This window comes from Candidatus Sphingomonas phytovorans, from assembly GCA_029202385.1.
GTDB lineage: Bacteria > Pseudomonadota > Alphaproteobacteria > Sphingomonadales > Sphingomonadaceae > Sphingomonas > Sphingomonas phytovorans.
The window spans coordinates 1,944,031-2,174,716 of the sequence record CP119314.1 but is presented as its reverse complement, the minus strand read 5'-3'; the positions used below and the strand labels follow the sequence as shown (position 1 = coordinate 2,174,716).

General features: G+C 65.0%; 195 protein-coding genes, 3 tRNA genes and 1 pseudogene (2 of these 199 running past the window's edge). 103 read left to right on the top strand and 96 right to left on the bottom strand.

All coding sequences use genetic code 11. The annotated features are described in order from the left end of the window. From rpoC to P0Y59_10025, 3 genes are all read right to left on the bottom strand, one after another. On the bottom strand, positions 1-3,561 hold the 5' portion of the coding sequence (rpoC, locus tag P0Y59_10035; GenBank protein ID WEK01991.1) for a DNA-directed RNA polymerase subunit beta'. The gene continues 708 nt to the left of window position 1, outside the view; 3,561 of the gene's 4,269 nt are visible here — the first part of the coding sequence; the start codon lies at positions 3,559-3,561; the stop codon falls past the left edge of the window. 75 nt (positions 3,562-3,636) lie between these two features. Next, on the bottom strand, positions 3,637-7,788 hold the full coding sequence (gene rpoB, locus P0Y59_10030) for a DNA-directed RNA polymerase subunit beta (GenBank protein ID WEK01990.1): 4,152 nt from the start codon (positions 7,786-7,788) through the stop codon (positions 3,637-3,639). A 415-nt stretch (positions 7,789-8,203) separates the two neighbouring features. Next, positions 8,204-8,377: a hypothetical protein gene (locus tag P0Y59_10025; GenBank protein WEK01989.1), complete on the bottom strand. Its 174-nt coding sequence runs from the start codon at positions 8,375-8,377 to the stop codon at positions 8,204-8,206. A 229-nt stretch (positions 8,378-8,606) separates the two neighbouring features. Here P0Y59_10025 and P0Y59_10020 point away from each other — a divergent pair, with 229 nt between their 5' ends. Next, positions 8,607-9,395 (top strand): hypothetical protein, encoded by a 789-nt coding sequence (locus P0Y59_10020; protein ID WEK01988.1) that lies wholly within the window; start codon positions 8,607-8,609, stop codon positions 9,393-9,395. Positions 9,396-9,516: 121 nt separating this feature from the next. On the opposite strand, the gene P0Y59_10015 is transcribed toward P0Y59_10020, so the two are convergent. Next, positions 9,517-10,071 (bottom strand): hypothetical protein, encoded by a 555-nt coding sequence (locus P0Y59_10015; GenBank protein WEK01987.1) that lies wholly within the window; start codon positions 10,069-10,071, stop codon positions 9,517-9,519. A 163-nt stretch (positions 10,072-10,234) separates the two neighbouring features. On the opposite strand from P0Y59_10015, the gene P0Y59_10010 reads away from it, so the two are divergent. Further along, positions 10,235-11,017, top strand: coding sequence for a hypothetical protein (locus tag P0Y59_10010; protein ID WEK01986.1), 783 nt, complete (start codon positions 10,235-10,237; stop codon positions 11,015-11,017). A 57-nt stretch (positions 11,018-11,074) separates the two neighbouring features. Here P0Y59_10010 and P0Y59_10005 read toward each other — a convergent pair whose 3' ends face one another. The 3 genes from P0Y59_10005 to rplJ all read right to left on the bottom strand — a co-directional run bounded on the left by P0Y59_10005 (position 11,075) and on the right by rplJ (position 13,323). After that, positions 11,075-12,040, bottom strand: a complete 966-nt coding sequence (locus P0Y59_10005; protein WEK01985.1) for a hypothetical protein — start codon at positions 12,038-12,040, stop codon at positions 11,075-11,077. A 299-nt stretch (positions 12,041-12,339) separates the two neighbouring features. Continuing rightward, the gene (locus P0Y59_10000) at positions 12,340-12,720 is read right to left on the bottom strand and encodes a bL12 family ribosomal protein (protein WEK01984.1); all 381 of its coding nucleotides are present in this window, start codon (positions 12,718-12,720) and stop codon (positions 12,340-12,342) included. An 81-nt stretch (positions 12,721-12,801) separates the two neighbouring features. Further along, the gene (gene rplJ / locus P0Y59_09995; protein WEK01983.1) at positions 12,802-13,323 is read right to left on the bottom strand and encodes a 50S ribosomal protein L10; all 522 of its coding nucleotides are present in this window, start codon (positions 13,321-13,323) and stop codon (positions 12,802-12,804) included. Between the two features lie 440 nt (positions 13,324-13,763). Here rplJ and P0Y59_09990 point away from each other — a divergent pair, with 440 nt between their 5' ends. Beyond that, positions 13,764-16,223, top strand: a complete 2,460-nt coding sequence (locus P0Y59_09990; GenBank protein WEK01982.1) for a DUF839 domain-containing protein — start codon at positions 13,764-13,766, stop codon at positions 16,221-16,223. A 228-nt stretch (positions 16,224-16,451) separates the two neighbouring features. Here P0Y59_09990 and rplA read toward each other — a convergent pair whose 3' ends face one another. From rplA to secE, 4 genes are all read right to left on the bottom strand, one after another. Continuing rightward, complete coding sequence (gene rplA, locus P0Y59_09985; protein WEK01981.1) at positions 16,452-17,150, bottom strand: 50S ribosomal protein L1; 699 nt, start codon at positions 17,148-17,150, stop codon at positions 16,452-16,454. Between the two features lie 4 nt (positions 17,151-17,154). Continuing rightward, entirely contained in the window at positions 17,155-17,586 is a 432-nt protein-coding gene (gene rplK, locus P0Y59_09980; protein ID WEK01980.1) for a 50S ribosomal protein L11, read from the bottom strand. A gap of 172 nt (positions 17,587-17,758) precedes the next feature. Then, the gene (gene nusG, locus P0Y59_09975) at positions 17,759-18,295 is read right to left on the bottom strand and encodes a transcription termination/antitermination protein NusG (GenBank protein WEK01979.1); all 537 of its coding nucleotides are present in this window, start codon (positions 18,293-18,295) and stop codon (positions 17,759-17,761) included. A 13-nt stretch (positions 18,296-18,308) separates the two neighbouring features. After that, positions 18,309-18,506, bottom strand: a complete 198-nt coding sequence (gene secE, locus P0Y59_09970; GenBank protein WEK02544.1) for a preprotein translocase subunit SecE — start codon at positions 18,504-18,506, stop codon at positions 18,309-18,311. Between the two features lie 311 nt (positions 18,507-18,817). On the opposite strand from secE, the gene P0Y59_09965 reads away from it, so the two are divergent. After that, the gene (locus P0Y59_09965; GenBank protein WEK01978.1) at positions 18,818-20,428 is read left to right on the top strand and encodes a response regulator; all 1,611 of its coding nucleotides are present in this window, start codon (positions 18,818-18,820) and stop codon (positions 20,426-20,428) included. Between the two features lie 79 nt (positions 20,429-20,507). Then, the gene (locus P0Y59_09960) at positions 20,508-22,091 is read left to right on the top strand and encodes a M28 family metallopeptidase (GenBank protein WEK01977.1); all 1,584 of its coding nucleotides are present in this window, start codon (positions 20,508-20,510) and stop codon (positions 22,089-22,091) included. Between the two features lie 498 nt (positions 22,092-22,589). Here the strand turns inward: P0Y59_09960 and P0Y59_09955 are convergent. Next, a tRNA-Trp gene (locus P0Y59_09955) sits at positions 22,590-22,666 on the bottom strand. A 45-nt stretch (positions 22,667-22,711) separates the two neighbouring features. Next, positions 22,712-25,069 (bottom strand): EAL domain-containing protein, encoded by a 2,358-nt coding sequence (locus tag P0Y59_09950; GenBank protein WEK01976.1) that lies wholly within the window; start codon positions 25,067-25,069, stop codon positions 22,712-22,714. Between the two features lie 208 nt (positions 25,070-25,277). Here P0Y59_09950 and P0Y59_09945 point away from each other — a divergent pair, with 208 nt between their 5' ends. From P0Y59_09945 to P0Y59_09935, 3 genes are all read left to right on the top strand, one after another. Beyond that, the gene (locus P0Y59_09945; GenBank protein ID WEK01975.1) at positions 25,278-25,790 is read left to right on the top strand and encodes a MarR family transcriptional regulator; all 513 of its coding nucleotides are present in this window, start codon (positions 25,278-25,280) and stop codon (positions 25,788-25,790) included. A 135-nt stretch (positions 25,791-25,925) separates the two neighbouring features. Beyond that, positions 25,926-27,008: a serine hydrolase gene (locus P0Y59_09940; GenBank protein ID WEK01974.1), complete on the top strand. Its 1,083-nt coding sequence runs from the start codon at positions 25,926-25,928 to the stop codon at positions 27,006-27,008. Next, positions 27,005-29,029 (top strand): M13 family metallopeptidase, encoded by a 2,025-nt coding sequence (locus P0Y59_09935; protein WEK01973.1) that lies wholly within the window; start codon positions 27,005-27,007, stop codon positions 29,027-29,029. The genes P0Y59_09940 and P0Y59_09935 overlap by 4 nt, the downstream gene beginning before the upstream one ends. Before the next feature lie 67 nt (positions 29,030-29,096). Here P0Y59_09935 and P0Y59_09930 read toward each other — a convergent pair whose 3' ends face one another. Both P0Y59_09930 and P0Y59_09925 read right to left on the bottom strand, forming a co-directional pair. Next, the gene (locus tag P0Y59_09930) at positions 29,097-31,508 is read right to left on the bottom strand and encodes a M20/M25/M40 family metallo-hydrolase (GenBank protein ID WEK01972.1); all 2,412 of its coding nucleotides are present in this window, start codon (positions 31,506-31,508) and stop codon (positions 29,097-29,099) included. A gap of 305 nt (positions 31,509-31,813) precedes the next feature. Then, the gene (locus P0Y59_09925; GenBank protein WEK01971.1) at positions 31,814-33,583 is read right to left on the bottom strand and encodes a fatty acyl-AMP ligase; all 1,770 of its coding nucleotides are present in this window, start codon (positions 33,581-33,583) and stop codon (positions 31,814-31,816) included. 116 nt (positions 33,584-33,699) lie between these two features. Between P0Y59_09925 and P0Y59_09920 the strand changes: the two genes are divergently transcribed. The 6 genes and pseudogenes from P0Y59_09920 (at position 33,700) to P0Y59_09895 (ending at position 37,259) form a co-directional block, all read left to right on the top strand. Further along, a complete protein-coding gene (locus P0Y59_09920; GenBank protein WEK01970.1) occupies positions 33,700-34,239 on the top strand; it encodes a RecX family transcriptional regulator in 540 nt (179 codons plus the stop codon). A gap of 90 nt (positions 34,240-34,329) precedes the next feature. Continuing rightward, entirely contained in the window at positions 34,330-34,920 is a 591-nt protein-coding gene (locus tag P0Y59_09915; GenBank protein ID WEK01969.1) for a cold shock domain-containing protein, read from the top strand. A gap of 52 nt (positions 34,921-34,972) precedes the next feature. Then, positions 34,973-35,428: a DUF192 domain-containing protein gene (locus P0Y59_09910; protein WEK02543.1), complete on the top strand. Its 456-nt coding sequence runs from the start codon at positions 34,973-34,975 to the stop codon at positions 35,426-35,428. Beyond that, positions 35,425-36,393: an alpha/beta fold hydrolase gene (locus tag P0Y59_09905; protein WEK01968.1), complete on the top strand. Its 969-nt coding sequence runs from the start codon at positions 35,425-35,427 to the stop codon at positions 36,391-36,393. The genes P0Y59_09910 and P0Y59_09905 overlap by 4 nt, the downstream gene beginning before the upstream one ends. 57 nt (positions 36,394-36,450) lie before the next feature. Next, on the top strand, positions 36,451-36,840 hold the full coding sequence (locus P0Y59_09900; protein ID WEK01967.1) for an NADH:ubiquinone oxidoreductase subunit NDUFA12: 390 nt from the start codon (positions 36,451-36,453) through the stop codon (positions 36,838-36,840). A 185-nt stretch (positions 36,841-37,025) separates the two neighbouring features. Further along, positions 37,026-37,259 (top strand): annotated as a pseudogene (locus tag P0Y59_09895) (DUF2155 domain-containing protein). Between the two features lie 35 nt (positions 37,260-37,294). On the opposite strand, the gene aat reads toward P0Y59_09895, so the two are convergent. The 7 genes from aat to P0Y59_09860 form a co-directional block, all read right to left on the bottom strand. Next, a complete protein-coding gene (gene aat, locus P0Y59_09890; protein ID WEK01966.1) occupies positions 37,295-38,056 on the bottom strand; it encodes a leucyl/phenylalanyl-tRNA--protein transferase in 762 nt (253 codons plus the stop codon). Between the two features lie 10 nt (positions 38,057-38,066). Next, positions 38,067-38,795: a ParA family protein gene (locus P0Y59_09885; protein WEK01965.1), complete on the bottom strand. Its 729-nt coding sequence runs from the start codon at positions 38,793-38,795 to the stop codon at positions 38,067-38,069. Positions 38,796-38,916: 121 nt separating this feature from the next. Further along, positions 38,917-39,297 carry a hypothetical protein gene (locus P0Y59_09880; GenBank protein WEK02542.1) on the bottom strand — a complete coding sequence of 127 codons (381 nt, stop codon included), beginning with the start codon at positions 39,295-39,297 and terminating at the stop codon, positions 38,917-38,919. Positions 39,298-39,424: 127 nt separating this feature from the next. Continuing rightward, a complete protein-coding gene (locus P0Y59_09875) occupies positions 39,425-40,726 on the bottom strand; it encodes a type VI secretion protein ImpB (protein ID WEK01964.1) in 1,302 nt (433 codons plus the stop codon). Between the two features lie 52 nt (positions 40,727-40,778). Continuing rightward, on the bottom strand, positions 40,779-42,407 hold the full coding sequence (locus P0Y59_09870; GenBank protein ID WEK01963.1) for an asparagine synthase C-terminal domain-containing protein: 1,629 nt from the start codon (positions 42,405-42,407) through the stop codon (positions 40,779-40,781). A gap of 37 nt (positions 42,408-42,444) precedes the next feature. After that, on the bottom strand, positions 42,445-42,741 hold the full coding sequence (locus tag P0Y59_09865; GenBank protein ID WEK01962.1) for a hypothetical protein: 297 nt from the start codon (positions 42,739-42,741) through the stop codon (positions 42,445-42,447). Positions 42,742-42,896: 155 nt separating this feature from the next. Next, a complete protein-coding gene (locus P0Y59_09860; GenBank protein WEK01961.1) occupies positions 42,897-43,391 on the bottom strand; it encodes a DNA-deoxyinosine glycosylase in 495 nt (164 codons plus the stop codon). Between P0Y59_09860 and P0Y59_09855 the strand changes: the two genes are divergently transcribed. Beyond that, the gene (locus P0Y59_09855; GenBank protein ID WEK01960.1) at positions 43,384-43,518 is read left to right on the top strand and encodes a hypothetical protein; all 135 of its coding nucleotides are present in this window, start codon (positions 43,384-43,386) and stop codon (positions 43,516-43,518) included. The two genes, P0Y59_09860 and P0Y59_09855, sit on opposite strands and share 8 nt — an antisense overlap. Before the next feature lie 645 nt (positions 43,519-44,163). Here P0Y59_09855 and P0Y59_09850 read toward each other — a convergent pair. From P0Y59_09850 to P0Y59_09840, 3 genes are all read right to left on the bottom strand, one after another. Next, positions 44,164-44,568: a hypothetical protein gene (locus P0Y59_09850; GenBank protein WEK01959.1), complete on the bottom strand. Its 405-nt coding sequence runs from the start codon at positions 44,566-44,568 to the stop codon at positions 44,164-44,166. Next, entirely contained in the window at positions 44,568-45,074 is a 507-nt protein-coding gene (locus tag P0Y59_09845) for a DUF1993 domain-containing protein (GenBank protein WEK01958.1), read from the bottom strand. The genes P0Y59_09850 and P0Y59_09845 overlap by 1 nt, the downstream gene beginning before the upstream one ends. A 120-nt stretch (positions 45,075-45,194) precedes the next feature. Then, the gene (locus tag P0Y59_09840) at positions 45,195-47,924 is read right to left on the bottom strand and encodes a TonB-dependent receptor (GenBank protein ID WEK01957.1); all 2,730 of its coding nucleotides are present in this window, start codon (positions 47,922-47,924) and stop codon (positions 45,195-45,197) included. A 537-nt stretch (positions 47,925-48,461) separates the two neighbouring features. Between P0Y59_09840 and P0Y59_09835 the strand changes: the two genes are divergently transcribed. The 4 genes from P0Y59_09835 (at position 48,462) to P0Y59_09820 (ending at position 53,577) form a co-directional block, all read left to right on the top strand. Beyond that, positions 48,462-50,108, top strand: a complete 1,647-nt coding sequence (locus tag P0Y59_09835; protein ID WEK01956.1) for a hypothetical protein — start codon at positions 48,462-48,464, stop codon at positions 50,106-50,108. Positions 50,109-50,276: 168 nt separating this feature from the next. Then, the gene (locus P0Y59_09830; GenBank protein WEK01955.1) at positions 50,277-50,867 is read left to right on the top strand and encodes an XRE family transcriptional regulator; all 591 of its coding nucleotides are present in this window, start codon (positions 50,277-50,279) and stop codon (positions 50,865-50,867) included. Between the two features lie 221 nt (positions 50,868-51,088). Beyond that, positions 51,089-52,519 (top strand): serine hydrolase, encoded by a 1,431-nt coding sequence (locus tag P0Y59_09825; GenBank protein WEK01954.1) that lies wholly within the window; start codon positions 51,089-51,091, stop codon positions 52,517-52,519. A 137-nt stretch (positions 52,520-52,656) separates the two neighbouring features. Continuing rightward, the gene (locus P0Y59_09820) at positions 52,657-53,577 is read left to right on the top strand and encodes a M14 family metallocarboxypeptidase (protein ID WEK01953.1); all 921 of its coding nucleotides are present in this window, start codon (positions 52,657-52,659) and stop codon (positions 53,575-53,577) included. Positions 53,578-53,655: 78 nt separating this feature from the next. Here P0Y59_09820 and P0Y59_09815 read toward each other — a convergent pair whose 3' ends face one another. The 5 genes from P0Y59_09815 to P0Y59_09795 all read right to left on the bottom strand — a co-directional run bounded on the left by P0Y59_09815 (position 53,656) and on the right by P0Y59_09795 (position 58,528). After that, complete coding sequence (locus P0Y59_09815) at positions 53,656-55,074, bottom strand: M20/M25/M40 family metallo-hydrolase (GenBank protein WEK01952.1); 1,419 nt, start codon at positions 55,072-55,074, stop codon at positions 53,656-53,658. A gap of 288 nt (positions 55,075-55,362) precedes the next feature. Beyond that, positions 55,363-56,292, bottom strand: coding sequence for a class I SAM-dependent methyltransferase (locus P0Y59_09810; GenBank protein ID WEK01951.1), 930 nt, complete (start codon positions 56,290-56,292; stop codon positions 55,363-55,365). A 67-nt stretch (positions 56,293-56,359) separates the two neighbouring features. After that, entirely contained in the window at positions 56,360-56,518 is a 159-nt protein-coding gene (locus P0Y59_09805; protein WEK01950.1) for a hypothetical protein, read from the bottom strand. 14 nt (positions 56,519-56,532) lie between these two features. Continuing rightward, a complete protein-coding gene (locus P0Y59_09800; protein ID WEK01949.1) occupies positions 56,533-56,754 on the bottom strand; it encodes a hypothetical protein in 222 nt (73 codons plus the stop codon). Between the two features lie 202 nt (positions 56,755-56,956). Further along, positions 56,957-58,528, bottom strand: coding sequence for a VWA domain-containing protein (locus P0Y59_09795; GenBank protein WEK01948.1), 1,572 nt, complete (start codon positions 58,526-58,528; stop codon positions 56,957-56,959). Between the two features lie 211 nt (positions 58,529-58,739). Between P0Y59_09795 and P0Y59_09790 the strand changes: the two genes are divergently transcribed. After that, on the top strand, positions 58,740-59,066 hold the full coding sequence (locus P0Y59_09790) for a DUF962 domain-containing protein (protein ID WEK01947.1): 327 nt from the start codon (positions 58,740-58,742) through the stop codon (positions 59,064-59,066). Here P0Y59_09790 and P0Y59_09785 read toward each other — a convergent pair whose 3' ends face one another. From P0Y59_09785 to P0Y59_09770, 4 genes are all read right to left on the bottom strand, one after another. Beyond that, positions 59,067-59,459, bottom strand: a complete 393-nt coding sequence (locus P0Y59_09785; protein WEK01946.1) for a type II toxin-antitoxin system VapC family toxin — start codon at positions 59,457-59,459, stop codon at positions 59,067-59,069. It abuts the gene before it with no gap. Further along, complete coding sequence (locus P0Y59_09780) at positions 59,456-59,728, bottom strand: type II toxin-antitoxin system VapB family antitoxin (GenBank protein WEK01945.1); 273 nt, start codon at positions 59,726-59,728, stop codon at positions 59,456-59,458. The genes P0Y59_09785 and P0Y59_09780 overlap by 4 nt, the downstream gene beginning before the upstream one ends. A gap of 190 nt (positions 59,729-59,918) precedes the next feature. Continuing rightward, positions 59,919-59,994: transfer RNA gene (locus tag P0Y59_09775), tRNA-Thr, on the bottom strand. 32 nt (positions 59,995-60,026) lie between these two features. Beyond that, positions 60,027-61,391 carry a hypothetical protein gene (locus tag P0Y59_09770; protein ID WEK01944.1) on the bottom strand — a complete coding sequence of 455 codons (1,365 nt, stop codon included), beginning with the start codon at positions 61,389-61,391 and terminating at the stop codon, positions 60,027-60,029. A 104-nt stretch (positions 61,392-61,495) separates the two neighbouring features. On the opposite strand from P0Y59_09770, the gene P0Y59_09765 reads away from it, so the two are divergent. From P0Y59_09765 to P0Y59_09670, 20 genes are all read left to right on the top strand, one after another. Further along, positions 61,496-62,488, top strand: coding sequence for a cysteine synthase A (locus P0Y59_09765; GenBank protein ID WEK01943.1), 993 nt, complete (start codon positions 61,496-61,498; stop codon positions 62,486-62,488). A 25-nt stretch (positions 62,489-62,513) separates the two neighbouring features. Continuing rightward, positions 62,514-62,858, top strand: coding sequence for a hypothetical protein (locus P0Y59_09760; protein WEK01942.1), 345 nt, complete (start codon positions 62,514-62,516; stop codon positions 62,856-62,858). Positions 62,859-63,200: 342 nt separating this feature from the next. Continuing rightward, a complete protein-coding gene (locus tag P0Y59_09755) occupies positions 63,201-63,701 on the top strand; it encodes a division/cell wall cluster transcriptional repressor MraZ (GenBank protein WEK01941.1) in 501 nt (166 codons plus the stop codon). Continuing rightward, entirely contained in the window at positions 63,698-64,648 is a 951-nt protein-coding gene (rsmH, locus tag P0Y59_09750) for a 16S rRNA (cytosine(1402)-N(4))-methyltransferase RsmH (GenBank protein WEK01940.1), read from the top strand. The genes P0Y59_09755 and rsmH overlap by 4 nt, the downstream gene beginning before the upstream one ends. Then, a complete protein-coding gene (locus P0Y59_09745) occupies positions 64,648-65,256 on the top strand; it encodes a hypothetical protein (protein ID WEK01939.1) in 609 nt (202 codons plus the stop codon). Before rsmH ends, P0Y59_09745 begins: the two co-directional genes overlap by 1 nt. Further along, the gene (locus P0Y59_09740; protein ID WEK01938.1) at positions 65,253-66,980 is read left to right on the top strand and encodes a penicillin-binding protein 2; all 1,728 of its coding nucleotides are present in this window, start codon (positions 65,253-65,255) and stop codon (positions 66,978-66,980) included. Before P0Y59_09745 ends, P0Y59_09740 begins: the two co-directional genes overlap by 4 nt. Then, entirely contained in the window at positions 66,977-68,392 is a 1,416-nt protein-coding gene (locus P0Y59_09735; protein WEK01937.1) for a UDP-N-acetylmuramoyl-L-alanyl-D-glutamate--2,6-diaminopimelate ligase, read from the top strand. The genes P0Y59_09740 and P0Y59_09735 overlap by 4 nt, the downstream gene beginning before the upstream one ends. 115 nt (positions 68,393-68,507) lie before the next feature. Continuing rightward, positions 68,508-69,881, top strand: a complete 1,374-nt coding sequence (locus tag P0Y59_09730; GenBank protein WEK01936.1) for a UDP-N-acetylmuramoyl-tripeptide--D-alanyl-D-alanine ligase — start codon at positions 68,508-68,510, stop codon at positions 69,879-69,881. Next, positions 69,881-70,960 carry a phospho-N-acetylmuramoyl-pentapeptide-transferase gene (gene mraY, locus P0Y59_09725; GenBank protein ID WEK01935.1) on the top strand — a complete coding sequence of 360 codons (1,080 nt, stop codon included), beginning with the start codon at positions 69,881-69,883 and terminating at the stop codon, positions 70,958-70,960. The genes P0Y59_09730 and mraY overlap by 1 nt, the downstream gene beginning before the upstream one ends. Continuing rightward, positions 70,957-72,357 (top strand): UDP-N-acetylmuramoyl-L-alanine--D-glutamate ligase, encoded by a 1,401-nt coding sequence (gene murD / locus P0Y59_09720; protein ID WEK01934.1) that lies wholly within the window; start codon positions 70,957-70,959, stop codon positions 72,355-72,357. Before mraY ends, murD begins: the two co-directional genes overlap by 4 nt. Further along, positions 72,354-73,589, top strand: a complete 1,236-nt coding sequence (locus P0Y59_09715; protein WEK01933.1) for a putative peptidoglycan glycosyltransferase FtsW — start codon at positions 72,354-72,356, stop codon at positions 73,587-73,589. The genes murD and P0Y59_09715 overlap by 4 nt, the downstream gene beginning before the upstream one ends. Continuing rightward, positions 73,586-74,746, top strand: coding sequence for an undecaprenyldiphospho-muramoylpentapeptide beta-N-acetylglucosaminyltransferase (gene murG, locus P0Y59_09710; GenBank protein ID WEK01932.1), 1,161 nt, complete (start codon positions 73,586-73,588; stop codon positions 74,744-74,746). Before P0Y59_09715 ends, murG begins: the two co-directional genes overlap by 4 nt. Beyond that, positions 74,743-76,146, top strand: coding sequence for a UDP-N-acetylmuramate--L-alanine ligase (murC, locus tag P0Y59_09705; protein WEK01931.1), 1,404 nt, complete (start codon positions 74,743-74,745; stop codon positions 76,144-76,146). Before murG ends, murC begins: the two co-directional genes overlap by 4 nt. Beyond that, the gene (gene murB, locus P0Y59_09700) at positions 76,143-77,081 is read left to right on the top strand and encodes a UDP-N-acetylmuramate dehydrogenase (protein ID WEK01930.1); all 939 of its coding nucleotides are present in this window, start codon (positions 76,143-76,145) and stop codon (positions 77,079-77,081) included. The genes murC and murB overlap by 4 nt, the downstream gene beginning before the upstream one ends. After that, positions 77,078-77,995 (top strand): D-alanine--D-alanine ligase, encoded by a 918-nt coding sequence (locus P0Y59_09695; protein WEK01929.1) that lies wholly within the window; start codon positions 77,078-77,080, stop codon positions 77,993-77,995. The genes murB and P0Y59_09695 overlap by 4 nt, the downstream gene beginning before the upstream one ends. Beyond that, on the top strand, positions 77,992-78,942 hold the full coding sequence (locus tag P0Y59_09690) for an FtsQ-type POTRA domain-containing protein (protein ID WEK01928.1): 951 nt from the start codon (positions 77,992-77,994) through the stop codon (positions 78,940-78,942). The genes P0Y59_09695 and P0Y59_09690 overlap by 4 nt, the downstream gene beginning before the upstream one ends. A gap of 5 nt (positions 78,943-78,947) precedes the next feature. Then, positions 78,948-80,210 carry a cell division protein FtsA gene (ftsA, locus tag P0Y59_09685; protein ID WEK01927.1) on the top strand — a complete coding sequence of 421 codons (1,263 nt, stop codon included), beginning with the start codon at positions 78,948-78,950 and terminating at the stop codon, positions 80,208-80,210. A gap of 112 nt (positions 80,211-80,322) precedes the next feature. Further along, on the top strand, positions 80,323-81,783 hold the full coding sequence (ftsZ, locus tag P0Y59_09680) for a cell division protein FtsZ (GenBank protein WEK01926.1): 1,461 nt from the start codon (positions 80,323-80,325) through the stop codon (positions 81,781-81,783). Positions 81,784-81,894: 111 nt separating this feature from the next. Further along, the gene (locus tag P0Y59_09675) at positions 81,895-84,081 is read left to right on the top strand and encodes an SPOR domain-containing protein (protein ID WEK01925.1); all 2,187 of its coding nucleotides are present in this window, start codon (positions 81,895-81,897) and stop codon (positions 84,079-84,081) included. Then, positions 84,078-85,253 carry a deoxyguanosinetriphosphate triphosphohydrolase gene (locus P0Y59_09670; GenBank protein ID WEK01924.1) on the top strand — a complete coding sequence of 392 codons (1,176 nt, stop codon included), beginning with the start codon at positions 84,078-84,080 and terminating at the stop codon, positions 85,251-85,253. Before P0Y59_09675 ends, P0Y59_09670 begins: the two co-directional genes overlap by 4 nt. Here the strand turns inward: P0Y59_09670 and P0Y59_09665 are convergent. Further along, positions 85,250-85,546, bottom strand: a complete 297-nt coding sequence (locus P0Y59_09665) for a hypothetical protein (protein ID WEK01923.1) — start codon at positions 85,544-85,546, stop codon at positions 85,250-85,252. The genes P0Y59_09670 and P0Y59_09665 overlap by 4 nt on opposite strands. A gap of 211 nt (positions 85,547-85,757) precedes the next feature. On the opposite strand from P0Y59_09665, the gene P0Y59_09660 reads away from it, so the two are divergent. The 10 genes from P0Y59_09660 (at position 85,758) to tatC (ending at position 95,177) form a co-directional block, all read left to right on the top strand. After that, complete coding sequence (locus P0Y59_09660) at positions 85,758-87,269, top strand: DUF1800 domain-containing protein (GenBank protein ID WEK01922.1); 1,512 nt, start codon at positions 85,758-85,760, stop codon at positions 87,267-87,269. Positions 87,270-87,272: 3 nt separating this feature from the next. After that, positions 87,273-88,427, top strand: a complete 1,155-nt coding sequence (locus P0Y59_09655) for a DUF1501 domain-containing protein (GenBank protein WEK01921.1) — start codon at positions 87,273-87,275, stop codon at positions 88,425-88,427. 198 nt (positions 88,428-88,625) lie between these two features. Beyond that, positions 88,626-90,353 (top strand): arginine--tRNA ligase, encoded by a 1,728-nt coding sequence (gene argS / locus P0Y59_09650; protein WEK01920.1) that lies wholly within the window; start codon positions 88,626-88,628, stop codon positions 90,351-90,353. Beyond that, positions 90,353-91,078, top strand: coding sequence for an SPOR domain-containing protein (locus P0Y59_09645; protein WEK01919.1), 726 nt, complete (start codon positions 90,353-90,355; stop codon positions 91,076-91,078). Before argS ends, P0Y59_09645 begins: the two co-directional genes overlap by 1 nt. A 70-nt stretch (positions 91,079-91,148) precedes the next feature. Beyond that, positions 91,149-92,156: a glycoside hydrolase family 3 N-terminal domain-containing protein gene (locus P0Y59_09640; GenBank protein WEK01918.1), complete on the top strand. Its 1,008-nt coding sequence runs from the start codon at positions 91,149-91,151 to the stop codon at positions 92,154-92,156. A 57-nt stretch (positions 92,157-92,213) separates the two neighbouring features. Continuing rightward, positions 92,214-92,957 carry a ScpA family protein gene (locus tag P0Y59_09635; protein WEK01917.1) on the top strand — a complete coding sequence of 248 codons (744 nt, stop codon included), beginning with the start codon at positions 92,214-92,216 and terminating at the stop codon, positions 92,955-92,957. Then, the gene (gene scpB / locus P0Y59_09630; GenBank protein ID WEK01916.1) at positions 92,954-93,556 is read left to right on the top strand and encodes an SMC-Scp complex subunit ScpB; all 603 of its coding nucleotides are present in this window, start codon (positions 92,954-92,956) and stop codon (positions 93,554-93,556) included. Before P0Y59_09635 ends, scpB begins: the two co-directional genes overlap by 4 nt. A 27-nt stretch (positions 93,557-93,583) precedes the next feature. Then, positions 93,584-93,817, top strand: coding sequence for a twin-arginine translocase TatA/TatE family subunit (locus P0Y59_09625; protein WEK01915.1), 234 nt, complete (start codon positions 93,584-93,586; stop codon positions 93,815-93,817). 122 nt (positions 93,818-93,939) lie between these two features. Beyond that, complete coding sequence (gene tatB / locus P0Y59_09620) at positions 93,940-94,398, top strand: Sec-independent protein translocase protein TatB (GenBank protein ID WEK01914.1); 459 nt, start codon at positions 93,940-93,942, stop codon at positions 94,396-94,398. Further along, positions 94,395-95,177, top strand: a complete 783-nt coding sequence (gene tatC, locus P0Y59_09615) for a twin-arginine translocase subunit TatC (GenBank protein ID WEK01913.1) — start codon at positions 94,395-94,397, stop codon at positions 95,175-95,177. Before tatB ends, tatC begins: the two co-directional genes overlap by 4 nt. A gap of 57 nt (positions 95,178-95,234) precedes the next feature. Here the strand turns inward: tatC and P0Y59_09610 are convergent, their stop codons facing one another. The 3 genes from P0Y59_09610 to P0Y59_09600 form a co-directional block, all read right to left on the bottom strand. Then, on the bottom strand, positions 95,235-95,369 hold the full coding sequence (locus P0Y59_09610) for an entericidin A/B family lipoprotein (GenBank protein ID WEK01912.1): 135 nt from the start codon (positions 95,367-95,369) through the stop codon (positions 95,235-95,237). A 267-nt stretch (positions 95,370-95,636) separates the two neighbouring features. After that, positions 95,637-97,220, bottom strand: coding sequence for a histidine kinase dimerization/phosphoacceptor domain -containing protein (locus P0Y59_09605; GenBank protein WEK01911.1), 1,584 nt, complete (start codon positions 97,218-97,220; stop codon positions 95,637-95,639). Positions 97,221-97,228: 8 nt separating this feature from the next. Further along, positions 97,229-97,318 (bottom strand): NepR family anti-sigma factor, encoded by a 90-nt coding sequence (locus P0Y59_09600; GenBank protein WEK01910.1) that lies wholly within the window; start codon positions 97,316-97,318, stop codon positions 97,229-97,231. 332 nt (positions 97,319-97,650) lie between these two features. Here P0Y59_09600 and P0Y59_09595 point away from each other — a divergent pair, with 332 nt between their 5' ends. From P0Y59_09595 to P0Y59_09545, 11 genes are all read left to right on the top strand, one after another. Then, complete coding sequence (locus P0Y59_09595) at positions 97,651-98,457, top strand: response regulator (protein WEK01909.1); 807 nt, start codon at positions 97,651-97,653, stop codon at positions 98,455-98,457. 79 nt (positions 98,458-98,536) lie between these two features. Continuing rightward, positions 98,537-98,674, top strand: a complete 138-nt coding sequence (locus tag P0Y59_09590) for a hypothetical protein (protein WEK01908.1) — start codon at positions 98,537-98,539, stop codon at positions 98,672-98,674. A gap of 88 nt (positions 98,675-98,762) precedes the next feature. Continuing rightward, the gene (locus tag P0Y59_09585; GenBank protein WEK01907.1) at positions 98,763-99,410 is read left to right on the top strand and encodes a sigma-70 family RNA polymerase sigma factor; all 648 of its coding nucleotides are present in this window, start codon (positions 98,763-98,765) and stop codon (positions 99,408-99,410) included. A gap of 287 nt (positions 99,411-99,697) precedes the next feature. Continuing rightward, the gene (locus P0Y59_09580; GenBank protein WEK01906.1) at positions 99,698-102,385 is read left to right on the top strand and encodes a bifunctional [glutamine synthetase] adenylyltransferase/[glutamine synthetase]-adenylyl-L-tyrosine phosphorylase; all 2,688 of its coding nucleotides are present in this window, start codon (positions 99,698-99,700) and stop codon (positions 102,383-102,385) included. Positions 102,386-102,398: 13 nt separating this feature from the next. Then, positions 102,399-102,872 carry a peroxiredoxin gene (locus P0Y59_09575; GenBank protein WEK01905.1) on the top strand — a complete coding sequence of 158 codons (474 nt, stop codon included), beginning with the start codon at positions 102,399-102,401 and terminating at the stop codon, positions 102,870-102,872. Continuing rightward, entirely contained in the window at positions 102,869-103,672 is an 804-nt protein-coding gene (locus P0Y59_09570; GenBank protein WEK01904.1) for a ferritin-like domain-containing protein, read from the top strand. The genes P0Y59_09575 and P0Y59_09570 overlap by 4 nt, the downstream gene beginning before the upstream one ends. A gap of 108 nt (positions 103,673-103,780) precedes the next feature. Next, complete coding sequence (locus tag P0Y59_09565; GenBank protein WEK01903.1) at positions 103,781-104,974, top strand: M23 family metallopeptidase; 1,194 nt, start codon at positions 103,781-103,783, stop codon at positions 104,972-104,974. A 57-nt stretch (positions 104,975-105,031) separates the two neighbouring features. Further along, the gene (erpA, locus tag P0Y59_09560; GenBank protein WEK01902.1) at positions 105,032-105,373 is read left to right on the top strand and encodes an iron-sulfur cluster insertion protein ErpA; all 342 of its coding nucleotides are present in this window, start codon (positions 105,032-105,034) and stop codon (positions 105,371-105,373) included. Between the two features lie 5 nt (positions 105,374-105,378). After that, complete coding sequence (gene xth, locus P0Y59_09555; GenBank protein WEK01901.1) at positions 105,379-106,149, top strand: exodeoxyribonuclease III; 771 nt, start codon at positions 105,379-105,381, stop codon at positions 106,147-106,149. A 47-nt stretch (positions 106,150-106,196) separates the two neighbouring features. Further along, positions 106,197-106,985 carry a transporter gene (locus tag P0Y59_09550; protein WEK01900.1) on the top strand — a complete coding sequence of 263 codons (789 nt, stop codon included), beginning with the start codon at positions 106,197-106,199 and terminating at the stop codon, positions 106,983-106,985. A gap of 186 nt (positions 106,986-107,171) precedes the next feature. Next, complete coding sequence (locus P0Y59_09545; GenBank protein ID WEK01899.1) at positions 107,172-107,405, top strand: hypothetical protein; 234 nt, start codon at positions 107,172-107,174, stop codon at positions 107,403-107,405. Positions 107,406-107,454: 49 nt separating this feature from the next. On the opposite strand, the gene P0Y59_09540 is transcribed toward P0Y59_09545, so the two are convergent. Beyond that, on the bottom strand, positions 107,455-108,615 hold the full coding sequence (locus tag P0Y59_09540; GenBank protein ID WEK01898.1) for an N-acetyltransferase: 1,161 nt from the start codon (positions 108,613-108,615) through the stop codon (positions 107,455-107,457). Between the two features lie 154 nt (positions 108,616-108,769). On the opposite strand from P0Y59_09540, the gene P0Y59_09535 reads away from it, so the two are divergent. Then, positions 108,770-109,876, top strand: coding sequence for a fatty acid desaturase (locus P0Y59_09535; GenBank protein ID WEK01897.1), 1,107 nt, complete (start codon positions 108,770-108,772; stop codon positions 109,874-109,876). A gap of 4 nt (positions 109,877-109,880) precedes the next feature. Here the strand turns inward: P0Y59_09535 and lptG are convergent, their stop codons facing one another. The 10 genes from lptG to P0Y59_09485 all read right to left on the bottom strand — a co-directional run bounded on the left by lptG (position 109,881) and on the right by P0Y59_09485 (position 120,678). Continuing rightward, positions 109,881-110,978, bottom strand: a complete 1,098-nt coding sequence (gene lptG, locus P0Y59_09530) for an LPS export ABC transporter permease LptG (GenBank protein ID WEK01896.1) — start codon at positions 110,976-110,978, stop codon at positions 109,881-109,883. Beyond that, positions 110,975-112,186 carry an LPS export ABC transporter permease LptF gene (gene lptF / locus P0Y59_09525; GenBank protein WEK01895.1) on the bottom strand — a complete coding sequence of 404 codons (1,212 nt, stop codon included), beginning with the start codon at positions 112,184-112,186 and terminating at the stop codon, positions 110,975-110,977. Before lptF ends, lptG begins: the two co-directional genes overlap by 4 nt. A gap of 93 nt (positions 112,187-112,279) precedes the next feature. Beyond that, positions 112,280-114,220 (bottom strand): ATP-binding protein, encoded by a 1,941-nt coding sequence (locus tag P0Y59_09520; protein WEK01894.1) that lies wholly within the window; start codon positions 114,218-114,220, stop codon positions 112,280-112,282. A gap of 54 nt (positions 114,221-114,274) precedes the next feature. Continuing rightward, positions 114,275-115,537 carry an aminotransferase class I/II-fold pyridoxal phosphate-dependent enzyme gene (locus P0Y59_09515; GenBank protein ID WEK01893.1) on the bottom strand — a complete coding sequence of 421 codons (1,263 nt, stop codon included), beginning with the start codon at positions 115,535-115,537 and terminating at the stop codon, positions 114,275-114,277. Between the two features lie 4 nt (positions 115,538-115,541). After that, complete coding sequence (locus P0Y59_09510) at positions 115,542-115,784, bottom strand: acyl carrier protein (protein WEK01892.1); 243 nt, start codon at positions 115,782-115,784, stop codon at positions 115,542-115,544. 137 nt (positions 115,785-115,921) lie between these two features. Next, entirely contained in the window at positions 115,922-116,827 is a 906-nt protein-coding gene (locus P0Y59_09505) for an NAD(P)H-binding protein (GenBank protein WEK01891.1), read from the bottom strand. After that, entirely contained in the window at positions 116,824-117,954 is a 1,131-nt protein-coding gene (gene proB, locus P0Y59_09500; GenBank protein WEK01890.1) for a glutamate 5-kinase, read from the bottom strand. Before proB ends, P0Y59_09505 begins: the two co-directional genes overlap by 4 nt. 45 nt (positions 117,955-117,999) lie before the next feature. Then, on the bottom strand, positions 118,000-118,929 hold the full coding sequence (locus P0Y59_09495) for a hypothetical protein (GenBank protein ID WEK01889.1): 930 nt from the start codon (positions 118,927-118,929) through the stop codon (positions 118,000-118,002). Between the two features lie 70 nt (positions 118,930-118,999). After that, entirely contained in the window at positions 119,000-120,046 is a 1,047-nt protein-coding gene (obgE, locus tag P0Y59_09490; protein WEK01888.1) for a GTPase ObgE, read from the bottom strand. Positions 120,047-120,093: 47 nt separating this feature from the next. Continuing rightward, complete coding sequence (locus tag P0Y59_09485; GenBank protein WEK01887.1) at positions 120,094-120,678, bottom strand: TetR family transcriptional regulator; 585 nt, start codon at positions 120,676-120,678, stop codon at positions 120,094-120,096. A gap of 66 nt (positions 120,679-120,744) precedes the next feature. On the opposite strand from P0Y59_09485, the gene P0Y59_09480 reads away from it, so the two are divergent. After that, a complete protein-coding gene (locus tag P0Y59_09480) occupies positions 120,745-121,605 on the top strand; it encodes a metal-dependent hydrolase (GenBank protein ID WEK01886.1) in 861 nt (286 codons plus the stop codon). A gap of 39 nt (positions 121,606-121,644) precedes the next feature. Here the strand turns inward: P0Y59_09480 and P0Y59_09475 are convergent, their stop codons facing one another. From P0Y59_09475 to hspQ, 5 genes are all read right to left on the bottom strand, one after another. Continuing rightward, positions 121,645-124,119, bottom strand: coding sequence for a TonB-dependent receptor (locus P0Y59_09475; protein WEK01885.1), 2,475 nt, complete (start codon positions 124,117-124,119; stop codon positions 121,645-121,647). Between the two features lie 176 nt (positions 124,120-124,295). Continuing rightward, positions 124,296-124,841 (bottom strand): GNAT family N-acetyltransferase, encoded by a 546-nt coding sequence (locus tag P0Y59_09470; GenBank protein ID WEK01884.1) that lies wholly within the window; start codon positions 124,839-124,841, stop codon positions 124,296-124,298. A gap of 170 nt (positions 124,842-125,011) precedes the next feature. Continuing rightward, complete coding sequence (rpmA, locus tag P0Y59_09465) at positions 125,012-125,281, bottom strand: 50S ribosomal protein L27 (GenBank protein WEK01883.1); 270 nt, start codon at positions 125,279-125,281, stop codon at positions 125,012-125,014. A 12-nt stretch (positions 125,282-125,293) separates the two neighbouring features. Continuing rightward, on the bottom strand, positions 125,294-125,671 hold the full coding sequence (gene rplU / locus P0Y59_09460) for a 50S ribosomal protein L21 (GenBank protein ID WEK01882.1): 378 nt from the start codon (positions 125,669-125,671) through the stop codon (positions 125,294-125,296). A 613-nt stretch (positions 125,672-126,284) separates the two neighbouring features. Further along, complete coding sequence (gene hspQ / locus P0Y59_09455) at positions 126,285-126,665, bottom strand: heat shock protein HspQ (GenBank protein WEK01881.1); 381 nt, start codon at positions 126,663-126,665, stop codon at positions 126,285-126,287. A gap of 149 nt (positions 126,666-126,814) precedes the next feature. Here hspQ and P0Y59_09450 point away from each other — a divergent pair. After that, a tRNA-Ser gene (locus tag P0Y59_09450) sits at positions 126,815-126,904 on the top strand. A 611-nt stretch (positions 126,905-127,515) separates the two neighbouring features. Here the strand turns inward: P0Y59_09450 and P0Y59_09445 are convergent. After that, positions 127,516-128,454, bottom strand: a complete 939-nt coding sequence (locus P0Y59_09445) for a LysR substrate-binding domain-containing protein (protein WEK01880.1) — start codon at positions 128,452-128,454, stop codon at positions 127,516-127,518. A gap of 137 nt (positions 128,455-128,591) precedes the next feature. Here P0Y59_09445 and P0Y59_09440 point away from each other — a divergent pair, with 137 nt between their 5' ends. The 3 genes from P0Y59_09440 (at position 128,592) to P0Y59_09430 (ending at position 133,093) form a co-directional block, all read left to right on the top strand. Then, positions 128,592-129,431, top strand: a complete 840-nt coding sequence (locus P0Y59_09440; protein WEK01879.1) for a metallophosphoesterase — start codon at positions 128,592-128,594, stop codon at positions 129,429-129,431. Beyond that, positions 129,428-130,726, top strand: a complete 1,299-nt coding sequence (locus P0Y59_09435) for an MFS transporter (GenBank protein ID WEK01878.1) — start codon at positions 129,428-129,430, stop codon at positions 130,724-130,726. Before P0Y59_09440 ends, P0Y59_09435 begins: the two co-directional genes overlap by 4 nt. An 87-nt stretch (positions 130,727-130,813) precedes the next feature. Further along, positions 130,814-133,093, top strand: a complete 2,280-nt coding sequence (locus P0Y59_09430) for a TonB-dependent receptor (GenBank protein WEK01877.1) — start codon at positions 130,814-130,816, stop codon at positions 133,091-133,093. Between the two features lie 72 nt (positions 133,094-133,165). Here P0Y59_09430 and P0Y59_09425 read toward each other — a convergent pair whose 3' ends face one another. The 11 genes from P0Y59_09425 to P0Y59_09375 all read right to left on the bottom strand — a co-directional run bounded on the left by P0Y59_09425 (position 133,166) and on the right by P0Y59_09375 (position 141,839). Continuing rightward, positions 133,166-133,924: a helix-turn-helix domain-containing protein gene (locus tag P0Y59_09425; GenBank protein ID WEK01876.1), complete on the bottom strand. Its 759-nt coding sequence runs from the start codon at positions 133,922-133,924 to the stop codon at positions 133,166-133,168. A 72-nt stretch (positions 133,925-133,996) separates the two neighbouring features. After that, on the bottom strand, positions 133,997-135,178 hold the full coding sequence (locus P0Y59_09420; protein ID WEK01875.1) for an aspartate/tyrosine/aromatic aminotransferase: 1,182 nt from the start codon (positions 135,176-135,178) through the stop codon (positions 133,997-133,999). 103 nt (positions 135,179-135,281) lie between these two features. Beyond that, positions 135,282-135,935, bottom strand: a complete 654-nt coding sequence (locus P0Y59_09415; GenBank protein WEK01874.1) for a glutathione S-transferase family protein — start codon at positions 135,933-135,935, stop codon at positions 135,282-135,284. A gap of 22 nt (positions 135,936-135,957) precedes the next feature. Next, complete coding sequence (locus P0Y59_09410; GenBank protein WEK01873.1) at positions 135,958-137,367, bottom strand: aldehyde dehydrogenase family protein; 1,410 nt, start codon at positions 137,365-137,367, stop codon at positions 135,958-135,960. A gap of 20 nt (positions 137,368-137,387) precedes the next feature. Continuing rightward, complete coding sequence (locus tag P0Y59_09405) at positions 137,388-138,146, bottom strand: HpcH/HpaI aldolase/citrate lyase family protein (GenBank protein ID WEK01872.1); 759 nt, start codon at positions 138,144-138,146, stop codon at positions 137,388-137,390. Then, positions 138,143-138,949, bottom strand: a complete 807-nt coding sequence (hpaH, locus tag P0Y59_09400) for a 2-oxo-hepta-3-ene-1,7-dioic acid hydratase (GenBank protein WEK01871.1) — start codon at positions 138,947-138,949, stop codon at positions 138,143-138,145. Before hpaH ends, P0Y59_09405 begins: the two co-directional genes overlap by 4 nt. Before the next feature lie 8 nt (positions 138,950-138,957). Then, complete coding sequence (locus P0Y59_09395) at positions 138,958-139,347, bottom strand: 5-carboxymethyl-2-hydroxymuconate isomerase (GenBank protein WEK01870.1); 390 nt, start codon at positions 139,345-139,347, stop codon at positions 138,958-138,960. Further along, a complete protein-coding gene (locus tag P0Y59_09390; GenBank protein ID WEK01869.1) occupies positions 139,347-140,165 on the bottom strand; it encodes an extradiol ring-cleavage dioxygenase in 819 nt (272 codons plus the stop codon). Before P0Y59_09390 ends, P0Y59_09395 begins: the two co-directional genes overlap by 1 nt. Further along, entirely contained in the window at positions 140,162-140,488 is a 327-nt protein-coding gene (locus P0Y59_09385; protein WEK01868.1) for an aromatic ring-opening dioxygenase subunit LigA, read from the bottom strand. The genes P0Y59_09390 and P0Y59_09385 overlap by 4 nt, the downstream gene beginning before the upstream one ends. Beyond that, entirely contained in the window at positions 140,485-141,237 is a 753-nt protein-coding gene (locus P0Y59_09380) for a fumarylacetoacetate hydrolase family protein (protein WEK01867.1), read from the bottom strand. The genes P0Y59_09385 and P0Y59_09380 overlap by 4 nt, the downstream gene beginning before the upstream one ends. Continuing rightward, the gene (locus tag P0Y59_09375) at positions 141,234-141,839 is read right to left on the bottom strand and encodes a fumarylacetoacetate hydrolase family protein (GenBank protein WEK01866.1); all 606 of its coding nucleotides are present in this window, start codon (positions 141,837-141,839) and stop codon (positions 141,234-141,236) included. Before P0Y59_09375 ends, P0Y59_09380 begins: the two co-directional genes overlap by 4 nt. Before the next feature lie 146 nt (positions 141,840-141,985). On the opposite strand from P0Y59_09375, the gene hpaE reads away from it, so the two are divergent. The 4 genes from hpaE (at position 141,986) to P0Y59_09355 (ending at position 148,542) form a co-directional block, all read left to right on the top strand. Further along, positions 141,986-143,494 carry a 5-carboxymethyl-2-hydroxymuconate semialdehyde dehydrogenase gene (hpaE, locus tag P0Y59_09370; GenBank protein WEK01865.1) on the top strand — a complete coding sequence of 503 codons (1,509 nt, stop codon included), beginning with the start codon at positions 141,986-141,988 and terminating at the stop codon, positions 143,492-143,494. A gap of 59 nt (positions 143,495-143,553) precedes the next feature. Beyond that, positions 143,554-144,729: an aromatic ring-hydroxylating dioxygenase subunit alpha gene (locus tag P0Y59_09365; protein ID WEK01864.1), complete on the top strand. Its 1,176-nt coding sequence runs from the start codon at positions 143,554-143,556 to the stop codon at positions 144,727-144,729. A gap of 6 nt (positions 144,730-144,735) precedes the next feature. Next, positions 144,736-146,091: an MFS transporter gene (locus P0Y59_09360; GenBank protein WEK01863.1), complete on the top strand. Its 1,356-nt coding sequence runs from the start codon at positions 144,736-144,738 to the stop codon at positions 146,089-146,091. Between the two features lie 177 nt (positions 146,092-146,268). Continuing rightward, positions 146,269-148,542 carry a TonB-dependent receptor gene (locus tag P0Y59_09355; protein WEK01862.1) on the top strand — a complete coding sequence of 758 codons (2,274 nt, stop codon included), beginning with the start codon at positions 146,269-146,271 and terminating at the stop codon, positions 148,540-148,542. A gap of 88 nt (positions 148,543-148,630) precedes the next feature. Here P0Y59_09355 and P0Y59_09350 read toward each other — a convergent pair whose 3' ends face one another. Continuing rightward, positions 148,631-149,485 carry an IclR family transcriptional regulator C-terminal domain-containing protein gene (locus P0Y59_09350; GenBank protein WEK01861.1) on the bottom strand — a complete coding sequence of 285 codons (855 nt, stop codon included), beginning with the start codon at positions 149,483-149,485 and terminating at the stop codon, positions 148,631-148,633. A gap of 71 nt (positions 149,486-149,556) precedes the next feature. Between P0Y59_09350 and P0Y59_09345 the strand changes: the two genes are divergently transcribed. The 7 genes from P0Y59_09345 (at position 149,557) to P0Y59_09315 (ending at position 157,712) form a co-directional block, all read left to right on the top strand. Further along, complete coding sequence (locus P0Y59_09345) at positions 149,557-150,840, top strand: aromatic ring-hydroxylating dioxygenase subunit alpha (protein WEK01860.1); 1,284 nt, start codon at positions 149,557-149,559, stop codon at positions 150,838-150,840. A 40-nt stretch (positions 150,841-150,880) separates the two neighbouring features. Next, positions 150,881-151,846 (top strand): fumarylacetoacetate hydrolase family protein, encoded by a 966-nt coding sequence (locus tag P0Y59_09340; protein ID WEK01859.1) that lies wholly within the window; start codon positions 150,881-150,883, stop codon positions 151,844-151,846. A 38-nt stretch (positions 151,847-151,884) separates the two neighbouring features. After that, entirely contained in the window at positions 151,885-152,907 is a 1,023-nt protein-coding gene (locus P0Y59_09335; GenBank protein WEK01858.1) for a protocatechuate 3,4-dioxygenase, read from the top strand. Next, entirely contained in the window at positions 152,904-154,559 is a 1,656-nt protein-coding gene (locus tag P0Y59_09330) for an FAD-dependent oxidoreductase (protein WEK01857.1), read from the top strand. Before P0Y59_09335 ends, P0Y59_09330 begins: the two co-directional genes overlap by 4 nt. Before the next feature lie 10 nt (positions 154,560-154,569). Then, positions 154,570-155,541 (top strand): fumarylacetoacetate hydrolase family protein, encoded by a 972-nt coding sequence (locus tag P0Y59_09325; protein WEK01856.1) that lies wholly within the window; start codon positions 154,570-154,572, stop codon positions 155,539-155,541. A 57-nt stretch (positions 155,542-155,598) separates the two neighbouring features. After that, entirely contained in the window at positions 155,599-156,102 is a 504-nt protein-coding gene (locus tag P0Y59_09320) for a MarR family transcriptional regulator (GenBank protein ID WEK01855.1), read from the top strand. A 260-nt stretch (positions 156,103-156,362) separates the two neighbouring features. Further along, entirely contained in the window at positions 156,363-157,712 is a 1,350-nt protein-coding gene (locus P0Y59_09315; GenBank protein WEK01854.1) for an MFS transporter, read from the top strand. A 259-nt stretch (positions 157,713-157,971) separates the two neighbouring features. Here the strand turns inward: P0Y59_09315 and P0Y59_09310 are convergent, their stop codons facing one another. Continuing rightward, positions 157,972-159,654, bottom strand: coding sequence for a thiamine pyrophosphate-binding protein (locus tag P0Y59_09310; GenBank protein ID WEK01853.1), 1,683 nt, complete (start codon positions 159,652-159,654; stop codon positions 157,972-157,974). 199 nt (positions 159,655-159,853) lie between these two features. Between P0Y59_09310 and P0Y59_09305 the strand changes: the two genes are divergently transcribed. After that, positions 159,854-161,335, top strand: a complete 1,482-nt coding sequence (locus P0Y59_09305; protein WEK01852.1) for an NAD-dependent succinate-semialdehyde dehydrogenase — start codon at positions 159,854-159,856, stop codon at positions 161,333-161,335. 162 nt (positions 161,336-161,497) lie between these two features. Here P0Y59_09305 and P0Y59_09300 read toward each other — a convergent pair whose 3' ends face one another. The 5 genes from P0Y59_09300 to P0Y59_09280 form a co-directional block, all read right to left on the bottom strand. Next, on the bottom strand, positions 161,498-162,433 hold the full coding sequence (locus tag P0Y59_09300) for a glycerophosphodiester phosphodiesterase family protein (GenBank protein ID WEK01851.1): 936 nt from the start codon (positions 162,431-162,433) through the stop codon (positions 161,498-161,500). Between the two features lie 36 nt (positions 162,434-162,469). Then, positions 162,470-165,454: a TonB-dependent receptor gene (locus tag P0Y59_09295; protein ID WEK01850.1), complete on the bottom strand. Its 2,985-nt coding sequence runs from the start codon at positions 165,452-165,454 to the stop codon at positions 162,470-162,472. Positions 165,455-165,561: 107 nt separating this feature from the next. After that, the gene (locus tag P0Y59_09290; GenBank protein WEK01849.1) at positions 165,562-166,518 is read right to left on the bottom strand and encodes a FecR domain-containing protein; all 957 of its coding nucleotides are present in this window, start codon (positions 166,516-166,518) and stop codon (positions 165,562-165,564) included. After that, positions 166,515-167,012 carry a sigma-70 family RNA polymerase sigma factor gene (locus P0Y59_09285; GenBank protein ID WEK01848.1) on the bottom strand — a complete coding sequence of 166 codons (498 nt, stop codon included), beginning with the start codon at positions 167,010-167,012 and terminating at the stop codon, positions 166,515-166,517. The genes P0Y59_09290 and P0Y59_09285 overlap by 4 nt, the downstream gene beginning before the upstream one ends. A gap of 198 nt (positions 167,013-167,210) precedes the next feature. Continuing rightward, complete coding sequence (locus tag P0Y59_09280) at positions 167,211-167,405, bottom strand: hypothetical protein (protein WEK01847.1); 195 nt, start codon at positions 167,403-167,405, stop codon at positions 167,211-167,213. 32 nt (positions 167,406-167,437) lie between these two features. Between P0Y59_09280 and P0Y59_09275 the strand changes: the two genes are divergently transcribed. The 3 genes from P0Y59_09275 to P0Y59_09265 all read left to right on the top strand — a co-directional run bounded on the left by P0Y59_09275 (position 167,438) and on the right by P0Y59_09265 (position 172,421). Beyond that, entirely contained in the window at positions 167,438-168,244 is an 807-nt protein-coding gene (locus P0Y59_09275) for a hypothetical protein (protein ID WEK01846.1), read from the top strand. A 146-nt stretch (positions 168,245-168,390) separates the two neighbouring features. Beyond that, complete coding sequence (locus tag P0Y59_09270) at positions 168,391-170,412, top strand: CHAT domain-containing protein (protein ID WEK01845.1); 2,022 nt, start codon at positions 168,391-168,393, stop codon at positions 170,410-170,412. A gap of 164 nt (positions 170,413-170,576) precedes the next feature. Beyond that, positions 170,577-172,421: a D-aminoacylase gene (locus tag P0Y59_09265; GenBank protein WEK01844.1), complete on the top strand. Its 1,845-nt coding sequence runs from the start codon at positions 170,577-170,579 to the stop codon at positions 172,419-172,421. Positions 172,422-172,523: 102 nt separating this feature from the next. Here the strand turns inward: P0Y59_09265 and P0Y59_09260 are convergent, their stop codons facing one another. The 3 genes from P0Y59_09260 to P0Y59_09250 are packed head-to-tail and all read right to left on the bottom strand — an operon-like array spanning position 172,524 to position 176,694. Further along, complete coding sequence (locus P0Y59_09260) at positions 172,524-173,954, bottom strand: efflux transporter outer membrane subunit (GenBank protein ID WEK01843.1); 1,431 nt, start codon at positions 173,952-173,954, stop codon at positions 172,524-172,526. 8 nt (positions 173,955-173,962) lie between these two features. Then, positions 173,963-175,537: an MDR family MFS transporter gene (locus tag P0Y59_09255; protein ID WEK01842.1), complete on the bottom strand. Its 1,575-nt coding sequence runs from the start codon at positions 175,535-175,537 to the stop codon at positions 173,963-173,965. Then, the gene (locus tag P0Y59_09250) at positions 175,534-176,694 is read right to left on the bottom strand and encodes an HlyD family secretion protein (GenBank protein WEK01841.1); all 1,161 of its coding nucleotides are present in this window, start codon (positions 176,692-176,694) and stop codon (positions 175,534-175,536) included. The genes P0Y59_09255 and P0Y59_09250 overlap by 4 nt, the downstream gene beginning before the upstream one ends. Positions 176,695-176,786: 92 nt before the next feature. On the opposite strand from P0Y59_09250, the gene P0Y59_09245 reads away from it, so the two are divergent. Continuing rightward, positions 176,787-177,251: a MarR family winged helix-turn-helix transcriptional regulator gene (locus tag P0Y59_09245; protein WEK01840.1), complete on the top strand. Its 465-nt coding sequence runs from the start codon at positions 176,787-176,789 to the stop codon at positions 177,249-177,251. A 344-nt stretch (positions 177,252-177,595) separates the two neighbouring features. Here the strand turns inward: P0Y59_09245 and P0Y59_09240 are convergent, their stop codons facing one another. Next, positions 177,596-177,955: a hypothetical protein gene (locus tag P0Y59_09240; protein ID WEK01839.1), complete on the bottom strand. Its 360-nt coding sequence runs from the start codon at positions 177,953-177,955 to the stop codon at positions 177,596-177,598. A 227-nt stretch (positions 177,956-178,182) separates the two neighbouring features. Between P0Y59_09240 and P0Y59_09235 the strand changes: the two genes are divergently transcribed. Further along, complete coding sequence (locus tag P0Y59_09235; protein WEK01838.1) at positions 178,183-178,806, top strand: hypothetical protein; 624 nt, start codon at positions 178,183-178,185, stop codon at positions 178,804-178,806. Between the two features lie 127 nt (positions 178,807-178,933). Here the strand turns inward: P0Y59_09235 and P0Y59_09230 are convergent, their stop codons facing one another. Continuing rightward, a complete protein-coding gene (locus P0Y59_09230) occupies positions 178,934-180,118 on the bottom strand; it encodes an AraC family transcriptional regulator (GenBank protein ID WEK01837.1) in 1,185 nt (394 codons plus the stop codon). Between the two features lie 311 nt (positions 180,119-180,429). Between P0Y59_09230 and P0Y59_09225 the strand changes: the two genes are divergently transcribed. The 6 genes from P0Y59_09225 (at position 180,430) to P0Y59_09200 (ending at position 188,203) form a co-directional block, all read left to right on the top strand. After that, on the top strand, positions 180,430-182,646 hold the full coding sequence (locus P0Y59_09225) for a TonB-dependent receptor (GenBank protein WEK01836.1): 2,217 nt from the start codon (positions 180,430-180,432) through the stop codon (positions 182,644-182,646). An 88-nt stretch (positions 182,647-182,734) separates the two neighbouring features. After that, the gene (locus tag P0Y59_09220; GenBank protein ID WEK01835.1) at positions 182,735-183,703 is read left to right on the top strand and encodes an alpha/beta hydrolase-fold protein; all 969 of its coding nucleotides are present in this window, start codon (positions 182,735-182,737) and stop codon (positions 183,701-183,703) included. A 119-nt stretch (positions 183,704-183,822) separates the two neighbouring features. Further along, positions 183,823-185,064 (top strand): amidohydrolase family protein, encoded by a 1,242-nt coding sequence (locus tag P0Y59_09215; protein WEK01834.1) that lies wholly within the window; start codon positions 183,823-183,825, stop codon positions 185,062-185,064. A 21-nt stretch (positions 185,065-185,085) separates the two neighbouring features. Next, the gene (locus P0Y59_09210) at positions 185,086-186,489 is read left to right on the top strand and encodes an FAD-linked oxidase C-terminal domain-containing protein (protein ID WEK01833.1); all 1,404 of its coding nucleotides are present in this window, start codon (positions 185,086-185,088) and stop codon (positions 186,487-186,489) included. A gap of 281 nt (positions 186,490-186,770) precedes the next feature. After that, a complete protein-coding gene (locus P0Y59_09205) occupies positions 186,771-187,709 on the top strand; it encodes an NmrA family NAD(P)-binding protein (GenBank protein WEK01832.1) in 939 nt (312 codons plus the stop codon). 161 nt (positions 187,710-187,870) lie between these two features. After that, entirely contained in the window at positions 187,871-188,203 is a 333-nt protein-coding gene (locus tag P0Y59_09200; protein WEK01831.1) for a DUF6481 family protein, read from the top strand. A 75-nt stretch (positions 188,204-188,278) separates the two neighbouring features. Here the strand turns inward: P0Y59_09200 and P0Y59_09195 are convergent, their stop codons facing one another. Then, a complete protein-coding gene (locus tag P0Y59_09195; protein WEK01830.1) occupies positions 188,279-190,327 on the bottom strand; it encodes an NAD(+) synthase in 2,049 nt (682 codons plus the stop codon). A 90-nt stretch (positions 190,328-190,417) separates the two neighbouring features. On the opposite strand from P0Y59_09195, the gene P0Y59_09190 reads away from it, so the two are divergent. Further along, positions 190,418-190,792 carry a LysR family transcriptional regulator gene (locus tag P0Y59_09190; protein WEK01829.1) on the top strand — a complete coding sequence of 125 codons (375 nt, stop codon included), beginning with the start codon at positions 190,418-190,420 and terminating at the stop codon, positions 190,790-190,792. Here P0Y59_09190 and P0Y59_09185 read toward each other — a convergent pair. Both P0Y59_09185 and P0Y59_09180 read right to left on the bottom strand, forming a co-directional pair. Beyond that, positions 190,787-191,737: a cytochrome c peroxidase gene (locus P0Y59_09185; GenBank protein WEK01828.1), complete on the bottom strand. Its 951-nt coding sequence runs from the start codon at positions 191,735-191,737 to the stop codon at positions 190,787-190,789. The genes P0Y59_09190 and P0Y59_09185 overlap by 6 nt on opposite strands. Before the next feature lie 41 nt (positions 191,738-191,778). Then, positions 191,779-192,336 (bottom strand): homogentisate 1,2-dioxygenase, encoded by a 558-nt coding sequence (locus P0Y59_09180; protein ID WEK01827.1) that lies wholly within the window; start codon positions 192,334-192,336, stop codon positions 191,779-191,781. Between the two features lie 84 nt (positions 192,337-192,420). On the opposite strand from P0Y59_09180, the gene P0Y59_09175 reads away from it, so the two are divergent. Together P0Y59_09175 and P0Y59_09170 are read left to right on the top strand one after the other, a co-directional pair. Beyond that, positions 192,421-194,562 carry a TonB-dependent receptor gene (locus tag P0Y59_09175; protein ID WEK01826.1) on the top strand — a complete coding sequence of 714 codons (2,142 nt, stop codon included), beginning with the start codon at positions 192,421-192,423 and terminating at the stop codon, positions 194,560-194,562. 83 nt (positions 194,563-194,645) lie between these two features. After that, positions 194,646-196,037 (top strand): M20/M25/M40 family metallo-hydrolase, encoded by a 1,392-nt coding sequence (locus tag P0Y59_09170; GenBank protein ID WEK01825.1) that lies wholly within the window; start codon positions 194,646-194,648, stop codon positions 196,035-196,037. A 134-nt stretch (positions 196,038-196,171) separates the two neighbouring features. Here P0Y59_09170 and P0Y59_09165 read toward each other — a convergent pair whose 3' ends face one another. The 3 genes from P0Y59_09165 to P0Y59_09155 form a co-directional block, all read right to left on the bottom strand. Continuing rightward, positions 196,172-196,693 (bottom strand): hypothetical protein, encoded by a 522-nt coding sequence (locus P0Y59_09165; GenBank protein ID WEK01824.1) that lies wholly within the window; start codon positions 196,691-196,693, stop codon positions 196,172-196,174. Between the two features lie 67 nt (positions 196,694-196,760). Further along, positions 196,761-197,555, bottom strand: coding sequence for an NPP1 family protein (locus tag P0Y59_09160; protein ID WEK01823.1), 795 nt, complete (start codon positions 197,553-197,555; stop codon positions 196,761-196,763). Positions 197,556-197,937: 382 nt separating this feature from the next. Continuing rightward, positions 197,938-199,449 (bottom strand): MFS transporter, encoded by a 1,512-nt coding sequence (locus tag P0Y59_09155; protein WEK01822.1) that lies wholly within the window; start codon positions 199,447-199,449, stop codon positions 197,938-197,940. Positions 199,450-199,588: 139 nt separating this feature from the next. On the opposite strand from P0Y59_09155, the gene P0Y59_09150 reads away from it, so the two are divergent. Continuing rightward, entirely contained in the window at positions 199,589-200,494 is a 906-nt protein-coding gene (locus tag P0Y59_09150; protein ID WEK01821.1) for a LysR family transcriptional regulator, read from the top strand. 39 nt (positions 200,495-200,533) lie between these two features. On the opposite strand, the gene P0Y59_09145 is transcribed toward P0Y59_09150, so the two are convergent. After that, positions 200,534-201,166, bottom strand: coding sequence for a TetR family transcriptional regulator (locus P0Y59_09145; GenBank protein ID WEK01820.1), 633 nt, complete (start codon positions 201,164-201,166; stop codon positions 200,534-200,536). A gap of 90 nt (positions 201,167-201,256) precedes the next feature. Here P0Y59_09145 and P0Y59_09140 point away from each other — a divergent pair, with 90 nt between their 5' ends. After that, a complete protein-coding gene (locus P0Y59_09140; GenBank protein WEK01819.1) occupies positions 201,257-201,922 on the top strand; it encodes an O-methyltransferase in 666 nt (221 codons plus the stop codon). 285 nt (positions 201,923-202,207) lie between these two features. Here the strand turns inward: P0Y59_09140 and P0Y59_09135 are convergent, their stop codons facing one another. Beyond that, positions 202,208-202,810, bottom strand: coding sequence for a TetR family transcriptional regulator C-terminal domain-containing protein (locus tag P0Y59_09135; protein WEK01818.1), 603 nt, complete (start codon positions 202,808-202,810; stop codon positions 202,208-202,210). A gap of 181 nt (positions 202,811-202,991) precedes the next feature. Here P0Y59_09135 and P0Y59_09130 point away from each other — a divergent pair, with 181 nt between their 5' ends. Both P0Y59_09130 and P0Y59_09125 read left to right on the top strand, forming a co-directional pair. After that, positions 202,992-204,158 carry an aromatic ring-hydroxylating dioxygenase subunit alpha gene (locus P0Y59_09130; protein ID WEK02541.1) on the top strand — a complete coding sequence of 389 codons (1,167 nt, stop codon included), beginning with the start codon at positions 202,992-202,994 and terminating at the stop codon, positions 204,156-204,158. 98 nt (positions 204,159-204,256) lie between these two features. After that, a complete protein-coding gene (locus P0Y59_09125; protein WEK01817.1) occupies positions 204,257-205,870 on the top strand; it encodes an NAD(P)/FAD-dependent oxidoreductase in 1,614 nt (537 codons plus the stop codon). Here the strand turns inward: P0Y59_09125 and P0Y59_09120 are convergent. Beyond that, positions 205,842-207,155, bottom strand: a complete 1,314-nt coding sequence (locus P0Y59_09120) for an amino acid permease (GenBank protein ID WEK01816.1) — start codon at positions 207,153-207,155, stop codon at positions 205,842-205,844. The two genes, P0Y59_09125 and P0Y59_09120, sit on opposite strands and share 29 nt — an antisense overlap. A gap of 72 nt (positions 207,156-207,227) precedes the next feature. Here P0Y59_09120 and P0Y59_09115 point away from each other — a divergent pair, with 72 nt between their 5' ends. The 3 genes from P0Y59_09115 (at position 207,228) to P0Y59_09105 (ending at position 215,470) form a co-directional block, all read left to right on the top strand. Beyond that, positions 207,228-208,844 (top strand): sulfotransferase, encoded by a 1,617-nt coding sequence (locus tag P0Y59_09115; protein ID WEK01815.1) that lies wholly within the window; start codon positions 207,228-207,230, stop codon positions 208,842-208,844. Positions 208,845-208,958: 114 nt separating this feature from the next. Next, a complete protein-coding gene (locus tag P0Y59_09110; GenBank protein ID WEK01814.1) occupies positions 208,959-211,541 on the top strand; it encodes a TonB-dependent receptor in 2,583 nt (860 codons plus the stop codon). Between the two features lie 158 nt (positions 211,542-211,699). Beyond that, on the top strand, positions 211,700-215,470 hold the full coding sequence (locus P0Y59_09105) for a LamG domain-containing protein (GenBank protein WEK01813.1): 3,771 nt from the start codon (positions 211,700-211,702) through the stop codon (positions 215,468-215,470). Between the two features lie 58 nt (positions 215,471-215,528). Here the strand turns inward: P0Y59_09105 and P0Y59_09100 are convergent, their stop codons facing one another. Beyond that, complete coding sequence (locus P0Y59_09100) at positions 215,529-216,464, bottom strand: LysR substrate-binding domain-containing protein (protein ID WEK01812.1); 936 nt, start codon at positions 216,462-216,464, stop codon at positions 215,529-215,531. 86 nt (positions 216,465-216,550) lie between these two features. On the opposite strand from P0Y59_09100, the gene P0Y59_09095 reads away from it, so the two are divergent. Then, a complete protein-coding gene (locus P0Y59_09095; GenBank protein WEK01811.1) occupies positions 216,551-218,167 on the top strand; it encodes a family 43 glycosylhydrolase in 1,617 nt (538 codons plus the stop codon). A gap of 6 nt (positions 218,168-218,173) precedes the next feature. On the opposite strand, the gene P0Y59_09090 is transcribed toward P0Y59_09095, so the two are convergent. The 7 genes from P0Y59_09090 to P0Y59_09060 all read right to left on the bottom strand — a co-directional run bounded on the left by P0Y59_09090 (position 218,174) and on the right by P0Y59_09060 (position 227,997). Further along, positions 218,174-219,169 carry an alpha/beta hydrolase gene (locus P0Y59_09090; protein ID WEK01810.1) on the bottom strand — a complete coding sequence of 332 codons (996 nt, stop codon included), beginning with the start codon at positions 219,167-219,169 and terminating at the stop codon, positions 218,174-218,176. A gap of 77 nt (positions 219,170-219,246) precedes the next feature. After that, the gene (locus P0Y59_09085; protein WEK01809.1) at positions 219,247-222,138 is read right to left on the bottom strand and encodes a TonB-dependent receptor; all 2,892 of its coding nucleotides are present in this window, start codon (positions 222,136-222,138) and stop codon (positions 219,247-219,249) included. A 367-nt stretch (positions 222,139-222,505) separates the two neighbouring features. Further along, positions 222,506-224,068, bottom strand: coding sequence for a carboxylesterase/lipase family protein (locus P0Y59_09080; GenBank protein WEK01808.1), 1,563 nt, complete (start codon positions 224,066-224,068; stop codon positions 222,506-222,508). Continuing rightward, on the bottom strand, positions 224,055-225,062 hold the full coding sequence (locus tag P0Y59_09075; protein ID WEK01807.1) for a sugar kinase: 1,008 nt from the start codon (positions 225,060-225,062) through the stop codon (positions 224,055-224,057). Before P0Y59_09075 ends, P0Y59_09080 begins: the two co-directional genes overlap by 14 nt. 106 nt (positions 225,063-225,168) lie before the next feature. Beyond that, positions 225,169-225,924, bottom strand: coding sequence for a 2-dehydro-3-deoxy-D-gluconate 5-dehydrogenase KduD (gene kduD, locus P0Y59_09070; protein ID WEK01806.1), 756 nt, complete (start codon positions 225,922-225,924; stop codon positions 225,169-225,171). A 125-nt stretch (positions 225,925-226,049) separates the two neighbouring features. Then, on the bottom strand, positions 226,050-226,889 hold the full coding sequence (gene kduI / locus P0Y59_09065) for a 5-dehydro-4-deoxy-D-glucuronate isomerase (GenBank protein ID WEK01805.1): 840 nt from the start codon (positions 226,887-226,889) through the stop codon (positions 226,050-226,052). An 88-nt stretch (positions 226,890-226,977) separates the two neighbouring features. Next, the gene (locus tag P0Y59_09060) at positions 226,978-227,997 is read right to left on the bottom strand and encodes a LacI family DNA-binding transcriptional regulator (GenBank protein ID WEK02540.1); all 1,020 of its coding nucleotides are present in this window, start codon (positions 227,995-227,997) and stop codon (positions 226,978-226,980) included. A 156-nt stretch (positions 227,998-228,153) separates the two neighbouring features. Here P0Y59_09060 and P0Y59_09055 point away from each other — a divergent pair, with 156 nt between their 5' ends. Together P0Y59_09055 and P0Y59_09050 are read left to right on the top strand one after the other, a co-directional pair. Continuing rightward, positions 228,154-228,948 carry a 2-keto-4-pentenoate hydratase gene (locus P0Y59_09055; GenBank protein WEK01804.1) on the top strand — a complete coding sequence of 265 codons (795 nt, stop codon included), beginning with the start codon at positions 228,154-228,156 and terminating at the stop codon, positions 228,946-228,948. A gap of 22 nt (positions 228,949-228,970) precedes the next feature. Beyond that, positions 228,971-230,260, top strand: a complete 1,290-nt coding sequence (locus tag P0Y59_09050; GenBank protein WEK01803.1) for an MFS transporter — start codon at positions 228,971-228,973, stop codon at positions 230,258-230,260. Positions 230,261-230,356: 96 nt separating this feature from the next. Here the strand turns inward: P0Y59_09050 and P0Y59_09045 are convergent, their stop codons facing one another. Continuing rightward, a protein-coding gene (locus tag P0Y59_09045) for a nucleotidyltransferase family protein (protein WEK01802.1) crosses the window boundary here: on the bottom strand, positions 230,357-230,686 show its final stretch. Its footprint extends 888 nt past the window's final position; only the last 330 of its 1,218 coding nucleotides appear in the window; its start codon lies beyond the right edge, outside the window — the gene reads right to left on this strand; its stop codon occupies positions 230,357-230,359.

Sequence of the window (230,686 nt, the reverse complement as noted above, 5' to 3'; positions counted from 1 at the left end):
GCCTTCCTGGACGTCGATCACCTTCGACTTCGGCACCAGATACTCCACGACCTCGCTGCCGTCCTCGGGCTGAATGCCGATCTTGCGCTTGGCCTTGTAGTCCTTGCCGAACACGACGCGGCCCGAAACCTTCGCGATGATCGCGTTTTCCTTGGGCTTGCGAGCCTCGAACAGTTCCGCGACGCGCGGCAGACCGCCGGTGATGTCACGCGTCTTCGCGGCTTCGCGAGAGACACGGGCCAGAACGTCGCCGCCCTGGACCTGAGCACCGTCCTCGACCGAGAGCGTTGCGCCCGGTGCGAGCATGTAGCGGCCGGCTTCACCCGAACCCGAGTCGAGCAGGGTCAGGCGCGGACGCAGATCCTCCTTTGACTTGGTCGCGGCGCGATATTCGGTGACGACGCGCTGCGAGATGCCGGTCGCTTCGTCCGCCTGCTCGGTCAGGGTCTTGCCCTCGACCAGGTCGACATATTTCACGACACCGGGGTTTTCCGTGATCACCGGCATGGTGAACGGATCCCATTCGGCCATCCGGTCGCCCTTCGACACGATGTGACCATCGTCGAACAGGACATAGGCGCCGTACGGAATACGGTGCACCGCACGCTCGCGCCCATCGGCATCGACGATCGCGACTTCGCCCGAACGGCTCAGCACGACGCGGCGGCCGCGCTGATCCATGATGATGCGAAGGTCGCGATATTCCATCGTGCCGTCGGCAACCGCCTCGAGGTTCGACTGCTCGTTGAGCTGTGCCGCGCCGCCGATGTGGAAGGTACGCATCGTCAGCTGGGTACCCGGCTCACCGATCGACTGCGCCGCGATGACGCCGACAGCTTCACCGATGTTGACCGGCGTACCGCGGGCCAGATCGCGCCCGTAGCACTTGCCGCAGACACCGATCTTGGTCTCGCAGACCAGCGGCGAACGGATCTTGCACGACTGGGTGCCGATCGCCTCGATCTTCGCAACCATCGGCTCGTCGAGCAGGGTGCCCGATGGGATCACGATCTCGCCGGTCTTGGTGTCGACGATGTCTTCCGCGGTCGTGCGACCGAGGATGCGCTCACCGAGCGATGCGATGGTCGAGCCGCCCTGGACGATCGCGCGCATTTCAAGCGCACGCTCCGTACCGCAATCATTCTCGATGATGACGCAATCCTGCGAAACATCGACCAGACGGCGGGTCAGGTAGCCCGAGTTCGCGGTCTTCAACGCCGTGTCCGCGAGACCCTTGCGGGCGCCGTGGGTGGAGTTGAAATATTCAAGGACGGTCAGGCCTTCCTTGAAGTTCGAGATGATGGGCGTTTCGATGATCTCGCCCGACGGCTTGGCCATCAGGCCGCGCATGCCGGCAAGCTGCTTGATCTGGGCCTGCGAACCGCGGGCACCGGAGTGGGCCATCATGTAGATCGAGTTGATCGGGGCTTCGCGGCCATTGGCCAGCTTCTTCACCGACTTGATCTCGTCCATCATGGCGTTCGCCACCTGGTCACCGCAACGGCTCCAGGCGTCGATCACCTTGTTGTACTTCTCCTGCTGCGTGATCAGGCCGTCCTGATACTGCTGCTCGAAATCCTTCACGAGGGCGCGGGTCTCGTCGACCAGCGGCACCTTCGCGTCCGGAATGATCATGTCGTCCTTGCCGAACGAGATGCCCGCCTTGAACGCGTGCTTGAAGCCGAGCGCCATGATCGCGTCGGCGAACAGCACGGTCTCCTTCTGGCCGGTGTGGCGATAGACCTCGTCGATCACGTCGCCAACGTCCTTCTTGGTGAGGAGGCGGTTGACGGTGTCGAACGGCACCTTCGAGCTCTTCGGCAGGCACTCGCCGAGCAGCATGCGGCCCGGGGTGGTCTCGTAGCGCTTGAGATACTGGTTGCCGGCCTCGTCGGTCTGCGGAACGCGGCTGATGATCTTGGTGTGGAGCGTCACCGCGCCAGCCTCGATCGCCTGATGGACCTCCTGCATGTCGGAGATCATCATGCCCTGGCCGGGCTCGTCCTCCTTCATCATCGACAGGTAATACAGACCCAGCACCATGTCCTGCGACGGCACGATGATCGGCTTGCCGTTCGCGGGCGACAGGATGTTGTTGGTCGACATCATCAGCACGCGCGCTTCAAGCTGGGCCTCGAGGCTCAGCGGGACGTGCACGGCCATCTGGTCACCGTCGAAGTCGGCGTTGAAGGCCGAGCAGACCAGCGGGTGAAGCTGGATCGCCTTGCCCTCGATCAGCACCGGCTCGAACGCCTGGATGCCCAGACGGTGAAGCGTCGGCGCGCGGTTCAGCATGACCGGGTGCTCGCGAATGACTTCGTCGAGAATGTCCCAGACTTCCTTGCGCTCCTTCTCGACCCACTTCTTGGCCTGCTTCAGGGTCATGGAGAGACCCTTGGCGTCGAGGCGGGCGTAGATGAACGGCTTGAACAGCTCGAGCGCCATCTTCTTCGGCAGGCCGCACTGGTGCAACTTGAGTTCCGGACCGGTCACGATGACCGAGCGGCCCGAATAGTCGACGCGCTTGCCGAGCAGGTTCTGGCGGAAGCGGCCCTGCTTGCCCTTGAGCATGTCGGACAGCGACTTCAGCGGACGCTTGTTGGCGCCGGTGATCGTGCGGCCGCGGCGGCCGTTGTCGAACAGCGCGTCGACCGCTTCCTGAAGCATGCGCTTTTCGTTGCGGACGATGATGTCCGGCGCACGCAGCTCCATCAGGCGCTTCAGGCGGTTGTTACGGTTGATCACGCGGCGATACAGATCGTTCAGATCCGACGTCGCGAAGCGGCCGCCGTCAAGCGGCACCAGCGGGCGCAGCTCGGGCGGGATGACCGGAACGACCTCGAGGATCATCCATTCAGGGCGATTGCCGGAATCGATGAAGCTCTCGACGACCTTCAGGCGCTTGATGATCTTCTTCGGCTTCAGCTCGGACTTGGTGACCGCCAGCTCTTCGAGCAGGTCCTTGCGCTCGCCTTCGAGGTCCAGGCTCTCGAGCATGATGCGGACCGCCTCGGCGCCGATGCCGGCCGAGAACGCGTCCTCGCCATATTCATCCTGCGCGTCGAGCAGCTCGTCCTCGGTGAGGAGCTGGTACTTCTCGAGCGGGGTGAGGCCCGGCTCGATCACGATATAGGCCTCGAAGTACAGCACGCGCTCGAGCTGCTTGAGCTGCATGTCGAGCAGCAGGCCGATGCGCGACGGCAGCGACTTCAGGAACCAGATGTGCGCGACCGGGGCAGCGAGCTCGATATGGCCCATGCGCTCGCGCCGGACCTTCGAGACGGTGACCTCGACGCCGCACTTCTCGCAGACGATGCCCTTGTACTTCATGCGCTTGTACTTGCCGCACAGGCACTCGTAGTCCTTGATCGGACCGAAGATGCGCGCGCAGAACAGGCCGTCACGCTCGGGCTTGAACGTGCGATAGTTGATGGTCTCGGGCTTCTTGATCTCGCCGAACGACCAGGACCGGATGCGCTCTGGCGAGGCGATCCCGATCTGGATCTGGTCGAAGGTCTCCGGCTTGGCCACCGGATTGGCGAAGTTGGTCAGTTCGTTCATGTTTCACTTCCCTCCAGGGAAAAATATGCGGGGCGGGGGAGGGAGCGCTGCCTTTGGAGGGCAGCGCTCTATCCTTTACTCCGCCGCGATCGCGACGCCGTCGCTGTCGAACTGCTCGACGCTCTTCAGCTCGACGTTCAGGCCCAGCGACCGCATTTCCTTGACCAGCACGTTGAAGCTCTCCGGAATGCCGGCCTCGAACGTGTCGTCACCCTTGACGATCGCCTCATAGACCTTGGTGCGGCCGACCACGTCGTCGGACTTCACCGTGAGCATTTCCTGCAGCGTATAGGCAGCGCCATACGCCTGGAGCGCCCAGACCTCCATCTCGCCGAAGCGCTGACCGCCGAACTGGGCCTTACCACCCAGCGGCTGCTGGGTGACGAGGCTGTACGGGCCGATCGACCGCGCGTGGATCTTGTCGTCCACGAGATGGTGCAGCTTCAGCATGTAGATGTAGCCCACCGTCACCTTGCGATCGAACTGATCGCCGGTGCGGCCGTCAAACAGGTCCGACTGACCCGAGGTGTCGAGCCCGGCGAGCGTGAGCATCGCCGAGACGTCAGCCTCGCGGGCACCGTCGAACACCGGCGTCGCCATCGGCACGCCGCCGCGCAGGTTCTGCGCCAGTTCGATGATCTCGGCACCCGAACGGGCGTCGATCTCGGCATGATACTGCTCGCCATAGACAGTCTTGAGGCGATCCTTGACCACTTCGGGCATGGCGCCCGCGGTGGGGTTCGGATTGGCTTCGCGCCAGTCTTCCAGGGCCTGCGAGATCTGTCCGCCCAGACCGCGTGCGGCCCAGCCGAGATGGGTCTCGAAGATCTGACCGACGTTCATGCGCGAGGGCACGCCCAGCGGGTTCAGCACCAGGTCGACCGGCGTCCCGTCGGCGAGGAACGGCATGTCCTCCGCCGGCAGGATGCGGCTGATGACGCCCTTGTTGCCGTGACGGCCGGCCATCTTGTCGCCCGGCTGCAGCTTGCGCTTCACCGCGACGAAGACCTTGACCATCTTGAGCACGCCCGGGGGCAGCTCGTCGCCGCGCTCCAGCTTCTCGCGACGATCGTGGAACTTGTCCGTGATCAGCTTCACTGCGTCGTCATACTGCGCCTTGACCGCCTCCAGATCGCTCTGGGTCTTGTCGTCGGCGACGGCGAACTTCCACCACTCGTGGCGGTCGACGCTGTCGAGCAGATCGGCGTCGATCTCGGAGCCCTTCTTCAGGCCCTTCGGCGTAGCGGTCGCGGTCTGGCCGAGCAGCATCTCGCGAAGGCGCGACCAGGTCGCGCGGTTCACGATGGAGCGTTCGTCGTCCGAGTCCTTCTTCAGGCGCTCGATTTCCTCGCGCTCGATGGCCATCGCGCGCTCGTCCTTGTCGATGCCGTGGCGGTTGAACACCCGGACCTCGACGACGGTGCCGGCAACGCCTGGGGGCAGGCGGAGCGAGGTGTCGCGCACGTCCGACGCTTTTTCGCCGAAGATGGCGCGGAGGAGCTTTTCCTCCGGCGTCATCGGCGATTCACCCTTGGGGGTGATCTTGCCCGCCAGGATGTCGCCCGGCTCGACCTCGGCGCCGATATAGACGATGCCCGCTTCGTCGAGGTTGCGGAGCGCTTCCTCGCCGACGTTCGGGATGTCGCGCGTGATGTCTTCCGGCCCGAGCTTGGTGTCGCGCGCCATAACTTCGAATTCCTCGATATGGATCGAGGTGAAGACGTCGTCCTTCACGATACGCTCGGAAATGAGGATCGAATCCTCATAATTATAGCCGTTCCAGGGCATGAACGCGACGAGCGCGTTGCGGCCAAGCGCCAGCTCGCCGAACTCGGTCGACGGGCCGTCAGCGATGATGTCGCCGGCGCGGACCGAGTCACCGACCTTCACCAGCGGACGCTGGTTGATGCAGGTGTTCTGGTTGGAGCGCTGGAACTTCATCAGCGTGTAGATGTCGACGCCCGACTGGCCGGCCTCGACCTCGCCGGTGGCGCGGACCACGATGCGGGCCGCATCGACCTGGTCGACGATGCCCGACCGCTTGGCCGAGATCGCAGCGCCGGAATCGCGCGCGACGGTCTCTTCCATGCCGGTGCCGACAAACGGTGCCTCGGCGCGAACCAGCGGCACTGCCTGGCGCTGCATGTTCGAGCCCATCAGCGCGCGGTTGGCGTCATCGTTTTCCAGGAACGGAATGAGCGATGCGGCGACCGACACGAGCTGCTTCGGCGAGACGTCCATCAGGGTGATGTTGTCCGGGATCGCCATCAGGAATTCGCCCGCCTGACGCGACGAGACGAGATCCTCGACAAAGCCCTTGGTGCCGTCGAGTTCGGCGTTGGCCTGCGCGATCGTGTGCTTGGCCTCTTCCATCGCCGACAGATAGACGACGTCGTCGGTGACCTTGTGGTCGACGACCTTGCGGTACGGCGTCTCGATGAAGCCGTACTTGTTGACGCGGCTGAAGCTGGCGAGCGAGTTGATCAGGCCGATGTTAGGGCCTTCCGGCGTTTCGATCGGGCAGATGCGGCCATAATGCGTCGGGTGAACGTCGCGGACTTCGAAGCCCGCGCGCTCACGGGTGAGACCGCCCGGGCCAAGCGCCGAAACGCGACGCTTGTGCGTCACTTCGGAGAGCGGGTTGGTCTGATCCATGAACTGCGAGAGCTGCGACGAACCGAAAAACTCGCGCACCGCGGCGACCGCGGGCTTCGCGTTGATCAGGTCGTTCGGCATGACGGTTGACACGTCGACCGAGGACATGCGCTCCTTCACGGCGCGCTCCATGCGGAGCAAGCCGACGCGGTACTGGTTCTCGAGCAATTCGCCGACCGAACGGACGCGGCGGTTGCCGAGATTGTCGATGTCGTCGATCTCGCCCTTGCCGTCCTTCAGGTCGACCAGCGTCTTCACGACCGCGAGGATATCCTCGGTGCGGAGCGTGGTGACGGTGTCCTCGGCGTCGAGGTCGAGGCGCATGTTGAGTTTGACGCGGCCGACGGCCGACAGGTCGTAGCGGTCGGGATCGAAGAACAGGCCGCTGAACAGCGACTCCGCGGTCTCAAGCGTTGGCGGCTCGCCGGGGCGCATGACGCGGTAGATGTCGGACAACGCCTGCTCGCGCTCCTCGGCCTTGTCGGCCTTGAGCGTGTTGCGGATCCACGGACCGGTGGTGACATGATCGATGTCGAGCAGCTCGATCCGGTCGATGCCGGCCTTGTCGAGCGCCTCGAGATTCTCGGCCGACACTTCGTCGCCCGCCTCGATATAGATCTCGCCGGTCGCTTCGTTGATCAGGTCATAGGCCGAGTAGCGGCCGAAGATCTCTTCGGTCGGGATCAGCAGGTCGGTCAGGCCGTCCTTGGCCGCCTTGTTGGCAGCGCGTGGGGAAATCTTCTGGCCCGAGGCGAACACGACTTCGCCGGTCTTCGCATCGATGATGTCGAACATCGGCTTCTGGCCGCGCCAGTTCTCGGCCTGGAACGGGATGATCCAACCGCCCTGGCCGCGGACGAAGGTCACGCGGTTGTAGAAATAGTTGAGGATTTCCTCGGAGTTCAGGCCGAGCGCGTACAGCAGCGCCGTGACCGGCAGCTTGCGCTTGCGGTCGATACGGACGTTGACGATGTCCTTCGCGTCGAACTCGAAATCGAGCCACGAGCCGCGATAGGGGATGACGCGTGCGGCGAAGAGATACTTGCCCGAAGCGTGGGTCTTGCCGCGGTCATGGTCGAACAGCACACCCGGCGAACGGTGCATCTGCGAGACGATCACGCGCTCGGTGCCGTTGATGATGAAGGTGCCGTTCTGCGTCATGAGCGGCATATCGCCCATGTACACGTCCTGCTCCTTGATATCGAGGACCGACCGGGCCTCGGTATCGGCATCCACCTCGAACACGATCAGGCGGAGGGTAACGCGCATCGGCGCCGCATAGGTGATGCCGCGCTGGCGGCACTCGTCGGTGTCGAACTTCGGCGGCTCGAGTTCGTAGTTCACGAAGTCGAGCTCGGCGGTGCCGGCGAAATCGCGGATCGGGAAGACCGAGCGCAGCGTCTTTTCGAGGCCGGACACATAGCCGATCGAGGGATCAGACCGAAGGAACTGTTCGTAGGATTCGCGCTGAACCTCGATCAGGTTCGGCATCTGCACCACTTCGTGGATGTTGCCGAACACCTTGCGGATGCGGCGCTTAAGCGTGCCGCCCTCGATTGCCTTGGTCGCCATGGAGTTTTTCGCCTTAACAGCTGATAATATCGTGCCCGGAATCCACCGGGCGGGCACGCATGAAGACGCAAAAAGCCGCTAGCTCTCCTTTTCGGAAAACAGCAGCTCCTGGCGTCTTATGAACCCACAGCCTCCAATTCGATCGACACGCTGCGCGACGGCACGTCATTTCCCGAAAGCTGTGGTGGAACGCGCCATATAGGGAGCGTGTCGGAGACTGTCAAATGCGCCCGCAAAAGTCGTCTCATCGGCGCGACGAAACGGTTCGGCGCGATTCCGGTGTCGGGGCGGGTCCGATTGCGGGTTCCCTTCATTGAGTCTGCGTCATGAAAAACAAACCCGCAACCCGCCGCGCGTTCGTCGCGCTTGTTCCCGCCACCTTGTTGCTGGCCGTTCCGGGCCATGCACAAGAGGTTCAACCAGCCACGCCACCGTCGCCGCCGGTGCAGCAGACGGTAGCGCCGCCGCCGGTCGTCCCGACGATCGCGCCGCCGGTTGCCACGGTCGAGCCGCCGCCCGTTGTTGCGCCCGTTGAGGCTGCAGCGCCGGAGGCAGAGGCGCCTGCGCCACGCACCGCGACCCGTAGCACCAGGACTCGTACGGAAGCCCGTTCGACGCGTGTCGTTCGAACGCCAGCTCCGGTTCGGGCCGCGCCTGCGCCTGTCGCTGCAGTCCCCGTTCAAGCCCCGGCCCCGGCAGACGTTACGCCCGCGCCCGTAACGCCGCCGCCTGTCGAGGCGACGACGCCGGCCCCGGTTGCTGAAACGGCAGTGGCCCAAAGCACGACAGAGCAACAATCCTTTGCAATATGGCCCTGGGTGCTTGGCGGACTGGTGGTGCTGATGGCGGCGATCGGCTTCGCGATGACGCGCCGCCGTCGCACCTATGAGGATGCCTATTCCGAAGAACATTATCTCGAGACCGGGGCAGGGGAGGCTGCGCCGATCCGCGCCGAGCCTGCGCCTTTCGCACCGGATCCGGAGCCGCAGTTCCTGCGCGCGGCACCGCTGGCTGCGGTAGACGAGCCGCTCGTGCCGGTCGCCGCCGAGGACGCGACGCTGGTGAGGCCCGAAGCTGAGGAGGTCGCATCGCTGACCGAGGCCGACGCACCGGTAGCCGATCGCCCGTGGCTCGAAATGTCGCTGCGCCCGGTGCGCGCCGGCACCAATGTGGACGAAGCGCTGGTCGAGATTGAACTGACCGTGGGCAATGCCGGTTCAGTTGCGGCAAAGGATGTCCGCATCTCGACCTTCATGTTCGCATCGGAGCCCGCCAATGGCAGCGAGATGGAGCGCATGCTGATCGAGCGTGGCGAGGAGGGCGTGTCGCCCGTGACGATCAAGCCGGGCGAGGGAACCCGGGTCGACGCGACGCTGGCTTTGTCCAAGGCGACGCTGATCGAGAACAGCAATGGTTCGATCCTGCCGATTATCGTCGCCGATGCCCGCTATACGCTCGCGGACGGAACCGAGGGCCGTACCTCGGCATCATTCACTATCGGGGTCAGCGAGGAGGGCGCACCGGCCATGTCGCCGATCAAGCTGACCGAGCGGGCGATGCACGATGAGGTCGAGGCGCGGCTGCACGGCGTGCCCGAGCACGCCTGATACCTGATCGCTGAGGTGTTCCGGGGCCTGTCTCCCGATCGCGGGAGGCAGGCCCGGTCGCATCAGTCAAACGATCTATCGCAGGGGGAAAAGCTGTCCTATCGCGTTCAGCCAAGCCGCGCTAAGGCGGCAGAGTGGGGTTGATGTCCAAATTTGCCGCTCGCCGGGTGCGGGCAATGACGCTTCCATTGCTGCCCTTGGCCGGGCTCGCCGCGCCGATATGGGCACAAAGCGCACCGACTCCCACGCCTACGCCGCCGCCTACACCGAACCTGATTCCGGGCCTGGAGACCTTCAGCCTGACGCCGCGCCAGGGATCGACGGTGACCCGCACCGCCACCCCGCCGCCCGTCGTCCGCACGGTACCGAGTCCGACTCCGACAGCATCCCGCTCCGCTGTGACGCCGCGGCCCACCCCGACCCCGACGCCGCGCGCGAGTGCAACACCGCGGGCAAGTGCAACGCCGGCGCCGCGTGTGTCTCCGACGTCTGCACCGACGCCAACTCCCCGGGTGCCAGTGGTGGCACCGACGCTGACGCCGGCCGCTTCGCCGCTTCCCGCCGAGCCGGTCGCGGCGGCGTCTCCGGCATCCGTGCCGTCGCCTGCCGCCAGCCCTCTCGCGGCACCGGTACCAGGTGCGGCGGCTGCACCGGGAGGCTCTCCTTGGCCGCTCATCGGCGGGGCTGGCGCGATTGTCTTGTTGCTGGCCGGATTGGGATATTGGTTCCTGCAGCGGCGCGAGAGCGAAGAAGGCGGGGAGGAGCCTGCCACTGAGCGTGGATCGCATGTCCGTTTCGATCTGGTCGCGGACGCGCCCGAAGCAGTTTCGGAGCCCATAATGCGACCGTCGTCGCAGGCAGCTCCGGACCCGGTCGCCCCGTCGTCCGCGACGCCTGCCCAGGCAACGCCCGATTTCGGTTTGCCGCCCAAGCGCGGGGCGCACGCGATATTCGACCTTGGGGCGGTGGCTTCGGAGATGCCCGCGCCGCCGGCGGGAGTGACGGAAGCACCACAGAGGTCCGCGGAAGAAGCTGCACCGGCTCCCGAGGAGCCGCCGACGGCACCTCCGCTGCCTGCTGTCGAGATCGTCCCACCGGTACCGCCAGCGCCCGCGGTATCTGCCCGGGCAACGCTGGATATCGAGGTGCGGGTGAAGCGCGCGGGCACCAATTTGCTGAGTGCCGCGGTCGAATATGATATCGTCGTGCGCAATGTCGGGCAGGCGGTCGCGCGCGCGATTCAGGTCGATGTCCGCTTGCTCAGCGCCGGTGTCGAGCAGGACGGCTGGATCGCGACGTTATTCTCGAGTCCGATCGAACGGCCGATCACGCCATCGTTCGAACTGCCGTCGCGTGGGGCGATCGAACTCAGCGGCATGGCGATGATGCCGAAGGACATGCTGAGCGTGATGACGGTGCAGGACAGGATACTGTTCGTGCCCGTCCTGGCGATCAATATGCTGTACGAATGGGAGGGCGGCACGGGGCAGACCGCGATCTCGCACGTGATCGGGATCGATCGGGGCGAGGGGGTCAAGATGGCGCCGTTCCGGCTCGATGCCGGGCCGCGCATGCATGAGGGCGTGAATAGTCTGCCCTACACGGTTTCCGTCCGGCGATAGACTAGCGCGGATCGGATCGACTGCCGGGGCGGGTGTCCGCCCCGGCAGGGTCTTTACTTACTTCTGCGTGACGGTTGCGGTCGGGAGGCCGATGCTGCCGGCATCCGGGCCAAGCCGGTTGTTGCCGAACGACTGGACGATGCCCGTGCCAGTGGTCTTGATGCCGAACGCGTTGTTGTAGAGCCCGACGTTCGAGAGGCGGATCGTGGTGCCATTGGTCGCGAAAACCGCGGCCTCAAGGCTGCCGGCGATCGTGACACCCTCGAGATTGGCTGTCGCGGCGCCCGACGCGGTCCACAGGGCACGGCCATTGTTCGAGAGGTTGCTGTCGATGAGGGTGGCGGTGCCGCCGGCCTCGACCTTGAAACCGATCGCTGCCTGCGTAATCGTGACCCGGTTCAGGAACGCGGAGACCGCTACGCCGCTGACCGGCGTTATATAAACGCCCTGGTTCTGGACGTTCACGATGTCCACGTCAGTCATGTGAAGGGTCGCACCGACGCTCGCGGCCGACGGTTCGAAGCTGACGGCGGGTACCGAGCCGGTGCCCTGGTTCATGATGCTGACATTCTGCAGCGTCAGTGACTTGCCGCTGAGGAAGCGGACGCCATAGGTGCCCTGGGTCACGCCCGCGCCGTCGATGGTAAGATTGCGCAGCGTTACCTTGATGGTCGGCGCCGTTCCGCCGTTCGGGTCGTTGATGGTGACGCCGGGAACGCCTGAATTCAGGATGCCGCCAGCCGCGCCGCCAATGCCTTCAGCGCAATCGAGCGTGATCGACTTGGTGATGGTGACCGAGCCGAAGCCACCCGGATCGAGGCAGTCGATCTCGCCGCCCGCCGCGGTCTTGGAGATTGCGCCTGCCCAGGTCTTGCACGGAGCAGTGCGGCTGCACGGATTGACGTCGTCGCCGACGCCCGAAATCCAGGTGCGAGTCGCCTGGGCACTGGCAGGAGCCGCGAAGCACAGGCCGAACAGCATCGCCGTGACGGCGAGGCTGAACATTCTGATCATACTGGTCATGGAATCATCCCCCTTGATATCTGTCGATCTCTACCAGGCCAGAACGATGCTCGATCGATGCCAAGGGCGGGGACGCGAGCGACGAGCAGCCTGTTGGGATATCGTTACCCGAATTTAACGATCTATTCCATTGAAAAGGATTCGAACGCCGCAGTCGTCACTCAGACGGGAGTGTCCCACATTGGTCATCTTTCCTATTGATTCGGATCAAGAAAAAGGGCGGCCTCCTTGCGGGAGCCGCCCTTTCTCTTGTCTTTGATCCCGGTTTTGTGCCGGAATGATTTACGCCGAAGCGGAAATCACTTGATCTCGACGGTCGCGCCAGCGGCTTCGAGCTGAGCCTTGATCTTGGCGGCTTCGTCCTTCGACACGCCTTCCTTGACGGCCTTGGGAGCCGACTCGACCAGCGTCTTGGCTTCGGTCAGGCCGAGCGAGGTGATCGCGCGGACTTCCTTGATGACGTTGATCTTCTTGCCACCGTCGCCGGTGAGGATCACGTCGAACTCGGTCTGCTCTTCAGCAGCCGGGGCGGCGCCGGCGCCACCAGCGGCCGGGCCGGCAACGGCAACGGCAGCGGCGGCGGAAACGCCCCACTTCTCTTCGAGCAGCTTCGAGAGCTCGGCGGCCTCGAGGACGGTCAGTTCGCTCAGCTGGTCAACCAGCGCGTTCAGGTCTGCCATGTTCATTCTCCGTATCGGGGCAAAAGCCCCATTTGGTTCAGTTCAAAAAAGTATCGGTGTCCGATTTCAGGGAGCCTGAAATCAGGCAGCTTCCATGTCCTTGTCGGCATAGGCAGCGAACACGCGTGCGAGCTGCGCCGCGGGAGCCTGGGTGACGGTCGCGAGCTTGGTTGCAGGTGCAACCAGGAGGCCCACGATCTTGGCACGCAGTTCATCCAGCGAGGGCAGCGTTGCGAGCGCCTTCACGCCTTCGACGTCGAGGACAGTCGCGCCCATCGATCCGCCCACGATTTCGAACTTGTCGTTCGTCTTCGCGAAGTCGACCGCAACCTTGGCTGCGGCGACGGGATCGATCGAGGTGGCAAGGCCTACCGGCCCGGTGAGCAGATCGCCCAGCGAGAGATAGTCGGTGCCGTCGAGCGCGATCTTGGCAAGCTTGTTCTTCGAGACCTTGTAGGTCGCGCCGGCGTCCCGCATCTTGTTGCGCAGCACCGTCGACTGGGCGACGGTGAGACCGAGGTTGCGGGTGACGACCACCACGCCGACCTCGTTGAAGGTGCGGTTCAGTTCGGCGACGAGCTCGGTCTTTTGAGCACGATCCATGCCATTCTCCACGTGTCTGACCCGCTGGCCGAAGCCACCGGGCCGGTTGAACCGGAGACGCGGAAAACCCGCGTATCCGGGGTGTCCGTCGATTGGGGCATGGGAACTGACCGCGTGAGCGACAGCAGACCGGCCGCGCTGATACGCGAGCGGAAAAATTCCATTCCCCGTCTAGGCGGGAGATTAAGGCCGGAGGATTCCGGCCACCCACTGTCTCGGACGGTAGCTTGCCCGACGCGAACGCCTAGCAAGCGAGCGCGGGTCCTTAGCGCCTGAGACGCGAAAGTCAACAAATGCGTCGAGTCCAGGGCGGTGTATTGAAACAGACGTCAATCTGTCACGCAGCAGTCAAGGAATATCCATCAGGCCGTCAGCTGGACCGCACAAGAGGGCGCGGCAGCGAATCCGAACCGGATCGCGATATACCCGGGGGCATCCACATGACAGACTCGACCAGCGTCACGTTCGGCTATGACGACGGCGACATTGATACCAATCGCGCTGGCGGCGATTCGCTGAACGATATGGTTGCCCGCCGTTACTCGCGGCGCGATGCCCTCCGCGGCGGCGTGTCGGCAGCGGCGTTCGCCGTGTTCGGCGGGGCGGTGCTCTCGGCCTGCCGCGACGACGATGCGGCCAATGATCCAGCCCCCGTGGTGACGGCGGGGTCGTCGGGCACGGCCAGCTCGGGGCGTCTCGTCACCCTTACCGGGATCGCCGCCGACAATGGCACGATCGCGTCGCAGACATTCACCCAGGTTTCCGGCCCGGCGGTGACGCTGACCAACGCGGCCAGCGGTTCGGCGACGTTCATCGCGCCCAGCGTCAGCGCGAGCACGCCGCTCGTCTTCCGCTACACGGCGGTCGATTCGAAGAATCAGAGTTCTTCCGTGGAAACCACGGTGACGGTGACGCCGGCCGTGCTTGGCTTCGCCGCGGTCGCCAAGAACAGGCTCGACAAGGTCAGCGTTCCTGAAGGGTACAGCGTATCGATCCTCTACCGTCTGGGTGATCCGATCGCGGCCGGGACGGGCACGTACAAGAATGATGGTACCGACACCGACTACGCCAATCGCGCGGGCGACCATGGCGATGCGCTCTACTGGTTCGGGCTCGCAGCATCGGGTTCGACCCGCGAGGACGGCAGCAGCACGCGCGGCCTGCTCGTGATGAATCACGAGAACATCAACCAGCCCTATCTGCACGTCGCCGGTGCCACGACCGTGGCGGGTGGGCGTCCGGAAGGCGAGGCGCTCAAGGAAATGGAGTGCCATGGTCTAAGCATCGTCGAGGTCTCGAAGAGCGGCGCCGCCTGGAGCTATGCGCAGAACGGCGCGCTCAATCGCCGCATCACCCCGCTGACGCCGACCGTGTTCAACGGCCCGGTTCGCGGCACCGCGCACCTGCAGACCGTCTTCTCGCCGACCGGTGTCGCCGGCCGCGGCACGATCAACAATTGCGCCAACGGCTATACGCCCTGGGGCACCAATCTCACCTGCGAGGAGAATTGGGCGGGCTATTTCCGCCGTCCGACCGCCGCCGACAATCCCCGCCGCACGCCGAAGCAGGTCACCGCGCTTACCCGCTATGGGGTCACCAGCGGATCGGGCAATTATGGCTGGGCCACCGTCGTTCCGGCTGACTCGGCGAGCACCATCTATCGCCGCTGGGACGCGCAGGCGACAGGGGCGAGCGCGCTCGCGGATTTCCGCAACGAGCACAACCAGTTCGGCTGGGTCGTCGAGATCGATCCGTACGACAAGACCGCCGCGCCGCGGAAGCGCACCGCGCTCGGCCGCATGAACCATGAAGGCTGCTGGCCCTCGAACTTCGTCGCGGGGCGCAAGCCCGCCTTCTACATGGGTGACGACGCCCAGAACGAGTATCTGTACAAGTTCGTGTCGGCGACCCCCTGGTCGGCGAACGATGCGAGCTCAGCCGACCGGCTGGCGATCGGCGACAAATATCTCGATAGCGGCACGCTCCATGTCGCCAAGTTCAACGCCGACGGCACCGGCCAGTGGATGCCGCTCGTCTATGGGACTGGTCCGCTGACCTCGGGCGCCGCGCCCTATCCCTTTGCCGACCAGGCCGACGTGCTGACTCATGCCCGGCTTGCCGGCGACGCGCTGGGTGCGACGAAGATGGACCGCCCGGAATGGACCGCGGTCAATCCGGTCACGGGCGAGGTCTATCTGACCCTCACCAACAACTCGTCGCGCACCCCGGGCAACACCGATGCCGCCAATCCGCGCGCCTATATCGATCCGCCGAGCAGCTCTGTCTCAAACCGCAATGGCCATATCATCCGCCTGCGCGAGACCGGCGACACGTCCGAGGCGACCGGCTTCGCCTGGGACATCTATCTGTTCGGCGCCGGCTCCGATCTCAACGCAGCCAATATTAATCTCTCGGGCCTGGACGCGACCAACGACTTCTCCAGCCCGGACGGCCTTTGGTTCGGCCGCCCGTCCAACGCGTCGGGCCTGGTCAAGCCGGTGCTGTGGATCCAGACCGACGACAGCGCCTATACGGACGTCACCAACTGCATGATGCTCGCGGCGATGCCCGGTTCGGTAAACGACGGTGGGGTCAAGACGATCACCAACACCCCGACCGGCGGTACCGGCATCACGCAGGCGACGCGCGTGGGCGCAGCGCCCAGCACCATGCTGCGCCGCTTCCTGGTCGGTCCGGTCGAGGCCGAGATCACCGGCGTGGATTCGACTCCGGACGGCAAGACGCTGTTCGTCAACATCCAGCACCCGGGCGAGAACGGCAACACCGGCAACATCACCAGCAACTGGCCGGCAAACCAGACCGCGCCGGCACCGGGCGTCCGCCCGCGATCGGCGACCGTGGTGATCACCAAGAACGACGGCGGCGTGGTCGCGCTGTAAGCCGAAAGGGTCGTCGCAAACAGGAGAGGGTCGGGGTCATTCCCGGCCCTCTTCGCATTTCAGGCCAGTGGCGGAAGCAATGCGGCGAGGAAGCTGGAGGCGGGCAGCATGTGAAGGACGCGGCAAATCGGCGGCCCGCTCGATTGCGCCCATAGCAAAAGGGCCGGGGTTTCCCCCGGCCCTTCGCAATATTTTCTCCTCCCCCGGAAGCGGGAGGGGGAGATTTGATCAGGCCGCGGTGACTTCAGCGGTGTCGACCTTGATGCCCGCGCCCATGGTCGAGCTGATGGCGACCTTGCGGACATACTTGCCCTTGGCGCCCGACGGCTTGGCCTTGACCACTGCATCGACCAGCGCATCGAAGTTCGCGCGCAGATCCTCGGCGGGGAAGCTCGCCTTGCCGATGCCGGAATGGATGATGCCTGCCTTTTCGACGCGATACTCGATCTGGCCGCCCTTGGCCGCCTTGACGGCTTCCGCGACGTTCATCGTGACCGTGCCCAGCTTGGGGTTCGGCATCATGCCCTTCGGGCCCAGGATCTTGCCGAGGCGGCCGACGACACCCATCATGTCCGGGGTCGCGATGCAGCGATCGAAATCGATCGTGCCGCCCTGGACGATCTCCATAAGATCCTCGGCGCCAACGACGTCGGCGCCAGCCTCACGAGCCTCGTCAGCCTTCGCGCCCTTGGCGAACACGCCGACGCGGACGGTCTTGCCGGTGCCCTTGGGCAGGGTGACGACGCCACGGACCATCTGGTCGGCATGGCGGGGGTCGACGCCCAGGTTCAGCGCGACTTCGATCGTCTCGTCGAACTTGGAGGTCGCGTTGGCACGGGCCAGCGCGATCGCTTCGTCAACGCCGTGCAGCTTGTTGGTGTCGATCGCGGCGGCGAGGGTCTTCGCCTTCTTGGTCAGCTTTGCCATGTTCTCAGCCCTCCACCACTTCGAGGCCCATCGCGCGGGCGGAGCCTTCGATGATGCGGGTCGCCGCGTCGATATCGTTGGCGTTCAGGTCCCTCATCTTCGTCTCGGCGATCTGGCTCAGCACGGAGCGCTTGATCTTGCCCGCGGAGAGCTTGCCCGGCTCCTTCGAGCCCGACTTCAGGTTCGCTGCCTTCTTGATGAGATAGGACGCCGGCGGCGTCTTGGTCTCGAACGAGAAGCTGCGATCCGCATAGACGGTGATGACGGTGGGAAGCGGCGTGCCGACTTCCTGGTCACCGGTCTGCGCGTTGAACGCCTTGCAGAATTCCATGATGTTCACGCCGCGCTGACCCAGGGCCGGGCCGATCGGCGGGCTGGGGTTGGCCTTGCCGGCCGGCACCTGCAGCTTGATATAGCCTGTAATCTTTTTTGCCATGTCTCACTCTCTTTCAAGTTTAGCGGTCCGAACGGCTTTTGAAGGCCTCCCGCACGGTACGCAGTCTACAAACGCCCAATCCGTCATGCCGGGGTTGTTCCGGCATCCACCGGGCCGCGGGCGCGGGCGGTGAAATGGACCCCGGAACAGGTCCGGGGCGACGAAACCAAAATTACTTCGCGCGCTCGACCTGCTCGAACTCGAGCTCGACCGGGGTGGCGCGACCGAAGATCGACACCGACACCTTGACTCGGCTGCGATCGAAATCGAGTTCCTCGACGATGCCGTTGAAGCTCGCGAACGGACCGTCCAGCACCTTCACCGAATCGCCGATCTCGTAATCGACCTTCATCTTCTGCTTCGGCGCGGCGGCTGCTTCCTCCTTCGAGTTGAGCATCCGCGCAGCTTCGGCTTCGCTGATCGGCTGGGGCTTGCCCATCGATCCGAGGAAGCCGGTCACCTTCGGCGTATTCTTCACCAGGTGATACACGTCGTCGTTCATGTTCAGCTTGGCGAGCACATAGCCCGGCATGAACTTGCGCTCGACGGCCACCTTCTTGCCGCGACGGGCCTCGGTGACGGTTTCGGTCGGGACCTCGATCTGCTCGACAAGGGCGTCGAGACCCATGCGGGTCGCCTCCGCCATGATCGAGTCGCGCACCTTGCCCTCGAACCCGGAATAAGCGTGAATGATGTACCAGCGCGCCATGTCTCTACCCAAATCAGTTCGCGAGGCTCAGCAGCATCTTCACGATCGCCTCGAAGATCGTATCGATCCCGAAGAAGAAGATCGCCAGCAGCGTCGTCATGATCATCACCATCACCCCGGTCATGATCGTCTCGCGCCGCGTCGGCCAGACGACCTTCTTGGTTTCCGCCTGGACCTGCCGGATGAACTCTAACGGTGTCGTCTTCGCCACGCTGCTCAGCTCGCTTTTCAAAACGCACGAGATCGAGGCATGGAGCCGCTGCCCGGGTCCCAGGGAACCGGCGCCGTCCAATCCTCGATTTCGGATTGACCGCGCAGATAACCCCGACGCGCCCGGAAAGCAAGAGAGGAGGCCCGGCCACCCCCAGGCCGGTCCATTGGCGGCAGCAAATCGGGCCGATCTGGACTTGCAGTTGCAAGATCGCAGCGAATCTGGAGCCAATCCAGCAATTTCCTGATGGTAACTCGCGCTGGATGGGAGGATAATAGGGCATTTGGCGCAAGAAACGACGGGTGATCATCATGGGTGGTTTGCTTCGACCGTTTTTCGATGGAAGCTATGCGCCGCACGGTTATTGCCTTTTATGGGAACCGGCGCTGATCCGGACCCATGTGATCGCCGATGCATTGATCGCCGCCGCCTATTTCTCGATTCCGCTGGCGCTCCTGACCCTGATGCGCAAGCGGGAGGATATTCGCTACGGCTGGATGATCGCGCTCTTCGCGACCTTCATCCTTGCCTGCGGGGCCACCCATGTGATGTCGATCTGGACATTGTGGCACGGCAATTACGGCGTCGAGGCGGTGGTGAAGGTGATCACCGCGGTCGCCTCCGTCGCGACGGCGATCATGTTGTGGCCGCTCATTCCCAAGGCAGTGGCACTGCCCTCGACCGCGTCGCTCGCCGCGGCGAACACCGAACTGGCCGACGCGATCGCGTCGCGGGACGCGGCGATGAGCGAGATGCGCGCCCAGATGCAGCAGCGCGAGCAGGCCGAACGCGCCTTGCTGCAGGCACAGAAGCTCGAGGCGCTGGGGCAGCTTACCGGCGGCATCGCGCATGATTTCAACAATCTGCTCCAGGCGATCACCGGTAATCTGGAACTGATCGACATCCAGCCCGAGAACAGCTCGGGGATCGTGCGGTGGAGCCGCAACGCCCGCCAGGCCGTCGAACGGGGCAAGAAGCTGACGGGACAGTTGCTGGCGTTCTCGCGAGTCCAGAAGCTGGAGACCGCCTCGTTCGGTGTGGCCCGGATGCTTGAGGAGGCGCGGGACCTGTTCGGGAAATCGGTCGGGCCGCAGATCAAGGTCGACATGGAGATGCCGGACGAGGATCTGGGCGTCATTGCCGATCGCGGGCAGCTCGAGCTCGCCCTGCTGAACCTGACGATCAACGCGCGCGACGCAATGCCCGATGGCGGCACCATCAGCATCAGGACGAGCGCGGTCTCGGGCATGGCGCATCCCGACCTCGCTCCGGGCGACTATGTGATGATCGCGGTCAGCGACGACGGAATCGGGATGAGCCGCGAGGTCGCGGCGCGTGCCTTCGAGCCCTTCTTCAGCGCGCGGCTCAACGGGGGTGGGACCGGGCTCGGCCTGAGCATGGTGTTCGGTGTCGTCTCGCAGGCGGGCGGCGTGGTCGAGATCGACTCGGTCGAAGGCGCGGGGACCACGGTACGCCTCTTCCTGCGCCGGGCCTTCGATATCGCCCCGGGACATGACGGGCCCTTGCCGGACGAGGCCGAGCCCGAGGCGATGCTGACCGGGCTGAACGTCTTGGTCATCGATGACGACCCGGACGTGCTGAACACCGTGGCGGCGACCCTGGAGGCACGTGGCGCGACGACCATCACCGCAGCTGATGGGCGGGCGGGCCTGGTCGCGGCTGAACAGGATGGCATCGACCTCATCGTGGTCGACTTCGCCATGCCCGGACAGGACGGGGCGGACGTCGCAGCGCGGCTGCGCAAGGCGCATCCCGGGCGGCCGGTGCTGATCATGACCGGCTTTTCGGAATCGGCGAAGCTGGATGCGGTGATCGAGCCGGGTGTCGGGCTGCTGCGCAAGCCTTTTTCGAGCGAGGAACTGGTGCGCGCGATCGGCGAGCTGCTGCCGGCGAAGGGCTAGGATTCGGGAGAGTGGCAGGCCGTGCTGGCACGCAAATTAGCGTTGGACGATATTCGATACATGAAGTTACATCTGCTCAATGATCCGCGCACTGGCTTCGCTCGCCCTGCTGCCGCTTGCCGCAGCATCCTCGCCCGCGGTGCCGCGGGCCGACCAATGGTGGGCGGACATTGCCGCCATCGCCGATGACGCGAACGAGGGGCGCGAGACCGGATCGGCCGGCTATCTCCGCGCCGCCGATTATGTCGAAGGCCGTCTGCGGGCGATCGGCCTGACGCCGGCGGGCGATACGGGCTTCCGGCAGGATGTCGCCTTCGAGGAGCAGCGGGTGGATTATCCTGCTTCGTCCGCCGAACTGATCGGCGTGAAGGGCGACGTGATTCCGCTCAAGCTCGGCGCGGACATGCTGATATCGTCGGGCGGCGGCCCGCGTCCGGCGCTGGTCGACGCGCCGCTGGTCTTCATCGGCTATGGGCTGAACCTGCCCGACAACGGGCATGACGACCTTGCCGGGCTCGACCTCAAGGGCAAGATCGCAGTCGCCATCGCTGGCGGGCCGGGGAATATTCCGGGACCGGTCAAGGCAAGCAACCGGTCGGACCGGGCCGCTTTCCTCGGCAAGGCCGGGGCGGTCGGGCTGATCACGCTGACGCCGCCGAAGCAGATCGAGATTCCCTGGGAACGACAGAAACTGCTCTCGCCGGCACCAGGCATGTATCTGGCAGACGGGCCGTTACGCGAGACGCCGAACGGTTTTTTCGCCGCGAGCTTCGATCCCGAGCAGAGCGAGCGCCTGTTCGCCGGTACCGGCCACAGCTTCGCCGAGCTGGCGGCGGCTTCCGATCAGTCGGCCAGGGTCCCCATTTTCGCGCTGCCGCTTCGGTTGAAAGCATCGATCGTGACGCACCGGCGGCTGCTGGCCTCGCCGAACATCGTCGCGAAGCTTGAAGGCTCGGACCCGGTGCTCGCCAGGGAATATGTCGTCATATCGGCGCACCTGGACCATGTCGGCGTCGGCGCGCCGATCAATGGCGATCGCATCTACAACGGCGCAATGGACGATGCATCGGGCGTAGCGACGGTACTCGATATCGCCGCGCGGCTGAAATCCGGTCAGCGCCCGAAACGATCCTTCCTCTTCGTCATCGTGACGGCGGAGGAAAAAGGGCTGCTCGGATCAGGCTATTTCGCGCGGCGGCCGACGGTGCCCGCAGGTTCGATCGTCGCCGATCTCAATTTCGACATGCCGTTGCCGCTATGGAAGCTGGAGACCGTGCTGGTGCAGGGCGACCAGGAGAGCAGCCTTGGCGATCCGGCGAGGGTGGTCGCGGCACGACACGACCTGTCGCTGATCCCGGATCCGCTGCCCAATCGCAACAGCTTCATCCGCACCGACCAATATGCGTTCGTGCGGGCCGGCATTCCGTCGCTTGCCTTCAAGTTCGGCTTTCCGCCCGGTAGCAAGGCGTTCGAGATCGAGCATGAATGGCGTGCCACGCGCTATCATTCGCCGAGCGACGATCTGAACCAGCCTGGCGTGCTGCGCGACGAGGCGATCAGGCTGGATGACTATGTGACGGCGCTGGCGGTTGAGATCGCCAATGATCCGGTGCGGCCGAGCTGGTTGCCGACCAGTGTCTTCGCGAAGTTTGCCAAGAATTAGGGGAGGGGGCGGAACGCCGGGATTTCCCTGTTCCGGGCCGATTAACAGGGAAATTATCAGGGAATTTGTTTTTTTTGCCTCGTTCCGGGCGGTTCGTTCGCATAATTATCAATGTATATCAATTATTTGATCGTGAATTCCCTGCTGTTCGATAACAGGGAATTTCTCGTCTGGAACAGGGAACGGCATCGTCGAGGTGATGTTCGTTCATGCGAAACAGCGGGACCTCAACCGGAGCCTTGGTCCGACGCCATGCTGCTACGGTCCGGATATAGGTTGAATCGATGTGCCAACCTCGTTCGTCTCGTTTGTCATCGAGCTTTTCGAGGCGGTGTATCGAGGAGACCAGTCATGCACGCGGACCGCGCGACATGCACGCGCGCTCGTCCATTTGGGGCTGAGAGCTTACCGCGACCTACCGGGACCGCTTGCTATCCTCGTCGAGAATATTCCCGGGAGAGGGGCGCCCAATGGGCCCAAATCGGCGAATGCGGAAAGTGGCAGGGGAGCTCGGACTCGAACCGAGGGCCTTCGGTTTTGGAGACCGACGCTCTAACCAACTGAGCTACACCCCTGTGCGGTTGCGGGCTTTAGCGCGAGGTTCGGCAGGGAGCAAGCGCTCAGGCGGCTGCAGCTTCGCCCCAATCGCGATTGGCGACCGCTCTGGCCTCCTCGACCGGCAGCGGACGGCCGAAATAATAGCCCTGGACCTTGGTGCAGCCGAGCTCCTGCACCATGTGATGCTCCTGCTCCGTCTCGACACCTTCGGCCGTGGTGGCCATGCCGAGGCTCTGCGCCAGCGCGACGACGGCACGGATGATCGCGATCGCCTCAGGCACGTTCCGGGAAGCGCCCTGCACGAAGCTGCGGTCGATCTTGATCGAGGAGAAGCGGGTCCGGCTGAGATAGCCGAGCGAAGAATAGCCCGTCCCGAAATCGTCGAGGCTGAGCCGCACGCCAAGATCCATGATTCGTTCAAGCACCTTGGTCGCGCCGGTGCCCTCACGCATGAACACGCTCTCGGTCACCTCCAGCTCAAGCCGCTCCGGCGGCAGGCCGCTATTGGCGAGGGCCGAGGCGACAGTCGAAACGAAGGCCGGATTGTGGAGCTGATCGGGCGAGACGTTGACGGCGACTCGCACTGGCGAATTCCAGCGCGCTGCCTCGGCGCAGGCCGTGCGCAGCACCCATTCGCCGATCGGGGCGATCAGCCGGGCTTCCTCGGCGAGCGGGATGAACTTCACCGGCGAGATGTTGCCGAGTTCGGGATGAGTCCAGCGCAGCAGCGCCTCGAAGCCGGTGAGCATACCGGTCGCTGCGTCGACCACCGGCTGGTAATTCAGGTGCATCTCGTCGTTCTGGACCGCCTTGCGCAGCGCCATTTCGAGGATGCGGCGTTCCTCCGCCTCGACATGGAGCTGCGGCTCATAGATGCGGACCACGCCGCCGCCTGCGTCCTTGGCGCGGTACAGTGCCAGGTCGGCGGAGCGGATCAGCATCTCGGCCGTGCGCCCGTCGCGGGGGCCGGTCGCCACGCCGACGCTGGCGCCGGTGTAGAGCGTATGCTGATCGAGCTCATAGGGGCGTGACAGCGTGTCGATGATGGCCTGGGCCAGTTGCTCCATCCGCGCCGAGTCGCTCGCATCGCGGACGACGACGGCGAATTCGTCGCCACCGAGTCGGCCGATCACCTCATTGTCGGTCATCAACTGGCTCAGCCGTTCGGAGACCCGGCCGAGCAGCCGGTCGCCGATCGGGTGGCCGAGCGTATCGTTGACCGCCTTGAAGCGATCGAGATCGATCATCATGAAGGCGCAGCGGCTGCCCCACTTCTCCGCCTGGCCCATCGCATGGACGAGCGCCTCGTTGATCAGCAAGCGGTTCGGCAGCCCGGTGAGCGTGTCGAAGCGCGCCATCCGGTTGATCTTGTCGGCGGAGGCGCGCTGTTCGGTCACATCGGAGCCGACGCCGCGAAAGCCGACAAAGGCGCCGCGCTCGTCGAGGCGCGGATTCGCCGCGATCTCCCACCAGCGTTCCTCGCCATTGACCACGACCGGGAGGAGCAGGTCGCGGAAGCTCTCACGGCCCTTCAGCTTCTCGGCCAGGGCGCGCAGGCCAGAAGAGAAATTGCCGGATTCCCAGGCCGATCCGGCGAGCACCTGAAGAAAGGGCTTGCCGTTGACGGAAAGGGGATCGAGCCCGACCGAATGGGCGAACCGGGGGGAGGCGCGGACGATGCGGCGGCTGATGTCGGTTTCCCACAACCAGTCGGCGCTGTGTTCGGCGAACTCGCGCAGCAACAGGCTGACGGTCTCGTCGCGTTCGGCGAGCGCGATCTCGCCTGCGCGTATCACGACCAGCGCCTTGCCGCGCCCGAAGCAGACCAGCATCAGCAGCGCGGTGAAGACGATCGCGGTCGAGGCGAGCAACGGCCCGCCGACGAAATAGAGCATCACCGTGATCGAGGCGCCCAGGATGCCGAGGAAGCTGAGCGTCGCGAGCGGCAGGGCAGCCATGGCGACGGCCGATGCGGTCATCAGCAGCGCGACGACGATCCACAGGCCGAACGCGATCGCCGGATCGGCCTTGATGCCATAGACCAGCGGCGGCACCGACCAGACCGCGGCAAGCGCGATGCCTTCCACGACGGTATCGCGGACGTCGCGCAACGTCGCGGTCTCCGCCGTGCGCTGGCGAGCGGCGAGGCGACGAAAGGTGATTGCCACGGCGACGGCCGCGACCACCGCGCCCCAGCTGGCCAGCGACCAGAGCGGCGCGACCGGTTCAAGGACGAGGGCGACCAGCGCCGCCGCGACGACATTGGCCGCGAGCAGGAATAGGGCGAGCTGGCTGCCGGCATTCACCTGGGCAGCACGAATCGGCGCCCAATCGGTCGTGTCGGCCGGATCGTACAATCCAAGAAGCGCGCGTCCGTCGATGCGCGGATGGGCGAATTGAGAGGCAGGGCGCGTGCTCACGCCCCCGCAATAAACCAGTGCTGGTTATCGGATGGTTAGGCGAAGGAGCGATTCTGGCGCTTTATTTTCAGGGCGCGGGATAAAGGCTGAAAGGGGCAAGTGAATCTTGCGGCACGGCGGGAGGAGCCATGATGCGCTTCCGTGCCACTCCTTTCGGGTGCGAGGCGCCGGCCATGATGATAAATCCGCTCCGTCATTGGGAGGAAGAATGGACCAGCTATCCGATTACAGCCGAGCGGCGGGTGGCGCTGCCCTCGCGGCAAGGCTGCGGCGTTTGTCCGAACGGATCGATCGCGACGGTACGCGCATTTACGCACGGCAGAACATCCGGTTCGAGCAGCGCTGGTACGGGCTGCTCAACCAGCTCGTGCTGAACGGCCCGATGTCGATCGGTGCCATTGCCGAGGCACTGCGCATCACCCATGTCTCGGTCAGTCAGGCAAGCCGCTCCCTCGAAGCTGAAGGCATTGTCCGCTCGGATGTTTCGCCCTCCGATGCGCGCCGCCGCGAGCTCAGCCTGACCGTGAAGGGACGTGATCTCGTCGTTCAGCTTGCCCCAGTGTGGCAGGCGCTGAACGTCGTGGGCGAGGAATTGAATGCCGAGGCGGGCGATGTGGTCGCTCTCCTCGACCGCCTGGACGACGCGCTCGGTCGCAGGTCGCTTTTCGAGCGGGTGGCCGAGAAGCTGGATAGTGCAGCCTGCACTGAGAAGGGCGATTGACATAAATGTAGGCGGCTACATAATTGAGTGATGCGACGTCGCGATCTTCTCGCCAGTGCGGCAGCTCTTCCGATTTCAGGGGGCGCCTTCGCGCGTGCCGCCAGACCACCGATCTCGGTTCCAGGCGAGGATTTCATGACATCGCTGCCCGGTTTGATGGAGATTTCCGGTGTGCCCGGGATCGCCATCGGCCTGGTCGCAAGGGGGCAGGCGATCTGGCAAGCGCATGTCGGGACGGTCGACAAGGATGGCGCGGCGGTCGGCGCGACAACGATCTGGAAAGCCGCCTCGCTTAGCAAGCAGGTCAGCTGTTACGCCGCGCTTCGTCTGGCCGACACCGGTGCGCTCGATCTGGACCGCCCGCTCGCATTCTATCTCGGGGAAGATGCGTTGCCCGATGCGACTGCCCGCCGCATCACCGCGCGGCACGCGCTGACTCATTCGAGCGGGTTGCCCAACTGGCGACAGACCCGTGAGATCGTTCCGGCATTCGCGCCGGGAAGCCAGTTCCGTTATTCCGGCGAGGGCTATTTCCTGCTGGCGCGTTGTATCGAAAAAATCACCGGAGTCGGTTTCGAGGCTTACATGCAGGATGTGGTGTTCGGACCGCTCGGCATGAATTCATCGACCTTTCTCTGGCGCCCCGACCTCCCTGAGCGGCTGGCGCCGGGACATCACTGGGAAGGAACGCCATGGGACGACGCATCATGGCGCGACAGGCTCCATACCCGGATCGGCGCCGGCGACCTCCCGGTTTCCCAATGGACGCTCGACCGCGTTGCGGCCGCGATGACGCCCGTTTCAGGCACGGATAAGGGCGTGTCGCCGCTGCCGGGCGCCATTTATTATCCTAATCCGGCGATGAGCCTGATGACGACCGTCGCCGATTATCTTCGGATCGTCGCCCGGTTCACGACGTCGTTCGGCGATGGCCTGGACCTGTCACCGCGACTGCGCGCGCTCGTGGCGCGGCCTTTGGTGCGGGTCAATCGCGCCATCTCCTGGGGGCTCGGCTGGGGTAACGAGATGGCGGACGGCATGACCTATCTGTTCCAGAACGGCTCGCTTGCCGGCGCCTGCACCAGCTTCTGCCTGCTCCACCCACCTTCCGAGACGGGAATGGTTGTGTTCACCAACCACATCAACGGCCCGCGGCTCATCGATCGAATCCTGCGCGCCGCTACCGGACGCGAGCATCCGGTGTTCCTGTGGGCATGACGCGCCATTTCGCGCTGCGGGCGAGCATCTCGGCCGTCTTGTATCTGACCCTGTCCGCCGCCGCGCCGGTGATCCCGCCATGGGGATTCGATCTTGCCGGCATGGATCGCGCGGTGAAACCGGGCGACGACTTCGTCGCCTACAGCAGCGGCGCGTGGGTTCAGGCGACGACAATCCCTCCGGATCGCAGCGCGTGGGGGCCGTTCATCGCCTTGCGCGCCAATGCCGAGGCCGAGGTCAAGACGATCATCGATGATATCGTTGCGCGGCCCGGGCAGGCCGGTTCGATCGAGCGGAAGATCGCAGACACCTATAATGCCTATCTCGATACCAGCGCGATCGAGGCGGCGGGGTTGGCACCAGCCGCCGTCGATCTGGCGTCGATTGCGGCGGCACGCACCCATGTCGATATTGCGCGGCTGATGGGGCATCCCGAACTTGGCGTAGGCGGCCCGATGTCGTTCACCCCGTGGCCCGATGCCGAAAATCCCGATCGCTACGCGCTCAACATCGTCCAGTCCGGGCTGACCCTTCCCGATCGCGATTATTACCTGAAGGGCGATGAGAAATTCGCGGTGATCCGCGCCAGGTACCGGACCTATGTCGCCGCGATCCTGAAGCTCGGCCGCTATCCCGATCCGGAGCGAGCCGCCGACGCGGTGCTGACACTCGAAACCCGGATGGCCGAACTGCAATGGACGCGCGAGAAGCGTGGCGACCGCGACCTGACCTATCACCCGAAATCGCGCGCGCGGCTGAAGGCGTTCGCACCCGATTATCCGTGGGACGCCACGCTCCGCGCGCTGGAGATACCGTCGCAGGATTTCTTCGTGGTGAAGGAAGACACGGCGATCCGCGATTTGGCCCGGCTGTTCCGCGCGACCCCGGTGGCGACATGGCGCGCCTATATGACGTTCCGGTACCTGAACAATATGGCCGACGTCCTGCCGGCGGCGTTCGACGACCTGTCGTTCGATTTCAACGACCATATCCTGTCCGGCCAGCCGCAAAAGCGCGCGCGTTGGAAACGTGCGACCAGCGCTCTCAACGCCGCGCTTGGTGAGGCGATCGGCCGGCGCTATGTCGAACGCCATTTCTCGCCTGAAGCGAAAACGCAGATTGCCGCGCTTGTCGAGAATCTGCGTGCCGCCTACCAAAAGCGGATCGAGCAACTCCACTGGATGTCCGACGAGACGAAACGGGCCGCGCTCGCCAAGCTTGCGGCGCTTCGCGTCAAGGTCGGCTACCCGGACTCGTGGCGCGATTATTCGACGCTCGAGGTTCGCCCCGGTGATCCGCTGGGAAATCGCAAGCGGGCCTTGCACTGGGACTGGCGGCGGCGGATCGCGCGGCTCGGGCAGCCGACCGATCGCAACGAATGGGGAATGACGCCCCAGACGGTGAACGCCTATTCGAACAGTTTCTTCAACGAGATCGTTTTCCCGGCCGCCATCCTGCAGCCACCCTATTTCGACCCGTCGGCCGATCCGGCAGTCAATTATGGAGGAATCGGCGGCGTCATCGGCCATGAAATGGGGCATGCGTTCGACGACCAGGGCGCCAAGACGGATGCGCGCGGCGCGCAACGGAACTGGTGGGCTGCTGCCGATGTCGTCCGGTTCAGGGAACTGACGAACCGCCTTGCCGGGCAATATTCGCGCTACGAACCGCTGCCCGGTGTCCATCTCAACGGACAGACCACCCTGAGCGAGAATGTCGCCGATGTCGGTGGATTAAATGTCGCCTTCGAAGCCTATCACCTGTCGCTCCATGGTGAATCCCCACCTGTCCTTGACGGGTTTACGGGCGACCAGCGCTTCTTCCTGTCATGGGCGCAGACATATCGCGAAAAAATCCGCGAAGCGGCGCTCCGGGCGAATATCGCCTCCGACCCGCACAGCCCGGCCGCCTTCCGCGTCAATGGTGTCGTCCGCAATATCGACGGATGGTACGACGCGTTCGGCATCGTACCGGGGGACAGGCTCTATCTCTCGCCCGGCGAACGGGTCTCCATCTGGTGAACCGCCGGCTGGGATGAGACGCGCTTGCAGTGGGGAAGGGGCATGAGAGGCCAGTGTCGTGCAAGCCTCACCATTTCACCGCGGCGCGGGCGACGATCACGCTGTTGCCGGCACGCCGATAGGGGATGACGTGTGGTGGCAAGGGTGCCGCCGTTCGGCCTTCCGGCCAGCTGTCCCGAACCTCGATCATTTCAACCTCAAGCTGGCCCGATGGTCCGGCCGCCGGCATGGTCAGGCGAACCGCCTCGGTGCCGCTGGCATGAAAGGTGAGTTGCGACCAGTCACCCGCCTTCAGCGTGTCGGGGAGCGGCCGGTCCATTAATGTGAGACCGGCCAGGTCGACCGATGGCTTGAGAAAGATGCGCATATAGCGGCCGCCATTGGCGTTGGTGGCGCTGAGGCTGATCCGGCGTTCCTTGCCGTCTCCGGCAACGGCCAGTGCCAGTCCTGGCCGGACGAGAGCGGCAGGCTTTGCCCTGGCCACCCAATGGTCGCCCTTGAAGAGCGGCGCGAGCGACTGAAGCCTGGCGGTGCCGCCATCCTGGGCGAGCGCTGCCTTGACCCAGCCAGTGGAATCGAGCTTGCCGCTGACCCAGCTGGCGCTGCCCTTGTCGGTATCGGCGAGATAGAAGGCCTCGACCATTTCAGGGCTGTCCGCCGTCGGTGTCCGCCCCCTGATCCCGGCTGCGATACAGATGGCGAGGCCGGCGGCGACGCACAGCAGACCAAGTGGCCACAGGTTCCGTGACGACCAGATCAACGGCACGAGCGCGAGCAGGGCCAGCAGGATCAAGGGGGCGATGACGGCGGGCAAGGTCGCCCCGATCATCAAGAAGAAATCATAGCCGGATCGCGCCATCAGTCCGGCAAGCAACGCGGCGGGGATGGCCATGGCCACCAGCCCGGCCGGCCGGGCCGACACTTTCGGCGCGAACAGCAGCAGCGCCAGGACCGGCGCCAGAAGCAGCAGCGGCCAGACCAGCGCATGCGCGCCATTGGGCAGCATGATCTGCAGCACCAGCGCGAACAGAGCGACAAGGGCGACCGCGCCCGTGAACCAGGCGGTCAGCGCCACGCGCCGGCCAAGGCTTGCCAGCGCGAGGAGCGCGGCCGCGACACCCAGCACCAGCGGGACGAGGCTGAAGCTGCCGAGCAGCGCCGCCAGTACGCCTGCGGCACCCAGCAAGACCGCTGCGCCCCCGCGCCGGCCATTGGCCGCCGCATGAATCAGCAACGCGCCGCTGCCGATGCCGAGCAGGATCGTGGCCGCCAGCAGCCAGTCGAACTGGCCGATCAGTGCGTAGGGGGAAGCGACGTCACTCAGCAGGAGTGCCACCAGCCGAGGCGCCAGCATGAGCATCATCGCGATGCCGAGCAGCAGCGTCAGCAGCCCGCCGGCACCCGCCACCGCATCGCGCCAGGCGACGGCGCCGCGCGCCATGCCGGCCCCCGCAGAGGCAAACACCACGCCGACCGCCACGATCGCCAGCACCCAGCCCAGCCAGGAGGGATAGGCGACCAGATACTGGCCGAACAGATCGGCAAACACCGCATCTTCGCTCGCCTGATCGAGCTTTCCCGCCTGTGCGAAGGCATGGGCCACGGGCAGCACCTGGTTACCCATATGCTGAAGGCTGCCCGGATCGAGGTTGTCCGGCGTCGACAGCTGCGTGTGATAGGCCATCTGATGCCCGACAAAGGCGAAATTCATGCCGGCATGGCCCTGCTCCAGCGCGGCCGTGAGATCGGTATCGTTGGGCATGCGCTTGTAGATCGTCACCATCAGCGAATCTGCTGCCGGCGAGCTGACGCTGCGGCGATAGACGTCGATCAGCGCGCGATTATTGGCGCTGGTCTGGAACATCATCGTCTTGCCGCGATCGCCCCGAGCCTCAAGATTGATGACGGGTCCGATACGGCTGCGCAGCGGATCGCTTTCGAAAAAGGCGGACGATCCGAGCAGGCCGGCCTCCTCGCCATCAGTGAAGAGGAAGATTACCGACCGCCGCAACGGCCCGGCTGCCTTGAGTGCGCGGGCTACCTCAAGCGCGACCGCGACGCCCGATGTATCGTCGCCGGCGCCTGGAGAAAGCGGCACGGTGTCATAATGCGCCATCAGCAGCACCGCCGGGAGCGCGGGATCGCTGCCTTTGAGCTCGCCGACGATATTGCGCATCAGCCCGCCGATCGCGACATCGTTGAAATAGCGCCGCCCCACGATCGCGGTCTGCGTGTGGATTTGCGGAGCAAGCCCGAGCCCCGTCATCCGCTCCATCAGATAGCGGCGCGTCTCCTCGATTTCGGCCGATCCGGCGGGATGCGCCCGCCGGGCGATCATCCGCACATCCTTCATCGCCCGCGCGGCCGAAAATTGAGTCGCCGGTGCTCCTTCCGGCACTGGTGTCGGCAGCCGGTTCGCCAGCACCGCCAGCGCGACACCCGACAAAAGGATTAGGAGCACCAGCAGCCAGCGCAGCATTTGATGGGCGAGGTCGGGGTAACCAGTAGGGGACGCATTGGCTTGCATGAAATTTTTGTCCCCAGGATCGAAAAATGGGCTGTTCAGGATCGCCATAACACGCGTCGATGCCGCTCGCCATGGCCACATTCTGACGAATTGCCTTGAGCTCCCGCGATGAATGGTCGATCCGGCGTACAGCCGCGCCGGGGCTTCCACAAAAGACGCGCGCCCACACAGGCGATACGCACGGCAGCGCGTTTTCGCGTCTCTGGAAGGTTCCCGGAAGCAGTCGCGAAGCGCTTCAGCGCCTCGCGAGCGGTGCGTTATGCCGCGATGTCGTAGGGCTTGATCTCGCCGTCGAGATAGAGCTTGCGCGCCTTGGCGCGGCTGAGCTTGCCCGAGCTGGTGCGGGGCAGGGTGCGCGGCGGGATCAACTCGATCACGCAATTCATGCCCGTCACCGAGCGGACTCGTTCGCGGATTTCCTCGCGCAGGCGGACACGCTCCGCATCGTCGGAGCTGCGGCACTGGACTAGCACGGCAGGGGTTTCCTCACCGCCCGGCGTGGTGATGGCGAAGGCGGCGATGTCGCCGGCCTTGAAGCCGGGGAGCTGCTCGACCGCCCATTCGATATCCTGCGGCCAGTGGTTGCGGCCGTTGATGATGATCATGTCCTTCGCCCGGCCGACGATATAGACATAGCCATCGGACATATAGCCCATGTCGCCGGTGTCGAGCCAGTCATCGACCATGCAGGCATCGGTCGATGCCTGATCGCGGAAATAGCCGACCATCACCGACGGGCCAGAACACCAGACCTTGCCGATCGCGCGCTCGGGGAGCGGCGTGCCGTCCTCTTCGCGGATCTCGACCTTCATGTCGCGCACCGGCTTGCCGCAATTGACGATCGCGCGGTAACGCTGCGGCCGATCCTGTCCTGCGGCCACACCGGAGAGCTGGGTCTCCTCGACCAGCTCGACGCGGATACCCTCGCCCGGCGGCATGATCGAGACGGCGAGCGTGGCTTCGGCCAGGCCGTAGCTCGGCAGAAAGGCAGTTGCCTTGAAACCGGCATCGGCGAACGCGTCGACGAAGCTCTGCATCACGTCAGGACGGATCATGTCGGCGCCGTTGCCGGCGACGCGCCAGCGCGACAGGTCGAAGCGATCGGAGGCCTTGGTCTGGCTCGACATGCGCCGCGCGCAGATATCGTAGCCGAAGGTCGGCGAATAAGAGAGGCTGGTGCCCTGGTTGCGGCTGATCATGTCGAGCCAGGCGAGCGGGCGGCGCGCGAAATCCTCGGTCTTCAGATAATCGGTCGAAACCTGGTTCGCGACGGGGGAGAGGAAACAGCCGACCAGACCCATGTCGTGATACCAGGGCAGCCAGGAGATGCAGCGGTCGCTTGGCTGCAATTCCATGCCGTGGCCGTGGGCGGCAAGATTGTTGAGCAGCGCATGATGGGTGATCGCCACGCCGTGCGGAAACCGGGTCGAGCCGCTGGAATATTGCAGATAGGCGATGTCGGTGCCCTTGGCGGCCGGCAATGCGGCGTCGGGCGCGGGACGCTCGACCAGTTCGGACCAGTCGACACCCTCGATCCCGACGAGGCGGGCGGCCTCACCGGCCATCTGGGCCAGCTCGGGCGGGTAGATCAGCATCGTGGGGTCGCAGCTCGAAAGCTGGACGCGAAGCTGCTCGATATAGGAATCGCGGCCGCCGAACGAGGTCGGCAGCGGCAGCGGCACCGGCCAGGCCCCGGCATAGACGACACCGAAGAACAGGGCGGCGAAATCCGGGCTGGTCTCGGCGACCAGCGCGATACGATCCTCGGGCGTGACGCCGGCAGCGATCAGGCGGCGCGCCATCGTCAGCGCATCCTCGCGCAGTTCAGCGAAGGAATAGGGGCGGAGGAGGCCGCCGCGCGCATCGTGGAAATTGAGCCCGCGAACGCCGCTGGCGGCATAATCGAGCGCTTCCCCAAGCGTCTCGAAATCCGCGAAACGCCGCGCGAGCGGATCGTTGGTGGGGGTCGACGTCAGCGCGGCACGCTCGGCCAACAGCTCTCCCGATCCCCGAACATCACTAACCATTTGTCCTTGCGCCCTTGATCGCGGCCTTTCCCCAAAAGCCGCTCCTTATGAAGCGTGCACTTCTGCCGCTTCCAAGCGTTCAAAATCCGTTCCGAGTGTGGCACAATCATGGCGTGATGCCTCATACCCGGAACAGCCGAGAGCGGCGCCCGCCGCCGCCGCTCGATGCGGCATCGCTCGAAAGGCTCGCGCTGCGCTATGTCGAGCGCTTTGCGACGACCCGTGGCAGACTCACTGACTATCTGGTCCGCAAGATCCGGGAACGGGGCTGGGAGGGCGACCGCACCGCCCCGGAGGGGCTTGCCGAGAAATTCGCCGAACTGGGTTATATCGACGATCGGGCGTTCGGTGAGGCGCGTGCCGCCGCGATGGCACGACGCGGGCTGGGCAAGAGGCGGGTGAGCGGCGTGCTTCGCCAGGCCGGTATCGATGAGGAGGATGCCGAGGCGCTCGCGCCAGGGATCGAGGCGCGCGGGCTTGAGGCGGCGCTGACCTTTGCCCGCAAGCGCCGGATCGGCCCGTTCGCGACCGTCGCGCCGGATCGCCCGCAGCGCGAGAAACAGATCGCGGCGATGATTCGCGGGGGGCATGATTTCACGCTGGCGCGCCGTATCGCGTCCATGGCGCCGGGCGAGAAAATCGACGAGCTTGAATGAATCGGTGAATTCGGATGAATTTCGGTGGAATCGTCGTTTTTGTCCTAGCAAAGATCCGTGCTAATGTGCCGTCCGGGGGACTAGTTGGTTATGCGTAACGATCCGCAACCGGCGTTCGGGGGCCGGACCTGGGATGACACGACGATCGAGGCGCCACTTGCCGCGACGGCTGGTGGGCTTGCGGTTTCGGGCATCCTCAAATGGTTCGATGTGACGCGCGGCTTCGGCTTCGTCGTCGCCGACGATCCTTCGGTGGGCGACGTCCTGATTCATTTCTCCATCCTTCAGCCGCACGGGCGGCGCAGCCTGCCCGAAGGCGCGCGTGTCGATTGCCTGGCCGTGCAGCGCGACCGTGGTTTCCAGGCGAGCGAGATCGTCGCGATCGACCTGAGCAACGCGGTGGAGCCGACGATCCGGGTGCGGCAGGGCGATGACCGGGTCGATCCTTCGGCGCTGGTCGAGAATGCCGGGCCGTTCGAACCGGTGACGGTGAAATGGTTCAATCGCCTGAAAGGCTATGGATTCCTCGTGCGCGGCGCGGATTCCGCCGATATATTCGTCCATATGGAAACGCTGCGGCGTGCCGGTATCGCCGAGGTCGAGCCCGATCGGCGCCTGCGGGCGCGAATCGTCGAGGGGCGCAAGGGCCCGCTTGCGGTGGTGGTCGAAGAGGAAGGCTGATTCTGTCATGATGCCGAAGAATTTCGCGGCCGCGTTCGCGCTGGCGGCGCTGATGCTCACCGCCTGCTCGGGTGACGGTGCGGTCGCTTCGTCCGCCGCGGGGACTGCCGCCAGGACGGTTTCGCTGACCATCGCCAGTTCGAACGGCGTACATGACTTTGTCGTCGAGACCGCGAAGACGGAGCAGGAACAGCAGAAAGGCCTGATGTTCCGTACCGGGATCGCCCCGAACGGCGGCATGCTGTTCGCGCCCTATCCGCCCGAGGGTGGTGCGCCGAAGGAGGCAAGCTTCTGGATGAAGAACACGCCGAGCCCGCTCGACATCATTTTCATCCGCGCGGACGGCACCATCGCGACGATCGCGGAAAACACCGTGCCCTTCTCCGAAACGCAGATTCCGTCGGGCGAGCCGGTGGCGGCGGTGCTGGAGATCAATGGCGGACGCTCGGCGGAACTGGGCATCGCCCAGGGCGACAAGGTGACCTGGACCGGTCACGGTAAGAAATGATCGGCGCGCTGCTGATGGCGATGATATCGCCCCAGGCGATCGCCCAGCCGATGCCGGATGGGGCAATCGAAGCGCCCGGGCCCTCGGGACCGTTGCGGGGAACCCTGGTCGAGGCAACCGGGACGAACGGTACCCCGGCGCCGATGGTGCTGATCATTCCCGGATCCGGGCCGACCAACCGCGACGGCGACAGCCCCCTGGGCGTGCGCGGCGCCGTGTTCCGGCAATTGGCCGAAGGGCTTGCGGCGCGGGGGATCGGCAGCGTCAGGATCGACAAGCGCGGCATGTTCGGCAGTGCCGGTGCGATTGCCGACGCGAACGACGTGACCATCGCCGACTATGCCAGCGACGTGCGCGGCTGGATCGGCGTGATCCGCAAGCGCACCGGCGTGCCCTGTGTCTGGGTCCTGGGGCATAGCGAGGGCGGGCTGGTCGCGCTGGCCGCCGCACAGGAGGCGACCGACATATGCGGGTTGCTGTTGGTCGCGACCGCCGGGCGCCCGATGGGCGAAGTGCTTCGCGCCCAGTTGCGCGCCAACCCTGCCAATGCGCCGATCCTGGCGTCGGCGCTCGCCGCGATCGATTCGCTCGAGGCGGGCAGGAAGGTCGATGTCGCGGCCCTGCATCCTGCGGTCGCCGGCCTGTTCGATCCTCGTGTGCAATCCTACCTGATCGACGCTTTTCGCTATGACCCGGCCCGACTTGTCGCCGCGGTGAAGGGGCCGGTGCTGATCCTTCAGGGCAAGAACGATATCCAGGTCGGGATCGAGGATGCCTCCCTGCTCAAGAATGCGCGGCCGGCGGCGAAGATGGTGACGCTTGCTGGGGTCAATCATGTACTGAAGCCAGTGGCGAGCGACGGGCGCGGCGCCAATGTCGCGACCTATGGCGATCCGGCGATCGCGATCGACCCGACGGTGACCGATACGATCGCGACCATGATCCTGGCCGGGACGGCGCGTTGAGGCCGATCGGTGCGAGGGCAGTTGCCCGCGTGGCGAGCAACGGGTAAGCGGCGGCGCATGGGCATCAACCTCAATCCATTCACTTGGTGGAACGGCGCCAGCTGGGGCACCATGATCGGCCTGCGCGGCAAGACGCAGGTCGGCGAAGACCATCTCGGCAACGTCTATTACGAAGGCGGCACCGACCCCAACGGGATCACGCGACGCTGGGTGATCTATGACGGCGCGAATGATTCGAGCCGAATCTCGCCCGAATGGTTCGGCTGGCTTCACCACCAGGTCGACGATCTGCCGGATCGGTCGCTCCCCGCGCCGCGCGTCTGGGAAAAGCCTGCGGTGCCCAACATGACCGGCACCGCGCTTGCCTATCGTCCGCCGGGTGCCCTGGAAAAGGGCGGCCAGCGGGCCGCCGCAACGGGCGATTACGAAGCCTGGATGCCTGAATGATGCGTCGGCTGCTGGGCGGCGCGGCGATCCTGACGCTGCTCGCCGTTGGCGGGTGCGACCGGAAGACCGATACGCCCGGCGCCAAGCCTGTGCCGAAAACCGCGCTGGACGAGGATCAGCCGCCATCCGATGTGGTGACGGTGGACGTACCGAGCGGAGCCGACCCGTCGTTCGGCGCGACGCCGATGGCGCAGCGCGTCGCGGTGATCGGGCTGCTCAACAAGCGGAACGGCGCGGCGCGCGAAGTCACGCTCAAGCCGGGCCAGGCAGTGCGCGTCGGCGACGTGATCGTCCGCCTGCGCGCCTGCGAGCAGACAGCGCCGTGGGAGCAGGACCATTATACCGGGGCATTCGTGCAACTCGACGTGCAGCAGCTCGATCGCACCTGGAAGCGGGTCTTCTCGGGCTGGCTGTACAAGGAGCGTCCGGCGCTGAACGTCGTTCAGCACCCGATCTACGACGTGTGGACCAAGAGCTGCGCGATGACCTTCCCGGTCGGCGGACCTGATTCGGTGCCGGCAGGAGGCGACGAGGATAAGCCCCGGTCCAGCGCGAAGAAGTCGCCGGCCGAGGCTGCGCCTGCCGTCGAGGCCCCCGCGCCGACCACGCCTTCGACCGCCGCGGATAGCAATCCGACATAGGTGCTGCGCGGGATCTCGACCGCGCCGAGCGAAGCGAGATGATCGGTCATGAACTGGCAGTCGAGCAGGGTGAAGCCGCCCGCCCGCAACCGCGCGACGAGCCATGCCATCGCGACCTTTGACGCGTCGCGCGCCCGGCTGACCATCGATTCACCGAAAAAGGCCCGGCCGAGCGCGATGCCATAGAGCCCGCCGGCCAGCCGCTCGCCGTCCCACACCTCGATCGAATGGGCGAAGCCAAGGCGGTGAAGCTCGATCGACGCGCGTTCGATCTGCGGGTTGATCCAGGTGTCCGGGCGATCCTCGGCTGCTTCGGCGCAGAGCGCGATCACCTGCTCGAACGCAGCGTTGGCGGTGACGCGGAAACGGTCAGCGGCGATCGTCTTGCGCAGCGAGTGGGACAAGTGGAAGCCATCGAGCGGCAGGATCGCACGATATTTGGGCTCGACCCAATAGACCCCGTCGGCGTCGCGGGCATCGGCCATCGGGAAGACCCCGATCGCATAGGCGCCGAGCACCAGTTGCGGATCGAGCGGCGCAAAGGCGGCCGACGCATCGGGCGGCCCCGATCTCATCGGGGGGCGTTCATCTGGCGAGGCGGCGCTCGACCGCCTGCCAGAGCTGGGCGAAGGCCTGGCCGCCGGGCGACTTCGCGGCATAGGCACCGACCGGCGAGCGCCTGACCGCCATGGATTCGACGATGCTCGCCATCGGCACCACCGGCCAGTCGGGGTGGCGTTCAAGCGCCTCGGCATGGAGCTTGCGGCGGCGGTCGACCATCGAATGGACCGGCATCACCTGCGCGCCCTTCGCACCGAGGGCGCCCCCGAGATGCTTGACCACCTCGGCATAGGCGCGTTCGGACAGGGGCGAGGGGATCACCGGCACCACGATCAGGTCGGCCGCGCGCATCACCTGGTCGCTTGTCTCGGTCAGCCCCGGCGGGCAATCGAGCAGGATACGGTCGTAGGATTTGCGCAGGCCGGTGAGCAGTTTCTGCAGGCGCTTCTTCTTGTCGAGCTCGTGGAACAGCAGGTCTAGCCCGCGCAGCGACGCGTCGGCGCCGATCAGGTCGAGGCGGTCGATCGCGGTGTGATGGATCAGCTTCTCCGGCTCGACATCCTTCGAGAAGACCGACTGGGCCTGTTCCCTCGCCTTGCTGCCCGACAGCAGGAAACTGCTCGCGGCCTGGGGATCGAGATCCCATAACAGGGTACGGCGGGCGGAGAGTGTCGCGGCGCACCAGGCGAGGTTGACCGCCAGCGTCGTCTTCCCGACGCCGCCCTTCAGGCTGTAGATCGCGATCGTCGCCATGCTCGCCCCTAATATGGTAGCGCCATCGTGCCCCACGGAGGCGGGCGAGGCAACCATGCGCCCATGAAAAAGGCCAGCGGATCGCTCCGCCGGCCTCGTTGAAATCGATCGGACGACCGCCTTACTGGTGGCAGGTGGTCGAGCCCTTGCCCGGTGCGGTCAGGCTGATGTTCTTCGGGTTGCCGGTCAGCGAGTAACCCTCGGCCTTCAGCGGATCGCCTTCCTTGGCGGCGGTCAGCTTCGTGGCGGGGCCGTCCTTGGCGAGCTTGACGACGGCCATCTTGTCGCCTTGGAAGAAGGTGACATAGACGAGGCTGTTGTCCTTGCAGCGCATGGTCACGTCCGCCTTCATCGCCGGCGGCAGCTCGACCGGCGCGCGATTGGCGATTTCAGCCGCCTGCGGATCCGGCGCGGTCAGCGTGACCGTCTCCGGCTTGTCGTTGTTACAGGCCGAAAGCGCGAGAAGCGCGACGGCGGCGGCGGGGAGGAGGCGGCTCGTCATGTCGCGGGCTGCTTTGCCCACGGAAATCGCTCCGTCAATAGCTTATTATCACATCCTATAGGATTGTCCGACCCATTCCGGGCGGTCACAAAAACGTCATACGGAAAAGCAGGGGCCAAGTATCGGACTATTCGTGAAACTCGCTCATTTCCGGGATTCTTCCAAAGGCGATCTTCGTGCCGACCCGGTCGAGCCTGCCCCCGTGCAGCGGCCCCACACTGACCGCGTTGCGACCGAATCGTTCGTTGATCCGGTCCATTGCGCGGCTGAGCGACAGGGTGCGAGTCTCGCGCGCCAGCGGGTCGTCCGGATCGAGCAGGGCGAACAGCGAATCCTGTTCCCCGGCCACCGGCTCGATCTCGGCCAGGGTGACGCCGACCATGCGGATCTGGAAGTCGCCGGGGCGCCGTCGCCCGACCGCGACGAGCCGGGGATACAGCGCATCGAGCCCGGCGAGCACCGCGAAGCTGTCCTGCGTGGCGGGCAGGCGGATGCTGGCGCGCCAGGTCGACTTGTCGTCCTCGAACCGGGCGTGGAGGACGAGCAGGCGGCTGCGATAGGATTTGCGCCGCAGCCGGCTCGCCGCCTTGAGCGCGAGGCGGCGCGCGGTGAGGCGGACCGGCTCGACCCCGCGCTTGCCGGGCGACAGGACGTGGCTGTGGCCGATCGAGCGGCTTTGAGTCGGCTTTTCCGGCAGGTCGACGCCGTGGAGCAGATACCAGAGCCGGTCGCCATTGGTACCGCCCCAGGCAGTGCCGGCATCGCGCGGACGGCGCTCGCACAGCTGGCGGATGTCGTTGATGCCGTCCCGCGCCAGGCGCCGTTCCATCTTCGCGCCGATGCCGGCGATGTCGCGGAGCGGCATGTCGAACAGGCGGTGGGGAAGCTGGTCCGCGGTCATTACGACCAGGCCGTCGGGTTTCATCATGTCCGAGGCGAGCTTGGCCAGCAGGCAATTGGGCGCGATGCCGACCGAACTGGTGAGGCACCCGCCGACATTGGCGCGGATGCCGGCCTTGATCCGCCGGGCGAGCGCGACCGCCGCCTCGACCGAGTTCTCGTTGTCGAGCAGGCGGCAGGCGACCTCGTCGATCGAGCAGACCCGGGTGACGGGAATGTGCTTCCAAATCTCCTCGATGATGGCGTCGTGGAACTCGACATATTTTTCGTGGCGGGCGGGCGTGACGATCAGGTCCCGGCACAGGCGCTTCGCCTCCCACACGGGCGTGCCGGTCGAGATGCCGTAGCGCTTGGCCTCGACCGAGGCGGCGATGGCGACGGTGGTGTCGCTGTGCACGGGCGCGACGAGGACCGGCTTGCCGCGCAATTCGGGCTGGAGCTGCTGCTCGACGCTCGCGAAATAGCTGTTCAGGTCGAGGAACAGCCAGCGCAGCGGGCGCGGGGGCAGGAGGGGCGAGTCGTCCGGCACGATTGGAACATAGCACGAACAAGTGGAGGCCGGGACTCTTTTACCGATCGCCTCAGCGCATCCTGGCGAGGCACAGTTCCAGGATCGCGACGGCGTAATAACGTTCGGCTCCATCAGTGTCGTCGCGCTCGCACCATTCGGCATAATCGCGGCGCAGCCGGGCAGCATCGACGATGCCCTGTCGGGCAAGGTTCGACTGAGCGAACAGGCGGTCGAGCAGTGGCCGGGCACTGAAACGCATGCCGCGCACGAGCGCCGGGGAGAGATCGTCCCGAAAGGCCGGCTTAGTCACCCGCGGCGTCGCGCCGAGCCGCGCGAGCAGGGCGCGTTCGATGGTGCGGTCGGCGCGCCAGGCGGCGGGGAGGCGCGCGCAGAAATGGACAAGTTCCGGCGTGCACAACGGATGAACCGGCCAGATGCCATGCCACAGATAGCGCGCCGCGCTGAACGCGGCGACCTCGACCGATGAATCGCAGCTCGCTGCGCGGGGCGGCTGGTCCGGCGACGTCGCCAGGGTAGCGCTTGCCATCGGAGTGAGAAAGGCGGGACCTTCCGGCGGCGAGAGGGACCAGGCCGGTTCCGCCGCGAGGCCAAGCGCGCGTTGTTCGGACGGGCGAAGGCCGCAAAGCTCGTCTCCGCCGAAGCCAGTCAGCATCACCCGCGTGCCCGCCGCATAGGCCCGCTCCAGCAGATGATCCATCGCCTCGTAATAACCCTCCTCCCATGGGAGGACCGGCGCGTTGCCGTCGAGCCGGCAACTGCCGGGCGCAAGCGGCAGGAAATCCTCCATCGGGATTTCCGTGTCGCGCAGGCCGAACGCCGCGATCAGATCCGCCCGGCGCGCGCGTTGATCCGCGACGGCGTCCGCCATCCCGGCGATGGCGAGTCCGTAGCTTGCCAAGGGGCTCGCCGATTCCCGGGACGCGATCGCCGCGACAAGGCCGGAATCGAGGCCGCCGCTCAACTCCGCGCCAAGCGTTTCCCCCGCGAGACGAGTCCATCGACGCATCGAGGAGCGCAGGATGTTCTCGAATGCGTCGAGCGGGTCGGCCTCCGGGCGGAGGGTGCCGGGGACCGGCCGCGGCCATGGAGCAGGGTAGGCGATGTCCAGTCCGTGATCCCCGCCCGGAGCCCGGCGCCACGTCGCGACGGCCCGTTCGGTGAGCAGCATCAGATCGCGGAACAGGGTCCGTCGGGCATAGGGCGCGTCATATTCGGCGATCCAGCGCGCGGCGCGGGCCGGATCGAGACTGGTGCGCTCCAGGCCGGGCAACAGCCGGTCAGCATCCCAATGCCCCCGCAGCTCGCCGCCGGGCCGGGCGACGAGAAAAACCGGCGCTGTGCCCCAATGGCCCGCCTCAAGCCGGGCCGTATCGCGATCGACGATCAGCAGGTGCCATTGCAGCGGCCAGGCGCGCAGGCTGCCGACCAGCCGGTCGAACCGTTCAGCGTCGATCGGGGCTGGCGACGCCGACCCGGCGAGGATGTCGATCTCAGGCCCGATCAGTCCGGCGCATCGTTCCCGCACGCAGACGAGCAGCCGCTCGCCGTTGACGGCGATGACCTCCTCCAGGGCATCGTGGCGATAGGGATCGACCTGGCTCGACCCGCGGGCGATGCCGGTCGCCGTGCGGTGCCAGTCGAGCCCGGCATCGCCCGCCAGCAGATGCAGGGAAAGCATCGATGTTCAGACCGGGGTGTTCAGGCCGGGGGGCAGGTCAATTGCGGCGGCGCTGGGCGTCCTGGCCGGCAGTGCCCTTGCCACCGCTGTGGCGGCGTTGCGCGTCAGTGCCGGAGATGCGCTTGCCGCTGCCCCCATCGCCATCGCCGTCGTCACCACCCCCACCGCCTCCACCACCATCTCCACCGTTGCGGCGGCGCTGGGCATCCTGGCCGGCGGTGCCTTTTCCGACGGCGGTGCCCGGCGCCGGGGGATTCGGGCCCGAAGCGAACTCGGCGGGATGCTCGAAGATGTCGTCACCGGTCGGAATCCGGGTTTCCTCGTCGTTTGGCATATCGGCTCCCCTGTCGGCTCGCTTATTGGCGAGCGCATGGAAGAGTCTATCATGTCCCCGGCGGGACAGGAGGCGGATATACCGCCGAAACGGAGCAATCATCTTCCCTTGCCGGAGCCGGACGGACCAGAGCCGGTCGGGGCACGGTAGAGGGATCAGCGCAGGGCCTCGCGAAGCCGATCCCATAGCGGTTGCTTCGCCGCGATCCCCACGGTGTGGAGCGGGCTGCTGGAGGGAAGAGCGACGAGCGCGATGTCAGTGACCCCGGCCAACCGCGCCGACCCGTGCCGGAAGGAGGTCGCGCCGTTGAAGCCGATCGCGCGAAGATCGGGCAGGGTGGCGACCAGTCCGGGCAGGTCGTTGCCGACGGGATCGCGGATCGCGGCGTCGCTGCTGCCGTCGCGGCGGGCGCTCGCGACGACATCCCACAGGCCGACATGGGCGGCGAGCAGGGCGGCGAGGCGGTCGTCATAGTCGAGCGCGACGAGATCGCGGCCGATGACGCCCGACATCAGGTGCCAGAACTGGTTCTGGGGATGGGCGTAATAGCGCCCCGCGGCGAGCGAGCGGTCTCCGGGGAGGCTGCCGAGCATCAGCAGCCGGACCTCGGGATTCACCACGGGCGGAAAGGAGCGTTTCGCGATGACCACGACACCTGCTTTATCGATCGCGGCGCGCTTGTCGAAGCCGGTGGTGACGATCTTCAGCCAGGATCAGATGAAGAGCTGCACGGTGGAAAGAGCAGCAGGAAGCGTGACCCTGCGCGATCTTGGATAGCCGCGCTGATGGCAGGATTGAATCGGGGTCGGCCGCGACCGCCGGGGCAGGGGGCGGATCGGCGAAATGTTGGAGCGGCGTAACAATAATCGCCATGAATTCGTGGCTCGGTGCGGGCCGGACTGCGGAAAATGTCACAATATTCGCCGATTTACGCGACGCGTCCGCGAGAGAGGTGGAATCCGGCATTTCTTGGATGTGTCACGACGAATAGTGAAGAACGACATCCGGGATCGTCTGGGGACTGCCCATTCGCGTCGAGCGGCGATCCGGCATATTGGCACGATACTGCAAGAATATTTGCCGAATTTCGCGAGGGGGATCGGATTTTCGTCACGCTTTTCTTGCCTTCGGAATCGAATAGTTCGGGCTCTTCCCGCGCCGGAAGGGGCGTGGGGGTCCGGGCGATTCCAGCATGAAGAGGCGTGGGTTTGAATCGGCGCCAGGTACCGTGCGCTACATCCGAACCATGTCCGTTCGTCCCGAGTAGCCATCGAGCGTGTCGAGATGGCGTATCAAGGGACAGGTGTTTCGCGCTTCAATTGTACCTCGATACGAGCTCTCGATACCGCTGCGCCTGCTCGATCTCTACTCGACAGGAACGGCAAAGCCGTTGGTGAGCAAGGCGTCGGGCTCAGCCCCAAATCACGCCTTTGACAGGCAGGGCGCCTTGGCGGTGGGGAAGCTGACGCAATCCCACATCATCTCGTCCTGTCCGGCCGCGCGGTGGACATAGCGAAGGGCGAGCGCCGCCGTTTGCTGGTCGCTGAGCGGCATGCCGTGCGCGGCGGCGCCCGCCTTCGTCCAGGCGAGGATGGTGCAATCCTGCCTGCCGGCGCATTGCTTGCGGAATGCTGCCTCGGTCTTCGGCACATTGGCGTTCGGATCGATCACGACAGCGAAGGTGCCGGGCGCGATCGGCGTGAACGCCATCGCCGCCGTGCCGCCGGACTTGCCCCCGGCGCCACCGCCGCCGCAGCCGGCGAGCAGCAGGGCGGCGGCGAGCGCGGCAGCGCGCAGCGGCGTTGCGGTCGAACCCGGCACTGGCATCAGACTCCGCCGAGGAAATCCATCTTGCCGACCGGCACGCCCTTGTGGCGGAGGATGCCGTACGCTGTCGTGACGTGGAAATAGAAGTTCGGCAGGACGAAGTTCAGCACATAATCACGGCCGGTGAAATCGAACGTGGCGCGCGGGGTGGTGAGCGTGACGGCAGCGTCTTCCTTGCCGTCGATCGCCTCGCGCGGGACTGCCTTGAGGAAGGCGACGGTCTTCGCGATCCGGTCCTGCAGGTCGGCGAAACTTGCTTCCTCGTCGGCCATGGCCAGGTTCTCGACTCCGCCGAGGCGGACCGCGGTGAACTTCGCCGCGTCGCTGGCGCGTTGCACCTGGCCGGTGAGCGGGGCCATATCCTCGAACAGCCGCGCGGTGAGCAGGTCGGCTGGATCGACGCCGTTTTCCGCCGCCCAGGCCTCGCCCTTGGCAAGGAAGCCGGACATGGCGTGGAAGCCCCGGAGGAAGACCGGGATGGTGAGATCGTAGAGGTGAGTCGTCATGGGGCGGCGGTGTAGCGGGGTGGGGGCGGGGCGTCGATGGGGCGATGCAGAATGCGGCCAGGGCCTGACCGGGAACGATGTCGGCGGCCCGCGCAGGCGGACCGCCGACAATGAGAGGGATCAGAACCGCAGCTTGACGCCCGCCGAGAAGTAGCGGCCGATCACGTCATAGTTCGGGCTGCTGTAATAGCTGAGCGGCGGCTGCCGATCGAACAGGTTGTTGACGTTGCCGTACAGCGTGAACGGCCCTGTCTTGAACCGCAATCCCAGGTCAACATAGAGGCGGCTGGCCACATCGTTGTTGAGCGGCAGTTTCCCGTTGGGGCCGACCTGGTTGGTGTAGAGGCCGCCATCGACATAGCGCAGGCGCAGATCGGTGCCGAAACTCCGGTCGTCGTAGCTGATGGACCCGGTTCCGCGCCATTTCGGGGTGGAGAAGCTGGTTTCGCTTCCGATGATGCCGGCGCGATCGGTCGTCTTGACCCCATCGTCGATCAACAGCTGAAAGACATGTGTCGCAAGGATGCGGGCGCTCAGCGTGCCCGATCCGAGCTGCCTGCGATACGAAGCTTCGATATCGAGGCCATTTGTCTGGTATTTTGCAAGGTTGATCATCTTGCGCATCAGGGATTTGATCTCGCCGTCGGAGCCGCGTTCGATCAGGCCGCCACAGAGATTGTCGCCGGGGAATTGCGCCACGCACAGGTTCAGGGCGTCCTGCGGCTGCAGGGTGACGATCACGCCGTCGATCTTGATCCGGTAATAGTCGACCGACACGCGCAGGCCGGGGATGCCGTGCGGCGAATAGGAGCCGCCGACGGTCAGGGTATGCGACACTTCCGGTTTCAGATCGGGATTGCCGCTTGAGTAATTGTAGACCGACTGGACCAGCTTGTTGTTCTTGTAGGGATCGAGCACCGCCCCGAGATTGGTGGAGCGACCGAGGAAATATTCAGTGATGCTCGGCGAGCGGATGTCCCGCGAATAGACCCCGCGCAGGAGAAGATCGTTGAACAGCCGCGCGGTGCCGCCAAATTTCCACGACCAGATGCCGCCGCTGGTGCTGTAGTCGGAATAGCGCGCCGCGCCGTTGATCTCGAGCCTGATCGTGCCCGGCTGGTTGAGCAACGGCGCGTTGAGCTCGCCGAAAAATTCCTTGACGCTGAAGCCGCCATTGGTCGGCGCGAAGTTGAGCGGGGCAAGCGCCATGGCCTGGGAGAGGGGGTCGGTATAGTTCGTGACGAACTTTTCCCAGCGGAAATCGGTACCCGCGGCGAGATCGACTGGCCCTGCCCAGGTTGAGAAGGGCTGGCCGCTCAGGCTGACACCGGCTGCGTCGAGCTTATTGGTGCTGATTCCGGTCCCCTTGGCGAAGGAATAGGCGCGCGCCGCGTCGGAGATGTTTCCGTTGCCGAAAAGATTGAGCGGAACGCAGGCCGGATCGTCGTTGGCCGGGTTGGCGTCGGCGTTGACGCGGCACACCGCCTTGCCGTTCACCAGTACCGAGTCGAGGGCGCGGTTGAAATTGGCGGGGATCCGCTGGTTGTCGAGCGACTGCCGGTTCCGCAACTCGCCATGGTCGTAATAGCCCTGGTATTTCCAGCCACCGCCAAAGCTCCCGTCAAAACCAACGGCGCCTTCGAGGTTGCGGCGGTTATAGGCATAGTTGAGCAGGTGGGTTGGGCCGACATCGTCGAGCAGGCGGCCCAGGATGAACGGGCCGCTCACGCCCGCGGCCGCGAGCTGCTGCCGGGCGGTCGGGGTCAGGAACGCATTGTCAGGCATGATGACCGCCAGCGCCGTGTCCGGAAAGAAGCCGAAGCTCGCGGTCATCTGGTTGAAGCTGAAGTCGGCCCAGACCTTCAGCGAGTCGGTGACATCATAGCTCGCCCGCGCCAGCAGGTTGATGCGTTCATAGGGCGTGCTGACGTTGAGATACTGGGTCAGGTTCTGGCCGTTGCCGCCGATCGTGAGCTGGCCCGCGGTCTCGCTGCCGAGAGTGAGCGGCCCGACCGAGCCGTCTCGATTGAACACCAGATTATAGGGTGCCCCGGTGAACGGGTTGACGATCGCGCCGCCGTTGTTGGCGATGGTGAAATTGACGTCCCTGGCGAGAACCAGCTGTCCGTCGGCGCGCTGGAACATGCCGCCATTCATATTGGGCCGCGACGCGCGATCGAGCGCGCCGTCGCTCTTCTGATATTCGGTGGCGATCAGGATATGTCCGCGCCCACCGGCGAACTTGCTGCCCCAGGCAAGATCGGCGCCGTACCGGCCGCCATCCCCGCGCGAGGAAATCCCCGAATCGACTCCCATTTTCAGGCCGGTCAGATCGTCGTCGAGAACGATATTGACGACGCCCGCGACGGCGCCGGAACCCCATGCCGCCGACGCGCCGCCAGTGACGACGTCGACACGCTTGACGGCATTCTGCGGGACCGAATTGAGATCGTTGCTGCCGCTGAAGCGGTGGCCGTTGAGCAGGGTCAGTGTGCGAACCGGGTTGAGGCCGCGTAGGTCTGCCGCGGTCGCGGCCGCGTTGGTGTTGGCGACAGTGGTTTCGGGCGTCAGCGACGGGCGGAACTGCGGCGCGTCATTGAGTGCCTGCGCGATACCGGGACGATCGCCGATGCTCAGCGCCTTCTCATCGAGGACGGTCGTCGGCGTGGGTGCATCGAAACCGGAACGCTGAATGCGCGAGCCGGTGACGACGATATCCTCGTCGGGCCTGATATCGGGTGAGGTGGCTTCGGCGACCCGGGCCTTCCCCTCCTGCGCGAAGGCGGGCGACGCGATCGCCATGGCGGACAGCGCGGTGCCGGCGAGCCAGTGCAGATGATTGAACTTCATAGTCCTCCCCATTTTTATGCATCCCTCCGATCGGCATCCCGGCCTGCTTCCTGATTCTGTGCCGGGCAGGCGGCCGCCATCTTCGGGCTGTTCGCTGGATATGCCGCCCACCGGGCAAAAAGCAATCCTGATTAGAAAATATTTCATATCGGGGAATTCGTCTCGAACTCCCCTTTGTTGGCTCATGCGTCCGATGCGCGCCGCTCGATCGTGGCGTCGAGGCCGGGGACGGGTTCCTTCATTTCGTCAGCAGCAGCGGAATTCGTGGCTTCTGCCGCATTTCGGACTCTGCTGCGATGTCGAGACAGGGTGAGGCGGACGCCTCCACGATCGCAAAATGTCCTGCGATCAGGTAAAATTCTTGAGAGAACTTTTCCGATAAGAAAAAAATGGCGACAGGCGTTTCTCGGGCGGCTAGAGGCGCTCCGAATGCGTCACGGGATTTCCTGCGGATGCGCCTTCCTGCCCGCATAACGGGCACAGGCCACCGGAAGGCGGTTACCAAGGCGCGAACATTGCGTTGGGAGGATGCGTCCGATGATGATCGTCGACTGGTTGCAGGTCATTCTGATGGCCGGGTTTATCGGCTGCTGGCTCTTCTGGCGCGACCAGCGGCGGCGGCAGGTGCTGTCGGCGCTGGCGATCGCGATCATCGCGACGGCGATCTGGGGGATTGCGATCGATCGCTGGCAGGTCGGCGGCTGCGCGCTGTTTGGCCTGCTGGGGCTGTCAGCCATCGGGGTCTCGCGCTGGCGGGCAACGCGCGCCGAAAAGGCCGGGCGTCCGGCAAGGCCCTGGCGGCTCCCCTGGGTGACGGGGCTGCTGTGGCTGTTCCTGGCGCTGCCCCTGTTGTTTCCGGTCTGGATGTTCCCGGTGCGGCCGCTGCCCAGGCCCGACGGCAAATATGCGGTCGGCGTGCGCACCTTCGAGCTCGACGATCCTTCGCGCAAGGGCGTCTCCGGGGTCCCGGCCGATCAGCCGAGGCGGTTGCTGGTTCGCATCTGGTACCCGGCGGGTGATGTTCGCGGGATGAACCCTCGCCCCTATTTGACCAGGGCCGAAGCCCATAGCTCGGCTCGTGCGATCGGCGAAGCCGTGGGTTTCCCGCTGCTCTTCGATCATTTGCGGCATGTCATGTCGAATGCCTATGACGATGCGCCGCTGGCGCCGGGCGCCCATCAGCTTCCGGTGCTGTTCTTCAGCCACGGCTATATGGCATTCCTGGCGCAGAACAGCGCCTTGCTCGAACAGCTGGCGAGCCACGGCTACATGATCGTCTCGATCCAGCATGCCGGCGATTCCGGCGCCACGATGTTTCCCAACGGCGATGTCATCCCTATGGAGCCGATGCCCCAGCGCAAGAAGTCAAACGGCAAGCCCGCCCCTGTTCTTGTGAAGGCCGTTACCGGTGCAAGCCCCGGCGATCGCCTGGACGCGATGCTCAAGCTGCGTGCCGATGCCGTCAGGACGAACGACCGGATCGGCATGCGCAGCGCCACGACCTGGCTGGCGGACCGGCTGTTCGTGCATGACCAGTTGCAGAAGGGTGCGGTGCCGGCACCGGTCGCCCGGCTGGTCGCCGCCGGCCGCTATGACCGGGTGGGTGAATTGGGCATGTCGTTCGGCGGGGCAACGACCGGCGCGGTATGCATGGTCGACCGGCGCTGCGCAGCCGGCGTGAACCTGGACGGCACCGATCTTGGCTATGACGCCTTCGATCGCAATATGCCGGTGCCGTTCCTGATGTTCCATTCGGATCCGCTCAATATATTCAAGCTGCTCGGCGCGCCGGTGCCGGCTGAGCCGCGTGGCAGCAATGAATTCTCCTATGAACGCTTCGCCGACGCCGGCCGCCTTCCTGATCTCCATCGCGTGATGCTGGTCGATTCGAAGCATGTCGGCATCACCGATTTCCCGTTGTTCATCCGCCAGCCACTCAAGGGAATGCTCCTCGGCGAGGCGCCGGCGCGCGACCTGATCGAGACGCAGAAGGACATGGTGCTCGGCTTTTTCGACCATTATCTGCGGGGTATCGATAACCACTTCCCGAAAGCCCAGATGGCGCGGTGGCCCGGCAGGCTGGTGCCGATGAGCAGCGGCTATGTCGCTGACTGGTGGCGGACCAAGTCGGCCGCCGAGCAGGAGCAACTGACCAGGCGGATCGACGCATTGCGGCGGCCCTGATCCCGCGCGGCGCCGCGGCGCCGGTTCGGGGGACGGGATAAAGCGCCCGGCCGTTCTCCATGGGAGAATGATGGCCGGGTGCTTTTGACCGTGGCGATATCGATAGCTATCCCGCAGAGAATTTTACGCTTCCTCATCCCAGGGAAGCGCAGGCGCCAAGGATTATCGATGGACGTTTCGCGTAAACATGGTGAGCTGATGGGGCAGCGAATCAAGACGCTGCGCAAGTCGCGCAAGTGGAGCCTGGCGCAGCTCAGCGAGAAATCAGGTATCCCGTTGTCGACACTGTCCAAGGTCGAGCATGGTCTGCTGACGCTGAACTATGATCGTATCCAGCAAATCTCCGAAGCATTCGACGTCAGCTTTTCCGAATTCCTCTCGCCCGAGACGCCACAGGAAAGCGTGCGGGCCGCGCCGACGGGGCGGATCAGCTGGGCGCTCCGTGGTTCCGGCCTGCTGGTCGAGACCCAGAAATATAATTATCACTATTTGTGCAACGACTTGCGCGTCAAGGCGATGATACCGATCCATTGCCAGTGCAAGGCCCATACGCTGGAAGAGTTTGGCGACTTGCTGCGCCATGACGCGGAAGAATTCGTCCTGGTCGTACAGGGGCGGGTCGAGATCCATACCGAATTCTACGAGCCCCGCGTGCTCGATGTCGGCGAGGGTGCCTATATCGATAGCCGCATGGGACATGCTTATCTCAATGCCGGGGAGGGCGAGGCCTGGATCGTCTCGGTCAATCTGAACGTATGATACGCCGCAGGCTTTGATAACCATATGAGAAAAATTCTCTTGTAAGAGAATTTTTCCTATTCTACTGATATCCAAGCTTCACCACCGGGAGCAGCCCTGAAACGGGCTGGCGGCCCATCGGGCGTTGCGGAATGACGATCGGGCAAAGCACCCCGGGGTCTTGAGGCTGGGAAACGCGGGCCGGCGATGCGCCGCCTCGCCATCGACTATGGGAGCGGCCGATGCATTCTATTCTCCGTGGCGCGACGGCCTGTTCCGTCCTGATCGCCTGTTCGCAACCAGTCTCGGCCGGGTCGCCGCGATCCGAGCAGCCGCTGGACCAGCTTTATCCCAAGGTGCAGATCGAGGGGCGCGACTATTCCCCGCGCCGCCTCGCCGACGAGATGGAGCGGCTTCGCGTCCCGGGGATCAGCATCGTCTTCATCGACAAGGGGCGGATCGCCTGGACCGCGACCCGGGGCTGGGCGGATCGCGAGGCGCGCCGCCGGGTAAATGTCCGCACCCTTTTCCAGGCCGCTTCGATGAGCAAGGCAGTGACGGCCAGTGCTGCGCTGACGATGGTCGACGAGGGCAAGCTCGCGCTCGACCGGCCGGTCAATCAGCAACTGCGCGGATGGACGATCCCGGAGAACGACCTGACCGCTGGTCATCCGGTCACGCTGCGCCATCTGGTCACCCACCGGGCCGGACTCACCGTCTCCGGCTTCACCGGTTATTCGCCGGGGAAGCCGCTGCCCGACCTCGTCGCCATTCTGTCCGGCGCGGCGCCCGCCAACAATGTGCCGGTGGTCGTCAACGTCCAGCCCGGCTCGATCAACCGCTATTCGGGCGGCGGTTTCACGGTCGTGCAGAAGTTGATCGGCGACGTATCCGGCAAGCCGTTCGACGCGGTGATGAAGCAGCGGGTGCTTGCCCCGCTGGGAATGGCGGACAGCGGTTTCATGCAGCCGCTGCCGCAGGCACTGGCCGGTCGCGCGGCAACCGCCTACCGCTACCAGGGCGATCCGCTTGACGGGCGCTACAATACCTATCCCGAACTGGCTGCCGCCGGGCTGTGGACGACACCCTCCGACCTTGCCCGCTGGGTGATCGGGATCGAGGATTCCTATGCCGGTCGGCCGGGCGCGATCCTGCGCCCCGACACCGCGCGCGCGATGCTGACGCCCGACAAGGATGGCTGGGGGCTGGGTGTGTCGGTCGCGGGCAGCGGGCGCGATCTTCGCTTCTTCCACGGCGGTGCGAATTTCGGTTTCCGCGGCATGATGATCGGGCTGCCGGAGCGGCGGCAGGGCGTGGTCGTGATGACCAATGGCGATCGCGGCCAGGAACTGGCGGCGGAGATCATCCAGGCGATCGCCAAGGCCAATGGCTGGTCGGGGTTCGATCCGGTCAAGGTCGCCGGCGCATCAGTCCCGCCGGGCGATCTGCTTCGCTACGAAGGCGTCTACCGATCCAGTTCGGATTCCTGCCGGCTCGAGCGATCGCCGGCCGGGGATGCGCTGCTGGTCCTGATCGGCCCCGTGCAGATTGCGGAGCTGCTTCCGCTGGGCAACGGCCGATTTGTCGATTCCCAATCGGGGGTGGTGGCGACCCTCGGCGAACGGGAGGGGCGGATGGTTTTCGAGATTCGCGGGATTCCCCGCATCCGTTGAGGCGACGGTCACGCGGCAGGGGCAGCGGCGAATGATTTGCCAATCGTCGATGGAGACGACTAGGCCGGGCATGTGCCCGGACCGACATTCCTGGTGCTGCAATCGAAGGGGCCGGAAGGCCGGTCAGTGAGAATGAGATGACGAACACCAGCTTCTACCCCGTGGGCACCCCCGGCCAGCCATGGAACGAGGATGACCTGAACCAGTGGCGGGCACGGCAATCGCGCCAGCGCCGCTATGACGAGGACGTCGTCCCGCGCATCGAGGCGCTGGCCGACCGGTACGAGAAAATCGCCTATGGCCGGCTCGACTATGCCGGCGAAACCTACACGCTGCTTGCCTTGCGCGACCGGCATTTCGACCCCGCGCTGCCCACCGCGCTGGTGACCGGGGGCGTGCACGGCTACGAAACCAGCGGCGTGATGGGGGCGCTCGACTTCCTCGAGCAGCGCGCCACCGCTTATGCGGGCAGGGTCAATCTGCTGGTCGTGCCGTGTGTCAGCCCATGGGGTTATGAACGAATCAACCGCTGGAACCACGACGCGGTCGACCCCAACCGGAATTTCCGGGCCGATGGTCCGGCGCGGGAAGCCACCGCGCTGATCGAGCTCGTTGCCTCCGTGCACGAAACGTTCCTGCTGCATATCGACCTGCACGAGACGACCGACAGCGACGAGGGCGAGTTCCGTCCGGCGCTGGCCGCGCGCGACGGCAAGGCCCATGAGCCGGAAACCATTCCCGATGGCTTCTATCTGGTGGACGACAGCGCAAATCCGCAGCCGGGCTTCCAGCAGGCCATCATCGCCGCGGTCGAACGGGTGACCCATATCGCCCCGCCGGACGACAAAGGCGAGATCATCGGTTCGCCCGTGGTCGCGCACGGTGTGATCGAATATCCGTTGGCCGACTATGCGCTTTGCACCTCGATCACGGGTGCGCGCTACACGACCACCACCGAGGTCTATCCCGACAGCGCGACCGCTACGCCGGAGGAGTGCAACCATGCGCAGGTGACCGCCGTGTGCGCGGCGCTGGACTATGCGCTGGCGCAGGCGTGAACGGATCGCTGCCGCCCCGGTCAGGGGGCGGCAGCGGCTGTTTTCTAAGCCCGAAGGCCGGTCCCGGATAGCCGGCGCCTAGCTGCCGCTGGCATAGGCCTTTACCAGGTCGAACAGGAAATCCCGTCCGACATAGACCGAGCGCACTTCGCGCCGTTCGTTCAGGCCATGGGCCCCATTGCCGTCCGGGTCGCCCCAGCTTCCGGGCACGCCATAGGTCGGGATGCCGATCGGGGCGAGATAGGTGGCGTCGGTGGCGCCGGGCGACATGGTGGGGATGAGCGAGACGCCCGGAAAATAGCGGGCGACGAGCTTTTCCGCCGGGCCCATGATCTTCGGGTCGAGCGGCGGCGGGACGGCGACCGGGCGGAGGCGGCCGACCATTGTGACCTTCGTCTTCGCATCGCCGATCGCCGCGATCAGCGCGGCGCGGGTCGTATCGCCATCCTCGCCGGGTACGATCCGGCAGTTCACCGTCGCCTTGGCGCGCTGCGGCAGCGCGTTCACGGCATGCCCCGCCTCAAGCATCGTCGCGACGCAGGTGGTGCGCAGCATCGAGTTGAAGGTGCGGTCGGCCGAGACGATCGCCTCTGCCGCCCGGTCGGCCGGGTTGGCGGCGAGCGCCGCCATGGCGCGGCCGGTCTCGTCGTTCCGCTCCGCGCCCGCCTTGGCGAAGAAGGCGCGGGTGGTGTCGTTGAAGCGGACGGGGAAGGTGTAGGCGCGCAGCTTCTCGATCGCGTCGGCGAGTTCGTAGATGGCGTTGTCGTCGATCGGGATCGAGCTGTGGCCGCCGGGGTTGGTCGTCTCCACTTCGAAGCTGCGGTTGGATTTCTCGCCGACCTGCATCGCCTGGGTGACGACCTTGCCGTGCCCGTCGGTACGGCCGCCGCCGCCTTCGTTGAGGGCGAATTCGGCGGCGATCAGCTCGGGCCGGTTCTCCGCGAGCCATTGTGCGCCGTTCATGCGGGCGCCGGATTCCTCGCCGCAGGTGAGGGCGAGCTTGATCGTGCGTTTCGGTTTGTAGCCCTGCTGCTTGAGCCGGATCAGCGTGTCGACCCAGGTCGCGACCATCGCCTTCATGTCGGAGGTGCCGCGGCCGTAGAAATAGCCGTCCTCCTCGATGAACTTGTACGGATCGCGCTGCCAGTCCTCGCGGCGGGCATTGACCACGTCGAGATGGCCGAGGAGCAGCATCGGCTTTGCCTTGGGCGACGTGCCGGGAAGCTGCGCGACCAGCCCGCCGTCGAGCGGGAAGCCGTCGGCCTTGAACAGGGTGAGCTGATCGTCGGTATAGCCGGCCGCTTTCAGCCGGGCGGCGAGTTTCTCCGCGGCGGCGGTGCAGCTTCCGGTGGAGACCGAGGTGTCGGTTTCCACCAGCTCCCGGTAGAGATCGCGGAAGGCGAGCTGGTCGGGGCGGGGGGCTTGAGTCTGGGCCGTGGCGCCGTGGGAGACGAACAGGGCGAGCGCGGTTGCGGCGGCTGTGGCGAGTGGTTTCATTGATGGTTCCCCCGGGGTTTTGAGGGGCAGGCTAAGGGGGCGGTTCGGGGGGTGTCAAACGCTTCCGGCGGACGGGGGCGTTTCAGGCGCTTCGATGATTTCCGCCGTGCCGGACTTATTCCGGGGTGACGACGGGGGGCTGGACGCCCTTTCCGTTCGCGCCGCGCGGGTTCGGGCATGCCGGTGAGGGCGTACCGGGTCTCGAGGGGCGCGCGACGCGAACGGTCGGGGGCGGCAATGGGACAAAGGCAGCAGCCTCAGCCTGGAGGAACGGCGGCTGCCTTCATTCTACTCGGCCGGCCCGGCGAGCAGCAGGATATGCGCGGCGCGATCGATGAAGGTCGGATCGGTGGCGCAGAAATGTTCGAGGCGGGCGAGGCTTGCCTCGAGCGCCGGGTCCTCGGTCGCCGGGTTCCAGTCGCGTTCGGGACGGAAGCGGCTGTGGAAGACGTCGATGCCGGCGAGTTCGCGGATCGCGCAGTGAGGGGCGAACAGGGCGCGGACTTCGCGGGCGCTGAACAGATGGAGGGCGAATTCGAGGTGGCGACCATCGAGCAGGTCGATCTCGAGCCGGTCATGCTCATGGTCCTGATGGTAATGCCGCGCCTTCTCCAGCCCCGAGATGAAGATCGACGGGAGGCTGCCGGTCGAGCGGACCGTGGCGATCAGCGCGCCGTCGGTCACCTCGGCCAGCGCGCGCGCCACGGCGGGGTAGCTGGACGGCACCACATGGTTGAGCACCCCGTAGAGGCAGAGCGCGATGTCGCAGGCATGGCGGCCCTCCTGTTCGAGCGTCTCCACTATGTCGCCGACGTCGAAGGTCAGGCCGATCCTCGGGTCGGTCATGCGGGCGGCGGCCTGGTTGGCGAGGGCGATCATCGCCGGGGAGATGTCGACGCCGCGCCCCTCGATCGCGGTGAAGCCGAGATCGCGGGCGCGGGCGGCGGTGCGCAGCAGCCAGGTGCCCGGGCCGCAGCCGAGATCGAGGATGCGGATGGCGTGGCGGCCCTGGGCACGCAGTTCGATCAGGGTCTTGTCGATCCGCAGCCACAGTTCGCGATCGGCAAAGTCGTAGCGGCCGGAGAAACCGGACGATGCGTCGCCATCGGCATAGTCACGATAGTCCGCGCCGGCGGCGTCATAGGCGAGGGCGATTTCGGCGCTGGCCGGGAGAGGGTCCGGGTCCGTGATGTCGTCGAACGCAAGGCGGGTTGCCATGGGTGGCTCCTGAAAGGGGGAGTTCAATGATTGCCGGGGTCGCGATCGACCGGGCGGCGGAAGGGCCTCAGCGCCAGGGATCCCTGAATCCGAGGGTGATGTCGGGGTGGGGCGCCGGGTGCCGGCTGGGCGTGCGTGTCGTGCGGAGACGGCAGAGCAGAGCGAGGCTCGTCAGGGCGAGGCCGATCAGGGCGATGACCAGCAGGCCGGTGAGATCCGGGGACATCGTCTTTCTCCATGTCAGGCCGCGAGAGTCGAGGTGAGCGGGTGGCTCGCGAGTTCCACCGTCGCGCCGGGAAAGGCATGGCGTTCGAGGCGGGCGAAATGGAGGGCCGCGTCGCGGGAGATGAACACGCCCTCGATCAGGCCGTGATTTTCCTGGACCATCCAGCGGCCGCGGCGATCCTGCCCGACCTGGAGGATATGGGGTGTCGCACCGGGATCGGCGGGACGGGTCTGCATCGGGATGCTCCTGCGCCGGCAAGGGGGCCGCCGGCGATGGCGCGGCGCGTTGTCGTGCCGCGGCCCTCAGATAGGCGCGGGGGGCGTTAAGCTTCGACGGCGACCTGGGGGCATCCGCATAAGGAATGCGTAAAGAGCGGCCGGGGTTGGACACATCCCCGGCCGCTCCCTGCTGCGACGATCGCGGCTGAACTGGATCTCCCTAGCCGATCCAGTCCCGGCGCGACGCCGCAGGCACCTGCCCCGCCTCGGCGAGTTCAGTGAGCTTGATGAATTCCTGTCGCCAATAGCCGTCCGCGTTGCCGGCGAGGCGACGGATATCGGCATAGGCGAGGTCGCCGAGCCGCGTGTCGCCGCGCAATTTTTGCCCGAAGGCGGCGACCGCGGTGGCAAAGGCCATGTCGCCCTGTGGCAGGGCATGGGTGGCGAGCTGGCGGGCGTCGACCGGGCGTTCGATCAGGCGCGAAGTGTCGCCGTCCGGCAATTTGTAGCGCAGGCGGACGAACGCCATCTCGCCGTCCTGCCTGGCCGGGGCCTGCGTGGCGCGGCGGTTGTCGGTGTAGCGGCGGTCGGACATCCAGCCCTTCGTTCCGGCGGGCACGACCTCGTAGATCGCGGTGACCTGGTGGCCGGCGCCGATGTCGCCCGCGTCGACCTTGTCGTTGTCGAAATCCTGCTCGGCCAGCGCGCGGTTCTCATAGCCGATCAGGCGGTACTGGCTGACATAGGCGGGGTTGAACTCGACCTGGACCTTCACGTCCTTGGCGATCGTGAAGAGGGTCGAGGCGAGTTCCTCGGACAGGACCTTCTTCGCCTCCATCGCGCTGTCGATATAGGCATAGTTGCCGTTGCCGAGATCGGCGATCGATTCCATCATCGAGTCGTTGAGATTGCCCTGGCCGAAGCCGAGCGTGGTGAGGGTGATGCCGTCGTCGCGTTCATGCTCGATCAGCGTCTCCAGCTCCTTCTGGTCGGTGATGCCGACATTGAAGTCACCGTCGGTGGCGAGGAGGATGCGATTGACGCCGCCCTTGATGAAATGCTCGCGGGCGATCGAATAAGCGAGCTGGAGTCCTTCGCCGCCGGCGGTCGAGCCGCCAGCGCTGAGAGTGTCGAGCGCCGCCTTGATCTCCGACGGGTCGCTGGTTGAATCGAGCACCACGCCGGCCGCACCGGCGTAGACGACGATCGCGACCCGATCCTCGCGGCCGATATTGTCGGCGAGGGTGGAGAGGGCGGATTTGACCAGGGGCAGCTTGTCCGGCTCGTCCATCGACCCCGAGACATCGACCAGGAAGACCAGGTTCGCGGCCGGGCGGCGCGCATAGGGAAGGTCATAACCGCGCAGGCCGATGCGCAGGATCTTCGTATCCTGGTTCCAGGGCGATTGAGCGACGTCGGTGGTCACGCTGAACGGCGCCTCGCGGTCGGAGGGCAGGGGATAGTCATAGCGGAAATAGTTGATCATCTCCTCGGTGCGGACCGCGTCGACCGGCGGCTTCCGGCCCTGGGTGAGGAAGCGGCGGACATTGGCATAGGCGGCGGTGTCGACATCGACCGCAAAGGTCGAGACTGGCGCGTCGGCGACCATGTGCACCGGCGAGATGGCATTGGGTTTGTATTTCTCGCCGCTTGCATCGGGGGTGGCCAGTCCAGCCTCGGCGGTGTCGCTCGCTTCATAGCTGGGCATCGAATAATTGTTGCCGCCCGGCTTCGAACAGCCGGCCGTCACCGCCGCCAACGCGACGCAGCACAGGATCGTCTTGGACTTCATGACATGCTCCCTAGATACTTGCCTTATTTGGGCCTCATTTTCGCCGTGTTTGTGTCACGGCTTTTCCGGGCAGGCAAGCGTTTTCCTATCTCATGAGGGGATATTAGATTTTCGGCGGAAAACCGTACTTTCCGTGAGCCATATTCCTGCTCCGAAGGCGTGCCGAAATTATCGGTCGACATGCTTGGCCGCGACGCTAGCATCCCGACTCATGGTACAGCAGATCACCACCTATGCCGCATTCTGGCCTTATTATCTTCGCGAGCATGCGAAGCCCGAGACGCGGCGGCTGCATTATGTCGGCACGGCGCTGACCTTCGTCTTCCTCGCGCTCGCGTTGACGAAGGGTGGCTGGTGGTGGGCATTGGTGCCGCTCGCCGGATACGGTTTTGCCTGGGGCGCGCATTTCGGGGTGGAGAAGAACCGGCCGGCGACCTTCACCTATCCGCTGTGGTCGCTGTTCAGCGATTACCGGATGTTCTTTTTGTGGCTGACCGGGCGGCTGGGGCCGCATCTGCGCGCGGCGGGTGTCGCCTGATCAGAGCGCGGGGACGATATCAGTCCTTAGGAAATCATTGCCTTTGAAGAGGAGCGGTTCGCCCGTCGCTTTCGCGAGCGCATAGGCAAAGCAATCGCCGAAATTGAGATCGGCGGCATGCCGGGTGCCTCGTCCATATCGCCGATAGCCGTCATTCGCGATTGTCGCGATTTCCTTAGTCACAGCCTCAATCTGGACGTCGAAGCGTGCCAGCAACGCGTCGGCAGCCTCGCCGATCAGCGCATCGCCCCCGCGCGTCGTGACCACCGTCAGTTCCAGCCAGGAGCCGGCGGATATCCGCAAGCTCGTTGCTGTAGCCATCGCCTCCAGAAAGGCTCTCGCCTCAGGCTCGTCTCGCAAGATCGCAATGATCGCCGACGTATCGACAATCACTTGAACGAACCATCCTCATTATAGAGCAGGTCGCCGTGCGTCAGCGACAATTCCTGATCACGAAACTCCGGTTTCCAATGGTCTCGCAAACCGCGAACGACTGCCATCATTTCCTCGACGGTTGCCCGGCGTCGCGGCGTAGCCGTGCGAGCGCGCCGTTCCTGTAGGGCGATGCGTACCGCCTGGGTAACGCTCTCGCCCATTTCGGCGGCGAGTTCGCGGGCCAGCCTGACGGTCTCTTCGTCCTTGATGTTGAGCTGAACGCCCATGTTTCTACCTCCGAGGTAGAAAATTCTACCATGGGCACGCGGATGCGACAACGGCGAACTTAGGGGGTGATGATCCAGCTTGCTTGCCCACAACACCGTGCGCGCCGCGCGCCGGCTCCTACAATTCGCATGATCGGCGGCGACGGCGAGGACCGGCGCCTCGTATCGATAGAGCGGCGGGAGAATAAGGTGCCTCCCGAGCTGGGCTCGAACCAGCGTCCGGTCGGAGACGAGCCGACTGCTCTGCCACTGAGCTACCGGGGGGCGCCTGACTTTTGATCTTTCGCGCAGTTGTCTGTCAATCGCCGAACAGCAGGTCGAAGAATCGCTTCCGTGGAGGTTTGCCGCTGAAAGCACCCATGTCACGAAGCAACGAGGCGAAATAGGGATTGTTGACCGTAACCCCATGGACAAGTTCGGGTGTCGGCTTTGCGGACGCCACGGCGCGACGCGACCGCGGCGTTGTCCAGCCGGCCTTGATCGGGTCGACGTCCTTTTCCGCGCAGGCGACCTCGACCTTTTCGCGAGTGCATTTCATCTCTCCGTGAAGCACCTCCCATGGTTTGGGGAGGGCCTGCCAGACCAAGGTATCGGGATGGATTCCGCCACCGGCGCTGCGGTGCCAATAAGCCACGTCCGCTGCCATCAGGCGCATGACCTTGCCGGGTAGCATCTGCTCGAACACCGGCTCCAGGCCGAGCGCGACGATCAAGGCCATCCAGTGATCGCGTGCTCGGTTCCACGCGGTGGCAAGCAGATTCCAGGTCGACGAATCATTGCCCCGCTTCACGATCATGCTGGCAAGATCGATGTCGGTGGTCCGGTACGCCGCCTCGAGCCGATCCGAAATCTCGTTCAGAATATCGAACCAGCGGCCGAGCAGCTGGCCTTTTTCGGCATCCGACAGATGCGAGAGTACGTCATCGCGCGGAAAGACATGGGCGATCGCATACCAGCGGGTCCGGGTATCCCGAGCGCACAGGCCGAGCAGGGCGGCCGCAAGATGATCGAATGGTTGTTGCTGACCACTGATCGTGAATTCACTGCGCAGTTTCATGCGCGCTGCATAATAAGCGACAAAGGCTGCTGTCTGCGCATGGCCGCCGAGATCGCCCAAGGTCAGGTCGGGGGCGAGCGCGGCCTTGCCCAGCAGGACCAGGCGGTGGCGTGATTCCTCGCGCCTCAATGCTGCGAGCCGCCGTTCCAGGCGGGCGGCGACGCGGAACAGCTTCACATACCGGCGACGCGAGATATCGAGGCCGAGCGCGCCCCGCGCCTGCCGATTATGTCGGTCATGCTTGAAGCTGGCCCGGCCGGGCTGCTTGCCGATCAACACGTTGAAGCGCGCGATGAAGGAATCGAGTGCGTCGGCATCGTCGGATTCCGGCAGTGCATTATCGAGAAAGAGCTGGGCCAGCTCGCGCGCTTTCGCGATCTGCCGGTCCATACGGTCCGGTGCGCGGAACACGCTGGCCATCGAGGACCAGCCGAAGCGTCGCGCCCCCGATCCCCGGATAATCCTTTGAAGCTCGGCCGTGAGCTTGCGATCCTGCGGCGACGGCAGCGCGGATGCGATCAGCGCTGCCACCGTCTCCGGCGTGTCGCGCCTGACGAGCGTTTCGTGAAGCGCTTGAACGGGATCGGGCGTGGTCATCGGGCGCATCTTATCGGTGATCGGGCGAACTTGGCTATCGCGGAAGTGGTCGATCCTCCGACACAAGTTTCGCTTGCTTGCCCAGCAGGGGGTGGCGCTTCTATCTAGCGCCCATGCACACCGCCCCCAACACGCTCGCCCTGATCGGCCATACACCGCTCGTCCGCCTGAACGGCCCAAGCGAGGCCGCCGGCTGCGATATCTTCGGCAAATGCGAGTTCGCCAACCCCGGCGCCTCGGTGAAGGATCGCGCCGCCCTGTTCATCGTCGAGGATGCCGAGGAGCGCGGGCTGATCCAGCCGGGCGGGACGATCGTCGAGGGTACCGCGGGCAATACCGGCATCGGCCTGGCGCTGGTCGCCAATGCCAAGGGGTACCGGACGATCATCGTCATGCCGGAGACCCAGAGCCGCGAGAAGATGGACACGCTGCGCGCGCTCGGCGCCGAACTTGTACTGGTGCCGGCCGCCCCTTATTCGAATCCGGGGCATTTCGTTCACACCTCCCGTCGGATCGCAGAGGAGACGCCCAACGCGATCTGGGCCAACCAGTTCGACAATATCGCCAATCGCCGAGCGCATATCGTTGGCACGGCGGAAGAGATCTGGACTCAGATGGAGGGCCGGATCGACGGCTTCACCTGCTCGGTCGGCACCGGCGGCACGCTGGCGGGCGTGGGGCTGGGGCTGAAGGCGAAGGACGAGGGCGTGTGCATCGCGCTCAGCGATCCGTACGGCGCCGCGCTCTACGATTATTACGCCTGTGGCGAGCTGAAGTCGGAGGGCAGTTCGGTCGCCGAAGGGATCGGGCAGGGACGAATCACCGCCAATCTGGAAGGCGCGCCGATCGACACCCAGTTCCGCATCTCCGACGAGGAGGGGCTTGAATGGGTGACCCGGCTGCTCGACGAGGAGGGGCTGTGCCTGGGGCTCTCGTCGGGCATCAACGTCGCCGGCGCGGTGCGGCTGGCCAGGGAGCTCGGGCCGGGCAAAAGGATCGCGACGATCCTGTGCGACACGGGGTTCCGCTACCTCTCGACGCTCTACAATCGGGCCTGGCTCGAGTCCAAGGGGCTGACCGTTCCGGAGCGGCTGAAGCGCGAATAGCCGGGCCATCGACAAGACTCTTTTCATGCGTTACATTTATGCCACACGTATGAAAATCATGATTCAAGATCCGGCGCAGACGTCGCAACGGGTGAAGGTCGGCATGATCGGCCTCGCCGCGGTTCTGCTTCTTATCGGTCTGGCCGCCGCGATCTTCTCCACCGCCAACAGGGAGCGGCCGCTGATCGTCGTCGGCGGCGCCCGTCCGGATGTGGTGGCCAATATGGCGGCCGGCAACCAGATGCTTCCGATCGAAGGCGCGACCAGCGAACCGCTCGCCGAACTCGGCGTCGCGCCGAGTTCCACGGCCGAACTCAACATCGCCCAGGCCACGCGCCGGGCCGAGCCCCACGCCGCGAAGACCAAATGAGCCCGATATCCCCTGTCAGGCCAACGGTGCCGACGGGGAGAATCAGGGAAAACATGGCCCGACCCCGGGGCGATCCGGGGAAAACGCCCCCCAAGCCCCGAGATCCCAAGAACACACCGAGAACAGGTTGAAATGACTGCAATTAATTCCCCGGAGAATCGAAGATATTAGGGCTTTTGCCCCGACTTTCCCCGGCTTTCCCCTTGAATCCCCGACTAACCCGAGTTAACCCTGTGCTGACAGGGGTAAACTCATCTCGCCTGCGCGACGTGGCGCTGGAGGGCGGCGAAGGCCGTCTTCCGAGGACGGGGGAGTCATGCCTGCTGGAGTTCGGGGTACGGCGTGGCGCAAAGGGCAGAATATCAGGGAGACGGACTTGGCCTTGTCGACGACAAGGGCCGGGTCGCGATCCCCGCTTCGCTCAGGGCCATCCTGGCTGCGAACAGCCCGCGTCCCGACGGCAAGGACGGCGGCACCGTCATCATCGGCGTCCATCAGAAGCACCCCTGCCTGATCGCCTATGACCCCGCTTATGTGCCCATCCTGAAGGCCAAGCTCGACGCGCGCGAAGAGGCCTACACCGCCGATGACGGTGAATATGATTACAATATCAAGCGCCGCGCGGCGCAGGGAGAGGCGACGCCGTTCGACGGCAGCGGCCGCTTCATCATGCCGGGCTTCCCGCGCTTCCACGCCAAGATCGGCGCGAACGCCTTTTTCTACGGCGTGTTCGACTATTTCGAGATCTGGGATCCCAAGACGCTGATCGAGGCCGAGGGCGTGGCCGAGATGGTGAAGTCCTGCGCCCGTTACCATTGCCAGCTCAAGGGGATCGCGCTGTGAGCGGCCCCGAACCCCATATCCCCGTGCTGCTCGCCCAGGTCGTCGACGCGCTCGCCATTACCCCTGGCGAACGTCATGTCGATGCGACCTTCGGTGCGGGCGGTTATACGCGGGCGCTGCTCTCCCTCGGCGCCCGCGTATTCGCCTTCGACCGCGATCCCGATGCGATCGAGGGTGGGCGGGCGCTGGAGGCTGCATCGGATGGCGCGCTGACGCTGATCCCGGCGACCTTCTCCGCGCTCGACGCCGAGCTGGAGGCGCGGGGCGCGACCCCGGTCGACGGCGTGACGATGGATATCGGCGTGTCGTCGATGCAGCTCGACCAGGCGGAGCGCGGCTTCTCCTTCCAGTCGGACGGGCCGCTCGACATGCGGATGAGCCAGGAAGGCGAGAGCGCGGCCGATTTCGTCAACCATGCCGACGAGGCGGTGATTGCCGATATCCTGTACCAATATGGCGACGAGCCCCGGTCCCGCAGGGTGGCGCGCGCGATCGTGGCGGCGCGGCCGATCAACCGCACCGGCGAGCTGGCGCAGGTCGTTCGCCGTGCGCTCGGCTACAAGCCGCACGACAAGAAGGACCCCGCGACCCGGACCTTCCAGGCGATTCGCATCCATATCAATCGCGAGCTGGGCGAACTGGCGGACGGGCTGGCCGCGGCCGAGCGCGTGCTGAAGCCGGGCGGCCGGCTGGCGATCGTGACGTTCCACTCGCTTGAGGACCGGATGGTGAAGCGGTTCCTGCGCGAGCGCAGCGGATCGTTACCGGGGCGATCCCGTCATCTTCCTGAATTGATGGTTAACGCAAAACCAAGTTTTGAGAAGGTCGGTCGCGCGGTGCGCGCCGACGATGCCGAGATTGCGCGAAACCCCCGCGCCAGATCGGCAACGTTGCGGACAGCGCTGCGGACCGATGCCGCGGCCTGGACTTCTGAAGGAGCGTTGTGATGCTTGCGTATGCTTGGAAAAGTCTTGGCTGGTTCCTGGCCGGCGTTGCCGTTGCTCTGGGTTTCCTGCTGGTGCCGTTGCAGGTCGCGGCCGAGCGCAAGAAGCTCGACAGGACGGTCGCGCTGATCGGCCAGGCGCAACGGGACATCCGCGCGCTGGAGACCGAGTTCGACACGCGCGCCAACCTCGCCCAACTCGAGAGGTGGAACGGCGACACGCTGCGCCTGACGGCGCCGGCGGCGGCCCAGTTCGTGTCCGACGAGGGGGCGCTTGCCTCGCTCGACCTCAACCAGGGCCATGACGCGACGATCCAGACCGCGTCGCTGGTCGTGCCGTCGCTGCCCGACGGTTCGACCATGCGCCCGGCGGCGACGCCCGCAGTGGTGACCCGTGTCGTGGAAGCGGCCGCTGCCGCACCTGTGGCTACCGCGCCCGCGACGGCCAAGTCTCGACCGGCCGTCATGGCGACCGCGGCACCTGTCCGCGAGCGTGCCGTTTCCGGTGGCAAGGCCCAGACGGTGGCGCTGCTCGACCGCAAGCTGCTGAGCGATTCGACGATCGGCGACCTGTTCAGCGGCGCTCGTGCTGAATCGGGGCGGATGCGTTGACGGCACTCGTCGCCCGACCACAGCCGCAACGGCGCCTGACCGGCCAGCGCCATGCGCTGGTCGCGACGGCGCATGTGCGGCTGATGATGCTGATGCTGCTGCTCGCCGCCGGCTTCACGCTGGTGATCGGGCGGATCGCGATGCTCGGTTTCGTTTCCGAGCCTGCCAGCGCTCAGGGGCCGGTTTCGGGCTTGATGCAGCGCGGGGATATTCTGGACCGCAACGGCGAGCCGCTGGCGCGGACGATCGAGGCGTGGACGATCGGCGTGCACCCGGGCAAGCTGCTCGGCGATCGTCGCGAGCTGGCGGCGAAGCTTGCCGCGATCGTGCCCGGCCATGACGAATCCTGGTATTATGCCAAGCTGACGCTGCCGGTGAATTTCACCTATCTCGAACGCCACGCCTCGCCGGCGCTGGTCAACGCGATCCATGCGCTGGGCGAGCCTGGCCTTGCCTTCGCGCGGGAGCCTGAGCGGCTGTATCCGCAGACCACCATGGCAGCACATGTCCTCGGCTATATCGGCCCGACGGGCGACGACAGGCGGATCATGGGCCGTGCCGGGATCGAGCGTGCCTTCGACGACCAACTGACCAGCCCCTCCACGCGCGCCACCCCGGTGACCCTGTCGATCGACAGCCGGGTGCAGGCGGCGATGGAGAGCGAACTGGGCAGGGCGATGATCGCGTTCAAGGCGAAGTCGGCGACCGGCGTCGTGCTCGACGTCCATACCGGCGAAGTGATGGCGATGGTCTCGCTGCCAGTCTACAATCCGAACAAGATCGCCGGCACGAGCAGCGACGCGCTGCGCAACAACGTGACTCAGAGCGTGTACGAGCTGGGATCGACCTTCAAGCCGATCACCATGGCGACCGCGATCGAGACCGGCGTCGTGACCTCGATGGCGCGTCGCTTCGATGCGACCCAGCCATTGCATGTCGGCGGCTTCACCATCCATGACGACCATGCGCAGAAGCGTTTCCTCGACATCCCCGAGGCACTGATCCATTCGTCGAACATCGTGACCGCGCGGATCGCCGACGAAATCGGCAAGGACCGCATGGCGGCGATGTTCAAGGCGATGGGTTTCGATACCCGCCCCGAGATCGAACTGCGCGAGAAGCAGAAGCCGATCTGGCCTGTGTTCTGGGCGCGCACCACGGTGATGACGACTGCCTATGGCCACGGCATCGCGGTGACGCCGCTTCACCTCGCCAACGCCTATGCGACGCTGGTGAATGGCGGGATCTGGCGGCCGACGACGTTGTTGAAGGTCGCCCCGGGCAAGGCGCCCGAGGGCCGCCGCGTACTGTCCGAGGCGACCAGTGCGCGGATGCGCCAGCTCCTGCGGCTGGTCGTGACCCAGGGCACCGGCCGCAAGGGCGAGGCGCCCGGATATCGCGTCGGCGGCAAGACCGGCACCGCCGAAGTCGCGGGGGCGGGCGGTTACTCGAAGAAAACGAACGTCTCGACCTTCGCGGCGGCTTTCCCGATGGACGCGCCGCGCTATGTGGTGATCGCAATGCTCGACTCGCCTATCGGCAACGCCGAATCCTTTGGCCTCACCACCGCCGCCTGGACGGCGGCCCCGGTCGTGAGCCGTGTCATCTCCCGCACCGGCGCGATGCTTGGCGTGACGCCGGACAATCGTCGCGACGTCGATGTCTCCGAATTGCTGCCGCTGTTGTGGCATGCCCCGGGCGAGAACCCGGCGGACGCCGAATGAAGCTAGGCGCGCTGACCGGTGGAGCGGAGGACGCAACGGTCACCGGCTTCGCGATCGACCATCGCAAGGTGGCGCCCGGCACCGTGTTCGGTGCGTTCGAGGGCGCCCAGGTGAATGGCGAGGACTTCATTCCGGCGGCGGTCGCCGGCGGCGCGATCGCGGTGGTGGCGCGGCCCGGGGCGCGGGTCGAGGGTGTCGCGCATATCGCCGACGCCAATCCGCGCAAGCGGTTCGCCGGGCTGGCCGCACGCTATTTCGCGCCCTTCCCGGAGACTGCCGTCGCGGTAACGGGAACCAACGGCAAGACCTCGACCGTCGAGATGACCCGGCAATTGTGGCGGATGGCGGGTTTCCATGCCGCGTCGATCGGCACGCTGGGCGTGACCACGGCTGACGACCAGGTCTCGACCGGGCTGACCACGCCTGACATCGTCACCTTCCTGTCGAACGTGGCTGGGCTGTCGCGCGAGGGCGTCAGCCATGTTGCCTTCGAAGCGTCGAGCCACGGTCTGTCGCAATATCGCACCGAGGGGCTGCAGGTCAGGGCTGCGGCCTTCACCAATCTCAGCCGCGACCATCTCGATTATCACGGTACGATGGAGGCCTATTTCGAGGCGAAGCTTCGGCTGTTCTCGGAAGTGGTGGTCGATGGCGGCGCGGTCGTGGTGTGGGCCGACGATCCTCATGCGGCGCGCGTGATCGAGATCGCGCGGGGACGAAGCTTTTCCGTGCTGACGGTCGGAACGCAGGGCGAGACGCTGAAACTGGTATCGCGCGATCCCACCCTGCTCGGGCAGGGTCTGGTCATCGAGGCCGGGGCCAGGACGTACAAGGTGATGCTGCCCCTGATCGGTGCCTATCAGGCGGCGAACGCGCTGACCGCGGCGGGGCTGGTGATCGCGACCGGCGGCGATGTCGGGCAGACGCTTGCGTCGCTCGGGCGGCTGCAGCCGGTACGGGGACGGCTGGAGCGCGCCGCGATCGCGCGGAGCGGTGCGCCGGTCTATGTCGATTATGCCCATACGCCCGATGCGCTCGAGGCGGCGATCGCGGCGCTGAAGCCGCATGTATCGGGGCGGCTGATCACGGTGTTCGGTGCTGGCGGGGATCGCGACCAGGGCAAGCGCGCGCCGATGGGGGCGGTGGCGACGGCAATGTCCGACAAGGTCTATGTCACTGATGACAATCCGCGGTCGGAGGATCCGGCGGCGATCCGGGCGATGGTGATGGTCGGCGCGCCCGGCGCGACCGAGATCGGATCGCGCCGCGATGCGATCGGCGCGGCGATCGCGGAGGCGGGGCCGCAGGATATCGTGCTGGTCGCGGGGAAGGGGCATGAGCAGGGGCAGATCGTCGGCGACCTGGTGCTGCCGTTCGACGATGTCAGCGTCGCGCGGGAGATGGCGGCGTGAGCGACGATCTCATTTTTTCTTCCCTCCTCTTCAGGGGTGGGGCCTTCCGGCTCAAACCAACCCCGGCATTTGCGGGACTGCCCCACCCCAACCCCTCCCCTGAAGGGGAGGGGCTATGAGCTTGTGGACCTCGGCCGAGATCGCGACCGCCACCGGGGGCACCGCCTCGACCGAGTTCACCGCCACCGGCGTGACCTTCGATTCCCGTGAAGTCGGCCCGGGCGACCTGTTCGTCGCGCTGAAGGGCGAGACGAGCGACGGGCACAGATTCCTCGACCAGAGCTCCGAGCGGGGAGCGTCGGGTGCGGTTGTCGCCGTTGCGACACCGCACCCGCATGTCCTGGTTTCCGATACGATGGCGGCGCTCGAGGCGATGGCCCGTGCCGCGCGCGCGCGGACCCCGGCGAAAATCATCGGGGTGACCGGATCGGTCGGCAAGACAAGCACCAAGGAAGCGCTGTTCGCGGCACTCGATCGTGGCGCGCCGGGTACCGCGCACCGGTCGGTGAAGAGCTACAACAATCACACCGGCGTGCCGCTGAGCCTGGCGCGCATGCCGGCGGCAAGCCGTTTCGGCGTGTTCGAGATGGGCATGAACCATGCAGGCGAACTGGCGCATCTGACGACCCTGGTGCGGCCGCATGTCGCGATGGTGACCGCGATCGCGCCAGCCCATACGGCCTTCTTCCCGGACGAATCGGCCATTGCCGACGCCAAGGGGGAGATCTTCGCCGGGCTCGAGCCGGGCGGGGTCGCGATCATCCCCTATGACAGCCCGCACCGCGACCGTCTGATCGGGCACGCCAGGCCGCATGCCGCCAAGATCGTGACCTTCGGAATTGATCCGGGCGCCGACGTCCGCGCGATCGAGACGATGCGCACCGCGACTGGCGGAACCTTCGTCACGGCATCGCTGGGCGAAAAGGAACTGAGCTTCACCGTCGGGCAGCCGGGCATGCACTGGGTGTCGAACGCGCTGGCGGTGCTGGCGGCGGTCGACGCGGTCGGCGGCGACCTGGCGCTGGCCGGGCTTGCGCTGGCCGAGCTGGGCGGGCTGGCCGGGCGCGGCGCGCGGCTGACCGTCAAGGTTGCCGGCGGCGAGGCGCTGGTGATCGACGAAAGCTATAACGCGAACCCGACATCGATGCGGGCGACGCTCGCGGTGCTGGGCGCGGAAGCTGCGCCACGGAAGCTCGCCGTGCTGGGCGAGATGCGCGAGCTGGGCGAGAAGAGCGACGCCTATCATGCGGGGCTTGCCGACCCGGTGATCGCCGCGGGCGTCGAACGGGTCATTCTGGTCGGTGAAGCGATGAGGCCCCTTGCGAACGCGCTTGAGGGCAGGGTCGATTTCGTCCATGTGCCCGATACCGCTGCCGCGCGGGCAAGCCTGCTGGAAATGCTGGCGCCCGGCGACGCGGTTCTCATCAAGGGTTCGAACGGAGTCGGGTTGGCGAGCGTGGTCGCCGCTTTGGCGAACGGGACAGCATAATGCTCTATTTCATCGCCAACTATCTGGGTTTTCCCGGTATCCTCAACCTCTTCCGCTATCTGAGCTTCCGCTCGGGCGGGGCGGTGGCGACCGCGCTGATCATCGGCCTGATCATCGGGCCCCGGTTCATCGGCTGGCTGCGCGTGCGCCAGGGCAAGGGGCAGCCGATCCGCGACGACGGGCCGCAGAGCCACCTGGCCAAGCGCGGCACGCCGACCATGGGCGGGCTGATGATCCTGACCTCGCTGGTGCTGTCGATCCTGTTGTGGATGGACCTGAGCAACCCGTTCGTCTGGGCCTGCACCTTCGTGACGCTCGGGTTCGGCGCGATCGGTTTCCTCGATGATTACGACAAGGTGCGCAAGGCGAGCACCAAGGGCGTGTCGGGGCGGATGCGGCTGGTCGGCGAGTTCACCATCGCGGCGATCGCGGCCGGGCTGATCATTCATCAGAACAATGCGACAGGCACGCATCTCTATCTGCCCTTCACCAATGGCTGGTGGGTCGATCTCGGCTATTTCTACATCCTGTTCGCTGCCTTCACGATCGTCGCGTTCGGCAATGCGGTGAACCTGACCGACGGGCTGGACGGCCTCGCGACCATGCCGGTGATCATCGCCGCGGTCGCGTTCATGATCATCGTCTATCTGGCGGGTAATGCGAAGTTCGCGACCTATCTCGGCATTCCCCATGTCCCCAGGGCGGGCGACCTTGCGATCTTCTGCGGGGCGATGATCGGGGCGGGGCTTGCGTTTCTGTGGTTCAACGCGCCGCCGGCAGCGGTCTTCATGGGCGACACCGGCAGCCTGGCGCTCGGCGGGGCGCTCGGCACCATCGCGGTCGTCGCGCACCACGAGATCGTGCTCGGCATCATCGGCGGCCTGTTCGTGATCGAGGCGCTGTCGGTCATCATCCAGGTGTTCTTCTACAAGCGCACCGGCCGGCGCATCTTCAAGATGGCGCCGATCCACCATCATTTCGAGCAGCTCGGCTGGAGCGAGCCGACCGTCGTGATCCGTTTCTGGATCATCGCGCTGGTGCTCGCGCTTGCTGGCCTGTCGACCTTGAAGCTTCGGTGATCACCAGCCCCACATGGCGCGGCAAACGCTTCGCGGTGCTGGGGCTTGCGCGCTCGGGCGCGGCGGTGGTGCGCGCGCTCGTGGCGAGCGGAGCCGAGGTGGTGGCGTGGGATTCGAACGAGGCGGCGCGGGCTGCGCTCCTCCCCGGCACGGGGAGGGGGACCAGCGAAGCTGGTGGAGGGGGGCTCGCCCCATGCGTTGCGATTGCGGAAGCTCCCCTCCGCCATCCTGCGGATGGTCCCCCTCCCCGTGCCGGGGAGGAACTTTCGTTCGCCGATCCGGAGACGATCGACCTCGCCGGTTTCGATGGGCTCGTCGTTTCTCCCGGCGTGCCGATCAATCGCCATCCGGTCGCCGCGAAGGCGCGGGCGGCGGGCGTGCCGGTCATCGGCGATATCGAGCTGTTCGCTCAGGCGCGGGCCAGCCTGCCGCCGCACAAGGTGGTCGGGATCACCGGCACCAACGGCAAGTCGACCACGACGGCGCTGATTCACCATATCCTGGAGACAGCCGGCGTGCCGGCGCGGCTGGGCGGGAATATCGGCAAGCCGATCCTGGGCGAGGAGCCGTTGCCTGACGGTGGCGTCTATGTGCTTGAGCTGTCGAGCTACCAGATCGACCTGACGACCAGTCTCGATTGCGATGTCGCGATCCTGCTCAACATCACGCCCGACCATCTCGACCGCTATGACGGGTTCGAGGGTTATGCCGCGTCGAAGGCGCGGCTGTTCGCGATTCAGTCGCTGGATCATGCCGCGATCATCGGGATCGGCGATGCTGCCTCGGCGCGGATCGCCCGGTCGCTGTCGGCGCGGGGCGAGCATTTGACGAAGATCGCGCCGGGCATGTGCATGGACCAGTCGCGCTGGCCGTCGCTGCAAGGGCCGCACAATGCGCAGAACGCGCTCGCCGCGATCGATGCGTGCAAGGCGCTTGGTGTCGATGACGCGGCGATCGATCGCGGGCTTGAGAGCTTCGCCGGCCTGCCGCACCGGATGGAGCTGGTCGCCAGCCGGGACGGCGTTGCCTTCGTCAACGACAGCAAGGCGACCAATCCCGAGTCCACCGCGCCGGCGCTGGCCGCCTTTTCGCGGATTCACTGGATAGTGGGCGGACAGGCCAAGACCGACGATCTCGACGCCTGCGCGCCCTGGTTCGGGCATATCGCGCGCGCCTATACGATCGGCGAGGCCGGGCCGCGCTTCGCCGCGATCCTGACGCCGCACATGTCGGTCGAGGAAAGCGGAACCCTGGTTCAGGCAGTGAAGAGCGCCGCGGCGAACGCCCGGTCGGGTGACACCATATTGCTCTCGCCCGCCTGCGCGTCATTCGACCAGTTTCGCGATTTCGAGGATCGCGGCGACCGGTTTCGCAGCCTGGTCGGAGGGCTCGCATGAGCAGGACGAACGCCGGGGCGAACACCGGGACGCTCACCTTGTGGAAGCGCATGAAGGGTGAGGGCGGCCGCGGCGACCGCTCGGCGCTCGGCATGTGGTTCTGGGATATCGACCGGCTGCTGCTGCTGCTGACCCTGTTGCTGATCGCAGTCGGGTTGATCGCGGTCGGCGCCGCGTCGCCGGCGGCCGCAACTCGTTATTCCGACGAGAAGCATCATTTCCCGGCGCTGTTCTATCTCTGGTGGCAGCTTGCCTGGGTCTGCGTGTCGTTGCCGATCCTGTTCATCGTCTCGATGCTGCCGGTCGCCTTTGCGCGGCGGATGGCGTTGATCGGCACGGTCGTCTGCCTGGTGCTGCTGATCGCGGTGCCGTTCTTCGGGGTGGAGAAGAACGGCGCGACGCGGTGGCTCAATTTCGGCGTGTCGCTGGTTCAGCCGTCCGAGTTCCTCAAGCCGTTCTTCATCGTGACCTGTGCCTGGCTGCTGTCGATGCGCGCCAAGGACGAGGCGCTGCCGGTCGTGGTGATCACCGGCGCGATGACCGCGCTCGTCGCGCTGCTGCTGATGCTCCAGCCGGATTTCGGCCAGACCATGGTGTTCGCCGCGGTGTGGCTCGCGCTGCTGATGATCGCGGGAACCTCGCCCAAGGTGATGGCGGGGCTGATCGGCTGCGTGCCGGCGGGCGTGATCGCAGCCTATTTCTTCTACGGCACCGCGCGGACGCGGATCGACGCCTATCTCTTCCCGAACCATGAGGGTGTGGGCGCCTCCGACCATTTCCAGACCAATGCGGCGCATGACACCATCACCGCGGGCGGCTGGCGCGGGACCGGGCCGGGCGGCGGATCGATGAAGTTCCGCCTGCCCGAGGGGCATACCGACTACATTTTCTCGGTGATCGGCGAGGAGTTCGGGCTGATCGCCTGCATGATCATCGCGCTGCTGTTCCTGGCGATCGTGGTGCGGGTGTTCGTCAAGCTGCTCGACGAGCAGGACGAGTTCCGGCTGTTCGCGGCGGCGGGGCTGGCGACCCAGTTCGGGGTGCAGGCGCTGATCAGCATGGCGGTCAATACGGGACTCGCGCCGTCAAAGGGCATGACCTTGCCCTTTATCAGCTATGGCGGATCGTCGATGATCGCGCTGTCGATCGGCATGGGTCTGCTGCTGGCTTTCACCCGGCGCAATCCGTTCGTATCGCGGTCACCCTATATCGCACGATGGAGCGGGGAATGAACCAGGCACGGCATTTCGTTCTCGCCGCAGGAGGAACGGGCGGACATATGGTCCCGGCGGCGGCGCTCGCCGCCGAGCTGATGAAGCGCGGGCATCATGTCGCGCTGATCAGCGACGAGCGCGGCGTGCGCTTCCCCGGGCTGTTCGAGGACATACAGACTCATGTGCTTCCCGCCGGTCGGCTGGCGGGCGGGCCGCTGGGCTGGGCGCGCGCCGCGGCGGCGATGGTCAAGGGCCGTTCGATGGCGATCGAGCTGTATCGCGCCTTCCGCCCCGCCGCGGTGATCGGTTTCGGCGGCTATCCGGCGCTGCCGGCGCTGCTCGCGGCGTTCCACGAAAATATCCCGACCGCGGTGCACGAGCAGAACGCCGTGCTTGGCCGGGTCAACCGGCTCGTCGCGCGCAAGGTCAGCGCGATCGCGACCTCCTATGCCAATGTCGAACGCCTTGCGTCCAAATATCACGGCAAGACTCATCTGGTCGGCAATCCGGTGCGCGATTCGGTGTTGGCGCTTCGCTCCAGGCCTTATCCGCTGCTCGAGGAGGATGGCATCTTCCGCGTGCTGGTGACCGGCGGCAGCCAGGGCGCCAGCGTGCTGAGCCAGGTCGTGCCCGACGGCCTGTCGCTGCTGCCGGTCAGCTTTCGCCGCCGGTTGCAGGTGACTCATCAGGCGCGGATCGAGGATATCGAGGCGGCGCGCGCCAAATATGCCGAGCTGTCGATCGCGGCCGACCTGGCGACCTATCTGCCCGACCTGCCCGAGCAGCTCGCCTGGGCGCATCTGGTGATCGCGCGCGCGGGCGCGTCGACGCTGGCGGAGCTGACCGTGGCCGGCCGGCCGGCGATCCTGGTGCCGCTGCCGAGCGCGACCGACGACCACCAGACCGTCAACGCGCGGGAAATGACGGCGGCGGGCGGAGCGCGGACGATCGACCAGCGCAGCTTCACGCCGGTCGAACTGGCGAAGCAGATGCAGAAGCTCGGGCTCGACCCCGCTGCGTTGCAGAACGCCGCGGGCCGCGCGCGGAGCTGCGGGCGGCCCGATGCCGCGCGCGACCTCGCCGACCTGGTCGAGAGCCTGAACGATACGCCCGGGGACATGCCGATCGGCGTGCCGCTGCCGATGGGCGCCAACGGAAAGCCGATCTACGCATGAGGGGTGTCGCAACCGATATCGGGACGATCCATTTTGTCGGCATCGGCGGGATCGGCATGTCCGGCATCGCCGAGGTGATGCACAATCTCGGCTACAAGGTGCAGGGATCCGACATGGCCGAGGGCTATGTCGTGCAGGGGCTGCGCGACAAGGGCATCGCCGTGCATATCGGCCAGAAGGCCGAGAATCTGGGCGACGCCGTGGTGATCGTCACCTCGACGGCGATCAAGCGCGGCAATCCCGAGCTTGAGGCGGCGCTTGAGCGGCGCATCCCGGTGGTGCGCCGGGCGGAGATGCTGGCCGAACTGATGCGGCTGAAATCGACCGTCGCGGTCGCCGGCACGCACGGCAAGACCACGACGACGTCGATGGTCGCCGCGCTGCTCGACGCAGGCGGGGTGGACCCGACCGTGATCAATGGCGGGATCATCAACAGCTACGGTTCCAACGCGCGGCTCGGCGCGAGCGACTGGATGGTGGTCGAGGCGGACGAGAGCGACGGCAGCTTCCTGCGGCTCGACGGGACCATTGCCGTCGTCACCAATATCGATCCCGAGCATCTCGACCATTATGGCTCGTTCGATGCGGTGAAGGACGCGTTCGTCGAGTTCGTCGAGAATGTGCCTTTCTACGGCGCGGCGCTGCTCTGCCTCGATCATCCCGAGGTGCAGGGCATCATCCCGCGCCTGCGCGACCGGCGCGTGGTGACCTATGGCTTCTCGGCGCAGGCGGACGTGCGTGGTGTCAATGTCACGCCGATCCCCGGTGGCAACCGCTTCGAGGCGCTGGTGCGGAGCCGCGACGGAACGACCCGCTCGATCGAGGGGATCGAGCTGCCGATGCCGGGCCGCCACAATGTCCAGAACGCTCTTGCCGCGATCGGCGTCGCGCTTGAGCTCGGCATCGACGATGCGACGATCCAGCAGGGGTTCGGCAAGTTCGGCGGAGTGAAACGGCGCTTCACCAAGGTGGGCGAGACGGGTGGCGTCACGATCATCGACGATTACGCACATCATCCGGTCGAGATTCGCGCCGTGCTCTCCGCGGCGCGCGAGGGTGTGGCGAACCGCGTGATCGCGGTGGCGCAGCCGCACCGCTATTCGCGGCTCGGCGATCTGATGGAGGACTTCCAGCAGGCATTCAACGACGCCGACATGGTGTTCGTGACCCCGGTCTATGCAGCGGGCGAGGCGCCGGTCGACGGCGTCGATGCCGAGGCGCTGGCCAATGGCCTCAGGACGCGCGGCCACCGGTCGGCGGCAGTCGTGTCCGACGCTGCGGCGCTGGCCACGACATTGGCCGGTGTCGTCCAGCCCGGCGACATGGTCGTCTGCCTGGGGGCAGGGGATATTACTAAGTGGGCCGCGGGCCTCGCCGATGCCATCGAGGCGGCGCGATGAGCAATGTCTGCCGTGCCTTGCCGCCCCTGCAGGGAACCGCCCAGCACGAGGGCAGCCTGGCCGATTTCATCTGGTTCCGGACCGGTGGACCCGCGGAGTGGCTGGTGCGGCCGAAGGACGTGCACGATCTTTCCGTCTTCCTCGCCGGGCTCGATCCCGAGACGCCGGTGCTGCCGGTGGGTGTCGGGTCGAACCTGATCGTGCGGGACGGCGGCGTGCCTGGGGTGGTGGTGCGCCTGCCCAAGGCGATGGCGAAGTCGGCGATCGAGCCGGGTAACAGGGTACGCGCGGGCGGCGCGGCGATGGGAATTTCGGTCGCCAGCGCAGCACGCGACGCCGGGATCGCGGGGCTTGAGTTCCTGCGCGGCATTCCGGGCACGGTCGGCGGCGCGGTGAAGATGAATGCTGGCGCCTATGGCCGCGATACGTCGGACATCCTGATCGAGGCGACTGTCGTGACCCGGTCGGGCGATGTCGAGGTCTGGCCGGCGGCGAAGTTCGGCTATGTCTACCGCCATTCCGACCTGCCCGCAGGCGCGGTGGTGGTCGAGGCGCTGTTCGAGGGCGTGCCGGGCGATCCAGCGGTGATCGGTGCGGAGATGGACCGCATCGCCGCCGAGCGCGAGGCGTCGCAGCCGCTACGCTCGCGCACCGGCGGGTCGACCTTCAAGAATCCGGAAGGGCACAAGGCCTGGGCACTGATCGACCAGGCGGGCTGCCGGGGGCTGACCCGTGGCGACGCTCAGGTCAGCGAGAAGCATTGCAACTTCCTGCTCAACCTCGGTAGCGCGACCAGCGCCGAGATCGAGGCGCTTGGCGAGGAAGTGCGCGAGAAGGTGAGGGCGACCTCCGGGGTCGAGCTCGAATGGGAGATACAGCGTGTCGGCGTGCTGGCCGACGGCGCCGGCAAGGGATTCGTAGGGGTGAGGAAGTGAGCAAGCTTCACGTGGCAGTCCTGATGGGCGGATGGTCGGCCGAGCGCGAAGTCTCGCTGATGTCCGGTGCTGGCGTGGCCGATGCGCTTGAAAGCCTTGGCCACAAGGTCACCCGGATCGATATGGGCCGCGACGTCGCGGCGCGGCTGGTCGAGGCGGCGCCCGACGTCGTGTTCAACGCGCTGCACGGGACGCCGGGCGAGGACGGGTCGGTGCAGGGCATGCTCGACCTGATGGGCCTGAAATACACGCATTCGGGCCTGGTCACCTCAGTGATCGCGATCGACAAGCTGCTGACGAAGCAGACCCTGGTGCCGCACGGCATCCCGATGCCCGGTGGGCGGATCGTAAAGAGCGAGACGCTGTTCGACGGCGATCCGTTGCCGCGGCCCTATGTGCTAAAGCCGGTCAACGAAGGGTCGTCGGTCGGCGTCGCCATCGTCACCGACGAAGGCAATTACGGCAACCCGATCGCGCGCGGCGTGACGGGGCCGTGGGGCGAGTTCGAGGAACTGCTCGCCGAGCCCTATATTCGGGGCCGCGAGCTGACGACGGCGGTGCTGGCAGGCGAGGCGCTGGCGGTGACTGAGCTCAAGCCCAAGAGCGGCTGGTATGATTACGACGCGAAATATACCGACGGGCTGACGGTGCATATATGCCCGGCCGAAGTCCCCGACGAGATTGCCGATGCCTGCAAGCGAATCGCGCTCGACGCGCATCGCCTGCTCGGCTGCTCGGGCGTGTCGCGGTCCGATTTCCGCTGGGACGACAGCCAGGGCATCGATGGACTGTTCCTGCTCGAGGTCAACACCCAGCCGGGCATGACTGCGCTCAGCCTGGTGCCCGAACAGGGGCGCTATATCGGCCTGAGCTATGCCGAGCTCGTCCAGAAGATCGTGGAGGAGGCCCTGTGAGCCGTACGATCAAGCGCGGATCGCCGCCGCGGCGGCAGATCCAGACCAAGCGCCGGCAGCAGCCCAAGGCGTCGATCGTCGACCGCGCCATCGAGGTGCTGCCGATCAGCCATGACACGGTGCGCCGGATCGCCACCTGGTCGATCGTCGGCGCGGTGGGCGCGGTGGCGATCGCCACGGCGACCTGGTTCGGCGTTCCCGGCGCGATCGGCGTCGCGATCGCCGAGGGCGTCGGGCGGGCGGGCCTGCGTGTCGAGCAGGTCGAGGTGACCGGCCTCAGCCGGATGGACCGGATGACGGTCTATGCCGTCGCGCTCGACCAGAAATCCCGCGCGATGCCGCTCGTCAACCTGGAGGACGTCCGCCAGAAGCTTCTGTCCTATGGCTGGATCGCCGATGCGCATGTCTCGCGCCGGCTGCCCGACACGCTGCTTGTCCATATCGTCGAGCGCAAGCCGACGGCGGTGTGGCAGGATCGCGGCAAGCTCTCGCTGATCGCCGAGAATGGCGTATGGCTCGAGCCGGTGAAAGCAGAGGCAATGCCCGACCTGCCGCTGGTCATCGGCCCGGGCGCGAACGAACAGGAGGCAGCGTACCAGAAGCTGCTCGATGCCGCGCCGGCGCTTCGCCCGGTGGTGAAGGCGGCGACCTGGGTCGGCAACCGGCGCTGGAACCTGCTGTTCGAATCCGGCGAGACGCTTGCGCTGCCCGAGGGCGATTCCGATGCGGCCAAGGCACTGGTGAAATTTGCCCAGCTCGACGGGGTCCGCCCGCTGCTGGGCAAGGGATGGATCCGTTTCGACATGCGCGATCCGAGCAAGCTGGTCGCACGCAAGCCGGGACAGGTGGTCAATCGTGCTATAGCTGATCCGGAAGATGAGAATGCGCCGCAACGGCCTGCCCTGATCGAGGCGAAGCACACGGCGTTCACGATGGTACAGGGGTAAGGCATATGGCGAAGGCAGCACCCGAGGGACTGATCACGGCGCTCGATATCGGGTCGTCAAAGGTTTCGGCGATGATCGCGCAGAAGGGCGATGGCGGCGAGCTGATCGTGCTCGGCACCGGCCAGCGCGAGAGCCGGGGTGTCAAGCGCGGCTATATCGCGGACGCGGCGGCGACCGAAGTCGCGGTGCGCGAGGCGGTCGAACAGGCGGAGCGGATCGCCGGGACCAATATCGAGAATGTGTGGGTCAGCTTCTCGGCCGGCGGGCTCGTGTCCGACGTCGCCTCGATCGAGTTCGAGCTTGGCGGGCATCGGGTCGAGCAATCCGACATCGACGCGCTGCTCCAGGCAGGACGTGAATCGATCGATCCCGCTGGCCGCATGGTGCTGCACGCGCAACCGGCGCTCTACACGCTCGACGGGCTGACCGGGGTGAAGCGCCCGCTGGGGCTTCATGCCGACCGGCTGGGCGTGCATATCCATGTCGTCGCCGCCGACGGATCGCCGGTGCGCAACCTGGGCCTGTGCGTCGCCAACGCGCATCTCGAAGTGAAGGCGATCATCGCCTCGCCGGTCGCGACCGGCATGGCCTGCCTGTCCGAGGAAGAGCGCGAGCTGGGTGTCGCGCTGGTCGAGATGGGCGCCGGGATCACCAATGTCTCGCTGTTCGCCGGGGGCATGCTGGTCGGCCTGACCTCGATCCCGATCGGGGCGGCCGACATCACCGACGATATCGCCTCCTCCTTCGGCACGCGCCGGGCGCAGGCGGAGCGGATGAAGTGCTTCTACGGGTCGGCCAATGCCAGCCCGCGGGACAATCACGACATGATCGACGTCGCGCCGATCTCGGCGGAGGATGGCGCGGGCGACGGCACGCGCATCACCCGCGCGCAGTTGATCGCGGTGATCCGCCAGCGGCTCGATCATCTGATGGGCGAGGTCCAGAAGGCGCTGGTCGAGCTGAAGTTCGAAGGACCGGTGGGTCGCCAGGTCGTGCTGACCGGCGGGGGCGCCGAGCTGAAGGGGATCGCCGATTATGCGCAGCAGGCGCTTGGCCGATCGGTCAGGATCGGCCGCCCGCGCGGTCTGACCGCACTACCCGAGGCCCATGGCGGCCCCGCTTTTGCGACGCTGGCGGGCCTGGCATTCTACGCGGCGGCCGATCCGGTCGATCTGCGGGCACTGTCGCCGTCGAATCAGTTGGTGCATCGGCCGAAGGGACTTGCGATCTTCAAGCGGTTGCTGGCGACTGCCCGGGCGAATTATTAAAGAAATACGACAAGACTTAGCTGTTCGTGCTGGAGTCACCGCAAGGGATGGTGCAGAACGGGCAGTATCATTATTGAGCGCCCCGGTGTTTGGGGTGGTGCGGAGACAGGCGATGAGCATCGAATTCCTTCCCCCCGAAGTCGACGAGCTGACGCCGCGCATCGCGGTGATCGGGGTTGGTGGTGCTGGAGGCAACGCCATCGCGAACATGATGCGCGCTGAAGTCCAGGGCGTCGATTTCCTTGTCGCCAACACGGATTCGCAGGCGCTCAAGCAGTCGACCGCCGCTCACAAGATCCAGCTTGGCGCGAAGATCACGCAGGGCCTGGGTGCCGGTTCGCGGCCGGAGATCGGTCGCGCCGCCGCCGAGGAGACGCTCGAGCAGGTCACCAAGATGCTCGAAGGCGCGCATATGTGCTTCATCGCGGCCGGCATGGGCGGCGGCACGGGCACGGGCGCTGCACCGGTCATCGCCAAGGCGGCGCGTGACATGGGCATCCTGACCGTGGGCGTCGTGACCAAGCCGTTCGCGTTCGAGGGCAATCGCCGCGCCAAGAGCGCTGAGGCGGGCATCGAGGAACTGCAGAAGTACGTCGATACGCTGATCGTCATTCCCAACCAGAACCTGTTCCTGGTCGCCAATGCGAACACCACCTTCAAGGAGGCGTTCCAGATGGCTGACGAGGTGCTGCAGCAGGGCGTGCGCGGCATTACCGACCTGATGGTCATGCCCGGCCTGATCAACCTCGACTTCGCCGACGTCCGCTCGGTGATGCAGGAAATGGGCAAGGCGATGATGGGCACGGGCGAAGCGTCCGGCGACAATCGCGCGATCGAGGCGGCGTCCAAGGCGATCGCCAATCCGCTGCTCGACGGCGTGTCGATGAAGGGTGCCAAGGGCGTCATCGTCTCGATCACCGGCGGCGACGACATGCGCCTGCTCGAAGTCGACGAGGCGGCGAACCATATCCGCGAACTGGTCGACGAAGACGCCAACATCATCTGGGGTTCGGCCTTCAATCCCGACCTGGAAGGCGTGATCCGCGTGTCGGTCGTCGCGACCGGCATCGAGGCGGAATCGCGTCCTGCCGCGGCACCTGCGCCGTCGTCGCGCGCCTTCACCTTCTCAGCGCCGAAGAAGGCGGAGGAAGCGCCTGCTCCTGCCGTCGAGGCGACCGCACCGCTGGCCGCCGAGCCGGTCGCATTCGACACCCAGGAGCCAGTTGCGGCGGAAGCGCCCGACGCTGCCGACGAGCTGGTACTGGGCAGCGAGACCCAGGTTCCGGCCGTGCCCGTGTTCGGCGACGAGGAAGTGAGCGCCGCCGAGCCGGCAGCGACGCCCGATCCGGATCTCGCAGTGCGTCGCCGCTGGCTGTCGCCCGGGGCCCCGGTGGCCGAGGATGCGCCGGCTCCCGCCAGCGAGCCGGTACCCCCCGCGCCGCGCGTAAAGCTGGGCGGTACCCTGTTCGAACGCATGTCGAGCGTGTCGCGCGGCGCGGCGCGCGAAGACGAGCCGTCCGACAAGGATTCAGTCGATATTCCGCGCTTCCTGCATCGCCAGAACAATCAATGAAATGACGCCGGAGTGGGCGGCCGGTTCATCGCCGGTGCGCGTCACTCTGGCGCGCCTCGACCGATCCGGACATTGCCGGTTCAGCCGGACTAGGCTCTAGGCTGGCTTCTCATGCGCGCTTTCCATCTTTTCGGATCCGTCGTTGCTCTTGTCGTGCCTTTCGCGGGCGCGGCGGCCGGCGCTCAGGTGCAATCCGTGCAGACGGTGCAGCCGCTCAACCCGCTAGGCGACGAGCTCGCCGCGGAAATGCGGCTGCTGGCCGCCAATCCTCTCGATATCAACGCGCTGGTCCGTGCCGGCGAACTGGCGCTGAAGCTTGGTGATCCGACCGCCGCAGGGGCTTTCTTCGCCCGCGCGGAACGGCTCGATCCACGCAACGCGCGGATCAAGGCGGGAATGGGCAGCATCCTCGTCCAGTCCGAGCGGCCGGGCGAAGCCCTGCGCCGGTTCGGCGAGGCCGAGACGCTGGGGCTCGACCCGCGCAACTATGCCGCCGATCGCGGCCTGGCCTATGACCTGATCGGCCAGCAGGAGCGCGCGCAGCGGGACTATCGCCTGGCCCTCAAGGACGGGTCGGCCGACGAGACGATACGGCGCTATGCCTTGTCGCTCGGCATATCAGGCAAGCGCGACATGGCGCTCAAGCAACTCGATCCATTGCTGCGGAAGAGCGACCGGGGCGCGTGGCGCGCGCGCGCCTTCATCCTGGCAATGAACGGCGACGATCAGGGTGCGTCGCGGATCGCGACCAACATGATGCCGCCGGGGCTGGCGCAGGGGTTGCAGCCCTTTTTCGAGCGGCTTCCCAGCCTTGGGCCGACCGATCGTGCCTTTGCCGTCCATTTCGGCGAGCTACGCGCCACGCCTGAGCGAACCGCCGACGCCCGGATGATCCCGGTGCTGGCGCCGCTGCCGCCCGAGCCGGGCGTTCCGGTCGTGCCCGCGGCGACGGCCGTTGCGGCGGTGCAGGCAGCGCCCCGGCCCGACAAGTCGGCGGATCGCCGCAGCCGGGGCAAGAAACGCAAGCAATATGAGATCCAGGTCGCGACGACGGCACCGCCAGCGGTGCAGCCGCAGCCTGAGCCGTTGCCGCAACCGCCGGTCTATGTCGCCAGCGTCGATCCGGTCGAGCAGCCGGCCCCTGCGCCACCGAGCCAGGTTCAGATGGCTTCAGTGGTACCGGCGCGGACCCCTGACAGCGGGCGGCGGAACATGACCCTCGCGCCCGCGACCGGATCGTCGTTCGCTGTGCCCGCGCCGTCCCGGACCCCGCCAACTGCTGTGGCATCGGCCCGGCCGCCCATAGCGGACCGAAGCATGTTGCCGCCGGAAGTGGATACGCGAATTCCGGGCGGTTCGAACCAGACGCCGGCCGGCCGGCCGGTCTCGCCGCCGCCATCGGCTTCCGGGCCGGTGGTTCTGGCGTCTTCAAACCTGCCGAGTCGTCCGGCGATCGCAGCGGCAGCGCCGCCCGCGAGTGTGCCGTCTTCTTTGCCGGTCGCCGAGGCGAGCACGCGGATTCCGGAAAGCGCGCCGCGACCATCTCCCGTTGTACCGCAGGCATCGCCCCCGCAAGCGTCACCCCCGCCGACGACGGTGGCCTCGTCCGCCCCCGTCTCTGCCGCAAGTGCCCCCGAGGCGTTCGCTGCTGTGACCCCCGTGCCGACGACCCCGTCCGAGCGCCCGGTCCACGTCGCATCGGCACCGACGCCCGTGCGGAGCGAGGATTCGATCCTGGCCAGCATCATCGCCAATATCTCGGTGCCGGGCTCCGAACTGGGGGTCGCGCCGATCGAGACGGCACGGGCCGAGCCGCCCCCCCCGGTTCCGGCTCAGGCCGCGCCTGAACCGGTCGACACCGGGGCCGCGGCACGCGAGGCGGCGGAGAAGAAGGCGGCTGCCGACAAGCAGGCGCTTGCCGAGAAGAAAGCGGCCGAGACGAAGAAACTGGCCGAGGCGAAGAAGGCGGCTGAGGCGAAGAAGGCAGCCGAGCTGAAGAAGAAGAACGATCCGAAGATCCTCGAGCCCTCGCGCATCTGGGTCCAGGTGGCGGGCGGCGCGAATGAAGACACCTTGCCCAAGGAATGGGAGAAGGTCCGCGCCAAGGCCCCGGTGGTGTTCAAGGGGAAATCGGGCTGGACCACGCCGTTGCGCGCGACCAATCGCGTGCTGGCAGGGCCGTTCAAGACCAGTGACGAGGCACGATCCTTCGTCAATGCGCTCGCCAAGGAGGGGTTGTCCGCCTTTTCCTTCACCAGCGAGGCGGGCCAGAAAGTCACGAAGCTGGCCCCCAAGTGAGCGACGGACAGCGTCACGCGCCATGGGCGGCCGATCCGGCAAGCAGCCGTGGCCGCCTGCATGAGGAGCAGCGCGAAGCGGTGCGCGGACCGCGCGACGCGTTTCAGCGAGACCGGGATCGGATCATCCACTCGATCAGCTTTCGCCGTCTGCGCCACAAGACCCAGGTGTTCATGGCGCCTGATGGCGACCATTTCCGAGTCCGCCTGACTCACAGCCTGGAGGTCGCGCAGATCGGTCGTGCCGTGGCGCGCACGCTCGGGCTGAACGAGGACCTGACCGAGGGGCTGTGCCTTGCGCACGATATCGGTCATCCGCCGTTCGGCCATGCCGGCGAGGATGCGCTGAAGGCCGCGCTGGCGGGGCAGGGCGGGTTCGACCATAATGGCAACACGCTGCGCGCGCTGATGGTGATCGACAGCCCCTATCCGAGGTGGAACGGGCTGAACCTGACCTGGGAGACGCTCGAGGGCCTGGCCAAGCATAATGGCCCGATCGCTGAACCTGCCTGGGCGCTGGCCGAGGCGGATGCGGCGTTCCCGCTCGATCTCACGCGCTGGCCGTCGCTCGAGGCGCAGGTCGCGGCGATCGCCGACGATATCGCCTATGACAATCACGACATCGACGATGGGCTCCGCGCGGGGCTGCTGACGCTTGAGCAGATGCTTGAGGTGCCGGTGGTTGCGGCCGGCTGGGAGGAGACCCGCCGTCGTTTTCCCGACATCGCGGCCGACAGGCTGGTCGGCGAGCTGGTACGTTCCCAGATCGGCACGATGGTCAACGACCTGATCGCCGAGACGCGCCGCCGCGTGGCTGCGGCGGGAGTCGAAACCGCTGAGGATGTGCGGGCCGCCGGCACATGCCTGGCCGGCTTCTCGGACGAGATGCGCGACGCCGAGCGATCGCTCAAGCGCTTCATGTACGCCAATCTGTACCATCACCCGCGCCAGCTCGAGGCGGCACGGATTGCCGGGGAACTGGTCGCGGGATTGTACGGTGCCTATCACGCCGATCCGCGCCTGATGCCGGCCGACTGGCATGCACGGCTGCCCGCGGAGGAACCCGCGCGCAGCCGCCACATTGCCGACTTCATCGCCGGCATGACCGATCGCTATGCCGTGACCCGCTATCGCGAGGTGGTCGGGCCGATCGATCTGCCGGAGGGGTTCTAGCGCGAGGCGAGCGCGACCGGGGTCAGCTTGGCCTGCGCGTTCTTCACGCTGAACGACACGGGCTGGCCGCCCGAGACGCCGCTGACCTGATCGCCGCGGACGGTGAGCTCGAACGCGCTGCCGGACGGATAGCGGCGGCCGCTGATGACGACGCGGTTCGTCTTGGCCACCATCGTGTAGACATAGGTCTGGCCGTCGCGGGTGAACCGGCGCTCCGGCGCGTTGTCTTTGGCGAAGGCGGGGGCGGAGAAGGCCGCGAGCATCGCGGCGGCGGCGAGGAACGTCTTGGTCATGATCTTTCCTTTCGGTGCTCGAAAGCCAGATCAGCATCCCCCGTTTCTGTTGTGCGGGCTCAGGATATTGCAGTGCAGCAAAATCCCAACCGCAAAGATTGCGCGCCCAGTTGCAAGAAACGAACGGTGAATCGCTTTTCCCGCGACGGCTGACACACTCTCGCGACATCGGGGGTGTACAGCGAATGGAAAGAATGACGGGAACGAGACCATGGCGGACGTCGGTATCGCGTTGAATCGTTTCGGACTGGGTGCGCGGCCCGATGAGGCAGTGCCGGGTGACCCGCGGAAATGGCTGCTTGGGCAGTTCGAGACCTTCGATCCGAAACCTCAGGCAATCGCTGCCCAGCCGAACCGCCAGACGATCGCGGGAGAGCTGGCCGACTATCTCGATCAGGTGCGCATGCTCCGGCAGCAGGGGGCGCCGCAGGATCGGCAGCGTCCCGCCGCGATGGCGGCACCGGCGATGGCTCAGGACAGGATGGCGCCCAATGCAATGGCGCCGGGGACGAAGGCGGAGGATCCCGCCGATGCAAACGATCCGGTGAAGCAGGCGCGCCGTTTCGCGCAGCGCCAGGCACGGGACTATTATGTCGGCGCGGTAGGGGCGCGTGCCAGCACCGCGCTCGTCACGCCCGCGCCGTTCGTCGAGCGGCTGGTGCATTTCTGGGCGAACCATTTCGCCATCTCGATCGATAAGGTGCAGGTGGTCGGGCTGGGCGGCCTGCTCGAATTCGAGGCGATCCGGCCGCATGTGCTGGGCAGGTTCGGCGACATGCTGAACGCAGTCGAGCGACATCCGGCGATGCTGCTCTATCTCGACCAGGCGCAGTCGGTCGGGCCGAACAGCGTGGTCGGCGCGCGGGCGGCGGGACGTGGCAACCGCAATCTCGGGCTGAACGAGAATCTCGCGCGGGAGATCATGGAACTGCACACGCTGGGGGTGCGCACCGGCTATGATCAGGCCGATGTGACCGAATTCGCCCGGGCAATGACCGGGTGGAGCGTCGCGGGCCTGACCCGGGGCCTCCGCGCCCGCTTCGCCGGGGTAGAGGGCACGGCGGGCGACTTCATCTTCGCCGCGCCGCTGCACGAGCCAGGCGCGCGCACGATCATGGGCAAGATCTATGGCCAGAATGGCGAGGGCCAGGCGCAGGCCGTCTTGAACGACCTGGCCGCGCACCCGGCGACCGCGACCCATATCGCGACCAAGCTTGCGCGGCATTTCACCGGCGACGCGCCGTCTCCGGCGCTGGTGCAGCGGATGCAGGCTGCTTTCGTGAAGACGGGCGGGGATTTGCCCAGCGTCTACCGGGTGCTGATCGATTCACCCGAGGCATGGGCCGCCGAGCCGGCCAAGTTCAAGACGCCTTGGGAATGGTCGATCTCGGCCTATCGTGCGCTCGGCATGAAAACGGTCCAGCCCCAGGCGGTGACCGGCCTGCTCAACCAGCTCGGCCAGCCGGCCTGGAAGCCGGGATCGCCGGCCGGCTATGACGATATCGCGGCGAGCTGGGCAGGGCCCGACGCGATCCTGCGCCGGGTCGAGGCGGCGGAACGTTTTTCGGCAAAGGCGGGCGAGCAGATCGATGCGCGCGCGCTCGCGCCCAGGCTGTTCCCCGCGACTCTCTCGACCGGGACGACGCAGTCGCTGGCCCGGGCGGAAAGCGCCGGGCAGGCGCTCGCGCTGCTGCTCGTCGCCCCCGAATTCATGCGGAGATAACCCATGATCGATCGTCGTTCCTTCGTTGGTGCGGGCGTGATGGGCGCTCTCGCCATGAGCCTCGCGCCGCGCCTCGCCTTCGCAAAGGCAGAAACCGACAAGCGTTTCGTCTTCATCATCCAGCGCGGGGCGGCGGATGGCCTCGGCACGGTGGCGCCGGTCGGCGATCCGGCCTTTGCGGGCGCACGGGGTGTGCTGGCCGAGGATTTTGCCGGCGCAAGCAAACTGAATTCGATGTTCGCGCTGCATCCGTCGCTCGGCCGCATCGGGACGCTTTACGGCCAGGGCCAGGCGCTGTTCGCGCATGCGGTGGCTTCGCCCTATCGTGATCGGTCGCATTTCGACGGCCAGAATGTGCTCGAGACGGGTGGGGCAGGGGCCTATCAGGTCAAGGATGGCTGGCTGAACCGGATGCTCGGCATCCTGCCGCCGACCAGTGCCAGGGCGATCGCGATCTCGGCGACGGTCCCGATGGCGCTGCGCGGTGGGCATGAGGTTTCTTCCTATGCGCCGTCAGCCTTGCCCGATGCGTCGGCCGGGCTACTCGATCGGGTCTCGATGCTCTATCAGGGTGACAGCCAGCTTCATGCATTGTGGAGCGAGGCGATGGCCACGCGCGCGCTGACCAACGGCATGACCAATGACGACGGCCGTAATGCCGCGGCGACCGGCGCGCTCGCGGCGAAACTGCTCGTGCCGGAGAATGGCGCGCGGATCGCGATGATCGAGACCAATGGCTGGGATACCCATGCGCAGCAACGGATACGGCTCGGCCTGCAGCTTCGCGGCCTCGACGCGATGGTCGGCGCGCTGCAGGCCGGGCTCGGCCCGCTCTGGGCGGACACGATGATATTGGTCGCGACCGAGTTCGGACGAACGGTGGCCGTGAACGGCACTGGCGGCACCGATCATGGCACGGCCAGCGCAGCGATGCTGCTTGGCGGCGGCGTGAAGGGCGGGCGGGTGCTGGCCGACTGGCCGGGGCTCGGCCAGGCCGCGCTGTTCGAGGGACGCGACCTGAGGCCGACGATCCAGCTCGATCCGTTCATCGCGGGGGCGGTGGCCGAGCATTTCTCGGTCGAGCCCGGGCGGGCGATGAAGGCGCTGTTCCCGGATGCGGGTGCGGCGCGGCCGGTCGAGGGGCTGGTCCGAACCTGAGACGACCAAAGTTCCACCGTCATGCCGGACTTGTTCCGGCATCCACCGCCCCGCACGACCGAAAGCGGTTGATTTGCGGAACCCTGGACCCCCGAACGAGTGCGGGGTGACGATGTCGGTGTGGAGAGGCTCCTCTCGATTTGAGTCATACCCCGCCATCCGCTAAGGGCCGCGCTCGCTCTTATCACCGGACCAGCAATGACCCTTTATACCCGTTTCGCCGCGCATCTCGATGCGGCGCTTGATGCCCTTGTCGCGGCGGGCGATCTGCCAGCCGGGCTGGATCGCGCGAATGTGACCGTCGAGCCGCCCCGCGACCCGAGCCATGGCGACCTCGCGACCAACGCGGCGATGGTGCTGGCCAAGCCTGCCGCGACCAATCCGCGCGCGCTGGCGGAGAAGATATCGGCCGAACTGGGCAAGCTGGACGAGGTGCGCGACGTGTCGGTCGCCGGCCCGGGCTTCATCAACCTGGCGCTGACCGACGACACCTGGCGCGCGGAGCTTTCGACGATTCATGAGGAGGGCGACGATTACGGCCGCTCGACCAAGGGGGCGGGCACGACCGTCAATGTCGAATATGTCTCCGCCAATCCGACCGGCCCGATGCACATGGGCCATTGCCGTGGCGCGGTGGTGGGCGATGCGCTGGCCAGCCTGCTTGAGTTCGCCGGCGCCAGGGTGATCCGCGAATATTATGTCAACGACGCCGGCGGGCAGGTGGATACGCTCGCCCGGTCGGTGCACCTGCGGTATCGCGAAGCGCTTGGCGCCGATATCGGCGAGATTCCGGAAGGGCTCTATCCCGGCGACTATCTCGTGCCGGTGGGCCAGGCGCTGGCCGCCGAGTTCGGCGACAAATATGCGGCACTGCCTGAAAGCGACTGGCTGGTGCTTTTCCGAGTCCGCGCGGTCGCTGCGATGATGGAGCTGATCAAGGCCGATCTCGCCTTGCTCGGCATCCACCATAGCCTGTTCTCGTCCGAGGCTGAGCTGCAGGCGGCGGGCAAGCCTGAGGCGGCCGAGGCTGAACTGCGCGCGCGGGACCTCATCTATGACGGCGTGCTCGAAGCGCCCAAGGGCGAGACGCCCGAGGATTGGGAGCCCGTGGTGCTGCCGCTGTTCCGGTCGACCCAGTTCGGCGACGACCAGGATCGGCCGATCAGGAAGTCCAACGGGCAATGGACCTATTTCGGCGCCGACCTCGCCTATCACTACCAGAAGGCGCAATCGGCCGATGCGCTGATCGACATCTGGGGCGCCGACCATGCCGGCACGGTGAAGCGGATCGTCGCGGCGGTGCAGGCGCTTACCGGCGGCAAGACGCGGTTCGACGTGAAGCTGGTGCAGATGGTGCGCCTGCTGCGCGCCGGCGAGCCGGTAAAGATGTCGAAGCGCTCGGGCAATTTCGTGACGCTCGCCGAAGTCGTCGAGGAAGTCGGCAAGGATGTCGTCCGCTTCACCATGCTGACGCGCAAGGCCGACACCCAGATGGATTTCGATTTCGCCAAGGTCGTCGAAATGTCGCGGGAGAATCCGGTCTTCTACGTTCAATATGCCCATGCACGCATCGCGCGGCTGAATCGGAAAGCGGCTGAGTTCGGAATGACATGCGGCACTGCCGATCTGTCCCAACTTGATACCACCGAACTGGAGCTGGTGAAACTCGCAGCCCAGTTCCCGCGGATCATCGAAACCGCTGCCGCGGCACGCGAGCCGCATCGTGTAGCTTTCTATCTCAATGACTTGGCTGCTGCGTTTCACGCGCTGTACAATCTCGGCAATGATAATCCCGGGCGTCGTTTCGTGATTGAGGGCGAACAGGAGATTACGTGCGCACGCCTTTTCTTGGCGGACGCAATCGGGCAAATTGTCCGCAACGGACTCGGCATCATGGGGGTGCAGGCGGTCCAGGAGATGAACTGATGGCGACGTCGAGCGACTTTGAGGTCCGCGACGAGGATCGGCTGCCGTGGCTCGAGACCGTCGACGAGGATTATGACGAAGGCCCGTCGATCTTTCGCGTGGTCCTCATGGTCGTGCTTGGTCTTGCGATCATCGCTGCGGCGATCTTCGGTTATTACTGGTACCGGAAGCATCAGGGCGTGGACGGCAATGGCGCACTGATCGCGGCGCAGGAGGGGGACTACAAGGTCAAGCCCGACGACCCCGGTGGCCTGAAGGTCGAGGGCGAAGGCGAGACAGCGGTCGCGACCAGCGATGGTGCGGGCGGCGGCAATGCCGCGATCGATCTCAACGCGACGCCGGAAACGCCCGTCGCGGGAACCAAGGTGGCACCCGCGGCAGCCAGCGCTGGCGGGGCGAGCAAGGCGGTCGTGGCGATACCGGCATCGGGCGGCAAGCTGACGGCGACGACTCAGACCGCGGCGCCGGCGGCAGGCCCGACATCGCGCGGGTCGCTGGTGCAGCTCGGCTCCTTCCCCGACGAAGGCTCGGCCAATGTGGCATGGGCGCAAGCGTCCAAACGCTTCACCTATCTCGCACCGCTCGGCAAGTCGGTGCAGAAGGCCGAGGTCAACGGCCGCACCGTCTATCGCCTGCGAGTCAATGCGGGCAGCGCGGGCGCGGCGACCGAGCTGTGCGGCAAGCTGAAGGTCGCCGGCGAAGCCTGTTTCGTCGCGAACGACTGAGGCATGTTTCGGCCCTTCCCCTTCGGGGGAGGGGCTTTTTGACGGGGGGGGTTCCTGATAGGCAGCCCCGATGAAGCCAGTCATCTATGGCCTGTCGGGCCTGACCCTCACAGCCGGCGAGCGTTCGTTCTTCGGGCAGGCCGACCCGGTCGGCTATATCTTGTTCAAGCGGAACATTGCCGATCGCGCGCAGCTCCGCGCGCTGACCGACGATCTGCGCGCGCTTTCCGGCCACGACGACCTGCCGATCCTGATCGACCAGGAGGGCGGGCGCGTCGCGCGGATGGGGCCGCCGGAATGGCCTGCCTTCCCGGCGGGACCGGCTTTCGACGCCCTGTACGAGACGGCGCCGATCTCCGCGATCGAGGCGGCGCGCGCCAATGCCCAGGCGATCGGGCTGATGCTGGCCGAGATGGGGATAACGGTCGATTGCCTGCCGCTGCTCGACGTGTCGCAACCCGACACAACCGAGGCAATCTCGACCCGGGCGCTGGGATCGGAGCCGATGCGCGTCGCCGCGATGGGACGGGCGATCATCGAGGGGCTGCGCGACGGGGGCGTGGTCGGCGTGGTCAAGCATATGCCGGGGCATGGCCGGGCCAGGGTCGACACCCATTACCACCTGCCGACCGTCACCGCGTCCGAGGCTGAGCTCGAGATCGATCTTGCGCCTTTCAGGGCACTTGCGGGGGCGCCGATGGGAATGACCTCGCACATCGTGTTCGAGGCGTGGGACCCGGATCGGCCCTCGACGCTGTCGCCGATCGTGATCGAGGAGGTCATCCGTCAGCGGATCGGCTTCGACGGGCTGCTGATGACCGACGATATCGACATGAAGGCATTGACCGGCAGTGCCGGCGACAAGGCGGAAGGCGCGATCGCCGCCGGGTGCGACGTGGTGCTCGACTGCTGGGGACGGATGGACGAGATGGAAGAGATCGCGTCGCGGCTGGGCGAGATGCCGGCAAAGTCGCTTGAGCGGCTGGAGCGGGCGATGGCGACGATCGCGGGGGCGAAGCCGCCGGGTGAGATGGCTGAACTCATCGCCAGGCGGGATACGCTGCTGGGTATGGCTTAGCTCCTCCCAGTGCCGGGGAGGATTGTGTAGCGCCTCGCGCTTCGCCAGAACGGTCCGATGGACGATGCCGAGACGCTGACCCTGGATATCGACGGCTGGGAAGGCCCGCTCGATCTGCTGCTCGCGCTGGCGCGCAGCCAGAAGGTCGATCTGCGCGAGATATCGATCCTTGCGCTGGTCGATCAGTATCTGCGCTTCGTCGAGGAGGCGAGGGCGATCAAGCTTGAACTGGCGGCTGACTATCTCGTGATGGCGGCGTGGCTCGCCTATCTCAAATCGGCGCTGCTGCTGCCGCGCGACCCCGAGGAGCAGCCAAGCCCGGAGGAACTGGCGCTGCGTCTCCAGCTTCGGCTCGAACGGCTCAACGCGATGCGCGAGGCGGGTGCCCGGCTGATGGCGCGGGACCGGCTTGACCGCGACGTCTTCCTGCGCGGCGCGCCGGAGGGCTTGCGCACCGTGCGCAAGGCCCTGTGGCAGGCCGAGATATACGACCTGATCTCCGCCTATGGCCGGATCAGCGCGCGCACGCGGCCGGTGATGCATATCGTCGCCAATCGGCCGGTGATGACGCTCGAGGCGGCGCTGGAACGGGTTTCCCGCCTGGTCGGGGAACGGATAGACTGGAGCATGATCGAAACCTTCCTGCCCGAAGCCGCCTCCGGCATCTTCCGCAAGTCGGCGCTTGCCTCAAGCTTCGTCGCGGCGCTCGAGCTGGCGCGCCAGGGGCGGGTGGAGCTTCGCCAGAAATCGCCCTTCGCCCCGCTCTACCTGAAGGCGCCCGTCCTGAAGGTGGGGGCATGAAGCGCGCCGACGATCTGACCCGCGCCGTGGAAGCGGTGCTGTTCGCGGCGACCGAGCCGATGACGGTCGACGCGATCCGCGCGCATCTGGGCAATGCGGACAATGTCCGGAGCGTGCTCGAGGAGATCCAGGCCGATTTCGCCGGGCGCGGGATCGAACTGGTCAGGCGCGGCGACCGCTGGCATTTCCAGACGGCGGGCGACATGGCGCACCTGCTCCGCCGCGATAAGGAGGAGGCGCGCAAGCTGAGCCGCGCGGGCATCGAGACGCTGGCGATCATCGCCTATCACGAACCGGCGACTCGCGCGGAGATCGAGGCGATTCGCGGGGTTCAAATCTCCAAGGGTACGCTCGACGTGCTGATGGAGGCCGGCTGGATCCGTCCCGTGGGAAGACGCGAGGTGCCGGGGCGGCCACTGCTCTATGCGACGACCCCCGAGTTCCTGGCGCATTTCGGCCTTGCCAGCAGGCGCGACCTGCCCGGAATCGACGATCTCAAGGCAGCCGGGCTGCTCGACCCGATCGATCTGGCGCTTGAACATGCCGGCGAACGCGATGACGACAACACCGAGGTAGAAAAGACCGACGATCAGGACTAGATAGGCCTACGTCCTAGGAGATTGGTGATGGGTAGTTTCAGCCTCGTGCATTGGCTGGTGTTCGGCGTGATCGCGATCCTCGTGCTCGGCGGTGGACGCTTCTCGAATATGATGGGTGACGTCGCCAAGGGCATCAAGCAGTTCAAGAAGGGCATGGCCGAAGACGACGAGCCCGTCCGCGAGCCGAGCCGGATCGATGCCAAGAAAGCGGCCGAGCCCGCGATCGAGGTCGAAGCCGAGAAGCTGCGCGAGGAGCGCTGAGCTTTGTCGGCAAACGCCCTGTCGGGACGGGCCCGGCATGGCGGAATCATGTCGGCTGGCGCGGTCGCGAGCGCGTGAAGCCGACCGGGTCCCGTTTTTTGACTGCTCCATAGAGTTTTCGCATGTTCGATATCGCGCCCACCGAATTGATGCTCGTCGGGATGGTGGCGCTGATCGTCATCGGACCGAAGGACCTGCCCAAGGCGATGCGTTTCGTCGGCTATTGGGTATCGCGCGCGCGCGGTGTCGCGCGACAGTTCCGATCGGGCTTCGATTCGATGATGCGCGAGGCGGAACTCCAGGAAATGGAAAAGAAATGGGCTGAGGAGAATGAGCGGATCATGCGCGAGCATCCGCCCACGCCCCAGCAGATGTTGCCCATGACTCAAGCCATCGATCATGAGGACGTTGCGCCAGTGCTGGTCGAGGCGCCGGTGATCGCCGCGGCGCCCGAGCCGGAAGTACCGCCCGCGCCTGTCGCGAAGCCAGTTCGCAAGAGGACCGTGAAGGCCGCGACGGACCCCGATGCCAAGCCGGCGGCAAAGCGCGTGCGCAAGCCCGCCGCGAAAGCCGAGTCATGAACGCGCCGGTCGATGATCTCGATGCCAGCCGCGCACCGTTGCTCGATCACCTGATCGAACTGAGGCGGCGGCTGCTTTACTGCGTGGCGGCCATCGTGGTGAGCTTCGCGATCGCCTTTTATTTCGCCGAGCCGATCTTCGCTTTCCTGGTGCACCCGCTGGCCGCGGCGGGGCAGAGCAAGATCATCTACACCCAGATTTTCGAGGCATTCTTCGTCCAGGTGAAGGTCGCGTTCTTCGCGGCGATGATGCTGTCCTTCCCGGTGATCGCCAACCAGCTGTGGCAGTTCGTCGCGCCTGGCTTGTACCGCCAGGAGAAGAAGGCGCTGCTGCCGTTCCTGCTGGCGACGCCGGTGCTGTTCATCGGCGGCGCTGCGATGGCCTATTACATCGCGGTGCCGATGGCGCTGCACTTCCTGCTTTCCTACCAGGGGGACCTTGGCGGGGGAATCAAGCAGGAGGCGCTGCCGTCGGTCGCCAACTACCTGTCGTTCGTGATGCAGTTCCTGTTCGCGTTCGGCGTGTCGTTCCTGCTGCCGGTGGTGCTCATGCTCCTGGAGCGCGCGGGGATCGTGACGCGCAAGCAGTTGGTGAGCGCGCGCCGCTATGCCATTGTCGGCGCCTTCGCGATCGCGGCGGTGCTGACCCCGCCGGATATCGGATCGCAGCTGCTGCTCGCGATTCCGCTGTGCCTGCTCTACGAACTGGCGCTGATCGGCATCTGGTTCACCGAGCGGAGACGCTCGAAGCTGCCGGTGGAAACTCCCGAGACCGAATAAGAAAAGCCCTCTCCCTTGCGGGAGAGGGCCTGGGTGTGCCTGGAGGAAAAGGGCTGCCTATTTGGCTTGGTCAGCTGTCTTGGCGACGGTGCTGCCGGCCGAGGACACATCCTTGCCCATGCCTTCGACGGTGTTGCAGGCGCTGATCATCAGCGCTCCGGCGACGAGGGCCAGTCCAACGAGCTTACGCATGGAATATCTCCTGAGATTGGCTTGTGCCGACGATTCAATGATCGGCGCTCGCGTTCGTTCCGTGGAGGGAGCGGCGCGATATCCGCGAGCCGAAAAAGAATTTGGGCCCGAGAGCGCCACCGGGGGGGAGGGTTGACGCTTTCGGGCCCATGTCTTGGATAGCGAGAGCGGGGGGGCATAAATTCACTATCCGAAGCTAAGAACGTAGCTTTCGCCGACCGGTTCCAGGGTTTTCGAATTTTTTTCGATTCTTTAGAATCGCTTGAATCAGTCGCGCCCGGTGACGGCGATCGAAATCTCATAGGCGCCGACCAGCGGGTCGTGATGCAGCCTTGAGCGCAACTGGCGCGACAGGCCTTCCATCACGCGGCCATAGCGTTCCTCGACGACCTTGCGCAGGTCGTCTCCGTCGACCAGGGCGGGGGAATTGACCCGCAGCACGGCGCGATCCTCCGTCTCGCCCGGCTTCACCGAGATACGGATCTGCGCGACCGGATTGGAGGTCATCGCCAGCTCGACGATTTCGGTGATCAGGAAGGCAACCGCGATCGCGACGTCCTGGTTGACCAGGAACGGATCGATATCGATCGCAATGCCAAGCTGGGAAGACCCTTCCGGCGCTGTCGCACGGATGTTCGAGGCAAGCTCGCCGATCACGGAGCGGAGGGAGAGGCCGCGATTCTCCTCGAGCTCGGCGAAATGGTGGCGATGGACGACCGCGAGTGCATCGACCCGACGCTGGATCGAGGAATAGGCAGCAGTCGCTTCCTTGCTCCGCGCACCGCGGGCATGGAAATTGATCAGGCTCGAAATGACCTGGAGATTGTTCTTTACGCGGTGGTGGACCTCGCGCGTCAAGCGGGTCTGGCGCACCAGTCCCTCGGCAAGGCCGGCCTCGTGCTCGGCGACCGTCCGGCTGATCATGCGGAAAGTGTCGCCCAGTTCCCGAATTTCCTGTGCGGGGAGGGCGCGGACTTCGGCCGGGTCGATCTCCTCGCCGGGTACATAGGCAGCAACGCTCGTGCGCAGCCGGCGCAGTGGCCGGATCAGCAACCGGTCAACGACGAACCAGCCGATGCCCGCGGCGGCCGCCCACATCAGAATCGGCAGCAGCATCGCGATGAGGAGGGGCGACGTTATCGGCGCGCTACGCACGCTCGTCTGCAGCGCCAGGCCGCCAAGGCCGAGCGAGGTCCGCATCGTCTCGCGCCGTTCCAGCGCGCTGCGAGGCGGAAGCTGAGTCAGGGGCAGTGAGCCTTCCCCATGTGTCAGCACGGCTTCATAGGGTGGTGCGAAATCGCTTGGCTTGCCTGTTTCGGCGAGGAAGCCAGAGGGAAAGAATGCGGTCGCGGTGGTGCCGCTGGCGCCGGCGATGGAGAGGAGCAGGCCGCGACCCGGGACGACCCGGGCGGCGATGGGTTCGGTGTTGGCCGATACCCGCGCCAGATCGCGCGGGAAATCCGCGCCGCACAAGGTCCGGGCGCGGCGATCCCTGATGACGAAGCGCGTGCCGCTGACTGCCTGCTGAGCGAAGACGCCCTGCGCGCGGGCACAGCTGGGCGCATCGCCATTATCGATGTCGAGGGCGTTCAGGGCGACACGGAGAGCGGTCATGTCCCCGACCAGCTCGATGGCCAGCTTGCGGGCGCTCTCGGCGGAAGCGAGGCGGAGCTGGGCCCGGGCAGTTTCGTCCGCGGTCTGGGTCGTCTTCAGCGAAGCGAAGAAGGCGATGATGGCAAGCGGCAGCAATGCCGCGCTCAGGATCAGGAAGATCTTGGCGCCGGTCGGGATCTGCGCGACGAATTTCTGGTTTCGGGCCGGAGCCTGGGGCCCGGCGGCGGAATCCGCCATGAGCCTGCTCAGTCGAGCTTGCTCAGGAGGTCGAGCATTTCGGGCGGAATCGTCTCGTCCACCGTCTTCTGATACACGGTGCGCAATGCTGCACCCATATCACGGTCCTTGCTCTGGACCCTGGTCGCCTTTGCGGCCCGCGGTTTTTTCGAAGACTCGTCGCCCGAACGCAAAATCGTCCCCCTTGAGCATCCGGTGTATAAACCGGGCATATCGAGAAACCCGGCCGAGGAAAACGGCCGGGCGTATCGCGCATACAATCCGCGACGAATGCATGAAACCAAAGATCGCGTCGATAGTTCCCTGTTCGATGTGAAAAAGCCCGGCACCTTCGCTCGGGCTATCGAAACGCGTTGCAAAGGCGGGGGGCCGCTTCCACAAGGACCCCCGTCAGACCCTGGCGTTTTTCTTGGAGGAGACCCCGACAGCCATGTCGCTTGGACAGCAGCTTGCCCCCCACCTTCCTTTCCTTCGCCGCTATGGCCGGGCGCTGACCGGCAGCCAGCAGCACGGCGACCGTTATGTGCGCGCGACGCTTGAAGCGATCGTCGCGGCGCCTACGGAATTCCCGCGCGACGTGGACCCGCGGCTTGGTCTCTATCGGACGTTCCAGGCGATCTGGGGCTCGACCAATTATGACGAGACGCCCGAGAATGCGGGCGCCGACGCCAGCAGCAGCCAGGAGGCGATCGCCCGGGCACGCCTTGCCCGGATGACCCCGCTGTCGCGCCAGGCGCTGCTGCTCACCGCGATGGAAGGCTTCACGCCGGAAGACGCCGCCTATCTGATCGAGGTCGAGCCGGGCGAGGTCGATGCTTTGGTCAACGAGGCGCTGGCCGAGATCGAGAAGCAGACGCGCGCGCGCGTGCTGATCATCGAGGACGAGCCGATCATCGCGATGGATATCGAGACGATCGTGCGCGACCTGGGCCATGACGTCACCGGCGTCGCCGTGACCCGCGACGAGGCGGTTGCGCTGGCGATGGAGGATCGTCCCGGACTCGTGCTCGCGGACATCCAGCTTGCCGACGACAGCTCGGGTATCGACGCGGTGAAGGACATCCTTGCCGAGTTCCAGGTGCCGGTGATCTTCATCACCGCTTTTCCGGAACGCCTCCTGACCGGCGAGCGGCCCGAACCGACCTTCCTGATCACCAAGCCGTTCCAGCGATCGACGGTAAAAGCGGCGATCAGCCAGGCATTGTTCTTCGATTCAGCGACAGTTCCCGCACTCTGACGGGAACTTTTGGCCAGCCCCCGGCATTTGGAGTTCCATCTGGTACGGACCCAAAACAATGCTCGGGGGTTATAGGCAAATGGCAAATCCAGAAGAACCGGCACATCTGAGCGGCGAGCAGGCGCGGGCAGGCGCCACGCCGCATATGACCCGATATATATTGGGCATATCGCTGGTGCTGGTGATCGTGATCTTCGCGGTCCTGCTTCTCCGCTAATCAAACACGTGGACGAAAACGCACGGTGTGGTGGACTTGACTTGAGTCCACCCCCATGTTCGCTTCCTGGAACACGAAACGGATGTTCATGACCGACGCCTTCGAGACCGACGACGAGGATACGCCGCCCGAGCCGGTGGAGCATGTCGCCCTGTCCGATTCCGAGTTCAAGGCGCAACTGGCGCAGGTAATCCCGCATCTGCGCGCCTTTGGGCGGTCGCTGTCGGGTAATCGCGATCTCGCTGACGATCTGGTCCAGGAGACGCTGATGAAGGCATGGGCGGCGCGATTGCGCTTCCAGGCCGGCACGAACATGCGCGCCTGGACCTTTATCATCCTGCGCAACCTCTATCTCTCCCAGATGCGCCGTGCGCGCTTCAAGGGCGAATGGGACGATCTGGTCGCCGACCGGATCCTCGCCGCCCCGGCCAGCCAGGACCGGCACGTCGAGCTTGGCGACATGCAGCGCGCGCTGCTCCATCTGCCGCAACCGCAGCGCGAGGCGCTGATCCTGGTCGGCGCGGGCGGCTTTGCCTATGAGGAAGCGGCCGAGATCTGCGGCGTCGCGGTCGGCACGATCAAGAGCCGGGTGGCGCGTGGTCGAGTCGCGCTTGAGACGATCATGAACGACAATTCGCTCCCGTCGCGGCGCACGCACAGCAACGAGCCGGGCATGACGGCGCTGGATTCGATCATGGGCGAGGTCGAGGATCTCAGCCGCGACCGGGGCGATTGATCTCCCTACGTCTGAATCCTAGCAGGGGTGACTGTCCTGATCGGCGATGTCGATCCGGCGGAGCAATGCGGTAAAGTCGTCCGCCCTGGCGTCCTGGCGTCCGAAGGCGGCGAGAAGTGCTCCGCTGATCATGTCGCTCGTCCGGGGTGTGGCGACGATGTACGCTTGAGACACAGCATCTTCCGGGGAGGGCGTGATCTTGTTCGACATGAACCAAGAACGAACGAGCAACCGAATTCGTTGCTTGCAAGACTGGGTTAATTGGCGCGATCGTCAATGGTTGTTGCATGGCTGACACATATTCCGAAGAGTTGATCAAGGATGCGGTGCGTCGCGCGCGGGGTGAATCGCCCTTTCTGACGTTGTTGCTCGATCGCGAGCCGGCGCTCGCGGCTCAGCTTGAGCAGGGGAGGCTGCCACCACTTTCGGCCGTGCCGATCGACGACCCCGATATGCCGATAATGCGCCGGCTGCGGCTGGAACGGCGGCGGCTGGCGTTGCTCGTAGCGGCGGGAGACCTGGCGGGCGCTTACGATCTTACCGCCGTCACCGCCGCGCTGTCCGATTTTGCCGACCGCGCGCTCGACACGGCGATCGTCGCGGCGATCGCGGAGCGGACGCCGGGAGCAGAGCCGGCAGGCTTCGCCGCCATCGCCCTCGGCAAGCAGGGCAGCCACGAACTGAACTATTCGTCGGATATCGATCCGATCCTCCTCTTCGACCCGGAAACCCTGCCACGCAGGCCGCGCGAGGAGCCGGAGGAGGCCGCGGTCAGGATCGGGCGCCGGGTGGTCGAGATCCTGCAGGCCCGCGACGGAGACGGGTATGTCCTGCGCGTCGACCTGAGGCTGCGGCCATCACCCGAAGTGACGCCGATCGTACTGCCGGTCGACGCCGCCATTTCCTATTATGAATCGCTGGCACTGCCCTGGGAACGCGCCGCCTTCATCCGGGCCAGGGCAGCCGCCGGGGATCTGGCCCTGGGCGCGCGCTTCCTCGAAACGATCAGGCCGTTCATCTGGCGCCGTGCGCTCGATTTCGGCGCAATCGGCGAGATCAGGGGTATTTCGCGTCGCATCCGTGACCATCATGCGCAGGGCCAGGTTTTCGGTCCTGGCTTCGACCTGAAGCGCGGGCGCGGCGGAATCCGCGAGATCGAGTTCTTCGCGCAGATCCACCAGCTGATCCATGGCGGGCGTGACCCGTCGTTGCGGGCGCCGGCAACGCGCGACGCGCTGGCGCGACTGGCGGAAGCAGGGTGGATCGCGACGGGGGAGGCCGAGGCGATGACTGCTGCCTATACCCTGTTCAGGACGATCGAGCACCGGGTCCAGATGGTCGATGACCGGCAGGTGCACCATCTGCCGACCGGTGCCGCGCTCGACGGGCTGGCGCGGCTTCATGGCGTCACCGATGGTGCAACGCTGCTCGAGCTGCTGCGCCCCTATGTCGATTCGACCGCGCGGACTTATGATTCGCTCGATTCCGACGACGAGGGCGCGCTGTCGCAGGACGGAGAACATCTGGAGGAGCAGCTCCGCACGGCAGGCTTTGCCGATCCGCCTGCGGCGGCGCGCAGGATCGAGCAATGGCGCGGGGGCACCTATCCGGCGCTGCGCAGCCCCGCCGCACGTGAGGCGCTCGAGGCGGTGCTGCCCGGGCTGATCGAGGCGCTGGCCAGGGCGCCTGACCCGCAAGGAGCGATCGTGCGGCTCGACGTCATGCTGGCGAAGCTGTCGAGCGCGATCAATTTCTTCCGCCTGCTCGAAGCGCGGCCGGTACTGGCGCGGCTGCTCGGCGCGATCCTGAGCCATACGCCGACCCTTGCCGAGGCGCTGGGGCGCCGGCCCGAATTGTTCGACGGATTGATCGATGCCAGCGCGCTCGATCCAGTCGGATCGGTCGCGGCCATCGCCGATGAAATGCGTGGTGAAGGCGGTGATTATCAGGCCCGGCTTGACCATGTCAGGCGCGTCGTCGGCGAGAAGAGGTTCGCGCTTGGCACGCAGATCGTCGCGGGGGTTAGCGATCCGCTCGAGGTGTCGGCCGGTTATGCACGGGTGGCTGAGGCGGCGATCGTGGTGCTCGCCGAAGCGACGGTGGCCGAATTCATGCTCAAGCATGGCACGGTGCCGGGGAGCGAACTGGTCATCCTGGCGCTCGGGCGGATGGGCGGCGGAGCGCTGACTCATGCCTCCGACCTTGACCTGATCTATCTTTTTACCGGCGATTATATGGCTGAATCCGATGGCGAAAAGCCTTTGGGAGCAGTGCTTTATTATAACCGTCTCGCGCAGCGTGTAAGCGGTGCGCTGTCGGCGCCGACTGCCTCGGGACCACTCTACGACATCGACACGCGGCTGCGGCCTTCAGGCACGCAGGGGCCGCTGGTCGTCTCGCTCGACGGGTTCGCGCGCTACCAGCGCGAGGATGCCTGGACCTGGGAGCATATGGCGCTGACCCGCGCGCGGCCGGTATTCGGTTCTGCCGAGGCACGGGCGGCGACCCAGGCGGTCATCGATGCGGTGCTGCGGGGGAATCGCCCGACGCGCGACGTGGTCGCCGATGCGATCGGGATGCGGGCGGAAATGGCGGCGCACAAGCCGCCGGCAGGGCCGCTTGACGCCAAGCTGTCGCCCGGTGGGCTCGTCGACCTGGAATTCGCGGTGCATGTCGTGCAGCTCACCCGGCATGCCGGGCTTGACCCGCATCTCGGCGCCGCGATCCGCGACCTTGTCTCGGCCGGGCTGGCGCCTTCGCCTATCGCTGCCGCGCAGGAGTTCCTGACCCGGCTGCTGGTGACGCTTCGGCTGGTCGCGCCCGACGCGCAGCCCCCGGCGCAGGCCACTCGCAACCTGATCGCCCGCGCGCTCGACGTCGCCGATTGGGAGGCGGTGGTTGCGTCGTTCGCGACGACCCGGCAGGAGGTTTCAGATTTCTGGGCGGCGGTGGCCGGTGCCGGAAAGCCGGTATGACGGGAGACGGACGATGGCGGCGGGTATCGAAGAGGGCGGCAAGCTTCCGGACGTGGACCTGACCACGCCGAGCGGCGGCAGGATCAACCTGCGCGACTATCTCGGCAAGCCGCTCGTCCTGTATTTCTATCCGAAGGACGACACGTCGGGCTGTACCCGCGAGGCGCAGGATTTCAGCCAGCATTATCCCGAATTCCAGGCACGGGGCGTCGAGGTTCTCGGCGTGTCGCGCGACACGCCCGCCAAGCACCAGAAGTTCATCGACAAATACGACCTGACCGTGCCGCTTGCGACCGACGACCAGAATCGCGCCATGGAGGCGTTCGACGTCTGGGTGCAGAAGCAGTTGTACGGCAAGACCTATATGGGGATCGACCGGTCGACCTTCCTGTTCGATGCGAAGGGCGTTCTGGTGCGTATCTGGCGGCGCGTGCGGGTGCCCGGGCATGTGATCGACGTGCTCGAGGCGCTGAAGGAGCTCGATTGATCGCCGGCACGAGCATCGCCGAGGCGGCGCGGGGCGTGCTGGAAACGGGCGACCCAGCGGCGAAGATTCGCGCCGCCCGGGCGGCGGCGCGGGCGTGGCGGCGCGGGCTGCTGACGCACGAGTTCGGCGTGGCCATGCCCGATCGCCCGGCGCGGCCTGCCTCGCCCGAATTGCTGTCGCCGAACGAGATGCCCCGGCGCGGCAAGGGCGGTTCGGAACGCGGGCGGATCGCGTTGCTCCATGCGCTGGCGCATATCGAATTCGTCGCGATCGATCTCGCCTTCGACATGGTCGGACGGTTCGGCGGCGATTTTCCGCGCGGTTTCACCGACGACTGGATTGGGGTCGGCGCGGATGAAGCGATGCATTTCGCGCTGCTCGACCGGCGGTTGCGCACGCTGGGCAGTCACTATGGCGCGATGCCGGCGCATGACGGCCTGTGGGAATCGGCGACCGCGACCGCTCATGATCCGATGGCCCGTCTCGCGGTCGTGCCGATGGTGCTCGAGGCACGCGGGCTGGACGTGACGCCGGAGACGATCCTGCGCTTCAGATCGGCGCAGGACGAACCGAGCGCGCGCATCCTCCAACGCATCCTGACCGACGAAATACGGCATGTCCGCGCTGGCACCGTCTGGTTCGAATTTGCCTGCGCCGCCAAGGGATTCACGCCCGAATCGCACTGGCGATCGCTGGTCGCGCGATATTTTCGGGGAATGATTAAGCCGCCGTTCAACGACTCGGCGCGCGACTCAGCCGGTCTGACGCTAGAATATTACGGCGCGCTTGCCCCTTCCTGAAAAATTAGGCCAATTGCGACACGTCCAGGACGTGGAGGGGCTGCGACCAGGACACTTAGGGGCGGGCGCTGGATTTCCGGCAATCGCATTCATGGTCGCCGGGGATTGATGAGCAAAATTTCCATCGCGTCGAGCGCGCAGTTTGTGTCGCGGCTGAAGACGCACTTCACCACCCGGGATTTCATTTTTCACGACGGTCGTGACCTGCGCCGCTTCAGCGTCGGGGGGCGCACCCAGGCGCTGATGGCCGGCGTCGCTGGGATCACCCTGTGCTTTTCCGCCTATGGCGTCGCCCAGGCGGCGGTCGGCGCGGTCGCCATGAGCGGCATCGTCGATGCCCCGCTGTCTCCCGAGGCCAAGGTCGCGCAGATGCAGGCGAAGGTCGCCGCGATGCAGGCCGATGTCGAAACCATCAAGCAGGCGGCCAAGGCCCATGCCACCCGCGTCGAGCAGCGCCAGGCGCTGATCTCCGCCGTCATCTCGGGCAAGGGCGATCCCCGCTCGCTGACGCTCGCCGCGCCGACGGTGAACAGCCATGCCGACAAGATCGCCGCCGACGTGCTCGCGCCGCTCAAGAAGGTCGAGCAGCGCCAGGTCGCGATGGCGGTCAAGGCGCGCCAGGCCGCCGAGCAGCGTTACGCGCTGACGGTCGCCCATGTCCGCAAGCTGGGCATCGCACCGGAACGTTTCGCGCCGCGCATGGCCGCGATGGGCGGCCCGTTCGAGGCCGCCGACAGTGCCGAGGCCGAAGCCGATCTTCGCGCCGACATGCAGTTCCGTTCGCTGTTCATGACCTGGAAGAAGCTCGATTCGCTCGAGCAGGGCGTGATCGCGATCCCCTCGGCCCAGCCGGTCGAGCGCCTAGCCTTCACCAGCAACTACGGCGTCCGCGCCGACCCGTTCCGTGGCACCGCCGCGATGCATGCGGGCGTGGATATTCCGGGTCCGATGGGAACGCCGATCTACGCCACCGCCGATGGCATCATCGATCGCGCCGAGCGTGCGGGCGGTTATGGCAACATGGTCGAGATCAACCATGGCAAGGGCATCCAGACCCGTTACGGCCATCTCTCCAAGATCCTCGTCGCGCCGTTCACGCGCGTGCATCGCGGCCAGCTGATCGCCCTGATGGGCTCCACCGGCCGTTCGACCGGCCCGCATCTTCACTATGAGGTCCGCATCGACGGCCATGCCGTGAACCCGATCCCGTTCCTGCAGACCGCCGACTATCTGCTCGCGGTGCAGGATCGCGCGCTGAAGACAACTCAGGTTTCGGTGGGTGGTCCGGCCGCAGCCGACTGATCCGTGAGGGCCCGGGCATCGGTTGCCGATGATCCCGGGAACGCCTATCTGCCAGTCATGGCCACCGTAACAGCTCCCGAGATCGCGCTCACCGATTCAGCCGCCGCGCGTGTCGCGACGATAGCCGAAAAACAGGGCAAGCCCGCGATCCTTCGTCTCTCCGTCGATGGTGGGGGGTGCTCCGGATTCCAGTACAAGTTCGGCTTTGCCGACTCGGTCGAGGCGGACGACGCGGTTGCCGAGAATCACGGCGTGAAGCTCGTCGTCGATTCGATCAGCCTCGATCTCGTGCGTGGTTCAGCGGTCGATTATGTCGAGGATCTGGGTGGCGCCGCGTTCAAGGTGACCAACCCCAACGCCGCGTCGGGTTGCGGCTGCGGCTCCAGTTTCTCGGTCTGAACCCTGTGAGAATCGTCACTTACAACGTCAACGGCATCAAGGCGCGCCTGCCGCGCCTGCTTGAGTATCTCGCCGAGCAGGCGCCCGACGTGGTGTGTCTGCAGGAGCTGAAATCGAGCGACGAGACCTTCCCCGAGGCTGACATACGCGCGGCCGGCTATGGCGCGGTGTGGCACGGGCAGAAGGGCTTCAACGGGGTTGCTGTGCTTGCCAGGGGCGCCGATCCGGTCGAGCGGCAGCGCGGCCTCGCCGGCGATCCGGAGGACGAGCATAGCCGCTACCTTGAGGCCGAGGTCGACGGGGTGGTGATCGCGTCGATCTATCTGCCCAACGGCAATCCCCAGCCTGGCCCGAAATTCGACTATAAGCTCAAATGGATCGAACGGCTGTCCGATCGCGCGCGCACGCTGCTCGCCGAGGAGAAGCCGGTGGTGCTCGCCGGCGACTACAACGTCATTCCGAATGACGACGACACCTTCTCCGTCCGCGCGATGGCCGATGATGCGCTGATGCAGCCGGAGAGCCGGTCGGGCTATCGCGGGCTGGTCGCGCAGGGCTGGACAGACGCATTGCGCACCCGCCACCCCAAGGGCGGGGTATGGACCTTCTGGGACTATCAGGCCGGCGCCTGGCAGCGCGACGCGGGCTTCCGGATCGATCACCTGCTGTTGAGTCCGATCGCAGCCGACCGGCTGGCTGATGCCGGCGTCGACAAGGAATATCGCGGCCGGGAAAAGGCGAGCGACCATGCCCCCACCTGGGTGCGGTTGCGGTAGCGAATGGCTTCCGGCCCTCTTGAGGTCGGCCTCGGGATGGATCCCGCATGAAGCGGCTGGCGGCGGCGCTTCTGTTGCTTCCAGGCGCCGCTTATGCCGAGGATCGTGACTATTGCCCGGCGCGGCCCGGACTTGATACGCCCCCGTGCACGATCGCCCCAGGCCATGTCTCCGTCGAAGTCGGACTGGCCGACTGGACGCGTGCCGATACGGCGGCGTCGCGCAACGATACGATCCTGATCGGGGATATATTGGTGCGGGTCGGCCTGACCGATTCGATCGAGGCCGAGGTCGGCTTGACCTCGTTCGGCCGCAGCCGGACCCGCGACAAGAGTTCCGGCGGCATCGACAGCGCCGATCGGGCGGGAGACGCGCTGCTGGGTTTAAAGGCCAATCTCCATCACCCTGACGGCAGTGGTTTCTCGGTGGCCGTGGAACCCTTCGTCACGATTCCGGTGGGACGTCCGCCGATCGGTGCGGGCGACTGGGGAGCCGGGGTACTGGTGCCGCTCAGCGTTGATCTCGGGCACAAGCTGAGCCTGCAATTCACGCCCGAGGCGGATGCTGCCGTCAATCAGGATGGCGCGGGCCGCCACTTCGCGGTCAGCGGGACGGTCGGCCTTGGCGTGGGGATCAGCGACACGGTCAACGGCACGATCGAGTTTCAGGAACTTCGGGACGAGGACCCGTCAGGCCGGACCATGCAGTCGCTTGCGTCAGTCTCGGTCGCCTGGATGCGTCGCGGCGACTGGCAATTCGATATCGGCACGGCGGTCGGCCTCAATCGCGATGCGCCCGATGCCGAACTGTACGCCGGGGTTTCACACCGCTTCTGAAAGCGCGGTGACATTTCCCAACAATCGGCGTGAACTACCCGATATCGGTCAACCAAGCGGCGGCGGGACACTCGCAGCTTCCGCAAAGCAGTTGAAATCAAAGGATTCTACTGTTTGGCATGACTAATGCAGTAACACAGATGCGGAGCAACCGGTGTTGATCCGCACAACCGGAGAGACCCCATCATGACCTTCAAGATCCTTGCTGCTGCTGGCCTCGTGGCACTGGCGACCATCCCTGTGATGGCCCAGGCTGCTGACGGACGGCCCGACACCACCGCGAATGCGTCTGCCGATGCGGCTGCGTCGAAGAAGAAATTCTGCGTGGTCGAGGCCACTACCGGTTCGCGCGTAGCCAAGAAAATCTGCCGCACGCGGACCGAATGGCTGGCGCTCGGCTTCGATCCGACCAGCAAGTGAGGGACCTTGCGCGGCGGCTCCTGCGGGAGCCGCCGCGAGCCCCCGGGGATCACAGCGCTTTCTGATAGATCTCGTAAGTTTTGTTGATCTTGCTCTGGATCGTCTCGGCGATGGCGTTCATGCCCTGATTGTCGTCGAGCACCCAGCCGATCTCGCCGCGAGCCGATCCGTAATTGGCCACTGCCGCCTTCCGGATATATTCGATCATCATGAAGGCGAGCTGGCTTGCCATGCGCGATGATTGCAGTTCCTTCAGCACGCCCATCAGCGGCACGCGCATGGTGCGTACCTTGGGCTTGCGCAGCCACAACAGCAGTTTGGCCCAGCCGAACGGGAGGAGATTGCCGTTGAGCGGCTTGATCGCCTCGTTGAGGTCGGGAAGCGTGATCATGAAGGCGACCGGCCGGCCGTCGAGTTCGGCGATGCGGATCAGGTCGTTGAACACGATCGGCTTCAGCTTCACGCCGACATCGGCGATTTCCGGCGGGGTGAGGGGGACGAAGCCCCAATTGTCCGACCAGGCATCGTTCAGGATGGCAAGGATGACCGCCGCTTCCTCGTCGAACTTCGTCTTGTCGACCTCCCGGATGCGGATGCGGGGGTTCTTCTCGCCCGACTGGATGATCCGCTTCACGATCGGCGGGAATTCCTGGGTGATATCTAGGTCGTAGGTGTAGAGCGTCTTGGCGTGGGTGTAGCCAGCGCCCTCGATCCAGCCGCGATATTCGGGCTTGGCATGGCCCATCATGATCGTCGGCGCGTGATCATAGCCCTGGATCAGCAGGCCCGGCTCTTCCCAGATCGACATGCTGATCGGCCCGAGCACCTTGGTCATGCCCTTGTTGCGCAGCCAGCCTTCGGCTGCATTGATCAACGCCTGGGCGGTATTGGCATCCTCCGCATCGAACAGGCCGAACTGGCCGCAGCCTGGCCCGAAGCCCTGTTCGGCCGGCATGGTCAGCGCGAGCGTGTCGATATGGGCCGAGATTCGGCCGACGACGCGCCCGCCGCGTTCCGCCAGGAACAACTGCGCCTCGGCATGGCTGAACCAGCCATTCTTTTCCGGCGTGATCAGGCCGAGCGCCTCGCTCTTCAACGGCGGCACCCAGTTGGGATCGTCCCTGTAGAGCCGGAAAGGCAGGTCGACGAATTTCTTGCGATCGGCCTTGCTGCTGATCGGTCGGATCGAAAGCGGGTGCGTGGTAGCCAAGACGACGAGCCTCTCTGGTAAGGTGATGCGCACTCCCGCCTGCCGACCAACCTGTCAAGCGCGCTCCTGTCAAGCGTCGCCGGGCCATCCGGGTGAACGGCATACCCTGTTGCTGCCACCATATAGCCACTATCTTTCGGCAATGCCGGGAACCATGAACACATCGCTTGCCTTCGATCGGCGCGAGACCGCGTCGACCCCGAGCACCGTACTGCGGACCGCGCGGGAGCGTATCGCCGACGACAAGGCGATGCTGCGCACCGCCGCCGAACTGACGCGCGACCTGAATGCGCCAAAGCCCATCATCTACTGGACCGATCTGATTCTTTCGGCGGTGGTCGGCTATGCGGCGCTGGCGGCGGCGATTCTCGCCCCCTCAACCGGCTGGGCGCTTGCGGCGGGAGTCGTGGCGATCCTTGCGCTGTACCGCGCCGACAGCTTCATCCACGAGATCACCCATATCAAGCATTCGGCGCTGCCCGGCTTCCGTCTCGGCTGGAACCTGATCGCCGGCATTCCGATGATGGTGCCGTCCTTCATGTATGAGGGCGTGCACAATCTCCACCACGCACGCACGCGCTATGGCACGGTGGAGGACCCGGAATATCTGCCGCTCGCGCTGATGAAGCCCTGGACTTTGCCGCTGTTTGTCGTCACTTCGCTGCTCGCGCCGGTTGCGCTGCTGCTGCGCTTTGCGGTGCTGGCACCCTTGTCCCTGCTGTTCCCCGGGATGCGCAGAGTGCTCGACGAGCGTTATTCGAGCCTGTCGATCAACCCGTCCTTCCGCCGTCGTCCGCCCGAGGGAGCGTTCAAGACGCATTGGCGCCGGATGGAAGCCGCCACCAGCCTATGGGCGATCGCGCTGCTGGCGCTAACCGCGACGGGCGTCATTCCGCTGCGTGCCCTGCTGATCTTCCTGGTGATCACGTCCGGCGTCGCCATTCTCAACCAGGTGCGGACGCTGGTCGCGCATCTGTGGGAGAATGAGGGCGAGGCGATGACCGTCACCGCGCAGTATCTCGACAGCGTCAATGTGCCGCCGCCGGCCCTGTTGCCGGTGCTGTGGGCGCCGGTCGGCCTGCGCTATCACGCCCTGCACCATCTGCTGCCGGGCGTGCCCTATCACGCCCTGGCGGAGGCGCATCGCCGCCTGTCCGCCGCGGTGGACGAGCAATCGCCCTATCACAAGGCGAGCTATCCGGGACTGCCGGGCCTGGTCGATCGCCTGGTGCGCAGCACGATGGGCCGCCGCGCCGCCTGATCGATCATTCCTCGGTGCGGACCAGGACTGCTTCGCCGATCAGGAAGAACAGCAGGAACGGTGCCCAGGCGGCGAGGAAGGGCGGGTAGGCGCCCAGATTGCCCATCGCCAGCGCGAAATTGTCGGCCACGAAATAGGCGAAGCCGAGCGCCATGCCGATCACCGCGCGGATGAACAGCCGGCCCGACCGCGCCAGGCCGAACGCCGCCACCGCGCCCAGCAGCGGCATCAGCACCGAAGACAGTGGTCCCGACAATTTGTGCCACAAGGATCCTTCGAGCGCCTTGGTCGGGCGGCCCGCATCCGACAGGTCCGAGATCGCCGATTGAAGCGCGCCGAAGGAAAGGCCGTCGGGGTCTACGGTGGCAAGGGTAAACTGGTCGGGGCGTACGCCCCTGGCGACCGCGACCGCGCCGAGCGGAGCCGTCTTGCCGGTCTTCACGTCGAAGCGGCTGGCGGGCCCGATCCGCCAGCCATCACCGTCACGCTTGCCGTTGGGCGCGCTGACGACGCCGATCAGGTTTCCGCCTTCGCGATCGTACAGCGTGATGTTGTGGAGCGTCGCCGCGTCGCCGCGCCCCTTGATCTGGCCGACCTCGATCAGGTCGTCGCCGTCGCGTACCCATACGTTCGACCGATCGCCGCGATCGATCGGCACCGGCGCATATTCCGCCTTTTGCCATTGATCCAGCGTTGCGGTCGCGCGCGCGACGATTCGATCGTTGAAGGTGAAGGAGATGACCGCGACGCCCAGGCTGGCGACGATGAGCGGCGCCAGCACCTGATGGGCGGAGAGGCCCGATGCCTTCAGCGCGACGATCTCGCTGTTCTGGTTCATCGTCGTTAAGGTGATGATCGTGCCGAGCAGCACGGAGAAGGGCAGGAAGCGTGCGATGATCTCCGGCGTGCGCAGCCCGACATAGCGCCAGATTTCGGCATCGCCATTGCCCGCATAGGCAAGGATCCGGCCGGATTCGCTGAGCAGATCGAGCGCCTGGAGCACCAGCACCAGCGCCGCGAGGATCGCGAAGGTCCGCACCAGGAACATCCGGCCCATGTACAGCGACACGGTACGCGAGGGGAAAAGCTGCAGCGCGATCATGCCGTGGCCTCCTCGGCCTCATCCTGTTTCGGACGCGCGCCGGGCAACCAGCGGCCGACCATCTTTGCGCCCTTGGAGAAGAACCGTTCGAGCGTGCCGATCGGCTGGCCGCCGGGCACATAGGCGATCGTGTAGTACATCCAGAAAATCAGGACGGAGAAGACGATGAAGGGACTCCACAGGGCGATCAACGGATCGACCTTGCCCATGCCGCCGATGTCCCGGGCATATTCGTTCACCTTATGATAGGTCACGATCATCACGATCGAAAGGAATACGCCCAGCGCCGAGGTCGATCGCTTGGGCGGCACGCCCAGCGACAGGGCGAGCAGGGGCAGAAGGAACATCGTCGCCACCTCGACGATGCGGAAATGGAACGCGGCGCGGCTGGTGTCCCGCAGTTCCTCGGACGAATTGCTGTTGCCGCCGATCCGCGCAAGTTCAGGCAAGGTCAGCTCGTAACGGCCCTCGCGCTGGCGGAAATTCTCGTATTTGGGCAGCGCGATCGGCAGGTCGTGCAGGCTGAAGGTCAGCACGCGGGGAAGCGCGACGCCGGGTTCGTTGCGCACCAGCGTGCCGTTGGTTAGCCGGAAGACGATCTCGTCCGGATTATCCGTCGCGAAGAACTGGCCGTGGTCAGCCGTGACCGCGTAATCGCCGCCCTTCTTATCGACCATATGCACGAAGATGCCCGAAAGCTTGCGGCCCTGTTCGCGGCTCCGCTCGATACGGATGGTCATCTTGTCGCCGAAATGGGTGAACTCGCCCACCTTGATCGATGCTCCCAGGGCACCGGTGCGCAGTTCGAACCGCAATTTCTCGTAAGCGTATCGCGCGTCGGGCTGAACGAAGCCGACAATGGCGAGGTTTACCGCGGCGAGCCCGATCGCGAACATGTACGGTACGCGAAGCAGCCGCGTATAGCTCATCCCGACCGCGCGAAGCACGTCGAGTTCGGAGGTGGTGGCGAGTTTGCGGAAAGCGAGCAGGATGCCTAGCATCAGGCCGATGGGAATGCCGAGTCCGAGATATTCGGGCAGCAGGTTGGCCAGCATCTTCCAGACGACGTTGACCGGGCCGCCTTCGGTGGCGACGAAATCGAACAGTTTCAGCATGCGATCGAGCACCAGCAGCATCGCGGAGATGATGAGGGTCGAGAACAGCGGCACCGCGATCAGCCGGGCCATGTAGCGGTCGATGGATTTCATGGAGCTAGCGGCGGCAGCCTTTGCGAAAGGGCAGGATGAGACTGCCCGGTCGAGCGGCTATATCGGGGGAGGGGGGCGGCGTCAGCTACCAAATCACTCTGCTGCGATACTGTTTGGTTCGGCGCCGCGCGGCGCGGTCATGGCGGCGGCGATGGCGTGCTCGAGCGCGGCGATGGTGAATGGCTTGCGCAGCACCTGATGCCCGCCGAAAGCGGTCTCGTTCGCATCGCCGGCATAGCCGGTGACGTACAGCACCGCGACATGGGCGTAGCCGTCCGACAGCGCGGCGATCATCTCCGGTCCCGTCTGTTGCGGCATCAGTACGTCGGAAACGATCAGGTCGATGCTGCCCATCCGACCGAGCAAGGTGCGGGCGAGGAGCGGATTGTCGCAGGCGAGGGGGCGATGGCCCAGCTCGACCAGCGCCGCCATAGTAGAGGTGAGCACCCGGGGGTCGTCCTCCACCACCAGGATGTCCAGTGCCGCGGATATGCCGACGACCGGTTGCTCTTCCTGTCGCGTGACACTGGCGCTGCCGCCGACATGGCGCGGCAGATACAGCGTCACTGTCGTGCCCTGGCCCGGCTCGGATACGATGCCGATCTCACCATCGGCCTGTCGAACGAAGGCGAAGATCTGGCTCAGGCCCAGGCCGGTGCCCTGGCCGACCGGCTTGGTCGTGAAGAATGGCTCGAACACCCGCTCCAGGACCTCGGGCGTCATGCCGCAGCCGGTATCGGTCACCGCGATCGTCACATAGTCGCCGCTGGGACAGGTGCCGATCTCGCCCGCGGTCAGCGCGGTGCATTCAGTCGTGATCGTCAGCTGGCCGCGTCCTTCCATCGCGTCGCGCGCATTGACCGCCAGGTTCAGGATGACATTTTCGAGCTGGTAACGATCGGCACGGATCTGCCAGCCCGACCCGGCATCGTGCGCGACAACGGTGATGGCGTCGCCCAGGGTCCGGTCGAGCAGGTCGGACATGCCAGCCACCAGCGTGCCCGGCTCGATCGGCTCCAGCTTCAGCGCTTCCTCTCGGGAGAAAGCGAGCAGGCGACGGGTGAGCACTGCGGCGCGATTGGCGCCTTCAGTGGCATTGTCGATATGGCGTCTGGCTTGCTCGGCATCGCCGACATTGCGCCGCGCCAGTTCAAGTCCGCCAAGCACAACGGCCAGCATATTATTGAAATCATGGGCGATACCACCGGTAAGCTGGCCGACTGCCTCCATCTTCTGGACCTGGCGGAGTCGCGCTTCCTTTTCGAGCAGTTCGGCGGTCGCCTTGGTGACCGCGGCCTCCAGGTCTTCGGCGCGCTGGCGTTCGGTCTCCGCCTCCGCATTCGCCACGGCGCGTTCGCCCAGCGCGCGAACCGTCATCCAGCCAAGCACGATCGCACCCAGTACGATGAGGATGCCGAAGGCGCCGAGCACGCGTGCGACACCGGTCGATTGGGCGACCGATCTCAATGCTTCGCCGCTGCGCATATCGAGCAGGGAGCGTTCATGGGCGATGATCTGGTCGAGCAGGCGGTTGATCTCGCCGAGCGAGGCGGCTTCGCGTGCCTGATAGTAGCGAGCGAGTGCCTGGTCGTTCTTGTGGTAGTTGGTGCTGAGCGCAATCAGCGACAATTCCCTGCCGCGCACCTCATAGGCGCGGCGGAGATCGTCGGTCAGTTTCCGCTGTTCGGGATTGTCGTCGGTCACCCGGTCGAGCTTGGTGATCTGCTGTCCGGCCGCGCGCCATTCGTCGTAGAAACGCCGTCCGAGCAACTTGTCGCCGCTGATGACATAGCGGCCAAGCGATGCCTCTGAGCCAGAGATCGTGCCCGACAGCGTCCTGGCCAGGATCATCACCTCGAAGCTGTGAGTCTGCAGGCGAAGCGCCCGGTCGCGCTGAGCGTTGGCGTTGTTCAACGTCAGCATCAGGGCGACGAGCACCAGAGCACCCAGCAGCGCCATCACGACAAGCATGATGGTGCGCCAGGCGCCTCCAGGCTCTCCGGGAGCTACGGCCTCGCCTTCATTCCCGCTCATCGGCAGGGATTCTACCCGCAAGCGCGACCCCTGAAAAGCCGCCCTTTTTTCCGCTCAGCCGATCGCGCCGGTGGCTCGTCCCGCCGTGCGGAACATCTCGATGATGGTTTCGATCTGGTCGGCGCTGTGTTCGGCACAGACCGAGCAGCGGAGCAGATAGGTGCCGGCCGGGGTCGCGGGCGGGCGCGCCATGTTCACATAGAGCCCGCCTTCGAGGAGGGCCTGCCACATCGCGACCGCCTGGGTCTGATCTTCCAGGATCACCGCGACGATCGCCGATTCCGGCGTGGCGGTGCCGAGCCTGAAGCCCATCTCGGTCAGGCCGCCGTGCAGGCGCTTGCTGTTCTCCCAGAGATGGGCGCGCTTGTTATGGGCGTACATCAGCTTGCGGATCGAGGTCGCGGCGGTTGCTACGACCGAGGGCGGCAGCGAGGCGGTGAAGATATAGGGGCGGCTGACGAAGCGCATGATCTCGAACTTCGGATGGTTCGAGACACAGAAGCCGCCGACGGTGCCGACCGATTTGGAGAAGGTGCCGACAACGAAATCGACCTGATCCTCAAGCCCCTGGTCTTCATAGACGCCGCGGCCACGCGGGCCGAAAAAGCCCATCGAATGCGCCTCGTCGACCAGCACCATGGCGCCGTGCTTCTTGGCGACGGCGACCATCTCCTTCAGTGGCGCGACATCGCCCATCATCGAATAGACGCCTTCGAGCACCACCAGCTTGCCCGGTTCAGCCGGCAGGCGGCCGAGGCGCTTGTCGAGATCCTCGACCGAATTGTGGCGGAAGCGAACGACTTCGGCATTGCCCATCGCGCAGCCGTCATAGATCGACGCATGGCTGTCGGCGTCGAGGATGATATACTCGCCCTTGCCGGCGAGCGCCGAGATCATGCCGAGATTGGCCTGATAACCGGTCGAGAAGACGATCGCGCCGGTCGTGCCGTAAAATTCGCGCAGCGCGGCCTCGACATCGGCATGGTCGCGGAAGGTACCGTTGAACACCCGGCTGCCGTTGGTGCCGGAGCCATATTGGTCCAGCGCGTCCTTGCCGGCCTGGATGACGTCGGGATCGAACGTCATGCCCATATAATTGTAGGTGCCGAGCAGGATCGTCTCCTTGCCCTTGATCACGGCGATGGTCGGCGACTTCACCTCGTCCATCACGATCGCGAACGGATCGCGCACGCCGGTGTCGAGCAGCGCTTGGCGCTCGGCGATCAGCGGGTCGAACTTGGTGAACAGGTCGCGCTCCGGCGCGATCGTCGGCGGATCGATCGGCAGGGCGTCGGCGGTCTGGGCGGAATCTGTCATCGGTTCAGCCTTTCAGCTTCATCACCGCATCGACGAGCTGGCCGACCGTCTCGATCTCGGCCTGCATGTTCATCGTGATGATGATCTCGAACTCGTCCTCGATCGCGGCGACGAAATCCATCACGGTCAGGCTGTCCCACTCCAGGTCGCCCTGGAAGGTGGTCGCATCGCTGAGCGAGACGCCCTTCTTGTTGAAGGGTTCGATCAGGCCGGTGACGGTGTCGAAAACATGTGCGCGGTCGGTCATCGAATATCCTTAGGAAACGCTTCTCGCCCTGCCTAGCGATTGCGGCGAATGATTGGCAAATGCGCGACGTTCGGCGTCCGGATCATTGCAGTAACCGGCGGCGCAGATTGGTTCGGGTAGCGCCCGTCGTCAGTGAATCAGAGCAGCCCGTTCGACCGATACCATGCGGCGGTGGCGGTGAGGCCCCGGGGGGTCGGCACTTCGGCCCGCCACAAGGAAGGCGATGGCCGGCGAGCGGGGTCGATCGTCCAGTCGGGATGACAGAGATAGCCGACACGGTCGGCGGTGAGCTTTGCCTCGCTGCCGCGGAAGAGCCGGTCGCCCCTTGCCGCAAGCGATAATAATGCCCTGGGCAAGGCGAGAGGCAGCACGCGCTGGCCGACCGCCGCACCGATCGCGCGGGCGAAGGCATCATGGGTCCATCCACCCTCGACACCGTCGTCCGCCTCAAGGATGACCCGGCCCGGATCGGTCGAGACCAGGATGAGCAGCAAGCGGGCAAGGTCACCGACCTCGACCACCGAAATCTTGCCCGGCGGCGGCAGCAGGGCGAGGCCGATCTTTGCCAGGCGGAACATGTCGCGCATCTCCATGTCGCCGGGACCATAGACCCCGGTCGGGCGAACGATCGTCCAGTCAAGCGCCGACGCCTCGACGATCTGCTCGGCCCCTGCCTTCGACCACCCATAGTTCGACAGCTCCGGCTCGCGGGCGGCGAGCGAGGAAACATGGATGAAGCGCCGGGCACCTGCGTTAGTCGTCGCGTCGACCACGGCCTGGGTGCCGGTGATGTTGCCGGCGGCAAAGCCTTCGCGGTCCGGTGCGTTCACGACGCCGGCGACATGGACCACTGCATCGGCGCCGCGCACGAGACTGGTCAACGCGACCGGGGTGTCGAGCGCACCCGATATCCAGATGACGCCTGGCATGTCGGGCTGGGGACGGCGTGTGAGAGCACGGACCTCATGACCTGCCTTCACCGCCAGCTCGATCAGCTTCCTGCCGACGAAGCCGGTGCCGCCAGTGATCGCGATCTGGCTCACAGCAGCGCCATGTGGTTGCGATGGACCAGCGCGGCGCGGGGCGCATAGCCGAGGATCGCGGCGAGGGCGTCGCTGCGGCGGCCGATGATCTTCTCGGCGTCGGGCGTGTCGTATTCGGCAAGACCGCGCGCCACCGGTTTCCCGTCCGGGCCGCAGATCGCGACAAGGTCGCCGCGCCGGAACGTGCCGCTGACCCGGACAGCACCGGCGGCGAGAAGGCTCTTGCCGCCGAGCAATGCCTTCATCGCGCCCGCATCGATATGGATCTCGCCCTTGGCGGTCAGGCCACCCGCCAGCCATGCTTTCCGTGCGGGAGCGGTTTTTTCCGCGACGAATATGGTGCCGCGGCCGCTATCGGCGAAGGCGGAGAGAGGGTGCGGTATGTGCCCTGAAACGATGGCGAGGTGCGCACCGGCAGCCGTGGCGATCCGTGCGGCCGCGATCTTCGATACCATGCCGCCTGATCCCATGCCGGAACCGGAGCCGCCGTCCGCCATCGCCTCGATCGTCGCATCAATCCGTTCGACACGATCTATCATGGTCGCGCCGGGATTGGTGGTCGGGTTGGAATTGTACAGGCCGTCGACATCCGACAGGAGGATCACGCCCTGCGCGCCCGCTGCCTGGCCGACGCGGGCGGCGAGCCGGTCATTGTCGCCGAAACGGATCTCCTCGGTCGCGACACTGTCATTTTCGTTGATGACAGGCACGACACCGAGCGCCAGCAACCGGCTGAGCGTGGCGGCGGCGTTGAGATAGCGGCGGCGGTCCTCGAGGTCGTCGAGGGTGACGAGGATCTGCGCGGCCGTCAGCCCTTCGGCCCCGAGCAGTTCGGCCCAGACCTGGCTCAGCGCGATCTGGCCGGTGGCCGCCGCGGCCTGCGCGTCCTCAAGGCTGGCGCGACCGCCCTTGGGCAATTTCAGCCGGCGCGCGCCGAGCGCGATCGCACCGGATGAGACCACCGCAATCTCCTGGCCGGCCTTTACCCGTGCAGCGATGTCGGCGACGAGACTGGTCAGCCATTCCCGCCGGACCGTCCCGTCCGGCGCCACGAGCAGCGCTGAGCCGACCTTGGCGATCAGGCGAGGGCAGGAGGCGGGTGAGAAGGAGTGCGAGGCGCGGTTCATCGCCTATGCGCTTAGCGGCGGTTGCGCCGGCAATCCACCGGCACGTCACACGATCGACGGACGACCGGTATCGCTTCGATGGCGGCTTGGCATCGCCGCGAGCCGTGCCACGATTGCCTCGCGCGTCTCTTCGTCGCCGGCGCGAATCTCGCCCAGTTCAGCGGCTGTGAGCAGCACGACCGGCACGATGCGCACGGGCGAAAGCGGCATGTCCTCGATCAGGGTGGCGAAATCGGGCGTTGGCCCGCCGATCAAGATGCCGATCGCGTCGTCGGCGGTGACGAATCCCTCGGGCAGTTGATCCTTGATCGCATGGGACGAGGAAACGCCGGGCACCTCCATCGACAGCGTGCCATAATGCTCGAGCTGCCCTTCGATCCCGCCGGCGCCCGCGACCGTTCCGGCGACATTCTGAAGCAGTTCGATCATCCAGCTCCGCCCGAGCGGGGTCACGTCCCCCGGCGTTCCGGCGAAGTCAGCGGGCAGGTCGGCGCTTTCGACGAACAGTTCGAGATTGAAGCCGTTGGTGTCGCCGCCCTCATCGAACGGATCGGACAGGCCGTCGGTCGCGATCACGATCGACCCGTCGGCGCGGCGGATCACACGGTACGCCTGACGCGTGGTCGGCCATGCCGGACCGCCCGTCAGGCCCGGGCTGACGAGATGGGTGAGGACGTCACCTTCGACATCGCCAACCCCGGCCCAGAAATCGTCCCGTCGTGCGGCGGAGCGCTGCAGAATGTCGGGCTCGACTGACGCTTCGGGCTCGGCGGTCATTTCCGGTTCCGCTGTCTCCCCGGCATCCGCTGCCGCTTCGGGCTCCGTTACAGTCTCCGGCTCAACGGTCGCGTCTGGCTCCGTTAGATCTTCGGCGATCTCGTCAGGTGCGGCGGGCGCTTCGGGAATGAGCGGCGCCGGTTGCGATGGGGCAGGGCGGTGGCCGAACAGTTTTCGGATCAGATCGATAAGCGCCATGTCCACGTCTCCCGTTCGGTTTCAGGGGCGGATGCCCCGAATCGCTACGGTGTGATCGCGCGGATATGCTTCACAGTGGTGACCATTCGATCGGATCTTCCTTGCCGTCGTCCCGCACCGGCGCCGTTACGGCCGGGCCGATCACTTCAAGCAACCGGTCAAGCACCGCTTCGAGGCCGTCGCCGCCGGCGCCCGACATGGGAAGCACATCGGCCTTGCTGGCGCGCTTGAGCTTGGTGATCAGCTTCTTGGCGGCATCGGGCTCGATCGCGTCAACCTTGTTGAGGCCGATCACCTGGGGTTTGTCGATCAGGCCGGCACCATAGGCCTCGAGTTCACCGCGCACGATTCGGTAATTGCCGACCGGGTCCTCCTCGGTCGCATCGACCAGGTGGAGCAGCACCTTGCAGCGTTCGATATGGCCCAGGAAACGATCGCCGATGCCGGCGCCATCAGCCGCGCCTTCGATCAGGCCGGGGATATCGGCCACGACGAACTCGCGATTGTGGCGGCTGACCACGCCGAGCTGGGGGCGCACGGTGGTGAAGGGATAATCGCCGACCTTGGCCTTGGCGTTGGTGACCGCGTTGATGAAGGTCGACTTGCCGGCATTAGGGAGACCGACCAGCCCGGCATCGGCGAGCAGCTTCAGCCGCAGCCAGACCCACGCCTCTTCCGAGGGCCAGCCAGTGCCGTGCTGGCGCGGGGTGCGGTTGGTCGAGGTCTTGTAGCTGGCATTGCCGCGCCCGCCATCGCCGCCGCGCAGGAACACCTCGCGCTGCCCCGCCACGGTGAAGTCGGCGAGCACTTCTTCCTTATCCTCGGACAGGACCTGGGTCCCGACGGGAACCTTGATCACCAGATCATCGCCGCCCGCGCCCGTCATGTTCGAGCCCGAGCCACCATGGCCGCGCGGTGCGCGGAAATGCTGGGTGTAGCGGAAGTCGATCAGCGTGTTGAGACCGGCCACCGCCTCGAAGATGATGTCGCCGCCCTTGCCGCCATTGCCGCCGTTCGGGCCGCCATATTCGATGAACTTCTCGCGCCGGAAGGCGACGGCGCCGGGGCCGCCCGCGCCCGAGCGGACGAAGATCTTTGCTTGGTCAAGAAAATGCATGGCCGCTCTCTAGCGGAAATCGCAATTTTATCCAGCTTGAGCTGACATCAGGCGTCTGCGCCCCTGTGCGAGGCCATCAGCGCGTTGACGGCAAGCTCGCGCGCCTTCTCCCGCGGCAGGCCGAGCGCCTTGGCCATCGGCCCGCCAAGCAGGGCATCGCCAAGCGCGGTCAACACGAGTTGCAGCGTTTCCTCATGGATCGACGGGCCGTCATGCTTGTGCCCCTCCGACAATTCCTCGACGAGATTGTGGATCGCCTCGAGGATCGGGTCGAGCGCGTCCTGGTTGCCCGTCAGGATCATCCATGATGCCATCGCGCCCGCACCGCGTGCAAAGGCGTCGAACGTCATGTCGACCACCTCGCGCGGGTTCTGGTCGGTTTCGCGGGCACGCTTCGCCGCTGCGCCGATCTGGGCGGTGATTTTGTCCGCCAGATGCTTGATCAGCGCGCGCTGAAGATCGGCGGCCGAGCCGAAATGATGCAGCAGATTGGCATGGGTACGCCCGATCCGCGCGGCCACGGCCTTGAGCGTGACTGCCTGGGGGCCTTCCTCGACCAGCAGCGCTCGCGCCGCCTCGATCGCGGCCTCGCGTGATTCTTCCGGGCTGAGGCGTTTGCGAATTATTGACACGAGTGTAAGTAAGGCCTATTGACAGTCTTGTAAGTGATCCTGTTCCCACCCTGTTCGGAGGTTTTTGTGGCGAAAGCAACCACTCCCCGCGACCTGACCATCACGCCGCGCGATCGCCGGTTCGGTCGCGACACCGCGATGGGGCGTTGGTGGCTCAACAACGATCCCTATGCCACGGCGTTCTACAATGCGCTTTCAGTGACTTTTCCCAGGGGCGAGGCGTTTTTCGTCGAGAGCGTCCGCGCCTTTCGCGACGATACGCCGCCCAAGCTCGCCGGCGAGATCCAGGCGTTCATCAAGCAGGAGGTGATGCACACGCGCGAGCATGTGGCGTTCAACCGGCACGTCGTCGACCAGGGCTATGACATCACCCGGCTCGAGATGCGGGTTCAGAAGGGGCTCGACCTGACCAAGGGGCGGCCGCCGATCGCCAACCTGACCGCGACGATGGTGCTTGAGCATTTCACCGCGATCATCGCGCACGAACTGCTCGCCAATCCCCGCCACCTCGCGGGGGGCGAGGAGGAGTTCGCCAATCTGTGGCGCTGGCACGCGGCGGAGGAGATCGAGCACAAGGGCGTCGCCTATGACACCTGGCTGCATGCGACCAGGAACTGGACCGAATGGCAACGCTTCAAGGTGAAGGCGCTGGTGATGCTGCGCGTCACCGCCAATTTCACGAGCGGCCGTATCGCTGGCATGCTCGATCTGTTGCGGCAGGACGGGCTGAGCGGGCCGAAGGTCTGGGCGAAGATGTTCTGGTATGCGTTCGGGCGGCCCGGCATGGCGCGCAAGATCGCGGGACAGTGGCTCGCTTTCTTCCGGCCGAGCTTCCATCCGTGGAATCATGACGACCGCACGCTGATCGGCATGTACGAGAGCGAATATGAGGCGGCCGTATTGCCGCGCGAGGCTGTCGCGGCGTGAAGGGGAGGGCCGGCGAACCGGCCCTCCTTTCATTCGTGGTTACCAGGTCACGCCGACCCGGGCGTAGAGGTAACGGCCGTTGAAGCCGAACGGCGAGTAGTAGGGGAAGCCGACCAGGCCCGTGCTGTTGAGCGGCTGGTTGCGTGACGACAGCACCCGCACATAATCCGGATAGGTATCGAACAGATTGTTCGCGCCCACCGCAAGGTTGACGTTCCGGATCACCTGATAGCGAACCTCCAGGTCGAAGATCGTGTGGCGGCCGGTGTGGATGTCCTCCTCCGCGAAGCCAGTGCTGCCCGGCTGAGTGACGTCGCCATAATAGGAACCGCGCGCTGTCGCGCCGAGATTGCCGAGCGACCAGTCGACCGTGCCGACGACCTTGGTGCGCGGCGTGCCCTGTTCGAACGAGATGATCCGTTGCCGGCTGAAGATCGGCAGCACCGCGCTGGTCGGGGTCCCGTTGACCACGGCCGTGATCGTCGCCGCGCCGGGGGCCTGAGTCACCTCGATGTCGTTGAAATTGCCGGCGACTGTGAAATCGAAGGTCCCGATGCTCTCGGTCGCTTTCCGATAATGCGCGACCACGTCGATGCCCTTGGTCGTCGAGCGGATGCCGTTGAGGAAGAAGCGTCCAGCCGTCACGCCATAGGGCTGCAACAAGGCGGCGACCACGGTGCCGCTGAGATTCTCCGACAGGGCGATCTGATCGCGCACCTTGATTCGATAGGCGTCGACCGAGAGGTCGAACCCGCCCGAGCGCAACACGATGCCGGCCGAGAGGTTGGTGGCCTTTTCCGGCCGCAGCGGCTTGCCGCCCAGCGCGGTGCCGACGGCGCTGACCGACGGGAACAGACCGGTTTCGACGATCGTGCCGTTGGTCAGGACCGATGCGGTCGAGGTGAAATATTGCTGCTGCAGCGAAGGTGCGCGGAAGCCGGTTGAGGCAGTGCCGCGGACCGCGATCCAGGGCGCGAATTCATATCGTGCGCTGAGCTTGCCGTTTACCGTCTCGCCGAAGTCCGAATAGCTTTCGCCCCGGACTGCCGCGCCCAAAGTGAGCGCTTCGACTGGCTTGACCTCGATATCGAGATAGCCGGAGACGTTCGAACGGTGCACGTTGACGCGGTTCGACGGCTGGAAACCTGGGAAGCCCTGCGCACCCGAGCCAAGCGTGGGCGGTGCCGGAGGCCGCAGGCTCGGGTTGCGGTCATAGGATGCCGGCTCGCCGGCGCCGATCTGGAAACTTTCGCGGCGAACTTCCGCGCCCCCGGCGATATTGATCGTACCATCGCCCAGCGGCAGTTCCTTGGAGATGTCGAGGCCGCCGACGATCTGGTCGTACACCAGACTGCCGTCATAGAAGTCCCGTGCCGAGTTCGCGCCGTATGTCGCGTTGCCGGAATTGCGCGTGTAGAGCGTCAGCTTGTTCCGGCCGTAAGAGAGGTTCAGATCGACCTTCCAGCCGGATATTTCGCCACGCAGGCCTTCGGTGAGCGTCACATCCTCGGATTTGACGTTGATCAGCGGGGTGAAGCCGTCGGGATAGAGGGTGGCAAGGGCCGCCGCACTGAGATTGTTGTCAGTGCCGCCATTGATTCGCGGCGTCGCTGCGCTGGTGCTGTCGCGGTGCTGATAGCCGGCAAAGCCGTAAAGCTCCCAGCCGCTGTCGCCCAGGCCGTAACCGGCATTGGCATAGACGCTGTATTGCTTCACCTCCGGGTCGCCAAAACGCGAGCGAACCCGGATCGGCGTCTTGCGCGGATCGAAATCGCCGCGGCTGGTGGCGTCGCGGTTCAGATATTCGGCGGACAGTGTCAGGAAACCTTTCGGTCCCAGGGCCATGCCCTGCCAGCCGGCGACGGTAACGGTCTGTCCGTCATGCTCGTTGCGGTGGCCGCGGGCGGTCACCACATCGGTGATGTACTGACCATAGGTGACGGTCGCGCCGCCGCCGCTGCGTGCCTCGCGCAGGCGGAGGTTGACCACGCCGGCGATAGCGTCGGAACCATATTGTGCCGCCGCGCCGTCGCGCAGCACCTCGATCCGCTCAAGCGCGACTGACGGGATGGTGTTGAGATCGACGGCGGCCGATCCGCGTCCGACCGATCCATTGGTGTTGAGCAGTGCGGAGGTATGCGCGCGGACGCCGTTGATCAGCACCAGCGTCTGGTCTGGCGAGAGGCCGCGCAGCGTGGCGGGGCGGATCGAGTCGGTACCGTCGACGGCTGACGAGCGCGGGAAGTCGATGGATGGCACTACCGCCGAGAGTGCTGCACCGAGTTCGGTCGTGCCCTGGCGCTGCAGCGTGGCGTTGCTCAGCACGTCGATCGGCGAGGCGCTGTCGAAACGCGAGCGGCCGGCCGTGCGGGTGCCGGTGACGACGATATCGCCCTGATCCTCGTCGGATGCGGCGACCGGGGCGGCTTGCGGCGTCTCCTGTGCCGCGGCCATCGAGGCATGAGCGAGCACAAGGCTGGATACGGCAAATGCCAGGGCGGATCGCGTCTTCATTTCTGGAACCCCTTTTTATCTCGAGAATCCGCGACTTGCCCAAAGGTGCGCCACGGATCAGCGGGTTCCGATAATCCTCCTGTTCGATGGGATTTGATGCGAAGAAATCGTTTTCGCGGCTAAAGCCGGCGCAGCGACGCGGTTTCCCTCTCTCCCCGCAGGGGAGAGGGTTTTGTTCAGGCAGCCATCTTCACATCGCACATTCGGTCCTCGTCGAGGTCGAGTTCGAACACGGCGCAGGGCACCTCGGCGTCGCGGGCGCGGGAGTGGCGCGGCACGACGGCGCCGGTCGGGCGGAAGCCGAGCTTGGTCAGCACCCGGCCCGAGGCCGGGTTGTCAACGAAATGCCCGGCACGGACGTGCTTCACGCCAAGCGCGTGGTGCGCCATCTGGAGCACGGCGCGCCCGGCCTCGGTCGCATAGCCGCGGCCCCAGGCCGACGGCGTCAGCCAATAACCCAGTTCATAGGCGTCTTCCTGGAACCAGACCGCGACGGAGCCGACGATCCGCGGATAGTCCGCCTCATGGCTGAGGATGAGGAATCGCGCGTCATGCGCCTCTCGCGGGCTTGCCAGGAATTCCTCGGCATCGTCCACCGTATAGGGCCAGGGTGCGCGCGACAGCTTCGTCACGACCTCCTCATGGGCGATCGCGTGAGTCAGCGCCTGCGCATCTTCCGGCCAGCCGGGGCGCAGCGTCAATCTTGCAGTCCGAGCGAACATATTACTCTCCTCGTCGGTCGCATTGCCGCTCGCACGCCGGGATGACGGGAAGGCGACAATGGGTGGGGAGGGAGCATGAAAAAAGGGAGCCGGGGCGACCCGTCTCCCTTTTTCGGTTCTCTTGCGAAAACCCGGGTCGCCCAAGTGGGCAACCCGACCGGTTACCCGTTTTATTCGGCCGCGGCCGCCATAATCTCTACCGAGCAGAATTTACGGCCGAGCTTGCCTTCCTTGAACGACACGCGGCCGTCCACGAGGGCGAACAGGGTATGGTCCTTGCCCATGCCGACATTGGTGCCCGGATAGAATTTCGTGCCGCGCTGACGCACCAGGATGTTGCCCGGAACGACGGTTTCGCCACCAAACTTCTTCACGCCAAGACGACGGCCGGCCGAATCACGACCGTTGCGCGAGGAGCCGCCTGCTTTCTTATGTGCCATCTAAACTACTCCTTACGCCTGGGCGGCCGGGGCTTCAGCCTCGGCAGTCGCGGGGGCTGCATCGGCCTTCTTTGCCTTGGCCTTCTTCTCCTGAGCACCGATCGCGGTGATCTTCAGGATCGTGTGCTGCTGGCGATGGCCGTTCTTGCGGCGATAATTGTGGCGACGCTTCTTCTTGAAGATGATGACCTTGTCGGCCTTCGCCTGGGCGATGATCTCGGCCGAAACCGTCAGACCCTCGACCGACTGCAGCTCCGAGCCTTCGCCCGCCAGCAGAACGTCAGCGAGCGTGATCGACGCTCCTGCTTCACCATCGAGCTTCTCGACGACGATCTTGTCTCCAGCGGCAACGCGATACTGCTTGCCGCCCGTGCGCACCACTGCGAACATGGCCTCAATCACTTTCCAAATGCATGTGCCCGCGCAGGCATGCCCGGCGGGAGAAGGGGGGCAGCTAAGGGAGACAGGCGATTCTGTCAACGCCGAATTGCCCTTCCCGGTGACGGAAGGAGCCGAACCAGGCCAGTATTCGGCGCTTTCGGCCGTGGCGTCCGCGCTCGCGGTGTCATTGCGGGGGCGATTGGGCGATTGCGAGCGTGCGATACTGGACGAAGGAGATCACATTCCCGCCAGGATAGTGGGCGTGGGCTTGACGAGCTTTTGTGCAACGTCAACGCCTTTGTAGTCTGTCGTTAGCTCGGCGAAATTCGGTCCTTCCACGAATCGCGGGTACGGGCATCGGCCATCGCGCGACACGTAGCCATAAGAGGCCGGATTGCCCTGGAGAAATCAACCTCGAACCCAAGCTCTTCGCCGTATCAGGCCGTCGCTGCCGGGACGTCGCGCACGAACGGGATCGTCGTGATGCCGTCAGCCTGGGTAAGTGATGCTCTGCCCTTCGAGGCGGAAGGGACTCATCCAAGGCAGCCTTCCGGGAGACTGTCGCGAGATCAGGTTTCGTGTACGCCGCCTGCCGACCGACCGGCCGCGGTCCGGCACAGGCTCAGTGCTTGTGCTCGCGTCGCAACTGATACCGCCCGTCGGCGAAATCGGTGAACAGATCGGAGATCGCCGGGTGATCGATCGGTTCGTCGGTATCGTCGGCGATCAGGTTCTGCTGGCTGACATAGGCGACGTAGCTCGATTCCATATTCTCGGCGAGCAGGTGGTAGAAGGGCTGGTCCTTGCGCGGGCGGATATTCTCCGGGATCGCCTCATACCACTCCGCGCTGTTGGCGAAGATCGGGTCGACGTCGAAAATGACGCCGCGGAAATCGAACATGCGGTGGCGCACCACGTCACCAATCGCGAAGCGCGCATGGGAGACCGGCGGCAGGGGAATCGTCGCATCGAAGGGGTGAGCAGGGATATGGGCACGAGGCATGACGTCAATCTAAGGACTCTTTTGCGCCGCACAAGCAGATAGGCCGCGAACCGGTGCTTGTGCGATGTTTAGCTTTGCGTTAGAGGCGCGCGCTCTTCGACCGGCACCCTCGCTTTCACGGGCAGGGGGTTGCTTGCAAATACCTCTGCGGAGAGGTGCCAGAGTGGTCGATTGGGACGGTCTCGAAAACCGTTGTGCCCGCAAGGGTACCGTGGGTTCGAATCCCACCCTCTCCGCCATGGGGCCCTCCACAGGGGCCCGTTCCGAGCCGCGGATATCGAGTTTTCCCTCTGAAAACCGAATCTTAGCCGATCAGTTCGGCCGCGACCGTTCGTGCCCGCCCCAGCCTGTTTCGGCGAATCCGGTACTCGAGTGTGGTACTTCTGGTCGAAAAACATCGTACTTTTCGGGAAGAATCGACGTGTGCACCTACGCCGAAGCTGTGGAGCAGATCGTCTTGCGCGGACCATAGTTAGCGGGTGCATCGCGCCACTGCAGACTGGTCCTAATCCCACTGATGATCCGCTGATCGTCGACACGCGGCACATAGTGCGACAACGGGCAAGGCGGCTCTATCCACTGCATCTGCGCTTCCGAGGGCCAGATCAGATCACTCGCGACGGCGTCTCTTCACGCCGCAATTGAATCAAACTGCCTCCGATCCGACAAGCAATTGAGTAGGTCCCGAGCCTAGATCCCGCCGCGTCTGAAAACTGCCGGACGGCAGTCCTACCAGAGCCGGTCATAAAATATGGTGGTGGTGGACGTCAGGTCCCAGCAGCAGGCGCTCTTCGGGCTGGGCGCACCAGCATCTCGGCGATCCTATGCCGGGTGTCGCCACCGTGTAAGATCATGCGGCGTGGCGTGCAAGCGGCGCGCTCCACGCGCGGAATTCGGCCAGCGACCCCGAAACCTCCCGTTCGAGCCAGCGTACGAAGCTGCGGACCAGCGGACGGCGCGCCACGTCGGGCGTTGCATAATAGATGCTGTAATCGAGATCGAGCGGGATCGCCGGACCGGGCAGCGGCACCAACCGTTGCTCCTTGATGAAGCGGTCCGACAGCAGCGGGATGGCGAGCGCCATGCCAAGGCCGCTCGCCGCCGCCTCATAGACCAGATGGACAGTATCGAACGACATCACTGAATCGGCGCATCCGGCATCGAGCCCCATCGTATCGAACCAACGGTGCCAGCTATGTTCGGGCGTCTTTGCGGCAAGCAGCCGGTGTCCCTTCAATTCGGCGATCGAGCGCGGTGGCTCGCGTCCATTTGCCATTCGCGCGCCGGAAACGAGGACGGCGCTCAGGTCGACCAGCCGGTCGCGCGCGAAGCCGCATTCGGCGGCGCGCCCGCCCCAGATCGCGACGTCGGCGCTGCCCGAAGTCAGCGCCTGCGGATCGCGGCTGATCGACAGATCGAGCTCGATATCGTGCTCCTCCTGCAAGGCCGGCATGCGCGGGATCAACCAGCCGACCGCCAGCGAATGCGACGTGATGATGCGGAGCACCCGGCTCGTCGTCTGTTCGCGCAGGCCCGCGGTCGCGCGGCGGATCGCATCCATCGCCGGGGCTACTTCCGCGAAATAGCGCGCGCCCGCCTCGGTGAGCTGCACGGCTGGGCCGGAGCGATCGAATAGCGCGCTGCCGACGAAATTCTCCAGCAATTGGATACGCCGCGAAAAGGCCGAGGGGCTGAGCGCAATCTGGTCCGCCGCGGCACGAAACGATGGTGCGCGCGCCGCAGCGAGAAACGCCTCGGTGGCATCGAGCGGCGGGGCTTGGCGGCGCATGAGGGGTCTCCGGGTGTCAGTCGGGCACGCTAGCGCCGATTTGTGCAAGTTCCGGGACTCATGGCGTTGCGTGGCGTGCAAGGGCCGTTGCACCGCTTGTGATTGGGTGGGGGTGATTGCTCCGGCAAGGACGCGCGATGCAGATCGCGCTCATCTCCGACACCCATCTCACCCCTCTCGAGCCGGCCTTCGACGCCAATCTCCGGGCCGCGCGGCAATGGGTATCCGGCCACGCGATCGATCTCACCATTCATCTCGGCGACATCACCGCCGATGGTGCGGTGCGGCCGGACGAACTCGTTCATGCGGCGGCCCAACTCGGCGAGTGGCCGAGCGAGCTTCGCCTGATTCCCGGCAATCACGATATCGGCGACAATCCGGGCGAGACCGCCAAGACGTTGGTCAGCCCGCAGCGGCTCGATCGCTACGAGGCGGTATTCGGCTGGGGCTATTGGGTGGAGCAGGCTCAGGGCTGGACGCTGATCGGCCTGAACGCGCAATTGCTGGGGCGGTGCGACGCGGCTGAAGCTGAGCAGGAGAGGTGGCTCGACGCGTTGTTGCCCGCGATCACCGGGCCGGTCGGCCTGTTCCTGCACAAGCCGTTGTTCCGCGACGGCCCCTCGGACACTAGCCGCCATCACCGCTACGTGCCGGTAGAGGCGCGCGACGCCCTGTTGCGCCGGCTGGCGGCGATCGATCTGCGCTTCGTCGCATCGGGGCATACGCATCAGTCGCGCAAGCTTCATATCGACGGGATAGAGCATGTCTGGGTGCCCTCGACAGCGTTCGTCCTGTCCGACGCCGCACAGGAACGGATCGGCGACAAGGAAACCGCGATGCTGCTGCTGACACTGCAACCCGATGCCCACCATTTCACGCTGGTTCACCCTGCCGGGCTGGTCGAACACGATCTGATCGATCATGTGCACGTTTATCCCGATCAGGCGGCGGCGTTGCGCGCGCTGGACGGACAATGACGACCGCGTCCACGCGATCCGGCAAATATGGCTGGTTCGCGCTGGCCGTCCTGATCCTCGCCTATGTGCTGGCGTTCGTCGATCGTCAGTTGCTCAACCTGCTGGTCGAGCCAATCAAGCATGACCTGCACCTGAGTGATCTCCAGATCAGCCTCTTGCAGGGCTTGTCCTTCGCGCTGGTGTTGTCGATCAGTGGCCTGCCGGTCGGGCGACTGGTCGATCTCGGCGTACGGACGCGCATCCTGGGCGGGGCGGTGGCGGTTTGGAGCCTCGCCACCGCCGGGTGCGGGCTGGCGGGCGGCTATTTTCAGTTGCTACTAGCGCGCATGGGCGTCGGCATCGGCGAAGCGGCGATGACGCCCTCCGCCTATTCGCTGATCGGCGATTATTTCCCGCCGCGCCGACAGGGGATCGCCATCGGTTTTTACAGCCTCGGGCCGCATCTCGGCTCGGGGCTGGCGCTGGTGCTTGGGGCGTTGGCGATCCGGCATCTGCCGGACAGCGCGGTGCTGCCGTTGCTGGGCGCGGTGCGGGGATGGCAGATGGTCTTCCTGCTGTTGGGGTTGCCCGGCCTCGTCATCGCACTCTTAGTGGGGCTGCTCAGGGAGCCCGCGCGGAGCGGCGATACCGCATCCGCCCCGCCGCTTGCCGAGGTGCTGCGCTGGTTCAAGGCGCGTGCCGCGCCGGTCGCGCTCGTCAATCTCGCGGTGGCGACCGCCGCGATCGCGACCTACGGCCTTTCGGCCTGGGCACCGACCTTCTTCCACCGCAGCTTCGGCATGACGGCGGCCGAGATCGGCGGACGGCTCGGGCTGGTGACGATGCTGGCGGGCTCGGCGGGCACGTTCAGTGCAGGGCTCATCGGCGACTGGCTGGTCCGCGCTGGCCGCGAGGACGGGCGTCTGCGTGTGATGGCGGGAGCGGGGGCGCTGGCCGTTCCTTTCGTGTTCGCCGCGCCGCTGATGCCGAGCGCGGGCTGGAGCCTCGCGCTGCTGGTGCCTGCCGTCTATTTCCTGACGGTGGTGATCGGATCGGGGCCGGCGACGCTCCAGTTGCTCACCCCGCCGCGTCTGCGGGGCATGCAACATGCGGTCGCGGTGCTGGTCGTCAATCTCATCGGGCTCGGCCTCGGGCCGACGCTGGTCGCCTTCGTCACCGATACGGTCCTGCGCGACGAGGCGCGGCTCGGCCTGGCGCTGGCGATCACGCTGCCGATCGCGCTCTTGGTCTCGATGCTGTGCGCGCTGGCGGCGATGCGGCCGCTTCGCCGGGCGCTCGCAGCGGGCGTTGCGTAACGCACAACATGGCTGCGAAGCTGTGCGTTATTCGTCGCGCCGCGCTCTCGCTATGGCCCGCCCCACAAGTTTTGAAGGGGTTGATCGATGCGTTCGCTGCCAATGTTCATTTGCGCCGGTATTGCAGCCGCCAGTCCCGCCGCCGCCCAGCAGACCAGCGACGGCACCGGCACGCCCGATGACATCGTCATCGTCGGAACCCGTGCCAGCGGCCGCTCACCCGAAACTTCGCCCGCGCCGGTCGACGTCTATAGCGGCGCGGATCTCACCCGGCGCGGACTGACCGATCTGCCGCGCGCGCTTCAGTTCATCGCGCCGTCGTTCAACTATCCGCGCAGCGCCACCGGCCCGTCCGCCGCCAATACCCGTGCGGCGTCGCTGCGCGGCCTGTCGCCCGACGAGGTGCTGGTGCTCGTCAACGGCAAGCGCTGGCACAGTTCGTCAGTGGTCAATTTCAACAACGTGATCGGTCGCGGCTCGGTCCCGGTCGATCTCGGCACCATCCCGGTCGCCGCGATCGAGCGGATCGAAGTGCTGCGCGACGGGGCCGCGGCGCAATATGGCTCGGACGCGATCGCCGGGGTCATCAACATCGTGCTGAAATCGGGGGATCATGGCGGGATGGTCTCGGTCCAGTCGGGCCTGTCCAGCGCGGGCGATGGTGCGTTCCATGTCGGCACGGTCAATACGGGGCTGCGGCTTGGCGAGCGTGGCAGTCTCAACCTCACCGCAGAGGTGCGTTCGCATGCCCCCACCAACCGAGTCGCGATCGACAGCCGCTATGGGCGGATCACCGGTGAGCAGGGCGACCCCGACTCGCTGGATATCAGCACCGCATTCAACGGCCGCTACGATCTTGGCGGTGCGGAGCTTTATGCCGATGCGATCTACTCACATCGTGGCTCGACCAGCCCCGCGCAGTTCCGCGCGCCCGGTATCTCGGTGCTCTATCCAAATGGGTTCGTGCCGCACATCGTGCTCAACCAGGACGATGCCGGTGGCACCGTCGGCATTCGGGGCAGGGCAGGCGGGTTCACCTGGGATCTGAGCGACACGGTCGGCTATAACGATGCGCAGTTTGTCGCGAAGGACACCGCCAACACCTCGCTCGGGGCAACCAGCCCGACACGCTTCGACGCAGGCGGTTCCAGCTATTTCCAGAACGTCGCCAATTTTACGGTCAGCACGAAGCTCGCCTTGCTGGCCGGTGGCAACATCGCCGTCGGCGTCGAGCATCGCCACGAACATTATGACATCCGCTCGGGCGAGGCGGCATCCTTCACCGGTGCGGGCGCGCAGGGGTTTCCGGGCTACAATCCGCCGAGTCCGGTGCATCTCGGCCGCAATGCGGTCAGCGCGTTCGTCGATGCCGAGATGAAGCCGGTATCGATTCTGACGCTGGGCGGCGCGGTCCGCTACGAACACTACAGCGATTTCGGCAGCGCGGTGACCGGCAAGGTGAGCGCTTTCCTGAAACCGGCGTCGTTCGTCGCCTTGCGCGCGACCGCCTCGACCGGCTTTCGCGCGCCCTCGCTCCAGCAGACGGGATTCAGCACCGTTTCCAGCCAGTCCAGCGGCGGCGTGCTCGTCAACATCGGCACCTTTGCCGTTGGTGATCCGGTCGCCCGGGCGCTCGGCGCTCAGCCGCTGCGCCGCGAGAGGTCGCGCAATCTCAGTGGCGGCGTGGTGCTGACACCGGGTGGCGGTTTCACGCTCACGGCGGATGCCTTCCATATCGAGATTGCCGACCGCATCGCGCTCAGCGACACGTTGAGTGGTGCTGCCGTCACCGCGGTGCTGAAGGCCGCCAACATAACCAACGCCAGCCAGGTGCGCTTCTTCACCAATGCACTCGATACCACCACCAACGGCTTCGAGATCGTGGGCCGGTGGGGCGGGCGCGTCGGCGATGCGAAGCTCGATCTCGGCGTCGGCTATGGCAAGGCCAGGACCCATGTCGACAAACTGGCGACGAATGCGACTGTGCCGGCGTTGCCGTTAATGGGCACGATGGCGCTCGATCTTCTGACGACGGCGCAGCCCCAGGACAAGATCACGGCATCTGGCAGCGTGGCGCTGGGTGCCTTCACGCTCAACGCGGATGTCGTGCGCTTCGGCAGCTTCAAGGCGGTCTCACTGGTTGCCGAGCAGGTCTTCGCGCCCGTCACCACGCTTGATCTCAGCGGCACGTTCCGGGTGGCGCCAGGCTTTGCCATGACATTTGGCGTGCTGAATCTCGGCAATGCCTATCCCGACAAGATCATCGATCGGGCGCTCAGCCAGGGCGGCAGTCTGCAATATCCGGAAGTCGGAGGGCTCGGCACCAATGGCCGCGAATATTATGCCCGTGTGACGATGTCGTTCTAAGCCGCAATCAACGAGGCGGGTCAGCCGCCCCGGTCGCGATGTACCGAATCAACGAGATGCCCATCCGCGCGATCATTTCGATCGCGTACCCTCCACCATGGGCATTAGGGGCGAAATGGCGCCTTCCGCATATTCCCTCTGGATCAGGGCGCTTACCTCGTAGACGTGGCGGATCAGATCGGCGCCGGGCTCGGGATCGACCAGCGCCGATGAGAGCACCAGCCCTATGGTCGCGGCTATTCCACCGTCGCTGTCGAAAATAGGGGCAGCGATTCCGCCAAGACCGTTGCCGCGTGCGTCAGCCTCGAAATCGACGCCGAAGCGGGCGAGATTGACGCGTACCCGCTCGGAATCGACCGGCTGCCGTTCGAAATAGGCGGTCAATCGTGCCGCCGGGGATTTCGGCAGTTCGAGGAGCGTACCAGGCTGGATGACGACGCCCGGTTCGAACTCGTTCGGCACCGCCGTCACCACCATGGCGCCGGAGCGTGCCGGCAGCGTCTGCACGGCGGTGTGTCCGGTGCGGTCGCGCAACACGCGCAGGAACGGGCGTGCGAGTTCCACGATATTGCTGCGATAGATTGCCGCGCGACCGAATTTGAGCAGCTTGCGCCCGAAGACATAGCCGCCGCCATGGGGTGTCTTGTCGACCAGTCCCAACAGGGTGAGCGTCTGCAAATGCCGTGACACGCGTGTTTTGGTCATGCCGAGATCGCGGGCCAGATCGGTAACGCGAACCGGGCCGAAAGAATCCGTCAGGCAGTCGAGAATGCGGACCGTGACTTCAACGCTTTTGACCGCAGCTGGCCGTAGATCCAAACTCTCTGTCATCCCCACCCGATCTCGTTTGCAACTCTCCCCCTCGCGATAGCATGCACCGCACAGGGGGAGAAGCGAGCCGCTTCAGCTGACCGCCGAGATCGCCTGCGCGACATGGCTGACGTTCCCAGACGTCAGCCCCGCAAGGTTGGCGCGGCTGGAGCCGCTGATGTGGACGTGCCAGTCCTCGCGCAGCCGGCGCACGGCGTCGCTCGAAATACCGAGCATCGCGAACATGCCATGCTGGTTGGCGAGGAAGGAATAGTCGCGCCGGTTGTTGCCCGACAGCAGCCTTACCAGTTCGGCCCGCATGTCGCGGATGCGGTTGCGCATCGCCGACAGTTCCTCCTCCCACGCCGCGCGCAGCGGTGCGTCTCCGAGGATATGAGCGACGATCGCCGCGCCATGATCGGGCGGCATCGAATAATTGGTGCGCACGACGGGCAGCAGGTTGCCGAGCGCGGTATCAGCCTGCCGTGCATTGGCGCCGACCAATGTCAGCGCGCCGGTGCGTTCGCGATAGAGCGCGAAATTCTTGGAGCAGGAACTGGCGACGATCAGTTCGGGCAGCCGTTCGGCGAGGATCGCAAGGCCCTGACGGTCTTCCTCAAGCCCTTCCGCGAAGCCGAGATAGGCAAGATCAACCAGCGGCGTCGCACCCGATCGGGCGATAAGGTCGGCGATCTCGGCCCATTGCGCGGCGCTCGGGTCCGCGCCGGACGGATTGTGGCAGCAGCCGTGGAGCAGCACCGTGTCGCCGGGGCGCAGATCGGCCAGCGCGCTCATCATCGCGTCGAAGCGCAACGTGCCGGTCGGGATGTCGTAGTAGGGGTAATTGACGATCTCGAACCCGACGACGCCGAAGATCGCCGGATGGTTCGCCCAGGTGGGATCGGGCAGGAAGATGCGCTGGCCGGTGCCGAACTTGCGGATGAAGTCAGCCGCGACGCGCAACGCGCCGGTGCCCCCCACCGTCTGGATCGAGCGAGCGCGCGAATGCGCGTCGGAGCCTTCACGGAACAGCAGCCCGCGTGTCCGGTCATTATATTCGGGGTTCCCGGCGGAGGAAAGGTAGCGCTTGGTCGCCTGATTCTCGATCAGCCAGCTTTCCGCCGCCTTGACGGTCGGCAGGACGATCACCTCGCCATTCTCGTCCTTGTAGATGCCGATGCCCAGATCGACCTTGTCGGGGCTCGGGTCACTGGCAAAGGCCTGAGCCATGCCCAGGATCGGATCGATCGGCGCGTCGGGTAATTCGGCAAACATTTCGGCCCTCGCTTTTTTGGTATCGTAATTCGATACATTGGAACGTATTGCGATACAACATGCGCGCCGAACCGCCGATGCGGCACAATCGACGCGTATGGTTTCAGTATTGAATGCCGGTAAGTGCCAGCCGCTCCGCCCCGGCGCGCTCGCGTTCCAGCGCCCGCTGGAGTGGCGCAAGCCGGCGCACGCGCGCGGCATGATCGACGATCGCCGGATAGTCCGACAGCGGGAAGCCGCCCTTCTCCGCGACGTTGCACAACCAGAACAGATAGACGTCGACGATCGACCAGCGATCTCCATACCACCAGCGGCCATCCACGCCTTCGGCGATGAGCGTGCATTCGGCGGCGAACTTGCGCATCCCGTCAGCCATCACGTCGGCCGGATCACCGGTGGTATATTTGTCCGGCGCACGAATCTGGCGCATCGCCGGGTGCAGCGTGGAGGAACACCAGAGCAGATCGGTCAACGGTGCGATATCAGTGACGGGATCGGTGCTGCGCGGCAGCAATCCGGCCTGTGGGAACTGGCGATCGAGAAAGACGAGGATCGCGGCGTTTTCGGTCATGATCCGGCCGTCGATCGCCAGCGCCGGTACCTTGCCCTTGGGATTGACTCGACGATAGTCGGGCGTTTTCTGCTCGTCCGTTCGGACATTCACCAGTCGGTCGCGATAGGGGGCGCCGGTTGCCTCAAGCGCGGTCATCGTGACGCGCGAGCAGGCGCCCGGAAAGAAATAGAGCGTCAGGTCCATGATGCGGCCCGTATGGCGGGGATCATGCGCCGGCGGGGAGCCGGACGGTCTGCAATTGCAGATATTCGTCCAGCCCGTGCAGGCCGAATTCGACACCGATCCCGGATTGCTTGGCGCCGCCGAAGGGAATGTCGGGCGAGATCTTGGCATGGTGGTTCACCCATGCCGTTCCGCACTCCAGGCGCTGCGCGAGTTCCGCCGCGCGACCGACATCGGCCGACCAGACCGACCCGCCCAGGCCGTTCTCGCCGGCATTGGCGCGCGCCAACACGTCCTCCACGTCCGAATAACGGATGATCGGCAGCACCGGGCCGAACTGTTCCTCGTCAACGATGCGGTTACCGTCGGTTACGTCCACCACCACCGAGAGCGGGAAGAAATATCCGTCGCCCGCCAGCGGTTCGCCACCGGCGAGGAAGCGTCCGCCTTGAATCCGCGCGTCCTTTGCCAATGCACGGACGTAATCGAACTGACGCCGGTTCTGCACCGGGCCATATTGTGTGTCGGGATCGTCGCCCGGGCCGACCTTTGCCGCAGCCGCCAATGTGGCCAGCCGTTCGGCCAGCGCGTCGTGCAGGCTGTCATGGACATAGACGCGCTTGATCGCGGCGCAGATCTGCCCGCTGTTGCCAAACGCATGGGCGAAGATCTGTGGCGCGATCGTATCGACATCGGCGTCGGCCAGGACGATCGCGGCGTCATTGCCGCCAAGCTCAAGCGTCAGCCGTTTCAGATTGCCCGCGCCATCGCGCATGATCGCGCGGCCGGTGGGAGTGGAGCCGGTGAATACCACCTTGTTGATGTCCGGATGCCTGGCGATTCCGGAGCCGATCTCGACATCGCCGGTCACTACATTCCATACGCCGGCCGGCAGATGGCGATTGGCGATCTCCACCATGCGCAGCGTGGCGAGCGGCGTGTTGGGCGACGGCTTCAGCACCACCGTATTCCCGGCCAGCAGCGCAGGGATGACGTGCCAGATCGCGATCATCACCGGGAAGTTCCACGGCGTAATCGAGCCGACCACGCCGAGCGGGCGGCGATGGATTTCGATGCGGCCACCGTCCGGCTGATCGATCCGCTCGACAGGCGGACGGAAACCGGCGGTGGTGCGGATCCAGTAGATCGAGCCCTGGATTTCGCCGACCGCGGACCGCACCGGCTTGCCCTGCTCACGCGAGAGGAGTGCGGCGAGATCGTCGCATTCAGCCGCCAGCGCCTCGGCGAAACTGTTGAGCAATGTGGCGCGCTGATCGATCGGCAGTGCGGACCAGGCGGGAAAGGCAGCGCGCGCGGCGGCGACCGCGTGATCGAGATGCTCCACGGTTGCCAGCGGGCATTGCGCGAATTCGCGGCCGGTCGCCGGATCGATCACGGCGAAGGTTTCGACGCACGGCGATTCCCGGCCACCGATCGTCAGTTGAAAGGTCATCACTTTCTCCAGTGTCATGTTCAGCCGCGGCAGGTCCGCAACAGTGCCCGTCCGCCGCCAGCGAGCAGGCCGATATCGGTGCCCACCGAAATGAAGGCGAAGCCCTGCGCGGCGCGGGCCCGGGCGTCCTCCGCATCGAGCGCGAAGATGCCGGCAGGCTTGCCGCCGGCGTGGATCGCGGCAAAGGCGCGATCGATCGCTGCCTGCACCTCGGGTGCCCGCGGGTTGCCGAGATGGCCGAGCGATGCGGCGAGATCGGCCGGGCCGATGAACAGGCCGTCGACGCCGTCGACCGCCGCGATTTCATCGACCGCGGCCAGGGCCGTGCCGCTTTCGATCTGGACGATGATGCCGACGCGCTCGTGCGCCGTGGCGAGATAGTCGGCCTGCCCCCCGAAGCGCGAGGCGCGGCTGGTCGAGCTGGCAACGCCGCGTATTCCCCGTGGCGGGAAACGCGAGGCGGCGACGATCGCGCGTGCCTGCTCGGCGCTTTCGACCATCGGGATCAGCAAGGAGCCGAAACCGAGGTCGAGATATTGCTTGATGTTGACCGCATCGCCCGCTGGCGGCCGCGCGATGGCGTGGACGGGGTAGGGGGCGGTCGCCTGAAGCTGGGCAAGCAGCGTCTGCGCGGTATTGGGGGCGTGTTCGCCGTCGAACAGCAGCCAGTCGAAGCCCAGGGTCGCGCAGATCTCCGTTGTGTAGGGCGAGACGAGCGCTTGCCACAGACCGAGCCGGGCGCCGGGCGCCGAGTCGATCCATTCACGAAACGCGCTCATGCGAAGCGCACCGAAATCGCGCCGAGCGGACCGAAATCGACATGGAAGGTGTCGCCCGCGCGCGCCGGAACTGGCGCGGTGAAGCTGCCGCCGAGGATGATCTCGCCGGCCTCCAGCGTTTCGCCATAAGGGTGGAGTTTGTTGGCGAGCCAGGCGGGGCCGAGCGCCGGATGTCCGAGCACGGCGGCCGCCACGCCTGAATCCTCGATCACGCCGTTGCGGTAGATCAGCGCCGAGACCCAGCGCAGATCAACGTCACCGGGCCGGATCGGCCGCCCGCCAAGCACCAGCCCGGCATTGGCCGCGTTGTCCGAAATCGTATCGAACACCTTGCGCGTCGTACCGGAGGCGCGATCGATCTGTTCGATCCGCGCGTCGATGATCTCGATTGCCGGGACGATATAGTCCACCGCGTCGAGGACATCGAACAGCGTGCAGTCCGGCCCGCGCAGCGGTTGCTTCAGGCGGAAGGCGAGTTCCACCTCGACGCGCGGCAGGATGAAGCGTTCGACCGGAATGTCGCGCCCGTCGGGGAACAGCATGTCGTCGAGCAGCAGGCCATAGTCCGGCTCGTCGATATTGGATGAGCGCTGCATGGCGCGGCTGGTCAGCCCGATCTTGTGACCGATGGCCTTCCGCCCCTCGGCGATCTTGCGCCGGGTCCAGGCGCGCTGGACGGCATAGGCATCCTCGATCGTGATCTCGGGGTGGCGCAGCGAGAATTGCGTGATCTGGCTGCGGGTGCGTTCAGCCTCGTGCAGTTCGTCGGCGAGTTGCTCGATCAAGTCGGGAGAGAGAGCCATGGTTCAGGTCATTTCCGTGCAGTGAGGCGGTGGTGGATGGTGTTGTGCTTCCACCCTTCCGCTTCCTCGACATAGAGCGAGAGGGCGAGGGGGCGGTGTTCGAACAGATCGCCGAGGAATGCCTTCACCGCGTCGAACATCTGGTTGAAGAATGCCTGCTTGAACGCAGCATCGCGGCCCACCCCCATCTTCACGTCGATATTGATGAAGGCATCGTCTGCGCAATTGCCGTCGGCGATGACATAGTCGGTCAGCCGGATCGCACGCACCCGGATGCCGCCGACCGGGAACACGTCGCCCGAACGCTCGCGCATCTCGGCCGCGATCAGCGACAGCAGACCGCCAAGATCGAACGCGCCTTCCAAATTGGCGGTCCATTCGATGGTGGCATGTGCCATCACGCGATCTCCGACCGGCCGATCACGCAGCCGGTGCTGAAAATCGGGATCGGTCGATAGAAATCGATATGGCCCCTGCCGCCGGCAGCCGCGGCTGCGGCGATCAGCGTGCGGATTTCATACCCGCCCTGGCCGCCATCGGCATAGGTTTCCGCATCGGTGTAATCCGTCATCCGCGCCTCGTCGCCGGACGACCAGCGCTCGAGGAAATCGCGATCCCATGCCTCGTTGATCCGCCCGCTATCGGGTGTCGCCGGCCAGTGCGAGATGCCACCGGTCCCGACCAGCGCGATCCGCTGCGGAACCTTGTCGGCGGCGCGGCGCAGCGCGCGTCCGAAGGCGTAGGCGCGGTGCAAGGGGGTGAGGGGCGGCCCCTGGCAATTGATGTTGGCCGGGATCACCGTCAGCTCGTTCCCGGGATCCAGGAAATGCAGTGGCACCATGATGCCGTGGTCGAATTTCCATTCCTCGGCATAGGCGACGTCGACCGTCTGCTGGACCTCGGCGATCAAGCGGCGCGACAGGTCGGCGTCGCCACGGATGCGCTGGCGCGGGATGCGCAACCAGTCCGGATTCTCGATCGGGCCGTCATAGTGATCCGCCGCGCCGATCGCATAGGCCGGCATGTTGTTCATGAAGAAATTGGCGAAATGCTCCGCCGCGATGACGATCAGTACTTCAGCTCCTGTCGCGCAGATCGCCGTGCGCATCTCGCGAAAGGCCGCATAGAACGGGTCGCGCAACTCAGGCGGAGCGAGGTCGGCGCGGCCGGTGATTCCGGGACCGTGGCTGCAAATTCCGCTGAAGACGAGTGTCATACTCCAGCCACCTTCTCATCGATATCGGTTGTCATCGCATAGACTCCGGCACGGACCGGGCCATGTATCCGCACGCCGTCGCGCATCCGCTGGAGATAGTCGGACCATTCGATCTGGCTGAATGCGGCGAAATGCATCAGGATCTGTCCGTTGACCCCGAGCACGTAGAGCAGGCCGATGTCCGGCTCCAGGATGGCGGCACGTTCTTCCCCGGTCAGTTCGTAACGGTCGCTCACCGCCGCCGCATCACTGGTGAAGGCGGCTTGCAGGGATTGGTCGCGGTTCAGTTCGAAGAGCAGTTTCTGCAACTGGTAGAGGCTCATGGCTGCAACCCCACGCGATGGACGAGGCGCCCGACACGGTCGATTTCGCATGCCACTTCATCGCCTTCGCTGACGAAATGAACGCCGTGCGGCGTGCCGGTCAGGATCATGTCGCCGGGCGAAAGCGTCATGAAGGAGGAGAGATAGGCGATCAGTTCCGCGACCGGGAATACCATGTCGGCGGTCGCACCCGACTGGACTTTTGTCCCGTTGACCGTGGTGGAGAGCGCCAATGCCTGCGGATCGCCGACGTCCGCCGCGTCCACCACCCACGGGCCGAGCGGGGTCAGCGCGTCGCGGTTCTTCACGCGCAGATTCGGGCGGTAATAATTCTCCAGAAACTCGCGCACGGCATAGTCGCAGGCGATCGAGTAGCCGCTGACATGATCGAGCGCATCGCGCGCGGCGACATGCCGTGCCGTCCGCCCGATCACCGCGACCAGTTCGCACTCCGGGTGCATCTGATCGGCGTCGCGCGGCTTGGGCGAAACGCCGCCGTGGGCGACAAAGCCGTTCGGTCCCTTGAGGAAGACGAGCGGCTGCGACGGCGGCTTGAAGCCGAGTTCCGCCGAATGATCGGCGTAGTTCAATCCCAGCGCGAAGATCGTCGCGCCAGGTGTCGCCGGCGGCAGCAGCGTGATTTCGTCCCAGCGAACATGCGTTCCATTGGCGAGCGTGATCGCGGCCTCGTCCGATGTGACGACACCCCATTGCTCGTGTCCGGCATGGATCAGTCGGATGTGCTTCATGCTTGCTGTTCCGCGATGAGCGCGACCGTGAGCAGGGGAAACCCCTCGGCGATCACCTCGATAATCTCACCCGCGCGCGCGACCGGCGCGTCGCCGGCAATGCCGGACAGCAGAATATCGCCGGGCGCCAGCGTCATGAAGGTCGAAACGTCGCGATCGAGCGTCGCCGGATCGCGCACCAGTCGCGAGAGGTTCCAGCGATGCCGCTCCACACCGGCGATGCAGGTTATGATCTCCATTGTGGCGAGATTGGCGGGCATCGCGACTGCCGGGCCGAGTGGCAGGAAGCCGTCTCGGCAACGCTCGGCGATCGCTGGGCGATAGAAGCTGGCGTGTGGCACGAACAAGTCGATCGCCACCCGTGCGAGGGATTCACCGGCCATCGACCGCTCGATTGCGATAGTTGCGCCTACCGCAACTTCCGCAACATCGGCCGGTATCGTCACCACCGATCGGTTGGCGGCAAAACAATTGCGCGGCTTCACATAGAGAATCGGCGCGACGGGCGGCTTGCCATAGGGCGCCTGCGTCAGCGCCTCGGCCAGCTCTGCCAGGTGCGCGCGATCGTTCAATGCCACGCCATAGGCGGTTCCGCCGATCATGCTTTCCTCTCATCCCTCATGATGGAAGGCGTAATATTTAACATGATAAGCGTCAAGCCATGTCCACGGGGGCGCAGCACGTCAAATCGGTTTGACGGCGGCGATTTGGCGAGATACTTAACACGATAATCAATTGCGGAGTTGTCATGCAACCTGATCGTCGGAAGATCGCCATGGGGGCCATTGCCCCTTTCACCCAACAGCCGCTCGGCCACTTCGTCGATGGCGCGTCGGTCGCGGGCGAGGGGACATTGTTCCCGATCAACGACCCTTCGACCGGCGTGGTGCTGGGTGAGGCCCGCGATGCGAGCGAGGCCGAGTTGAACAGCGCGGTCGCGGCGGCGAAACGCGCTTTCCCGGGCTGGGCTGGAACCTCCGGCGAGAAGCGCAAGGCGATCCTGCACCGCGTGGCCGATCTGATCGAGGCGCGCGCGGAGGAAATCGCGGCGGTCGAGTGTCTCGACGCAGGTCAGGCGTGGCGCTTCATGTCCAAGGCGGCGTTGCGCGGTGCGGAGAACTTCCGCTTCTTCGCCGATCGCGCACCAGCCGCCGCCGATGGCCAGGCGCTTCCGACTGCGGAACACCTCAACTTCACGACGCGCTATCCGATCGGCCCGGTCGCGGTGATCACGCCGTGGAACACGCCTTTCATGCTCTCGACCTGGAAGATCGCGCCGGCGCTCGCGGCGGGTTGCACCGTCGTCCACAAGCCGGCGGAGTGGTCGCCTTATTCCGCGCGCCTGCTGGTGGAGATCGCGCACGAGGCGGGGCTGCCCGCCGGCGTGTTCAACTCGATCAACGGGCTGGGCGAGACGACTGGCCGCCGCCTGACCGAGCACCCCGATATCAAGGCGGTGGCGTTCGTGGGTGAATCGAAAACCGGCAGCGCGATCATGAAGCAGGGCGCGGATACGTTGAAGCGAGTCCATTTCGAACTGGGCGGCAAGAACCCGGTGGTGGTGTTCGACGACGCCGATCTCGATCGCGCGCTCGATGCGGTGGTGTTCATGATCTACTCGCTGAACGGCCAGCGCTGCACCTCGTCATCGCGTTTCCTCGTCCAGCGCTCGATCCACGACACGTTCGTCGCACGGCTGGCGGAGCGCGTGCGTCAGCTGAAGGTCGGCGACCCGTTCGACTCGGCAACCGAGGTTGGGCCGCTGATCCACGAGCGCCATCTCGCCAAGGTGTCGGGCTATGCCGATGTCGCGACCGCCGATGGCGCGACGATCGCGGTGGGGGGCAAGCGGCTGGCAGGCGGGGGCTATTTCTATTCGCCGACACTCTACACCAATGCCGATATCGAGATGCGGATCGCACGGGAGGAGATTTTCGGACCGGTTCTCACCGTCATCCCGTTCGAGGACGAGGCGGACGCGATCGCCAAGGCCAATGCGGTGGATTACGGTCTGGCTGCCTATATCTGGACTCGCGACCTAAGCCGCGCGCTGCGCGTGTCGAACGCGGTCGAAGCGGGCATGATCTGGGTCAATAGCGAGAATGTCCGCCACCTGCCGGCGCCGTTCGGCGGGATGAAGGCCAGCGGCATCGGGCGCGACGGGGGCGATTGGAGCTTCGACTTCTACATGGAGACGAAGAACGTCGCGCTCGCTACCGGCAACCACAAGATCCAGAGGCTGGGCGTCGATGCCTGACGCCTGACGTCTGTCGTGAAAGAGGGCGCGGTACGACGCCCCGAAATAATGGAGCGGATATGGAAATGTTCAGTGCCTATAGCTTGCCGACCCCGACATTCGACCCGGGATTGACGCAGGTGGGGCGCGGTACGCCGATGGGCGAATTGCTGCGTCGCTACTGGCACCCGGTGGCGGTGAGCGCCGATGCGTGCGAGACGCCGCGCATCGTCACCGCGCTGGGCGAACGCCTGGTGCTGTTCCGCGATGGCGAGGGACGGCCGGGGCTGCTCCATGAACGCTGCGCGCATCGTGGCACCTCGCTGTATTACGGCAAGGTCGATGGGCGCGGCATCCGCTGCTGCTATCATGGCTGGCTGTTCGACGTGAACGGCAAGTGCCTCGAACAACCGTGTGAGCCTGCGGGTGGAGCGCGGACGGCGTCGCGGGTGCGCCAGCCGGGCTATCCAGTGCAGGAACTCTATGGCCTGATCTTCGCCTATATGGGGCCGCCCGAGCATATGCCCGTTCTGCCGCGCTACGACGTGCTGGAGGAACTGGAGCCGGGCGAGTTCATCGAGGCTGACGATACCAGTCTGGGCAGCGGCGGTCCGGCAATCGTACCATGCAACTGGCTGCAGCATTTCGAGAATGTCATGGACCCGTTCCATGTGCCGATCCTGCACGGCAGCTTCAGCGGCAACCAGTTCGTCGCGCAGATGGCGCTGATGCCGGAGGTGGTGTTCGAGGAAACCGAGCGTGGCATCCAGAGCACGCAGGTCCGCGATCTCGGCGAAGGCAAGGTCCATCGCCGGATCACCGAGGCGGTGCTGCCCACCATTCGCGCGGTGGCCAATCCCCGTGCCGAGAATGTCGGGTCATGTTCGTTGCTCGGCTGGGTACTGCCGATCGACGACACCAGCTTTCGCATCTATTCCGCCGGGCGCGTGACGGAGAAAGGGGCGCTGGCCAGGATCCGGTCGCACTTCAACGGCAAGCTGTGGCACGACCTGACCGAGGAAGAGCATCGCGCACTGCCAGGCGACTATGAGGCGCAGGTGGGGCAGGGCGCGATCACCTTTCACTCCGAGGAACATCTCGTGACTTCCGACAAGGGGATCGGGCTGTTGCGCAGATATTATCGCCGGCAGATCGAACGCGTCGCGGCGGGCGACAACCCCGCCGGCACCCGGTTCGAAAACGCCGATCCGCTGGTCCGTCTCGCGGCGGGCACCGCAATCGTCGCGGTGAGCTGAACGGCGGTGGCGGAAATCACGCTTTCGCCCGGCCGGCCCGAGCCAAAAAGCTATGCCTATAGCTGGTATACGGCCGCCGTCCTGATGGTCGCCTATACCTTTTCGTTCCTCGATCGCCAGATCCTCAATCTGATGGTCGGGCCGATCAAGATGGACCTCCATCTGACGGATACGCAGTTCGCCCTGCTTACCGGCGGCGCGTTCGGTATTTTCTACACGGTGATGGGCCTGCCGATCGGTTGGCTCGCCGACCGCTATCCGCGCACGCGGATTATCGCCTGCGGCGTGGCATTGTGGAGCCTTGCCACGACCTGCTGCGCGTTCGCGCGCTCCTTTCCGATGCTGATGGCGGCGCGGATCGGCGTTGGGGTGGGGGAGGCGACGCTGTCGCCGTCCGCTTATTCGCTGCTCAGCAACAGTTTCGACAAGGCGCGATTGCCCCGCGCGATGAGCGTCTATTCGGTCGGCATCTATATCGGGGCTGGGCTGGCGCTGATCCTGGGTGGCTCGGTGGTGGAACTGGTCGCTCGGTCGCCGGATATGCATTTGCCGCTGATCGGGACGGTCCGGTCGTGGCACGCCGTCTTTCTGGTGATCGGTCCGCCGGGCTTGCTCGTCGCGCTATGGATCTCAACGCTGCGTGAACCGGCGCGGGATATCGATCATGCGGCGGTGGAGACCGGGAGATCCTTTTCGCTGGCGCGCATCGGGCGCTTTCTGGCGACCTGGCCGGCAATGTCGGTCTCGCTGTTTCTCGGATCGGCGATGCTGGCGATCATGAGCTACATGGACGCCTGGTATCCCGAACTGTTCATCCGGACGTTCCACTGGAACGCGGCGCAGACGGGGCACGTCAATGGTCTCGCATCGCTCACCGCCGGGCCGATTGGCATGTTGTCGGCGGGCTGGCTGTCCAGCCGGATGATCGCGCGTGGGCGAAGCGACGCCTGTCTTCGGCTCGCGTTGTATGCGGCGATCGGGCTGAGCGTCTTCGCCACCGCGATGCCTTTGATGCCGGATGCGACGACAATGGCAGCGATGCTCTGGCCGATCAAATTCCTCGGCGGTTTCGTGCCGGTGCTCATTCCGTCCGCCATCCAGATGGTCGCGCCCGGCAATATGCGGGCGCAGTTGAGCGCGGTGTTCGGCCTCACCGTGGGGATTCTCGCGGTGACGCTCGGTCCGGTCCTGCCGGCCCTGATCGGGGATTATATCCTGCATGACGAAAAGGCGTTGAACCTGTCGCTCGCCTTGGCGGCGGCGATCGTCGGCCCGGTTGCGACACTCTTGTTGTCGGTTGGTCTGAAGCAGTTCCGCTCCTGCCTGATGGCGATGCAGCACGAGGGAAGTGGCCCAGCCTGAGCCATATTGCTTCACTGTTGCAGCTTCGTGTCGCGGTTTGTTGTTTCGCTGCGCGCAACAAATCATCAAGCGCGTTGCATCCAGTGTGGATAAAAATAACATGTTATCTAATTCGATCTGGAGATGGGTTCAGCAACCTGGTCCGGACGATGTGTTGGGAGGGGAAAGGTGGGTAAGATGAAACAGACAGTTATGATGGCGGCATCCTCCGTGGCGATGGCAGTAGCGCTGGTAGCGACGCCAGCCGCTGCACGGGCTGCCGATGCCGTGCCCGCGGCTGATACCGACACCGCGAAACCCGCTGACGATAGCGGCATTCCCGATATCGTCGTCACCGCCAACAAGCGCGAGCAGCGGCTTCAGGAAACCCCGAGCAGTATCGGCGTGATCACCGCCGAAGATCTGACCAAGCGCCAGGTGACGAATATCGAGCAGGTCACGCGCAACGTCGCGGGCCTCAACGTCATCAATGCCGGGCCGGGGCAGAACACCCTGATGATCCGCGGCCTGGTTGGCGCGGGCGAATCCACCGTCGGTCTCTATTACGACAACATGCCAACCGCCGGCACCGGTGACAGCGCGACCAGCGCGGCTGGCCGCCAGACCGACTTCCTCGTCTATGACGTGCAGCGCGTCGAGGTGCTGCGCGGTCCGCAGAGTACGCTCTACGGCTCGTCGGCGCTGGCCGGCGTCGTCCGCGTGCTGTCCAACCCGGCGAAGCTGGGTGTGATGGAGGGACGCGTCGACGTCGAAGGCTCGCAGGTCGAGCATGGTGGGGCGGGCTATTCGGCCAAGGGCATGATCAACGTGCCGCTCGGCGATTCAGTCGCGTTCCGGCTTGTCGGCTACGGTGTCCACACGCCTGGCTTCATCGACAACAAGGCGTTCGGCAAGGACAACATCAACAGCGCGAATAGCTGGGGTTTTCGCTTGAACGGCCTCTACGAGCTCGGTGCGGATACGACCGCTACCACGCAGCTTTACGTGCAGGACCTGAAGTCCAACGGGCAACCCTATGAATGGTCGCGTCCGTCAGTGATCGGCGGCGTCACACTGCCGGCGGCGGGCGACCTCCAGTCCAGGACGCAGAGCCGGGAGCCGTATCACGATCGCTCGATCCTCGCCGGCCTGACGCTCGAGCATCGTTTCTCGAACATGACGCTGACATTTACGCAATCCTATCAGCGCCGCCGCAACGAGAGCTATACCGATCAGCAGGGGCTGCCGCTGTTCTTCGGCTTCCTCCAGAGCATTGGTGCCTTCCCGCAGATCACATTGCCGACTGCGATCACTTTCCGCTCGGCGCAGAAGTTGACGATGTGGAATTCCGAATTGCGGCTGGCGACGAGCTTCGACGGCCCATTCAACTTCATCGTCGGCGGCATCTACCAGAATCGCCGGACCCAGATCGACAACAGCTTTGTCGACGTCAACCTGCGCACCGGTTACTCTATTCCATCCGACCCCCTGTGGTATCGGCGCGCTGGCGATTTCAAGCTCGACCAATGGGCTGGTTTCGGTGAAGCGACGCTGAAGCTCTCCGACAAATTCTCGGTCCTTGGCGGCGTGCGCGTGTTCTCGAATACCCGCCACGATATCGCGACCTCGATCGTGCCGTTCCTGCGGCTCGGCTCGAACGGCGCGCCGGACGATGTGCGGAGCAAGGAAAGCAAGGCGATCTACAAGTTCGAGGCGGACTATAAGCCGACCAACGATGTCATGCTCTACGCCTCGGCGTCGCAGGGCTATCGCGCCGGCGGCACTATCGTCCGGGTCGTGCCGGAGTTGCCCGCGTCCTACGGCCCTGACTATACTTGGAACTTCGAGGCCGGCGCCAAGACCGACTGGTTCAACCGCGCATTGCAGGCGAACATCGCGCTGTATCGGATCAATTGGTACAATACGCAGATCTCGGGCGATTTCTTCAACGGGTCGTTCTCGGGTGTGCTCAATTGCTCGGGGCTGTGCGCCCGGTCGCAGGGCGTCGAGTTCGATCTGACCGCTCGGCCGGTGCACGGGCTTGAGCTGACTGCCAGCGGCACCGTGTTCAAGGCGAAGTGGCTGAAGGACCAGCCGGCGATTTCCGGCTCGCCGGTGGCCGGCACGCAGTTCGCCAATACCCCGACGTTCACGCTCAACGGCTCCGCGTCGTATAGCTGGGCGGTCGCGGGCGACAGTTCGCTCGAATTCCGGGTGGATGCGCAGCATCGCGGCAAATATGCCTTCATGGACTATCGCCCCGCCTACAACCTGATGGCGCCACAGGCGTTCACCCTGGTCAACGCAGCGCTGACCTTCGCCCACAAGAAGGACTGGACCGCGTCGTTGTTCGCACGGAACCTGTTCGACAAGCGGGCGCAGATCAACTCGATCGCCGATTCGGTGACGCCGTATCAGACGCTCGTCGCGCAGCCGCGCACGATCGGCGTGCAATTCGGTACGAAGTTCTGATCTGAAGTACCGGGCGGCCGTTGCGGTCGCCCGGTGCCGTGGCGAAAAACGAAGCCCTCGTCGCATATCGACGGGGGCTTTCGCTTTGCTATCCCACGGGGAAGTGGAAGCGTGAGTTGAGGCGCCGCGAGCACAGGCTGCAGCAACGCAGCAACGCATCGATCAGCGGGCGCGGCGGGCCTTGTTCGCCGAGTTCCGAGCTTGGGATCATCACCGTCACCACCGCCCGCAATTGTTCGTCCTGATCGAATACCGGCGCGGCCACCGCGCCGTGGCCCAGATTGAACTTGTCGCGTGTCCAGCAAACATAATGGCGCTGGATATCCGCGATCTGGACCATGAACTCATTGCGGTCGGCGATGCGGAAATTCGGCTCGCGCGCGCATAAATGGCCAAGCAATTTCTCCCGTCGCTCGCGCGACTGGAAGGCGAAGGCAATCCGGGCCGACGGCGAGTGCGGCAGGCTCAGCACCAGTCCCGGTTTCACGTCGATATGGATTGCCTGCGGCGCGGGGATCGATCGCACCACGACCGCGTCACCGCCGGCATCGGTGCATAGCAACACCGTCAATCCGACATCGCGCGCGAGCGCCACGATATACTCATCGAGCAGCGTGACGAGATCGAGCCTTCCGGCGGCGATATGACCCCAGCGCACCAGCCGCCAGCCAAGCTCATAACCGCGGCTGCCTTGCCGCCCGACCAGACCGAGCAGCTCGAGATTGGCGAGGTGGCGTGAGGCGCGTGATTTGGTGATGCCCAACATGGTCGCCACGTCTTGCACGCTGACCTTGCGGCCGCGTTCGGCGAGAAAGTCGATGATCGCGGTCGCGGTTGCGACCGCCTCGATCTTGCCGAGCCCCTCCGTTGGCGCTTGCCGGCGCGGATCGCGGTCATGGCTGTCGGGCAAAGTCTGTTGCGACATGCGCAACAAATAGATCATGTTGTTGCGCGTGTCGATACCGCGCGATAGCCCGGACTTAACAATTTTTGACGTTTCGGGGGAGGAGGAAGATGGCCAGTCCGGCACAGAATGAACGACTGACGCGCGTCGGCCCGGGAACGCCGATGGGTGAGCTGCTGCGCCGTTACTGGCATCCCTTCGCGGCGGCCGCTGAAATCGACGAACTCGGGATAAAGCCGGTCAAGCTGCTGGGCGAATCGCTCGTTGCGTTCCGCGCGGGCGACGGCGGCTACGGGCTGATCGACCGTCAATGTCCGCATCGCCGCGCCGACATGATGTTCGGCATCATCGAGGAAGACGGGCTGCGCTGCAGCTATCATGGCTGGTGTTTCGCCACCGATGGCAAATGCCTCCAGCAACCCTATGAAGATATCGCCAACCCCAAGGCGCGCTTCCGCGACAAGATCCGCACCAAGGCCTATCCCGTCGAGGAAAAGGCCGGGATGCTATGGGCCTATATGGGGCCGGGCCAGCCGCCGCTGGTGCCCAATTGGGAGCCGTTTACCTGGGACAACGGCTTTCGCCAGGTCGTCTATGCCGATGTGCCGTGCAACTGGTTCCAGTGCCAGGAAAACAGCCTGGACCCGGTGCACTTCGAATGGATGCACCGGAACTGGTCATCCCGCCTGTCGGGCGACGGCAGCTACGGGCCGAAGCACCTTGAGTTGAAGTTCGACGAATTCGAGTTCGGCCACATCTATCGCCGCGTCCGCGAGGATACCGACAAGGACAGCCAGCATTGGACGGTCGGTTCGACCGCCTTGTGGCCGAACGCCTTCTTCCTCGGCGATCATATCGAATGGCGCGTGCCGGTCGATGACGAGAACACGCTGAGCATCACCTGGATGTTCCACCGCGTGCCCGTCGCGCAGGAACCGTATGTCCAGCAGCGCGTGCCTTACTGGCGGGGGCCGGTGAAGGACGAACACGGCGAGTGGATCACCAGCCATGTGCTCAATCAGGACATTGTCGCCTGGGCCGGGCAGGGCGCGATCGCCGATCGCACCGAAGAGCATCTCGGGCAGAGCGATCTCGGCATCATCATGCTGCGGCGTTCGTTCGACGAGAATATGAAGGCGGTGGCGGAGGGCCGCGATCCCAAGGGGCTGATCCGCGATCCCGATCGCAACAAATGCGTCGAGCTTCCGATCAAGCATCGCGAGATCTTCACCACCTCGATGACGCTGGAGGAAAGCTGGGAGTTGGGGCGCAAGCTCGCCTATCGCTTCAACCAGCCGGATTACCCACATCAGGTGGGTCAACCTGATGAAATAAAACGCGAATTTCAACTCGCGATGGGGATGATCGCCGAGGACGCCGAACACACGATCTGACCGCTCCGGCGCGGGCGTTTGCAAAAAGCAGGAGAGTAACATGAAGCTGGGCACCATCAGGATCAACGGCAAGCCGACGGTGATCGCGCGCGTGACGGACGATAAGGCGGTCGCGCTCGAATATGCGTGGATGGAGGATCTGATCGAGGCCGGCAATGCCGGGCTGGACAGCGCCGCCGCCGCGATCGAGGCGGCCCTTGCCGGGCGCCTGCCGATCATCGGCCTTGCCGATGCCGACTGGATGGCGCCCAATCCGCGCCCGTCGAAGATTCTCGGTTGCGCCGTCAACAACAACAATCTCAACCAATATGCGGTCAAGCCGATGACCGCGCCGATGTTCTTCACCAAGGGGCGTTCGGCGCTCACCGGCCACAACAAGTCGATCGAGCTGCTCAAGGATCACGGCCAGTCGATCCCCGAGCCGGAGCCGGTGATCGTGTTCGGCAAGACGGCGAAGAACGTGCCGCCTGAAAAGGCGCTGGACTATGTGTTCGGCTACACGCTGACCAACGACGTCACCGCAAGCGGGGTGAAGTTCTCGCAGGATTCGATCGCGCTCAAGCAGCGTCCCGAAGTGATCAAGCCGCACCATCTGGCGTGGCGCCCAAAGTTCGAGGGCGGCGAGGACACCTATCTGCTGTTCATCTATCACAGCAAGTCGAAGGGGGCGGATACCTTCGCGGCGATGGGGCCGTGGTTGACGACCAAGGACGAGATTTCCGATCCCAACGCGCTGCGCGTGCGCGGCTATATCGACGGCGAATGCTATGCCGACGACAGCACCGCCAATTACTTCTTCCCGGTGGAGCGGGTGATTTCCGAAGCGAGCAAGTGGTTCACGATGGAGGTGGGCGATTGCCTGCACACCGGCACCGCGTCGAAGGGCACCGAAAAGCATCCGCGCGGCAATATCGGCACCTACCTCAATCTCTATGACGGCAAGTCGACCGATGTGGAGATTGACGGGCTCGGTCGCCTGTCGAACCGCATCTCGGTCGGTTCCTGAACCACCGCTTTTCTTCAAACATTGCGCGCAGGGGAATTATGGCCAGGATCGTGCTCGGAATCGGCTGCGCGCATACGCCGCAGCTTCATACGCAGGCGGAGGATTGGGATCTTCGCGGGGACCGTGATCGCAAGGACGGTGTGCCCTTGTGGTTCCACGGCAAGAAGATGACCTATGCCGAACTGGCGGCGGCGCGCGCGGATGAGAAACTGGGCGAGCGGCTTGCGATCGAAACGCGCCGCGCCGCGCTCGACGCATCGTTTGCGGCAATGGACACGCTTCACGCCCTGTTCCGGGAGGTCGACCCCGACGTGGTGGTGATGATCGGCAACGACCAGCACGAATTCTTCTCGGAGATCGTGCCGGCGTTCGCCGTGATCGCCGCCGACGAACTGCCCAACCTGCCACGCACGGCGGAGCAGAACGCGCGGCTGCCGATCGGGATCGAGCTTTCCGATCACGGCCATTTGCCCGATGCCCGCGTCGCCTTCCCTGGCAACCGCGCGCTTGGCCAGCATATCGCGCGGCATCTGGTGCGCGAGAGCGCGTTCGATGTGACGCTGTGCCATGAAAAGCCGACCGTACTGAACGACAGGTCGCTGATGTTCGGCCTGCCGCATGCCTACGGCTTCCTCTACAAGAATGTGATCCGCGATCACATGAAGCCGAATGTGCCGGTTGACGTGAATTGCTGGTATTTCGACAACAGCCCCTCCGCTGCGCGCTGCTACGCGTTCGGTGGCGCGGTCGCCCGCGCGATCGCGGCGTGGGATAGCGATGCACGTGTCGCGGTCCTCACCACGGGCGGCCTGACGCACTTCGTGGTCGATCCGGAATGGGATCGCCGCTTTTTGAACGCGCTGGCGAATGACGATGAGGCTGCCCTGTCAGCCATTCCACAGAATGAACTGATGGCCGGTACGTCGGAGTGCAAGAGTTGGATCGCCACCTCGGCGGCGATGCGGCACGCCGGGTTGACGATGCGCGAGATCGACTATCAGACGCTTTACCGCACCGAAGGCGGCACCGGATCGTCCTGTGCTTTCGTGGCGTGGCAATGACGATGGCGGCTAGCAATGCCCAGGTGGTGATCAGCGGCGCCGGTCCGGTCGGGCTGGTGGTGGCTCTGGATCTCGCGCGGCGCGGCGTGCGCTCGATCATTGTCGAGACCCGCAAGGCGGGCCAGCCGCCGAGCGTGAAGTGCAACCATGTCGCAGCACGCACGATGGAGGCGTTTCGCCGGCTGGGCTTTGCCGATGTGGTGCGCGATGCCGGCCTGCCGTCGGATTATCCCAATGACTGCGTCTATCGCACCAGCGTGACGCAGGGGCATGAGATCACTAGGATTCCGATCCCGGCACGGGCCGAGCGCTGGACCGATTTCACCGGGCCGGACACATGGTGGCCGACGCCTGAGCCCCCGCACCGGATCAACCAGATTTTTCTGGAGCCGCTGATCTTCGCGCAGGCGGCGACCAACCCGCTGATCACGATCCGCACGGAAACCGAACTGCTCGATGCGACGCAGGATGCGGACGGCGTCACCGTGACGGTGCGCGATCTGGCCAGTGGTACCATCGAAACGCTGACCGCGCTCTATCTGGTCGGTTGCGACGGCGGACGGTCGCGCGTGCGCTCGATCATCGGCGCTGAACTGTCGGGCGATGCGGTCGTCCAGCGCGTGCAATCGACCTATATCCGCGCCCCGCGTCTTCTGGAGATGATGCGCGGCCGGCCCGGCTGGATGAACCTGTCGCTGAATGCGCGCCGTTCCGGCAATACGGTGGCGATCGACGGGCGCGAGACCTGGCTGATCCACAACTATCTCTATGAGCATGAAGAAGATTTCGATGCGATCGATCGCGATGCGTCGATCCGCACCATCCTCGGCGTGGACGATGATTTCGACTTCGAGGTGATCAGCAAGGAGGACTGGATCGGTCGCCGGCTGGTGGCCGACAAGTTCCGCGACCGCCGCATCTTCATCTGCGGTGACAGCGCGCATCTGTGGGTGCCTTATGCCGGCTTCGGCATGAACGCCGGGATCGCCGATGCGATGAACCTGACGTGGCTGCTCGCGGCGACGCTGAACGGCTGGGGCGGGGAGCATCTGCTCGACGCTTATGAGGGCGAGCGGCTGCCGATTACCGAGCAGGTATCGCATTTCGCGATGAACCACGCGCTGAGCGCGATCGCGCATCGTCGCGCGGTGCCGGAAGCAGTCGAGCTTGATGGCCCCGAAGGCGAAGCAGCGCGCGCGGCGCTGGGGCAGCAGGTCTATGCGTTGAACGTTCAGCAATATTGCTGCGGCGGACTCAACTTCGGCTATTTCTATCCGGATTCTCCGATCATTTCCTATGATGGGGAAGATCAGCCTGCCTATTCGATGGCTCATTTCGAGCAATCGACCGTGCCGGGATGCCGCACGCCGCATTTCTGGCGGCGCAATGGCAACTCCGCCTATGACGACTTCGGGCAAGACTATACGGTGCTGCGGTTCGATCCGTCGGTCGACGTGACCGCGCTGGAGACGGCGGCAGCCACCGTCGGGATGCCGCTGATTGTGATCGATGTCGCTGACGACGAGCGCACCGGTGTCTATCGCCACAATCTGCTGCTTTCCCGGCCGGACCTGCATGTCGGGTGGCGGGGGAACGCGCTGCCTGACGATGTCACGGCGCTGGTAGACCGGTTGCGCGGCGCGGCGGCATAAGGAGCGACCCATGAAACTGGTGACTTTTCGCAATCGGCAGGGACATGCTCGCCCCGGCGCGCTGACCGGCGATGGCCGGGTGTTCGACATTGCCGCTGCCACGGCGTGCGACGGCGGCGAGATGCTGGGCGATATGATCGCGGTGATCACCGCCGGTCGTGCCGGCCTGGCGCGGATCGCCGGGTTGATGGAGAGCGGCGAGACGATCGCGCTCGACGAGGTTCAGCTTCTCGCGCCGCTTCCCCGACCGACGCAGATCCGCGATTGCGGCAATTACGAAAAGCACGTCCGTCAGGCGATCGCCGCGGCGATGCAGCTTCGCGCCAACGCAACCCCTGATCCGGCCGCGACGCTGGAGAAGTTCCGCGCCGCCGGCCTGTTCGAGATTCCGCCGGTGTGGTTCGAGCAGCCGCTCTATTACAAAGGCAACCCGATGACCGTCATCGGGCCGGACGCCGAGGTGATCCGGCCGCGCACCGCGAAGCTGATGGATTATGAGCTGGAGCTGGCGATCGTCATCGGTGGCCCGGCGCGTGATCTGACGCCTGAAAACGCGCTCGACGCGGTGTTCGGCTATACGATCTTCAATGATTTCTCAGCCCGCGACATTCAGTCGCGCGAAACGCAATTCCGTTTCGGCCCGGCCAAGGGCAAGGATTTCGATACCGGCAACGCAATCGGCCCATGCATCGTCACTGCAGATGAGATAGCCGATCCCGAAGCGCTGACCATGATCGCCCGAGTCAATGGCGAGGAGCGCGTCCGAACTATTTCGGGGGGCGGGCAGCATTCGATCGTCGATACGATCGCCTATATCTCGCGCGACGAAACGCTCCATCCGGGGGATCTGATCGCGCTGGGTACCGTGGGCGACGGGTGCGGCTATGAAAGCCTGACCTTTCTCGACGATGGCGACGTGGTCGAACTGGAGGTCGAGGGCATCGGCGTTCTGCGCAACCGGCTGAAAGGCCATGCCGGCTGACCGGCCGGTGCTGTTGTCCTATTTGCCATGGCCCCAGTTTGTGCGATGTCGAACATGATGTCTGATGAGATTAGTGGCCTGCCGCCCTATCGGCATTCAATCGCCGGCTTGCTGCTTGCGGCGCGTGAGGCAACCATGGCGCCGATCCGGCCGGAGTTGCGTGCGGCGGACGTGACCGAGCAGCAATGGCGCGTGTTGCGCGTGCTGAGTGACGAAGGGCCACTGGATATCGCAACGCTGGCCACCAGCGCGATGCTGCACGGTCCGAGCGTCACGCGCATCCTGAAGGAACTGGGCGAGCGCGATCTGATCGCACGCGACGTCGATCCGCAGGACAAGCGCCGCTCGATCATCGCTATCACCGATGTCGGACGAGCGCTGGTGTCCAGGACAGCGGAACACACGCGCCTGTTGGTCCAGGGTTATCAGGAAGCGTTCGGCAAGGAACGTCTCGGGCTGCTGATGAAGGAACTCTCTGCGTTCCACGCGGCGCTTCAGCAATTCGCGCCCGACGAACAGAATCGCGAGCAATCCGCCGCCGCCGGGCGCGGCAAGGACTGACCTGGTTTCCGCGGATTTTCGCGCGGGCATCGCATTTTCCACAGGCGAGAAGCGGGGGCGAGGCTTTCCCCGGCATCCGTAATATGTGCTGCGGATCACTGGATTCATTTGCCGAGGGACGTGCTGAAACAGGGATAGTGATTGCGTCGCCAAGACCAATTCTGTATCGTATTGCGATACTAAGTTTCGTATTGCGTGCCGATTATTGCGACCAGTTTTAGCGATGATGCGCCGGGCGATAGAGAAAGCAGGAGAGGCTGATGACTGGTAGCGCGATCGACGGTGGCGACGCCGCACGGGAGGCGGAGGCCTATCCGCGCGGCGTGCGGCCATGGCTGCTGTTGTCCTATCTGACGTTGCTGTTCGCCCTGTCGTTCGTCGATCGCAACATGATGCGATCAATGGTCGACCCGATCCGTGCTTCGCTGGACATCAGCGACGTGCAGATCAGTCTGCTAGAGGGCGCCGCCTTTGCCGTGCTCTACAGTCTGGCGTGCATCCCGATGGGGTTCGCCGCGGATCGCTTCAGCCGGCGTTCGTTGCTCGGCGTCGCGGTGGTCGGCTGGTCGGGCATGACGATGTTATCGGGCTTCGCCTCCTCCTACCGGATGCTGTTCGCCAGCCGGATGGGGCTGGGGATCGGGGAGGCCGCGCTCCAGCCGTGCGCCATGTCGATGATCCGGGACAGTTTTCCGCCGCGCCGCCGGGCATGGCCGCTCGCGATCTATACGACCGCGCCCCTGGTCGGCTCAGCGCTGGCGCTGGTCATCGGCGGTGCGCTTTACGGGTTTGCGAAATCCGGCGGCGCGCGCGGCATCCCTATTCTCGGTAGCATCGAGCCATGGCAGTTCGCGATGGTCATCCCTGGCCTTGTCGGGCTGTGCCTTGGCTGCCTGATCTTCCTCTTCCGCGAGCCGCGCCGGGTCGATGTTGACGTGACCGCCGGAAGCGGGCCGGGGATGAAAGATTCGCTGCGCCATATGCGCGGCAACGCGAAGCTTTACTTTCTGGTGTTCGGCGCGGCGGTCCTCTGGTCACTGGCCAATACCGGGTGGAGCGCGTGGCTTGCCCCGGCGATCGAGCGCCAGCATCATTTGCCGCCGGAAGTGGTCGGGCCAACGGCCGGGACGATCGCCCTTATCTGCTCGGCCATCGGATCGCTGGGAGCTGGGTTTCTGATCGATCGCCGATCGCTGGCGGGGGACCGCGACGCCATCCTCAAGATATCGATCGCGCTTCAGGCGCTGCAGATCGTGCCGGTGATCGGCATGTTCCTGGTGCAGGGGACGACGGGCGTGTGGATCTGCCTCGCGCTGGCGAATCTGCTGATCGGATCGATGCCGATCGCTGCCTTCGCGATCATCACCGAGATCACGCCAGGCTACCACATCGGCAAGATCATTGCCCTGTTCAACCTCGCGCAGAATTTCCTCGGCCAGACGATCGGATCGAGCGTCTTCGCCTTCATCGGTGAGCGGGTGATTGGTGGTCCGCTCGGCATCGTCTGGGCGATTGTCGCCTGCTATCCGGTCATCATGCTGCTCTCGCTGCTGCTCAGCGCGATGCTGATGCGCGCGCGCCGGCGCTTCTTCGCCGCGCACGAGGCATAGCTTTCCGCCACTAACTAACGAGGTGGCCCCGGTGCGCTCGCGCGGATGGGGCTGCCCATAATCCGCCGCGACGCGTCAGGGTCCGGCCCGCCCGTCATCGAGGCGATATCCTGGATCGGCGCTAGCGCCTGGACCGGCCGAGCGCGGCTGATAGTGCCTGCCGCCCTTTCCGCAACTCACGGCGTGATCCGCTTCCCAAAAAGAAAGCCCGGTGCGGCAGGGCCGAACCGGGCTTCCAGGAACAATGCGTTAGCGCCCGTCAGGCGGGATCGCCCAGCGGGTTGGGCGGTACCGGCACTGGCGAGGGCACGAACGGGTGGATCAGCGCCCATGGGCTGGGCATTTCGCCGACCTTCACGGCAATCAGCGCCGGGCCACCGCGCTCCTTCGCCGCGCGCAGCGCGCTGCGGAGACCATCGGGCGAATCCGTGATCACGGTCGGCAAGCCGTAAGCGCGGCCGAGCAGTTCGAAATCCGGGCTGGCGACGTCGGTGCCGAACTCGGCGCCGAACACGCGGCGCTGGATGCGCTGCACATTGCCGAACTTGCCGTCGACGAACACGACGATCGACGCATTCAGGCCGTCGCGCGCAAGCGTCGCCAGTTCCTGCATTCCCCAACTGAAGCCGCCGTCGCCGTTGAGCGAGACGACGCGCCGATCGGGATTGCCGTGGGCGGCACCCAGCGCGGTGTTGAAGCCGTACCCCAGCGTGCCCTGATAACCCGGCGTGATGAAGGAGTGCGGGCCGTATACGGGGAAGCCGATGTTCGAATAATAGCCGACCTGGGTCAGTTCGCTGACGAGGATATCGTCATCGGCCATCGTCTCGCGCAGCGCCTGCACATAATCATGCTGCGGCCGGATCGCGCTGACCTGCTGCGCGACCCATTGCTTGACCTTGGCGATACGATCGCCCGCCGACGGGGCCTGCCCCGTGCCGATCGCGTCGAGCAGCGCGCGGGCGCCCTCCTGCACATCGCCCTCAAGCTGGATTCCCTCAGCGCGCGGCGCGCCCATGTGGTTGGGAGTGGTGTTGAGATAGATATAGGTCACGCCGTCGCGCTTGTCGGTCGGCTGCGCGGTGCCGTCGAGGAAGCGGCTGCCCGCGACCAGCACGACATCGGCATGCGGCAATACCGCACGGCCGCCCAGCGCGATCAACGCGAGCGGGTGGCGATCATCGATCAGGCCTCGACCGGCCTCGCTCATCACCACCGGCGCCTGCAGCCGCTCCGCGAGCGCTTGAATCTCGGCGGTGGCACCACTCGCCACCGCGCCGCCGCCGGCGCAGATCACCGGATGGCGCGCGCCGGCCAGGGCTTGTGCGGCGCGTGCGATCGCGTCGGCGGCCGGAGCCTTGCGAACCCGTTCGGCGCGCGGCAGCAGCGACACCATGCCGGTCGCCTGAAGCACGTCGGGCGGCACCTCCAGCGCGACCGGGCGCGGCGTGCCCGATCGCAACTGGACGAACGCCTCATGGACGAGCCCGGGAATCTCCGCCGGGGTCCTGGCGATGCCGTGCCACTTGGTCATCGACTTGAGCACGCCGCTCTGATCCGGGATTTCGTGCAACATGCCGTGGCCGGCGCCGATCGTGCTGCTGGGGATCTGGCCAACGAGGAACAGCACCGGTGCGTTGCAGGCATAAGCGGTCGCGATGCCCGACAGCGCATTGAGCATGCCGGGGCCCGGGACGACCATGCACACCGCCTCGCGGCCCGTGGTGCGGGCATAGCCGTCCGCCATATAGGAGGTCGCCTGTTCGTGACGCGGGACGATCATACGCAATTCGTCCGAGCGCTGGCGGATCGCATCCACCGCCCAATCGAGCTGGATGCCCGGGATCGCGAAAATGTCCTTCGCGCCTTCCACGATCAATTGCCCAACCAGCGCCTGACCGCCCGTCATTTTCACTGCACCACCGTCTGCTGTTTCACTCATGCGAATTGCCTCCATTCGTTTAACATGTTATGTTTCTTTCGCGACTTTGGCAAGGGTGAGTGACCCGGGGAAGGTCGCGCTGGCCGCGACAGAAGACATCTGGGTTGAGCCGGCGCGTCGTTTCTTTCCCGTATGGCCACTCCTTTCCGCCATTGGAGACGCGCATAAGGGTCTTTCTCAAACAGGTGCGGATTTCGTGATGAGCAACAATGCAGTTTCTTCTCCCGTGCGTTTGAGCCGCCCCGATCTGCTGCGCGCGGATGCATTTCTGGGTGGTCGCTGGACTGGCGGGGAGCGACGTTTTGCCGTCACCAACCCGGCGAACGGCGCGCAACTGGCGGAAGTGGCCGATATGGGCCTCGCCGAAACGCGCGCGGCGATAGAGCAGGCGGCCGCCGCTATGCCGGCGTGGGCGGCGACCACCGCAAAGGCGCGCGCGGTAATCCTGCGGCGCTGGTTCGAACTGATGATGGCGCATCAGGAGGATCTCGCGATCCTGATGACCGCCGAACAGGGTAAGCCAATCGCCGAAAGTCGAGGCGAGATCGCTTATGCCGCGTCTTTCCTCGAATGGTTCGCCGAGGAGGGCAAGCGCGCTTATGGCGATATCATTCCCACGCACAATGCCGATCAGCGCCTCCTGGTGCTGAAGCAGCCCGTTGGGGTGGTCGCGGCGATCACGCCATGGAATTTCCCGGCGGCGATGATCACGCGGAAGGTCGCGCCCGCGCTGGCGGCGGGCTGTGCCATCGTCGTCAAACCCGCCGAGCAGACGCCGCTGTCGGCGCTGGCGCTTGCGGTGCTGGCGGAGGAAGCGGGGCTGCCTGCCGGGTTGCTGAGCATTCTTCCCACCACCGATGCGCGGACGATGGGCGGCGAGATGACTGCCAGCCCGGTGGTCCGCAAACTCTCGTTCACGGGGTCGACCGAGGTCGGCAAGCTCTTGTTCCGGCAATCCGCCGATACGGTGAAGAAACTCGGTCTGGAACTGGGCGGGAACGCGCCCTTCATCGTCTTCGACGACGCCGATCTGGATCAGGCGGTAGCGGGCGCGATGGCGTCGAAATACCGCAATGCCGGACAGACCTGCGTCTGTGCCAACCGTCTATATGTGCAGGCGGGAATTCACGATGCTTTCGTCGCGCGACTGGCCGGTGCCGTGCGCGCGCTGAAGGTCGGTGATGGGGCAGCCACGGGCACGGACATCGGGCCACTGATCGATGCGGCGGCGCTCGCCAAGATCGAGCGCCACATCGCCGACGCGGTCGGCAAGGGGGCGGCCATTGTCTGTGGCGGCGGGCGTTCGGCGCTCGGCGGCACTTTCTTCGAGCCGACGTTGCTGACCGGCGTCACCGCGGCGATGGCCGTGTCGCAGGAGGAGACGTTCGGGCCGCTTGCTCCGGTGTTCCGGTTCGAGGACGAGGGCGACGTCATCGCGCAGGCCAACAATACCCGCTTCGGTCTCGCGGCGTATTTCTACGCGCGGGATCTGGGGCGTGTGTGGCGTGTGGCGGAAGCGCTTGAATATGGCATGGTCGGCATCAACACCGGCATCATCTCGACTGAGGTTGCGCCCTTTGGCGGGGTGAAGGAATCGGGTACCGGCCGGGAAGGTTCTCGCTACGGAATTGAGGATTATCTGGAGATAAAATATCTCTGCCTTGGCGGGCTGACCTCGTAGCGACGCGAGGCAGCGGAACGGTCCGCACGAACATCTTGAAGGCGTGTCATGGGGGCCGCAGCACCTAACCGCTAAAGGAGTGCTGCGGACATGGCGAGCAGGCTGAATGGCCCCTTGAAGCGGTGCTCCACTTGGTCAGGGCATATCATCTCCACGGGGTGTTCATTGCGACTGTCTTGAACAGAAATATGTCCTGGGCTCGCGGTGCGCGACGAAGGCTTTCAGGGCGAGCGGGTCGTCGGTCTGGATCGTATCGACGCCATCGTCGATCATGCGCCCCCAGACCGCGCTCGGTTCCCGAAGGGCGTCGCGATCATGCAGCGCTTCGGTTCCGTTGAGGCTGTTCACCCAGAATCGCGCACAACGTTCGCGAATTAACGGCGCAAATCCGGCGATCGCTTCGGGGTGAGCGATATCTATTTCATATCCCACGGGGGTGAAGCCGGAGAAACTGTCGAGAAGCCGCTTTCCCGCCGGCAACAGTTGATCCTCGTCGATAATCGGCTGGAAACGAACGGTCTTCAACCAGGGGGACGTCACGTGAAGCCTGTCGGCGGGGTCATATTGCTTGAACAGAACCTGACGGCGATCACCATATTTGTCGATGAATGGCGGGATCGTGTCGTTCAGGTCGGTTTTAGCGTCCACGTTGATGAGAATGCGACCCTTGGCCGCTGCCAGGGCATCCGCGAATGTCGGAATCCGACGATCGGTCAACGGGCTGCCACGTCCCGCACCTTCGCGTAGCCGCAGCGTTTGCAGATAAGTCCAGTCGAGATTCTCGACCTGGCCTGTGCCATCAGTCATTCGATCAACGGTCGCATCGTGCATGAGCACTAGCACGCCATCCCTGGTTCTGCGAACGTCCAGTTCGACCATGTCGATTCCGAAAGCGATGCAGGATTCTATGGCATCGAGACTGTTCTCGGACGTTCCTTTCCAACAGCCGCGATGGGCGACTATCATGACCGAACCATCCGGCCCTTCCAGCCGACGCTCGAGCAGGGCCGCGCGGTCGCCGTGGCCGGCCGATGCGGACTCCTGCGCGAACAGGGCCAGCGTCAGGCAGGCCAACGTCTTTGCAAATCGAGTGTTCATGTCAGATCCTGCAATTGGGGAAGAATGCCGTCGGCGTCAGCGCCGGCCCGGCGTCCAGCCAAGGCTGAGCCAGATGGTCCGTGGAACCGAGTAGCTGTCCTTGAGGAGGTTGCGATTGGGGCCGGTCACGCTCGTCGTTCTTGCCTGGGTGAGGTTGCTGGCCTCGGCGACGATCGAAAAACCGTTTCCAAAGGCGTACCGCGCCTGCAGGTCGAACTGCTCGCGCGGCGCCCAGTAGACATCCTGCCAATAGGTGTTCGGCACGATGCTCCTGAGCGCGCGGCCGGTCCAGTTGTAGGCGCCGCGTAGTTCAAAACCGGCATTGCTGTAGAATACCGAAAGATTGCGGATCTCGCTCGGCTGGCCGAGCAGGCTCGATACGGAACGCGTAGCGCCGCTCGCCGTCGGCACTTTCAGCTTGCCGTCCAGGATGCTCCAGTTCGCGTTGAAGCCGAAATTGGCAAGGATGGGCGAGAGGAATTCGAGTGAGTTCATCACGGCGCTCAATTCGAAGCCGCGAATTCGGGCTGTGCTGGCGTTCGCGGGTGCCACCACGCTGGCATTCACATAATGCACGCCGCCATAGGTGTAGCCCACTGAACGGGCGTCATAGATTTCGTCCCGGATCGCCTTGTTGAACAGGCCCAGTGAAACCATGCCGCCATATTGATTGGAGACGCTCCATTCGAAACTCAGATCATAATTGTCGGATCGGCGCGGTCGAATGTCGGGATTTCCGAGCTGCACGGATACGTCCTCGGCATTCGGATTGCCGGCATCGCCGGGATTCTCGAACCGGATCGTCGAGCGCGCGGCATATGATTCATAGCTCGGCCTGCCGATCGTCTGGCTGAAACCCGCTCGCACGCGCAGTTTCGGGGTCAGATCGTAGCTCAGCAGCGCCGAAGGAAGCAGCAATCTATAGTTCGACGATGTGGCCTTCTGGCGCCACTCGTCGTTCACGTTGATCCAGCCCAGCGTCCTGATATCGGTTCGCTCGAGCCTGAGGCCGCCGAGGAGCTTCAACGGGCCGGAGGTGTAGTTGGCCAGAACATGGCCCCCGATCTGCTTTTCGGTATGGTCGAAATCCTCGTCGATATTGCCGCCTTCGTCATCCTCCAGCGAAATCGAGCTTCGATTGGCGGCGAACTGCGCCCAGGCACGCGCATTGTCGACGGCGATGAGCCGCAGCCCGCTGCGATTGAACGATAGCCGTGCCGGGCTCATCGAGCCGATGCCGGACAATGTCAGGTTACGATCCGTCGTGGTGTAATCCTCTCCAGACCAGTCATGATATGCGAGCGTTTTGGTATAGGAGATGCCGGCGCCGAGGCCGAAGCCGGGTTCGTCCAGGCGATGGGACCAGTCAGCGCGGATGCTGCTGACCCTGCCACCTGCCTTGCGTTCATAATTCCGCCAGTACACCGGCTTGTAGAGCGAAAGATTGTAATAGGCGTCCGGATTCAGGTTGAAGCTGTGATGAAATTTCGAGGTGTCATAGTCGAACGAAAATTGCGGGATGGCGACCGTGCTTCCCGACGGGCTGACGCCGCCATTGTATTTGACCATGTCGTGCGGTTCCCGTGAACTGGCTTTTGACAAGCCGCCTCGAACGGAGATCTGGTCCACACTGCTGGCCCACCATTCCAGCCCGCCCTGGAAAATCTGCGTTTCGCTGATGGTTCGGCCGGTGCGGTATCCGATTTCAACCGATGCCGATGCGTAACGACCGGAAGTGGGCGTCTGATTGGTGATCGGCCCGTTGCGACCGTTGATGACGATCTCGTTGCGGTCATATCCGTCGATGAACTTGTAGATGCCGCCGACGCCGTAGAGCGAGATCTGGCCGAGTTGCGCCTCCAGACGGCCGGTGACGCTCCAGCGTTCACGATCGCTTTGGTTGTACCAGGATTTGTCCTGCTGCGGCACCGCGATGCCGTTTCCGAACATGCCGTTGGTTACACGCTGGCCAGCATCATTGTAGAAGTTGTAATGCGTGGAATCGGAAGTCGCATGCACTTCCGTATAATTCTGCAATCGCTGATAATTGCCGGACAGGACAACGCCGAACTTTCGATCCGGACCAAAAGTCGTGCTTGCGGTCGCGGAGAAGCGGCGGCCGAAATCCTCCTGCGGCTGCGGCAGTCCCTTCTGGCTGCTGTTGGCCAGCCCCGCGTCGACGGTGAGAAACGGGCGGCCGTGACCGTCAAAGGCACTGCGCATCCGCAGATCGACCGCGCCGCCGACCGCATTTGGATCGAGATCCGGCGTGAACGTCTTGATGACGACGATCTGCTTGACGAGCGAGGTCGGCAAGATGTCCAGCCGCACACCGCGACCTGGGTTGCCGCTGCCCGAATTGGGTATTCCGGGCGATGCGATCGGCAGGCCGTTTATGGTGACGTTGTTGTAGGATTGATTCAGCCCGCGCAGCACCGGCGCGATCGCCTCGTCACGCGGATGCTCATTGTCCGCGACCGGCAGCACCGATACGCCCGGAATGCGGCGCATGGCATTGACGATCGTCAGATCGGGCAGGCGCTGCGCTTCGTCCGATGAGATTGCGTCCACGATATTCCGTTCGCGACGCTTGATCGCGATGGCATCCTGATTTGCCCCGCGTTGCCCAGTGACCGTGATCTCTTCACTTTCGGGCTCCGCCGGCGAGACCGTGGCAACGGCCGGAGTGGCAGCGCGACGCGGCGCGCTGACGGCCGGGCGCGGGAGCGAGACGATGATGAAACCGCCATTGCGCTGCCGGTAGGTGAGGCCCGTTCCGTCGAGCAATTTCGCCAGGCCGTCCGACGCATTGAATCGCCCGCTGACACCGCGCGTCGCACGATTGCGCAGCAACGCCGGGTCCGCCATCACGTCGATGGCGGCGGCGCGGGAGAAAGCGGTCATCGCTGGAGCCAGCGAGCCCGGTGAAATCGCGAAATCCACCTCCCGCGCCATTGCGGGGGTGGCGATCGCGGCAACGGACACAGCAACGCTGGACAACAGGATAGTACGAAACGGCATGAATTCCCCCGGCCTTGAAACGGACGGCGACAGCGGCCGTCACGGATCATGACGATGGGAATTGCGAAATCTGACGGCGGCCATGCATCGAGCGATGAAAAATTCGCTCAGCGCTCCGACAGAACATATTCCGCATTGGTGTCGTGAACCTGAAAGCCGTGCAGGCTGGCCAGATTGTCCAGTTGCTCCGCTGGACGGGTCAGGCGAACGCGGCCCGTTACGCGCTTGGCCGCCAATGCCTCGTCGGCGATGCGGATCGGCTTTGCCGCCCACCGCTGCAACTGCGCGACCAGGCGGGAGAGCGGCATATCTTCCACCTCGATCCAGCCTTCCCGCCATGCCGCGATCTGGCCCCGATCGGTCGCTCGCACTCTTGAAATCCGGTCGTCGATCAGCGCCGTGGCGAAGCCGGCCTGCAACACGACGCCGCTATCCAGCGCATCGCGCTGACCAAAACGCACCGAGCCTTGTTCGACGGCAAGATCAGTTCGTTTCCCCTCCAGGCCGATGTCGAACCTTGTGCCGAGAACCGTCGCGCGTGCCTCACCTGCCGTGACGGAGAAGGGACGCGTGCTGTCATGTTGAACGATGAAGAACGCCTCGCCCCGGGCGAGCGTCACTTCGCGTCGATCCGATCCCAGCTTCACGCGAATTTTGCTTTCGCCGCTGAGAACCGCCTGCGAGCCATCTTCCAGCGCAATTGTGCGCATCTCTCCGGCTCGCGTGGCGAACTCCTGCGCAGGTGTCAGCGCGAACCGGATGCCGGGGGTGAACCATGCGAGTAGCAACGCCGCCGCGACCGCGCCTGCAAGGCTGGTGCCGAGCGCAATTTTCCTGTCGGCTTTGTGAGGGAGCGCGTCGGATCGTCCCTTGTCCTGCCGTTCGAGCGCATCGGTGACCGCATCGTCCATGCAGGTGGCCCAGAGCGCATCGAACCGGGCGCGTCGATCGGGTGCGCCGGCCAGCCACGCGCTGAAGGCAGTGGCGTCGATCATGCCGTCGAGATGGCGACCGACCCACAGCGCCGCGGCCTCGTCCTCCATGTCGTCCAGCGCCCGATTCATGCGGCATCCTCCTGCCGCGCAATTTCCTTCATCTCCCGGTGAAGCACAAGAACGGCACGGGCGACATGCGTGTCTACAGCCGCAGGAGTGGTGCCGAGCGCGGCGGCGACCTCCTTGGCCGATTGGCCGTGCAACCGCCGGCGGAGGAATATTTCGCGGCGCAGCGGCGTCATTTCGGCGAGGATATCCTCCACCAATCCGACCCGTTCGCGATGCAGGAGCGCGGTATCGACGGGGGGCTCTTCCGCGGCGATCTCGAATTCTGCGGGAAGGGGCTCTTCGGCGCGCCTCGCGCGTAAACGGACATGGTCGCGGATCAGATTGCCGGCGACGACGCGGACCATCGCGCCGATATTGGCGATCTTGCCCTGGTAGCGAAACAGGCGGAGCAGGCTGTCCTGCACGATATCCTCAGCCGCGTCATGATCACGCAATTGCCGATAGATCTGGCGATACGCTTCCGCGCGCAGCTGTCGATATCCCGCATCGTCCATGTGCAAGCGCTTTCGCCTTCCGGTTCAGCGCGGGCCTTTAGGAAGGTGTCATGACGTATGTGTTTCATTTTGCGCGATCGTTTTGCCCGGACCGCGCCGAGAGGTCGGGATCGATCGTTATTGCATCGCCGCGGCCTTGGCCCGTGGCCTGACGTTCACACGCCCAGCGCCGGGGCCCATTCATATATGCGAGATGTCTCAGACGAGGGCGATCTGCGCCCGATCGCCGGCAACCAAAAGCGAGATGTTGTCGCCATAGTGCAACCTCGGCCAATCAGCCTCGGCGACGATCACGATAGGAATGTCGATCGCATAGAGCTCTGTGGCGACCAGCGGGCCGATCACCAGGATAGGATCGTGCTGGAGCATGACGATCGCCAGCGGTGCCGGCACTGACCGCGCCAGCTCGACCAGGGCGCTGGAAGATGAAGAGGATCCGTGCGGGCGCCGAGCATCGAATTGACGAAGACGATCGCGCTGATGGTCGGGCGTCATATCGCATCGGTGCCGACGCTGGTGCCTATCGCCTGATCCTGCGACAGAGCGGCGGTTATTTCGGATCGACCCCGCGCCGCCGGGTCGGCGTGAAGTTGGGGATCGGGCTGGATCTGATCGTCAACGAACCCGACTATATACCCGGTGCTTATATCAACGAACTGCAGTCCTTCGTCGAGATCGGCTTCACCAGGAGCAAGGCGCTGGTCATTGCTCCAGGGCAGCGCAAGCGACCGAACACTCGAATGGCGCACGGATCGTTCACCGGAAGGCGCGAGAGATGGTTGCTCAATCGGCGCGGATGGGCGCAACATGCTCGTCCGGTGGCCACCCGAATCAAACAGGATCGGATGGAGGCCGGGATTTCGCGCCGGGCGACATCGAAGGGGAGACGGCAATTGGATCGATACAGGCTCGACATCACCGGACTTTCCGATGCCGATGCGGTGCAGCTGGCCGGGCTGCTGGGGGTGGAATCGAGCGTGGCTCCGATTGAGCAGGCAACGACGCGGACGACTGGGGAGCTGGTGTCGGCAGCCTTCATCCTCGGTGTGCTGAACGCGCTGCCCGCGCTTACCGCGCCCATCACCGACTTCCTGAGCAAGCTGCGCGAGCAGAAGTACATCAAGTTCAAATTCTCGCTCGATGGAGGCGAGACCTTTGTCGAAGGATCGGGCACCGCCGAGAATATCGAGACTCTCGCCAGGACGATGAAGCAGCTCCAGGCAAAACCGTGAAGAGCCTGGTCGGCGTGTTGCGTCGGAGCCTCGGATTGCGAACCCGCGATCCCGGGGATCTGTCGCAGCCCGGCGTGCCCGATCCTGATGCGCATGGGCCGGACCAATCGCCGGGGGAGCAAATCGGCGCTCTCGGTGCATTCCTGTTGGCCGAGCTGGACCGCCAGCGCCGGGTCGCCTCCGAGCACATAGCTGACCCCTATTGGACTGACGGCAGCACGGGTCACAATGTCGGCGAGGACGAGATGCAGGCGGTGCGGTTTCTCGAGGCGATCGATCTTGCGCCTGGACCCGACGAGGCCGAAGTGCCGGCCGGTTACGCAGCCCGGCTATGGCGTTCGCTCAACGCCTCCCGGTCTCGCTTTCGGTCGATCGAACCCGATCCGGATGGCTATGGCCTGGGGACGTTTGGCGAAGTGATCGCGGCGCTGGAGAAGCTGTGCAACGTCATGGGTATCGACCTTCCGGAGGAGAAGGAGGCATCGCGAGTGCCGGATGCTGACTGGTATGAGCTGGATCGGCAGATGCAGGATGCGAAATTCCACGCTCAGACGCTCGTCCGGGATGGCAATCTCTTCCTCCTGATGGACCAGATCCAGGTCGCGATCTTCCTGACCCTGATCAGAATCCATCGTGAGCGGGACACGCTGTCCGATGCGGAGATCGCCTATTATTCCAAGGAGCTTTACGATCTGCGATCGATGGCGCTGCTGGGGATAAGCTCGATCCCCAGAATCCTTCTCGGCTATTTCTATCGCTACGTGGCGGGGCTTTCGAATGCGGTCAGCATCTTGCGGACCACGCCCGATCCCGATCTTCTCGAAGAGGTCGATCGCTTACCCTATACCAATTTCGGGTTCGATTTCGAAGCGGGTAAGAGAGCGATCACCGAGCAGGGCGCGGGAACCTCGGTCTATCGCTATACCGAGGATACGCCGCACGCCTATATCCTGAACGGCCTGAACTATCTGGAAGCGGTCGCGACGTCCTCCGAACTGGCCTTGCTCGACCTGGTTTTCCGCGATCCGGCAGAGGCATTGCTCGGCGCGGGGTCTGCTATCCTCTACCATTATCTCGAGGCGCAGCCCTTGTCCGAGGATGCCCGTCAGCAATCCGGCGAGAGTGTGCTGTTCTGTCTGGCGGTCCGACCCCGTAGTGACGGTACGCTTGATGTCCAGGGATGGAATTGCGGGCCAGCCGGCGCAATCTATGGCGATATTCATCAACTCGCCCTGATGGCCGCTTTCGATGCTGCGGTAACCCGGGGCGAGGCTGGCCATGAGGCGGCCAACCAGCTCTTCGGGCTCTCGCAGCGCCTGCGGCCCGAAGGAGAGCAGGAGCCGCGCGATGGCGAGCAGATCGTCATCATCGCGGAAGGACCGACCGCTTTGTTTCCGTTCGCGGCGCTTGGGCTGCGCGACGGTACGCGCCTGGCGGAACGTTCCGCCATCGTGATGCCGCTGAACGCGACCGGCAGGCCCTTTGCCGACGATCGCGGCGGCAGCTTCGCCTCGGCCGTGGTGATCAGCGTCGGGCAACAGGCCCCGGACGGCAGCACGGCAGCGCTGCCGGACGCCGCTGGCGAAGGGGAGGCGATCGCCCAGCTCTGGAACTGCGCGCATCTGCGGGACGATGCGGCCGACCCGGTGACGGCGTCTCGCATGCTCGAGCAACATGCGCTGGTGCACATCGCGACTCATGGCCTTGTCCGCGGAACCCTGCGCCACCTCGACCGCGCGCTTGCCGCGAAGGATCCGGTTACCTTCCTCAACGAGGCGGAGGCGGCCATGAACGCGGCGGCGATGATAGTGGGCGGGCGTGCGACCGATGGATCGCCCCAAATGCTGTCCGGGCAGGATATCCGGCAGCTCGACCTGAGCGGCACCAGGCTCGTCTTTCTCTCGCTGTGCGGGGGCGCGTCAGCCCGTGCGGTCGGCGGGGAGGCGGCGTTCGGGCTTGCCCAGAGCCTGGTCCGGGCTGGCGCGGCGATGGTCGTGGCAACGATCTATCCCGTCGCCGATGCGATCGCGCGAGAGGTCGCGACGCGGTTCCATTGGCAGCTTGCGACCGGTGTGTCGCCGGCCGAAGCGTTGCGCCGGACCCAACTGGCCATGGCCGCTGAGGGCTATGGCTGGCATAGCTGGGGCGGGTATCAGCTCCTGGTATGACTCATGCTGTGATGCCCGATGCCCAGGCCCATGTCCGTCGTTGCGCCGATTCGACGTCGAACTCGATGACCATGGCGATAAGGGCAAGCCAGCCGATGGCGGTTTGGCTAAACCAGGCTTCGAAGCTTGTAACAAAGAACAAAAATTCCTGAGGAGGGGCGGTGATGATCCAGGATACGAATTGTCCGACTGGCGCATCGGTAGAAATTTCCGAGCCGATGATCGTCGAACCATCTTCGGATCGCTTCGGACTACGGCACGTGCGGAAACGGCTGATTGTCGGGAGCCTCTTGCTGACCGCCAGTGCCTTGAGCTTCCTGCCTCAGGTCCGGGCAGGAAGCCCCGCGCCGGTTTACGACGTCATCATCAGGAATGGTGAGCTGTTCGACGGCAGCGGGGCCAAGTCACGCGTTGCGGACATCGCCGTCCACGGTGACCGCATCGTCGCAATCGCCGATCACATATCGGGGCCGGCGAAAGTCGAGATCGATGCACGGGGCAAAGCCGTGGCACCAGGCTTCATCAACATGCTGGCGCACCCGGAGGAAAGTCTCATCGCCGACGGCCGGGCGCTGTCCGATCTGAGGCAGGGCGTCACGCTGGAAGTTCTCGGCGAGGATTCAATGGGGCCGGTGAACGCGCGCATGAAGGCGCTGATGCCAGCCCGGCAAGGCGATATAAAATACCCTATCAACTGGAATACGCTCAGCGAATATCTCGATATGCTCGAGCACAAGGGCATTGCTCCCAACGTTGCTTCTTTCGTGGGGGCCGGGACGATCCGGAATTACGTGCTTGGCGAAGGGGACGTCCAGCCGACGCCCGAGCAGGTTTCGGGCATGCAGCAACTCGTGCGCGAACAGATGGAGGGCGGGGCGCTCGGACTGAGCGACGCTCTGATCTATTCTCCGAATACCTATGCGAAAACGCCGGAATTGATCGCGCTGGCCAAGGTCTCCGCACAATGCGGCGGCATGTACATCGCCCATATTCGAAGCGAGGGTGATCGTCTCGAACAGGCCGTTCAGGAGACCTTCGATATCGCCAGGGCGTCCGGTGCACCGGCCGAGATTTACCATTTCAAACAGGCCGGCCGCGACAATTGGAGCAAGTTCGACACCGTGGTCCGGATGATCGAAGCCGAACGGGCAAAGGGTGTCCGCATTACGGCTGACATGTACACCTACACCGCCGGCGCGACCGGCTTCGATGCCGCGATGCCGTCCTGGGTGCAATCCGGCGGCCTTGAAGATTGGATCACGCGTCTCAAGGACCCCGCGATCCGAGCCCGGGTCGCTTCCGAAATGCGGAATCCCCATCCCGGCACCTGGGAGAATTTGTACGCGGGAGCCGGCGCCGAGGGGACACTCTTGCTGGCATTCAAAAACCCTGCGCTGAAACCGCTGGCGGGCAAGACCCTTGCTGAGGTCGCCAGGATGCGCGGCAAGAGCCCTGAAGAGACTGCCATGGATCTCGTCGTCGAAGACGGCACCCGTGTCGGAGTCGCATATTTCCTGATGAGCGAAGAAAATGTGCAACGGGCGATCGCACTGCCATGGATGAGCTTCGGCTCGGACGAGGCGGCTCCCGCACCCGAAGGCGTGTTCCTGCTCGCGCATAATCATCCCCGTGCCTATGGGAATTTCGCGCGGTTGCTTGGACATTATGTCCGCGAGAAACGGGTCATTTCGCTGACCGAGGCGATCCGTCGACTGACGAGCCTTCCAGCTGACAACCTGTCCCTCAAGGACCGGGGGCGCCTGAAGAAGGGCTATTTTGCCGACATCGTGGTGTTCGATCCCAAAACGATCAGCGATCACGCGACCTTCGCCGACGCGGCGCAACTCGCGACTGGCGTCGATGACGTGCTCGTCAACGGCGCGTTCGCGCTCAGGAATGGAAAGCCGACCGGCGGCGCAACGGGGCGGGTGGTTCGCGGCCGGGCCTGGACAGGTGCACCCGGAGGCGGCTGTCGGAAATCGCCTTCGGAGTGGACCTGGTCGAAGTAAAATTCGACCCGGGACGGTTCCTCTCCTGATCCAGCAAGGGAAATTGCCTCCCCAATACGAACTGTCGCCCGTCGCACCGCGGTGGTGCGAGCGAGTGAGAGCTCAGCTGTTAGACGGCTGCCAGCCCAGGCCAAGCGCCTTCTGCAAGGCTATATAGTCGTTCGACAGCTCGGCCGTTCCTGCCGCCAGATTCTGTTCTGCCGAGGCCCGTTGGCGCTCGGCGTCGAGCACGTCGATCAGCGTCGCGGTGCCGGCATGATAACGCTGCTGCATCAGGGTTGCCGCCCGCTCCGCTGATGCCTTGACCTGGGCCAGGGCGACCAGCGTCTGGCGCTGGTGGCCGAACCGGGTCAAGGCGTCCTCGGCGTCCTTGAGTGCGCCCAACACCGCCTGGCGATAGCGCGCCTCTGCCTCATCACGAACGCCTTTCGCCTGATCGACCTGCGCCGCGTTCCGTCCGAAATCGAGGAAATTCCACTGGATCTGCGGCATCACCAGGGCGCTGATGTCGTTGAGGTTGGCAAGGTCGCCCGGCTTGGTGCCGCCGATGCCGATCAGGCCCATGAAGCTGACCTTGGGAAAGCGCGCCGCTTCGGCCACGCCGATCTTGGCGGTGGCCGAAGCGAGCTGGCGCTCGGCCGCGCGGATATCCGGGCGGCGCTGGAGCAGGTCGGCCGGGTCGCCCACCGCGACGCTGGCCGGGGGCAGGGGGAGCGGATTTGGCTGCTTGACCAGATCGTCGAGCGCGCCCGGCCGCTGCCCGGCCAGCACGGCGAGCGCGTTCATATAGGCCTCGGCATCGGCTTCCATCGGCGCGATCTGGGCCTGGGTCGCGCGGAACTGCCCCTCGAGCCGCTCGACATCGAGCGCGGAGGCCACGCCACGCCCCTGGCGCTGCCGCGTAAGATCGAGCATCTGGCGCTGCAGGTCGGCGGTGCGGCTTACCATCGCAAGCCGCGCCTGCGTATCGCGCAGCGCGATATAGGATTGTGCGACGTCGGCGGTCAGCTGGACCTGCGCGTCGGCGACGTTCGCTTCGGCGGCCTGCAACGTTGCGCCCGCCGCTTGCGTCGATCGCCGCTGTCCACCGAACAGATCGATCTCCCAGCTCGCGTCGAACCCGGCATTGTAGAAGTCGAGCGAGGTGCTGTTGCCACTGCTGCTGTTTTCGCCGCCGAGATCGACGCCGGGTAGCTGCGCATGAACATAGGAGGCGCTCGCCGACCCGTTGGGCAACAGCTTCGCGCGTTCCTGCCGCAGCGTGCCGCGGGCCTGACGCACGCGCGCCACCATGATCGCGGCATTCGGATTGTCGGCCAGGGCGCGCTCCTCGATCGCGTCGAGGGTCGGATCGCCCAGCGACTCCCACCAGCGCGCCAGCGTTGGCGCTGCCGGGGTCACTGCCGTGCTGCCGCGCGCGAACGTGCCGGAAGGGGCGTTCGCGGCGCCGACCTTGGGCGGCCCGGCATAATTCGGACGGACGGTGCAGGCGCTGACCAGCGCGATCAGGGGGAGAAGGGCAGGATACCGCATGATCACCTCTAGTGAGCCGCCGCCATCGGCGCGCCCTTGGGCAACGGACGCAGGAACAGGACGAGCGGGGTGACGATCAGGATGCCGAGTGCCAGCAGCCAGAAGATGTCGTTATAGGTCATGACCAGCGCCTGGAGCTGGACGTTGCCTTCGATCGAACGGATCGCGGCACTGGTGCCGCCCATCGACTGCGCGGTGCCGGCAACCCAATCCTGCACCGCGACCGAATTGGCCGACAGCGTTTCCTCAAGCCGGCGCGAATGGAACCAGAGCCGCTGGTCCTGGATGGTCGCCAGCATCGCCAGCCCGACCGACCCGCCGATATTGCGTGCCGCGTTGAACAGGCCCGAAGCATCGCCGGCGAATGCGGGCGGTACCGACCGGATCGCCGCCTGGTTGAGGAACAGCATCACGAAGATCGTCCCCACACCGCGCAGGAGCTGCCCGACGGTGAAAGCGCCGCCAACCGACAGCGCGGTGAGATCGGAATCGTTCCAGCAGCTATAGGCCATGACGAGCATGCCGAAGGTCACCGCGATGCGGATGTCGATATATTTCATCAGCAGCGGGGTGAACGGCATCAGGATCAGGCTGGGGATGCCTGCCAGCAGCACGACATGGCCTGCCTGCAGCGCATTGTAGTTCGCCACCACCGCCACGAATTGCGGGATCGCGTAGGAAGTGCCGTACAGCACCATGCCGAGCACCATGCCCATCAGCGCGACGCTGCCGAACTGGCGGTCGAGCAGGAGCTGCAACCGGATGACCGGCCGCCGCGCAAATATCTGCCCCGCCAGCAACAGCAGGAAGCCGAGGATCGCTACCCCGGTCAACTTGATGATCAGCGCGGATTCGAACCATTGCTCGCGCTGTCCTTCCTCCAGCACGACGGTCAGCCCGCCGAGTCCGAGCGCGAGCCCGGCGATGCCCAGCCAGTCGGCCTCACGGAACTGGCTGAGATGTGCCTTCTGGTGCGGCAGGCCGACGATCAGCAACGAGATCAGCACGGCGCCGACCGGCAGGTTGATGAAGAACGCATAGTGCCAGCTGATATTCTCGGTCAGCCAGCCGCCGACCAATGGCCCCAGCACCGGCCCGAGGATCGCGGTGACGCCGAACATCGCCGTGCCGATGGGCTGCTGCGATGGCGGTAGGCGCGTCGCGATGATCGTCATCGCGGTCGGGATCAGGGCACCACCGGTGAAACCCTGTCCGGCGCGACCGAGGATCATCATGGTCAGGTTGGTCGACACGCCGCACATCATCGAGAAGGCAATGAACAGCGTCGTCGCGATCAGCAGGAAGGTGCGCAGGCCCAGCACGCGTTCGAGCCAGGCGCTGAGCGGGATGATGACGATCTCGGCGACGAGGTAGGACGTCGCGATCCATGTCCCCTCGGTGCTGCTCGCGCCGATTTCGCCCTGGATGGTGGGGAGCGACGAATTGACGATCGAGATGTCGAGCGTCGCCATCAGCGCGCCCAGGCTGCCCGCCGCGACCGCCAGCCACGCACCCAGATCGGCGCGCTGCGGCGCGGGCGATGCCTGGGATGCGGGCAGGGCGTCGGCGGTCGCCGCGGTCATTTGCCCTGCCGCCGGTTGAACGCGTCCTGTTCGCGCTCGATCTGCTGGCGCGCGCCCTTGGCCGACACGGTATCGACCTCGACGTCGACCGACATGCCCGGCAACAGCAGCTTGCGCGTCTCCGGTCCGGCGTCGATCGCGATGCGGACGGGAACCCGCTGGACGATCTTGGTAAAGTTGCCGGTCGCGTTCTGCGGCGGGATCAGCGAGAATTGCGCGCCGGTGCCGGGCGAGAAGCTCTCGACATGGCCGATGATCTCGACCCCCGACAGCGCATCGACCTTGACCTTGACCGGCTGGCCAACGCGCATCAGCCCGACCTGAGTCTCCTTGAAGTTGGCCTCGACATAGAGCTTGTCGACCGGCACCACCGACATCAGGCGCACGCCCGGCTGGACGAACTGGCCGAGCTGCACCGACTTGTCGCCGACGCGACCATCGATGCTCGCGCGGATGACCGTCGCGCCGAGATTGACCTTGGCGGCATCGAGCTGCGCCTCGGCCGCCTTGCCTTGCGACAGGGCCTGGCCGATCTGGCTCTGCAAGGTCCCGATCCGCCGCTCTGCGCTGGTCAATGCGGCCTGCGCGGAGGCGACCTGCGCCGCCGCCTGCTTTTCCTGATCGCGTAACTGGGCGAGCTTCTCGCCCGTTTCCGCGCCGGTGCTGGCGAGGGGGGCGTAGCGCGCGACCTGGCCATGGGCGAACTGCAACGCGCTTTGCGCCTGGGCGAGCTGGGCGCGCGCCTGGTCGATCCCTGCGTGCTGTTCACTGATCTGCGCGCGCACGCCCTGGGCATTGGCCGTCGCGACGTCGATCTGCGCCTGGTATTGTGCGGTCTGCGCCTGATAGTCGCGCGAGTCGATGCGGAGCAGCGGCTGGCCGACTTTCACTTGCTGGTTGTTGGCAACGAACAACTCGGCGACATAGCCACCGACCTTGGGCGAAACCACCACCGCGTCGGCCTGGACATAGGCATCGTTGGTGCTCTGCATATATCTGCCACGGGTTTCATAGCGCCAATACCACAGGCCACCGGCGAGCAGGACCGCAACGACGATGACGATTAGGATCAAGCGGGTGCGGGGATTGCGCAGCGGGGACGGCCGCTCGGCCCTGTCCTTGTCTTCGGCTGATTGGGGCGTTTCGTCGGCGGACATCGACTCTCTCATCCTCGTACAAGCAAATCGCGCCTTGCCTTTGCTCGCGGCTGCAGCATAAGGCAATACCATATTTTGAGGACCCTCACTAAATGCCCGAACTAGACGCCCTCGCTTCCAAATTCGGTAAGCTGTTCTTTCGCATGCATCGCTTGCTAGACCGGCGCATGGCCGAGTGCGGGGCGTCGCTCGCGCGGACCAAGTTCCTGTTATATCTGCAAAAGGAAGGCCCTTCGCGCGCGACCGACATCGCCGACCTGCTGGGGCTTGCACCGCGTACCGTGACCGAGGGGCTCGACGGGCTTGAGCGCGACGGGCTGGTGCGTCGCGATCCCGATCCAAGCGATCGCCGCGCCAAGATCGTGTCGCTCACCGAAACGGGAACGCGTGCGATCAAGGCGACCGAGCCGCTTCGACTCGAATTGACCGAGCGGATATTTGGCGTCCTGAGCGATGAAGAACGAAAATCGTTGGACGATTTGCTCGATCGGCTGTCCTTGTCGGTCGACAGCGAAGACATGGACAAGGCAGACTCTTGCGCGATCGGGATAGTGTGATAGCCTTTCCTCATCGGCAGCGTCCAAGGCTGCTGGAGGAGAGGTCATGGAGCGCTACGATCCGGCGCTGCAACGCTGTGGGTTTGGCCTTCTTTGTTTGGCCAGCGCGGTCGCTCTGTCGATCAGCGGCATCGCCTATCTCGTTTTCCGCTAGGCTTGTCCGCTAGCCTGACGTCGGTGTCTTTCCCATGGCTTCGTCGGACGCTGCGCGCCTCTTTTCGGCCCTCAACAGCCAATTTCGCAAATCCTGAAAACTGACCTTCGGTCGTGCTGAGAATATGGGGTCAAATTTGGCGGTTGATCAAATTGACCCGTCGAAGCCAACAAGCTCAGCCGTGTCGCATTCACTGATAGCGCAGCGTCTTCTCGAACCCCTCATTCGCCTTGGTCATCTTGGCCAGTTTCCTGAGTTGGCCGCGAACATGCCGCTCGAAACGCGTATCGTCATAGATACCCGTCGCCCGATATTCTTCTAGGTCGATCAGTTCCTTGATGCGCTTGGCGAATGTGGCCTGCTCGTTTGTACAATCCGCCGCCTGAAGCGCGCGGCAAACCCATTCCTCGGCGGCGGCCTTGTCATACTCATCCTGTGCCTCGTACCCGCGCCTGTCCGCCGCCGCCTGGTCCAGCTTCGATGCGGTGAACCGGCGCTCCAGCCATGTCCGGACCAGTTCTCCATCCCACGCCTTTGACGGATTGCTCATCACTCGCTCCAAATTGGCCCGCCCGTGACCATAGAGGTCATGATGGCAGAAGCCAGGTTCGCTAACCGACCGGCAGTTGCGCGCGCCAGTTTTCGTCGCTCGGGTCAGTTGCTGACTCGACCCGAAGCGGTCATTGTCCAATCGGCTGCGGAGCCTCCGCCGTCGTGTCGCGTTCCTGGCCAAATGGCCGCTGTCGGACGAAGTCCCCGTGGAGAATCAGGTGCCGAATGCGTGAACTGGTCCATGCTTGGGTTCGGGTAGCTGTCCGGTGGACATTCATTTCGGTCACTCTCTCCGCGGGGCTGCTCGCGAGCGCTCATGCATCAGCCCAGGCATATGCCATGCGGGATGTCGAAGGCTGGACGGTGGCGGCGAGCAAAGACAAAAGAGGCTGTTTCCTGACCAGGACGTATGAAGGAGCAGGGGGAACGACCCTTCTTCTCGGCCTCGATATCGATGGCAGCAACCGTCTCTCGGTTCTGAATGACAACTGGTCGATCAAGCAGATGGACCGGCTGAAATTGAATTTTCGGCTCTCCAGTGGCGGCTATTCCAGGCAGCAGGTGGTCGGAATTGAGTCCGACGGAAAAAAGGGCTTCGTCACGAATTTCGAAACAAAATTCCCTGACTATTTCGCAGCATCCAAGGCTCTCCATATCTCTCGGGGCGACGTGCCGGTAGAGCAGTTGAGCCTGGAGGGGAGTGGCGCGGCAGTTGCCGAGCTGCGCCGTTGTGTCGGCATGTACGCGGCCAAGGCAGTGGCTGGTGCACGAGAAAAGGGTCGTTCCGACCAGATACCCAGGGACCCGTTCGCACCTGATGCCAAGCGGAAATCCAGGGAGAAGCGGTAACTGTCTGTAACGTTTCGCTGAGTGTCCGCTGTCCGCCACGCTGGCTCAGGCCACCCGGCGGAAAAGCGCCCGGTCGCGTCATTCGACAGCGGCTGAAGAGGGCGGTGAAAGCTTGCACGCCGAGGCCCTATCGGGGATGGAAGGAGGTGCCTCGCCGACGGAGCTTGGATGGCGTCGTGCCGAAATGGCGATGCACCGCGACCGAGAAGCTCGAAGAGCGATTATACCCGACGGCATATGCAATCTGGGTAATGGGATCATCACCCTCGCTGAGCAGCGCCAGCGCCCGCTGCATGCGCAGGTCCTGAACATAGTCGAAAACCGACTGGCCCAGGATCTGGCGGAAACCCGTGCACAAGGCGCTGCGGCTCAGGCCCACTTCAACCGCGAGTTCATCGAGCGAAGGTGGCGTGACATAGTTTGCCTCTAGAAACCGCTGCGCTTTCACCACGCCCCTTGCGATCAGCTTCGTGGTCTCGGCCGACCTGAAGCACTCGCTCTGGTCGAATGCTTCAAGCGCCTGACAGATGATTTCCAGCGCTTTCGATTGCAGGAACAGCCGGCGGCGACGCCCATCGAGGGGACAGGTCTGAACATCTTCCAGGCAACGCAGCATGACCGCGCTCAGAGGCAAGGCGCGCCCTGACGTCCGCTGCAGATCGCCGTCCAGGAACGCTTGCAGCAGCGGGGGCAACTCGTGCGCGCTTCCCGCGTAAAGCGTTTTGAGCACCTCGCGATGCACGACGATGTAGATATAGCGTGTGAAGCCCGCGAGCGTGACCTCGGCGAGAGGCTGGTGGGCCGGCTCGACGATGAAAACCGTGCTTGGCGCCTCGAAGCTCAGGGGCTCGCCATCGACCGGCACATATTCGCCATCGCCACTGCTGGCGAGATAGATGTGCAGGCTATCGGGCGAGGAGAAATATGTCGCCTGGGGCGTATGATATTCCGTCTCCGCGAAGGTGACGAAAAACCCGTCGGCCAGGGCGCAAAATTCGTAGCGGCCGCTCCCGAATGGTTCTTTCATGTGCCAGCGGTAGTGACTGTCGCTCAGTGGCTCGAACGCGGAGACCAGCTGATTGAGATCCTGGATCTGGTCGACAGCGTAGTCCGCGACAGCATATCGCACCGACATCTGTGCGGCGTCCTTCGCCGGACGCGGAAAACGCCGCATCGGAACCGCGTGCGAACGCGGCCGAACGCCACTGTCAGGAAATACGGCCATCGCAGAAGTCTGTGCAGGCTGGCCGTCCGCGTCAAGGCGACCGGTCATATCTTCCCGCGCCAGCATGTTGATCGTCCCACTGCCCATTCCCTTCGCGTTCGTGCTGCTCGCCCGACCGTCGGTATTGCCATGTTGGCAAGGGATATCGCCTCCCGCAACGACCGCGAGCGATCTGGCGGCGCTCGAAGCTCTTTTGGCGGTTCGGAAAAGCTATGCCGCCGGCCATCGACTAGGTTGCCGATCAACGCATCGTTCCCGGGCCTGTCGCTGGTCAAGGAGAGGGATAGCGAATGCCGGCACAGGAAAAGTGCCGGTGAACAAGGGGGGGATGAAGATCAATGCGCATGCGGGCCAAATCGATCTGCCTTATGTCGGCGAGCTTGCTGGCCTTATGCCTGATGACGACGGAAGCCGCAGCGCAGTCGGAAGCATCTCCGCAGCCGGCGGCGGCGCCGGATGCGGATCCTGTCGAGGCGAGCCAGGGTGAAATCGTGGTAACCGCGAGCAAGCGCGAGCAGAAGCTGCGCGACGTGCCGTCGGCGATCACCGTACTCGGCGGCGACACGCTCGCCAATCTGGGTGTCCAGTCGGTTCGCGACTATGCGACGCTGACGCCAGGGCTGACCGTACAGGACAGTGCCAGCCCCGGTTATGGCAAGATCTTCATCCGCGGTCTGACCACCGGCGGCCTTCAGCAATCAGCGACGACGGTCTATTATATCGATGACGTACCTTTCACCGCGAGCTCGGCCAACGGTGGTGGCGCCTTCATCGCGCCGGACCCTGAACTGACCGATATCGAGCGGATCGAAGTGCTGAAGGGGCCTCAGGGGACGCTTTACGGCGCTTCGAGCCTTGGCGGCGTCATCCGGCTCGTATCGAAGAGTCCCGATGCCTCGGGATTTTCAGGTAGCGCCCGGGCCGAGATGACCGCGATCGACGGGGGCGGTGTCGGCTATTCCACCAGTGCGACGCTCAATGTGCCGCTCGTAACCGACCGTCTGGCCCTTCGTGCGACCGGCTTCTACCGGGAAGCGCCCGGCTATGTCGACAACATCGGCACGGGCACCGACAACGTCAACCGAAGCCGTTACCAGGGCGGTCGCCTTGCTCTTCGCTGGACGCCGACCGACCGATTGACCTTCGACGTCGTCGGCCAGCTCCAGGATATCGATACGCGTGGCCCCGCGCTCGAAACCGATGTGGCCGGCACGCTTGCGCCGCTGGACGGCGAGCGCCGATACAGCAATTTCTTCGACGCGCCGACCCGGGTCCGCTACCGGCTGGCGTCGGTCACCGGCAGATACAACACCGACCTTGGCCAGATCATCGCGACCGGTGCTTACCTCGAGAGCAAATTGCAGACCGAGGTCGACGTGACCTCGACCTATTCGGCCTTTTTTCCCGTGTTTGCCTCGGCAGGGTATGTCTATCCGGCAAACACCGGCGCCGCGGTCATATCGACCATCCCCGCGGTCAAGAAGACCGGGGAGCTGCGGTTCGTGTCCAGGCGGCTGGGCGGCATCGAGTTTGTCGCGGGTGGCTTCTACACGCATGAGCGCATTGCCTCGCCAACCGATATCGTTGCGCGCGACAAGGCGACAAATGCGCAACTGCCCGAGCCCCTGGGCACGATCATATCGATTCCGGTCAACGACACCTATGAAGAGGTTTCCACCTTCGGCAATCTGACTGTCTATCTGGCGGACAATCTCGATGTTACCGGCGGGCTGCGTTTCGCGCGCAGCACCGAGGACTTCAACGCCTCCTATGGCGGTGTGTATTATACGGCATTTCTGGGCGGGCCGGTAAAGCTGCCACCCGTTCACTCGAGCCATGACCAGCTGACGTATCTCGCGACACTGCGCTGGCGGGCGACTCCGACCCTCAGCTTCTTCGCGCGCGCGGCGAGCGGTTATCGCCCGGGCGGCCCGCAGGTGGCAGCCATCGTGCCTCCCGGCGCTCAGACAAGGATCAACCCCGACACCGTCTGGAACTATGAGGTTGGATTCAAGGGTGATTTTCTCGACAGGAAGCTCAGCCTCGAAGCCTCTGTCTACCACATCGACTGGAACAACATCCAGCTTTACACCATCTTCAACAGCTCGCAGTTGTTGGCCAATGCAGGCAAGGCGAAGGTGGACGGCTTCGAAGCACAAATGGCCGTACGGCCGACCAAGACGCTCACCGCCGCCGCCAATCTCGGCTATACCAATTCGCGGCTGACCAAAGTCGATCCCGGCGTGACCGCGTACATCGGCGCGGTCGCGGGCGACTCCATTCCCCAGACACCCCGCTGGACGGCGTCCGCTACCCTCGATCAGCTGATACCGCTTGGCGGCGACCTCCAGAGTCAGCTCGGCGCGACATTCCGCTATCAGTCGGACCGGTTCACGTCCTTCCCGGGCAGTGTCACCGATCCGAACCTCCGCCTGCCGGGGCGCACCACTTTCGACCTGCGCGCCGGGCTGAGCCACCGCAACTACCAGCTGCAGTTCCGGGCCGAGAATGTCACCAATCGCCGCGGGATCGCGAACTACACGCCCGGTGTCCCGTCATTCTCATATCTGATGCGGCCGCGCAGCTTCACCGTTTCGGTCAGCACCACGTTCTAGCGTTGGCCAAGTCGGCTGCCCGCGCTGCTGCGCCGAGGGTGGTCAGTCATATTCCCCTGCCTCTCCATACGACAAAGAAGGAATATTCATGAACATGCCTGCGAGTGCTGCCGTGGATGGAACGGACGGCGTCGGCGCGCCGGTGGCCGGATCCATCGAACTCACCGAAACAGCGCCGTCGTTCGCCGCCCTTTTCCCGTCCACCCGCTATTTCGAGGTCGACTCCAAAATTGCCGGGACGCGCTTCGGCGTATGGGTCACGCCGCCGGCGCAATATGATGCCGACCAGGCAAAGTCCTATCCGATAGTCTACCAGGTCGACGGGAATTTGTTCTTCCCGACGACGGCGCCCCTACATCAGGCGGGGCAGAGCGACAGCATGTCGCCGCAGATTCCCTTCATCCTCGTATCCGTCGGTTATTGCGAGCGTGAGAGCCATGCATGGCCATGGCTGCGCGTTCGCGATCTGCTCCCGCCAGGTGAAACGGTTCCGGAAGTCATGCTGCAGGCGGTGGAATTGAGCGTGCAGGCCGGGCTTGTGCCGCGGGACGAAGGCGACCGATATCTCGAGATGTTCGCCAACACGGCGGCCGACAAATTCCTCGGTTTTCTGGAGGAGGAGCTGCATCCGCAACTGGCGAAATCCTTTCGGATCGACGCGGACAATGTCGGGCTCTGGGGTGTCTCCTATGGCGGCCTGTTTTCGGCCTATGTGGCGATCCGGCGATCCGACCTGTTCAAGCGCATCGGTGCCAGCAGTCCGGGCATCGTCGGGGAAGACAGCCGGATTTTCGAGTTGTACCGTCAGGCGGTCGCCTCGAAGCAGGATTACTCCGGCCGCCAGTTGCACATCACCCTCGGTGCCCGCGAACTGACGGAACCGGGTATCTACCAGTGGCTCACCGCCCTCGGCACGAGCCGGCTGCTCGCCGAGACCTCGCATCACCCCTTGCCCGGCCTTGAAGTCTCAAGCGAGGTTATTCCCCTGGAAAGCCATCTGAGCGGGGGCGTGCCGGCGTGGTTCAGCTTCCTGCGCGCCTGCTACCGGCGCGAGTAACAGGGCCCGTGGGAAGAAAGTCCCGGCCTGGCCTTTGCCCTGACGGCGCCGAGCCCCGTGATGCTTCGATCCCGAATGACCGTGACGACATCGTAGAAAAAGAAACGGGCAGGAAGAACATGACTGACGTCGTTCTCGAAAACGCACGAATATTTGATGGTCATTCGGCGGACTGCGCCGAGGGCATGTCCGTCCTGGTGGAAGACGGCTTCATTCGTGAAGTCTCGGACCGCCCGATCAGGGCTGCGGATGTCCGGCGTATCGATGTCGGTGGCAAGACCCTTATGCCGGGACTGATCGATCTTCACGTCCACGCCTATTTTTCGGATCTCAACGCGAAGCTCGTTGACAGCCGGGACGCGCCATACCGTACGGCCCATGCGGTCAAGAAGCTTGGACATGCGCTCGACTGCGGCTTCACCACCGTCCGCGACATCGGCGGTGGTGACTATTCGCTGGCTTCGGCCATCGAGGACAAGCTGATCAGGGGCCCCCGCTTCTTCTACGCCGGCAAGGTCCTGTCGATGACCGGCGGTCACGTCGATTACAGGACGCCCAACGAGAAATATCATACCCATGGCTATTGCTCGTGCGGATCGATGAACTGGGGCGGCGTCGTGGTCGACGGCGTGGACGAATGTATCAAGGCGGCGCGGGAGGAACTGCGTCGCGGCGCGCATTGCATCAAGATCGTCGCCTCCGGCGGCGTGATGTCGCCGAGCGATCCGATGTGGATGAACCAGTTTCGCGAGGACGAAACCCGCGCGATCGTCAACGAATGTACCGAGCGCCGGACTTACGTCTCGGCCCATTGCCATCCGGTCAGTTCGATCCGCCGGTCGATCGAGTTCGGCGTCCGCTGCATCGAACACGCAACGCTCATCGATGCCGAGACGGCGCAGTTCGTCGCCGAACGCGGGGCCTTCGTCGTGCCGACGATGTCGGTGATCTTTGTGACCATGGAGGTGGGCGCCACGCTTGGCATGACCGCCGATAGCATGGCGAAGCTCAAGGTCGCGGCCGATGCGGCGATCGAAGGCCTCCAGCACATGCGCGATGCCGGGGTGAAGATGGGCTTCGGCACAGACCTGCTCGGATCGACCTACGATCAACAATGCCGGGAATTCGAGTTCCGCCGCGAAGTTTTCACGCCGCTCGAGATGCTGCGCCAGGCGACGTCGCTGGGTGCTGACATCCTGATGCAGGACGGCAAGCTCGGCTGCGTGAAACCGGGTGCCCATGCCGATCTCATCGTCGTCGATGGCGATCCGCTGAAGGATATCGGGTTGCTTGCGGCCGACGGTCGCAAGCTTGATCTTATCATGCGCGCCGGCGAGATCGTAAAGAACCGTCTGGATTGATTCCAAAGGAAAAGAAGAAAGATGAGTGGTTTGGCAGAGGCTTCGACAAGTGGCTTGCCGGCGCAAGCGAGGGCCTCACTCGACGAACGTTTTGGCGATCGTGTAAGCTATTCGGAGGCGATCCGGTCGCAGCACGGCCAGAGCGAGGCTCATCATGCCGCGCGACTGCCGGACGCCGTGGTATTCGCCGAGAATAGCGAGGATGTGGTTTTCGTTGTCCGGCTCTGTTCGGCGCATGATGTCAAACTGACTGCATATGGCGCCGGAACGTCGATGGAGGGCAACGCGATACCGCTCGATGGCGGCATATCGCTCGACATGAACCGGATGAATCGCATCCTCCGCGTCAATGCAGAGGATTTCGACGTCGTCGTCGAACCGGGCGTGACGCGGAACGCGCTCAACAATCATCTGCGCGATCGAGGTCTGTTCTTTCCCGTCGACCCCGGGGCCGACGCGACGATCGGCGGCATGGCTTCGACCCGTGCCTCTGGAACCAACGCGGTCCGATACGGGACGATGCGCGAGGCAGTGCTCGGCCTGCGCGTCGTCACGGCCGATGGCCGGGAAATCCGCACGGCACGCCGGGCGCGCAAATCCGCTGCCGGCTACGACCTCACGCGCTTGTTCGTCGGCGCCGAAGGCACGCTCGGCATCATCACCGAGGTGACCTTGCGCCTTCATCCCATTCCCGAGGTGATTTCATCGGCGGTCTGCAGTTTCGAAACGCTCGAAGGCGCGGCGGCGACCGTGATCCAGGCGATCCAGTGCGGGGTGCCGCTCGCTCGTGCTGAAATACTGGACGACGTCGCGATGGGGGCGGTCAATCGCTGGGCGAAGCTCGACTATCCTGAGAAGACGACCTTGTTCTTCGAGTTCCACGGGTCGCAATCCGCCGTCACGGAACAGGTCGAGACGGTGAAGGAACTCGCCGCTGGAAACGGCGGCGGCGGTTTCCAATGGTCCAATCTCCCCGAGGAACGGGCCAGGCTATGGAAGGCCCGGCACGAAGCCTATTATGCGGCGGTCAATCTGCGTCCCGGCGCGGTCGGCTGGTCGACCGATGTTTGCGTTCCGATCAGTCGGCTCCCGGAATGCATCGCGGACACGAAGGCCGATCTGGAAGCGGCGTCGATTCCCGCAGCAATCCTCGGCCATGTCGGCGACGGGAATTTCCACGTGATCTTTTCACTCGATCCCGCCGCGCCCCATGAAATGGAAGAGGCGGGCGCGATCAACGCCCGCCTGATCGCCCGGGCACTGGCGATGGACGGAACCTGCACCGGCGAGCACGGTGTTGGCCTGGGCAAGCGAGAAGCGCTGGTGGATGAGCTTGGCGACAGCGTCGATATCATGCGCCAGATAAAGCGCGCCCTCGACCCACGCGGGATATTCAATCCCGGAAAGATATTCGTCGCTGGCTGATCGCCGCACAGTCTTCCCGCCGTGCTGGACTGGAAGCAGCGTCCGATGCCACTGGCTTCGCGTATGATTGACACCTGCGACAAGCGCGGCCTACCTTTCCAGTGTCGAAAATGGCTGGTCTGGTCTCGGTAGGCCCAGACCCTTCTTCTTGCTGGAGAAGCTCTGGTCCGCGCACCGCGTGGATCCCCCGACAGCCCCGGCGCCGCGCGCGCTTCGGGTCTGTCCGGTTAGCCGTCTCGACGATGCTCTTCCGGCGGACCTTGTTCGAAGGAAGCAGTGTTATGTCAGCTATCGATCCATCCTCGTCGATCCTCGTCTATCTCGCCAATGGCGTGCAGGGCGGGGCCGTCGTCCGTGCCGCCCTTCGGCGGGGCTTGAAGGTCAGGGCGCTTGTCCGGGACCGGGAGCGCGCCCGGGCGCTGGCGGTGCCCGGAGTCGACATTGTCGAGGGCGATCTTCGCGATTCCTCGTCGCTCCGGATGGCCAGCACCGGCGTTGCCCATGCCGTGCTCCAGATTCCGATCGGGGCGCAGGACGAGACGCGGGCGGCGACTGACAATGCCCTGTCAGCGTCGATCGCGTGCGGCCTCAGGTCAGTTATCCTCAGGCTTGCCAGTGCAAGCCGGCCGGCGGCGTGCCCTGAGCCGAGCTTCGTTGCCAACGCGATGGTCGAGGATATGGTCCGCCGGTCCGGAATGCCTTTCGCCGTCGTTCGGCCGACCCTGTATCTCGACAATCTTCTGAAGCCCTCGGCGCGGCGGGAGATCATCAGGCACGGCGTGTTTGCGCCCCCGATCGCCGAGTCGCAGCGGATCGCGTGGACCTCGGTGGATGATTGCGCCGAGGCCGCCCTGACCCTGCTTGAGTGCGGGGCCTATGGCGGTGACCACCGGATCGCGGGGCCTGAAAGCGTCACCGGCGAGGAACTCGCGGCGCGAGTCTCGGCCGGGCTTGGGCGCCGCATTGTCTATCGTGCTCAGCCGCTCGACGAATTCGAGGATGAGATCGATGCGGCGATGGGGCCGGGTATCGGGCGGCGCGTCGCATCCAGGTTCCGCTTCTTCGCCGCGCACCGGGATGAGGCAGAAACCATGTTGTCGGGCTCATTCGTCCCCCAGCCGGGCCTGGAGGACTTCCAGCCTACCGGCGTCGAGGCTTGGGTTCGCCGCCACAAAGAGGATTTTCAGGATGAGTCGCCGGCCTCAACCAGGGAGCGATGAGCAGGGGCAGGGCGCGAGAACCGTATTCGCTGCGCGTAGCGCAAAACGATCACGCTCGTGGCCGGCGCGGAATTCCTGCGATTTCGGCGCGATTGCCCAGGCGATGGCGGCACTCGTGCTGGACCATTTCCTATCGCGCGAAAAAGCTCTAAGGGGCGCCGATGGCATCGTATAAAGAACCCTCGTTCAAGGACCGGGCCGCGCTTTCCGCGCAGGCCAAGCAGGCTGCTCTCGAAAAACTGAAGGCGAAACCGCCGGTCGACCCGGCCGTCGTTGCGGAGCGCGCCGCCGCGCGCGCCGCCAAGGAAGCCGCCGAGGCGCAGAAGCGCGCCGAGAAGAAGGCGGCGATCGAGCAGGCCAAGCTCGACAAGATCGCCAAGGCCGAGGCAGCCAGGCTCGAGGCCGAGCAGGCCGCTGCCCGCTCGCAGATGACCGAGGCAGAGAAGAAGGCGGCGCGCGACGCACGCTACGCCGCCCGCAAGGCCCGCAAGTAATTTTCGGCGAGCGGCCCAAGGGCCGCCGCCTCCAGTTGCTTCCCCCGGCAAAGCCCCGCGGAAGATTACATCAGGTCAGGGCAGGTTCTTCGCCAGCTCGTCGAGCCAGGGCGCGGCTGTGCCGTCCGATGGCGCACGCCAGTCACCGCGTGGAGACAGCGCGCCGCCGGCCGAGACCTTCGGCCCGTTGGGGATCGCCGAGCGCTTGAACTGGCTCGTCACGAAGAAGCGGACGAGGAATTTCTCCAGCCAGCCGCGGATCGTCGCGAGATCATATTCATGGCGTGAGGCGGGCGGAAAATCGCGCGGCCAGCGACCGGCTGCTGCATCGCGCCAGGCGTTGAGCGCAAGGAACGCGACCTTCGATGGCGCCATGCCGTGCCGCACGACATAGTGCAGGAAGAAGTCGTTCAGCTCGTACGGCCCGATTCGCGCCTCGGTGCTCTGCATCGCGCCCGACGCATCGGCGGGGATGAGTTCGGGCGAGATCTCGGTCGACAGGATCGCCTCGAGGATCGAGTCGGTATCGCGGTCATATTGGTCGGTGCGGATGCACCAGCGGATCAGGAACTGGATCAGCGTCTTGGGCACGCCGGCATTGACGGCATAATGGCTCATCTGGTCGCCGACGCCGTAAGTGCACCAGCCAAGCGCCAGTTCCGATAGGTCGCCGGTCCCGACCACCAGCCCGCCGCGCTGGTTGGCAAGGCGGAAGAGATAGTCGGTGCGCAGGCCCGCCTGGACGTTCTCGAAGGTCACGTCATAGACCGGTTCGCCACGGCCGAACGGATGGCCCATATCGGCCAGCATCTGCTTGGCGGCGGGACGAATGTCGATCTCGTCGCCATCGGCGCCAAGCGCACGCATCAGCGCCCAGGCATTGCTCTTGGTATGCTCGCTGGTGGCGAAGCCGGGCATGGTGAAGGCGAGGATATTGTCGCGGGGCAGGCCGAGCCGGTCCATCGCCTTGGCCGCGACGATCAGCGCATGGGTTGAATCCAGCCCGCCCGAGACGCCGATCACCAGCTTTTCGGCCTTCGCCGCTTCGAAGCGCTTGAGCAGCCCCTCGACCTGGATGTTGAACGCCTCGTAGCAATCGGCATCGAGCTTTTCGGGCGTGTTGGGCACGAAGGGGAAACGGCGGACGTCGCGCGCCAGCCCGATATCGGCGAAATCGGGCTTGTGCGCGAAGGCGATGCGGCGGAAGCGAGTCTCCGGATGGCCGGCGAGCGCGGCTGAATCGTTGAACGTGCCGTTACGCATCCGTTCCTGCCGCAAGCGCCCGCAATCCACATCGGCGACGAGGATGCCGGGCTTTTGCGGGAAGCGTTCGGATTCGGCGAGCAGGTCGCCAAGCTCATGGATCATACCCTGGCCGTCCCAGGAAAGATCGGTCGTGCTCTCGCCCGGCCCGGCGGCGGAGAAGACATAGGCACACAGGGCACGCGCACTTTGCGAGGCGCAGAGCAGCGCCCGCTCGCGCGCCTTGCCGACCACGATGTTGGACGCCGAGAGGTTGCAGCACACCAGCGCCCCCGCCAGCGCGCCCATGGTCGACGGCGGGGCAGGGGCCCAATAATCCTCGCAGATCTCCGCATGGAAGATGAAGTGCGGCAGGTCGCTTGCCGCGAAGATCATGTCGGTGCCGAAGGGCACGGTCTGGCCGGCGACCTCGATCTCGCCGCTCTGGCCTGCGCCGCTCGCGAACCAGCGCTTCTCGTAATATTCGCGGTAATTGGGCAGGAAAGTCTTGGGCACCACGCCCAGCACCCGGCCGCGCGCGATGACGACGGCGCAATTGTAGAGCCGCCCGTTGCGAGGCAGCGCCGCGCCGACCAGCAGAACCGGGCGCAGTTTCGCACTCGCCGCGACGAGGGCGGCCAGCGCGTCATGCGTAGCGCGCTGCAGCGCATCCTGTAGGTGCAGGTCGTCGATCGCGTAGGAACTGATGTTGAGTTCGGGAAAGACCAGCAGGTCGGCGCTGCGCTTGTGCCCGTCTTTCGCCAGCGCGATTGCCGCGGCTGCGTTGGCCGCCGGATCGCCGACGGTTGCGCGCGGCGTGCAGGCGCCCACGCGGATCAGCTCATGGCTGTGGATCGAGTGGAAAGGATGTGCCTTCGCCATGGGCCAAGCGCTTAGCGGGGTTTCCCTGCCAAAGCGACACCCTCGAAATCCGGGCGCGACCTGATAGGCTCGGTCGACAGGAGAAGGTAGATGCGGGTCGGTCCCCTCAAGGTGAAGGTGCAGCTCTTCTGCGGCGACGAAGCTGCCATGGGTCCCGGCAAGGCGGACCTGCTCGAGGCGATTGGGCGCGAGGGCTCGATCTCCGCTGCCGGGCGGGACTTGGGCATGAGCTATCGGCGGACCTGGATATTGGTAGACGAAATGAATCGCTGCTTCCGCGAGAAGCTGGTCGAGACCACGCCCGGAGGCGGCCGCGGCAGGGGCGCGCGTCTCACCGAGGCCGGGCATTCGGTGCTCCAGGCCTATCGCGATCTTGAGGCGGCGCTGGCGAAGGCGAGCGCGGGTGATCCACTGGCCCTGCTTGATGGGTTGCTTCGCGAAATGCCCTTGAAGAGCGCCCTATAGCGCCTTGCCGCATACCGTATCGGGCAGGGCAAAGGCCTTGTCGGTGACGAAATGGCGGTCAGTGAGCATCGACAGAAAGCCAGTCAGGGATGCCATGTCGGCGTCGCGAATCACCTCCATGCCCGGATGCCGGCGTATCGCCGCCTCGATCGTCGGCGCGGAACCGTCGTGGAAATAGGGCGCGGTGAGGGCGACGTTACGCAGGCTCGGGGTGCGGAACCGGCCATTGTCGGCTGAATGCCCGCTGATCTCGCCCAGGCCAGGATCGCCGGTGGTCGCAGGAACTATACGGTGGAAAGCGCCGTCGCTGAGCAACGGGCCTGAATGACAGGCAGCGCATGTCCGGGCGAACAGCGCGCGGCCGGCTATTGCCTGCGCCGGCATCGCGGCGGCATCGCCGCGCCGCCATGCGTCATACGGCGTATCGAACGAGATCAGCGTGCGTTCGAAGGCAGCCAGCGCCTTTGCGACCTGCGCGAGATCGATTCGCCCGTCCGCTTCCGGAAAGGCGGTGCGGAACATGTCGACATAACAGCCGTCCCGCCCGAGCCGCCGCGCGATCTCCGAATCCTGTCCGGCCATGCCCATCTCGACCGGGCGCAGGCCGGCGATCGGCACCAGCGCCTGTGTCTCAAGCGTCCTGATCCGTGGATCGCCCCAGGTCAGGCTCTTCGCCCAGGCGACATTGGCGAGGCCAGGCACATTGCGGCGGCCGGGGTCGCCATGGACGCCGGCATGGGTCGCATTGCCGTCGGCAAAGGCACGGTGCTGCTCGTGACATGTGGCGCAGGACATGCTGCCGTCGATCGACAGGTCGGCATCGTAGAACAGGCGCCGGCCAAGCTCGACCCTGGCGGCGCTCATAACATTGTCGGCTGGCACGCGCGGCGCGGACTGCCCGGGCGGCAGGGCCCAGCGCCATGGCGTGGCCGCCCCGGCCAGCATCAGCGCGGCCGTCGCCAGCGCGGCGAGGCGCAGCGATACGATCAGGGCAGCTTGACGATCGCCAGCGGCAGGGTCGCGCTGCCGTTGCCGACGATCTGCAGGATATAGCTGCCCGGCTTGAGCGCGAAGTCCACCATCTTCCGGATGCCGCTGCACGCCGGACCATGGCCGTGCCCGACCGACTCGAGCGACGCGCCATCCCTGACGATATCGAGCCAGGCCGCCGAACCGATCGCGACGCGAAAGGTGCCGGCTTCACCGATGGTCACGGTGGCCATACCGCCATGGCTGACCGATCCGCCGGGACGCGACGGGCGGAGCACATAGGTGACGGCGGGCGTGGGGGTGAGAGCGAGATCGACCGCGGCGCCCGGTGCCAGCGTCGTATTCGCGAGCGAGGCTGAATCGACCGCGGCGGCCATCGGCTTGCGGCTTGGCCAGCCAGCAAGCTCGGGTGGGATCGGGGCGGCGTCGCGCGGGCAGACCGGCTGAGCCTCGGCCATCGGCATCCGCGCCGCTGGCTGCTGCGGAGGCTGCTGGGCAGCGGCGCCGGTCGCGGCGGCCAGGGCAAACAGGCCCGTCATGACGATGGATTTCAAACGACTTCTCCTGCCCGACTTTCGCTATATACGGACGGATATAGCATGGTCGCTGGATGATCGTGGAACGGGGAACGAAGATCAATGCGCAAGCTGGGGATTCTGGCCGGCACCGCCGCCTTTCTGACGATATCTTCGGCCTGGGCGCAGACTGCGCCGGCCGACACGGGCAGGAACGACCAGGCTTTCGGATTGGGCGAGATCGTCGTCACCGGCCACAAGGACAGCGACGCGACGATCGGCGAGTCGACCCTGTCGTCGCAGGCGATCTACACCTTCAACCGCGCGACGCTTGACGATGCCGCGAACCTGATCCCCGGCGTGTCGTCGGGCAATAGCGGCGGATCGCGCAACGAGCGGCTGATCTTCGTGCGGGGCTTCAATCGCTTCCAGGTGCCGCTGACGATCGACGGCATCCGTGTCTACCTGCCCGCCGACAACCGGCTCGATTACGGCCGCTTCCTCACGCCCGATATCGCCGAGATTCAGGTCGCCAAGGGTTATGTGTCGGTGTTGAACGGGCCGGACGGCATGGGCGGCGCGGTGAACCTCGTCACGCGAAAGCCGACCAAGGCGCTCGACGTCGAGGTACGCGGCACGTTGTCGCTCGGGCATGACGCCGAATATACCGGCTACAATCTGTTCGGGCTGGTCGGCACGCGGCACGACAACTGGTATGCCCAGGCGAGCTATACCCGCAATTTCCAGGATCATTGGGACCTTGCCAGCGGCTACAAGCCGACCGCCGTTGAGGATGGCGGGCATCGCGGCCTTTCGCGCACGATGGACTGGCGCGGGAACGTCAAGTTCGGTTTCACGCCGAACGCCACCGACGAATATTCGATCAGCTATACGCGCCAGGAAGGATCGAAGGCGGCCCCGCTGCACATCACCGATCCTATTGCCGGCCAGCGCTACTGGACGTGGCCCGCCTGGAACATCGACAGCATCTATTTCCTGTCGATCACCGCGCTGGGGGACAAGGCGACGCTGAAGACCCGCGTCTATCGCAACAGCTTCTATAACTTGCTGCGGTCGTTCAGCACTGCCGCGGAAAACACCCAGGTCACGCCCAAGGCGTTCAACAGCCCCTATCATGACGAGGCGATCGGCGGGTCGGCTGAGCTTGCGGTCCAGCTTACCGAGGCCGACCTGTTCAGCCTCGCCGCGCAATATCGCCGTGACAAGCATATCGAGGCGCAGCAGAGCTTTTCCCCGGCGACGCTGCCCAACGGCACCACCGAGCCCGACCAGCAGAGCCTCGAGGAAACCTACAGCCTCGGCGCGGAAAACCGGCTGACGCTTGCGCCGGGGCTGATCCTGACGCTGGGTGCCGGCTATGACTGGCGCAACCTGATCAAGGCTGAGGAATATGGTGCCCCGCTCGGTTCCAATCCGGCCACGACGCCAAGCCGCATCTTCTCCTATCCCCTTCGCAACACTGGGGCGTGGAGCCTTCAGGGGCAACTGGCCTGGCAGGCCGATGCCGATACGCGCTTTCACGCCAGCGTCTCGTCGCGCGCGCGCTTTCCGACGATCTTCGAACGGTTCAGCCAGCGCTTCGGTACCTCGATTCCCAACCCCGAGCTGAATCCGGAACGGGCGACCAATTACGAGATCGGCGCGTCGCGCCGCTTCGGCATTGTCCGTGCGTCGGGCGCCGCCTTCTATTCGCATATCGACGATGCGATCGTGTCCTATCCGACGCTTGCCTATAGCTGCACCGGCACGACCACGCCGCCGCCCGCACCGGTGCCTGGCTGCACCCAGGTGAGCCTGGTGCAGAGCCGCAACCTGGGTTCGGGCGACTATTACGGTGCGGAACTGTCGATCGATGCGCGGTTCGGTCCAAACCTCTCGGTCGGCGGCAACTACACCTGGACTCACCGCACTCTGCGCGATCCGTCCAATAGCGCGTTCCGGCCAACCGACGTGCCGACCCACAAGGCATTCCTCTATGCCGACTGGTCTCCGGTCAGCGCAGTGCATATCGTGCCGAGCGTCGATATCGCGTCTGACCGCTGGACCGTCACCGACATCGCACCGATCGTCTATTATCGCACCGGCAGCTACGCCAATGCCGGCCTGCGGGTCGACGTGACGGTGCGCGAAGGCGTGGATATCGGTGTGGGCGCCCGCAATCTGTTCGACCAGAACTACACTTTGGTCGACGGCTTCCCGGAACCGGGCCGCAGCTTCTACGCAAGCATCCGCGCCCGCTATTGATCGGATCGTCGGCGCATCGATCGGCCATTGCGGTACGGCGGCGGGGCTCCTAGCCTCGCCCCGCAACTCAGGGAGGTTTTTCGATGCGGCATATCGCGCTTGCGGCACTCACGATTCTGGCGACCACCGGCCCGGTCCAGGCGAAGACGACCGGCCATCCCCAGGCGGAGGCGCAGGCGCTCGATCTCGCCAGGAAAGCGATCGCGCTTCGATCGGTGCGCGGGCCGGGCAACGAGACGGCCAAGGTCGCCGCGCTCTACAAGGCGGCGCTGGTCGAAGGCGGGTTTGCCGATGGCGATGTGGAGATCACGCCGGTGGATGATACCGCCTATCTGATCGGGCGCTGGCGCGGGTCCGATCCCAAGGCGAAGCCGCTGGTCATTTCCGGCCATATGGACGTGGTCGAGGCCAAGCCGTCCGATTGGCAGCGCGATCCGTTCACCCCCGTCGTCGAGAATGGCTATTTGTTCGGGCGCGGGGCGAGCGACATGAAGCTTGATGGGACCACGGCGATCGCGGCGCTGATCGAACTGAAGCGCTCGGGCTACAAGCCCAGGCGCGACATCATCATCGAATTCTCGGGCGACGAGGAAACGACGATGAAGACTTCCGGCATCATCGCCGACAAGCTGTCCAATGCCGATATCGTGCTCAACATCGATGGGGGTGGCGGGCTGCTTGACGAGAAGACTGGCAAGCCCGTGCTGTGGACCTGGCAGGGTGCCGAGAAGACCTATGCCGATTTCGAACTGACCGTGACCAATCCGGGCGGCCACAGCTCGGCGCCACGCAAGGCCAATGCGATCAACCAGCTGTCGGCGGCGCTGGCACGGATCGGTGCGTATCAGTTCAAGCCGGAGGTCAGCGACCTGACCCGCGCCTATTTCGTCGAGGCGGCGAAATATGAGAATCCGGAAACCGGGGCGGCGATGCGCGCCTTCGCCGCCGACCCGACCGACAAGGCGGCGATCGCCACGCTGACCGCCAATCCGGCGACGATCGGCAAGATCGGGACGACCTGCGTCTCGACCATGGTCAGTGGCGGCCATGCGCTCAATGCGCTGCCGCAAAAGGCGACCGCGAACATCAATTGCCGAATCTTCCCCGGCCACAAGCCGGCCGACATCATGGCGGAGTTGCAGAAGGTCGCGGCCGAGCCGGCGGTGACCTTCAAGGACGTCACCGAAGGCTCGATCCCGAACGACGCGTCACCGATGCGGCCCGATTTCATCGCTGCGGTGAACAAGGCGATGAAGGCGACCTATCCCGGCGTGCCGGTGTTCCCGTCCATGTCCTCGGGGGCCAGCGACAGCATGTGGTTCCGCTCGCGCAACGTGGCAAGCTATGGCGCGAGTCCGACCTTCAGCAAGGATTCGGACGATTTCAGCCACGGTCTGAACGAGCGCGCCCAGGTGTCGAACATCGCGCCGGGGATCAGCTATTATCTGTCGCTGTTCACGGATCTGTCGAAATAGGGCCAGCGTCGGCGGATGCACGCTTGCTGCATCCGCCTTCCTTCCCGCGACGCACGTGCTGTCTCCGCCGGGGCGGTAGGCTCTTCGGCTCGTTCCTGGAGTAGAGCTCGCGGGGATAGCCCCGCGCGCCGCTGTCAGAATCGCGAGCCTTCTCCGATTTGCGCGGGCGGTTTCCGTTCGCGCGGTATCGACGCGCGGATGCGGAATTTATTGTCGTCGATCTCCTTCATCTGAACCGGCCCGAGCATCCTGTATCCGTCGGCATTGAGCGTTGCGGCAAGCCCGCCGAGCAGCAGTTCCTCCCGCTTCTTCACATCGTCGTCCCCGGTCGGCGGCGGGATCGTTGCCGTCAGGGCGCACTCGTTGACGTCGCAGGCAAGGGCCACTTCCATCAGCCTGGGATAGGCCCGGCGGACATGCGCGACCGCGATGTCGGGTGCGACGGGAAGATTTGCCGCCGGCGTTTGAATTGCCGTTGCGGACGGTGCGGCAATGCTGGGGGCGGGAGTCGGCACCTGAACCACGACGGCACCGTCGGCGCCGGGCGCCCGGCTGGCCTCGAATGTCTGCCGAACTGACCAGACGGCCAGCGCAGCGGCCACGACCGCGATCAACACATATCCAGGCGACGACGCCCGCTTCGTATTCTCTGGCATGCGACCTCCGGTGGAAAGAACGGACAGGGTGCCCCGCGCCGGATCCGGCGCGGGGCGGGACACTAGGTCAGCAGATGGTCGATCCGGACGGGCAACCCGGGGAATTGGCGCCGGAATCGAGGTTGGGATTGAACCCCGGCGTGATGCTGGTGTTCAAGGCAGCCGTCAGCACGCCCGAGAAGCGGGCATCCTTGTTGTCGAAGTTCGTGCCGGCGAAATTATAGTTCGACACCGTGTTGCGGACGCTGACCGACGGATAGCCGTTCCAGCTCACCAGCGGCTGGATCACCCAGCCGCCCGTGCCGTTCTCGGGCGGCTCGTCGCCATTGTCGGTCTTGGAGAAGCGCCACAGATGGGAGAAGCCCCATGTCTCGTAATGATAGACCATCTTGACGTGTTGCCCGGTCGAATCGCTGAGGAAGCGCAACTGGCCCCCGCTCGTGGCGCGGGTGTCCCAATTGCCGTGATCGCCGCGCGTGACGCCTACCACGGTACTGCTGGTACCCTGGTCGGTGGTCCAGACGATGATCGATTCCCAGTCATAGGCGTGCGAAAAGTCCGACTGCCAGAAATAGCTGTAGACGCGCGCGCAATAGCCGTTGTTGCATCGGCTCCGCGAATAGACGTTGCTCTGCGCGAGATAATTGGGGTTGCGGCACGAGGCTGGCGGCCGGGTGGCATAGGTGGAGGCACCCGCGCTGATACCGCCCGACGCATTGACGGCGGAAACGTTGAAGCAGACGTCCGTGTCGAAGTCGACCGCGGGCTGGAACCGCTTGTCCAGCGCGGTCGCCAGTTCCGGCAGCGGCGTGACCGGCGCTGGCCATCCCTGCGCCATCGCCGATCCGGCGTTCAGCAGCATGAGCGCCGCGAGGGTAGCGCCTGACCATGCCCGAACCGGGAAGGCGACGATACTCGTTCGCGACCGATTGTCATGCGGTCCACATGCCGTTTGAAATAGGCTTTTCATACAAACTCCCGTTGCAGAAGGTGATCTACGCACTCACTCACTCACTTCCGCATTCGGAACGGCGCGGAAGTCGAGTTCGAAAAATCCTTCACGGTCGCTGGCCATCGGTCCCGCACACCCTCACAGGAGAAGACGGGAAACCGCGAGGATCCGGACAAAGATTTTTCACGTGATGCGGCATGCGCCGCGCGATCTCGGGCCGATGGGCAGGGCCCGATGCGTCTAATCGATACGGCGGGTGATCGACCTTGAACGCCCGGAAATCGGTATTGGTCTATCGGAGATCTTCACCTGTCTGAAGCATCGCCGGCGTTCTCTCTGCACGAAAGAAGGCGAAGCTCAGGCCGGCCAGGACCCAGACACCCAGGCCGCCGTAGAGCAGGACGGCGCCGAATCCCTGGGCGATCGCCGCCCGGATGATCTCACGAGATATTCCGTGTGCCCCTCCCGCAATGGAAGCGGCATCTCCCGTCGCTATTGTCTCGGCCAGGGCGCGCAGTTGGCTGGCATTGACGGGCCCAACCCATGCGCGGCCGAGCGCGGAAGTGATTCCTTCGATCAGGATGAAGCCCATCAGGGCGATGTTCACCGCCAGGGTGATCAATCGAGCGCTGACGTCGATGCCGGACGCCATTCCGGCTCGGTCGGAAGGAACCGAGGAGGTCGTCGTATTGGTCACCGGTGTGTTGGTGATGCCGAGCCCCATTCCGGCGATGATCAGGCCGGGCAGCAGCGTCAGCCAGCTTGGCTGATCCGCAGCGATCCCGAGCTTCATGAGCATGAAGCCGAAGCCGATCGTAAACAGACTGACGGGGATGATGCGCCCTGCTCCATAACGAAGAGCGAGACGCTCACCCAAGGGCGGAAACAGCAGGGTGGGCAGCGTATAAGCGAGCAGGCAGAGGCCGGCGGCCATCGTGCCGTAGCCCAGGCCGATCTGAAAATAGATCGGCAGGTAGATCATCAGGGGCCAGTAGCTGAAGTTCATGCCCATGCAGCCGAGGATCGCCCCGGTAAATGGGCGGATCCGAAAGACGGCAAAATCGAACATGGGACGTGACTGTCGCCGCTCGGCGATAACAAACGCGACGGCACATGCCGCCGAGGCGGCAAGGATAGCGAGAGCGCCGGGGCTCGAGAGCCCGAGCGCCGGCCCCTGGGTGATGAAGAATGTGAGTCCGAACACGGCAAGCGACAAGGTGACGACGCCGGCGAGGTCCAGTCGCTGTGCCTGCGGATCTCGCGATTCCGACACCGAACTGGCCGCCAGCGCCAGTGTCACGACGGCAAGGGGAACGTGCACGAGGAAGATCCAGTGCCAGCTTAGCTGAGCGGTGATCGCGGCGCCGATGAGCGGGCCGAAGCCGAGACCGACGCCGGCCACGATGCCCCAGGCGGCGAACGCCCTGCTTCGCTCGTGCGGATTTTCGAACTGATGCGAGAGCAGGGCGATCGAGCAGATGAACATCGCGCCACCGGCCATGCCCTGCAGAAATCGGCTGGCAATCAGCAGGGGCATATCGGTGGCCAGCCCACACATCATCGATGTGAGGGCGAACGCGGCGACGCTGACGAGAAAGACGCGCCGTCGGCCGAAGCGGTCCGCCAGCGTTCCAGTGGCCATCAAGACGGTCGTGCAGGCGATGGTATAGGCGTTCATCACCCATTGCATGGCGGTGAAGTCGCTATGAAGCAGCCGCTCGAGCGTCGGCAGGATCACCGGGACACTGGTGATCTCCAGGCCGAACATCAGTGCGCCAAGACAAATGGCGACCAGGGCGGTCATATCGTTGCGGTAGGATAGGGCGGTCACGATTGGCCTTCCGGGACTGGGAAATTCGGCCTGGTATCTGGCGGTGCATAACCCATGACGGAAATGATTTTATTTTCTGGGAATTATTATGATCTCTCATTAATGTGGAGTGATGGATATCGAGCCGGTTCTGTTGCGCGCTTTTGTCGCGGTCACCGAAGCTGGCGGCTTTACCCGTGCCGCACGGCGACTGAACCTCACCCAGTCAGCGGTTAGTCATCAAATCAGGCGATTGGAGGAACAGGTCGGGCGACCGCTAATGTCCCGCACGACGCGTCAGTTGAGGCTGACCGAGGACGGCCAGGACCTGCTCCATCATGCGCGTCAGATTCTTGCGGGCCACGACGCGCTGGCGCTGCGTTTTCGCCAATCCTCCGTTTCGGGAATAGTGCGTTTCGGCGCCCCCGAGACGTTCATGGGAGAACGGCTGCCGATGCTCCTGTGCCAATTCGCCCGGGCCTTTCCCGCGGTAAGGCTCGATGTTCATGTAAGCTGTTACCTGGATCTGGCGACGATGGTGGCCGCCGGAGAGCTGGACCTCGCGGTTGCGTTGTCGATCGCCGGCGGTGAGGGGGGTATCAGGCTGCGCCGGACGCAATTCGCCTGGGTGGCGGCTGATAGTTTCGCGCTTCCGCGCGGCGCGTCCCTGCCACTCGCTTTTCACCCGCCAAATTGCATCAACCGGCAGTTGGGCGTTGCTGCGCTGGAGAGTGCGCCGATCCCGTGGCATATCGCCTTCACGTCGCCCAGCGAGCAGGGGCTGCGGGCGGCGGTGCGATCCGGTCTGGCCATCGCGGTGCTGATGCGGGAAGATCTCGAGCCGGGAATGAGGGTCATCGATGGTGAATATGGCCTGCCGGCACTACCCGACGCCGATTTCATGCTGATCTGGAGCAACGGTGGCAAGTCGCAAGTTGCCCATGCCTTTGGTCAGATGTTGATTGCGATGGAGGGCTCTCCGTCATCGGTCGCTGGCGCGCCAATGGAGGCTGAGATTGATGCCGCGAGCGAGCGTTGAATATATGCGCCGCAGAACGTTCGCTGAGGGGGCATGATCTCAGGCGCTGATCAACCGCTCCACATATGCGCACAACATATCAGCCAGCGCACCCGCATAGGCGTCGATCTCCGCCGTCGTGCGTGGTGTCGCTGAAAAGCTGCTGCCCACCTCGCTCAGCGTCGTCTCGATCAGATCGCTTGCCAGTGATCGCGCGTCCTCGGTGGCATCCGGCAGCACCTCGTGCAGAAACGACTGGAAGATCTGGGCGCTGGCCGCGCGGGTGTCGATCGCCTCGGGCGCATCGCGATAGAGCGGTGCCGCGTCGTTGAGCGCACCGCGGATCTGCGCCTCCTCGCACTCCGAGCGGAGGAAGGCATGTACCAGGATGCGCAGGCGTTCGAGCGGCGGGTTCGAGGCGTCCTCCAGGATAGTGCGCAGCATGTTGCTGGTCGTGCGCCACTCGTCGCTTTGCAGTCGGAACAGGATCGCGGCCTTGTTGGGAAAATATTGATAGAGCGAGCCGACGCTCACACCGGCGCGCTCCGCCACCCGGGCGGTGGTGAATCGCTGCGCGCCCTCGGCCGCCAAAACCTGAACAGCGGCATTGAGCACCGCCGCGACGAGGTCGTTCGAGCGGGCCTGTTTTGGCTGCTTGCGCGAGGAGACGCGGGCGCTGTGTCGGGTCGTCATGTGCGGCTTGACCAATGCGAATAGGAAACATGACGAACTAGTCGTATTTATTCGGGCGAGCAAACACCTGCTCGAAACTGGAGAAAATCGATGACTATCCTCACCAGCGCGCCTGTGGCGCCGCTGCTCGATCGCCTGTTCGCTGAGGCCGAGGCCGCCTCTCCGATGGCGAGCCCTGCCTTTGCCTCCCTGTCGGGCGAGGAACGCCGCCGGCTCATGGCGAGCAAGACTGGCTACCGAGAGCTTTACGGCCAGTTGAAGGAGTTCGCGCTCCCCGTTTCGCGCGAGACCGGCAAGCTTCTCTACATGCTGGCCCGCGCGGGCAATGCCCGATCGATCGTTGAGTTCGGCACCTCGTTCGGCCTGTCGACGCTTCACCTCGCGGCTGCGCTGCGGGACAATGGCGGCGGGCGGCTCATCACCTCCGAATTCGAACCGTCGAAGCTGGCCAGGGCCAGGGAGAACCTTGCCGCTGGTGGCTTGTCGGACCTTGTCGAGTTTCGCGAAGGTGACGCGCTGGAGACACTGGCGTCCGATCTGCCCGAAACGGTCGACCTGCTGCTGCTCGATGGCGCCAAGTCGCTGTACATGGATGTGCTGGCACTGGTCGAAAGCCGCCTGCGGCCGGGCGCGGTGATCATCGCCGACAATACTGATTATTGCCCCGACTATCTTGAGCGAGTCAGCTCGCCCGAGAACGGCTATTGGTCGATGCCGTTTACCGACGATGTCGAATTGTCGATCCGTCTCGCGTGAGGTGCCTCGATACGGCCGAACGGAAACGCCCGCTCGCCGACGGGATCGCGTGGTGTGTCACATGGCGGCTGACATTTTCGTCAGCCGCCATGTGAGCGAAATTCAATTATCTATCTGATAATAAAGTGAATATTGAATGCAAGCTTGCTGGAAGCAAGGCAAAATGTCAGTGACCCTCCTGACATTTCCAACAGGCGCGACGCATCAGGGGCTTCGATTCAATCGCTGCACAACGCACTCTATCGACGCGATGGTAGTGACGGGAAACCGGCTCTCGCCTCTTTCTCATCGCCGGATCTGAAGCAGCGCGTCGATGTGCCGCTCAGCGATCGCGCTTGCCTCGGCGGGCGTGAAGGCGTCGGGCGCGAGGCAGAGTTCAAGCCATAACCCGTCGACGATCGCGCTGATGCCGATCGCGGCAAGGCGGCGGTCGGGTTCGGGAACGCCGCAGGCGGCGAGCAGGCTTTCGAGGTCACGCCGGTACGCCGCGTAGAGGTCTCGGTGCAGGCCGGCGATGTCGGCGTTGCTCTTCACCAGGCTCCAGAAGGCGATCCAGGTCGAGAGCAGCCCGGGATCGGCGATCGGGGGCGTGAAGCTGGTGGTGACATGGGCGAGCAGGCGGGCGCGGGGTTCCGTTCCGGCGGCCGCCATGGCGGCTTCGAAGGCAGCGGAGACCTGCGCATCGACATGGGCATAGGTTGCGGCGATCAGCGCATCGATGCCGTCGAAATAATGACCAAGCAGGCCGGACGATACGCCGGCCTCCGCGGAGATCGTCCGTACCGACACGCCGGCCGCGCCATGGCTCGCGAGCACGCGCGCCGTCGCTTCGATCAGGCTGAGGCGGCGCGCATCGGGTTCGGCGCGGGTGAAGGCGGGTTTGTGCACGCGCCCCTTCTCCCGTTCGTGCCGGGCGAAGTCGAGAAACAATTGCGCTGAGCTGGTCCTAATTTCTCGACTCATCCGAAACGAACGGTGGTTGCGTCTTGCGCAACGTTGTTATACGATCGTCCAACAAGCAGAGGAGGCCGGCATGGCGCATCGCTACGCGGACACGGGCGAAGGAGCCATGGGGGCCGAGGGCAATGACCCCGACGCCGATTTCAGCCTGCCAGGCTGGCTCTATACCGATCCCGAATATTTCGACGTCGAGGTGGCTCGGGTGATCCGGCCGTCGTGGCAGATCGTCTGCCATGTCGGCGACATCCCGAAGCCCGGTGATTATCATACGCTCGATTATATCGGTGAAAGCGTGATCGTGGTGCGCGGCGAGGACGGCACGGTGCGCGCGTTCGCCAATGTCTGCCGCCATCGCGCGATGCGGCTGGTCGAAGGGCCGGCGGGGTGCGCCAGGAAGCTGGTCTGCCCGTACCATGCCTGGGCCTATGAACTTGACGGCCGGCTGACCGGCGTGCCGATGAAGGGCGACTATCCGGCGCTGGACATGACGAAGAACGGCCTCGCGACCGTCGATATCGAGATCTGGAACGGCTTCGTGTTCGTTCGGCTGGAGGATAATGGCGGGCCGTCGGTCGCTGAGATGATGGCGCCCTATGAGCCGGAGATCGCGCCGTATCGTTTCGAGGAAATGCGAACGCTCAGCCCGGTGCGGCTGCGCGAGCGGACGGTGAACTGGAAGAATGTTGGCGACAATTATTCGGACAATCTGCACATCCCGGTCGCCCATGCCGGGCTGACCCGCCTGTTCGGCAAGAGCTACGCGATCGAGGCGAAGCCCTGGGTCGACAAGATGTCGGGCTATCTCGCCGACAAGCCCTCGAACGACCGGTGGGAGCGGCTGTACCAGGCCTATCTGCCTCGCGCCGAGCATCTGCCCGAGGCGCAGCAGAAGCTGTGGCTCTATTACAAGCTGTGGCCGAACATGGCCTTCGACATCTATCCCGACCAGGTCGATTTCATGCAGTGGCTGCCGCTGTCGCCGACCACCTGCGTGCTGCGCGAGATGGCCTTCGCGCTGCCTGATGACCGGCGTGAGATGAAGCTGGTGCGCTACGCGAACTGGCGGATCAACCGGACGGTGAATGCCGAGGATACCTGGCTGATCACCCGCGTGCAGCAGGGCATGGCGTCGCAAAGCTACACGGTCGGTCCGATCGGGGCGAGCGAGGTGTGCCTGCGAAGTTTTGCGAAGAAGATCCGGGGCCTGATTCCCGAGGCCCGGTTGCCTCGCGCTCCGGCACCCGGATGGAGCCGGCGGCCCAGAGTCGTGGAGTAGTTGAGATCCACCCCGTTCGTGTCGAGCGAAGTCGAGACACGGCCACGGGCCCGCCTGACGCGGTTTCTCGACTTCGCTCGAAATGAATGGTTGGCTGAATGACCCAGAAATACGACGCGCTCATCATCGGCGGTGGCCATAACGGCCTTGTCTGCGCCTTCTATCTCGCGCGCGCAGGGTTGAAGGTCCGTGTGCTGGAACGCCGCGACGTTGTCGGCGGCGCGGCCGTCACCGAGGAGTTCCACCCCGGTTTCCGCAACTCGACCGCGAGTTACACCGTCAGCCTGCTCCGCCCGAAGGTGATCAGGGACATGCGCCTGCACGAACGCGGCTGGCGAATCATCGAGCGGACGATCTCCAACTTCTTCCCGAACGAGAACGGATATCTCAAGCTCGGCGGGGGCGAGGATCGCACCTGGGCGGAGTTTGCGCGTTATTCGCGGAAGGATGCGGACACCTTCCCGAAATATGAGGAAGCGCTGGAACGTGTTGCCGAAGTGCTGCGTGACATGGCGCTCAAGACCCCCCCGAATGCCGGTGGTGGCATCCGCGCGCTGCTGGCGGCTGCGGCACAGGGCAAGCGCCTCGCCGGCATGTCGATCGAGGCGCAGCGCGACGTGATGGACCTGTTCGTGAAGTCGGCGCGCGACTTCCTCGATAGCTGGTACGAGGACGAATATGTTAAGGCCGCCTTCGGCTTCGACGCCGTGGTCGGCAATTACGCCAGCGTCGATACGCCGGGCAGCGCCTATGTCCTGCTCCACCACGTGTTCGGCGAAGTGAATGGCAAGAAAGGCGCTTGGGGCCACAGTGTTGGTGGCATGGGCGCGATCACCCAGTTCATGGCCGAGGCGTGCGCCGATATGGGCGTCGAGATCAGCCTGGAGGCGCCGGTCGCTAGGGTGCTGGTCGACGGCAACCGAGCCACCGGCGTGAAGCTCGAGAGCGGGGAAGAGATCGCGGCCGACATCGTCGCGGCGAATGTCGGCCCGGCCTTGCTTTACCGCCAGTTGGTCGACCGAGCCGACATGACGCCGGAATTCGCGCGACGGATGGACAATTTCAAGACTGGTTCGGGCACGTTTCGAATGAACGTCGCGCTGTCAGAATTGCCCGACTTCTCGGTGTTGCCAGGCAAGGATGTCGCGGAACATCATACCTGCGGCATCATCATCTCGCCGACGCTCGATTACATGGACAAGGCGTTCGCCGACGCGAAGGTGAAGGGGTGGTCCGACGAGCCGATCGTCGAGATGAAGCTGCCGACCTCGATCGACGACAGCCTGGCGCCGCCGGGCATGCACATCGCCAGCCTGTTCTGCCAGCAATTCGCGCCGGTATTGCCCGATGGCCGGTCATGGGACGACGAGCGGGAGGCGGCCGCCGACCTGATCATCGACACGGTCACGAAGCATGCACCGAACTTCAAGAGCGCGGTGATCGCGCGGCAGATTCATTCGCCGCTCGACCTGGAGCGGAAGTTCGGGCTGATCGACGGCGACATCATGCACGGGCACATGTCGCTCGACCAGCTCTGGGCGTCGCGGCCGGTGCTTGGCCACGGCGACTATCGGTCGCCGATCAGGGGCCTTTATATGTGCGGCGCAGGGACCCATCCGGGCGGCGGCGTGACCGGCGCGCCGGGGCATAATGCGGCGCACGAGATCATCGCCGATCGCGGGATCATGGGCCGGTGGCGGCGCTGGAAGTGACCCGGCCGCGCCTGACCGACCAATAGACCGGCAGGCCGAGCAGCAGCAGCGCGAGACCCCAGAGATCGGCCTTCAGGCCCAGGCCGTAGACCATCCACACGACGAAGATCGCGGCGATCCCGGCCGCGATCTTCAACGGCAAGTCATGAGGCAGCAGGCGGATCGCAGCGAGCGCGCACGCCAGATAAGCGAGCATGCCGGCGGCGAGCGAGATCGACGCGATGTCCTGGAAGAGCTGCCCCATCGAGCTGGCATAGTTCATCAGCGTCACCACCGTGACGAGCAGGCCCGAGACGAGGTGGGCGCGGGCCGGCGTGCCGAAGCGGCTCTCCTGGCCGAACCAGGCCGGAAACACGCCGCCGCGCGCCATCGCCCAGGGCATCTCTCCCTGCAGCAGGATGAAGCCGTTGAGTGTGCCGAAAGCGCTGATCGCGGCGAACAGGGCGACGATCTCGGCCGTGCGCGGCCCGAAGCTGCGACCCAGGAACTCGGCGATCGGGGCCGGGGAGGCTGCGGTGATCGCCGCAGGCATCATGAACATGGCGGCGCCGGAGACAAGCACATAGACGAGCCCGGTCAGCACGGTGCCGATTAGGGTGACGCGCGGCACGACGCGCGCTGCATTTTCCACCTTGTCGGCGGGGACGGTCGCGGATTCGACGCCTAGAAAGCCCCAGAAGGTGATCGCCGCCGCACCGGCGATCGCGCCGGCGCCGAGCGGTACCGGCGTGCTGGGGGCGATCGCGCCGCTGCCGTCCCGCAGCAACAGCCACGCCGCGAGGATGATGACACCCGCGAGCGGCACCAGCTTGAGCACCGTCGTCACGAACTGAACCTGGCCGGCGAGCGCTACTCCGCGGATGTTGACCGCGATCAATATCCAGATGACCGCGAGTGCTGCGATCGCTGGCAGGCCCGGTGTCGAGCCGAGTGCGGGCACGATCAGGCTGAGGGCACTGACCACGGCGACAGCGATCGCGGCGTTGCCGGCCCAGATCAGCACCCAATAGCTCCAGGCTACCGCAAAGCCGACGCCTGGGCCGAACGCTGCCTGGGTGAAGGCATAAGGCCCGCCAGCGAGCGGCAGCTTCGCGCCGAGCCGCGCGAAGACGAAGGCGAGGCACAGCGCGCCGCCGATCGTGACGAACCAGCCGATCATGCCGTTCCAGCCGAGCGGGGCGAGTGTCGCGGGCAGCATGTAGACGCCGGAGCCGATCATGTTGCCGACGACCAGCGCAAGACAGGTCCAGAAGCCCAGGGCGGCACGTGAGGGCGGTACTGACATTCGGACGATCTCCCCTATCGCGCACTCTACGGCTTGATCGGCGGCGCGCACCATGTTTCTTGGTGGCACGACATGGCAAGCATCCCCCCCTCGCAATCGACATGGCATCCGGAGAGCAGCCGCTGGCCGCCACGGCTGATCGACGCCGCGCTGGCGCTGCACGACAATGCGCTGTCGGTGGCGGAGCCGCTGCTGCGTGCGCACCTCAAGGAGGACCCGTTCGATGTTGCCGCGATCCGCATGCTGGCGGAGCTTGCCGGAAGGATCGGTCGCTACAAGGACGCCGAGACCCTGTTGCGCCGCGCGCTCGACTTGTCGCCTGAGTTCACCGCGGCGCGCGCGAACCTCGCGATCGCGCTTTACCGGCAGAACCGGTCGGCCGAGGCGATCGCCCAGCTCGACCTCGTGCTCGACGATGAGCCGGACAATCCGGGCCATGCCAATCTGAAGGCGGCGGCGCTTGGGCGGATTGGCGGTTTCGACGAGGCGATCGACCTGTACGAAGCTGTGCTGAAGGGCACGCCGCACCAGCCGCGCGTCTGGATGAGCTATGGCCATATGCTCAAGACGGTCGGTCGGCAGGCTGACGGCGTCGCGGCCTATCGCCGGGCGCTCGCGCTGACGCCCGGACTGGGCGAGGCGTGGTGGAGTCTCGCGAACCTGAAGACCGTTCGCTTCGACGAAGCCGATATCGCGGCGATGCGGTCTGCCCTTGGCCGCGACGATATTTCGGCCGAGGACCGTTTCCATCTCGATTTCGCGCTCGGCAAGGCATTCGAGGATCGCAAAGAGGCGGATGCCGCGTTCGGTCATTATGCGGCGGGCAATGCGCTGCGGCGGACGAAGATCGTCTATGATGCGGACGAGACCGAGGCGTTCGTCGACCGGAGCGTGGCACTTTTCACGCCAGATTTCTTTGCCGCACGGGCGGGGCAGGGGTGCGACGCGTCCGATCCGATCTTCATCCTGGGCATGCCGCGCGCCGGATCGACACTGGTCGAGCAGATCCTGTCGAGCCACCCGCTGGTCGAGGGGACGTCGGAGCTTCCCGATATTCCCTTCCTCGCCCGGCAGATCGCTGATTATCCTCAGGGCGTGGATGCCCTTGCGCCGTCGCGCCTTCGTGAGATCGGCGAGGAATATCTGCGCCGGGCGAGCGTTCAGCGGCGCACCGACCGCCCTTTCTTCATCGACAAGCTGCCCAACAACTGGGCGCATCTGCCGTTCATCCACTTGATCCTGCCCGGGGCGAAGATCGTCGATGCGCGGCGCCATCCGCTCGGCTGCTGCTTCTCCAACTTCAAGCAGCATTTCGCGCGAGGGCAGGCGTTCACCTACGCGCTTGAGGACATGGGGCGATATTATCGCGACTATGTGCGGCTGCTGGCGCATGTCGACAGGGTGCTGCCCGGCCTCGTCCACCGCGTGATCTATGAGCGGATGGTGGACGATACCGAAGTTGAAGTGCGGGCGTTGCTGGGGGCGTGCGGACTGGAGTTCGACCCGGCCTGCCTCGATTTTCACAAGACCGAGCGCGCGGTTCGCACCGCGAGCTCGGAGCAGGTGCGCCGGCCTATCTTTCGCGAAGGCACCGAAAGCTGGAAACCGTTCGAGCCGTGGCTCGACCCGCTGAAGGCAGCGCTGGGCGACGTGCTGGACAGTTATCCGGGCGTGCCCGCCTTCGTCTGAACGTTGCAAAACTGTCACGATGCGGCCGCGAAATGATTTGAGGCGCCCGTTGCGATTGACGGATGTTGCGGCCGCGAACAGCATCCCGACAGATAATTTCATCGGGGGCCCACGATGCATGTCACCAAGCGTAAACTCGCCGTCACCGCTCTGCTCGCCTGCACGAGCCTGGCACCCCCGGCGTTCGCACAATCGACGTCCGCCGACACCCAAGAGGCTGCTCCCAGCGGGCAGGACGACATCATCGTCACCGCGCAGAAGCGCGAGGAGAATATCCAGAACGTGCCGATCAGCATCCAGGCGATCGGCACGAAGAAGCTCGACCAGCTGAACATCACCAACTTCGCCGAATATTCCCAGTTGCTGCCGTCGGTATCCTTCCAGGCGCTGGGTGGCACGCCCGGCACCAATGTCGTCTATATGCGCGGCGTCGCGTCGGGCGGCGACGGCAACCATTCGGGGTCGCTGCCGTCGGTCGGCGTCTATCTCGATGAGCAGCCCGTCACCACGATCGGCGGCAACCTTGACGTCCATGTCTACGACATCGCCCGCATCGAGAGTCTCGCCGGCCCACAGGGCACGCTGTACGGCGCATCGTCCGAGGCGGGTACGGTCCGCATCATCACGAACAAGCCCGATACGAGCGGTTTGTACGGCCGAGTCGACGGAGAGGTGAACAGCGTCAACAAGGGTGGCGTGGGCGGCAAGCTGGAGGGCATGATCAACGTGCCCATCTCGCAGGACATCGCGTTCCGCGCGGTCGGCTTCTACCAGAAGGACGCCGGCTATATCGACAACGTGCCCGGCTGCCGCAGCTTCCTGCCCGAAACCAATCCGCTCGGATGCACGGCAACGAATGGCGGCATCTCGGTCAACAACGCCAAATTCGTGAAGAAGGACTATAACGACACGGAGATCTGGGGTGGCCGCGCCGCGCTGAAGATCGACCTGGACGACAACTGGACGATCACGCCTGCGGCGATCTATCAGGATACCCGCTCGCACGGCAGCTACGGCTATGATCCCCGGGTCGGTGACCTCAAGGTCCAGCATTTCTATCCCGAATATCGGCGGGACCGCTTCATCCAGGCGGCGCTGACGATCGAGGGCAAGCTCGGCAATTGGGATCTCACCTATGCCGGTGCCTATCTCGACCGGAAGGATTTTTCCTCGACCGACTATACCGATTATGCCGAGCAATATGACCATCTCTATGCGTCGGTCGGCGGCATCAGCAACTATTTCTACTTCAAGAATGCTGCCGGTGCGACGATCGACCCGCGCCAGAACGTGCTCGGCAGCGATCACTTCAAGAAGATGAGCCAGGAGTTCCGCGTCGCCTCGCCGCAGGGTGAGCGGTTCCGCGTGGTGGCCGGCGCCTTCTATCAGCGCCAGAGCAACGACATCCACCAGGATTACCAGGTGCCGGGTCTTGCGCCGGAGCTGTCGGTGAACGGCTCCCCCGGGACCTTGTGGCTCACTCAGCAGCACCGCGTCGACAAGGATTACGCGATGTTCGGGGAGGCTGCCTTCGACATCCTGCCGAACCTGACCTTCACGGCGGGCGGTCGCGCCTTCATCTATGATAATTCGCTGATCGGTTTCTTCGGCTTCGGACGCAATCCGGGCAACGGTTTCTCGGATTCGCCGCCCAACGCCGCCGGCAGCAACCGCACCGGCGTCGCGCAATGTTTCACGACCTCGGGCCAGCGGCTCTATGATCGCGATACCGATACCTATAGCAGCTCGCTCACCCTGCTTCCGCCGGCGGTCGCGGGCAGCCCGTGCACCAACCTGGCCGTCTACGCGGCCGGTCGGGGGCTGCAACCGGTCAACACGCAGGGCCAGGGGTTCACGCACAAGCTGAACCTCACATGGAAACCCGTTCAGGATGTGCTGCTCTATGCCACATGGTCGCGCGGTTTCCGGCCGGGCGGCATCAATCGGCGCGGTACTATCCCGCCTTATGCAGCGGATTATCTGACCAATTACGAGATCGGCTGGAAGACCACGCTTGCCGGCGGCAAGCTTCGTTTCAACGGTGCCATCTATCAGCAGGAATGGAAGAAGTTCCAGTTCTCCTTCCTTGGCCAGAACAGCTTCACCGAAATCCACAACGGCCCGGATGCGCGGATTCGCGGTATCGAGATGGATGCCAATCTCAATCTCGGCGCGCTCGTGCTGACCGCGGCGGGGTCGTACACCGACGCGAAGACCAGGAAGAATCTGTGCCTGTTCGACGACCCGAGCTTCTCCTGCACCCTGCCGGGGCCGGGGGGCGAGGCCAACCTCATCTCGGCTCCGGCGGGTACGAGGCTGCCGGTCACGCCGCGCGTCAAGGTTAATGCCACGGCGCGCTACACCTTCGACCTCGGTTCGATAAAACCCTATATCCAGGGTATCGTGGCGCATCAGAGTTCGGCGGCATCGGATATCCGCACCGCGGTCATTCAGACCGGGACAGGGGCAGTGGTCAACCCGGCCGCGCTGCAGGGGCGCCTGCCGGCCTATACCATCGCCAATTTCGCGATCGGTACGGATCTGGGCAGCTATTCGCTCGAGTTCTTCGTGCAGAACGCCTTCGACGAGCGCGGCCAGCTTTCGCGGTTCCAGGAATGCGGAAGTTGCTCGCAGCGGCCTTATATCGTTCCGGTCACGCCGCGCACGATCGGCGTGAGGGCGGGCGCGAAGTTCTGAGAACGCAAGGCGGCGGGCAAGGCCCGCCGCCTTCTTTCCCGTATCGGCCGATCTCCGAAGCACATAGCCCGAAACGTGGATTGATACCGGTGTCATGTACTGGCATAGTCAGGCGAGGGAAGGCGGGATGTAACCGTCTCCTGTAAGGGAGAGAGCGCGTGACATTGGCCCTTCGCACGTCCTGGATCGCGTTGGGGATCGCACTGGCCGCCAGCAGCGCCCATGCCCGGTCAGCGCCCGATCCTGCCGGCTTGCTGTTCCGCGTCTCCGCCGACCAGAGCCTGATCGCCGAGCGCGCCGGGGGCGAGGCTGAACCCAATTTCCAGAGCAATGTCGCGATCGTGCCCGGCGGCAAGTCGGGCGGGGCGATCCGGTGGGAAGACGATGGCTATGTGGCCTGGCGCGCGCCGGGTAATATCTATGCCCAGCGCGGCACGCTTTCCTTCTTCTGGCGGCCGCGCACGCCGGTGGGTGAGGCCCCGTTTGCGATCTTCCGCGTTGGATTCGCCGATCATTCGAGCTGGGACATGGCGTTCCTGCGCATCGACTGGAACGGTCACGGCTTCGATGCCTTCGTTACCGATGCCAATCTCGCGCGGAGTCGCGTGTCGTTCCGGATCGACCAGTTGCCCGCCGCGGACCAGTGGAAGCATATTGCCTTTTCGTGGGACGAGGGTGTCGGCGTTCGGCTGTTCGTCGACGGCAAGGAAGTGGCACGCAAGGACGGCAAGGCCGATCTCGATTCCGGTCTCGATCAGTTCGGCCTGGCCGGGCGGATCATCTCGCCGCATCAGGTGCAGAGCCGCTACCACTTCATGCGTGGCAGCGACGTCGATGAAATCCGCGTCTATGATCATATGCTCGCCGCCGCCGATGTCGCGGCACTGGCCGACAATCGCGAGCCGGCCGCAGCCCCTGCCGGCACCGAAGCAGCGCGGCGCGTCGCCTGGCTCCATCGCTTCGGCTGGGATACTGCATCGCCGCCCGCGCTGACGAGCAATACCACCAGCATCCGCAAGGTCGAGTTTGCCGATGCGAGGGATCTGAAGCAGTGGAACTGGAAGGGGATCGACGGGATTGCGGAGACGACCTGGCCGGGCGTGTACAACCGCTCGCGCCTGCCCGGACGCAACGATTATTTCCAGCTGCCTGACTGGAACACCTATGTCGAGGGCGGCAAGACTTATGATCTGACGGTGCCGGCGGGCGTGCACTTCAACCGGGTCGAGATCCGGGGTGCTGCCTATGGTTCGCTGAGCTGGTCGGAGGACGGTGCGTCGTACGCCACGCTGGGACGGCGCCCGCAGGGGATGGTGCGCAGCATCGACAGCTTCGGGCGCAGGGCGGGCGGGAAGCTGCGCTTCGCGAACACCGCGCAGGAGACACCGATCCAGGAAATCTGGGCCTATGAGGTGACCGACGCGGCCGAGCCCGAGGGCAGCTTCACGCTGAGTTACACCGTGCAGGCCAATGCCGCGCCGGCCTTTGCCGCGCTCTCCGCGCTTAACGACTATATCGCCGGTCGCTATGCCCCGGACGAACGCACGACGGTGGTGGCGCTGCCCGCCGGTGCGCGTGCCGCGGCGGGTGCCGGCAACGCGGCTGCCACGACCGCGGCCGTACATGTCGAGGGTAGCGCGCCGATCGTCCATATCCTGGTCCCGTCGGGCTTTGGCGATGCGTTTCCCGGGCGCCCCTCCGCACGCTCATGGAACTATGGCTGGGAGAATATGCATGACGGGCTCGACGGCATCGCGCTCGATATCCCGGGGCTGAAGGCGACCCCCGGTGCGGACGGGCTGATCCCGCTCAATATCCGGGTGAAGGACCCGATCTGGCCAGGCCGCGACATGATCGACGTGTCGGTCTCGGTGCGGCCGGGGGAGAAACGGACCGTCTGGCTTGACCTGCGCGATCGTATTCTGACTGACGACAGCCTATTTCTGACCATGGCCTCCGCCGCGCCCGATTTTGGGGCGCAGTCGCTTGATGGGATGAAAGTGCGGCTGGTGTTCAAGGATCGCGCGGCCGCGCTGCCGGAGCATATCGCCGACCGGTTCAACCAGGTGAAGGACAATTGGGGTTTCCTGGTCGAGGAGCATACCTCGTCCAAGCGCGCCGGGCTCTATCGTCGCCTCTATACCGATGTCTCCGACCTGCTGCGGGTCGACCCCGACAACGCCGAGGCTCGGCGCTATTGGGCCGACATCAGCTATGGCGAGCATAATTTTCCGGCCTTTACCCAGCCCCAGGCGCCGGCCGGCGTACCGCTCTGGGCGTTCCGGCAGCTCGAGGATCTAAAGCTGGTCCGCCAGTTCGTGACCTGGTGGATCGACAACCGACAGGTGCCCTATGGCGATTTCGGTGGCGGCATCTCAGACGATACCGATCTGGTGCAGCAATGGCCGGGCCTCGCGCTGATGGGGGTGGAACCGGACAAGATCAACGCATCGGTCCGTGCGCTGTCCGACGCTGCATATGCCAACCGCATGATCACCAATGGGCTCGGCACGATCACCACCGACGAACTGCATGCCTATGAGGAAGGGCTCAACAGCGACGCTGAACGGCTTTACCTCAATTGGGGCGAGCCCAAGGCGGTCGAGCGGCTGATGGCGACTGCTCGCGCGCTGTCCGGTGTGGTTCAGAAGAATTCAGCCGGTCACTTGCATTTCGCCAGCAACTGGTACGGCGGCACGAAGATGTACCGCGAGGGACCGTGGGAATGGCAGAAGCCCTACAGCTTTACGGTGATGCACGCGCCGATCCTGATCGGCCTCTATAACGGGAACCCAGCTGCTCGCGGACTTGTGACCGGTACGATGGACGGCTGGATGGCACATGGCCGCCAGGACAAGGACGGGAACTGGACATACCCGAACGAAATCAACTGGCGTACCGACGCGGAGCGGGCGGGCGATGGCGGAGGCGTGTCGACGCCGCTTCAATCGGCCTGGGCGGCGTGGCGCTTCACCGGCGACGAGAAATATCTCTGCCCGGTGCTGGGGCGCACGGCGAAGAGCGGGCCTGCGTCCCTCGCCGATATCAACGAGAATGCGGTCGATGCACTCGATCGTCGAAAGGATTGGGGGGCGGCCCTGATCGCGAAGGCGACGGGCGGCGGCGCATTCGAACGCTATGCGGCATGGAACGCGACCGGCGACACCAAATGGCTCGACGCGCTGCACGCCGATGCGATCGCCGACAAGGCGCAGCATCGATATATGTACACCGAAGGGCATTGGTGGTCCGACCGGGTCGATCAGCCCAACGAGATTCTGCAGCGCGAACGGCTGGGCGGGATCGCCCTGCGCCGGAACCAGACTTGGCCGGGCAACAGCGTAAGCTGGCGGTTCGCCGAGGCGGGCGCGGCGGAGCAGGTGGCCATTCTGGTGCCCGGCGCGACCATGGGCACGTTCAAGGTGATCGCCTGGAACACCAGCGGCAGGCCGCAAAGGGCGGACATGACGGCATGGAACGTGACCGCGGGGCGGTGGAAAATGACGGGGTCTTCCGGCACTAGCGAGATCACGCTTGAACGTAGCGCGTCGATCCCGTTGGTTTTCGCGCCAGGGGAGAATGTGTTCGAGTTCGCGCTGGTCGCGCCGGGCGTGCCGACGGATCAGCGGGCGGATCTTGGGATTGGCGTCGACGATATTGCGGTGACGAAGCGCGTGGTGACCGTCACGGTTCACAGTCTCGGCGCGATCGATGCGCCCGGCGGAACGCTGTCGCTGGAAGACGCTGCGGGTCGGGTGCTCGTGACCGCCTCGGTGCCGCCGCTGGCGGCGCCGCTCGATCTTCAGTCGAAGACGGCAAAGGTGAAGCTCATTGTGCCGGCAGGCGCGGTGCGGGTTCGGGTCGCGCTGGCGGGCAATGCGCCGGAGACGACCTTGTTGAACAATGTCGTTGCGTTTCCTGCCAGATAGCCCCGGCGTAAGGCGGTTGGCTTTGCAGGTCCGATGCTCTCCCGGATCACGGGACCCGTCATGCTGGCCCTGCGGGGAGGGAGGTGAGGCTGGCCCAGAAGCGTTCCGCCGCCGCACTTTGCGGCGCAAGAGGGCGAAACAGGCCGATTTCGATCGGGACGTCCCACTCGGGTCCTCCCGCGCGCACCAGTGTGCCGGCCGCCATGTCCTTTGCGGCAAGTCCCGCCGGCAGCCAGGCGATGCCAACACCCTCGCGCACCTTGCCAAGCAGTGTCGCCGCGAGTTGGGCGGAGAACACGCTCTCAAGCGCCGGTATCCGGTCTGCGATATGATGCGCCGCAAAGATCCGGCCGAGCCCGGATTCTTCGGTGTAGGACAGCAGGGGCAGGGGGACGCTCATCTGATCGAGCGACCAGCGCCGGGCTCCGGCCGCGTCCGGCGCGGTCAGTGGTACGAGCGAGTCCATTCCCACGGCGATCGATCTGAAACGGCTGGGTTCGAACCTGCTCGCTGCCAGTGCGTGGCGATGACAGAGCAGGAATTGCGCCTGGCCCTGCAACATCAAGTCCTCGCACCCAGCCATGGTATCGGAGAACAGTCGCATGGGGCCGATCGGGCCACGTTGCTCGACCTGGCGGATCCAGCCGGGAAAGAAGGTGAAGGCGAGCGCGTGTGTCGCGGCGAAACGGAGCGTGGCCGCGTCGCTATCGCTGGATTCCGCCGCATCCCGCGCATCGCGGCGCAAAAGCTCGATCGTTTCGATCAGCCCGGCCGTGCCTTGGTTGAATTGAACGCCGGCCGGCGTCAGCGTCGCACCGCTGGACGACCGGATGAATAGGGCTACACCGACCCAACTCTCCAACGCCCGGATCCGGCGACCGAAGGCGGGCTGCGCGATGCCGCGCGCTTCGGCGGCGCGGGAGAAGCTGCCGCTTTCAGCAAGCGCCACGAAATCCTCAAGCCACGCCAGTTCCACGATATGCCGATCCCGCACTGCCCCCACTATCGGTGGGAATAGCAGGGCGTGGCGCGGAGACCTAACCGCGCCGCGGGCGCTGATTTCAAGGCAGGAGCCGGCTGATGGCGGACAATGGTAACGGCATGATCAATCGGCGCGATATGTTCGGCACGGCGCTTGTCGGCACCGCGGCGGCGCTGGTCGGTTCCGGCGAGACGCTGGCGGCGGTCGCGCGAACGCCTGCCATACCCGATTGGCGCCGCGGCCATGACAATCAGCGTATCGCGGATCTGGGCGATGGGCGCTTCCTCAATCCGCTGCTGGCGGGCGACCATCCGGATCCGGCGATCCTGAAGGACGGCAGCGACTATTACATGACCTTCTCCAGCTTCGATTCCTATCCGGGGATTCCGATCTGGCATTCCCGCGATCTCGTGAACTGGCAGCCGCGTGGCGCTGCGCTGACCAGGAACATAGGGTCGGTCTGGGCTGTCTCGCTGGAGAAGCATGGCGGGCGCTATTTCATCTATATCCCGACCAAGGCATCGCCCAATTCGATCTGGGTGATCTGGGCCGATCATATCGACGGCCCCTGGAGCGAGCCGGTCGATCTGGGCCTGCACCGTCATATCGATCCGTGCCATATCGTTGGGGAAGACGGATCGCGCTGGCTGTTCCTGTCGGGCGGCGACCGCATCCGGCTGAGCGAGGATGGACTGTCCACGGTCGGCGAGGTCGAGCATGTCTATGATCCCTGGCATTATCCCGACGATTGGGATGTGGAGGGATTTTCGCCAGAAGGACCGAAGCTGGTCCGGCACGGCGGCTGGTTTTACATGATCACTGCTGTGGGCGGCACCGCCGGGCCGCCCACCGGGCATATGGTGATCGCGGCCCGATCCCGGTCCCTTCACGGTCCATGGGAGAATTGCCCACACAACCCCCTGGTCCGCACCGTCGACAATGACGAGAAATGGTGGTCGCGCGGCCATGCCTCGCTGGTCGAGGCGCCGGACGGCAGTTGGTGGTCGGTCTATCACGGGTTCGAAAACGGGTTCTGGACACTTGGTCGTCAGGCGCTGCTCGACCCGATCGAATGGACCGCCGATGGCTGGTTCCGGATGAAGGGCGGTGATCTTTCGTCGCCGATTGCGAAACCCAAGGGTGGTGAGGCGCTGCCCCATGGCCAGCCACTATCCGATGATTTCAAGACGTTGGCGCTCGGCAGCAAATGGAATTTCTTCAAGCCGGGCCTGCGGGAAGGCGCGCGGGCCCGCGTCGAGAAGGGTGTCCTGATCCTCACCGCGAGTGGTGCCGCGCCGGTCGATTCATCGCCGCTGCTGCTGATCGCCGGCGATCTTGGCTATCAGGTCGAATGCGATATCGAGATCGCGCCGGGTGGTACGGCAGGGCTCGTACTGTTCTATGACGAGAAGCTCTATTGTGGGCTCGGGTTCGACCAGGATCGCTTCGTCACGCACCAATATGGCATCGAGCGCGGCAGACCCGCCAATCCGCATGGGCGGAAGATGCGGATGCGGATCGCCAACAAGCGCCATATCGTCGCGATACATACCAGCGGGGATGGCGGACTGACCTGGGTTCGCTTCGATCGCGGGATGGAGGTCTCGGGATACCACCATAATGTCCGTGGCGGTTTCCTGATGCTGCGGCCCGGGCTCTATTCGGCTGGAGCCGGAGAGGCGCGGTTCTCCAATTTCACCTACCGAGCACTATAGCCTCGATCAGGCAAGGCCTTGGGTCTTCGCCCATTCGATGAACAGGTTGGGCCATGCCTCGACCGGTTTGCCGATCGTCCTGCGCAGGCCGAAACCGTGGCCGCCATTGGTGAACAGGTGAGTCTCGACCGTGATGCCCTGCGCCTTCAGCGCCGCGCGGAACAACAGGCTGTTCTCGACCGGCACGGTCGCGTCGTCCTCGGCATGGAGGAGGAAACAGGGCGGGGTCTGCTTCGTGACGTTGCCGGCGGGGGTGTGCGCCCGTTCCAGTGCGGGGCCGGCATCCTTGCCGATCAGTTGCTCGCGCGAGCCGGCATGGGCCACCGGCAAGGTCATCGACTGTACCGCATAGATTGGTGCAGCGACGAACGGGCGTGCGCTGAGCTTGTCGGCGCCATCGACCGGATTGTAGGTCTTCGCCGCAAACCGGGTGGCGAGATCGCCGCAGAGATGACCGCCGGCGGAAAAACCCATTGCCGCCACGCGGTCGGGGTCGATCGCGAAATCTCGCGCGCGGTAGCGGATCAGCCGCATCGCGCGCTGTGCGTCCGACAGGGCGACATCCGATCCGGCCCGCCAGCCGTCGCCCGGCAGGCGGTAGAACAACACGAACACCGTGTAGCCGCGGGCGCTGAGCCACTGGGCGATCTCATAGCCTTCCTTGTCGATGACAATGCGCAGATAACCGCCACCGGGCATCGCGAGAACGGCGGCGCCATTGGGGATACGGGGCCGGAATACGACAAGGCGCGGGCGGGTGATGCCCCGCACCGCTCGATCGGGCAGGTCGGGGTCGGTGCCGCGTTGATCGACCGTCTCGACTGGCGGGACGGCCGGCATGCCCGGCGCGCCTTCAGGCCAGAGATCGATTGTCTCCACCGGATCGGGAAGGCCGGGCACTGGCGCTTCGCCGGCTTTGGCCGGAGGTGGAGTCTGCGGCCATGCGCTCGTCGCAACGCTTGCCGCCAGAGTTCCAAGGATCAGGTCGCGGCGATCGAACATGGAACCTCCGGAAAAAAGAAACGGACGCCGCCAGGTGAGCGCGCGTCCGTCAGGATAGTCCAAGGGGGGGGACGGACTTACATCTTCACGCGTGCGCCAACCAGGATCGTGCGCCCGAAATGATTGTTCTCGTAACTCCGGTTTGCGTCGATGTCGTTGTAACGATAGCGATATTCGTCAGTCAGGTTCACGCCCTCGACTGACATTTCGAGCCATTCGGTGAAGCGATAGCGCACCGAGGCATCAATGTTGATCGTCGAGCCATAGCCTTCGAACAGGTTGCCATTGGCGCTGCCCTGGTCGACATAGGGACCGCGATAACTGATCGAGCCTCGGGCGCTGAACTTCTTGTCTTCATAATAGAGCGTGCCGTTGATCGCCGTCTTCGAAAGGCCGTACAGGGTCGACGTGCGTGTAGTCGCGACGTTTGGCCCGAACGCGCCGGTCGAGGTTTTCACCACCGTCGTCGGGCCGGCCAACGTATAGGATGCGCTTGAATCGATGAAGGTTGCGTTGGCGATGCCGCCCAAGTTCGACAGGAAGCCGGGCAGGAACTTGAAGGGGGCCTGGATCGACAGCTCGATGCCCTTCAGGCTTGCGCCCGTCCCGTTCACGTTGCCGGTGATCGTGTAGATCTGGTTGGGATCGAAGTTGATATAGGCCGGCGAGCTGGTCGGGAGCACTGACTTCGGCAGGCCGGTCGAGGCGAAGGTGCCGCTATAGGTTTGGGCGACCGGGAAGCTTTCCACGTTCTTCTTGAACACCGCGACCGAGGCGATCGACTGCGGCGCGAAATACCATTCGAGCGCAAGGTCGTATGCGGTGGCCCGGAACGGATTGAGGAGTGGGTTGCCGAAAGTGATGCGATAGTTGAAGCCGTCCACCGAACCGCCGGGCGTCAGATTGCCCAGGGTCGGCCGCGTGATGACCCGCGAAATCGCGCCGCGCACCACGACATTCTCTATCGGAAACAGGGCGACGTTCAGCGACGGAAGCCAATCATCATAGTCGCGCGTGACTGACACCGCCGTGCCGCTGTTCAGTCCGGTCGACGACTGGTCCGTATGGGCATAGCGAACGCCGGCATTGGCCGCGTAACGAAGGCCGAAGAGATCGCCCTTTACATCGACCTGGAAATAGCCGCCCTTGACCGTCTCGGTCACGCTGCGGGTATTGCCGGCGTCGACCAGCGGAGTGCGGCTGTAGAGTTTGGTAAGCGCCGCCGCAGCATCGATGTTCGGGACAAGCCACTGAGTGGTCGTGCCGGTCGGCTGGCCGGCATTGCCCAGATTGATGGTGTCGGACATGGCCGGCGTTGCCTGAAAGCCGTAGATGGCCGAGGGGCCGAACACGGTGCTCGCCGAGCAGTCGATCGTGCCCAGCACAAGATCCTTGCCACCATTGCCGCACACCGCAGTGTCGCGCAGGAAGCCGACCGTATTGAAGCTGAAGCGGCGATACACCGCGCCGGCCTTGAGCTTGAAGCCGTCGACGACATCCCATTCGGTGCGGAGTTGGGCAGTGCGGAACTTGTTGGTGGTGTTTGACGGACGATCGCGAATTTCGGCGAGCTGGAAGTTCGCCGGGTCGGTCACGCTCGTGCCGAAGGTCAGCGTCGGGCTGGCCGCGTTGCGATAGTCGTATTTGTAGCCGGCGGCGTCGCGATCATCATAGACGAAGGTCGTCTCCACGGGGATATCAGCGCTGGATTTCGAGAATCCGCCGAGCAGGGTGAACCGTAAGCTGTCGGTCACGTCCTGATCCCAGGTGCCGCCAAGCTGGTAGAATTCGGTCTGCGACTTGCGCAGATAATGCTCGGTGCGGACCCAGGCATCGTTCAAGGTCGCCGCGATCAGGTTGTTGTTGCTGTCATAGACTGGGTTCAGCACATCGATCGAGCGCTCGTTGCTGCGCAGCAGGACCTCGGCCCATTTCTCCTCACGCTCTTCCTTGAAACGCGAATAGAGGCCGTCGATCGAAACCTTGGTGGAATCCGTCGGCGCGAACTGGATGCTGGCGGTGATGCCGAGCCGTTCGCGCCGATGATCGATCACGCCATAGCGTGGGATACGCGGATGGAAGGCAAGCGCCGCCTTGTCGCAGGCGGCATTCTGGAAATAGGTGCCACCCGTGTTGGCGCGGGGTGTCGTCGGGACGTTTGGGGCACCTGTGGCCGTATTGTAGAAGCAGGGCGTTCCGTCGACGGAGTCGAAGCGCGCCTGCGCCCAGCGGACCGAATTGTTACCGAGCTCGAGCGTGTTGATCTTCGAATAGGCGGCTGAAACCGACGCGCCGAAGGTCCCGGCGTCGTTCCGCCACGACAGCAGTCCCGCGACGCGCGGGCCGACCTTCTTGCTGAGATCGTTGTACGATGCCTGGGCCGAGAGGGCACCGGTGAAACCGGCCTTGCCGCCAAGCGGATTCCCCGTGTTCAGATCGACCACCGCGCCGAGCGAGCCTTCGTCGAGCGATGCCTCGGCCGTCTTGTGGACGACGATCGAACTGAACAACTCGGAGGCGAAGACATTGAAATCGAAGGCGCGGTCGCGGTTGGCGCTGGCGCCGTCGGTCGACGTCGCGACCGTTTCCATGCCGTTGACCCGAACGCGGGTGAACTGGGCGCCGAGGCCGCGAACGGTGATAGCGCGGCCTTCGCCGCCATCGCGCTGGATAGTGATGCCCGGGATACGCTGCAGCGATTCGGCTAGATTCTGGTCGGGGAACTTCGCGATATCCTCCGCGACGATGGCATCGACGGCTGAAACGGAATCGCGCTTCATGGTCAAAGCCTGTTCGAGCGAGCGCCGGAAACCGGTGACGACGATATCCTGCTCGTCGGCCGGGACCTGTTCCTCCACGGGCGCACCGGGAGCCCTGCTTTCCTGCGCGTCGACGGACGGTTGGACAGGGGCTGGGGCGGTTGGCGTCTCCGCTGGCTTGATCTCGGCCGCCGTCGCGATCGCCGGCATCAACAGGCCGATCGCCAGCGCCCCGACGGATGCGCTCGCGGCTTTCCGAGAGATTGCGCCCCGCGAGGCTCGAGCTGAATTCCCCATTTCCCCACACCCCTTCCTGCGCCGCTTTGCGACGTTGCTGACACCGGTGGCCGAACAGGGCGACCAAGCCGCCCATCAAGGCCGTCGATACATTTGAAGAGGGAGGCCATGACGCGGCCAGCGATTCGCCCTCTCCTACGGTGACCAATCTCGGCTGATCTTCCTCAGCTGCAACTTGTCGCCTTTGGTAACCGGTGTCAATGCCTATGGACAATGATCCTTGCCGGTCTTTTTGAAGGCGGCGCTGTCGATGGATCGTGCGCAATAGCGAGGTGGGCGCTCAGCTTCCGGGCTGGATGTAGGGAATCCGGGCGAACAATTCTCGCTGCCACTTGCGCGGATCGTTCTCGATCTGGCTGCGCGCGTCGAAGATCATCGTCGGACGATGGATCAGATCGTAAACCGGCCATTCGGGTAGCCCGACATGGTTCGGATCGCCGGTTCTGGCGAAGGCGACGAAGCTTTCCTGCAGCGCGGCCGAGGCTGCTCGCGCGTCGGCGGCGATGCCGGTCTGCGATCCCTTCGCGCCGAGCGTGCCAAAAACCAGCGCGATATCGAGCGAATGATAGGCCCCGCGCCGGGGATCGGTGCGCGAGGTGAAATCGAGCTGATAGACCCATGCATTGGTCTTTGCCTGGGCCCTTGCCTCTGCCTCGATCACCTGGCCGCGCCAGCTTCGGCCGGCGGTGGTCGCCTGGTAGAAGATATCGGCTGGCGACCATTCGGGAAAACGGCCTCGATATTCGGCGACCACCCATTCCGGTAGTGCATCGATGCGCAGTTCCGGCGCGATGTGCTCCGCGAGATTGTCCCAGGTAAAGCTCTGCACCCGCGGCGAATCCGGCGATATGAAGGCGCGGGTCTCGTCATGCGTATTGCCGAGGATCATCGGGATCGCGTTGGATTGCGGGTTGGCGTCCGGCCAAAAAGGGTGGCGGACCAGCCATTTCATGTCAAGCACCGGTCCGAAATACACGCTACCGCCAAGGATCGGATCGATCGTGTCGAGCGCGGCGACCAGCTTTTCGGTCGGCATGGTCAGCAGGGCTGACAGGTCCTTTTCGCTGGCGCCGAGCGTGGCCAGATAGGCCCGCGCGCGGCGGGTGGCGTTGAGCGGGCCCGAGGCGGTCACCTGCTGGCCACTCATTGTCGCGGCACGGTGGAACAGGCCCCTGGCGGCAGGCATGCCCATCATCGTCGCGATCTTGGCACCGCCGCCCGACTGGCCGAACACCATCACGCGAGACGGATCACCGCCGAATGCGCCGATATTGTCGCGCACCCATTTGAGGGCAAGGATCAGGTCGAGTTGGCCGTTGTTGCCACTGTCGGGGAACCGCGGATCGAGCCGCGCCAGATAAAGATAGCCGAACGCATTGAGCCGATGGTTGACGGTGACGACCACCACATCGCCCCGTGCCGCCAGCGCCTGTCCATCATTGAGCGCGTCAGTGCTGCTGCCGTTCGAATAGGCGCCGCCATGGATGTAGAGCATGACCGGCTTCTTCGCGGCCGGATTGGCTTCGGCGGTCCAGATGTTGAGGAACAGGCAATCCTCGCTCTGCGCGCCGTAACGATCGTCCTTCTGCGGTGCCACCGGTCCGAACGCCCGGGCAAGGATTGTCTCGCCGGCGCGGGATACCGGCCGGGGCGGCTGGAAGCGCTCGGCGGTACCGTAGCGAATGCCGCGAAACGCGAGGACACCGCCTTCGTTCGATCCAGCGAAGACGCCTGACGATGTCCGAACGCTGCCGGATCGCGCTGCCTGCGCTGAACCGGCGATGATCAGCGCCGCACCGGCGCCGATCAGGCCACGTCGCGAGATTCCGTCATCGGCGTACATCGAGTCCGCCCGCGAGATAGGCGTCGATATCGGCCTGGCGGAACAGGCTTGCATCACCCGGGAGCGAATGTTTCAATGCTGTGAGGGCAAGGCCGGTGCGCGCTGCCTCGGCGATGTCGCCGCCCGAGCGGAGCGCGTGGAGCACGCCGACCGCAAAGGCATCGCCCGCGCCGATCCGGTCGACGATCCCCGCGAGCAGCACCTCCTCGGTCTGGGCATGCTCGCCGCGGCCATCGATCCGCGCCGAGAGGCGGTGCCGGTCGGCATCTTCGACGTGCCGCGCAGTGGAGGCGATCAGCTTCAGCTTGGGAAAGGCGGCGAAAGCGGCTTCCGACGAAGCGAGGCGGCGGTCCTCGCCGTCGCCGCCGAAATCCTTTCCGAGCAGCAGGGCGACGTCGCGGTGGTTGCCGAACATGATGTCGGCATGCTGAACGAGCCTCGTCAGCACGCCGCGCGGGTCGCTGTCCCAGCTTTCCCAGAGCCGCGCGCGATAATTGCCGTCGAACGAGACGGCTATGCCACGCGCGCTCGCTGCCTCGGCAGCGGCGATAGCGGCTTCGGCAGGAACGGGACCGAGGGCAGGGGTGATGCCTGAAAGGTGGAGACGGTCGGCCCCCGCCAGCAGCCGGTCCCAGTCCCACGCGCTTGCCGGCGCTTCGGCGAAGGAGGAGCCAGCACGATCATAGATCACATCGGTCGCGCGCATGCCGGCACCGCTGGTGACGAAATACAACCCCATGCGATTGCCGCTGAAGCGCACGCCCGAGCAGTCGACGCCATTGGCGCGCATGCCGGAGATGGCGGCGCGGCCGAGATCATTGTCGGGCACGGCTGTGACCATGCCGACATCATGGCCCAGGCGGGCAAGGCCGCTCGCCACATTGGCTTCGGCGCCGGCGATCCACACGTCGAGCTTTGGCGTCTGGAGCAGCAATTCCCGTCCCGGGGGCGAGAAGCGCAGCATGATTTCACCGAAGGCGACAAATTTGCTCATGGGATTCCCGCTTCTCCGTTCGCCTTCGCATGATCGAAGGTCGGTGCTTCCTGTGAAGGAAAGAACCAGGCTTCGACAAGGTCGGTCGGAACGGAAATCGGGAGATTCATCGAGCGAGCCATCCGCCATCGACGGCGAGGATATGACCCTGGACATAATCGGCGGCGGCGGATGCGAGAAAGACGGCGGCGCCGCCGAGATCGGATGCGTTGCCCCAGCGACCTGCGGGGATGCGTTCGAGGATCGATCGGTTGCGCGTCTCGTCGGCCTGGAGCGCGGCGGTATTGTTGGTGGCGATATAGCCCGGGGCGATCGCGTTGACGTTGACGCCCTTGCCCGCCCATTCGTTGGCGAGCAGCCTGGTCAGTCCGCCGATGCCGGCCTTGGAGGCGGTGTAGCTGGGCACGCGGATGCCGCCCTGGAAGGTGAGCATCGAGGCGATGTTGATGATCTTGCCATTGCCTTTCGCGATCATGTGGCGACCTGCCGCCTGGCACAGGAAGAACACGGATTTCAGGTTGGTGTCGACCACCGCATCCCAATCCTCCTCGGTGAAGTCGACCGCATCGGCGCGGCGGATGATCCCGGCATTGTTGACCAGGATGTCGAGGCCGCCGAGCTTCCCGAGCGTCTCGTCGACGACGCGCTGGACCGGCTCGATGGTGGAAAGGTCGGCGGAGACGATTTCCGCGCGGCGGCCGAGCGCGCGGGCCTGGGTCACGGTGTCCTCGGCCGGGGTGCGGCCGACGGCGGCGATATCGGCACCGGCGGCGGCAAGCGCCAGCGCGATCGCCTGGCCAATGCCGGTATTGGCACCGGTGACGATGGCGACCTTGCCGGTCAGGTCGAAGGGGTTTTGCATTTTCCATCTTTCTCCCCTCCCGCTTGCGGGAGGGGCGGGGGTGGGCGCCCGTAATTAACAAGCGCAGCATTGGGGGGAGAGCGCTAGCCCACCCCCAGCCCCTCCCGCAGGCGGGAGGGGAGCAATCAAGCCAGCTGGCAGATATCCAGCACCTTCATGTCGGTATAATCCTGGTTTTCGCCGGCCATGGCCCAGATGAAGGCATAGGCTTTGGTGCCTGATCCCATATGGATCGACCATGGTGGACTGATCACTGATTGTTCGTTGGCGACGACGATGTGGCGCATGGCGTCGCCCTCGCCCATGAAGTGCATGACGCGGTCATTGGGTCCGTCGAGCTCGAAGTAGAAATAGATCTCGCTGCGGCGTTCATGGACATGGGGCGGCATGGTGTTCCACACGCTGCCCGGCTTGAGCACGGTGAGGCCCATGACGAGCTGGGCGGAGTCGCACACGCCCGGGATGACGAGCTGGAAGATGGTGCGCTCGTTGGATTCCTCGAGGCTGCCGCGTTCAAGCGCGTTGGCGTCGGCGATCGAGAGCTTGCGCGTGGTAAAGCCCTTATGCGCCGGGCAGGAGGCGAGGTAGAAGCGCGCGCCGGCGCCCGAGAAGGTCACGTCCTTCGCCCCCATGGTGACGTAGAGGCAGTCCTTGTTGCCCAGCGCGAAGCTCTCGCCATCGACCACCACCATGCCGTCGGCCTTGCCGACATTGACGATCGCCAGCTCGCGCCGTTCGAGGAACGGATGTCCCATGGCGGAGGCCGGCTCGGTCTGGTCCGGCAGCCTCACCGGCGCATCCGCCACCTCGACCCCGCCGATCACGAAACGGTCGGCATGGGTGTAGTTCAGCACGCATTCCCCCGCACGGAACAACCCCTCGATCAGGTACCGGTCCCGCAACTCGTCGTTCGACACGCACTCCATCATGTCAGGATGCGTCGCGTAATAGGTCCGGTCGAACATCAGGTCCCTCCTGCTGCGCCCTTGTCGCGCATGATTCTTCGTGACGCTGGGTAACCGGTGTCACGTGCTTTCGCAATATCCCCGGCGATCAATCGCGAGGAGGCGCGACTGAGCCACGTCGAATGAGCGTCGAGCGAAACATCGAGGGCTCCTCGACTATCTCGTCCCCATCTGCGGTAAGCTTCAATGCAGCGGAACGGGCCATGGAAATGATCGGCCAGCGCACCGTCGTGAGCGGAGGCCAGATATGCGCGGCGATCGGCGTATCATCGAAGCCGACGATCGACAGGTCGCGGGGCACGTCGATCCCGCGTTGGCGCGCGGCATGGAGCACGCCGGCTGCCATCTCGTCGTTGCAGGCGAAGATCGCGGTCGGGCGCGGCATCAGGTCGAGCAGGCGATCGGCCGCCATCACCCCGGATTCGAACGTGTAGTTGCCCTCGGCGATCATCGAGCGGGGCAGGGTGATCCCGGCACTGTTCAATGCCTGCTCGAAGCCCTGGCGACGTTCGCGCGCAGAACGGAAGCCGTGCGGGCCAAGCACGAGCCCGATGCGCTTGTGCCCCTGGTCGATCAGATAATCGACCGCCGCCGCCACCGCCTCGCAGTCGTTGGAGGCGACCATATGCGCAGAATCGTCAAGCTCGGCCGAGCCCATGCGGACATAGCGGCACCCGATATCGTCGCAGAGCTGGGCTAGCTGGTTGTTCTCGCTGACGGGGGGCAGCAGGACGACGCCGAACAGCCGCTGCCGCTCCAGGAAATTGCGCACATCGTCGAGCATCGTGGCTGAGCCGCGGTCGATCGGCCGGACGACCAGTTCGAATTCGGTGCCATGCAGCGATTCGAGAATGCCCTGCTGGACGTTCATCACCATCTGCGCATTCGGATTGTCGTGGATCAGCCCGATTAGGAAGTTGCGTCGCAGCGCAAGCGCGCGCGCCTGTGGGTTAGGGACATAGCCGAGATTGCCTATCACGCCCTCGACATGCTTTCGCGTGTCGTCGCTGAGCAGCGGCGAGCGGTTGATGACGCGGCTGACCGTCTTTTTGGAAACGCCGGCGATACGCGCGACATCGTTGATCGTGGGAAGGCCCGTTTTGCGTATCATCAGGTGGCATAGCGCGTATCTCGTCAAATCGCCAAACGCGTGCCGGCTTCCACCGACTTCCCGAACGCTGTCAGTTGGGCTTTCTCATTGACACCGGTTTACCTTAGGGTCCAACAACACAGCGCCAGTAGAGCGTGCGGGAGGGTTACCAGGGTGGATTCCACCGATTTCGCCCATGAAGTGGGGCACATTGCGCAATCTTTCGTCGATGCGCGCCGCGCCGGGCGGTCCTTGCCGGACTATCCGGGAACCGTGCCGGTCGCGCTCGCCGATGGTTATGCGGTGCAGGATGCCGCGATCGCGCTGAACGAGGCGGAGATCGGCGGCTGGAAGGTCGGCCGGATCAACCCGCCGATCGACGGCGTCGACCGGCTCGCCGGGCCGATCTTCACGCGCCAGATCGTCGCAGCTAGCGCGGAGCCCGTTGCAATGTCTGTGTTCCTCGGCGGCTTCGCCGCCGCGGAGGCCGAATTCCTGTTGCGTGTCGGCGCGACACCCCCGGTCGGGAAGATCCAATTCACCCATGCGGAAGCGGCGGCGTTGATCGACGCGGTGCATGTCGGGATCGAGATCGCCAGTTCGCCGCTGGCGGCGATCAACGATCTCGGTGCGGCGGTGACGATTTCCGATTTCGGCAACAATAACGGCCTCGTCATAGGGGCTGCCATTCCTGACTGGCGGAGCGCGGACATCGATGCCTGGCCGCTATCGGTCGCGATCGACGGCGCGGTCATCGGCAGCGGCAAGGCGGCGGACATGCTCGACGGACCGATCGGGGCGGCACGCTTCCTGTTCGAGCTGATGGCGGAGCGGGGCATCGCGCTCAGGCCCGGACAATGGATTTCCAGTGGCGCGGTAACCGGGGTACACGCTGTCAGGATCGGGGACCGGATCGAGGCGCGCTTCGCCGCGGACCTGATCGTGGAGTGCGTGATAAAGGCATCATAAAGGGGCTCTTCGGGAGGGAATGATGGCTGAATCGACGATGCCGGAGATCGCCGACGCGGCGGCGACCCGGGTGGGCCGGTATCGCTGGGTGATCTGCGGGCTGCTCTTTGCCGCCACCGCGATCAACTATGTCGACCGTCAGATGATCGGTGTGCTCAAGGCGCCGATTTCCCACGATCTCGGGTGGGACGAGACGGATTTCGCCACCGTGATCATCTGGTTCCAGGCGGCATATGCGCTCGGATATGTCACATTCGGCTGGTTCATCGACAGGATCGGCGCGCGCATCGGCTATTCGGTCGCCTTCGTCATCTGGACGCTTGGCCATACCCTCTGCGGTTTCGCCGGCACCGCCGCGCAATTCTCCGCGGCGCGCTTCGTGCTCGGCGTCGGCGAATCGGGGAATTTCCCCGCCGGCATCAAGGCAGTGTCGGAATGGTTCCCCGCCAGGGAGCGGGCGCTCGCCACTGGCATCTTCAATGCCGGCGCGAATATCGGCGCGATCGTGACGCCGGTGGTCGTGCCCTTCATCGTGGTAACGCTCGGGCTCGGCTGGCGGATGGCCTTCATCATCACCGGCGCGGCAAGCCTGGTCTGGCTGGTCGCGTGGATCGCGATCTATCGCCGCCCGCGCGAGCAGCCGCGCGTGTCGGCGGCGGAACTCGCCCATATCGAGAGCGACCCGGCTGATCCGGTCGAGAAGATCGGTTGGCTGCGCCTGATACGCTACCGCGAGACCTGGGCCTATGCGCTGGGCAAATTCCTGATCGACCCGATCTGGTGGCTTTTCCTGTTCTGGACGCCGGATTTCCTCGCCAAGACCTATCATCTCGATCTCAAGAGCTTCGGTCCACCGTTGATCGTGATTTATCTCATCTCCGACCTCGGCAGCGTCGCCGGCGGCTGGTCATCCTCGACGATGATGAAGCGCGGCGTTTCCGCGAACGTCGCGCGCAAGCTGACCATGCTTGCCTGCGCCTTCCTGGTGATGCCGATCTTCTTTGCTCAATATGTCGACAATCTGTGGCTTGCGGTCGGCATTGTCGGGCTCGCTACCGCAGCGCACCAGGCTTTTTCGGCGAACCTCTACACCATCCCCTCGGACATGTTCCCGCGTGGGGCGGTAGGGTCGGTCGTCGGGATCGGCGGCACGGTCGGCGCTGTCGGGGGCATGGGGATGGCCTGGTTCACCGGGTACATCCTGCAGACCACGGGCAGTTATACGCTGATCTTCGCGGTGGCCGGCAGCGTCTATCTGGTCGCCGTCGGCGTGGTGCATCTGCTGTCGCCGAGGCTCGCCCGCGTGAAGTGAAGTCGAGCGCGCTTGTCCATCGAACTGAAAATCACCGTTCGTGTCGAGCAAGCCGAGCTTGTCGATGCGAACGGGACCATTTCCCGCTGGCTTGGCTCAGGCAGTCCGTTTTCGCGGCGACCAGGGCGATCGCTTCCAGATCCAGAGCGGCAGGCGCAGCAGAGGGTAGAGTCCGCTCAATCCGGCGGGCAGGCGAAGCAGCACCACGTCTTCAGCCGGGATCGCCACGCGCCGGACGTGCGACCAGGCATCGCGCCAGCGCGACAGGGTCAGTAGCGTCGCACTTGGTTCGACCACCGAATTCCACGGCGTGTCAGCCAATTCCCGGGCGCCGCCGCCGGCAGCCATCACCCGCAGTGCCAGCCGGTTGAGCAGCGCCAGCCGGAGGGATCGCGGCGGGACGAAACCGGGGGGGAGGGGTGTTCC

Excerpts from the sequence above, each read along its gene's own strand:
- rpoB (WEK01990.1), bottom strand. The coding sequence starts at position 7,788 with ATGGCGACCAAGGCAATCGAGGGCGGCACGCTTAAGCGCCGCATCCGC.
- P0Y59_10015 (WEK01987.1), bottom strand. The coding sequence starts at position 10,071 with ATGAGCGGCCAAGGAGAGCCTCCCGGTGCAGCCGCCGCACCTGGTACC.
- P0Y59_10010 (WEK01986.1), top strand. The coding sequence starts at position 10,235 with ATGCGACCGTCGTCGCAGGCAGCTCCGGACCCGGTCGCCCCGTCGTCC.
- P0Y59_10005 (WEK01985.1), bottom strand. The coding sequence starts at position 12,040 with ATGACCAGTATGATCAGAATGTTCAGCCTCGCCGTCACGGCGATGCTG.
- P0Y59_10000 (WEK01984.1), bottom strand. The coding sequence starts at position 12,720 with ATGGCAGACCTGAACGCGCTGGTTGACCAGCTGAGCGAACTGACCGTC.
- rplJ (WEK01983.1), bottom strand. The coding sequence starts at position 13,323 with ATGGATCGTGCTCAAAAGACCGAGCTCGTCGCCGAACTGAACCGCACC.
- P0Y59_09990 (WEK01982.1), top strand. The coding sequence starts at position 13,764 with ATGACAGACTCGACCAGCGTCACGTTCGGCTATGACGACGGCGACATT.
- rplA (WEK01981.1), bottom strand. The coding sequence starts at position 17,150 with ATGGCAAAGCTGACCAAGAAGGCGAAGACCCTCGCCGCCGCGATCGAC.
- rplK (WEK01980.1), bottom strand. The coding sequence starts at position 17,586 with ATGGCAAAAAAGATTACAGGCTATATCAAGCTGCAGGTGCCGGCCGGC.
- nusG (WEK01979.1), bottom strand. The coding sequence starts at position 18,295 with ATGGCGCGCTGGTACATCATTCACGCTTATTCCGGGTTCGAGGGCAAG.
- P0Y59_09965 (WEK01978.1), top strand. The coding sequence starts at position 18,818 with ATGGGTGGTTTGCTTCGACCGTTTTTCGATGGAAGCTATGCGCCGCAC.
- P0Y59_09960 (WEK01977.1), top strand. The coding sequence starts at position 20,508 with ATGATCCGCGCACTGGCTTCGCTCGCCCTGCTGCCGCTTGCCGCAGCA.
- P0Y59_09945 (WEK01975.1), top strand. The coding sequence starts at position 25,278 with ATGGACCAGCTATCCGATTACAGCCGAGCGGCGGGTGGCGCTGCCCTC.
- P0Y59_09940 (WEK01974.1), top strand. The coding sequence starts at position 25,926 with ATGACATCGCTGCCCGGTTTGATGGAGATTTCCGGTGTGCCCGGGATC.
- P0Y59_09935 (WEK01973.1), top strand. The coding sequence starts at position 27,005 with ATGACGCGCCATTTCGCGCTGCGGGCGAGCATCTCGGCCGTCTTGTAT.
- P0Y59_09930 (WEK01972.1), bottom strand. The coding sequence starts at position 31,508 with ATGCTGCGCTGGCTGCTGGTGCTCCTAATCCTTTTGTCGGGTGTCGCG.
- P0Y59_09925 (WEK01971.1), bottom strand. The coding sequence starts at position 33,583 with ATGGTTAGTGATGTTCGGGGATCGGGAGAGCTGTTGGCCGAGCGTGCC.
- P0Y59_09920 (WEK01970.1), top strand. The coding sequence starts at position 33,700 with ATGCCTCATACCCGGAACAGCCGAGAGCGGCGCCCGCCGCCGCCGCTC.
- P0Y59_09915 (WEK01969.1), top strand. The coding sequence starts at position 34,330 with ATGCGTAACGATCCGCAACCGGCGTTCGGGGGCCGGACCTGGGATGAC.
- P0Y59_09910 (WEK02543.1), top strand. The coding sequence starts at position 34,973 with ATGCTCACCGCCTGCTCGGGTGACGGTGCGGTCGCTTCGTCCGCCGCG.
- P0Y59_09905 (WEK01968.1), top strand. The coding sequence starts at position 35,425 with ATGATCGGCGCGCTGCTGATGGCGATGATATCGCCCCAGGCGATCGCC.
- P0Y59_09900 (WEK01967.1), top strand. The coding sequence starts at position 36,451 with ATGGGCATCAACCTCAATCCATTCACTTGGTGGAACGGCGCCAGCTGG.
- aat (WEK01966.1), bottom strand. The coding sequence starts at position 38,056 with ATGAGATCGGGGCCGCCCGATGCGTCGGCCGCCTTTGCGCCGCTCGAT.
- P0Y59_09885 (WEK01965.1), bottom strand. The coding sequence starts at position 38,795 with ATGGCGACGATCGCGATCTACAGCCTGAAGGGCGGCGTCGGGAAGACG.
- P0Y59_09880 (WEK02542.1), bottom strand. The coding sequence starts at position 39,297 with ATGACGAGCCGCCTCCTCCCCGCCGCCGCCGTCGCGCTTCTCGCGCTT.
- P0Y59_09870 (WEK01963.1), bottom strand. The coding sequence starts at position 42,407 with ATGCTTTCCCTGCATCTGCTGGCGGGCGATGCCGGGCTCGACTGGCAC.
- P0Y59_09865 (WEK01962.1), bottom strand. The coding sequence starts at position 42,741 with ATGCCAAACGACGAGGAAACCCGGATTCCGACCGGTGACGACATCTTC.
- P0Y59_09855 (WEK01960.1), top strand. The coding sequence starts at position 43,384 with ATGACCACGACACCTGCTTTATCGATCGCGGCGCGCTTGTCGAAGCCG.
- P0Y59_09850 (WEK01959.1), bottom strand. The coding sequence starts at position 44,568 with ATGCCAGTGCCGGGTTCGACCGCAACGCCGCTGCGCGCTGCCGCGCTC.
- P0Y59_09845 (WEK01958.1), bottom strand. The coding sequence starts at position 45,074 with ATGACGACTCACCTCTACGATCTCACCATCCCGGTCTTCCTCCGGGGC.
- P0Y59_09840 (WEK01957.1), bottom strand. The coding sequence starts at position 47,924 with ATGAAGTTCAATCATCTGCACTGGCTCGCCGGCACCGCGCTGTCCGCC.
- P0Y59_09835 (WEK01956.1), top strand. The coding sequence starts at position 48,462 with ATGATGATCGTCGACTGGTTGCAGGTCATTCTGATGGCCGGGTTTATC.
- P0Y59_09830 (WEK01955.1), top strand. The coding sequence starts at position 50,277 with ATGGACGTTTCGCGTAAACATGGTGAGCTGATGGGGCAGCGAATCAAG.
- P0Y59_09825 (WEK01954.1), top strand. The coding sequence starts at position 51,089 with ATGCATTCTATTCTCCGTGGCGCGACGGCCTGTTCCGTCCTGATCGCC.
- P0Y59_09820 (WEK01953.1), top strand. The coding sequence starts at position 52,657 with ATGACGAACACCAGCTTCTACCCCGTGGGCACCCCCGGCCAGCCATGG.
- P0Y59_09815 (WEK01952.1), bottom strand. The coding sequence starts at position 55,074 with ATGAAACCACTCGCCACAGCCGCCGCAACCGCGCTCGCCCTGTTCGTC.
- P0Y59_09810 (WEK01951.1), bottom strand. The coding sequence starts at position 56,292 with ATGGCAACCCGCCTTGCGTTCGACGACATCACGGACCCGGACCCTCTC.
- P0Y59_09805 (WEK01950.1), bottom strand. The coding sequence starts at position 56,518 with ATGTCCCCGGATCTCACCGGCCTGCTGGTCATCGCCCTGATCGGCCTC.
- P0Y59_09800 (WEK01949.1), bottom strand. The coding sequence starts at position 56,754 with ATGCAGACCCGTCCCGCCGATCCCGGTGCGACACCCCATATCCTCCAG.
- P0Y59_09795 (WEK01948.1), bottom strand. The coding sequence starts at position 58,528 with ATGAAGTCCAAGACGATCCTGTGCTGCGTCGCGTTGGCGGCGGTGACG.
- P0Y59_09790 (WEK01947.1), top strand. The coding sequence starts at position 58,740 with ATGGTACAGCAGATCACCACCTATGCCGCATTCTGGCCTTATTATCTT.
- P0Y59_09780 (WEK01945.1), bottom strand. The coding sequence starts at position 59,728 with ATGGGCGTTCAGCTCAACATCAAGGACGAAGAGACCGTCAGGCTGGCC.
- P0Y59_09770 (WEK01944.1), bottom strand. The coding sequence starts at position 61,391 with ATGCGCCCGATGACCACGCCCGATCCCGTTCAAGCGCTTCACGAAACG.
- P0Y59_09765 (WEK01943.1), top strand. The coding sequence starts at position 61,496 with ATGCACACCGCCCCCAACACGCTCGCCCTGATCGGCCATACACCGCTC.
- P0Y59_09760 (WEK01942.1), top strand. The coding sequence starts at position 62,514 with ATGCGTTACATTTATGCCACACGTATGAAAATCATGATTCAAGATCCG.
- P0Y59_09745 (WEK01939.1), top strand. The coding sequence starts at position 64,648 with ATGCTTGCGTATGCTTGGAAAAGTCTTGGCTGGTTCCTGGCCGGCGTT.
- P0Y59_09735 (WEK01937.1), top strand. The coding sequence starts at position 66,977 with ATGAAGCTAGGCGCGCTGACCGGTGGAGCGGAGGACGCAACGGTCACC.
- P0Y59_09730 (WEK01936.1), top strand. The coding sequence starts at position 68,508 with ATGAGCTTGTGGACCTCGGCCGAGATCGCGACCGCCACCGGGGGCACC.
- mraY (WEK01935.1), top strand. The coding sequence starts at position 69,881 with ATGCTCTATTTCATCGCCAACTATCTGGGTTTTCCCGGTATCCTCAAC.
- P0Y59_09715 (WEK01933.1), top strand. The coding sequence starts at position 72,354 with ATGAGCAGGACGAACGCCGGGGCGAACACCGGGACGCTCACCTTGTGG.
- murG (WEK01932.1), top strand. The coding sequence starts at position 73,586 with ATGAACCAGGCACGGCATTTCGTTCTCGCCGCAGGAGGAACGGGCGGA.
- murC (WEK01931.1), top strand. The coding sequence starts at position 74,743 with ATGAGGGGTGTCGCAACCGATATCGGGACGATCCATTTTGTCGGCATC.
- murB (WEK01930.1), top strand. The coding sequence starts at position 76,143 with ATGAGCAATGTCTGCCGTGCCTTGCCGCCCCTGCAGGGAACCGCCCAG.
- ftsA (WEK01927.1), top strand. The coding sequence starts at position 78,948 with ATGGCGAAGGCAGCACCCGAGGGACTGATCACGGCGCTCGATATCGGG.
- ftsZ (WEK01926.1), top strand. The coding sequence starts at position 80,323 with ATGAGCATCGAATTCCTTCCCCCCGAAGTCGACGAGCTGACGCCGCGC.
- P0Y59_09675 (WEK01925.1), top strand. The coding sequence starts at position 81,895 with ATGCGCGCTTTCCATCTTTTCGGATCCGTCGTTGCTCTTGTCGTGCCT.
- P0Y59_09665 (WEK01923.1), bottom strand. The coding sequence starts at position 85,546 with ATGACCAAGACGTTCCTCGCCGCCGCCGCGATGCTCGCGGCCTTCTCC.
- P0Y59_09660 (WEK01922.1), top strand. The coding sequence starts at position 85,758 with ATGGCGGACGTCGGTATCGCGTTGAATCGTTTCGGACTGGGTGCGCGG.
- P0Y59_09655 (WEK01921.1), top strand. The coding sequence starts at position 87,273 with ATGATCGATCGTCGTTCCTTCGTTGGTGCGGGCGTGATGGGCGCTCTC.
- argS (WEK01920.1), top strand. The coding sequence starts at position 88,626 with ATGACCCTTTATACCCGTTTCGCCGCGCATCTCGATGCGGCGCTTGAT.
- P0Y59_09645 (WEK01919.1), top strand. The coding sequence starts at position 90,353 with ATGGCGACGTCGAGCGACTTTGAGGTCCGCGACGAGGATCGGCTGCCG.
- P0Y59_09640 (WEK01918.1), top strand. The coding sequence starts at position 91,149 with ATGAAGCCAGTCATCTATGGCCTGTCGGGCCTGACCCTCACAGCCGGC.
- P0Y59_09635 (WEK01917.1), top strand. The coding sequence starts at position 92,214 with ATGGACGATGCCGAGACGCTGACCCTGGATATCGACGGCTGGGAAGGC.
- scpB (WEK01916.1), top strand. The coding sequence starts at position 92,954 with ATGAAGCGCGCCGACGATCTGACCCGCGCCGTGGAAGCGGTGCTGTTC.
- P0Y59_09625 (WEK01915.1), top strand. The coding sequence starts at position 93,584 with ATGGGTAGTTTCAGCCTCGTGCATTGGCTGGTGTTCGGCGTGATCGCG.
- tatB (WEK01914.1), top strand. The coding sequence starts at position 93,940 with ATGTTCGATATCGCGCCCACCGAATTGATGCTCGTCGGGATGGTGGCG.
- tatC (WEK01913.1), top strand. The coding sequence starts at position 94,395 with ATGAACGCGCCGGTCGATGATCTCGATGCCAGCCGCGCACCGTTGCTC.
- P0Y59_09610 (WEK01912.1), bottom strand. The coding sequence starts at position 95,369 with ATGCGTAAGCTCGTTGGACTGGCCCTCGTCGCCGGAGCGCTGATGATC.
- P0Y59_09605 (WEK01911.1), bottom strand. The coding sequence starts at position 97,220 with ATGGCGGATTCCGCCGCCGGGCCCCAGGCTCCGGCCCGAAACCAGAAA.
- P0Y59_09600 (WEK01910.1), bottom strand. The coding sequence starts at position 97,318 with ATGGGTGCAGCATTGCGCACCGTGTATCAGAAGACGGTGGACGAGACG.
- P0Y59_09595 (WEK01909.1), top strand. The coding sequence starts at position 97,651 with ATGTCGCTTGGACAGCAGCTTGCCCCCCACCTTCCTTTCCTTCGCCGC.
- P0Y59_09590 (WEK01908.1), top strand. The coding sequence starts at position 98,537 with ATGGCAAATCCAGAAGAACCGGCACATCTGAGCGGCGAGCAGGCGCGG.
- P0Y59_09585 (WEK01907.1), top strand. The coding sequence starts at position 98,763 with ATGACCGACGCCTTCGAGACCGACGACGAGGATACGCCGCCCGAGCCG.
- P0Y59_09580 (WEK01906.1), top strand. The coding sequence starts at position 99,698 with ATGGCTGACACATATTCCGAAGAGTTGATCAAGGATGCGGTGCGTCGC.
- P0Y59_09575 (WEK01905.1), top strand. The coding sequence starts at position 102,399 with ATGGCGGCGGGTATCGAAGAGGGCGGCAAGCTTCCGGACGTGGACCTG.
- P0Y59_09565 (WEK01903.1), top strand. The coding sequence starts at position 103,781 with ATGAGCAAAATTTCCATCGCGTCGAGCGCGCAGTTTGTGTCGCGGCTG.
- erpA (WEK01902.1), top strand. The coding sequence starts at position 105,032 with ATGGCCACCGTAACAGCTCCCGAGATCGCGCTCACCGATTCAGCCGCC.
- P0Y59_09550 (WEK01900.1), top strand. The coding sequence starts at position 106,197 with ATGAAGCGGCTGGCGGCGGCGCTTCTGTTGCTTCCAGGCGCCGCTTAT.
- P0Y59_09545 (WEK01899.1), top strand. The coding sequence starts at position 107,172 with ATGACCTTCAAGATCCTTGCTGCTGCTGGCCTCGTGGCACTGGCGACC.
- P0Y59_09535 (WEK01897.1), top strand. The coding sequence starts at position 108,770 with ATGAACACATCGCTTGCCTTCGATCGGCGCGAGACCGCGTCGACCCCG.
- lptG (WEK01896.1), bottom strand. The coding sequence starts at position 110,978 with ATGATCGCGCTGCAGCTTTTCCCCTCGCGTACCGTGTCGCTGTACATG.
- lptF (WEK01895.1), bottom strand. The coding sequence starts at position 112,186 with ATGAAATCCATCGACCGCTACATGGCCCGGCTGATCGCGGTGCCGCTG.
- P0Y59_09520 (WEK01894.1), bottom strand. The coding sequence starts at position 114,220 with ATGAGCGGGAATGAAGGCGAGGCCGTAGCTCCCGGAGAGCCTGGAGGC.
- P0Y59_09515 (WEK01893.1), bottom strand. The coding sequence starts at position 115,537 with ATGACAGATTCCGCCCAGACCGCCGACGCCCTGCCGATCGATCCGCCG.
- P0Y59_09510 (WEK01892.1), bottom strand. The coding sequence starts at position 115,784 with ATGACCGACCGCGCACATGTTTTCGACACCGTCACCGGCCTGATCGAA.
- proB (WEK01890.1), bottom strand. The coding sequence starts at position 117,954 with ATGAACCGCGCCTCGCACTCCTTCTCACCCGCCTCCTGCCCTCGCCTG.
- P0Y59_09495 (WEK01889.1), bottom strand. The coding sequence starts at position 118,929 with ATGGCGCTTATCGATCTGATCCGAAAACTGTTCGGCCACCGCCCTGCC.
- obgE (WEK01888.1), bottom strand. The coding sequence starts at position 120,046 with ATGCATTTTCTTGACCAAGCAAAGATCTTCGTCCGCTCGGGCGCGGGC.
- P0Y59_09475 (WEK01885.1), bottom strand. The coding sequence starts at position 124,119 with ATGAAGACGCGATCCGCCCTGGCATTTGCCGTATCCAGCCTTGTGCTC.
- P0Y59_09470 (WEK01884.1), bottom strand. The coding sequence starts at position 124,841 with ATGTTCGCTCGGACTGCAAGATTGACGCTGCGCCCCGGCTGGCCGGAA.
- rpmA (WEK01883.1), bottom strand. The coding sequence starts at position 125,281 with ATGGCACATAAGAAAGCAGGCGGCTCCTCGCGCAACGGTCGTGATTCG.
- rplU (WEK01882.1), bottom strand. The coding sequence starts at position 125,671 with ATGTTCGCAGTGGTGCGCACGGGCGGCAAGCAGTATCGCGTTGCCGCT.
- hspQ (WEK01881.1), bottom strand. The coding sequence starts at position 126,665 with ATGCCTCGTGCCCATATCCCTGCTCACCCCTTCGATGCGACGATTCCC.
- P0Y59_09445 (WEK01880.1), bottom strand. The coding sequence starts at position 128,454 with ATGCGCCGCCAAGCCCCGCCGCTCGATGCCACCGAGGCGTTTCTCGCT.
- P0Y59_09440 (WEK01879.1), top strand. The coding sequence starts at position 128,592 with ATGCAGATCGCGCTCATCTCCGACACCCATCTCACCCCTCTCGAGCCG.
- P0Y59_09435 (WEK01878.1), top strand. The coding sequence starts at position 129,428 with ATGACGACCGCGTCCACGCGATCCGGCAAATATGGCTGGTTCGCGCTG.
- P0Y59_09430 (WEK01877.1), top strand. The coding sequence starts at position 130,814 with ATGCGTTCGCTGCCAATGTTCATTTGCGCCGGTATTGCAGCCGCCAGT.
- P0Y59_09425 (WEK01876.1), bottom strand. The coding sequence starts at position 133,924 with ATGACAGAGAGTTTGGATCTACGGCCAGCTGCGGTCAAAAGCGTTGAA.
- P0Y59_09420 (WEK01875.1), bottom strand. The coding sequence starts at position 135,178 with ATGTTTGCCGAATTACCCGACGCGCCGATCGATCCGATCCTGGGCATG.
- P0Y59_09415 (WEK01874.1), bottom strand. The coding sequence starts at position 135,935 with ATGGACCTGACGCTCTATTTCTTTCCGGGCGCCTGCTCGCGCGTCACG.
- P0Y59_09410 (WEK01873.1), bottom strand. The coding sequence starts at position 137,367 with ATGACCTTTCAACTGACGATCGGTGGCCGGGAATCGCCGTGCGTCGAA.
- P0Y59_09405 (WEK01872.1), bottom strand. The coding sequence starts at position 138,146 with ATGAGCGCGTTTCGTGAATGGATCGACTCGGCGCCCGGCGCCCGGCTC.
- hpaH (WEK01871.1), bottom strand. The coding sequence starts at position 138,949 with ATGGCTCTCTCTCCCGACTTGATCGAGCAACTCGCCGACGAACTGCAC.
- P0Y59_09395 (WEK01870.1), bottom strand. The coding sequence starts at position 139,347 with ATGGCACATGCCACCATCGAATGGACCGCCAATTTGGAAGGCGCGTTC.
- P0Y59_09390 (WEK01869.1), bottom strand. The coding sequence starts at position 140,165 with ATGACACTCGTCTTCAGCGGAATTTGCAGCCACGGTCCCGGAATCACC.
- P0Y59_09385 (WEK01868.1), bottom strand. The coding sequence starts at position 140,488 with ATGAGCCTCTACCAGTTGCAGAAACTGCTCTTCGAACTGAACCGCGAC.
- P0Y59_09380 (WEK01867.1), bottom strand. The coding sequence starts at position 141,237 with ATGAAGCACATCCGACTGATCCATGCCGGACACGAGCAATGGGGTGTC.
- P0Y59_09375 (WEK01866.1), bottom strand. The coding sequence starts at position 141,839 with ATGATCGGCGGAACCGCCTATGGCGTGGCATTGAACGATCGCGCGCAC.
- hpaE (WEK01865.1), top strand. The coding sequence starts at position 141,986 with ATGCAACCTGATCGTCGGAAGATCGCCATGGGGGCCATTGCCCCTTTC.
- P0Y59_09365 (WEK01864.1), top strand. The coding sequence starts at position 143,554 with ATGGAAATGTTCAGTGCCTATAGCTTGCCGACCCCGACATTCGACCCG.
- P0Y59_09355 (WEK01862.1), top strand. The coding sequence starts at position 146,269 with ATGAAACAGACAGTTATGATGGCGGCATCCTCCGTGGCGATGGCAGTA.
- P0Y59_09350 (WEK01861.1), bottom strand. The coding sequence starts at position 149,485 with ATGATCTATTTGTTGCGCATGTCGCAACAGACTTTGCCCGACAGCCAT.
- P0Y59_09345 (WEK01860.1), top strand. The coding sequence starts at position 149,557 with ATGGCCAGTCCGGCACAGAATGAACGACTGACGCGCGTCGGCCCGGGA.
- P0Y59_09340 (WEK01859.1), top strand. The coding sequence starts at position 150,881 with ATGAAGCTGGGCACCATCAGGATCAACGGCAAGCCGACGGTGATCGCG.
- P0Y59_09335 (WEK01858.1), top strand. The coding sequence starts at position 151,885 with ATGGCCAGGATCGTGCTCGGAATCGGCTGCGCGCATACGCCGCAGCTT.
- P0Y59_09330 (WEK01857.1), top strand. The coding sequence starts at position 152,904 with ATGACGATGGCGGCTAGCAATGCCCAGGTGGTGATCAGCGGCGCCGGT.
- P0Y59_09325 (WEK01856.1), top strand. The coding sequence starts at position 154,570 with ATGAAACTGGTGACTTTTCGCAATCGGCAGGGACATGCTCGCCCCGGC.
- P0Y59_09320 (WEK01855.1), top strand. The coding sequence starts at position 155,599 with ATGTCTGATGAGATTAGTGGCCTGCCGCCCTATCGGCATTCAATCGCC.
- P0Y59_09315 (WEK01854.1), top strand. The coding sequence starts at position 156,363 with ATGACTGGTAGCGCGATCGACGGTGGCGACGCCGCACGGGAGGCGGAG.
- P0Y59_09310 (WEK01853.1), bottom strand. The coding sequence starts at position 159,654 with ATGAGTGAAACAGCAGACGGTGGTGCAGTGAAAATGACGGGCGGTCAG.
- P0Y59_09305 (WEK01852.1), top strand. The coding sequence starts at position 159,854 with ATGAGCAACAATGCAGTTTCTTCTCCCGTGCGTTTGAGCCGCCCCGAT.
- P0Y59_09300 (WEK01851.1), bottom strand. The coding sequence starts at position 162,433 with ATGAACACTCGATTTGCAAAGACGTTGGCCTGCCTGACGCTGGCCCTG.
- P0Y59_09295 (WEK01850.1), bottom strand. The coding sequence starts at position 165,454 with ATGCCGTTTCGTACTATCCTGTTGTCCAGCGTTGCTGTGTCCGTTGCC.
- P0Y59_09290 (WEK01849.1), bottom strand. The coding sequence starts at position 166,518 with ATGAATCGGGCGCTGGACGACATGGAGGACGAGGCCGCGGCGCTGTGG.
- P0Y59_09285 (WEK01848.1), bottom strand. The coding sequence starts at position 167,012 with ATGGACGATGCGGGATATCGACAGCTGCGCGCGGAAGCGTATCGCCAG.
- P0Y59_09275 (WEK01846.1), top strand. The coding sequence starts at position 167,438 with ATGAAGAGGATCCGTGCGGGCGCCGAGCATCGAATTGACGAAGACGAT.
- P0Y59_09265 (WEK01844.1), top strand. The coding sequence starts at position 170,577 with ATGATCCAGGATACGAATTGTCCGACTGGCGCATCGGTAGAAATTTCC.
- P0Y59_09260 (WEK01843.1), bottom strand. The coding sequence starts at position 173,954 with ATGCGGTATCCTGCCCTTCTCCCCCTGATCGCGCTGGTCAGCGCCTGC.
- P0Y59_09255 (WEK01842.1), bottom strand. The coding sequence starts at position 175,537 with ATGACCGCGGCGACCGCCGACGCCCTGCCCGCATCCCAGGCATCGCCC.
- P0Y59_09250 (WEK01841.1), bottom strand. The coding sequence starts at position 176,694 with ATGTCCGCCGACGAAACGCCCCAATCAGCCGAAGACAAGGACAGGGCC.
- P0Y59_09245 (WEK01840.1), top strand. The coding sequence starts at position 176,787 with ATGCCCGAACTAGACGCCCTCGCTTCCAAATTCGGTAAGCTGTTCTTT.
- P0Y59_09240 (WEK01839.1), bottom strand. The coding sequence starts at position 177,955 with ATGAGCAATCCGTCAAAGGCGTGGGATGGAGAACTGGTCCGGACATGG.
- P0Y59_09235 (WEK01838.1), top strand. The coding sequence starts at position 178,183 with ATGCGTGAACTGGTCCATGCTTGGGTTCGGGTAGCTGTCCGGTGGACA.
- P0Y59_09230 (WEK01837.1), bottom strand. The coding sequence starts at position 180,118 with ATGGGCAGTGGGACGATCAACATGCTGGCGCGGGAAGATATGACCGGT.
- P0Y59_09225 (WEK01836.1), top strand. The coding sequence starts at position 180,430 with ATGACGACGGAAGCCGCAGCGCAGTCGGAAGCATCTCCGCAGCCGGCG.
- P0Y59_09220 (WEK01835.1), top strand. The coding sequence starts at position 182,735 with ATGAACATGCCTGCGAGTGCTGCCGTGGATGGAACGGACGGCGTCGGC.
- P0Y59_09215 (WEK01834.1), top strand. The coding sequence starts at position 183,823 with ATGACTGACGTCGTTCTCGAAAACGCACGAATATTTGATGGTCATTCG.
- P0Y59_09210 (WEK01833.1), top strand. The coding sequence starts at position 185,086 with ATGAGTGGTTTGGCAGAGGCTTCGACAAGTGGCTTGCCGGCGCAAGCG.
- P0Y59_09205 (WEK01832.1), top strand. The coding sequence starts at position 186,771 with ATGTCAGCTATCGATCCATCCTCGTCGATCCTCGTCTATCTCGCCAAT.
- P0Y59_09200 (WEK01831.1), top strand. The coding sequence starts at position 187,871 with ATGGCATCGTATAAAGAACCCTCGTTCAAGGACCGGGCCGCGCTTTCC.
- P0Y59_09195 (WEK01830.1), bottom strand. The coding sequence starts at position 190,327 with ATGGCGAAGGCACATCCTTTCCACTCGATCCACAGCCATGAGCTGATC.
- P0Y59_09190 (WEK01829.1), top strand. The coding sequence starts at position 190,418 with ATGCGGGTCGGTCCCCTCAAGGTGAAGGTGCAGCTCTTCTGCGGCGAC.
- P0Y59_09185 (WEK01828.1), bottom strand. The coding sequence starts at position 191,737 with ATGCTGGCCGGGGCGGCCACGCCATGGCGCTGGGCCCTGCCGCCCGGG.
- P0Y59_09175 (WEK01826.1), top strand. The coding sequence starts at position 192,421 with ATGCGCAAGCTGGGGATTCTGGCCGGCACCGCCGCCTTTCTGACGATA.
- P0Y59_09170 (WEK01825.1), top strand. The coding sequence starts at position 194,646 with ATGCGGCATATCGCGCTTGCGGCACTCACGATTCTGGCGACCACCGGC.
- P0Y59_09165 (WEK01824.1), bottom strand. The coding sequence starts at position 196,693 with ATGCCAGAGAATACGAAGCGGGCGTCGTCGCCTGGATATGTGTTGATC.
- P0Y59_09160 (WEK01823.1), bottom strand. The coding sequence starts at position 197,555 with ATGCTGCTGAACGCCGGATCGGCGATGGCGCAGGGATGGCCAGCGCCG.
- P0Y59_09155 (WEK01822.1), bottom strand. The coding sequence starts at position 199,449 with ATGACCGCCCTGGTCGCCATTTGTCTTGGCGCACTGATGTTCGGCCTG.
- P0Y59_09150 (WEK01821.1), top strand. The coding sequence starts at position 199,589 with ATGGATATCGAGCCGGTTCTGTTGCGCGCTTTTGTCGCGGTCACCGAA.
- P0Y59_09145 (WEK01820.1), bottom strand. The coding sequence starts at position 201,166 with ATGACGACCCGACACAGCGCCCGCGTCTCCTCGCGCAAGCAGCCAAAA.
- P0Y59_09140 (WEK01819.1), top strand. The coding sequence starts at position 201,257 with ATGACTATCCTCACCAGCGCGCCTGTGGCGCCGCTGCTCGATCGCCTG.
- P0Y59_09130 (WEK02541.1), top strand. The coding sequence starts at position 202,992 with ATGGGGGCCGAGGGCAATGACCCCGACGCCGATTTCAGCCTGCCAGGC.
- P0Y59_09125 (WEK01817.1), top strand. The coding sequence starts at position 204,257 with ATGACCCAGAAATACGACGCGCTCATCATCGGCGGTGGCCATAACGGC.
- P0Y59_09120 (WEK01816.1), bottom strand. The coding sequence starts at position 207,155 with ATGTCAGTACCGCCCTCACGTGCCGCCCTGGGCTTCTGGACCTGTCTT.
- P0Y59_09115 (WEK01815.1), top strand. The coding sequence starts at position 207,228 with ATGGCAAGCATCCCCCCCTCGCAATCGACATGGCATCCGGAGAGCAGC.
- P0Y59_09110 (WEK01814.1), top strand. The coding sequence starts at position 208,959 with ATGCATGTCACCAAGCGTAAACTCGCCGTCACCGCTCTGCTCGCCTGC.
- P0Y59_09095 (WEK01811.1), top strand. The coding sequence starts at position 216,551 with ATGGCGGACAATGGTAACGGCATGATCAATCGGCGCGATATGTTCGGC.
- P0Y59_09090 (WEK01810.1), bottom strand. The coding sequence starts at position 219,169 with ATGTTCGATCGCCGCGACCTGATCCTTGGAACTCTGGCGGCAAGCGTT.
- P0Y59_09085 (WEK01809.1), bottom strand. The coding sequence starts at position 222,138 with ATGCCGGCGATCGCGACGGCGGCCGAGATCAAGCCAGCGGAGACGCCA.
- P0Y59_09080 (WEK01808.1), bottom strand. The coding sequence starts at position 224,068 with ATGTACGCCGATGACGGAATCTCGCGACGTGGCCTGATCGGCGCCGGT.
- P0Y59_09075 (WEK01807.1), bottom strand. The coding sequence starts at position 225,062 with ATGAGCAAATTTGTCGCCTTCGGTGAAATCATGCTGCGCTTCTCGCCC.
- kduD (WEK01806.1), bottom strand. The coding sequence starts at position 225,924 with ATGCAAAACCCCTTCGACCTGACCGGCAAGGTCGCCATCGTCACCGGT.
- kduI (WEK01805.1), bottom strand. The coding sequence starts at position 226,889 with ATGTTCGACCGGACCTATTACGCGACGCATCCTGACATGATGGAGTGC.
- P0Y59_09050 (WEK01803.1), top strand. The coding sequence starts at position 228,971 with ATGGCTGAATCGACGATGCCGGAGATCGCCGACGCGGCGGCGACCCGG.